At 70.2% G+C, this 229,680-nt stretch carries 193 protein-coding genes, 1 tRNA gene and 17 pseudogenes (1 of these 211 cut by a window edge); 76 read left to right on the forward strand and 135 right to left on the reverse strand.

Annotated elements, in window-relative coordinates; translation table 11 throughout:
• The 12 genes from OG698_RS07430 to OG698_RS07485 all read right to left on the reverse strand — a co-directional run.
• Positions 1 to 195: the start of a TetR/AcrR family transcriptional regulator gene (locus OG698_RS07430; protein ID WP_356281419.1), read on the reverse strand. The gene continues 426 nt to the left of window position 1, outside the view; the window shows 195 of its 621 coding nt (coding positions 1-195); its start codon is at positions 193 to 195; its stop codon lies off the left edge, out of view.
• Positions 196 to 273: 78 nt separating this feature from the next.
• On the reverse strand, positions 274 to 1,422 hold the full coding sequence (locus OG698_RS07435) for an acetyl-CoA C-acetyltransferase (protein ID WP_406102175.1): 1,149 nt from the start codon (positions 1,420 to 1,422) through the stop codon (positions 274 to 276).
• A gap of 31 nt (positions 1,423 to 1,453) precedes the next feature.
• Positions 1,454 to 2,278, reverse strand: a complete 825-nt coding sequence (locus tag OG698_RS07440) for an enoyl-CoA hydratase-related protein (RefSeq protein WP_406102176.1) — start codon at positions 2,276 to 2,278, stop codon at positions 1,454 to 1,456.
• Entirely contained in the window at positions 2,263 to 3,036 is a 774-nt protein-coding gene (locus OG698_RS07445) for an SDR family NAD(P)-dependent oxidoreductase (protein WP_406102177.1), read from the reverse strand. The genes OG698_RS07440 and OG698_RS07445 overlap by 16 nt, the downstream gene beginning before the upstream one ends.
• The gene (locus OG698_RS07450; RefSeq protein WP_329566882.1) at positions 3,033 to 3,809 is read right to left on the reverse strand and encodes an SDR family oxidoreductase; all 777 of its coding nucleotides are present in this window, start codon (positions 3,807 to 3,809) and stop codon (positions 3,033 to 3,035) included. The genes OG698_RS07445 and OG698_RS07450 overlap by 4 nt, the downstream gene beginning before the upstream one ends.
• Positions 3,806 to 5,047: an acyl-CoA dehydrogenase family protein gene (locus tag OG698_RS07455; RefSeq protein ID WP_406102178.1), complete on the reverse strand. Its 1,242-nt coding sequence runs from the start codon at positions 5,045 to 5,047 to the stop codon at positions 3,806 to 3,808. Before OG698_RS07455 ends, OG698_RS07450 begins: the two co-directional genes overlap by 4 nt.
• 136 nt (positions 5,048 to 5,183) lie before the next feature.
• Positions 5,184 to 6,143, reverse strand: coding sequence for a phosphotransferase family protein (locus OG698_RS07460; protein WP_406102179.1), 960 nt, complete (start codon positions 6,141 to 6,143; stop codon positions 5,184 to 5,186).
• The gene (locus OG698_RS07465) at positions 6,140 to 7,366 is read right to left on the reverse strand and encodes an acyl-CoA dehydrogenase family protein (protein WP_406102180.1); all 1,227 of its coding nucleotides are present in this window, start codon (positions 7,364 to 7,366) and stop codon (positions 6,140 to 6,142) included. Before OG698_RS07465 ends, OG698_RS07460 begins: the two co-directional genes overlap by 4 nt.
• An 18-nt stretch (positions 7,367 to 7,384) precedes the next feature.
• Complete coding sequence (locus OG698_RS07470) at positions 7,385 to 8,530, reverse strand: thiolase family protein (protein WP_406102182.1); 1,146 nt, start codon at positions 8,528 to 8,530, stop codon at positions 7,385 to 7,387.
• The gene (locus OG698_RS07475; RefSeq protein ID WP_406102183.1) at positions 8,527 to 8,907 is read right to left on the reverse strand and encodes a Zn-ribbon domain-containing OB-fold protein; all 381 of its coding nucleotides are present in this window, start codon (positions 8,905 to 8,907) and stop codon (positions 8,527 to 8,529) included. The genes OG698_RS07470 and OG698_RS07475 overlap by 4 nt, the downstream gene beginning before the upstream one ends.
• A gap of 5 nt (positions 8,908 to 8,912) precedes the next feature.
• A complete protein-coding gene (locus OG698_RS07480; RefSeq protein WP_329566893.1) occupies positions 8,913 to 9,701 on the reverse strand; it encodes an enoyl-CoA hydratase/isomerase family protein in 789 nt (262 codons plus the stop codon).
• Between the two features lie 98 nt (positions 9,702 to 9,799).
• On the reverse strand, positions 9,800 to 10,852 hold the full coding sequence (locus OG698_RS07485; protein ID WP_406102184.1) for an alcohol dehydrogenase catalytic domain-containing protein: 1,053 nt from the start codon (positions 10,850 to 10,852) through the stop codon (positions 9,800 to 9,802).
• A 178-nt stretch (positions 10,853 to 11,030) separates the two neighbouring features.
• Here OG698_RS07485 and icmF point away from each other — a divergent pair, with 178 nt between their 5' ends.
• Genes icmF through OG698_RS07500 form a run of 3 tightly spaced genes read left to right on the forward strand, consistent with a single transcriptional unit; the run spans position 11,031 to position 16,873 of the window.
• On the forward strand, positions 11,031 to 14,258 hold the full coding sequence (icmF, locus tag OG698_RS07490; RefSeq protein ID WP_406102185.1) for a fused isobutyryl-CoA mutase/GTPase IcmF: 3,228 nt from the start codon (positions 11,031 to 11,033) through the stop codon (positions 14,256 to 14,258).
• A gap of 56 nt (positions 14,259 to 14,314) precedes the next feature.
• A complete protein-coding gene (locus OG698_RS07495; protein ID WP_406102186.1) occupies positions 14,315 to 15,973 on the forward strand; it encodes an AMP-binding protein in 1,659 nt (552 codons plus the stop codon).
• Positions 15,974 to 16,009: 36 nt separating this feature from the next.
• A complete protein-coding gene (locus tag OG698_RS07500) occupies positions 16,010 to 16,873 on the forward strand; it encodes a 3-hydroxybutyryl-CoA dehydrogenase (RefSeq protein WP_406102187.1) in 864 nt (287 codons plus the stop codon).
• Between the two features lie 189 nt (positions 16,874 to 17,062).
• Here OG698_RS07500 and OG698_RS07505 read toward each other — a convergent pair whose 3' ends face one another.
• The 8 genes from OG698_RS07505 to OG698_RS07540 form a co-directional block, all read right to left on the reverse strand.
• Positions 17,063 to 18,610 carry a GMC family oxidoreductase gene (locus tag OG698_RS07505; protein ID WP_406102188.1) on the reverse strand — a complete coding sequence of 516 codons (1,548 nt, stop codon included), beginning with the start codon at positions 18,608 to 18,610 and terminating at the stop codon, positions 17,063 to 17,065.
• 66 nt (positions 18,611 to 18,676) lie between these two features.
• Positions 18,677 to 20,626, reverse strand: coding sequence for an FAD-dependent oxidoreductase (locus tag OG698_RS07510; protein ID WP_406102189.1), 1,950 nt, complete (start codon positions 20,624 to 20,626; stop codon positions 18,677 to 18,679).
• Between the two features lie 17 nt (positions 20,627 to 20,643).
• Positions 20,644 to 21,783 (reverse strand): acyl-CoA dehydrogenase family protein, encoded by a 1,140-nt coding sequence (locus tag OG698_RS07515; protein ID WP_406102190.1) that lies wholly within the window; start codon positions 21,781 to 21,783, stop codon positions 20,644 to 20,646.
• Between the two features lie 36 nt (positions 21,784 to 21,819).
• The gene (locus OG698_RS07520) at positions 21,820 to 23,400 is read right to left on the reverse strand and encodes an aldehyde dehydrogenase (protein ID WP_406102191.1); all 1,581 of its coding nucleotides are present in this window, start codon (positions 23,398 to 23,400) and stop codon (positions 21,820 to 21,822) included.
• A 22-nt stretch (positions 23,401 to 23,422) separates the two neighbouring features.
• Positions 23,423 to 24,766 (reverse strand): FAD-dependent oxidoreductase, encoded by a 1,344-nt coding sequence (locus tag OG698_RS07525; protein ID WP_406102192.1) that lies wholly within the window; start codon positions 24,764 to 24,766, stop codon positions 23,423 to 23,425.
• Positions 24,767 to 24,842: 76 nt separating this feature from the next.
• Positions 24,843 to 27,344 carry an ATP-binding cassette domain-containing protein gene (locus tag OG698_RS07530; RefSeq protein WP_406102193.1) on the reverse strand — a complete coding sequence of 834 codons (2,502 nt, stop codon included), beginning with the start codon at positions 27,342 to 27,344 and terminating at the stop codon, positions 24,843 to 24,845.
• Between the two features lie 11 nt (positions 27,345 to 27,355).
• On the reverse strand, positions 27,356 to 28,225 hold the full coding sequence (locus OG698_RS07535) for a branched-chain amino acid ABC transporter permease (RefSeq protein WP_406102194.1): 870 nt from the start codon (positions 28,223 to 28,225) through the stop codon (positions 27,356 to 27,358).
• Between the two features lie 216 nt (positions 28,226 to 28,441).
• Positions 28,442 to 29,284 (reverse strand): SDR family NAD(P)-dependent oxidoreductase, encoded by an 843-nt coding sequence (locus OG698_RS07540; protein WP_406102195.1) that lies wholly within the window; start codon positions 29,282 to 29,284, stop codon positions 28,442 to 28,444.
• A gap of 73 nt (positions 29,285 to 29,357) precedes the next feature.
• Between OG698_RS07540 and OG698_RS07545 the strand changes: the two genes are divergently transcribed.
• Positions 29,358 to 30,404 carry an NAD(P)-dependent alcohol dehydrogenase gene (locus OG698_RS07545; protein WP_406110902.1) on the forward strand — a complete coding sequence of 349 codons (1,047 nt, stop codon included), beginning with the start codon at positions 29,358 to 29,360 and terminating at the stop codon, positions 30,402 to 30,404.
• A gap of 199 nt (positions 30,405 to 30,603) precedes the next feature.
• Here OG698_RS07545 and OG698_RS07550 read toward each other — a convergent pair whose 3' ends face one another.
• A complete protein-coding gene (locus OG698_RS07550) occupies positions 30,604 to 30,933 on the reverse strand; it encodes a hypothetical protein (protein ID WP_406102197.1) in 330 nt (109 codons plus the stop codon).
• Between the two features lie 526 nt (positions 30,934 to 31,459).
• A tRNA-Pro gene (locus OG698_RS07555) sits at positions 31,460 to 31,533 on the reverse strand.
• A gap of 146 nt (positions 31,534 to 31,679) precedes the next feature.
• Here OG698_RS07555 and OG698_RS07560 point away from each other — a divergent pair.
• Together OG698_RS07560 and OG698_RS07565 are read left to right on the forward strand one after the other, a co-directional pair.
• Entirely contained in the window at positions 31,680 to 32,180 is a 501-nt protein-coding gene (locus OG698_RS07560) for a DUF309 domain-containing protein (RefSeq protein WP_406102199.1), read from the forward strand.
• A 50-nt stretch (positions 32,181 to 32,230) separates the two neighbouring features.
• Positions 32,231 to 32,572: pseudogene (locus tag OG698_RS07565) on the forward strand (MFS transporter); the annotation flags it as partial.
• A 7-nt stretch (positions 32,573 to 32,579) separates the two neighbouring features.
• Here the strand turns inward: OG698_RS07565 and OG698_RS07570 are convergent.
• From OG698_RS07570 to OG698_RS07585, 4 genes are all read right to left on the reverse strand, one after another.
• Positions 32,580 to 33,335 (reverse strand): sulfite exporter TauE/SafE family protein, encoded by a 756-nt coding sequence (locus OG698_RS07570; protein WP_399974518.1) that lies wholly within the window; start codon positions 33,333 to 33,335, stop codon positions 32,580 to 32,582.
• Between the two features lie 88 nt (positions 33,336 to 33,423).
• Positions 33,424 to 34,944, reverse strand: a complete 1,521-nt coding sequence (locus tag OG698_RS07575) for a long-chain-fatty-acid--CoA ligase (RefSeq protein WP_406102201.1) — start codon at positions 34,942 to 34,944, stop codon at positions 33,424 to 33,426.
• Between the two features lie 67 nt (positions 34,945 to 35,011).
• Positions 35,012 to 35,170 (reverse strand): hypothetical protein, encoded by a 159-nt coding sequence (locus OG698_RS07580; protein WP_406102202.1) that lies wholly within the window; start codon positions 35,168 to 35,170, stop codon positions 35,012 to 35,014.
• Positions 35,171 to 35,201: 31 nt separating this feature from the next.
• The gene (locus OG698_RS07585; protein ID WP_406102203.1) at positions 35,202 to 36,389 is read right to left on the reverse strand and encodes a thiolase family protein; all 1,188 of its coding nucleotides are present in this window, start codon (positions 36,387 to 36,389) and stop codon (positions 35,202 to 35,204) included.
• A gap of 99 nt (positions 36,390 to 36,488) precedes the next feature.
• Here OG698_RS07585 and OG698_RS07590 point away from each other — a divergent pair, with 99 nt between their 5' ends.
• Positions 36,489 to 37,130, forward strand: coding sequence for a precorrin-8X methylmutase (locus OG698_RS07590; RefSeq protein WP_406102204.1), 642 nt, complete (start codon positions 36,489 to 36,491; stop codon positions 37,128 to 37,130).
• Positions 37,131 to 37,249: 119 nt separating this feature from the next.
• On the opposite strand, the gene OG698_RS07595 is transcribed toward OG698_RS07590, so the two are convergent.
• The gene (locus tag OG698_RS07595) at positions 37,250 to 37,993 is read right to left on the reverse strand and encodes a cobalt-precorrin-6A reductase (protein ID WP_406102205.1); all 744 of its coding nucleotides are present in this window, start codon (positions 37,991 to 37,993) and stop codon (positions 37,250 to 37,252) included.
• Between the two features lie 17 nt (positions 37,994 to 38,010).
• Here OG698_RS07595 and OG698_RS07600 point away from each other — a divergent pair, with 17 nt between their 5' ends.
• Complete coding sequence (locus OG698_RS07600; protein WP_406102206.1) at positions 38,011 to 39,123, forward strand: cobalt-precorrin-5B (C(1))-methyltransferase; 1,113 nt, start codon at positions 38,011 to 38,013, stop codon at positions 39,121 to 39,123.
• Positions 39,124 to 39,338: 215 nt separating this feature from the next.
• On the opposite strand, the gene OG698_RS07605 is transcribed toward OG698_RS07600, so the two are convergent.
• From OG698_RS07605 to OG698_RS07615, 3 genes are all read right to left on the reverse strand, one after another.
• Entirely contained in the window at positions 39,339 to 39,983 is a 645-nt protein-coding gene (locus tag OG698_RS07605; protein WP_199841712.1) for a response regulator, read from the reverse strand.
• Positions 39,974 to 41,728 carry a sensor histidine kinase gene (locus OG698_RS07610; protein WP_406102207.1) on the reverse strand — a complete coding sequence of 585 codons (1,755 nt, stop codon included), beginning with the start codon at positions 41,726 to 41,728 and terminating at the stop codon, positions 39,974 to 39,976. Before OG698_RS07610 ends, OG698_RS07605 begins: the two co-directional genes overlap by 10 nt.
• 111 nt (positions 41,729 to 41,839) lie before the next feature.
• Entirely contained in the window at positions 41,840 to 43,054 is a 1,215-nt protein-coding gene (locus tag OG698_RS07615) for an RNA-guided endonuclease InsQ/TnpB family protein (RefSeq protein WP_406102208.1), read from the reverse strand.
• 51 nt (positions 43,055 to 43,105) lie between these two features.
• Here OG698_RS07615 and tnpA point away from each other — a divergent pair.
• Together tnpA and OG698_RS07625 are read left to right on the forward strand one after the other, a co-directional pair.
• Positions 43,106 to 43,533, forward strand: a pseudogene (gene tnpA / locus OG698_RS07620) (IS200/IS605 family transposase).
• A 193-nt stretch (positions 43,534 to 43,726) separates the two neighbouring features.
• Complete coding sequence (locus OG698_RS07625; RefSeq protein WP_406102209.1) at positions 43,727 to 46,684, forward strand: NACHT domain-containing protein; 2,958 nt, start codon at positions 43,727 to 43,729, stop codon at positions 46,682 to 46,684.
• A gap of 1 nt (position 46,685) precedes the next feature.
• On the opposite strand, the gene OG698_RS07630 is transcribed toward OG698_RS07625, so the two are convergent.
• The 8 genes from OG698_RS07630 to OG698_RS07665 all read right to left on the reverse strand — a co-directional run bounded on the left by OG698_RS07630 (position 46,686) and on the right by OG698_RS07665 (position 57,353).
• Positions 46,686 to 49,070, reverse strand: a complete 2,385-nt coding sequence (locus OG698_RS07630) for a beta-N-acetylglucosaminidase domain-containing protein (protein ID WP_406102210.1) — start codon at positions 49,068 to 49,070, stop codon at positions 46,686 to 46,688.
• A gap of 49 nt (positions 49,071 to 49,119) precedes the next feature.
• A complete protein-coding gene (locus OG698_RS07635; protein ID WP_406110904.1) occupies positions 49,120 to 50,379 on the reverse strand; it encodes an alpha-L-fucosidase in 1,260 nt (419 codons plus the stop codon).
• On the reverse strand, positions 50,379 to 51,398 hold the full coding sequence (locus OG698_RS07640) for an ABC transporter ATP-binding protein (RefSeq protein ID WP_406102211.1): 1,020 nt from the start codon (positions 51,396 to 51,398) through the stop codon (positions 50,379 to 50,381). Before OG698_RS07640 ends, OG698_RS07635 begins: the two co-directional genes overlap by 1 nt.
• The gene (locus OG698_RS07645) at positions 51,382 to 52,458 is read right to left on the reverse strand and encodes an ABC transporter ATP-binding protein (protein WP_406102212.1); all 1,077 of its coding nucleotides are present in this window, start codon (positions 52,456 to 52,458) and stop codon (positions 51,382 to 51,384) included. The genes OG698_RS07640 and OG698_RS07645 overlap by 17 nt, the downstream gene beginning before the upstream one ends.
• Positions 52,455 to 53,447 (reverse strand): ABC transporter permease, encoded by a 993-nt coding sequence (locus OG698_RS07650; protein ID WP_406102213.1) that lies wholly within the window; start codon positions 53,445 to 53,447, stop codon positions 52,455 to 52,457. The genes OG698_RS07645 and OG698_RS07650 overlap by 4 nt, the downstream gene beginning before the upstream one ends.
• Positions 53,444 to 54,520 (reverse strand): ABC transporter permease, encoded by a 1,077-nt coding sequence (locus tag OG698_RS07655; protein WP_406102214.1) that lies wholly within the window; start codon positions 54,518 to 54,520, stop codon positions 53,444 to 53,446. The genes OG698_RS07650 and OG698_RS07655 overlap by 4 nt, the downstream gene beginning before the upstream one ends.
• 7 nt (positions 54,521 to 54,527) lie before the next feature.
• Positions 54,528 to 56,207, reverse strand: coding sequence for an ABC transporter substrate-binding protein (locus OG698_RS07660; RefSeq protein WP_406102215.1), 1,680 nt, complete (start codon positions 56,205 to 56,207; stop codon positions 54,528 to 54,530).
• Positions 56,208 to 56,303: 96 nt separating this feature from the next.
• A complete protein-coding gene (locus tag OG698_RS07665; protein ID WP_406102216.1) occupies positions 56,304 to 57,353 on the reverse strand; it encodes a LacI family DNA-binding transcriptional regulator in 1,050 nt (349 codons plus the stop codon).
• A 198-nt stretch (positions 57,354 to 57,551) separates the two neighbouring features.
• Between OG698_RS07665 and OG698_RS07670 the strand changes: the two genes are divergently transcribed.
• The 6 genes from OG698_RS07670 to OG698_RS07695 all read left to right on the forward strand — a co-directional run bounded on the left by OG698_RS07670 (position 57,552) and on the right by OG698_RS07695 (position 64,260).
• Positions 57,552 to 58,793 carry a glycosyl hydrolase gene (locus tag OG698_RS07670; RefSeq protein WP_406102217.1) on the forward strand — a complete coding sequence of 414 codons (1,242 nt, stop codon included), beginning with the start codon at positions 57,552 to 57,554 and terminating at the stop codon, positions 58,791 to 58,793.
• Between the two features lie 47 nt (positions 58,794 to 58,840).
• Positions 58,841 to 60,859, forward strand: a complete 2,019-nt coding sequence (locus OG698_RS07675; protein WP_406102219.1) for an endo-beta-N-acetylglucosaminidase — start codon at positions 58,841 to 58,843, stop codon at positions 60,857 to 60,859.
• A gap of 116 nt (positions 60,860 to 60,975) precedes the next feature.
• Complete coding sequence (locus tag OG698_RS07680) at positions 60,976 to 61,833, forward strand: TetR family transcriptional regulator C-terminal domain-containing protein (protein ID WP_406102221.1); 858 nt, start codon at positions 60,976 to 60,978, stop codon at positions 61,831 to 61,833.
• 62 nt (positions 61,834 to 61,895) lie between these two features.
• Complete coding sequence (locus OG698_RS07685) at positions 61,896 to 62,816, forward strand: 3-keto-5-aminohexanoate cleavage protein (protein ID WP_399974484.1); 921 nt, start codon at positions 61,896 to 61,898, stop codon at positions 62,814 to 62,816.
• 2 nt (positions 62,817 to 62,818) lie between these two features.
• Positions 62,819 to 63,787: a 3-hydroxyacyl-CoA dehydrogenase NAD-binding domain-containing protein gene (locus OG698_RS07690; RefSeq protein WP_406102222.1), complete on the forward strand. Its 969-nt coding sequence runs from the start codon at positions 62,819 to 62,821 to the stop codon at positions 63,785 to 63,787.
• Positions 63,784 to 64,260 carry a thioesterase family protein gene (locus tag OG698_RS07695; protein ID WP_406102223.1) on the forward strand — a complete coding sequence of 159 codons (477 nt, stop codon included), beginning with the start codon at positions 63,784 to 63,786 and terminating at the stop codon, positions 64,258 to 64,260. Before OG698_RS07690 ends, OG698_RS07695 begins: the two co-directional genes overlap by 4 nt.
• Positions 64,261 to 64,269: 9 nt before the next feature.
• Here OG698_RS07695 and OG698_RS07700 read toward each other — a convergent pair whose 3' ends face one another.
• Positions 64,270 to 65,193 (reverse strand): EamA family transporter, encoded by a 924-nt coding sequence (locus OG698_RS07700; protein ID WP_406102224.1) that lies wholly within the window; start codon positions 65,191 to 65,193, stop codon positions 64,270 to 64,272.
• 39 nt (positions 65,194 to 65,232) lie between these two features.
• On the opposite strand from OG698_RS07700, the gene OG698_RS07705 reads away from it, so the two are divergent.
• From OG698_RS07705 to OG698_RS07730, 6 genes are all read left to right on the forward strand, one after another.
• Positions 65,233 to 65,775 (forward strand): MarR family winged helix-turn-helix transcriptional regulator, encoded by a 543-nt coding sequence (locus OG698_RS07705; protein WP_406102225.1) that lies wholly within the window; start codon positions 65,233 to 65,235, stop codon positions 65,773 to 65,775.
• A gap of 157 nt (positions 65,776 to 65,932) precedes the next feature.
• Positions 65,933 to 67,918, forward strand: a complete 1,986-nt coding sequence (locus OG698_RS07710; RefSeq protein WP_406102226.1) for a hypothetical protein — start codon at positions 65,933 to 65,935, stop codon at positions 67,916 to 67,918.
• Positions 67,915 to 69,414 (forward strand): branched-chain amino acid ABC transporter substrate-binding protein, encoded by a 1,500-nt coding sequence (locus OG698_RS07715; protein WP_406102227.1) that lies wholly within the window; start codon positions 67,915 to 67,917, stop codon positions 69,412 to 69,414. Before OG698_RS07710 ends, OG698_RS07715 begins: the two co-directional genes overlap by 4 nt.
• Positions 69,415 to 69,499: 85 nt before the next feature.
• Entirely contained in the window at positions 69,500 to 70,585 is a 1,086-nt protein-coding gene (locus OG698_RS07720) for a TIR domain-containing protein (RefSeq protein WP_406102228.1), read from the forward strand.
• Positions 70,582 to 72,810, forward strand: a complete 2,229-nt coding sequence (locus OG698_RS07725) for a TIR domain-containing protein (protein WP_406102229.1) — start codon at positions 70,582 to 70,584, stop codon at positions 72,808 to 72,810. Before OG698_RS07720 ends, OG698_RS07725 begins: the two co-directional genes overlap by 4 nt.
• Complete coding sequence (locus OG698_RS07730) at positions 72,792 to 73,322, forward strand: HIT family protein (RefSeq protein ID WP_406102230.1); 531 nt, start codon at positions 72,792 to 72,794, stop codon at positions 73,320 to 73,322. The genes OG698_RS07725 and OG698_RS07730 overlap by 19 nt, the downstream gene beginning before the upstream one ends.
• Here the strand turns inward: OG698_RS07730 and OG698_RS07735 are convergent.
• A complete protein-coding gene (locus tag OG698_RS07735) occupies positions 73,236 to 73,664 on the reverse strand; it encodes a hypothetical protein (RefSeq protein WP_399974466.1) in 429 nt (142 codons plus the stop codon). The two genes, OG698_RS07730 and OG698_RS07735, sit on opposite strands and share 87 nt — an antisense overlap.
• A 163-nt stretch (positions 73,665 to 73,827) precedes the next feature.
• Between OG698_RS07735 and OG698_RS07740 the strand changes: the two genes are divergently transcribed.
• The gene (locus tag OG698_RS07740) at positions 73,828 to 75,624 is read left to right on the forward strand and encodes an acyl-CoA dehydrogenase (protein WP_406102231.1); all 1,797 of its coding nucleotides are present in this window, start codon (positions 73,828 to 73,830) and stop codon (positions 75,622 to 75,624) included.
• On the opposite strand, the gene OG698_RS07745 is transcribed toward OG698_RS07740, so the two are convergent.
• The 7 genes from OG698_RS07745 to OG698_RS07775 form a co-directional block, all read right to left on the reverse strand.
• The gene (locus tag OG698_RS07745) at positions 75,566 to 76,249 is read right to left on the reverse strand and encodes a DUF6629 family protein (protein ID WP_406102232.1); all 684 of its coding nucleotides are present in this window, start codon (positions 76,247 to 76,249) and stop codon (positions 75,566 to 75,568) included. The genes OG698_RS07740 and OG698_RS07745 overlap by 59 nt on opposite strands.
• A gap of 141 nt (positions 76,250 to 76,390) precedes the next feature.
• The gene (locus tag OG698_RS07750; RefSeq protein WP_406102233.1) at positions 76,391 to 77,074 is read right to left on the reverse strand and encodes a GntR family transcriptional regulator; all 684 of its coding nucleotides are present in this window, start codon (positions 77,072 to 77,074) and stop codon (positions 76,391 to 76,393) included.
• Between the two features lie 119 nt (positions 77,075 to 77,193).
• Positions 77,194 to 78,195: a proline racemase family protein gene (locus OG698_RS07755; RefSeq protein ID WP_406102234.1), complete on the reverse strand. Its 1,002-nt coding sequence runs from the start codon at positions 78,193 to 78,195 to the stop codon at positions 77,194 to 77,196.
• Between the two features lie 58 nt (positions 78,196 to 78,253).
• The gene (locus OG698_RS07760) at positions 78,254 to 79,150 is read right to left on the reverse strand and encodes a dihydrodipicolinate synthase family protein (protein WP_406102235.1); all 897 of its coding nucleotides are present in this window, start codon (positions 79,148 to 79,150) and stop codon (positions 78,254 to 78,256) included.
• Positions 79,151 to 79,251: 101 nt separating this feature from the next.
• Positions 79,252 to 80,676 (reverse strand): NAD(P)/FAD-dependent oxidoreductase, encoded by a 1,425-nt coding sequence (locus tag OG698_RS07765; protein ID WP_406102236.1) that lies wholly within the window; start codon positions 80,674 to 80,676, stop codon positions 79,252 to 79,254.
• Entirely contained in the window at positions 80,673 to 81,005 is a 333-nt protein-coding gene (locus OG698_RS07770) for a (2Fe-2S)-binding protein (RefSeq protein WP_406102237.1), read from the reverse strand. Before OG698_RS07770 ends, OG698_RS07765 begins: the two co-directional genes overlap by 4 nt.
• A complete protein-coding gene (locus tag OG698_RS07775; protein ID WP_406102238.1) occupies positions 81,002 to 82,168 on the reverse strand; it encodes an NAD(P)/FAD-dependent oxidoreductase in 1,167 nt (388 codons plus the stop codon). The genes OG698_RS07770 and OG698_RS07775 overlap by 4 nt, the downstream gene beginning before the upstream one ends.
• A 236-nt stretch (positions 82,169 to 82,404) precedes the next feature.
• Here OG698_RS07775 and OG698_RS07780 point away from each other — a divergent pair, with 236 nt between their 5' ends.
• Positions 82,405 to 83,763, forward strand: coding sequence for an aminopeptidase P family protein (locus OG698_RS07780; protein WP_406110906.1), 1,359 nt, complete (start codon positions 82,405 to 82,407; stop codon positions 83,761 to 83,763).
• Positions 83,764 to 83,838: 75 nt separating this feature from the next.
• Here OG698_RS07780 and OG698_RS07785 read toward each other — a convergent pair whose 3' ends face one another.
• Positions 83,839 to 85,284, reverse strand: a complete 1,446-nt coding sequence (locus OG698_RS07785) for a glyceraldehyde-3-phosphate dehydrogenase (RefSeq protein WP_406102239.1) — start codon at positions 85,282 to 85,284, stop codon at positions 83,839 to 83,841.
• A 223-nt stretch (positions 85,285 to 85,507) separates the two neighbouring features.
• Between OG698_RS07785 and OG698_RS07790 the strand changes: the two genes are divergently transcribed.
• Positions 85,508 to 85,876: an FAD-dependent oxidoreductase gene (locus tag OG698_RS07790; RefSeq protein WP_406102241.1), complete on the forward strand. Its 369-nt coding sequence runs from the start codon at positions 85,508 to 85,510 to the stop codon at positions 85,874 to 85,876.
• A gap of 59 nt (positions 85,877 to 85,935) precedes the next feature.
• On the opposite strand, the gene OG698_RS07795 is transcribed toward OG698_RS07790, so the two are convergent.
• The 6 genes and pseudogenes from OG698_RS07795 to OG698_RS07820 all read right to left on the reverse strand — a co-directional run bounded on the left by OG698_RS07795 (position 85,936) and on the right by OG698_RS07820 (position 93,345).
• Positions 85,936 to 87,477, reverse strand: a complete 1,542-nt coding sequence (locus OG698_RS07795) for a carboxylesterase/lipase family protein (RefSeq protein ID WP_406102243.1) — start codon at positions 87,475 to 87,477, stop codon at positions 85,936 to 85,938.
• Positions 87,478 to 87,528: 51 nt separating this feature from the next.
• Positions 87,529 to 88,863, reverse strand: coding sequence for an MFS transporter (locus OG698_RS07800; RefSeq protein WP_406102244.1), 1,335 nt, complete (start codon positions 88,861 to 88,863; stop codon positions 87,529 to 87,531).
• A 164-nt stretch (positions 88,864 to 89,027) separates the two neighbouring features.
• Positions 89,028 to 90,053, reverse strand: coding sequence for a LacI family DNA-binding transcriptional regulator (locus tag OG698_RS07805; protein WP_406102246.1), 1,026 nt, complete (start codon positions 90,051 to 90,053; stop codon positions 89,028 to 89,030).
• 471 nt (positions 90,054 to 90,524) lie between these two features.
• Positions 90,525 to 91,466 (reverse strand): annotated as a pseudogene (locus tag OG698_RS07810) (MASE1 domain-containing protein); the annotation flags it as partial.
• 103 nt (positions 91,467 to 91,569) lie between these two features.
• Positions 91,570 to 92,904 carry a PP2C family protein-serine/threonine phosphatase gene (locus tag OG698_RS07815; RefSeq protein ID WP_406102248.1) on the reverse strand — a complete coding sequence of 445 codons (1,335 nt, stop codon included), beginning with the start codon at positions 92,902 to 92,904 and terminating at the stop codon, positions 91,570 to 91,572.
• Between the two features lie 243 nt (positions 92,905 to 93,147).
• The gene (locus OG698_RS07820; RefSeq protein WP_406111735.1) at positions 93,148 to 93,345 is read right to left on the reverse strand and encodes a hypothetical protein; all 198 of its coding nucleotides are present in this window, start codon (positions 93,343 to 93,345) and stop codon (positions 93,148 to 93,150) included.
• 25 nt (positions 93,346 to 93,370) lie between these two features.
• On the opposite strand from OG698_RS07820, the gene OG698_RS07825 reads away from it, so the two are divergent.
• Complete coding sequence (locus tag OG698_RS07825; RefSeq protein WP_406111737.1) at positions 93,371 to 93,568, forward strand: hypothetical protein; 198 nt, start codon at positions 93,371 to 93,373, stop codon at positions 93,566 to 93,568.
• 33 nt (positions 93,569 to 93,601) lie between these two features.
• Here OG698_RS07825 and OG698_RS07830 read toward each other — a convergent pair.
• Positions 93,602 to 94,033: pseudogene (locus OG698_RS07830) on the reverse strand (protein kinase domain-containing protein); the annotation flags it as partial.
• On the opposite strand from OG698_RS07830, the gene OG698_RS07835 reads away from it, so the two are divergent.
• Positions 93,991 to 94,419 carry a hypothetical protein gene (locus OG698_RS07835; protein WP_406102249.1) on the forward strand — a complete coding sequence of 143 codons (429 nt, stop codon included), beginning with the start codon at positions 93,991 to 93,993 and terminating at the stop codon, positions 94,417 to 94,419. The pseudogene OG698_RS07830 and the gene OG698_RS07835 sit on opposite strands and share 43 nt — an antisense overlap.
• Before the next feature lie 21 nt (positions 94,420 to 94,440).
• Positions 94,441 to 94,863, forward strand: a complete 423-nt coding sequence (locus tag OG698_RS07840) for an amphi-Trp domain-containing protein (protein WP_406102250.1) — start codon at positions 94,441 to 94,443, stop codon at positions 94,861 to 94,863.
• A gap of 164 nt (positions 94,864 to 95,027) precedes the next feature.
• On the opposite strand, the gene OG698_RS07845 is transcribed toward OG698_RS07840, so the two are convergent.
• On the reverse strand, positions 95,028 to 95,462 hold the full coding sequence (locus tag OG698_RS07845; RefSeq protein ID WP_406102252.1) for a MarR family winged helix-turn-helix transcriptional regulator: 435 nt from the start codon (positions 95,460 to 95,462) through the stop codon (positions 95,028 to 95,030).
• A 118-nt stretch (positions 95,463 to 95,580) separates the two neighbouring features.
• Here OG698_RS07845 and OG698_RS07850 point away from each other — a divergent pair, with 118 nt between their 5' ends.
• The 3 genes and pseudogenes from OG698_RS07850 to OG698_RS07860 all read left to right on the forward strand — a co-directional run.
• The gene (locus OG698_RS07850; protein WP_406102253.1) at positions 95,581 to 96,138 is read left to right on the forward strand and encodes a quercetin 2,3-dioxygenase; all 558 of its coding nucleotides are present in this window, start codon (positions 95,581 to 95,583) and stop codon (positions 96,136 to 96,138) included.
• Positions 96,135 to 97,052: an alpha/beta fold hydrolase gene (locus OG698_RS07855; protein WP_406102254.1), complete on the forward strand. Its 918-nt coding sequence runs from the start codon at positions 96,135 to 96,137 to the stop codon at positions 97,050 to 97,052. The genes OG698_RS07850 and OG698_RS07855 overlap by 4 nt, the downstream gene beginning before the upstream one ends.
• A 218-nt stretch (positions 97,053 to 97,270) precedes the next feature.
• Positions 97,271 to 97,548, forward strand: a pseudogene (locus OG698_RS07860) (lipase family protein); the annotation flags it as partial.
• Positions 97,549 to 97,656: 108 nt separating this feature from the next.
• On the opposite strand, the gene OG698_RS07865 reads toward OG698_RS07860, so the two are convergent.
• The 7 genes from OG698_RS07865 to OG698_RS07895 form a co-directional block, all read right to left on the reverse strand.
• Positions 97,657 to 98,931, reverse strand: coding sequence for an SGNH/GDSL hydrolase family protein (locus tag OG698_RS07865; RefSeq protein ID WP_406102255.1), 1,275 nt, complete (start codon positions 98,929 to 98,931; stop codon positions 97,657 to 97,659).
• A 189-nt stretch (positions 98,932 to 99,120) separates the two neighbouring features.
• Positions 99,121 to 101,481, reverse strand: coding sequence for a glycosyl hydrolase family 95 catalytic domain-containing protein (locus tag OG698_RS07870; protein WP_406102256.1), 2,361 nt, complete (start codon positions 101,479 to 101,481; stop codon positions 99,121 to 99,123).
• Positions 101,482 to 101,508: 27 nt separating this feature from the next.
• On the reverse strand, positions 101,509 to 102,849 hold the full coding sequence (locus tag OG698_RS07875) for a glycoside hydrolase family 27 protein (protein ID WP_406102257.1): 1,341 nt from the start codon (positions 102,847 to 102,849) through the stop codon (positions 101,509 to 101,511).
• Positions 102,850 to 102,882: 33 nt separating this feature from the next.
• Positions 102,883 to 103,722 (reverse strand): carbohydrate ABC transporter permease, encoded by an 840-nt coding sequence (locus OG698_RS07880; RefSeq protein WP_399974383.1) that lies wholly within the window; start codon positions 103,720 to 103,722, stop codon positions 102,883 to 102,885.
• Positions 103,723 to 103,741: 19 nt separating this feature from the next.
• The gene (locus tag OG698_RS07885; protein ID WP_329567071.1) at positions 103,742 to 104,719 is read right to left on the reverse strand and encodes a sugar ABC transporter permease; all 978 of its coding nucleotides are present in this window, start codon (positions 104,717 to 104,719) and stop codon (positions 103,742 to 103,744) included.
• 5 nt (positions 104,720 to 104,724) lie between these two features.
• Positions 104,725 to 105,993, reverse strand: coding sequence for an ABC transporter substrate-binding protein (locus OG698_RS07890; protein WP_406102259.1), 1,269 nt, complete (start codon positions 105,991 to 105,993; stop codon positions 104,725 to 104,727).
• Positions 105,994 to 106,048: 55 nt separating this feature from the next.
• On the reverse strand, positions 106,049 to 107,203 hold the full coding sequence (locus OG698_RS07895) for an ROK family protein (RefSeq protein ID WP_406102261.1): 1,155 nt from the start codon (positions 107,201 to 107,203) through the stop codon (positions 106,049 to 106,051).
• A gap of 73 nt (positions 107,204 to 107,276) precedes the next feature.
• On the opposite strand from OG698_RS07895, the gene OG698_RS07900 reads away from it, so the two are divergent.
• On the forward strand, positions 107,277 to 109,340 hold the full coding sequence (locus OG698_RS07900) for an alpha-galactosidase (RefSeq protein ID WP_406102262.1): 2,064 nt from the start codon (positions 107,277 to 107,279) through the stop codon (positions 109,338 to 109,340).
• A 137-nt stretch (positions 109,341 to 109,477) separates the two neighbouring features.
• Here the strand turns inward: OG698_RS07900 and OG698_RS07905 are convergent, their stop codons facing one another.
• Positions 109,478 to 111,271 (reverse strand): glycosyl hydrolase family 28-related protein, encoded by a 1,794-nt coding sequence (locus tag OG698_RS07905; protein ID WP_406102263.1) that lies wholly within the window; start codon positions 111,269 to 111,271, stop codon positions 109,478 to 109,480.
• Positions 111,272 to 111,493: 222 nt separating this feature from the next.
• Complete coding sequence (locus tag OG698_RS07910) at positions 111,494 to 112,396, reverse strand: LacI family DNA-binding transcriptional regulator (protein ID WP_406102264.1); 903 nt, start codon at positions 112,394 to 112,396, stop codon at positions 111,494 to 111,496.
• A gap of 25 nt (positions 112,397 to 112,421) precedes the next feature.
• Between OG698_RS07910 and OG698_RS07915 the strand changes: the two genes are divergently transcribed.
• On the forward strand, positions 112,422 to 113,507 hold the full coding sequence (locus tag OG698_RS07915) for a hypothetical protein (RefSeq protein WP_406102265.1): 1,086 nt from the start codon (positions 112,422 to 112,424) through the stop codon (positions 113,505 to 113,507).
• A 139-nt stretch (positions 113,508 to 113,646) separates the two neighbouring features.
• Complete coding sequence (locus OG698_RS07920) at positions 113,647 to 114,810, forward strand: winged helix DNA-binding domain-containing protein (RefSeq protein WP_406102266.1); 1,164 nt, start codon at positions 113,647 to 113,649, stop codon at positions 114,808 to 114,810.
• 321 nt (positions 114,811 to 115,131) lie between these two features.
• On the opposite strand, the gene OG698_RS07925 is transcribed toward OG698_RS07920, so the two are convergent.
• The 6 genes from OG698_RS07925 to OG698_RS07950 all read right to left on the reverse strand — a co-directional run bounded on the left by OG698_RS07925 (position 115,132) and on the right by OG698_RS07950 (position 120,555).
• Positions 115,132 to 116,202: an LLM class flavin-dependent oxidoreductase gene (locus OG698_RS07925; RefSeq protein ID WP_406102267.1), complete on the reverse strand. Its 1,071-nt coding sequence runs from the start codon at positions 116,200 to 116,202 to the stop codon at positions 115,132 to 115,134.
• A gap of 198 nt (positions 116,203 to 116,400) precedes the next feature.
• Entirely contained in the window at positions 116,401 to 117,225 is an 825-nt protein-coding gene (locus OG698_RS07930) for a TauD/TfdA dioxygenase family protein (protein WP_406102268.1), read from the reverse strand.
• A 73-nt stretch (positions 117,226 to 117,298) separates the two neighbouring features.
• A complete protein-coding gene (locus OG698_RS07935; protein WP_406102270.1) occupies positions 117,299 to 118,042 on the reverse strand; it encodes an ABC transporter ATP-binding protein in 744 nt (247 codons plus the stop codon).
• Complete coding sequence (locus OG698_RS07940) at positions 118,018 to 118,890, reverse strand: ABC transporter permease (protein WP_406102272.1); 873 nt, start codon at positions 118,888 to 118,890, stop codon at positions 118,018 to 118,020. The genes OG698_RS07935 and OG698_RS07940 overlap by 25 nt, the downstream gene beginning before the upstream one ends.
• On the reverse strand, positions 118,887 to 119,963 hold the full coding sequence (locus OG698_RS07945) for an ABC transporter substrate-binding protein (RefSeq protein ID WP_406102273.1): 1,077 nt from the start codon (positions 119,961 to 119,963) through the stop codon (positions 118,887 to 118,889). The genes OG698_RS07940 and OG698_RS07945 overlap by 4 nt, the downstream gene beginning before the upstream one ends.
• Positions 119,964 to 120,279: 316 nt before the next feature.
• Entirely contained in the window at positions 120,280 to 120,555 is a 276-nt protein-coding gene (locus tag OG698_RS07950) for a hypothetical protein (protein WP_406102274.1), read from the reverse strand.
• Between the two features lie 133 nt (positions 120,556 to 120,688).
• Here OG698_RS07950 and OG698_RS07955 point away from each other — a divergent pair, with 133 nt between their 5' ends.
• From OG698_RS07955 to OG698_RS07965, 3 genes are all read left to right on the forward strand, one after another.
• Positions 120,689 to 121,225 (forward strand): helix-turn-helix domain-containing protein, encoded by a 537-nt coding sequence (locus OG698_RS07955; RefSeq protein ID WP_406102276.1) that lies wholly within the window; start codon positions 120,689 to 120,691, stop codon positions 121,223 to 121,225.
• A 126-nt stretch (positions 121,226 to 121,351) separates the two neighbouring features.
• Positions 121,352 to 122,497, forward strand: coding sequence for an aminotransferase class V-fold PLP-dependent enzyme (locus OG698_RS07960; RefSeq protein WP_406102277.1), 1,146 nt, complete (start codon positions 121,352 to 121,354; stop codon positions 122,495 to 122,497).
• Between the two features lie 181 nt (positions 122,498 to 122,678).
• Positions 122,679 to 124,064, forward strand: a complete 1,386-nt coding sequence (locus tag OG698_RS07965; RefSeq protein ID WP_406102279.1) for an amino acid permease — start codon at positions 122,679 to 122,681, stop codon at positions 124,062 to 124,064.
• A 134-nt stretch (positions 124,065 to 124,198) separates the two neighbouring features.
• Here OG698_RS07965 and OG698_RS07970 read toward each other — a convergent pair whose 3' ends face one another.
• The 5 genes from OG698_RS07970 to OG698_RS07990 form a co-directional block, all read right to left on the reverse strand.
• A complete protein-coding gene (locus OG698_RS07970) occupies positions 124,199 to 124,804 on the reverse strand; it encodes a muconolactone Delta-isomerase family protein (RefSeq protein ID WP_406102280.1) in 606 nt (201 codons plus the stop codon).
• Positions 124,805 to 125,129: 325 nt separating this feature from the next.
• Positions 125,130 to 125,798, reverse strand: a complete 669-nt coding sequence (locus OG698_RS07975) for a methyltransferase domain-containing protein (RefSeq protein ID WP_406110908.1) — start codon at positions 125,796 to 125,798, stop codon at positions 125,130 to 125,132.
• An 86-nt stretch (positions 125,799 to 125,884) separates the two neighbouring features.
• Entirely contained in the window at positions 125,885 to 126,829 is a 945-nt protein-coding gene (locus OG698_RS07980; RefSeq protein ID WP_406102281.1) for a TauD/TfdA dioxygenase family protein, read from the reverse strand.
• Positions 126,830 to 127,476: 647 nt separating this feature from the next.
• Complete coding sequence (locus OG698_RS07985) at positions 127,477 to 128,640, reverse strand: acyl-CoA dehydrogenase family protein (protein ID WP_406102283.1); 1,164 nt, start codon at positions 128,638 to 128,640, stop codon at positions 127,477 to 127,479.
• Between the two features lie 106 nt (positions 128,641 to 128,746).
• Positions 128,747 to 130,477, reverse strand: a complete 1,731-nt coding sequence (locus tag OG698_RS07990; RefSeq protein ID WP_406102285.1) for a succinic semialdehyde dehydrogenase — start codon at positions 130,475 to 130,477, stop codon at positions 128,747 to 128,749.
• Between the two features lie 268 nt (positions 130,478 to 130,745).
• Here OG698_RS07990 and OG698_RS07995 point away from each other — a divergent pair, with 268 nt between their 5' ends.
• Positions 130,746 to 131,954, forward strand: a complete 1,209-nt coding sequence (locus tag OG698_RS07995) for an oxygenase MpaB family protein (protein WP_406102286.1) — start codon at positions 130,746 to 130,748, stop codon at positions 131,952 to 131,954.
• A gap of 137 nt (positions 131,955 to 132,091) precedes the next feature.
• Here the strand turns inward: OG698_RS07995 and OG698_RS08000 are convergent, their stop codons facing one another.
• A complete protein-coding gene (locus OG698_RS08000; RefSeq protein ID WP_406102288.1) occupies positions 132,092 to 133,255 on the reverse strand; it encodes a TetR/AcrR family transcriptional regulator in 1,164 nt (387 codons plus the stop codon).
• 232 nt (positions 133,256 to 133,487) lie between these two features.
• Here OG698_RS08000 and OG698_RS08005 point away from each other — a divergent pair, with 232 nt between their 5' ends.
• On the forward strand, positions 133,488 to 135,083 hold the full coding sequence (locus OG698_RS08005; protein ID WP_406102289.1) for a long-chain-fatty-acid--CoA ligase: 1,596 nt from the start codon (positions 133,488 to 133,490) through the stop codon (positions 135,081 to 135,083).
• A 314-nt stretch (positions 135,084 to 135,397) separates the two neighbouring features.
• Here the strand turns inward: OG698_RS08005 and OG698_RS08010 are convergent, their stop codons facing one another.
• From OG698_RS08010 to OG698_RS08020, 3 genes and pseudogenes are all read right to left on the reverse strand, one after another.
• Entirely contained in the window at positions 135,398 to 136,048 is a 651-nt protein-coding gene (locus tag OG698_RS08010; RefSeq protein WP_406102291.1) for a DUF6226 family protein, read from the reverse strand.
• Between the two features lie 83 nt (positions 136,049 to 136,131).
• A pseudogene (locus tag OG698_RS08015) lies at positions 136,132 to 136,519 on the reverse strand (ATP-binding protein); the annotation flags it as partial.
• A gap of 353 nt (positions 136,520 to 136,872) precedes the next feature.
• Positions 136,873 to 137,934 (reverse strand): PucR family transcriptional regulator, encoded by a 1,062-nt coding sequence (locus tag OG698_RS08020; protein ID WP_406102293.1) that lies wholly within the window; start codon positions 137,932 to 137,934, stop codon positions 136,873 to 136,875.
• Between the two features lie 552 nt (positions 137,935 to 138,486).
• Here OG698_RS08020 and OG698_RS08025 point away from each other — a divergent pair.
• Positions 138,487 to 138,721 (forward strand): annotated as a pseudogene (locus OG698_RS08025) (DUF6986 family protein); the annotation flags it as partial.
• A 109-nt stretch (positions 138,722 to 138,830) separates the two neighbouring features.
• Here the strand turns inward: OG698_RS08025 and OG698_RS08030 are convergent.
• From OG698_RS08030 to OG698_RS08045, 4 genes and pseudogenes are all read right to left on the reverse strand, one after another.
• Positions 138,831 to 140,645 (reverse strand): hypothetical protein, encoded by a 1,815-nt coding sequence (locus tag OG698_RS08030; RefSeq protein ID WP_406102295.1) that lies wholly within the window; start codon positions 140,643 to 140,645, stop codon positions 138,831 to 138,833.
• A gap of 150 nt (positions 140,646 to 140,795) precedes the next feature.
• Positions 140,796 to 140,912 (reverse strand): annotated as a pseudogene (locus OG698_RS08035) (LacI family transcriptional regulator); the annotation flags it as partial.
• Between the two features lie 333 nt (positions 140,913 to 141,245).
• Positions 141,246 to 141,626 carry a hypothetical protein gene (locus OG698_RS08040; RefSeq protein ID WP_406102296.1) on the reverse strand — a complete coding sequence of 127 codons (381 nt, stop codon included), beginning with the start codon at positions 141,624 to 141,626 and terminating at the stop codon, positions 141,246 to 141,248.
• A 204-nt stretch (positions 141,627 to 141,830) separates the two neighbouring features.
• Entirely contained in the window at positions 141,831 to 142,235 is a 405-nt protein-coding gene (locus tag OG698_RS08045) for an ATP-binding protein (RefSeq protein ID WP_406102298.1), read from the reverse strand.
• A 370-nt stretch (positions 142,236 to 142,605) separates the two neighbouring features.
• Between OG698_RS08045 and OG698_RS08050 the strand changes: the two genes are divergently transcribed.
• From OG698_RS08050 to OG698_RS08060, 3 genes are all read left to right on the forward strand, one after another.
• On the forward strand, positions 142,606 to 143,472 hold the full coding sequence (locus OG698_RS08050; protein WP_406102299.1) for a helix-turn-helix domain-containing protein: 867 nt from the start codon (positions 142,606 to 142,608) through the stop codon (positions 143,470 to 143,472).
• A complete protein-coding gene (locus OG698_RS08055) occupies positions 143,469 to 143,720 on the forward strand; it encodes a DUF397 domain-containing protein (RefSeq protein WP_383095727.1) in 252 nt (83 codons plus the stop codon). The genes OG698_RS08050 and OG698_RS08055 overlap by 4 nt, the downstream gene beginning before the upstream one ends.
• 86 nt (positions 143,721 to 143,806) lie before the next feature.
• A complete protein-coding gene (locus OG698_RS08060) occupies positions 143,807 to 144,622 on the forward strand; it encodes an SAM-dependent methyltransferase (RefSeq protein ID WP_406102301.1) in 816 nt (271 codons plus the stop codon).
• 35 nt (positions 144,623 to 144,657) lie between these two features.
• On the opposite strand, the pseudogene OG698_RS08065 reads toward OG698_RS08060, so the two are convergent.
• The 6 genes and pseudogenes from OG698_RS08065 to OG698_RS08090 form a co-directional block, all read right to left on the reverse strand.
• Positions 144,658 to 144,828, reverse strand: a pseudogene (locus OG698_RS08065) (transposase); the annotation flags it as partial.
• A 73-nt stretch (positions 144,829 to 144,901) separates the two neighbouring features.
• Positions 144,902 to 146,512, reverse strand: coding sequence for an alpha/beta hydrolase (locus tag OG698_RS08070; RefSeq protein WP_406102303.1), 1,611 nt, complete (start codon positions 146,510 to 146,512; stop codon positions 144,902 to 144,904).
• Positions 146,513 to 146,869: 357 nt separating this feature from the next.
• Positions 146,870 to 147,418: a flavodoxin gene (locus tag OG698_RS08075; RefSeq protein WP_406102305.1), complete on the reverse strand. Its 549-nt coding sequence runs from the start codon at positions 147,416 to 147,418 to the stop codon at positions 146,870 to 146,872.
• A 268-nt stretch (positions 147,419 to 147,686) separates the two neighbouring features.
• Positions 147,687 to 148,538 carry an aldo/keto reductase gene (locus tag OG698_RS08080; RefSeq protein ID WP_406102307.1) on the reverse strand — a complete coding sequence of 284 codons (852 nt, stop codon included), beginning with the start codon at positions 148,536 to 148,538 and terminating at the stop codon, positions 147,687 to 147,689.
• A gap of 35 nt (positions 148,539 to 148,573) precedes the next feature.
• Complete coding sequence (locus tag OG698_RS08085; protein ID WP_406102309.1) at positions 148,574 to 149,602, reverse strand: zinc-binding dehydrogenase; 1,029 nt, start codon at positions 149,600 to 149,602, stop codon at positions 148,574 to 148,576.
• 48 nt (positions 149,603 to 149,650) lie between these two features.
• A complete protein-coding gene (locus OG698_RS08090) occupies positions 149,651 to 150,628 on the reverse strand; it encodes an aldo/keto reductase (protein ID WP_406102310.1) in 978 nt (325 codons plus the stop codon).
• A 216-nt stretch (positions 150,629 to 150,844) separates the two neighbouring features.
• On the opposite strand from OG698_RS08090, the gene OG698_RS08095 reads away from it, so the two are divergent.
• The 9 genes from OG698_RS08095 (at position 150,845) to OG698_RS08135 (ending at position 163,400) form a co-directional block, all read left to right on the forward strand.
• The gene (locus OG698_RS08095; protein WP_406102312.1) at positions 150,845 to 151,738 is read left to right on the forward strand and encodes a helix-turn-helix transcriptional regulator; all 894 of its coding nucleotides are present in this window, start codon (positions 150,845 to 150,847) and stop codon (positions 151,736 to 151,738) included.
• A 1,245-nt stretch (positions 151,739 to 152,983) separates the two neighbouring features.
• Positions 152,984 to 153,958, forward strand: coding sequence for a DUF1259 domain-containing protein (locus tag OG698_RS08100; RefSeq protein ID WP_406102313.1), 975 nt, complete (start codon positions 152,984 to 152,986; stop codon positions 153,956 to 153,958).
• A gap of 545 nt (positions 153,959 to 154,503) precedes the next feature.
• On the forward strand, positions 154,504 to 155,346 hold the full coding sequence (locus OG698_RS08105) for a helix-turn-helix transcriptional regulator (RefSeq protein WP_406102314.1): 843 nt from the start codon (positions 154,504 to 154,506) through the stop codon (positions 155,344 to 155,346).
• A gap of 317 nt (positions 155,347 to 155,663) precedes the next feature.
• Entirely contained in the window at positions 155,664 to 156,863 is a 1,200-nt protein-coding gene (locus OG698_RS08110; RefSeq protein ID WP_406102315.1) for an aminotransferase class I/II-fold pyridoxal phosphate-dependent enzyme, read from the forward strand.
• A gap of 100 nt (positions 156,864 to 156,963) precedes the next feature.
• On the forward strand, positions 156,964 to 158,145 hold the full coding sequence (locus OG698_RS08115; protein WP_406102316.1) for an MFS transporter: 1,182 nt from the start codon (positions 156,964 to 156,966) through the stop codon (positions 158,143 to 158,145).
• A 1-nt stretch (position 158,146) separates the two neighbouring features.
• The gene (locus OG698_RS08120; protein WP_406102317.1) at positions 158,147 to 159,751 is read left to right on the forward strand and encodes a carboxyl transferase domain-containing protein; all 1,605 of its coding nucleotides are present in this window, start codon (positions 158,147 to 158,149) and stop codon (positions 159,749 to 159,751) included.
• A 9-nt stretch (positions 159,752 to 159,760) separates the two neighbouring features.
• The gene (locus OG698_RS08125) at positions 159,761 to 161,758 is read left to right on the forward strand and encodes an acetyl/propionyl/methylcrotonyl-CoA carboxylase subunit alpha (protein ID WP_406102318.1); all 1,998 of its coding nucleotides are present in this window, start codon (positions 159,761 to 159,763) and stop codon (positions 161,756 to 161,758) included.
• Positions 161,759 to 161,830: 72 nt separating this feature from the next.
• A complete protein-coding gene (locus OG698_RS08130) occupies positions 161,831 to 162,691 on the forward strand; it encodes a 3-hydroxybutyryl-CoA dehydrogenase (RefSeq protein WP_406102319.1) in 861 nt (286 codons plus the stop codon).
• A gap of 64 nt (positions 162,692 to 162,755) precedes the next feature.
• Positions 162,756 to 163,400, forward strand: a complete 645-nt coding sequence (locus tag OG698_RS08135; RefSeq protein ID WP_406102321.1) for a biotin transporter BioY — start codon at positions 162,756 to 162,758, stop codon at positions 163,398 to 163,400.
• Positions 163,401 to 163,523: 123 nt separating this feature from the next.
• On the opposite strand, the gene OG698_RS08140 is transcribed toward OG698_RS08135, so the two are convergent.
• Positions 163,524 to 163,661 carry a hypothetical protein gene (locus tag OG698_RS08140; protein WP_406111739.1) on the reverse strand — a complete coding sequence of 46 codons (138 nt, stop codon included), beginning with the start codon at positions 163,659 to 163,661 and terminating at the stop codon, positions 163,524 to 163,526.
• 130 nt (positions 163,662 to 163,791) lie between these two features.
• Positions 163,792 to 164,277, reverse strand: a complete 486-nt coding sequence (locus OG698_RS08145; RefSeq protein ID WP_406102322.1) for a DoxX family protein — start codon at positions 164,275 to 164,277, stop codon at positions 163,792 to 163,794.
• On the opposite strand from OG698_RS08145, the gene OG698_RS08150 reads away from it, so the two are divergent.
• Complete coding sequence (locus OG698_RS08150) at positions 164,243 to 164,554, forward strand: hypothetical protein (RefSeq protein ID WP_406102323.1); 312 nt, start codon at positions 164,243 to 164,245, stop codon at positions 164,552 to 164,554. The genes OG698_RS08145 and OG698_RS08150 overlap by 35 nt on opposite strands.
• On the opposite strand, the gene OG698_RS08155 is transcribed toward OG698_RS08150, so the two are convergent.
• The 7 genes and pseudogenes from OG698_RS08155 to OG698_RS08185 form a co-directional block, all read right to left on the reverse strand.
• Positions 164,548 to 165,300, reverse strand: a complete 753-nt coding sequence (locus OG698_RS08155; RefSeq protein WP_406102324.1) for a helix-turn-helix transcriptional regulator — start codon at positions 165,298 to 165,300, stop codon at positions 164,548 to 164,550. The two genes, OG698_RS08150 and OG698_RS08155, sit on opposite strands and share 7 nt — an antisense overlap.
• A 159-nt stretch (positions 165,301 to 165,459) precedes the next feature.
• Positions 165,460 to 165,867 (reverse strand): thiopeptide-type bacteriocin biosynthesis protein, encoded by a 408-nt coding sequence (locus tag OG698_RS08160; RefSeq protein WP_406110910.1) that lies wholly within the window; start codon positions 165,865 to 165,867, stop codon positions 165,460 to 165,462.
• Between the two features lie 21 nt (positions 165,868 to 165,888).
• Positions 165,889 to 166,260: a YkvA family protein gene (locus OG698_RS08165; RefSeq protein ID WP_406102325.1), complete on the reverse strand. Its 372-nt coding sequence runs from the start codon at positions 166,258 to 166,260 to the stop codon at positions 165,889 to 165,891.
• Between the two features lie 69 nt (positions 166,261 to 166,329).
• Positions 166,330 to 167,421, reverse strand: coding sequence for a PP2C family protein-serine/threonine phosphatase (locus OG698_RS08170; RefSeq protein ID WP_406102326.1), 1,092 nt, complete (start codon positions 167,419 to 167,421; stop codon positions 166,330 to 166,332).
• Positions 167,422 to 167,543: 122 nt separating this feature from the next.
• Complete coding sequence (locus OG698_RS08175; RefSeq protein WP_406102327.1) at positions 167,544 to 168,104, reverse strand: DUF6817 domain-containing protein; 561 nt, start codon at positions 168,102 to 168,104, stop codon at positions 167,544 to 167,546.
• Positions 168,105 to 168,337: 233 nt separating this feature from the next.
• A pseudogene (locus OG698_RS08180) lies at positions 168,338 to 168,601 on the reverse strand (zinc ribbon domain-containing protein); the annotation flags it as partial.
• A 23-nt stretch (positions 168,602 to 168,624) separates the two neighbouring features.
• Entirely contained in the window at positions 168,625 to 169,758 is a 1,134-nt protein-coding gene (locus tag OG698_RS08185) for a winged helix DNA-binding domain-containing protein (RefSeq protein WP_406102328.1), read from the reverse strand.
• 191 nt (positions 169,759 to 169,949) lie between these two features.
• Here OG698_RS08185 and OG698_RS08190 point away from each other — a divergent pair, with 191 nt between their 5' ends.
• Both OG698_RS08190 and OG698_RS08195 read left to right on the forward strand, forming a co-directional pair.
• A complete protein-coding gene (locus OG698_RS08190; protein WP_327579359.1) occupies positions 169,950 to 170,174 on the forward strand; it encodes a hypothetical protein in 225 nt (74 codons plus the stop codon).
• A complete protein-coding gene (locus OG698_RS08195) occupies positions 170,174 to 170,386 on the forward strand; it encodes a LexA family protein (protein ID WP_399974675.1) in 213 nt (70 codons plus the stop codon). Before OG698_RS08190 ends, OG698_RS08195 begins: the two co-directional genes overlap by 1 nt.
• 128 nt (positions 170,387 to 170,514) lie before the next feature.
• Here the strand turns inward: OG698_RS08195 and OG698_RS08200 are convergent, their stop codons facing one another.
• The 4 genes and pseudogenes from OG698_RS08200 to OG698_RS08215 all read right to left on the reverse strand — a co-directional run bounded on the left by OG698_RS08200 (position 170,515) and on the right by OG698_RS08215 (position 173,056).
• Positions 170,515 to 170,937 carry an STAS domain-containing protein gene (locus tag OG698_RS08200; protein WP_406102329.1) on the reverse strand — a complete coding sequence of 141 codons (423 nt, stop codon included), beginning with the start codon at positions 170,935 to 170,937 and terminating at the stop codon, positions 170,515 to 170,517.
• Positions 170,938 to 171,021: 84 nt separating this feature from the next.
• Complete coding sequence (locus OG698_RS08205) at positions 171,022 to 171,777, reverse strand: IclR family transcriptional regulator (protein WP_406102330.1); 756 nt, start codon at positions 171,775 to 171,777, stop codon at positions 171,022 to 171,024.
• A 148-nt stretch (positions 171,778 to 171,925) separates the two neighbouring features.
• Positions 171,926 to 172,395, reverse strand: a pseudogene (locus tag OG698_RS08210) (IS5 family transposase); the annotation flags it as partial.
• A gap of 37 nt (positions 172,396 to 172,432) precedes the next feature.
• Positions 172,433 to 173,056, reverse strand: a complete 624-nt coding sequence (locus tag OG698_RS08215) for a TetR/AcrR family transcriptional regulator (RefSeq protein WP_406102332.1) — start codon at positions 173,054 to 173,056, stop codon at positions 172,433 to 172,435.
• 72 nt (positions 173,057 to 173,128) lie between these two features.
• Between OG698_RS08215 and OG698_RS08220 the strand changes: the two genes are divergently transcribed.
• Positions 173,129 to 173,956, forward strand: a complete 828-nt coding sequence (locus OG698_RS08220; RefSeq protein WP_406102333.1) for a class I SAM-dependent methyltransferase — start codon at positions 173,129 to 173,131, stop codon at positions 173,954 to 173,956.
• Positions 173,957 to 174,209: 253 nt separating this feature from the next.
• On the opposite strand, the gene OG698_RS08225 is transcribed toward OG698_RS08220, so the two are convergent.
• Entirely contained in the window at positions 174,210 to 175,268 is a 1,059-nt protein-coding gene (locus OG698_RS08225) for a zinc-dependent alcohol dehydrogenase family protein (protein WP_406102335.1), read from the reverse strand.
• Positions 175,269 to 176,247: 979 nt separating this feature from the next.
• Here OG698_RS08225 and OG698_RS08230 point away from each other — a divergent pair.
• The 3 genes and pseudogenes from OG698_RS08230 to OG698_RS08240 all read left to right on the forward strand — a co-directional run.
• Entirely contained in the window at positions 176,248 to 177,312 is a 1,065-nt protein-coding gene (locus OG698_RS08230; protein WP_406102336.1) for an AI-2E family transporter, read from the forward strand.
• 133 nt (positions 177,313 to 177,445) lie between these two features.
• Positions 177,446 to 177,508, forward strand: a pseudogene (locus OG698_RS08235) (zinc ribbon domain-containing protein); the annotation flags it as partial.
• Positions 177,509 to 177,584: 76 nt separating this feature from the next.
• Positions 177,585 to 177,791 (forward strand): annotated as a pseudogene (locus OG698_RS08240) (RNA-guided endonuclease TnpB family protein); the annotation flags it as partial.
• A gap of 194 nt (positions 177,792 to 177,985) precedes the next feature.
• Here the strand turns inward: OG698_RS08240 and OG698_RS08245 are convergent.
• From OG698_RS08245 to OG698_RS08275, 7 genes are all read right to left on the reverse strand, one after another.
• Positions 177,986 to 178,693, reverse strand: coding sequence for a GntR family transcriptional regulator (locus OG698_RS08245; protein ID WP_406102337.1), 708 nt, complete (start codon positions 178,691 to 178,693; stop codon positions 177,986 to 177,988).
• 61 nt (positions 178,694 to 178,754) lie between these two features.
• On the reverse strand, positions 178,755 to 179,078 hold the full coding sequence (locus OG698_RS08250; RefSeq protein WP_406102339.1) for an L-rhamnose mutarotase: 324 nt from the start codon (positions 179,076 to 179,078) through the stop codon (positions 178,755 to 178,757).
• On the reverse strand, positions 179,075 to 180,616 hold the full coding sequence (locus OG698_RS08255; protein WP_406102341.1) for a sugar ABC transporter ATP-binding protein: 1,542 nt from the start codon (positions 180,614 to 180,616) through the stop codon (positions 179,075 to 179,077). The genes OG698_RS08250 and OG698_RS08255 overlap by 4 nt, the downstream gene beginning before the upstream one ends.
• On the reverse strand, positions 180,613 to 181,626 hold the full coding sequence (locus OG698_RS08260) for an ABC transporter permease (protein WP_406102343.1): 1,014 nt from the start codon (positions 181,624 to 181,626) through the stop codon (positions 180,613 to 180,615). The genes OG698_RS08255 and OG698_RS08260 overlap by 4 nt, the downstream gene beginning before the upstream one ends.
• On the reverse strand, positions 181,623 to 182,699 hold the full coding sequence (locus tag OG698_RS08265; RefSeq protein ID WP_406102344.1) for an ABC transporter permease: 1,077 nt from the start codon (positions 182,697 to 182,699) through the stop codon (positions 181,623 to 181,625). The genes OG698_RS08260 and OG698_RS08265 overlap by 4 nt, the downstream gene beginning before the upstream one ends.
• Positions 182,696 to 183,787 (reverse strand): mandelate racemase/muconate lactonizing enzyme family protein, encoded by a 1,092-nt coding sequence (locus OG698_RS08270; RefSeq protein ID WP_383095011.1) that lies wholly within the window; start codon positions 183,785 to 183,787, stop codon positions 182,696 to 182,698. Before OG698_RS08270 ends, OG698_RS08265 begins: the two co-directional genes overlap by 4 nt.
• A 44-nt stretch (positions 183,788 to 183,831) precedes the next feature.
• On the reverse strand, positions 183,832 to 184,932 hold the full coding sequence (locus OG698_RS08275) for a sugar ABC transporter substrate-binding protein (RefSeq protein ID WP_406102345.1): 1,101 nt from the start codon (positions 184,930 to 184,932) through the stop codon (positions 183,832 to 183,834).
• 228 nt (positions 184,933 to 185,160) lie between these two features.
• Between OG698_RS08275 and OG698_RS08280 the strand changes: the two genes are divergently transcribed.
• On the forward strand, positions 185,161 to 186,567 hold the full coding sequence (locus tag OG698_RS08280; protein ID WP_406102346.1) for an alpha-L-fucosidase: 1,407 nt from the start codon (positions 185,161 to 185,163) through the stop codon (positions 186,565 to 186,567).
• A gap of 281 nt (positions 186,568 to 186,848) precedes the next feature.
• On the opposite strand, the gene OG698_RS08285 is transcribed toward OG698_RS08280, so the two are convergent.
• Both OG698_RS08285 and OG698_RS08290 read right to left on the reverse strand, forming a co-directional pair.
• The gene (locus OG698_RS08285) at positions 186,849 to 187,823 is read right to left on the reverse strand and encodes a hydroxyacid dehydrogenase (RefSeq protein ID WP_406110912.1); all 975 of its coding nucleotides are present in this window, start codon (positions 187,821 to 187,823) and stop codon (positions 186,849 to 186,851) included.
• 147 nt (positions 187,824 to 187,970) lie between these two features.
• Complete coding sequence (locus OG698_RS08290) at positions 187,971 to 189,056, reverse strand: substrate-binding domain-containing protein (RefSeq protein WP_406102347.1); 1,086 nt, start codon at positions 189,054 to 189,056, stop codon at positions 187,971 to 187,973.
• 232 nt (positions 189,057 to 189,288) lie between these two features.
• On the opposite strand from OG698_RS08290, the gene OG698_RS08295 reads away from it, so the two are divergent.
• Both OG698_RS08295 and OG698_RS08300 read left to right on the forward strand, forming a co-directional pair.
• Entirely contained in the window at positions 189,289 to 191,310 is a 2,022-nt protein-coding gene (locus tag OG698_RS08295; protein ID WP_406102348.1) for a DUF2264 domain-containing protein, read from the forward strand.
• Positions 191,311 to 191,560: 250 nt separating this feature from the next.
• Positions 191,561 to 191,851, forward strand: coding sequence for a hypothetical protein (locus tag OG698_RS08300; protein WP_406102349.1), 291 nt, complete (start codon positions 191,561 to 191,563; stop codon positions 191,849 to 191,851).
• A gap of 364 nt (positions 191,852 to 192,215) precedes the next feature.
• Here OG698_RS08300 and OG698_RS08305 read toward each other — a convergent pair whose 3' ends face one another.
• The 4 genes from OG698_RS08305 to OG698_RS08320 form a co-directional block, all read right to left on the reverse strand.
• Positions 192,216 to 193,466 (reverse strand): calcium-binding protein, encoded by a 1,251-nt coding sequence (locus OG698_RS08305; RefSeq protein ID WP_406102350.1) that lies wholly within the window; start codon positions 193,464 to 193,466, stop codon positions 192,216 to 192,218.
• A 990-nt stretch (positions 193,467 to 194,456) separates the two neighbouring features.
• Positions 194,457 to 195,584: a catalase family protein gene (locus OG698_RS08310; protein WP_406102352.1), complete on the reverse strand. Its 1,128-nt coding sequence runs from the start codon at positions 195,582 to 195,584 to the stop codon at positions 194,457 to 194,459.
• A gap of 55 nt (positions 195,585 to 195,639) precedes the next feature.
• Complete coding sequence (locus OG698_RS08315; protein ID WP_406102354.1) at positions 195,640 to 196,959, reverse strand: Dyp-type peroxidase; 1,320 nt, start codon at positions 196,957 to 196,959, stop codon at positions 195,640 to 195,642.
• A 150-nt stretch (positions 196,960 to 197,109) separates the two neighbouring features.
• A complete protein-coding gene (locus OG698_RS08320; RefSeq protein ID WP_406102355.1) occupies positions 197,110 to 197,583 on the reverse strand; it encodes a hypothetical protein in 474 nt (157 codons plus the stop codon).
• A 900-nt stretch (positions 197,584 to 198,483) separates the two neighbouring features.
• On the opposite strand from OG698_RS08320, the gene OG698_RS08325 reads away from it, so the two are divergent.
• A complete protein-coding gene (locus OG698_RS08325) occupies positions 198,484 to 199,161 on the forward strand; it encodes a GAP family protein (protein WP_406102356.1) in 678 nt (225 codons plus the stop codon).
• Between the two features lie 164 nt (positions 199,162 to 199,325).
• On the opposite strand, the gene OG698_RS08330 is transcribed toward OG698_RS08325, so the two are convergent.
• From OG698_RS08330 to OG698_RS08340, 3 genes are all read right to left on the reverse strand, one after another.
• Positions 199,326 to 200,693, reverse strand: a complete 1,368-nt coding sequence (locus OG698_RS08330; RefSeq protein ID WP_406102357.1) for a glutamate decarboxylase — start codon at positions 200,691 to 200,693, stop codon at positions 199,326 to 199,328.
• Positions 200,694 to 200,950: 257 nt separating this feature from the next.
• A complete protein-coding gene (locus OG698_RS08335) occupies positions 200,951 to 201,445 on the reverse strand; it encodes a DUF3237 domain-containing protein (RefSeq protein ID WP_406102359.1) in 495 nt (164 codons plus the stop codon).
• Positions 201,446 to 201,451: 6 nt separating this feature from the next.
• Positions 201,452 to 201,925 (reverse strand): ester cyclase, encoded by a 474-nt coding sequence (locus tag OG698_RS08340; RefSeq protein WP_406102360.1) that lies wholly within the window; start codon positions 201,923 to 201,925, stop codon positions 201,452 to 201,454.
• 105 nt (positions 201,926 to 202,030) lie between these two features.
• Between OG698_RS08340 and OG698_RS08345 the strand changes: the two genes are divergently transcribed.
• The gene (locus OG698_RS08345) at positions 202,031 to 202,684 is read left to right on the forward strand and encodes a TetR/AcrR family transcriptional regulator (RefSeq protein WP_406102361.1); all 654 of its coding nucleotides are present in this window, start codon (positions 202,031 to 202,033) and stop codon (positions 202,682 to 202,684) included.
• Positions 202,685 to 203,493: 809 nt separating this feature from the next.
• Here the strand turns inward: OG698_RS08345 and OG698_RS08350 are convergent.
• The gene (locus OG698_RS08350; protein ID WP_406102363.1) at positions 203,494 to 204,066 is read right to left on the reverse strand and encodes a TetR/AcrR family transcriptional regulator; all 573 of its coding nucleotides are present in this window, start codon (positions 204,064 to 204,066) and stop codon (positions 203,494 to 203,496) included.
• 107 nt (positions 204,067 to 204,173) lie between these two features.
• Here OG698_RS08350 and OG698_RS08355 point away from each other — a divergent pair, with 107 nt between their 5' ends.
• Together OG698_RS08355 and OG698_RS08360 are read left to right on the forward strand one after the other, a co-directional pair.
• On the forward strand, positions 204,174 to 205,196 hold the full coding sequence (locus tag OG698_RS08355; protein WP_406102365.1) for an NAD-dependent epimerase/dehydratase family protein: 1,023 nt from the start codon (positions 204,174 to 204,176) through the stop codon (positions 205,194 to 205,196).
• A 397-nt stretch (positions 205,197 to 205,593) separates the two neighbouring features.
• Positions 205,594 to 205,779, forward strand: a complete 186-nt coding sequence (locus OG698_RS08360; RefSeq protein WP_406102366.1) for a hypothetical protein — start codon at positions 205,594 to 205,596, stop codon at positions 205,777 to 205,779.
• A 191-nt stretch (positions 205,780 to 205,970) separates the two neighbouring features.
• On the opposite strand, the gene OG698_RS08365 is transcribed toward OG698_RS08360, so the two are convergent.
• Positions 205,971 to 206,426, reverse strand: coding sequence for a nitroreductase family deazaflavin-dependent oxidoreductase (locus OG698_RS08365; protein ID WP_406102367.1), 456 nt, complete (start codon positions 206,424 to 206,426; stop codon positions 205,971 to 205,973).
• Positions 206,427 to 206,601: 175 nt separating this feature from the next.
• Here OG698_RS08365 and OG698_RS08370 point away from each other — a divergent pair.
• A pseudogene (locus OG698_RS08370) lies at positions 206,602 to 206,880 on the forward strand (Tn3 family transposase); the annotation flags it as partial.
• A 391-nt stretch (positions 206,881 to 207,271) separates the two neighbouring features.
• Here OG698_RS08370 and OG698_RS08375 read toward each other — a convergent pair.
• The 3 genes from OG698_RS08375 to OG698_RS08385 all read right to left on the reverse strand — a co-directional run bounded on the left by OG698_RS08375 (position 207,272) and on the right by OG698_RS08385 (position 208,746).
• Positions 207,272 to 207,541 (reverse strand): hypothetical protein, encoded by a 270-nt coding sequence (locus tag OG698_RS08375; RefSeq protein ID WP_399974172.1) that lies wholly within the window; start codon positions 207,539 to 207,541, stop codon positions 207,272 to 207,274.
• Between the two features lie 38 nt (positions 207,542 to 207,579).
• Positions 207,580 to 207,846, reverse strand: a complete 267-nt coding sequence (locus tag OG698_RS08380) for a hypothetical protein (RefSeq protein WP_406102369.1) — start codon at positions 207,844 to 207,846, stop codon at positions 207,580 to 207,582.
• 321 nt (positions 207,847 to 208,167) lie between these two features.
• A complete protein-coding gene (locus OG698_RS08385) occupies positions 208,168 to 208,746 on the reverse strand; it encodes a DUF5994 family protein (RefSeq protein ID WP_406102370.1) in 579 nt (192 codons plus the stop codon).
• Positions 208,747 to 209,026: 280 nt separating this feature from the next.
• Between OG698_RS08385 and OG698_RS08390 the strand changes: the two genes are divergently transcribed.
• A complete protein-coding gene (locus OG698_RS08390; RefSeq protein ID WP_406102372.1) occupies positions 209,027 to 209,521 on the forward strand; it encodes a DUF5994 family protein in 495 nt (164 codons plus the stop codon).
• A 713-nt stretch (positions 209,522 to 210,234) separates the two neighbouring features.
• A pseudogene (locus tag OG698_RS08395) lies at positions 210,235 to 210,565 on the forward strand (helix-turn-helix domain-containing protein); the annotation flags it as partial.
• 175 nt (positions 210,566 to 210,740) lie between these two features.
• On the opposite strand, the gene OG698_RS08400 reads toward OG698_RS08395, so the two are convergent.
• Positions 210,741 to 210,872 (reverse strand): hypothetical protein, encoded by a 132-nt coding sequence (locus OG698_RS08400; protein WP_406102374.1) that lies wholly within the window; start codon positions 210,870 to 210,872, stop codon positions 210,741 to 210,743.
• A 319-nt stretch (positions 210,873 to 211,191) separates the two neighbouring features.
• Between OG698_RS08400 and OG698_RS08405 the strand changes: the two genes are divergently transcribed.
• The 3 genes from OG698_RS08405 (at position 211,192) to OG698_RS08415 (ending at position 214,331) form a co-directional block, all read left to right on the forward strand.
• The gene (locus OG698_RS08405; RefSeq protein WP_406102375.1) at positions 211,192 to 211,326 is read left to right on the forward strand and encodes a hypothetical protein; all 135 of its coding nucleotides are present in this window, start codon (positions 211,192 to 211,194) and stop codon (positions 211,324 to 211,326) included.
• A gap of 204 nt (positions 211,327 to 211,530) precedes the next feature.
• Positions 211,531 to 213,015, forward strand: coding sequence for a UDP-N-acetylmuramoyl-L-alanyl-D-glutamate--2,6-diaminopimelate ligase (locus OG698_RS08410; RefSeq protein ID WP_406102376.1), 1,485 nt, complete (start codon positions 211,531 to 211,533; stop codon positions 213,013 to 213,015).
• 743 nt (positions 213,016 to 213,758) lie between these two features.
• The gene (locus OG698_RS08415; RefSeq protein WP_406102377.1) at positions 213,759 to 214,331 is read left to right on the forward strand and encodes a TetR family transcriptional regulator C-terminal domain-containing protein; all 573 of its coding nucleotides are present in this window, start codon (positions 213,759 to 213,761) and stop codon (positions 214,329 to 214,331) included.
• A gap of 135 nt (positions 214,332 to 214,466) precedes the next feature.
• Here OG698_RS08415 and OG698_RS08420 read toward each other — a convergent pair whose 3' ends face one another.
• Together OG698_RS08420 and OG698_RS08425 are read right to left on the reverse strand one after the other, a co-directional pair.
• Positions 214,467 to 215,483 (reverse strand): alcohol dehydrogenase catalytic domain-containing protein, encoded by a 1,017-nt coding sequence (locus tag OG698_RS08420; RefSeq protein WP_406102378.1) that lies wholly within the window; start codon positions 215,481 to 215,483, stop codon positions 214,467 to 214,469.
• Positions 215,484 to 215,797: 314 nt separating this feature from the next.
• On the reverse strand, positions 215,798 to 216,148 hold the full coding sequence (locus tag OG698_RS08425) for a hypothetical protein (protein ID WP_406102379.1): 351 nt from the start codon (positions 216,146 to 216,148) through the stop codon (positions 215,798 to 215,800).
• On the opposite strand from OG698_RS08425, the gene OG698_RS08430 reads away from it, so the two are divergent.
• Positions 216,147 to 216,404 (forward strand): hypothetical protein, encoded by a 258-nt coding sequence (locus OG698_RS08430; protein ID WP_406102380.1) that lies wholly within the window; start codon positions 216,147 to 216,149, stop codon positions 216,402 to 216,404. The genes OG698_RS08425 and OG698_RS08430 overlap by 2 nt on opposite strands.
• A gap of 88 nt (positions 216,405 to 216,492) precedes the next feature.
• Here OG698_RS08430 and OG698_RS08435 read toward each other — a convergent pair whose 3' ends face one another.
• The 4 genes and pseudogenes from OG698_RS08435 to OG698_RS08450 all read right to left on the reverse strand — a co-directional run bounded on the left by OG698_RS08435 (position 216,493) and on the right by OG698_RS08450 (position 220,969).
• Positions 216,493 to 217,965: a sialidase family protein gene (locus OG698_RS08435; protein ID WP_406102382.1), complete on the reverse strand. Its 1,473-nt coding sequence runs from the start codon at positions 217,963 to 217,965 to the stop codon at positions 216,493 to 216,495.
• A 584-nt stretch (positions 217,966 to 218,549) separates the two neighbouring features.
• Positions 218,550 to 219,135 (reverse strand): annotated as a pseudogene (locus OG698_RS08440) (integrase core domain-containing protein); the annotation flags it as partial.
• Between the two features lie 212 nt (positions 219,136 to 219,347).
• Positions 219,348 to 219,623: a hypothetical protein gene (locus OG698_RS08445; protein ID WP_406102383.1), complete on the reverse strand. Its 276-nt coding sequence runs from the start codon at positions 219,621 to 219,623 to the stop codon at positions 219,348 to 219,350.
• Between the two features lie 686 nt (positions 219,624 to 220,309).
• A complete protein-coding gene (locus tag OG698_RS08450) occupies positions 220,310 to 220,969 on the reverse strand; it encodes a TetR/AcrR family transcriptional regulator (protein ID WP_406102385.1) in 660 nt (219 codons plus the stop codon).
• Positions 220,970 to 221,037: 68 nt separating this feature from the next.
• On the opposite strand from OG698_RS08450, the gene OG698_RS08455 reads away from it, so the two are divergent.
• A complete protein-coding gene (locus OG698_RS08455) occupies positions 221,038 to 221,937 on the forward strand; it encodes an SDR family NAD(P)-dependent oxidoreductase (RefSeq protein ID WP_406102387.1) in 900 nt (299 codons plus the stop codon).
• Between the two features lie 583 nt (positions 221,938 to 222,520).
• On the opposite strand, the gene OG698_RS08460 is transcribed toward OG698_RS08455, so the two are convergent.
• Positions 222,521 to 223,291 carry a CAP domain-containing protein gene (locus OG698_RS08460; RefSeq protein WP_406102389.1) on the reverse strand — a complete coding sequence of 257 codons (771 nt, stop codon included), beginning with the start codon at positions 223,289 to 223,291 and terminating at the stop codon, positions 222,521 to 222,523.
• Positions 223,292 to 224,585: 1,294 nt separating this feature from the next.
• Between OG698_RS08460 and OG698_RS08465 the strand changes: the two genes are divergently transcribed.
• Complete coding sequence (locus tag OG698_RS08465) at positions 224,586 to 225,251, forward strand: calcium-binding protein (protein ID WP_406102391.1); 666 nt, start codon at positions 224,586 to 224,588, stop codon at positions 225,249 to 225,251.
• A 280-nt stretch (positions 225,252 to 225,531) separates the two neighbouring features.
• On the opposite strand, the gene OG698_RS08470 is transcribed toward OG698_RS08465, so the two are convergent.
• Positions 225,532 to 226,029 (reverse strand): cupin domain-containing protein, encoded by a 498-nt coding sequence (locus OG698_RS08470; protein WP_406102392.1) that lies wholly within the window; start codon positions 226,027 to 226,029, stop codon positions 225,532 to 225,534.
• A gap of 337 nt (positions 226,030 to 226,366) precedes the next feature.
• Positions 226,367 to 226,561, reverse strand: a pseudogene (locus OG698_RS08475) (FAD:protein FMN transferase); the annotation flags it as partial.
• Between the two features lie 186 nt (positions 226,562 to 226,747).
• Between OG698_RS08475 and OG698_RS08480 the strand changes: the two are divergent.
• Entirely contained in the window at positions 226,748 to 228,952 is a 2,205-nt protein-coding gene (locus OG698_RS08480; RefSeq protein ID WP_406102394.1) for an FUSC family protein, read from the forward strand.
• The last annotated feature ends 728 nt before the right edge of the window (positions 228,953 to 229,680 follow it).

Genomic DNA, 229,680 nt, shown 5'->3' on the forward strand with positions numbered 1-229,680 from the left:
CATGATGGTGAGCAGGCAGTGTGTCTTCGACTCGAAGTAGTGGTAGAGCGCAGTCTGGCCGATGCCGACCCGCTCCGCCACGGTCGACCACTTCGTGGCCTCGAAGCCCGTCTCGCCGAAACAGTCCACGGCCGCCGCGAGGATGGCCGCGCGCTTGGACCGCGGTCCCGCCTCCGGTTCAAGGATCCTGGTCATGACTCTCTCTCCTGGCCGTCACTCAGCGTGTCCGTACCGAGAGTAAACCCAAGTTGAACTCAGTTGCCAACCGAATGCCTAGACGCGTTCGAGGACGGTCGCGTTGGCCATGCCGCCGCCCTCGCACATCGTCTGCAGACCATAGCGGCCGCCGGTCCTGCGCAGCTGGTGGACGAGTGTGGTCATGAGCCGGGCGCCGGTGGCCCCGAGCGGATGGCCGAGGGCGATCGCCCCGCCGAAGGCGTTGATCCGCTCGTGGGCGGCGCCGAGTTCCTTCTGCCAGGCGAGGACCACGGAGGCGAAGGCCTCGTTGATCTCGACCAGGTCGATCCGGTCCATCGCAAGGCCCGCCTTGTCCAGGACCTTCTCGGTGGCGGGGATCGGGCCGGTCAGCATGTGGATCGGGTCGGAGCCGACCACCACCATGCTGTGTACCCGTGCAAGCGGCGTCAGGCCGTGGCGTCGTACGGCCTCCTCAGAGGCGATCAGCAGGGCGGCGGCGCCGTCGGAGATCTGGCTGGAGACGGCCGCGGTGAGCCGGCCGTCCTCGGTCAGGGTCTTCAGGCCCGCCATCTTTTCCAGCGTGGTGTCGGCGCGCGGGCCCTCGTCCGCGGTGAGCCCGAAGGCCGGGGTGATCTCGTCGTCGAAGTCCCCGGCCGCCTGCGAGGCCAGTGCCCGCTGATGGCTGTGGAGCGCGAACCGCTCCATGTCATCGCGGGAGATCCCCCACTTCTCGGCTATCAGCTCGGCCCCGCGGAACTGCGACACCTCCTGCTCGCCGAAGTGCTCGCGCCAGCCGTTGCCCGCGTACGGGCTGCCCATCCCGGCCTGCTCGCCGACGAACATCGGACTGGCGATGGGCACGAGGCTCATGACTTCCACCCCGCCCGCGACCACCAGGTCGGCGGCACCGGAGCCGACCGCCTGGGCGGCGAAGTGAACGGCCTGCTGCGAGGAACCGCACTGGCGGTCGATGGTGGTGCCGGGGACGTGCTGCGGCAGCCCCGCCGACAGCCAAGCGGTACGTGCGACGTTTCCGGTCTGGGCGCCGATCTGGCCGACGCAGCCGAAGTACACGTCGTCGACCGCGCCCGGGTCGACGCCGGTCCGCTCCAGGAGGGCGCGCAGCACATGTGCGCCGAGGTCGGCGGGGTGGACGCCGCTGAGCGCGCCGTTACGGCGGCCGACAGGGGTACGGACGGCTCCGACGATGAAGGCTTCCGACATGGTGAGCTCCATGGGGTTCGGGGGGACGGGATCAGGTTCCGGAGGTCAGGGACGGGGCGCGGGCGAAGTCCGGCGCCCGCTTGCCGAGGAAGGCGGCGACTCCCTCACGGCCCTCGTCCGAGGCGGCCGCGGCAGCGAGCGCACCGGCCTCGCGGTCCAGATGAGGGCCGAGGTCCGAGGTCAGCCCGGCGGCGACGAGCCGGCGGGTGGCGCCGAACGCGGCGGTGGGACCGCGGTGCAGGGCCTCGGCGGTGCGCGCCGCCTCCTCGGTCAGCAGATCGGCGGCGACGGTGCGGCTGACGAGCCCGATCTCCTCGGCTTCGGCTGCTGGTATCCGGCGGTTCGTCAGCAGCAGGTCGAGCGCCCGCTTGGGCCCGACGAGGCGCGGCAGGAACCAGCTGACCCCGGCGTCCGGCGAGTACCCGATGCCGGTGTACGCGGCGGTGAACGAGGCGTTGTCCGCGGCGAGCGTCACATCCGCGACGGCGGCAAGCCCGATGCCCGCGCCCGCGACGGCGCCCTGCACGGCGGCCACCATGGGCGCGTCGAGCCGGGCGAAGATCCGCAGCGCCTCGTGCAGCGCGTCCGTCACCGCGATGAGGTGCTCCTCCAGCGCCGCGCCGTCGAGCCGCGCGAACTCCCGGAGATCGCCGCCGACGCAGAAGGACCTGCCCTCCCCCGTGAGCAACACGGCCCGCACATCGGCCCGTTGACAGGCCAGCGCGGCGTCCAGCAGTCCCCGGGCCGTCGCCAGGCCGATGGCGTTGCCCGCGTCGCCGCGCCGCAGAGTGACGCGGGCCAGCCCGTCGTCCCGGATGTCGATGCCGACGCCGACGCCGCTCATCGTGCCGTCCATCCGCCGTCGACGGTGAGGACCTGCCCGGTGCAGTACGTGGATGCGTCCGAGGCGAGGAACAGGAGCGCGCCGTCAAGTTCATGGCCGTCGCCGCCGCGGCCCAGCAGGGTGTTGCGCACGACCCAGCGGCTTGAGCGCTCGTCCCCGAAGAGTTCCGCGGTCATCTCGGTGCGGAACCAGCCGGGGGCGAGCGCGTTGACACGGGTTCCGCCGCTGCCCCACTGACCGGCCAACTCGCGGGTCAGGCCGATGAGTCCGGCCTTGGACGCCGAGTAGCTCGCCCCGCCGAGGGGCGAGGCGGACACCAGGCCGAGGATCGAGGAGACGTTGATGATGCTCCGGCCACCGGGCGGGCCGGGTGCTTCGGCGGTGAGCCGGGACAGGTGGAACGGCGCGGTGAGGTTGACGCCCAGCACGTCGGCGAAGGCGTCCGGGGACTCGTCCTCGGCACGCGTCTCGCCGGAGATGGCCGCGTTGTTGACCAGGATGTCGATGCGGCCGGTGACGGCCAGCGCGGTCTCGGCCAGCCGCTCGCGGTCCGACTCCGCCGCGACATCGCAGGCGACGGGGTGGATACGGGCGTCGGTGTCGGCGAGTTCCTTGAGCCGGTCGATGCGGCGGGCGGCGGCGAACACGGTGGCGCCGGCCTGTGCGAGGACGGCGGCGAAGCGTGCGCCGAGCCCGGCGGAGGCGCCGGTGACGATCGCTGTCCGGCCTTCCAGGGAGAACAGTTCGGCGGCGGGCCGCAGCGTGCTCACTCGTCCACCCCGATGGGCAGGGCGGTGGCGCCGCCGTCGAGCACCAGCGTCTGGCCGGTCATCCACGAGGAGGCGTCGGACGCCAGGAACAGCGCCGCGTTCGCCACGTCCTCGACCGTGCCGAGGCGGCGCATGGGCAGCTTGGCGGTGAGGATCGGCTCGCGCACCTCCCATACGGCGCGCGCCAGTTCGGTCTTGATCAGCCCGGGGGCGATGGCGTTCACGCGGGCCCGCGGGCCGAGTTCGTAGGCGAGCTGCCGGGTCATGTGGAGCATGGCGGCCTTGGTGGCGTTGTAGTAGCCGATGTGGGGATCGACGATGAGCCCGCCGACGGAGGCGATGTTGATCACCGCTCCCCCGTGCTCGGCGATCCAGGCGCGCCACGCGGCCCGGGTCCAGGCGATCATGCCGTACTGGTTGACGCGTACGGTCTTCTCCGCGCGCGGCAGGTCCAGGTCGAGCAGGTCTCCGTTGTACGGGTTGGTCGCGGCGTTGTTGACGAGGATGTCGAGCCGGCCGAAGCGGGTCATGGTCTCGTCGACGCAGGCCTCGGCCTGGTCGGGCTCGCCCGCGTTGGCGACCACGGTGTGGACGTCGCCGTCGCCCTTGACGCGCAGCAGCTCCTCGCGCGCCTCGGCGAGTCCGGCGGCTTTGCGGGCGGCGATCACGACGTGCGCGCCCGCCGCTCGGTATGCGGTGGCGATGCCGAGGCCGATACCGCGCGATCCGCCGGTGATGACGGCGACCTTGCCGTCGAGGATGTCGGTGCTCACGCCGCTCCTGCCTTCGTGTCGGTGTTCTTCCCGGGCTTCCGGTACTTGGCGAGTTCCTGCCGTGCGACGGTCCGCAGATGCACTTCGTCGGGGCCGTCTGCGATGCGCAGTGCCCGGGTGATGGCGTACAGCCGGGCGAGCACGGTGTCGTCGCTGACGCCGGCGGCGCCGTGGGCCTGGACGGCGCGGTCGACGACCTTGTGGGCGACCTCAAGGGCCGCCACCTTGATCGCGGCGACTTCCATACGGGCTGCGGCGTTGCCGACGGTGTCCATCAGCCAGGCCGACTTGAGGACGAGGAGCCGCAGTTGCTCGATCTCGATGCGGCTGCGGGCGATCCACTCCCGCACGACACCCCGCTCGGCGAGCGGCCCGCCGAAGGCGACGCGTTCGCTGGTCCGCTCGCACATCAGCTGGAGCGCCCGCTCGGCGAACCCGACGGCCCGCATCGCGTAGTGCATACGCCCCGGCCCGAGCCGCCCCTGCGCGAGCGCGAACCCTTCGCCCTCTCCGCCGAGGATGTGGTCCACCGGCACACGGACGTCCTCGAAGAGCACCTCACCGTGTCCGCACCGGTCCGTGTACCCGAACATCGGCAGGTCGCGTACGACGGTGACGCCTGGGGTGTGACGCGGGATGAGCACCATGCTCTGCTGCCGGTAGGTGGGCGCGTCGGGGTCGGTCTTGCCCATCAGGATGATGAGCTCGCAGTCGGGGTCGAGGATCCCGGAGGTGTACCACTTGCGGCCGTTGACGACGTAGTGATCGCCGTCACGGGTGATGCGCGTTCGGATGTTGCGCGCGTCGGAACTGGCGACCTCGGGCTCGGTCATGGCGAAGCAGGAGCGGATCTCCGCCTCCAGCAACGGCTTGAGCCAGCGCTCCTGCTGCTCGGGCGTGCCGTAGAGGGCGAGGAGTTCCATGTTGCCGGTGTCGGGCGCCGAGCAGTTGAACACCTCGGGGCCCATGATGGAGCGGCCGGCCAGCTCCATGAGGGGCGCGTATTCGAGGTTGGTGAGTCCGGCGCCCCAGTCGCCGTGGGCCATGAAGAGGTTCCACAGACCTTCTGCGCGGGCCTTCTCCTTCAGCTCGGTCATCACCGGCGGCAGCGCGTGCGGGTCGGCGGCTTCGGCGAGCTGCCGGTCGTGGACGACTTCGGCCGGGAGGACGTGTTCGTTCATGAACGACCGCATGCGGTCCTGGAGTTCACTCGCGCGGGGCGAGAATCCGAAATCCACGAGGGGCTCCTGTCCACCGGTGCCCCGTCGGCGTGGGCACCGGTGTAGTGACGTGGGTGGGCGGCGTGCCGGGGCGGCTCGACCGAAGAGGTCGAGCACGATGCGGCTCAGCCGAGGGTGGCGCGCGCGGTGCGACTCAGCCGAGGATGGCGCGCGCGGTTCTGATCATCGCGGCGATGGTGGGCGGCAAACGCTCCTGGTCCGGGTCGTGGTGCTTGCCCTCGCGGTGCCGGCGCAGGTTGTGGCCCATGATCGCGGCCATCTTCATGCGGCCGAGCGCCCGGAACCAGTCCATGGCGGGCAGCGCGGGGGCGCCGTCGAGATAGGCGGCGAGCAGTTCGTCCTCGGTGGGCAGTCCGGGCACAGCCCGGCCGATCCCGGGGAAGTTGCGGTGGTCGGTGAAGAGCAGGAACCAGCCCAGATCGATCCGGGGATCGCCGACGCTCCAGATCTCCCAGTCGACGACGGCGACCGCCCGCTCGTCGACGCAGAGCACGTTGCCGAGCCGGAAGTCGCCGTGCAGCAGCACGGACGGCAGATCGGCCGGTACGTCCTCGGCGAGGCGGTTCAACAACTCCTCCGCACCCGGCCGGAGTTCTGCGGGCACGGCGTGCATGGTGCGGCTCCACCGGTCGAGCTCCCCGGCCGCCCCGAGCGGCTGCGGGGCGTCCAGGCCGGGGGCGTGGATGTCGGTGGCGTGCAGTCGCCGCAGTACGCGGGCGATCTCCAGCATGCGGGCACGCGCGGTGGCAGCGGGCACCTCGGGATCGTCGAGTACGGGTTCCAGCGCCTCCCCGGCGGCGAACTCCATGGCGAACCAGGCGGGTTGGGCCTCGTCCATGGCGGCGACACCCGGCACGGGCACCGGGGATCCGGCGAGCGCGGCGAGAACCCGGGCCTGGCGCAGCACGTCGTTGCGCCCGACGGGTTTCTGCCCCGGGGGCACCGCCTTGACGACGTACCTCTCCTCCCCCGCCGTGACGGAGTAGGTCAGCCCGGAGTGACCGCCGGGCAGGACCCGCAACTCCCCTGTGTCCGAGCCGAGATGGACGGACACCCGCTGGGCCAGTTCCTTCTCCTGGATGGCCGTACTCATCGGACGGGCTCCTTGGGCAGGCCGAGCACGCGCTCGGCGAGGATGTTGTGCTGGATCTCGTCGGTGCCGCCCGCGATGCTGTAGCCGGGCGCGCCGAGGAGGTGTTCGGTCCAGGCGTACGTGCCCCACTCGCCGGTGTCGGCGACGAGCGCCGGGCCGAGGAGTTCGGAGACGAGGTCGCCTGTGCGGCGCATGGTCTCGGTGGCGTACAGCTTGCCGACGGAGGCCTCCGCGCCGGGTTCGCGTCCGGCGACGAGAGCGCCGGTGACACGCAGTCCGATGAGGCGCTGGACGAGGGCCCGTACATAGAGGTCGGCAGCCCGGTCCTGTTCGGCGCCGGTGAGCGGGCGGGGCAGGTGCCCGGCCAGGTCCACGGCGCGGTCGGCGTTGTCGAGACCGAGGTTGCCGGAGTCGAGGCGTTCGGCGGCGAGCACGCTCAGGGTGACGCGCCAGCCCTCGCCGACCGGTCCGAGCCGGTCGGTGTCGGGAACGCTGACGCCGTCGAGGTAGACCTCGTTGAAGCTGGCGCCACCGGTCATCTGCCGGATGGGCCGAACGGTGACACCGGGCGCGTCCATGCGGACCAGGAAGACGGTAATGCCCGCGTGTTTGGGCACGTCGGGGTCGGTGCGGCAGACAGCGACGCCCCATGTGGCGACGGTGGCGCCCGAGGTCCACACCTTGTGCCCGGTCAGCAGCCAGTTGTCGCCGTCGCGCACCGCCTTCGTGCGCACTCCGGCGAGGTCGGAGCCCGCCTCGGTCTCGGAGAACAGCTGGCAGGCCAGTTCGTCGGTGCGCAGCATGGGCCGCAGCCAGCGCGCCTTCTGCTCCTCGGTGCCCCAGATGCCGATCGCGGGTGCGACGAGCTGCCGGGTGACCGGGAAGATCTCGGTGCGGTGCGGTACGTCGAAGGCGGCTTCCTCGGCGCGGTAGAGCTGTTCGTAGTACGCGGGCAGGTTCCGTCCGCCGTACTGGGCCGGCCAGTCGAGGGCGCCCCAGCCCTGGTCGTGGCGGGTACGTTCCCATTCCTGGGTGCGGCGGGTGTGGGCCCGCTCCTGCTCCTCGGTCCAGTTCTCGAACACGGCGACGGAGTCGGAGCCGCTGCCCCACCCCCCTGCGGCGGCGCACGGCTTGGCGACGCCGCCGAGCCAGCGCCGGGCCTCGGCGCGGAATTCTTCCGGATCCGGAATACGTTCGGGGATGTCTTCCGGTTTGGCGTTCATCGGGTCATGCACCTCCGTTCAGCGGGTCAGGACCGTGCAGGCGCTCACGCCCGGCGCTCCGTACACATGGGTGAAGCCGGTCCGGGGCGCGCCGGGAACCTGGCGGTCGCCGGCGCGGCCGCGCAGCTGCTGGACGATCTCGTAGACCTGGCGAAGCCCGGAGGCGCCGATGGGTTCGCCGTTGGCGATGCAGCCACCGTCGGTGTTGACCGGCAGCGCCCCGCCGATCTCGGTGGCCCCGGCGGCGATCAGCCGCTCCTGCTCGCCGTCCTCGCACAGACCGCACTCGGCCATGTGCATGACCTCTGCACCGCTCTCGGTGTCCTGCAGCTGGCAGACGTCGATGTCGCCGGGGCCGATCCCCGCCTCCTCGAACGCGGCGGCGGAGGCGGCGCGGCTGACGCTGGTCAGCTCGCCCCCGGCGACCCACGGGCTGAACACCTCGAACGAGCCGAACTGCCGCGTACGCAGAGCCGCCGACCGCAGCGCCACCGAGGGGCTCTCCAGGGTCCGCGCCACCTCGGGCGAGCACAGCACGAGCGCCGCGGCGCCGGCCCCGGGGGAGCAGAACATGAACCGGGTCAGCGGGTCGCTGACCATGCCGGAGTCCAGGATCTCGGCGGCGGACACGGGCTTGCGGCGCCACGCGTTCGGCGTCAACTCACCATTCCTGTACGCCTTTTCAGCCACCCGGGCCAGCGTCTGCGGGGTGATCCCGTGGTCATGCATATAGCGCCGGATCTTCATTCCGAAGAACTGCGTAGTCACCATCAGCCCGTCGCTGCCGTACTCCTCGCCAAGGCCCCAGTCCTCGGGCCTTGGGTCGAAAGCGCCGCGCGGGTGTTTGTCGAAGCCGACGGCGAGGACCACGTCCGCCATGCCCGAGCGGATCGCGTTCACGGCGGAGATCAGCGCGCTGCCCCCGGTGGCGCAGCCGTTCTTGACGTTCACGAACGGCACGCCGGTCAGGCCGACTTGGGACACGAGAGTGTCGGCGAGCCCGGCGCTGTCGCTGCCGCCGAACGCGGCGCCCACCCGCGACCAGTCGACTCCGGCGTCCTGCAGCGCGGCGTTCACCGCGTCGACGGCGAGCTCCCGGCCGCTCGCCTCCGAGCGGCCGAACGCGGTCCGTGCGGCGCCGCAGATCAGCACGTCCGCGGTCATGAGCTCTCCTCCGCTGTCGTGGTGGGCCTGGCCCGTGGCACGCCGTCGCCGGCACCGACCGTGAGCGGCATGCCGATCCTGATCATGTCGAGGTCGTCGACCTCGATCACGGCGGCGACGCGAATGCCGTCGTCCAGCTCGACATAACCGACCGCGAACGGCTCGAAGCCGCCGGGCGGAGGCTGGTAGGGCGGGGACTTGGGCGCGTACCGCTGCACGGTCCAGGTCCACAGCGTGCCCGCACTGTTGAGAACGGCCGGCTCGGCCGGTCCCCCGCAGCGCGGGCACGCCGCGTCCGCGGGGTAGACCGCGACCGAGCAGCCGCGGCAGCGTGCGCCTTGGAGCCCGGCGGCCGGACTCCGCGGATGCGTGGTCATCCGGCTCAGCGCCCCTGCCACTTGGGCTCGCGCTTCTCCAGGAACGCCGAGACACCTTCGTTGGCGTCCTCGGAGTTGAGGGCGACGCCGACGGCGAGGTGCTCCATCACCATCAGCGACTGGGTGTCGGCGTCGAGGCTGCGGTCGATGGTCATCTTGGTGAGCCACATGGTGAAGGGGCTCTTGTCGGTGAGGTGGGAGATGAACTCCTCGACCGTCTCGTCGAGCTTCTCGGTCGGCGCGTGGTCGTTGATCAGGCCGAACTCGGTGGCCTCGATACCGGAGAGGAGCTTTCCGGTGAGCATGAGCTCCTTGGTCTTGCGGATGCCGATCATGCGCGGCACGCGGTAGATCGGGCCCGCCCCGCCGAACAGCGCGCGGCGAATGTGGAAGTCGCCGATCTTGGCGTCGTCGGCGGCGATCGCGAAGTCGCAGGAGATCATGATCTCGAAGCCGCCGGCGGTGACGTGGCCCTCCAGGACGGCCACCGACGGGGTCTTCATCGAGTAGAGCCGGTCGCACACCTTCGCGGACTTGACCGCGACGTCGATGGCGTTCGACTTGCCGACGAAGTCGGCCTTGAGGCTGTCGAGGTCGAAGCCCGAGCAGAAGGTGCCGCCGCGCCCCCGGAAGACCAGGACGCGCAGCTCGGGGTCCTCGTCGACCTCGGTGATGATCTCGTCGAGCCGGTCGAGGATCGGCACCGTGACGCAGTTCTTCTTCCAGGGGCGGTTGAGCCAGACGCGGGCAACGTGGCCGTCACGCTCGAACTGGATCTCGTCTTCCACTGCCATCTCAGGTTCCTCCGCTTCAAACTGAACTGAATTCATTACGAGTTTGCGGAGCTGGTGATCCACTGTCAAGGCCAACTCCGAGATTGGTTCAGGACAGATCAGGCGTCGCGGGCCGGCAGGTCGACGAGAACCTTGAGCCGCCGCGCGTCGCGCACGTCGTGCAGCCCGGCCACGGTCTCGGCGAGCGGGATGTGGTCCAGCCAGCCGCCGGTCGGGTAATGCCCGGCCGCCATGTGCGCGATGACCCGCTCGAAGACCCCGTCGGGGTACGCCTCGCAGCCCAGCAGCGCGAGTTCGGCCAGGCGCACGACGGAGGCGTCGACGGTGACGGGCCCCGAGTACAGGGCGACGAGGACCACGGGTGCGCGGGCGGCGACGGAGCGGATCGCGGCGTCAAGCACCTCGGGCCGGCCCGCGCACTCGATGGCCGCGTCCACGCCCCGGCCCCCGGTGCGCCGCAGCACCTCGGCGACCACGTCGCCCGCAGCCGGATCGAGGACCTGGGCGCCGTGCCGCGCCGCGGCCGCGCGGCGGGCCGGCGAGGGCTCGACGACGATCACCTCGCGCGCACCCTGCGCCTTGAGCGCGAAGAGCACACCCATGCCGACCGCACCAGCCCCCATGACCAACACGGTGTCGCCCGCGCCCACTCCGGCCCGCTCGACCGCGTTCAGGCCGACCGCCATAGGTTCCACCAACGCGCCCTGCTCCAGGGGCACTTCATCGGGCAGCCGGTGCGCGGCCTCGGCCCGTACGACCACGTACTCGGCGAGCCCGCCGCCGGGCGAGGTGACTCCGATCGCGGCGAGGGACGCGCACAGATGGGAGAGGCCTGACGTGCAGCGGGCGCACACTCCACAGGTGCGGATCGGCCGGACGCAGACCCGGTCGCCGGCCGCGACGCGGTCCACGCCCGGACCGCACTCGACCACGGTCCCGGCGAACTCGTGCCCCAGTGTCTGGGGCAGAGTGGCGCCGGTCAGCGGGTTGGGTTCGTGCGTGGCGCGCGGCATCTCGAAGTACTCGTGCACATCGGTGCCGCAGATGCCCGCGTGCGCCACGCGGATCTTCACCTCGCCGGGTCCCGGCTCGGGTTCAGGCATCTCCTCGATCCGCAGATCCTTCGTTCCGTACAGCCTGGCGGCGAGCATCGTTCCTCCCGGGGATCACGCTGGAATCGCATCGTTGGACCACCCGAGACTGCCACCGAACTGAACTGACTTCAATGATTCTCTTGAGACCTGCACCTACTTCGGTTCAGTATGGAGAGGTCTCTGTGAGCATCCGCCCCCAAGCCGTCGCGGCCGGGGGCAGTCAGGAGTGCAGCACATGCCGCGCGCTCAGCATCCCGTCCGTTTTGTCACCGCTTCCAGCCTCTTCGACGGGCATGACGCCTCGATCAACATCATGCGGCGCATCCTTCAGACCCAGGGCGCGGAGGTGATCCATCTCGGGCACAACCGCTCCGTGAGCGAGGTCGTCGATGCCGCCTTGGAGGAAGACGTCCAGGGTGTCGCGGTCAGCTCCTACCAGGGCGGCCACATCGAGTACTTCGAATACCTGGTGGAGCTGTTGCGGGAGCGGGGCGCCCGTCATGTGCGGGTGTTCGGCGGCGGCGGGGGCGTGATCGTGCCGCAGGAGATCGAGCGGCTCTCGGCGGCCGGGGTGCGGATCTTCTCGCCGCAGGACGGGCAGCGCCTTGGCCTGGCCGGAATGATCGCCACGATGATCGAGGAGTGCGACCGCGCGCCGTGGGCGGACGAGCCCGCCGACATCGAGCAGGTCCTTGCGGGTGAGCGCCCGGCACTGGCCCGGCTGCTGTCGGCCGCCGCGGCCGGGACGGTACCGGCCGCGGAGCTGCGCCGTCTGGAGAAGGCGGCGGGGGCACGCCAGGTGCCGGTACTCGGCATCACCGGCACCGGCGGCTCGGGCAAGTCCTCGCTGACCGACGAGCTGGTACGCCGGATCCGGACCGACCAGGAGGACACGCTGCGGGTGGCGGTGCTGGCCGTGGACCCGACACGGCGGCGGGGCGGCGGCGCCCTGCTGGGCGACCGCATCCGCATGAACTCCCTCGACGGCGACCGGATCTTCTTCCGCTCGCTCGCCACCCGAGGCACCAGCGAGCTGCCCGAGGGGCTCGGCGAGTCCATCACCGCCTGCCAGGCGGCCGGCTACGACCTGGTCGTCGTCGAGACGCCCGGCATCGGGCAGGGTGACGCCGCGATCGTGCCGTTCGCGGATGTGTCGCTGTACGTCATGACGCCCGAGTTCGGGGCGGCGTCGCAGCTGGAGAAGATCGACATGCTCGACTTCGCGGACGTCGTCGCCGTCAACAAGTTCGAGCGGCGAGGCGCGGCGGACGCCCTGCGCGACGTGGGCCGCCAACTCGTGCGCAACCGACAGTCGTTCGGCACGCGGCACGAGGAGATGCCGGTGTTCGGCACCAGCGCCGCGACATTCCACGACGACGGCGTCACAGCGCTCTACCAGCATCTGCGCGGGCTGCTCGGCGAGCGCGGTCTCGCGCTGCGCCCGGGGGCGCTGCCCGAGGTGTCGGTACGTCACTCCAGCGGGGCCGCTCAGATCGTGCCGACGTCGCGGGCGCGCTATCTGGCCGACATCGCCGAGACCGTGCGTATGTACCATGCGCGCACCGACGCCCAGGCCCGGACCGCTCGCCGAGTGCAACAACTGGACGCGGTACGGCACGAGTTGAGGGGCGTGGCTGAACCCACCGCCGCGGTGGAGCGGCTGCTGGACGAGGCGCGCGAGACGCTCGACGACGACGCGCGGCAGGCGTTGGAGCAGTGGCCGAAGACCGTAGAGGCCTATTCCGGTGACGAGTTGGCGTTCACCGTGCGCGGGCGCGAGATCCGCACCCCGCTGGTCCGCGAGTCCCTGTCGGGCAGCCGCATTCCCCGCGTGGCGCTGCCTCGGACGACGGATCACGGGGACCTGATCCGATTTCTGCGAGCGGAGAATCTGCCGGGCTCCTTCCCTTTCACGGCCGGGGTGTTCCCCTTCAAGCGGGACGGCGAGGATCCGGCGCGGATGTTCGCGGGCGAGGGCGACCCGTTCCGTACCAACCGCCGCTTCAAACTGCTGTCCCAGGGCGGCGCGGCGACCCGGCTCTCCACGGCCTTCGACTCGGTCACGCTGTACGGCCGCGACCCCGACCTGCGCCCCGACATCTACGGCAAAGTCGGCACCTCCGGTGTCTCGGTGGCGACGCTGGAGGACATGAAGGCGCTGTACGACGGCTTCGATCTGACCGCGCCCACCACCTCCGTGTCGATGACGATCAACGGTCCCGCCCCGACGATCCTCGCGTTCTTCCTCAACACCGCGATCGACCAGCAGCTCGACGCGTACACCGCCGAGCACGGCCACGCGCCCGACGAGGGACAGGCGCGGGAGATCCGGGCCGAGGTGCTGCGCAGTGTGCGCGGCACCGTGCAGGCCGACATCCTCAAGGAGGACCAGGGGCAGAACACGTGCCTCTTCTCCACGGAGTTCAGCCTGCGGATGATGGGCGACATCCAGGAGTGGTTCATCGAGCAGGACGTACGGAACTTCTACTCGGTCTCCATCTCCGGCTACCACATCGCCGAGGCGGGGGCGAACCCAATCAGCCAGCTCGCGTTCACGCTGGCCAACGGGTTCACGTACGTGGAGTCGTACCTGGCGCGGGGCATGAAGGTCGACGACTTCGCGCCGAACCTGTCGTTCTTCTTCTCCAACGGTATGGACCCCGAGTACTCCGTGCTCGGCCGGGTGGCCCGCCGCGTCTGGGCGGTGGCGATGCGCGACCGGTACGGGGCGAACGAGCGCAGCCAGAAGCTGAAGTACCACGTGCAGACGTCGGGCCGGTCGCTGCACGCCCAGGAGATGGACTTCAACGACATCCGCACCACACTGCAGGCACTCATCGCGCTCTACGACAACTGCAACAGCCTGCACACCAACGCTTACGACGAGGCGGTGACCACGCCCACTGAGGAGTCGGTGCGCCGCGCCCTCGCCATACAGCTGATCATCAACCGTGAGTGGGGGCTCGCGATGAACGAGAACCCGCTGCAGGGCTCGTACATCATCGACGAGCTGACCGACCTCCTGGAGGAGGCGGTGCTGATCGAGTTCGAGCGGATCAGCGAGCGCGGCGGGGTGCTCGGCGCGATGGAGACGGGCTATCAACGCGGCCGTATCCAGGACGAGTCGATGCTGTACGAGGAGCGCAAGCACGACGGTTCACTGGCGCTCATCGGCGTCAACACCTTCCGTCCGCCGCACGCCGACGAGGAGGGGCAGCCGGCGCCGGTCGTCGAACTGGCCCGCGCCACCGAGCAGGAGAAACAGTCCCAGCTCGACCGGGTGCACGGCTTCCGGGCCCGCCACGAGGACGCCGCCGGCGAGGCACTGGCCTCGCTCCGGGACGCGGCCACGAACGGCGGGAACGTCTTCGCCGTGCTGATGGACGCGGCGCGCGTCTGCTCGCTCCAGCAGATCACCGAAGCGTTTTTCGAGGTCGGCGGCGCCTATCGGCGCAACGTCTGACGCACGTGTGCCAACGCCGAGCGAACTGAGACAGCTGAAGCCGAGGAGACATCTCGATGTGGCCCACCCATCCCCCCGCGCCCGAACGCGCCGACCACTACCGCGCCATCGGCGCCTGGCGGGACCGCCCGGTCGGCCGGTATCTGAGCCGGGCCGCCGCCCTGTGGCCGGACGCGCTCGCCGTGGTCGACGGGGCGCGCCGCCTGACGTTCGCCGAGGTCGACCGGCGGGCGACGGAGCTGGCCGCGGCCCTGCATGCGCGCGGCATCGGCCAGGACGACGTCGTCTCGTTCCAGCTGCCCAACCGGTCCGAGGCCTTGGTGGTCTTCCAGGCCGTCATGAAGGTGGGCGCCGTCGCCAATCCGATCGTGCCGATCTACCGGGGCAGCGAGCTCCGCTTCATCCTGGGCCAGGCCCGGACGAAGATCGTGTTCGTGCCGGGCCGCTACCGGGGCTTCGACTATCCAGCGCTCTACAGGGGGCTGCGCGACGACCTCCCCGAGCTGCGGGATGTGGTGGTCGTCGACGGGCACGGCAGCGAGGAGCCCGGCGCTGTCGCCTGGGACACGTTCCTGGACTCGGCCGGTCCCGATCCCGACGCGACCGTGCGCGCACTGCCCGAGCCGGATCCCGACCAGGTCTGCCTGCTGCTCTACACCTCCGGAACGACCGCCACTCCCAAGGGAGTTCTGCACAGCCACAACACCGTGGTGTACGAGAACGCGTCGCTGATCGACCGGTTCGCGCTGAACGAACGCGACGTGATCTTCAATCCGTCGCCGGTCACTCATGTCACCGGCGTCAACTGCGCCCTCGTACTGCCATTCCTGCTCGGCGCACCCGTAGTCCTCCAGGACCGCTGGGAGCCGACGCTCGCCCTGCGCCGGGTCATCGACGAGGGGGCGAGCTTCGCGATCTTCTCGACGCCGTTCCTCACCGATCTGCTCGCCGCCGCCGAGGCCGCTGACATGAAGTCGCCGACAATCCGTTACCTCGTGTGCGGCGGCGCGGACATCCCCGACGAGCTCGCCCGCCGGGCCGCGGACCGGCTCGGCGTGGTGACCCGTATGTACGGGGCGACCGAGGGGCCGTCGGTGACGGCGGCGAACCGCTGGGACCCGGCCGGGATCCGCACCCGCACGGACGGCCTGCCGCTCGCCCCGACCGAGGTCATGGTCTCGGGGCAGGACACGCTCGGGGAGGTGCTGTGGCGCGGCCCCGACACCTTCCTCGGCTACCTGGACGCTCGGCTCAACGAAGACGCCTTCACCCCGGACGGCTGGTTCCGCAGCGGCGACCTGGCGCGGACCGATGAGCACGGCGCCCTGCACATCGAGGGCCGCATCAAGGATGTTGTGAACCGCGCCGGCGAGAAGATCAGCGTCCGTGAGGTGGAGAACCTCCTCAGTGAACACCCGGCCGTCGCCGAGGTCGCCGTCGTCGCCGGGCCCGACAAGCGCACGGGCGAGCGGGCCTGCGCGTTCGTCGTGACCGGCCCGGGACTGAAGCTCACCCTCAAGCAGGTCGGCGAGCATCTGACCGGCCGTGAAGTGGCCGCGCAGAAGATCCCCGAGAGCCTCTTCCTCGTCGACGCCCTGCCGTACACGACCAGCGGCAAGGTCAAGAAATTCGCCCTGCGGGAGTGGCTGAGTGACCGCGCCGGAGCGTCGGGGGCGGTCGCGGGCATGACCGTCCGCGCCGTCCACGAGCGGTGACGCCCGCCTCTCCCCGCTCCCTTTGAAAGGACCCTCATGTCTGTCATCACCCGTCTCGGCGTCGTCGGCTGCGGCCTCATGGGCTCCGGCATCGCCGAGGTCGCCGCGCTGCGCGGCCTCGACGTCACCGTCGCCGAGTCGAGCCCCGAGCTCGCCGCCGCGGGCCGCGCCCGTGTCGTCGCGTCCCTGGACCGCGGGCTGCGACGCGGCAAGCTCACGCAGGCCGAGCGCGAACAGGCCCTGGCCCGACTGTCGTTTGCCCACGACCTGGGCGAACTGGCCGACCGGCAGTTCGTCATCGAGGCCGTCGCCGAGAACAGGGAGGTGAAGACCGAGGTGTTCCGGCAGCTCGACAAGGTGCTCATCGACCCGGACGCCATACTCGCCACCAACACCTCCTCGATCCCGGTCGTCGACCTCGCCGTGACCACCGGCCGCGCCTCCCACGTCGTCGGGCTGCACTTCTTCAACCCCGTACCCGTCCAGAAGCTCGTCGAGGTCGTGCCCGCGCTCACCACAACCGCCGAAGCCCTGGCGCGCGCCCGCGAGTTCGCCGTCGAGGGGCTCGGCAAGGAGACCATCCAGGCGCCCGACCGTTCCGGTTTCGTGGTCAACGCGCTGCTGGTGCCGTATCTGCTCGCCGCGATCCGCATGGTGGAGTCGGGCACGGCCCGCGCCGACGACATCGACCAGGGCATGGAACTGGGCTGCGCCCACCCGATGGGCCCACTGCGCCTGCTCGACCTGATCGGTCTCGACACAGCGCAGGCCGTCGCCGAGTCGTTGTACGAGGAGTTCAAGGAGCCGCTGTACGCCGCTCCCCCGCTACTGCAGCGGATGGTGGCGGCGGGACACCTGGGGCGCAAGAGCGGGCGCGGGTTCTACGTGTACGAGGGCTGAGGCCACGTGTGAGGTCCGGCCGCTGGAGTCCAGCGGCCGGCCCCGGGGTGTTCCCAATTGGCGGCCGTGTCCGGACGGCGACTTCTACCTGGCCCTGCGCATCTGCTCCCCCGGCGACGCCGTCACCCGCGGGGACTGGCTGCCGACGCCTGTGCAGAGTGTGCCGACCGCCACAACCGTGCGCGCCAGCTACGACAGCTGCGTCCCGCGCAGGTCGTCGGCGCAGCGCTCCGCCAGCATCATCGTCGTCGTGTTGGTCGGCAGAGCCGGGATGTCCGGCATGATCGAGGCGTCGATGACATACAGGCCGTCCACGCCATGCACCTTCCCGTACTGGTCGACGACGGCGGTGGGCGTGTCCTCCGCGCCCATCGCGCAGGTGCCGACGGCGTGGCAGCACGTGTTCTTGCCCTCGTCCATGGCGCGGAGCAGATCGGCGTCGGAGGTCAGCTCGGGGCCCGGCCAGGTCTCGGCCTTGATGTACTTGGCCAGCGGCGCCGAGTCCATGATCTCCCGCATGTGACGGATGCCGCACACCATGCGCCGCCGGTCATCGGGGTGGTCGAACAGGCCGAGCCGGATGCGCGGAGCGACGTCCGGGTCGCGGGAGACGATCTCCAGGCTGCCGAGCGAGTACGGGCGGTACAGCACGAACGGCACGAGCAGTTCGCCGGGCTCCATCGTGAGGAGCACCGCGTGAAGGTCGACCTCGCCGGCGCCGTCGGGTCCGCCCGCGCCTAGGGTGAGGACCGCCTGCAGCGGCGGGGTGAGCTCGCCGACCGCGGCCTCGTCGACGGCGTAGGTGAGGTAGACCATCGGGTGGTCGCGCAGGTTCCGGCCGACGCCTTCGAGTTCCTTGACGACCGGGATGGACAGTTCGTCGAGTATGCGGCGGGGGCCGATGCCGGAGCGCATCAGGATCGACGGACTGCCGATGGATCCGGCGGCGAGCACGATGAGGTCAGCCTCCATGCGGGTGCCGTCGGTCAGGATCACCGCGCGGGCCGTGGTGCCGTCCTCCGCGAACTCGACGCGATCCACGGTCCGTTCGCCGAGGACGATGAGGTTCGCGCGGTCGCGGGCCGGACCGACGTAGGCGATGGCCGTGCTCTGGCGGACGCCGTCCCGGCGGTTCAGCGGCAGCGGTCCCGCGCCCAGGCGGTCGGCGCCGTTCATGTCCTGGTGGATCGGGTGGCCGGCCTCGGCGCAGGCGTCGAGGAACGCGGACATGACCGGCCGCAGGCCGTTGCCTTCCGTGAACCGCTGGATGTGCACGGGCCCGCCGGTGCCGTGCAGCTCGCCGCCGACCGGGTCGTCCTCCAGCTTCTTCAGGTACGGCAGGACCTGGTCCCAGGACCAGCGGTCGTTGCCCAGGCCGGTCCAGCGGGCGAAGTCCTCGGGGTGGGGGCGCAGGGCGTTGGCACCGTTCACGGACGAGGAGCCGCCGATGACCTTGCCGCGCAGGACGGGTACGACGCCTTGGTCCACGACCCCGAACGTCGGGCTGGCCTCGGCCTCGGCCACCTCGTCGCTCGACGCGTAGCCCCAGTCGTGGGTGGGCACCCCGATCCGGTTGGCGTCGAGCAGCTCGGGGGCGTGCTTCGCGGTCTCCTCCGGCGTCGGATAGTCGGGGCCCGCCTCGATCAAAGTGACGGTGTTCGTCCGGTCCTCGCTCAGCCGGGCGGCCAGGACGCCACCGGCGGAGCCGCCACCACAGACGATGATGCGACGTGTCATTGCTGCCTCACTCCTTGGGAATGGGTTTGCAGTGCAGTGGGGGGAACAGAGGGGCGGGTACGCCGGTCACGGCGCGCGGTCCGTGACCGCCTCGGCAGCCACGCGCCCCTCGGCGACGGCGTGGGCCACCAGTCGGGGTACGACGCAGTCGCCGATCGCGCGGACGGTCTGGCCGTGCACGGGTGTGAAGTCCGGGCTGTGCGGGAGCCGTTCGCCGACAGTCACCAGGGCGTCGGCCGCGAGGTCGGTCTCGCGTCCGTCGAGGACGCCCCGCAGCCGCAATCCGCCGTCCGTCGTGGCGGTCACGGTGGTCAGCGCGATGACGCGGAGCGGCGCGCCGCCCAGTCGGTTCGTCAGCTGGGTGCGGTTCTCCGCGGAGATGCCGGTCGCGAAGCCGTTGCCCGGGGTGACGAGGGTGACCTCCCGGGCACCTGCCGCCAGGGCGCTCTCTACGGTGCTGATGCCCTGCCACCAACCGAACCCGTCGTCGAGGACGACCACCCGGGGCGCGCTCGGCACCAAGTCGGCACAGCGATCGAGGAAGTCCGTGCTCCGAAAGGTGGGCAGCGACCCCGGCACGGACACCGCCGCCTCCTGTGCGCCGGTGGCGAGCACGACCTGGGCGTACTCCGACAGTTCGGCAGACGCCGGTGCGGTGCCGAGGCGCAATTCAACGCCTAGATCGGCGAGTTGATCGCGCTGGTAGTCGATGAGCTTCAGCCACCCGGAGCGGTGCGCGGCGCGGCCGGCGAGCCGGGTCTGCCCGCCGACGTGCGGGGCGCCGTCGAAGACGACGACCTCGTGGCCGGTGCGGGCCAGTGCCGCCGCGCACTCCATCCCCGCGGGACCTGCACCGACGACGGCGACCGGACCGTCGCCGCCGGTCCCTGAGTGGCTGAGCAGCAGCGGCACGGCCGGACGGGCGGCCGCGCCGGGCGGCCCGAGCTCCGGATTGACCGAGCACGATCCGGTGGGTTCGAAGGTCCGGCAGCCCTCGTTGCAGCTCGTGCAGGGGCGGATGGAGCGTTCGTCCCCGGCGACGGCCTTCCGGGCGAAGTCGGGGTCGGCGATGAACGGCCGCGCCATGCCGACCAGATCGGCACCCGAGTCCAGCGCCCGCTCGATGTCGCCGGCGGACCGGAAGCCCTGGCTCACCAGCAGCGGCAGCCCGGTCGCGTCGCGCAGCCGGGCCACGGACGCGAGGAGCGGCGGGCGGGTGGTGGCCATGCCGGGGACGTAGGTGTTACGGACGCCGGTGGTGACATTGACGTACGTGAACGGGGCAGCGGCATGCAGGCGCGGCAGGAGTTCGACGAGGTCGTCGAGGCCGAGCCCGGAGTTCGCGCCGGGTTCCACCGACACCCGTACGCCTATGGGGTGTTGGCCGATCTCGGTGCGGATGGCGTCGATGACCTGGGCAAGCAGGGTGATCCGGTCGCCGAACTCGTCGTCGCGGGTGTTGGTGGCGCGGGAGAGGAACTGGGCGAGCAAGTAGCCGTGCCCGGCGTGCAGTTCGATGCCGTCGAAGCCGGCCTGCACGCTGTTGGCCGCCGAGACGCGGAAGGCGTCGACGACGCGGCGTACCTCCTCCGCGCTCAGCGGGTGGGGCGCGCTCGCCTCGCGGGGCGAGCGGACGGCGGCCGCGGAGACCGGCGGGTAGTACGTCCCCGCGCCGAGTGTCTCGCGGCCGAGATGGACGAGTTGGGCGATCGCCACGGCGCCGCCTTCGGTTATGGCCTCGGCGCGGCGGCGCACGGCGTCCTTGATCTCGGGGCGCCACGCCTCGGTGAGATAGCGCCGCGGCAGGGTCGACTCCGGGGAGACGGCGGTGCCGCCGGTGATGACCATGCCGGCGCCGCCCTGTGCCAGGCGGCGCCAGTAGGCGTGGTCGGCTTCGGTGGGGGCGCCGTCGGCCACGGCCGCGGTGGCGTGCGCGGTGGCGACGAGGCGGTTGCGCAGGGTGTGCCCGCCCAGCGTGAAGGGTGCGGCGAGGGCAGGGGTACTCGGTGCGTTCATGTATGTCCTCCCTCGGCTCAAGCGGCGGTGGCTGTCTTCGGGGTGAGACCGATGAATTCGGCGAGCCGGGCACGGTGGCTCGCAGGCGTGCCGAAGAGCACCGCTCCGCTGCGCGCGCGGCGTACGTACAGGTGCGCGGGGTGCTCCCAGGTGAAGCCGATCCCGCCGTGCAGCTGGACGTACTCGGCCGTGGCCAGGCGGAAGGTCTCGGAGCAGACCGTGGCGGCGGCAGCGGCGGCCACCGGCAGCTCGGGCGAGCCGAGGGCGACGCAGGCGTCCGCGTACGCGGACGCCGATCGGGCCGCCTCGAGCGCGACCAGCACGTCGGCAAGACGGTGCTTGACGGCTTGGAACGAGCCGATAGGACGCCCGAACTGCTGGCGCTGCGCGACGAATTCGACGGTGGCGTCCAGGGCGTGGCCGCTGCCGCCGACCTGCTCGGCAGCCAGCGCGGCCCGTGCCGTGTCGAGGACGGCCGTCGTCTCGTCGGACTCCCCCACAGGCGTGGCGGGCGCGCCCCGGAACTCCACCCGCGCCTGACGCCGGGTCTCGTCCAGGACGCGGTGCGGGGTCCGCAGGCAGGTGTCCGGGTCCGGTTCGACGGCGAACAGCCGTGGTCCGTCCGGGGTTTGGGCCCGTACGAGGATGAGGTCGGCGCCCGCTCCGTCGAGCACGAAGTCCGCCGCGCCGCGCAGTACCGTGCCCCCGTTTCCTCGCTCGGTACGGATGCTGGACTCGGGGTCATGAAGGTCCGCCACGGTCGCGGTCAGCGTGCCGTTCGCGATCCGCGGCAGATACCGCTCGCACGCCTGCCGGTCGCCGCTGCCAAGCAGCGCGGGGGCGGCGAGGCCCACAGTGGGCAGCAGCGGCGCGCTGCACAAGGCGCGGCCCGACTCCTCCAGGGCGACGGCGAGTTCGGCGAAAGTGTAGCCGGATCCGCCGTACTCCTCGGGGATCGCGAGGCCCTGGACGCCGATCTCGTCGGCCAGCCGCGCCCAGAGCCGCTCGTCGTGTCCGCGCGGGCCCGCCATGTGCGCGCGGACGGCGTCGGGTCCGCTGAATTCGGCGAAGAAGTCCCTCAGGACGGAGCGGAGTTCACGTTGTCCGTCGGTCTCGGAGAGCAGCCGGGGGTCGATGTCGGGGTGCCGGTCGTGCATGGGTTCTCCAACTCGCTGTCAAATTCGGGCGGGGGCTCAGTGGGCGGTTCCGGGGCCGGTGCCGTGCGGGACGCCCGCGGTCACCTCGGCGGGCAGCCCCGCGGCCGGGTCGGTCGAGATCGTCTTCGTGGCCAGGAACTCCTCGACGGCGCCGGGCCCGTGTTCCCTGCCGAGGCCCGACTTCTTGAAGCCGCCGAAGGGCGATCCCAGGTCGGCGGCGAAGGTGTTGACCGAGAACGTGCCGGTGCGCACGCGCCGGGCGATGTCGAAACCGTGGACCGGGTCGGCCGTGAACACGGAGCCGGCGAGGCCGAGTTCGCTGTCGTTGGCGATGCGCACGGCGTCGTCCTCGCCCCGGTGCGGGATGAGCGCGGCGACGGGCCCGAAGATCTCCTCCCGGGCCACCGTCATCTCGTTGTGCGCGTCGGTGACGAGGGTCGGCTCGAAGTACCAGCCGCGCGTCAGCCCTGCGGGCCTGCGGCCGCCGTACGCGATGGTCGCGCCTTCCTTACGGGCCGTGCCCACGTAGTGCTCGACGCGGTCGCGCTGGCGCGCGGTGATCAGCGGGCCGACCGCCGTGTCGGCGTCCCTGGGGTCGCCGACCTTGAGCGAGGCGAAACCGTCGGCCAGCGCCTCGGCGTAGGCGCGGTACTGGGACTCGGGGACGAGCAGCCGAGTCTGGGCGACGCAGCTCTGGCCGGAGTTGGTGCCGACGCTCGCGCCGATGAGGACGGGGAGTACGTCCTCCATGCGGGCGTCCTCCAGGACGATGGCCGCGGACTTCCCGCCGAGTTCGAGCACGCACGGCCGGATCAGCTCGCCGCAGGCCGCCCCGATCCGGGACCCCACCTCGACGGAGCCGGTGAAGCTGACCATGTCGACGCCGCGGTGACGGACCAGGTAGTCGGACTCGGGGGCGCGCGCCGCGACGATGTTGAGGACGCCGGGCGGCAGTCCGATCTCCTCGCAGATCTCCCCGATGACGAAGATGGCGAGGGGGTTGGGCTCGGTCACCTTGACGACGACCGTGCAGCCCGCGACCAGGGCGGGGCCGACCTTCTGGCCGATCGCGGGCAGCGCGAAGTTGTACGCCGGGAAGCTCGCGACGACGCCTACGGGTTCCTTGACGACGAGGCTGGCCCCGGCCATGGGGACGATGCCGCCGCCCGCCGAGCGGCCCGCGAGCGGGGACAGGTCGCTGACGCGTACTTCGGCGGTGCGCAGGCCGCGGCCGATCTCGGCGCTGTAGTTGAGGCTCATGACGGGCGACACCGTCTGGTAGACCTGCGACAGGACCAGGGTGCAGCCGAGCTCTTCGGTGATCAGGTCGGCGAGTTCGGTGCCGCGTCGCTCGATGCCGTCTGCGAGCCGGGTCAGACAGTCGGCGCGCTCGGCCGGGCTCAGCCGGGGCCACTCACCTTCGTCGAACGCCTGCCGGGCCGCGGCCACCGCCGCGTCGATGTCGCTCCTGGACGCTGCCGGGACCCGTCCGATGCGCTGCTCGGACCTCGGGGAGATCACGTCGAAGTGGCCGGTGCCGTCGGCGGCCCGCCACGATCCGTTGATGAAGAAGGCCTTGTGGTCGATGGTGCTGCTGTGGGTGCTGGTGTTGTTCATCGTGCCCTTCCGCATGCGGTTCTCAGTGGTGGGCCGCCGCGGCGGCGGTCCGCGCCGCCGTCAGGCCGAAGACGAGGGCCGAGGCGAGCCCGCCCGCGTACGCGCGACCCCACAGGCCGCCGGTGTCCGATCCGGCGGCGAGCAGCCCCGGCAGCGGCCGGCCGTTCTCCTCGCCCAGGACGCGGGCCTGGTCATCGATGCAGAGGCCGTGGAAAGGGAAGGTGATGGCGGGCACGGTCTCGATGACGTAGTACGGCGCCTCTTCGAGCGGGAGTCGGTCCAGTGCACGGCCGGGCGCGGGGCCGGGCTCCGCGGTGACCTGTTCGTTGAAGCGCCGTACGGCCTCCCGGACGACCGCGGCGTCGTAACCCCACCCCGCGGGCAGGTAGGCGAGTTCGTCGAGGTCCTCGGCGAGTCCGACGCGGCCGCCGCGCTTGCTCGCGAGGGCGAACTTGTCGACGGCGACCGCCCCTTCGACGTACGAGCCGACGATCCAGTCTCGGAACACCCGGGCATCAGCGATGAGCAGTCCGCGGCTCTCGGGCTGGTCGAGGAGGGCCATGGTGGTGAGGTGGTCACCGAGCGTCTCGTCGACGAACCGCTCGCCGCGCAGGTTGAGCAGGAGAGCGTGCTCGCTGTAGTAGAGCGACATGTCGACGAAGTCGGCCGGGTCGGCGAACGGGATGCCGCTGGGGATGAGGTGTCCGTAGAACCCCGCGTTCTCGCTGCCGGTGGCCGCGCCGATCGCGGTCGCGAGCCGGTATCCGCCGCCGGTGCTGTGGGGGTTGGAGCGCAGCTGCATTCGGTCCGCATGGGGGTGCACATGGGCGGTGCGCAGTTCGGTGTCGCCCTGGAAGCCGCCGGTGGCGAGGAGGGTGGTCGTGGCGCGGATCCGGCGGCGTGCGCCGTTGGCGCCGCGCACCTCGGCGCCGGTCACGACCCCGTCCTCGACGAGGAGTTGCTCCGTCTCGGTGTTCAGGAGCAGCTCGCCCGCGCCCTCGGCGATCAGCCGGCGGCAGGTGTCGACGTAGTGGTTCGTGTCGAACCGGTGGCCTCGGCCGAAGCTGAGGATGGGCTGGGCGTCCTTGGCCTCGACGCCGATGGACCGGATCCAGTCGATGCCGTCGGCGAACCGGTCCACGAGGGCCCGCTTGAGCGCCCGGTCGCCGCGCGGGTTGTGCGCGTCCATCGTCGCGTGGTCGGGGGCGGTCCAGGCGTAGCCCGCGAAGCGCGCGGAGCCGCCCACCTCCGGGGCGCTCTCCACGACGGCGACGGACAGACCGTTCCCGACGGCTCGGGCGGCGGCCGTCAGTCCGGCCATGCCCGCGCCGATGACGAGCAGGTCGACACCTTCCGCTGTGATCACGGGCAGGTCGGCACCTTGAGGTTGCACGGTGGTTCTCCTCACCAAATCACCAGAATCTGTTGATGCTCGTTCGGTCTCACCCCTGTACGGCGGCCACGGACGCGTCCTCCTCGCCGTCGAAGTAGGCCCGTTCGGCGTGGGCGAGGAACTCCGGGTCGGCCGGCTCGCCCTGAGCGGCGATGCGGCCGTCGTGCAGGACGACGACCTCGTGGCAGGCGGACGCGGCGCGGGTCAGCGACTGTTCGAGGAGGACGACCGTCATGCCGTCGCGCGCGAGCCGGCCGAGGCGGGCGTACACCTCGGTGACCATCGCAGGGGAGAGGCCGAGGGCCGGTTCGTCGACGATCAGCAGATCCGGCTGGGCCATCAGGGCGCGGGCGATGGCGAGGATCTGCTGTTCGCCGCCGGACAGGCCGGCCGCGGGCATCCCCATGCGTTCGCGCAGCCGCGGCGGCAGCCATTCGCCGGTCTGCGCGAGGCGGGCGCGCAGCTCCGCGCCTTTGATACCCGCGGCGTACGCGGCGACCTCCAGGTTCTCCCGCAGGGAGAGGGTCTTGAACAGGGCCCGGCCCTCGGGCACGAGCGCGCTGCGCAGGTCACGGTCGGCCGTGCGCCGGCCGTGGGTGGGGGCGAGGGTGCCGTGCAGGATCTGGCCCAGGGTGGACTTGCCCGCGCCGTTGGCACCGACGACGCCGAGCACGCTGCCCTGGGGGACGGTGAGGTCGATGCCGCGCAGCGCGGCGACGCCGCCGTAGGAGTGGTCGACTCCCTTGATGTGTACGGCTGTTGTCGTGAGGTCGTCGCGGGGCGGGAGTTCGACGCGGTCGCCGCCCTCGCCGAGATAGGACGTACGGACCCGGGGGTCGTCCAGGATCGTGCCGGGCAGGCCCTCGCCGACGGGTCGGCCGAAGTCGAAGGCGACGACCCGGTGGGCCACGGCGAACAGGTCGTCGAGGACGTGGTCGATGATGACGACGGCGGTGCCGCGCTGCTGCTGGCGCACGATCTCCCGCGCGAGCAGGGTGCGTTCACCGGCGTCGAGCCCGCCGAACGGCTCGTCCAGGACCAGTAGTTGGGGTTCCTCGGCGAGCGCCCGGGCCAGGTCGAGTCGCTTGTGCAGGCCGAAGGGCAGCTCGGCGGGGCGGCGGTCCGCGAAAGGTGCGAGGCCGACGCTCTCGAGGAGTTCGGCGGCCCTGGCCCGGTGGTGGGCGGTGACGCGGCGGTGGGTGCACAGGATGTTCTCGGCGACGGTCAGCTCCGGGAAAGTCTCGGCGTGCTGGAAAGTGCGGCCGATGCCGAGCCTGCGCCGTGCCGTGGCCCGGCTCTTGAGCAGGGGCTTGCCCGCGTACTGAGCGCTGCCCGTGACCCGGCCGCCGCCGACGAGCCCGGACAGGACGTTCAACAGCGTTGTCTTGCCTGCCCCGTTGGGGCCGATGATCGCGACGGTCTCTCCGGCCCGTACGGTCATCGACGCGCCTTCGAGTGCCTTCACGCCGCCGAAGGAGACGCCCACGTCGTCGACGCGCAGCAGCTCGCGGGCGGATGGCACGGGTGCGGGCACGGGCGGCGGCACCTGCTCGGCCGCCTCGACGAGGGTGGGCGGCTTCGCCGCGGTGCGCCCGAGGAGCCGGCGCAGGGCGCGCCCGAGGAACGGCACGACGCCGCCCGGCAGGAACACCAGGGCCGCGATGAGCACGACTCCCTGAAGGATCGGCTGCGCGACGCCGACGGTCTCGGCGGCGGTGGGCGCCCAGGTCAGATACGCGCCGCCGACCACCGCACCGACCAGCGTCCCCGCGCCCCCGAGCACGCACGCGGCTATCAGCGAGATCGCCAGGGCCAGCGAGAACGGGTCGGGGCTGACGAATCCGACGACCAGGGCAAGGAGCACGCCGGCAAGCGCGGCGAACACGGCGCTGACGGCGAAGGCGAGGGCCGACTGGGCCTCGGGTGCGATCCCGGCCGAACGCGCGGCCAGTGGATGGGACTTGGCGGCGACCAGCCGCATGCGCAGGGCGCTCGGCCGGGCCAACGCGCCCACGGCGAGGGCGACTCCGGCCACGCCCACGGCGATGTACTGGGCCTGCGTGCCGGCGCTGGAGAGCGTGCCGAGCCCCAGGGCGCTGTGCAGCTCCTCCATCGGAACGCCCTGGTCACCGCCGGTGACGTCGGTCCACTGGCCCATCACCTCCAGGGACACCATGGTGAACGCGAGGGTCAGCAGGGCCAGATACAGCATGGAGAACCGCGCGCCGGCTCCGCCGAGGAACGCCCCGAAGGCCGCGGCGCACCCGGCGGCCCCGAGCACGACGGCCTCCAGGGACCAGCCGTGAGTGCTGCCGTACGAGGCGAAGTAGGCACCCAGGGCGAAGAAGGCGGGATGCGCGATCGACCAGATGCCGGCCCACCCGGCGAGCAGGTTCACGGAGAGCACGAGCACGGTGTAGACGGCGGCGAGCCCGACGGAGTAGGCCTGGTAGGGCGGGATGGCGCCGCTGTGCAGGACGAGGATGAGGAGGACCGCGGCGAGCGGCCCGAACCCGGCCCTCAGAAGGTTGGAACGGCTGAAGACGGACATGGAGCGCTCCCTCAGACCCGCTGGAAGGCGCGTACGCCGAACAGCCCCTGCGGGCGGATCAGCAGCACGACGATGGTGAACGTGAACACGAACGTGTCCCGGTATCCGGCCGATACGTAGGTCGCGGCCAGGTTGTCGAGCACGCCGACCGTCAGCCCGCCGATGACGGCGCCGTACATGCTCGTCAGCCCACCGAGGAACATCCCGGCGAAGGCGCGGAAGAGCGGGGCGCTGAGCACTGTGGGCATCAGCCCCGCGCGGGGTGCGTACAGGATGGCGGCCAGTGCGCCCAGGCCGAGGCCGAGCGCCCAGGCGACCCGGGCGATGCGCTGCGTGCCGAGGCCGAGGATCTGCGCGGTGTCGGCGGACTCTGCGACGGCGCGCATCGCGGAGCCGATGGTGGTGCGCCCGAAGAGGTATGCCACCAGTGCCATGGCGACGGCCGCCACACCGATGGTCAGCAGGCTCTGCGTCGGGATCGCGGCGTCGCCGAACGAGACCGATCCGTCCACCAGGCTCGGGAAAAGCCGTGGCTGATCGTCCCAGATCGTGCTGATGACGCTCTCCGCGATGAGGGACACACCCATGGTCATCACAAGCGCCGAGAGCAACTCCCCATGTGCGAGGGGCCTGATGACCGTCTCGCGGGCGGCGAGACCGACCGCCGCCGTGACGGCGATCGCGGCCCCTGCGGCCAGGATGAGCGGCAGGCCCTCGTCGTGCAGGGTCAGCGCCGCGTACAGCCCGATCGTCGCCAGGCTGGCGAGGGCGAAGTTCACCACGTCCGTGGCCCGATAAATGATCACGAGCCCGAGCCCCATCAGGCCGTACACCGCGCCACTGGCGAGACCGCTCACCAGGACGAGCAAGAACTGATCCACGTCGACCGTCTCCTCGTGCCGTACGCCCGGGTCCGGCGTCTCAGCATCACCGATCAAATTACGAACTGAACTCAATTCATGGACCGTAAACACTCGGCTCCGGCCCGGGCAATACCCGTGCACGAGTTGATTTGCCGCGAAGCCGATCAGGCCGCGCACCGAGTAGTGATTCAGACCCCGGATCAGGCCGTGAATCAGGCCGCGGATCAGGACGAATCAGGCCGTGAAGCGGCCCCCGTTGGCGAGCAGCACCGCTCCGACCAGGTTCGCGGCGGCGTCGCTCGCCAGGAACAGGGCGATGTCGGCGATCTCCCCGGGCGTCGCGTAGGGGCGTACCCGCGGATCGGCGAAGCCGCTGCGCAGCGCGGCCGGTGTCCGCACAGCCATGCCGGTCTCCGTCGGGCCCGGCGCGACCACGTTGACCCGGATCCCGGAGGCTATGACCTCCTTGGCCACGGCCTGACCGAGGGCGTGCACCCCGGCCTTCGACGCGGAGTAGTGGGGGTATCCGACCGGGGTGTCGAAGGCCGACGAGGAGCCGATGACGACGATGGCACCGGCTCCGGCCGGGCGCATCACCCGCACCGCGGCGCGCAGCACGTAGAACGTGCCGTCGAGATTGACCCGCATGACGCGCCTCCAGGAGGCGTCGTCCAGCCGGTCGGTGACCTCGGGCGGACGCCCCTCGACCAGCGCGTCCGCGATGAGCTGCTTGGCCTGCGGGTCGTCGACGCCGGCGGCGTGCACGACCACGTCGAGCCGGCCGTGCTCGCGCACCACGTCGGCGACGGCGCCTTCGACCGCCGCCGCGTCGGCCACGTCGAGCGCGACCGCCCGCCCGGCGGGCAGTTCGGCAGAGACGGCCTTGGCCGCCTCGCCGTTCAGATCGGCGACCACTACACGCGCCGCCCCCTCGGCCGCCAACTCCCGTGCAATCGCGGCCCCCATGCCCGAACCGGCCCCCGTCACCAAGGCGACCTTGTCCGCGAACCGTCCCTGCTGCCCCTGCCGCGCACTCTCACTCATGCCCCAGCCCTTCGCCACGTCGATCACGATCATACTGAACTGACTTCATATCTGTTATCGTCACGGCCGCCCAACTGACAAGACCCCGGACGGTGAAACCGTGAAGATGAAGGCGCTGCGACTGAAGGACTGGGGACAGGAACCGGAGCTCACCGACCTCGACCGGCCGGTGCCAGGGCCGGGAGAAGTCCTGGTGCGCGTGGAGGCCGCCGGGCTGTGCCACTCCGACCTCCATGTCCTCGACGCAGCCCCGGGGGCACTCCCCTACCGCCCGCCGTTCACGCTCGGCCACGAGATCGCCGGGCGGGTCGCCATCCTCGGCCCCGGTGCGGACGGCGGACCGGCGCCGGGCGAGCGTGTCGTGGTCTACGGCCCGTGGGGATGCGGGCGTTGTGCGCGCTGCGCCGCAGGGCAGGACAACCACTGCGACCGGCGCGGCACCCTCGGCTGGCACGGGGCGGGGCTCGGCCGCGACGGCGGCATGGCCGAGTACGTGCTCGTCCCCGCCGCCCGCCATCTGGTGCCGATCGGCGACCTCCCGGCCGATCAGGCGGCGCCGCTCTCCGACGCCGGTCTGACCTCGTACCATGCCGTCGCCGACGTGCGGCAGGCACTCGGCGAGGGCAGCACGTCGGTGGTCGTCGGCGTCGGCGGCCTGGGGCATCTCGCCGTCCAGATCCTGCGTGCGACCACCCCGAGCCGCGTACTCGCCGTCGACCTGCGCCCCGAGGCCCTCGCCCTCGCGGACCGCTCCGGCGCACATCAGAGCGTCCCGATGAACCCCGACACCGCCACCGTCCTGCGGAAGGCGACCGGCGGGGTCGGCGTGGACGCCGTGCTCGACTTCGCGGGGGCACAGACCACGCTCGATCTCGCCACCGAAGTCCTGCGCCCCGGTGGCGAGTTGGCGATCGTGGGCAGCGGCGGCGGTCAACTCACGCTCCGCAAGCCAGGGTTCCTGCCTCCGGGCGTCCGCCTCTCGCTTCCTTTCTGGGGCACCCGCCAGGAACTGGCCGAGGTCATCGCCCTCGCCCGTTCCGGCGCCCTGCGCGTGGAGACGGAGCAGCTCCCGCTGTCCTCGGCACCGGACGCCGTCGACCGGCTTCGCCGGGGGCTGATTCGGGGACGGGCGGTGCTGGTGATGTCCACCTAGGAGAACGCAGATTGCGCGCGGGACATACGGGCGGGTCCTGGCGGAACCTCTGTGCGGTGCCAGTGCCGGAGCCGGCGTCGGCCCCCGGGAACGATCCAGGGCCGGTTTCGGAATTCTCCGAAACCGGCCCTGATCTGCGGCTCGCACAAGTCGGGACAACAGAATGTGAACCTGCGGTCCCTTGCCCCGCCGTCGGCCGTCACCCCAGCCCGTCCAGCCCCTGTTCCACCAGGTCCGCGTCGATGCCCTGACCGCCGTTGTCGAACTCCAGGATTCGGGCTCCCGTCCAACGGCATTCCGCGGTGGACGCCTTGTCCCAGAAGGCGTCCCAGTCGGCCAGCTTGGACGCGTCGCGGGCATGGCCGCGGGCCCGCACCCGTGCGTGTGCGGTCTCCTTGTCCACGCGGACCCGGACCACCAGATACTCGATGTCCCGGGGCCAGCCATATCGGTCGTCGGCGAGCGACGTCAGGTAGCCGGGATCGGAGAAGTAGCGGCCGAAGGGGGGCGTCGAGGACGACCGAGTCACCGAGGCGGAGGTTGTCCCCTGCCAGGTCCAGGAGGGTCGCGTACTCCAGGTCCATGACGACGGACCGGTAGTACGGGTTGTGGTCGCGCTCTGACGGGTCCGTGCCGGCCGCGGCCAGGAGCGCCTCGGTCAGCCTCGTGCAGACGGTGTCCTTTGTCGCGGCGTCGACCATGCCGCGGGTCTGCAGGGTCAGCGGGGCCGCGAGGATTGCGCAGTCCGCGTCGGCGAGTGCGGTGTGGAGGGCGGCAGGTCCGTGCACCGGCCCGAAGTCCGGGTTGGCAGTGGCCGGTTCGCGGCCCGCGCCCACCCCGTCCATGCCGACCGCGCGCAGCAGCGCCGGGCGATGGCGTGCCCGATGGGTCCCGTCCCCCAGACCAGCCATGGGAGTTGGCCGGGACTGCCGCGGGGTTGTCCACCAGGGCGGAGAAGAGCCGGGGCCGAGTGTGCCCTTAGCCGGCCAAAACAGTCAACGGCCGGTTCGAGAACCTCGAACCGGCCGTTGACCTGCAATTCAAACTACTAACCGTCGGGACGACAGGATTTGAACCTGCGACCCCTTGACCCCCAGTCAAGTGCGCTACCAAGCTGCGCCACGTCCCGGTCGCGCCGCCCGGCGGGTTTTCCGCTTGGCGGCGCAGAAAGAACAATACCCCAAGCTCAGGGGTGGTCCGTAGCCGGTGGGAGGGGCCGCGGGCGGCGGCGGGACCGCTCGGGACGGCCGGGCGCCGGCGCGGGACAATCGAGGCATGAGTGACGTGAGCAGGAGCCGGGACCGCGACGAGGAGGGGCGGGCGAGGAACGCGCGCCCCCGCGACGGCCTCGGCCGTCCGCTGCCGTACGGCGCGGAGGGGGTGGCGCGGCAGCCGGAGGGGGTGGTGCGCACTCCCGAGGAAACGGTCGCGGAGGCGCAGGCGCTGCTCGACGCGGGCCGGCCGTTCCACGCGCACGAGGTGTTCGAGGACGCGTGGAAGTCGGGTCCCGAGGAGGAGCGCGGCCTGTGGCGCGCCCTGGCGCAGCTGGCGGTAGGCCTGACGCACGCGGCCCGAGGCAACACGGCGGGCGGCGCCCGCCTCCTGCTCCGCGGCGCCACGGGCCTCACCACCTGGCGCGAGGCGACGGCCCGGCCCACCCCGCACGGAATCGACCTGACATCCCTGGAAACCTGGGCGACAACGCTGGCCGAGAAGGTGGAAAACCAACCCCCCACCCTGGACGCAGCAACAAACGCCCCCCGCCTACACCCATAACTGCTCGCCCAGGCCCCCACAAAGGGGCGCGAGGAACTGCGCGCTCGCCGTTCACGCGGATAGTGGGGCACGCGAGCCTCGGCATGATCGCCGCCCGCCGCCGCCTGCCGCCCGAGGTCCTTGTGCCGGTTTTCGACCGCATGGTCGAGGAGGGCTATCTGACGCGCACCGGCCACTACTTCTCGAACACGGCTGCCGGGCAGCGCGAGGCGGACGAGATCAGTCACGCCTGGGGCTCGTGGCTGAGCCGCCAGGTGGAGGCAGACCTCGGCAGGCCGCCGGGCAAGGACCTGCGGGCCGCCGTGGACACGATCGCGAAGCGGCTGCTCGCCGAGGATCTGGAGCAGGGCCTGCCGTCCCGCGGCCGGGACAAGGTGCTCGCCGCTTCGTGACGGTGGCTCAGCGCAGCAGGAGCTGCACTCCGCCGACGACGGTCGCCGCGATCACCAGGCGCTCGAACAGCCGCTGGTTGATGCGGTGCACGCAGGCCTTGCCGATGAACGCGCCGGGTACGACGAACAGGACGAGCGCCGCGTCGAGGAGCAGCGAACGCCCGTTGATCAGGCCGAGGCCCACGCTGAAGGGCACCTTGGCCGAGTTGACGATGAGGAAGAACCAGGCGGAGGTGCCCAGGAAGCCGAGCTTGCGGAAGCCCGCCGAGAGCAGGTACATCGACATGACGGGCCCGCCTGCGTTGGCGACCATGGTGGTGAAGCCGCCGAGCACGCCGTAGGAGCGGGCCTTCGCGCGGCCGGCGCGGCTCGCGGTCTCCTCGACGGCCGGCGCGTCCGCCCGGCGTCTGCGCCACACCGTGACGGCGGCCATCAGGAGCAGGATCGCCCCGATCGACGTACGCACCATGGCGTCGTCGGCCCACACCATGAAGAGCGTGCCGAGCACCACTCCCCCGGCCACGGCCGGGAAGAGGCGCCACAGGGTGGGCCAGTGGGCGTGTCTTCGGTAGGTCAGTACGGCGAGGATGTCGCCGGCGATGAGGACGGGCAGCAGGATGCCGGTGGACTCACGGGCCGGCAGGACCGCCGCGAAGATGGCGAGGCTGACCGTGTTGGCGCCGCTGACGGCCGTTTTCGAGAATCCGACGAGCACGGCCGCGGCGGCGAGCGCGGCGAATTCCCAGAGGGTTATGGAGTACATACCGGGGACAGATGCTAGACCCATCTATCCGCCCGGCGGCAGGGGGCGCCGCATGCTGGGACGCCGCCCCCTGTGCGTGCTCCGGGCGTCAGTCGGTGTACCGGGCGCGCAGTTCCCGCTTGAGGACCTTCATGCTCGGGCCGAGCGGCAGCTCGTCGGCGAACTCGATGCGGCGGGGGTACTTGTGGCGGCCCAGGTGCTCCTTGGACCACTCGGTGATCTCGCCGGCGCCGGCCGCGCTCCCGTCGGTCTCCTTGCGGATGATCACGGCGCAGACCTCCTCGCCGTGCACGGGGTCGGGCAGGCCGATGACGGCGACCTGGGCGACGCCGGGGTGGCGCATCAGGACCTCCTCGACCTCGCGCGGGTACACGTTGTAGCCGCCGCGGATGATGACGTCCTTCTTGCGGTCGACGATGCGCAGATAGCCGTCCTCGTCCTTGGTGCCGAGGTCACCCGTGCGGAACCAGCCGTCGACGAGTGCCTCCGCGGTGGCCTCGGGGCGCCCCAGGTATCCGGTGAAGACGCAGTGGCCGCGCACGACGACCTCGCCGAGCTCGCCCTCGGGGAGCAGCTCCACGCGGTCCTCGACCTCGGCGCGGGCGATCTCCACGTCGATGCCCCACATGGGGTGCCCGATCGTGCCCGGGCGCGCCCCGAAGACCGGCTGGTTGGTGGCGGCGGCCGGGGAGGTCTCGGAGAGCCCGTAGCCCTCGTAGACCGTGGCACCGAAGGCCTCCTGGAAGCGCTCCAGGACGGCGACGGGGAGCGATGCGCCGCCCGAGACGCAGACCTTGAGGGTGGGGAGCTTCTCGGCCGCTGCCGCCGCGGTCACCAGGTTCACGTACATGGTGGGTACGCCGTGGAAGGTGTTCACGCCCTCGGCGACCATCAGGTCGATGGCCTTGGCCGCGTCGAAGCGCGGGAGCAGGACGAGCGTGGCGCCGGCGCGCCACGTCGCGTTCATGGAGACGGTCTGCCCGAACGCGTGGAAGAGCGGCAGCGCGCCGAGCGCGATGTCGTCGGAGCGCACGTCGTGGCCGTCGAAGGCGCTGACCGTCGCGTTCATCACCAGGTTGAAGTGGCTGAGGACGGCGCCCTTGGGGACGCCGGTGGTGCCGCTGGTGTAGAAGACGACGGCCGGGTCGTCCGCGTCGCGGGTGAGGTACGTGGGCAGCGGCTCGGCGTCGTGCGTGAGCCGCTCCAGGTCGCCGCCCTCGCCGAGGGTCAGCATGCGCACGCCGGTCGCCTCGGCCGCCGCCCCGCCGGTCTTCGCCTGACCCGGGTGGCACAGGAGCAGCGCGGCGCCGCTGTCGCGCAGGACGTGCTCGACCTCTCCGGCGGACAGGAGCAGGTGTACGGGGACGACGACGGCGCCCGCGGCGAGCGCCGCGTAATACGCGCGCGGGAACTCGGCCACGTTGGGCGCCATCAGCGCCACCTTGTCCCCCGGCCGCACCCCGAGTCCGATGAGCGCGGCGGCCTGCTTGCGGGCCTGGAGCCACAACTCCTTGAAGCTGATGCGCAGTTCACCTTCGACGAGCCCTGCCTTGTCGGGGTGACGGCGGGCGGACTCGGCGAGGATCGCGGCGAGGGACAGGGTTGCCATGAGGGTGGTGCTCCGTTCCGTACTGACTTCTGGTGCGGCTCTGGACCAGGTACAGCTCAGCGATGGGTCAGCGCGCGAAGGTCGCCTCGACGGCGTCCTGGCCGGTGACGTCGCAGCCGTACGCGGACGCCTGTCCGCCCTTGGCGCGGATCGCCTCGACGGTGGCCCCGGCGCGCTCGGCCGTGAGGTCGACGACGGCCACGCGGCCGGTGAACCTGCTGCTCATCTGCTTCGAGTTCCTTACGTTGTGCGGGCGTTCAGGAGCGCTCGACGAGGACGGCCGAGCCCTGGCCGACGCCGATGCACATGGTGGCGAGGCCGCGTGAGCCTCCGGTGCGGCGCATGCGGTGGAGCAGGGTGGTGAGGATGCGTGCGCCGGAGCAGCCGAGCGGGTGGCCGAGCGCGATGGCGCCGCCGGTGGGGTTCACCAGCTCGGGTTCGATGCCGAGCGCGTCGACGCAGGCGAGGGCCTGGGCGGCGAACGCCTCGTTGAACTCCGCCTCCTGGACGTCGGCGACAGACCAGCCGACGCGGGCGAGCGCCTTCTGCGTGGCGGGCACGGGGCCGATGCCCATGACGTCGGGGTGCACTCCGGCCGAGGCTCCTGCCACGTAACGGCCGAGGGATTCGAGGCCCAGGTCGTGCAGGGCCTCCTCGCTGACCAGGAGCAGGCCCGCGGCGCCGTCGTTCATGGGCGAGGCGTTGCCCGCGGTGACGGTGCCACCCTTGCGGAAGACCGGCTTGAGCGTGCCCAGCTTCTCCAGGGACGTGTCGGGGCGGATGCACTCGTCCTGGTCGACGACGACGCCGTCCGGGCGCGTGACGGGGAGGATCTCGGCGTCGAAGAGGCCGTTCTTGCGGGCCTCGGCGGCGTTGTGGTGGCTGCGCAGCGCGAAGGCGTCCTGGCGCTCACGTGGGACGTCGTAGCGCTCGGCGACCTCCTCGGCGGTCTCCCCCATGGCGAGGACGCCGTGCAGCTCCTTCATCTTCGGGTTGACCAGCCGCCAGCCCAGGCGCGTGTCGTACGTCTCCATCTTGTGCGGGAGCGCCTCGTCGGGGCGCTGGAGCACGAAGGGGGCGCGGCTCATGGACTCGGAGCCGCCCGCGAGGACGACGTCGGCCTCGCCGGAGGCGATGGTCCGGGCGGCGGTGGTGACGGCTTCGAGTCCGGAGGCGCACAGCCGGTTCACGGTCGCGCCGGGTACGGACTCGGGCAGGCCCGCGAGCAGGGCGGCCATACGCGCGATGTTGCGGTTGTCCTCGCCGGCCTGGTTCGCGGCGCCCCAGTAGACGTCGTCGATCCGGGCCGGGTCGAGCTCCGGCACACCGGCGAGCAGGCCGCGGATGACACCGGCCGCGAGGTCGTCCGGGCGCACGGTGGACAGGGACCCGCGCAGCTTCCCGATCGGGGTGCGGCGGGCGGCGGCGAAGTGGACGGGACGCACGTGCGGCTCCTGGGGAAGTTAATTAGCACTGCTAGTTTTTGACTATAGACCCGGGCCCCGCACCCTGTGAAGTGGGCACCGCTGGATAGGCTCCCCGCCGTGAGCACTGCGTTCGAGTACGAGAAGTCCGGGGCGGAGATCTACCGCCGGTCCTTCGCCACCATCCGCGCCGAGGCCGATCTGGGCGGGCTGCCCGCGGAGGTGGCCCAGGTCGCTGTCCGGATGATCCACGCGTGCGGGATGGTCGACCTGGCGGGCGACCTCGCGTACTCGCCGGACGTCGCGGTCCGCGCCCGTGAGGCGCTGCGCGGGGGCGCACCCGTCCTGTGCGACGTGTCCATGGTCGCCAGCGGGATCACCCGGAAGCGGCTGCCCGCGGACAACGACGTGGTGTGCACGCTGTCCGACCCGTCGGTTCCGGCGCTCGCCGAGCGGCTCGGCACGACACGCTCCGCTGCGGCGCTGGAGCTGTGGCGGGAGCGGATGGGCGGGGCGGTGGTTGCTGTGGGCAATGCGCCCACAGCGCTTTTCCGGCTCCTGGAACTGGTGCGGGAGGGGGCGGAGCCGCCTGCGGCGGTGATCGGGGTTCCGGTCGGGTTCGTGGGGGCGGTCGAGTCGAAGGACGCGCTGGCCGAGCATGCGGGGGAGTTGGGGCTGGAGTATTTGGTGGTGCGGGGGCGACGGGGAGGTAGTGCGATGGCCGCGGCGGCGGTCAATGCCGTGGCTTGTGAGGTTGAGTAGTCCTCCCCCACCCCGCCCCTTCCCGAAGTCCTGGGGCTCCGCCCCAGACCCCGCTCCTCAAACGCCGGAGGGGCTGAACATTCAGGCGCGGTCACCAAAAATCCAGCCCGGGAAGGCAATCAGCGCCCGATCCCGCGCACCCACTCCGCCACCTCAGCCACCGACCCCACCCCCGCCACTCCCACCGGCACCGCCGGCCGCTCCACCATGATCACCGGGATCCCCGCCTCCCGCGCAGCCACCAGCTTCGCCGCCGTCGCCTCTCCCCCGGCGTCCTTCGTCACCAGCACATCGATGCCGTACTCCCGCAGTACCGCCCGCTCGCCCTCCACCGTGAACGGCCCACGGGCGAGCAGCACCTCCGACCGGAGCGGCAGAGGCGGCTCAGGGGCATCCACGGAGCGCACGACGCAGAACACGTCACGGACGCCCGCAAAGGCCGAGAGGCCCAGCCGGCCGACCGTCAGGAACGCGCGTCGGCCCAGCGTCGGCAGACGCCGCGCCGCCTCCTCCAGCGAAGCGACGCCGTGCCAGTCGTCGTCCGGTGCGGGGACCCACCCGGGGCGGCGCAGTGCCAGCAGGGGAACATGGGCCGTGGCGGCCGCCTGTGCCGCGTGGAAACTGATCGTCCCGGCGAAAGGATGGGTGGCGTCGATGAGCGCGTCCACCTGGAGCTCGCGCAGCGCGCGGGCCAGGCCATCGGCTCCCCCGAAACCGCCGGTCCGCACCTCGCCCGCGGGCAGCAGAGGCCGGGCGACCCGGCCGGCCAGCGAGCTCGTCACGCGCCACCCGGGGTGGCCGGTGGTCAGGGCCTCCGCGAGGCGGCGGGCCTCGGTCGTGCCGCCGAGGATCAGTACGTGCACGGGTGCGGAGTCCCTTCATGAGTGAGGCGGGCGGGCCCAAGGGCGGACGCGGCGCCCAACTCAAGCACACCGGACTGCGGCCCGGCTGGACGACCGGCGCCTGTGCGACGGGCGCGGCCACGGCCGCGTACACCGCGCTTCTGACCGGCGACTTCCCGGACCCGGTGACGATCACGCTGCCGAAGGGGCAGACGCCCGCGTTCGCGCTGGCGGCCGAGGAGCTGACCCGTGAGCACGCCGTGGCGGGCATAGTGAAGGACGCGGGGGACGACCCGGACGTCACGCACGGCGCGCTCGTGCGGGCGTCGGTGCGGCTGCTGCCCGCCGGGTCCGGTGTCGTGTTCCGGGCGGGCCCGGGCGTCGGCACCGTGACCCGCCCCGGGCTGCCCCTCGCCGTCGGGGAACCGGCGATCAACCCCGTGCCGCGGCAGATGATGCGGGACCACGTGGCGGCCGTCGCCGAACGCCACGGCGGGAGCGGTGACGTCGAGATCACCGTGTCCGTCGATCACGGCGAGGAGATCGCCCGGTCGACCTGGAACCCGCGGCTCGGGATCCTCGGCGGGCTGTCCATCCTGGGCACGACGGGCATCGTGGTGCCGTACTCCTGCTCCGCGTGGATCGACTCGATCCGGCGCGGTGTGGACGTGGCGCGGGCCGCCGGGCGCACGCATGTCGCGGGCTGCACCGGGTCGACGTCCGAGAAGACCGTGGTCGCCGAGTACGGACTGCCCGAGGACGCGCTCCTCGACATGGGTGACTTCGCGGGCGCCGTCCTCAAGTACGTGCGCCGGCATCCCGTCGACCGGCTCACGATCTGCGGCGGATTCGCCAAGCTGTCGAAGCTCGCGGCCGGGCATCTGGATCTGCATTCGGCGCGCTCTCAGGTCGACAAGTCGTTCCTGGCCGGGCTCGCGGCCGAGGCGGCCGCGGGCGCGGAGGTCGCGGCGGCGGTGGCGGACGCCAACACGGGCCTCGCCGCACTCCAGTTGTGGCCGCCGCTCGGCGACCTGGTGGCCGCGACCGCCAGAGACGAGGCTCTGCGCGTGTTGCGGGGCGCACCCGTCCAAGTCGATGTACTCTGCATCGACCGCGCGGGCTCGGTGGTCGGGCGCTGCGCACCCCGCTGAACACGGACTTCGGCCCCCGACGGCCCGTTCCGGTGGCAACCACTCCGGATCTCAGGGCTGGCCCTGATGTCCCGGGCCCGCGGGCTGCCTAGAGTTGAGTTCACCGGCACCGCTCCGCAGTCGACGTACGGGGGAGCCACGGGGGCAAATCGGGGGACGACGTCGCCTTCGGAGCGGTCAGCCGGGACCTCTTCACTCCGCGCGCACGCGCGGGGTCAGGCGCGCAGGTAGGTCAGCACCGCGCGCACGCGCCGGTGTTCGAGCAGATCCTGTTCCAGGCGCAGCTTGCCGAAGATGTTCCGTACGTGCGTCTCCACCGTTTTTCCGCCGATGACGAGACGCTGGGCTATCGCCTCGTTCGAGTGGCCCTCGGCCATCAGGGCCAGCACATCCCGCTCTCTGCCGGTGAGGTCGTCGAGAGGGCTCCTGGGGCGGGGGGTGTTCATGAGCTTGGCCACGACGAGCGGGTCGAGGACCGTCTCGCCGGACGCCACGCGCTTGAGCGCTCCGCCGAGTTCGTCGATGTCGGCGACGCGCTCCTTGAGGAGATAGCCGAAGCCCTCGGGCTGCTCCGCCAGGGCCCTGACGGTGTCGGTCGTCTCGACGTACTGGGACAGCAGCAGCACGCCCGTGCCGGGGTGCGCCGCGCGGATCGCGGCTGCCGCGATCAGACCCTCGTCGGTGTGCGTCGGCGGCATGCGGATGTCGAGGAGCACGGCATCCGGACGGTGCTCGGCGACGAGCGCGAGGAGCGGCCCCGTGTCGGAGCACTCCGCGGACACCTCGAACCCCTCGTCCGACAGCAGTCGTACGATCCCCTGCCGCAGCAGCGCCGAGTCCTCGGCAACGATCACCCGCACGGAAGCTCCGCCCTGATTCTGGTCCCGCCACCGGCGGGACTGTGTACATGCAACACTCCGTCGACGGCGGCGAGCCGGTCCGCGAGGCCGCGCAGGCCACTGCCGCGCGCGCTGTCCGCTCCCCCGACTCCGTCGTCGACGGTCTCGATGACGAGCCGGCCGTCGTGGTGCGTCGCGGAGACGCTGACGGCGCGGGCACCGGCGTGCTTGGCCGCGTTGGACAGGGCCTCGCACACCGTGAAGTAGGCGGTCGACTCGACGACCGCGTCGTAGCGCCGGGGTTCGGCCGCGACGACCACCGGCAGGGTCGCCTCCCTGGCCAGCGCCGTCAGCGCGGGGCCGAGGCCCTCGCGGGTGAGGACCGCCGGGTGCAGGCCGTGGGCGAGACCGCGCAGTTCCTCGATGGCGAGCCTGAGGCTGGACTCCGCCTCGGTCACGGATGCGCGCAGGGCGGCGTCGGGATGGTCGGCGAGGCCGCGCTCGACACGTCGCAACGCCATCAGCGCGAAGACCAGCCTGGCCTGCGCCCCGTCGTGCAGATCCCGCTCCAGACGCTTGCGTTCGGAGTCGGCCGCCTCCACTATCCGCGTGCTCACGTCCCTGGCGCGGGTGCGCAGCCACACGTTCTCCAGGGCGAGGCGCAGCGCGGCGGCCACCGACGCAAGGAGTTCCGGGTCGTCCATGAGCGCGGGGTCGTGGTGCAGGAGCGCGAGGGGCCGGCCGTCCGCCGCGCCGACGGGGGTGCGCCCGGGGCCGTCCACCGTCACTTCACGCCCGGAGCCGTCGACGTAGGCGCCCCGCTCCTCCCGCCACAGGCCGAGCCTCAGCGTCGGGTCGCCCAGGACGCGGGCCAGCGCCTCGCGCAGCCGGGCCGGATCGGGGTCGGTGCCGACCTCGATGACGAGGCCGCTGACCTCGGCGCGCTGGAGGTGCATGCGCAGCAGTCCGGCGAGGAACGCGAACGGCACGGCGACCTGCGCGAGGTCGGACAGCAGATAGACGGCCTGCTCGCTGGTGTCGCCGACCTCGCCGAACCACGGCACGACGTAGAAGAGCATGTCCCACATCAGGAACACGACGGCGACGGCGATGCCGATCCAGGCCGGGAGCAGCGCCTGCCTGCGGGCGGCCGAGGCGTGCCGCCAGCGCTGCACCACGGCCACCGCGGCGCCGGCGGAGATGACCCAGCCGAGCGCGTGGTAAACGGTGTCGACGGGGCCGAAGAGGTGGTGGGTGCCGGGAATGAAGAGGGCGTTCGGACCGCAGCCCACGCAGTCGAGATACGTCGCGCCGGTGGCCCGTGCCGGGTCGAACAGGAGCGTGCGCAGCAGGCCGCCGACCGCGACGAGCCCGTACGCGAACTGGACCAGACGCCGGGTCAGGACCGTCGTGAGGCGGCCCTCGGGGAAGCAGAGGATGAGGTGCAGGAGGATCGCCATGTTCAGCGCCTCCCACCAGGCGCCGAACGCGAACAGGGCGGGCACGGAGGTGCCTTGGAGGTTCCCGAGGAACCAGGTGACGCCCTCGGCGATCATCAGGGGGCCGGTCCGGTTGGCGGGCCTGCGCCGCCAGGCAATGATCCCCGCGGCCGCGTACGCCCAGCCCACGGAGAGGTCTCGCACCACGTCGCCCGCGGACCCACCGGCCCGCAGGTACGCCCACGAGCCCGCCGCTCCCGATACGGCGGCGAGTGCCGCGGCCCCGGTCAGGCGCAGCCGAACCGCACGCTTCCCCTGACTGTCCACGGCCCACACGGTAAGCCATTCGGGGGAACGGCGCGCACGCGGTGCCGCACAGCCACAGCTTACGCACCGTGCTCGGTGACTCCTCCCCGTCCTGAAGGACGGGGCTTCTCGCTACGCCCGGTTGGCGTCGCGACGGACCAGCCCGGCCCGTAGAACATTGAGAGCACCCACCGTGTCAGCGTGCGCGGTGTGGCCACACGAGACGCAGTGGAACTTTTCCTGTGTGGGCCGGTTCTCCTTCGCGGTGTGCCCGCATTCGGGGCAGGTGCGGGAGGTGTTGCGGGGGTCCACGGCGATCACTTCCCGTCCGGCGCTTTCAGCCTTGGCGTGCAGGATCGTCAGGAACACCCCCCATCCGGCATCGTTGATCGACTTGTTGAGCCCGGCTTTGGCGGCGGCCCCGTTGGGCAGGAAAATGCCCGGCTGGCCCGGGTCGGGCTTCGCTGAGGGGGCCTTGCTCATGTTGCGGATCTTGAGGTCTTCGTGCGCGATGAAGTCGTGGTGGCGGACCAGGTCGAGCGCGGTCTTATGCGCGTGGTCGAGCCGCTGACGGCGCACCCTGCCGTGCAGCGCCACGACCTTCTCCACCGCACGCTGATGATTGGCGGTTCGGTCCTTCGCCTTGCAGCGCGGGAACCGGGACAGGGCCTGCTGCGCTGCCTCGAGCTTCGCGGATGCACGGCGGCCGTGGCGCGGATTGGGCACGAACTCGCCATTCGAATCGGCAAGGAAGTTCGCGATGCCCAGATCGATGCCAGCCACGGATCCGGTCGCGGGCAGCGGTTCGGGCTGGTCCTGCTCGGCGGTGAGCACGACGAACCACTTGCGACCCTCGCGCTTCACGGACACGGTCTTGACCCTGCCGACCACGGTGCGGTGCTGGTTGACCTTGACGTGGCCGACGCCCTGGAAGCGGACGCGGGTGACGGCCTCGTGCGGGGTGGAGTTCCACCGGCAGCCGTCCCCGTCCTTCGGGAAGTCCACCGTGTCGAACCAATTCACCCCGCGAAAGCGCGGGTAGCCCGGGGCATCGCCGGACCTGACCCGGCGGAAGAACGCAGCGAACGCCTTGTCGAGACGGCGCAAGGTGGCCTGCTGCGAACTGAACGACCAGCGGCCCTGACACTCCGGGTCGATAGCCCGGATCTCCTTGAGCTGCGCGGACTGCATCCCGTACTTGACCGTGGTCTGCGAGACGTGCCGGTAGGCGTCGCGGCGTTCCTGCAACGCCGCGTTGTAGAGGCAGCAGTGGTCCCGCAGCATCTCACCGAGCGCCTGACCCTGCCGGACAGTGGGCCGGATGAGGAACTTGTACGCACGGATCATCTCAAGCCCACCCCTCCGGTCGAGTCCAGCCGGTCCTCATGCACTTGGTCTATGTCACCGCGCTGCGAATCAGATCCCGATATCAGACGTGGAAACCACGCTATATATCACCTACAGGCACACGTGGTGTTTTTCATGAAGTACCGGCGTGAAGTTCTACACGGCGAGATGTTGACGCGCTGCGAGGAGATCATGCGGGACGTGTGCGAGAGCTTCGACGCCCAGCTGCGGGAATTCAACGGCGAAGGCGACCACGTCCACCTTCTCGTGCACTACCCGCCAAAGGTCGCCTGTCCAAGCTCGTCAACAGTCCCAACGGCGTCAGCTCCCGATACATGCGCGCGGAGCACACCGGCCGGATCAACCGGATCGCGACGGGCTCGGCGTTCCGGTCCCCGCCCTACTTCGCCGGGTCCTGCGGCGGCGCACCGCTGAGCACCGTCAAGGACTACATCGAGAACCAGAAACGCCCAGCCTGACCCTCACCACACATACGCAGAAATCTCCCACGCTTCGCGCCTCCGGACCGAGGATCGCACTCCCGCCCGACCCAAGGGCCGCGAGTACCGGCGAAGAACAAGAGATGGACCCTCACCTCGTGTCCTGGCAGAGTGGCGGCCGTCCGCACATGATCCATGGGGGGTTCGGGTGGGTTCGCGCAGGCTGCTGTCGTTGTCGGACGCGTTGGTGCTGCTCGGCGCCGATCCGCCGCGCCTCGCGGCGCTCGACCGGTCGCTCGGCGGGGTGCTGGCCGTGGCGACGGGCGGCGTGAGCGACGGAATCCTCCGTATCGCGGACGCGCGGGGCCGGATCCTGGGGCTCGGCCGTGACGCGGTGCGCGGGGTCGGGGCGCGGCTCGGGGCGGCGGACGGGCGGGTCGAGCGGGGCGAGGTGCTGCGGGCCGCACACACGGTCGTCGTGGTCCTCGGCTGGTTCGAGGCGCTCGCGGAGCTGGACCTTCCGTTCTCCCTCGACGCGGTGCGCATGACCCGTGGCGAGCAGCTGTCGCTGGTCGGGGCCGGGGAGGCGGACGCCGGTTTCGCGCGGGCCCTCGCCGCGGTGGACGCGCCGTTCCCTGCGCCGCACCTCGCGCCGGAGGACGTCGCGCGGGAGCTCCGCGACTGGTACACGGCCCTGTCCGGGCGCTTTGTGCGGTTCGTGGCGGGCCTCGCGGTGTGGGACACGCTCACACCGGCGGGGCGGGATGCGGCGGAGCGGGCCCTGACGGGCGCGCTGCCCGGTGCGGCGTGCGTCCACTACGACAGCCTGTACGTCCAACTCGCCCAACAGGCACCCGAGTTCGGGTTCTGGGCGACGCAGACCGAACACCGGGCGACGCGGGCCGGTGTCCGGCGGGCCCTCGCGGGGATCGAGGCGCTGCTGGCCGGTACGGCGTCGCACGCGCGGCCGCCCGTGGATGTCGCGGCCGCTCTGGCCCGCTCCCACGAGGCAGCGCTCTCCCGTCCGGTGCTGGACGCGGCGTCGGCGCCCGACGGCATCCGCGTACCGGCCCTGGAGGAGATGTATCTGGACCCGGACTTCCGGGTGCGGCCGGTGGCCGGGCAGCACGGGCCGGCGGACGAGGCGTGGTGGGAGCGGGCCCCGGTGCGCGAGGACCTGACCCGGTATCTCGCCGGGGCGCTGACCTCGGCAGGGCAGGAGCGGACTCCCCTGCTGGTGCTCGGGCAGCCCGGCGCGGGCAAGTCCGTCCTGACGCGGGTACTCGCGGCGCGGCTCCCCGCGGCCGGATTCCTGCCGGTGCGGGTGCCGCTGCGCGACGTACGCGCCGAGGACGATCTCCAGGAGCAGATCGAGCAGGCGGTGCGGGCCGCGACCGGCGAGCGCGTCACATGGCCCGATCTGGTCCGCTCGGCCGGGGGCGCGGTCCCGGTGCTCCTGCTCGACGGGTTCGACGAGCTGCTGCAGACGACCGGGGTGCACCACAACGACTTCCTGGTCCGGGTGGCCCGCTTCCAGGAGCGCGAGTCGGAACAGGGCCGTCCCCTGCTGGCCCTGGTGACCAGCCGCACGTCCGTCGCCGACCGCGCGCGCTACCCGGACGGCATGGTGGCGCTGCGCCTCGAGCCGTTCCGCGCCGCGCAGATCCAGCAGTGGCTCGCGGTGTGGAACGACGCCAACGCGGCCGGGTTCGCGGCGAGGGGCGTGCGCCCGCTGTCGTGGCAGGTGGTGTCGCGGCACGCGGCGCTCGCGGCGCAGCCGCTGCTCCTGACGATGCTGGCCCTGTACGACGTGGCGGGCAACGGCCTGCAGCGCGACGGCGGCGAACCGCTGGACGAGGCCGATCTGTACGAGGAGCTCCTGTTCTCCTTCGCGCGCCGTGAGGTCGGCAAGACGAGCGGGGACGCCGTGCCCGACGACCTCCTGCGGGAGCGCGCCGAGCTGGAGATGCAGCGCCTGTCCCTGGTCGCGTTCGCCCTGCTCAACCGGCGCCGTCAGTGGGTCTCGGCGGCCGAGCTCGAAGAGGATCTGGCCGCGCTCCTGGGCCGCTCGTCCCCCGGGGCCTCCGGGTTCCGCACGCCGCTCGGCGCGGCCGAGGTCGCGCTCGGCCGGTTCTACTTCGTGCAGCGGGCCCAGTCGTTGCGCGACGGCCGGGTCCTCGCGACGTACGAGTTCCTGCACGCCACGTTCGGCGAGTATCTGGCGGTGCGGCTCGCGCTGCACGTGCTGAGCGCGCTCGTGCAGAACCGGCCCGCCCTCGCCCTCGGCGACCAGCGCGTGGACGACGACCTGGCGTACGCCCTGCTCTCGTACGCGCCCCTGTCCGGGCGCCAGATGCTGCGGTTCGCCGGCGCGATGGCGGCGCGGATGGATTCGGCCGAGCGGGACAGGCTCAGCCGCGTCCTGATCCGCGTACTCGACCAGCACGAGACCCGCACCGGTGACCAGCACCCCGCCTACCGGCCCGCGACGCTGAGGGTCGCGTCGCGGCACGGCCTCTACGGCGCCAATCTCGTCCTGGTCATCCTGCTGCTGACGGGCGGCACCACCGCCGCCGAGCTGTTCCCCGGCTCGGCGAACCCGGTCAGTGCCTGGCACCGGCACGCCCTGTTGTGGCGTTCGGCGCTCAACGAGGAGCAGTGGACGGACTTCGCCCTGTCGATGACCCTGCACCGGTCCTGGGACGCCGACGGCCGTCGCACGCTCGACGTCGCGCCGCGGCACGGCGCGCCCGCACCGCCGGACCCGGTCGACGCGAACTGGCTCTACCGCTACCCGCGGGGTCACGGCGGGCCCGGCTGGTCCCGGCCCTACTGGGACGAGATCTGGCACAAGATGGAGGTGTCCGGCGGGACGAACGACTCTCTCGTGCGGCACGTCATGGACCCGGTGTTCGCGTGGCTGGGCCCTTCCGTGACCACGTTCGTGGCCACGGAAGGGGAGCCGGCCACCTCGCTCGCGCACGACCTGCTGCACCTCCTGCTCAGCGGCGGTGCGGAACTGACCGACGCCGAGCTGGAGTTGACGTACCGCCGGGTGCTGCGCGGCGTGGAGACCCTGCCGGGCAGCCACGTCCATCGCGTCACGGCGCTGCTCGCCACCGCCGCGGGGCGGGACGACGCGCGGCTGCCGGCGGACCTGCGGAGCGAGATCTACTCGTTCACGCGGTAGATCAGCTCCGCGCCCTGCCGTACACCTCGACCTCCGCCATGTTCAGCTCGACGGGCTTCTCGCTCGCCAGCCACACCCGCACATAGCGGCCGTGTGCCGTCACCGGGATCGCCGTCGGGCCGCCGGCCTGCGCGGTCTCGTGGTGGGACCACACGCCGGGCTTGGTCAGCTGGTCGGCGAGGGTGCCGGTGAAGGGCTCGTCGGAGACCAGGACGTAGTAGTCCTTGGTGCGGTCCGCACAGCAGTCGCTGCGGTTGTAGACGTCGACGCGCTCCAGGTCGGCGACGGAGCCGAGGTCGACCTGCCACCAGGGCTGTGCCTCCTTGCCGCTGGTGGTCGAGAAGTTGAAGCGGTCGCCGTCGGCCGCCTTGGCCGCGCCGTACGGGAACCCGCCGTCCGAGGCGTAGTCCGAGCTCTGCTTCGTGTCCTTGTTCAGGGCGAGCTGCCGCAGCGGCTCGAGGCCCTTCGATGCGTCGTGCAGGTCCTGGACCTGGCTGACGAAGTCACCGAGGAACGGGTCGGCGATCTTCACGGGTCCGGGCTGGTGGTGCTCGGCCGGGTCGATGGTGATGTGCGAGGCGGCGTCGGCCGCCTTCTCCATCGCGGCGCGCTCGCCGGCCGCCTCGTCCGCGTCATGGGCGTCGATGGCCTTCAGCGCGGCGAGACCGTGGCCGAGGGCCTTGCCCCACAGCGCGGTGGAGTCGAGCCAGGGCCCGGCGTCGTGCAGGAACTGCTGGTCGGGCACGCCGGCGCGGAGGACCGCCGGGATGCGCCCGATGTTCGCCGCGGTCGGCGTGAAGGAGCGGATCGCGGCCGTCGGGTCGCTCTCGTACGCCTTCCAGAACTTCTCGAGCTGCGCGCTGAGGATCGGCGACTGCGGCTGCCACGGCTTGGCGCCGAACGTCGGTGCCATGTGGTTGAGGTCGACGAAGGTCTGTACGGCGTCGGCGACGCGCGGGTCCCCGCCGGCCAGGTGCAGCGCGGACTGACGGGCGGAACGGGTGCGGTCGTAACCGCGGTCGTTCCACGAGAAGTCGGACATGGTGAAGACGGCGAGCTTGCTGGCCGCCTCCTGGTTCATCGGGTTGGAGACGAGGCCGCTGAGGTGCTCGGAGAGGCCGGGCTCACGCTTGTCGTAGGGGGCGAGCAGGAGGCGTCCCGAGGTCCGGCCGAAGTCGTTGACCGGATAGTTGTCCCAGACGAACACCTTGCGCCCGAACAGCTCGGACGCCTTCTGCGCCTGGTCGTTGGTGATCTCCGGCGGGACGACGTCCGTGCCGGTCCACATGACCTCGATGTTCTTGTCGAGGTTCCCGCGGATCTCCTGCTTGTACGCGGTGTCGGTGAGGTCGCCGTACTCGGTGGGCACCATCTGGAGCGGGTTGGCGCCGTCGTGGGTCGCGATGAAGTCCTGCTGGACGGTGTTGAGCAGACCGACCTGGGCCTTCGCGGCAGGGCCGCGCCCCGGGGCGCCGAACTTCTGCTGGTCGGCGTCGCAGTTCCACTTGGTGTAGCTGATGTCGTCGAGCGGCACGGAGAACGAGCGCACGCCCAGGTCGTACAGCGCCTGGAGTTTCCCGGTGAGGGCCTTAACGTCGGCCGGGTCCGAGTAGCAGACCGAGCCGCCCGGCGACACGGCGAAAGTGAAGCGGACGTGGTTGGCGCGGGCCCGGTCGACGAGCGTGCCGAGCTGGGCGAGCTTGTCCGCCGGGTACGGCTCACGCCACTTGTCGCGATGGTACGGGTCGTCCTTGGGCGCGTACACATAGGTGTTGGACTTGACCTCGCCGAGGAAGTCCATCTGGTCCAGGCGCTCCGCCTCCGTCCAGGGCGGTCCGTAGAAGCCCTCGATGGAGCCGCGCAGCCGCATGGACGGGAAGTCTGAGACGGACGCCCCCGCGATCTTCCCCTTGGTGACGAGCTGCCTGAACGTCTGGGCCGCGTAGAACTGGCCGGTCGCGTCGGTGCCGCCGAGCGCTACGGTCCGTCCCGCGACGCGCACGGCGTAGCCCTCGTCCTGGGTGGGGACGTCGGTGCCGCGCAGGGCTTTCGCCACGTCGGGGCGGGTGGCCGGGCCGAGGAGCACGGTCAGGGGCGCGTGCCCCGACGCCTTGGCGCGGACGTCGACGTGGCGGACTCCGTGGGCGCGCAGGGTGGCGGTGAGGAGGTCGCGGGCGGGCTTGTCGGTGGTGTCGCCGACGACGAGTTCGGCGCGCGACGGCAGGGCGACGTCGGCTCCGGCGCGGGTCATGTGCTGCGGGGTCGGCGAGACGACGGGCAGGCGGTGGTCCGGCGCGTGCGCCGATACGGGCGGGACGGCCGCGGCGGACGCGGCGACGAGCAGGGTGGCGACGGAACAGGCGTGCAGGGCTCTTCGGGCTGTCATGGGGCTCTGCCTCCGTGATATCGGGTCAGGGGGGTGGAGTGCGGGGGTGTCAGTCGCGGGTGTGTTCGCGGTACAGGTCGAGTTCGCCGTCGAGTTCGAGGGCGACGATCGTGCACAGGGGGTCGAGCTGGTCGTCGGTGACGTACAGGTACTCCCAGCCGGGCACCTCGCCGAGCCCGCCGACGCGCTCGTGGCGGACGTCCGTGCCGGACCCGAGGACCCGCGCCGAGCGAACGGCGTTACGGACGCCGCGCAGCACGACGTACTCGTTGGGCCGGTCGAAGAGGAACAGGTAGAGGGTGCGGCGGTCCGCGGAGAGGGTGGAGGGGCCGTAGAAGTGGCCGTGGGGCAGGCCGCGCACGGTGTCGCGGACGGCGGGCCGGTGTCCGGCGATCCACTCGCCCAGCGCTTCGAGGCGCTCCGCCTGCTCGGGCGGGATCGTGCCGTCGGCCTTCGGGCCCACGGCCAGCAGGAGGTTGCCTCCACCGCCGACGGTCTCGGCGAAGACGCGGACCAGTTGACGGGGCGACTTGTGGTGGTCGTCCTGCGGCTGGTAGCCCCACGAGTCGTTGACGGTGAGGCAGAGCTCCCAGGGGCCCTTCGGCGGTTCGACGGGCACGCCCTGTTCGGGTGTCGCGTAGTCGCCGTGTCCGGTGAGGCGTCCGTTGACGACGGTGTGCGGGCTCAACTCCGCGATGAGTTCGGCGAGTTCCGCCATACGCCACTGTTCCGGGCTGCGCTCCCACTCGCCGTCGAACCAGAGCAGGTCCGGCTGGAAGAGCCCGAGGAGCTCGCGGACCTGGGCGCGGTGGAAGGCGAGGAAGGCGTCCCAGCGCTCGGGTGACTCGTCACCGACGGCGGGCATCGAGTACGGGTTGCCGCGGTCGTCGGGGTCCTGCCCGTCCGGCCGGACCGTGGCGTAGTCCGGGTGGGACCAGTCGAGGTGCGAGTAGTAGAGGCCGACCTTGAGACCGCGGCGGCGCAGCGCGTCCACGTAGGGGGTGATGAGGTCGCGGGCGGCCGGAGTGCGCTGCACGACGGAGAGGTCGCTCGCCTGCGTGTCCCAGAGGGCGACCCCGTCGTGGTGCTTGGCGGTGAGGACCGCGTATGCGGCGCCCGCCTCGACGAACAGGTCGGCCCAGGCGTCGGGGTCCCACTTCTGGGCGTCGAAGCCGTCGAGCTGCGCCATGTAGGTGTCGTACGGGACCTGCCCGTTGAAGAAGGACCAGGACTCGGCGACACCGTCGACGCTGTAGATCCCCCAGTGCAGGAAGATGCCGAGCTTTCCGTCCGTGAACCAGGGCTGCATCATCGGTAGTTCTCCTCGTCGTAGCTCCAGCAGTGCACCCACTGTCCGTCGTCGAAATGTGTGCGCGGCGGGAACGCCGTGGCGCACACGGGTTTCGCGAGCGGGCAGCGCGGGTGGAAGCGGCAGCCCGCCGGCGGGTCGACGAGGCTCGGCGGCTCGCCGAGGGTTTCCTCGTCGTCGACGACCTCGGGCTCGTCGAGAAGCCCTCCGTCGCGGTCGGGGTCGGGCGCGGACTCCAGGAGGAGCCGGGTGTACGGGTGCCTGGGCTGCTCCACGACCGTGTCGGCGGGTCCCGACTCCACGAGCTGGCCCGCGTAGAGGACCTTGATCTCGTCGGCGAAGTAGCGGGCACCCGCGATGTCGTGGGTGATGTAGAGGATCGCGAGGCCCTCGTCGTCACGGAGCGTGCCGAGGAGGTTCAGGATGTCGAGACGGATCGACACATCGAGCATCGAGACGGGCTCGTCGCCGAGGAGGACCTTCGGGCGCGCCGCCAGGGCACGTGCGATGGCGACGCGCTGGCGCTGGCCGCCGGACAGCTCGTGCGGGAACTTGTCGATGAACTGGTCGGCGGGGGTGAGGTTGACGCGGTTGAGGAGGTCGAGGATCTGCCGTTCGAGCTCCGCGCGCCCGGCGGCGTGGCCGTGCAGTTGGAGGGGGCGGCTGAGGATGTAGCGCAGGCGGTGCACGGGGCTGAGCGAGGAGAAGGGGTCCTGGAAGATCATCTGGACCTGGCGGTAGTACGCGCGTTTCCCGCGGGCCGTGCGGGCCTGCTTGACGGGGGCGCCGTCGAGGCGGATCTCGCCCTCGGTGGGCGAGTAGGCGAGGGCGAGCATGCGGGCGAGCGTGGACTTGCCGCTGCCGCTCTCGCCGACGAGTGCGGTGATACGGCCGGCGTGCAGGGCGAGGCTGGTCGGCTCGACGGCGTGCACCTCCTTGCCGTGCCCGCCGGGCCCGTGCAGCGGGAACCGCTTGACGACGTCGCGTGCTTCGAGGACGGGTTCAGCGGGTGCGGGCATGGTGGTCCTCCTCGCCGCGTACGGTCTGATGCAGATGGCAGGCGGCCTCGCCGGCGCCGAGGGCGAGGAGCGGCGGGGACGCCTTGTCGCAGGGTTCGAAGCGGCGGGCGCAGCGTGGGTGGAAAGCGCATCCCGCGGGCAGGGTGCGCAGTCCGGGCGGGGAGCCGGGGATGCCGGTGATCTCGCGGCGCGGCCCGTGCAGCGGCGGGAAGGCGCCGCGCAGGGCCTCGGTGTACGGGTGCTGCGGGTCGGTGTAGAGCTGCCGTGCGGGTCCGGTCTCGACGACCTTGCCCGCGTACATCACGGCGATCCGGTCGGCGATCTCGATGAGCAGGGACAGGTCGTGCGTGATGAACACGACGGAGAACCCCAACTCCCTTTTGAGACGGGCCACTTGGCGCAGGATCTGGCGTTGCATCACCACATCGACGGCGGTGGTCGGCTCGTCCATGACGACGAGGTCGGGCTCGCAGGCGAGGGCCAGGGCGATCGTGGCGCGCTGCCGCATGCCGCCTGACAGCTCATGGGCGTACGAGCGCAGCCGGTCGGCGGGGATGCCGACCATGGCGAGCAGTTCTCCTGCCCGCTCCCATGCCTCCCGCTTGGAGAGGCGACCGTGGCGGCGGAGGACGTCGGCGAACTGGTTGCCCAGGCGCAGGACGGGGTTGAGGGCGTTCATCGCACTCTGGAAGACGATCGCGATGTTCTCCCAGCGCAGATCCGACAGTTGACGTTCGGTCAGGCGCAGGACGTCGATGCTCTGGGTGCCGTCGTGGCCGTGGAAGACGACCGAGCCTGCGGTCGTGACGGCTGGGGGCCGCTCGAGCCGGGTGATGGCGGTGACGAGGGTCGACTTGCCGCAGCCGCTCTCCCCGACGATGCCGAGGGTTTCACCTCGGAGCAGGTCGAGGTCGACGCCGCTCACGGCGTGTACGGGGTCCGCCTTGTCGAAGTAGTCGACGTGGAGGCCACGGACGGTGAGCAGGGGGGTGCGGTCCTCCCTTCGACGAACCGTGTCCTGCTTCGAGATCGATGAGTGCGGCGTGCCGCTGCTGCTCATGACGCGGCCTCCTGAACGGGCGCGGGCTTCCCGGCCGTGGCCTTGGCCGCGGAGCCGCCGGCGGCCGCGTGCAGCCGGGCGGCGCGGGCCCGGGCGCGGACCTCCTTGGAGGGCTTGCGGAGCCGGGGATTGGATATTTCGTCGATTCCGAAGTTGATCAGGCCCGCGGCGACCCCGATCAGGGCGATGCACGCGCCCGGTGGCACGAACCACCACCAGGCGCCCCGGGTCAGGGCACCTGCGTTCTGCGCCCAGTACAGCATCGAGCCCCAGCTCGTGATGTTGATGTTGCCGAGCCCCATGAAGGAGAGGCCGGCGTCCGCGAACATCGAGCCGACGACCGCGCCCAGGAAGCTCACGGAGATGATCGGGGCGAGCGAGGGGATCAGCTCGCGGGTGATGACGCCCCACCTGCTCTCCCCCGTCATCTCGGCCGCGGACACGAAGTCCCGGTGGCGGAGCGACAGCGTCTGCGCCCGCTTCTGCCGCGCACCCCACGGCCAGGCCGTGAGTCCGATGACCAGGGCCACGGTGAGCCAGCCGCCGCGCCCCTGCACATAGCTCGCCACGATGATCAGCAGCGGCATGCCGGGGATGACGAGGCAGACGTTGGTGGCGGCGGTCAGGAACGAGTCGGCGCGCCCGCCGAGATAGCCCCCCGCGACCCCGACGAGGACGGAGAGCGTGGTGGTGATGACGCCCGCCACGAGCCCGACGAGCAGCGAGATCCTGCTGCCCACGACGAGCTGCGCGAAGACGTCCTCGCCAGTGGCGGTGGTACCCAACAGGTGCTCCGCGGAGGGGAGTTCCATGGCCTGCGCGGTGTCGACGTCGCTGGGCGAGAGACCCATCACGTTCTGCACGACGAACGGGCCGAGCAGGGCGAGGAGCGCGAAGAAGACGAAGATCGCGATCCCGATGCGGACCTTGGGGTTCGGGGGCAGCTTCAGGCGGCGCAGGCTGTGCTTTCTGCGGACCAACGCACTCATGAGCGGGTCTCCCTCGCACGCGGGTCGATGAGCCCGTACACGGAGTCCGCGATGAAGTTCGCGGCGAGGACGGAGAGCGAGACGATCAGGAACAGGGCCTGCATCAGCGGGTAGTCGACACTGGAGACCGCCTGGTAGAGGAGGTATCCGACGCCCGGATAGGCGAAGACGATCTCCACGAGGAGTTGCCCGCTGACGACGGTCCCGATGGTGAGCGCGAACCCGGCGACGCTCGGCAGGACGGCGTTGCGGGCGGCGTACTGGAACATCACGCGCGCCTTGGACAGTCCCTTGGCGCGCGCGAGCAGCACATAGTCCTCGGAGACGGTCGTGACCATCATGTTCCGCATGCCGACGAGCCAGCCCCCGACCGATGCCATCACCATCGTGAGCGCCGGAAGGATGCCGTGCTGCAGGACGCTGGCCAGGAACGGCCCGTTGAAGCCGGGCAGCATGTCGCCGTCGTACCCGCCGCTGGTCGGCAGCCAGCTGAGCTGCACCCCGAAGACGAGGACGAGGATCAGGGCGACCCAGAAGAACGGCAGCGACCCCATGAACATGGACGCGGGCGTCATGAACGAGTCGAAACGCGACCCCACGCGGGAGCCCGACACGACGCCGGCGGCGGTGCCGAGGACGAAGGACAGGACGGAGGTGAGGCCGACCAGGCCGACCGTCCAGGGCAGCCCGGTGCGGATCACTTCCCACACGGGGGTGGGGTAATAGGCCACGGATATACCGAAGTTGAAATGCAGGACCTGGTTCAGATACGTGACGTACTGGTCCCAGAGCGGCTCCCCCGGCGTCCCGAACAGCCGGTAGATGGCGTGCACCTGGTCGCCGGAGAGGGTCTGCTTCTGCTGCATCTGCGCGATGAGGGCGGAGGCGGGGTCGCCCGGCATCAGGCGGGGGATGAGGAAGTTGAGGGTGATGGCCAGGGCGGCGGCCACGGCGTAGAAGCCCAGTCGCCGCAGGAAGTAGCGGGCGGTACCGAGCCTGGTGCTCCTGAGCCGGCGGCCGGGCCTGGGCTCGACGGCGGTGGCGTCCACCGAGCCGAGGGCGGGAACGGTCATGGCGTCATCAGCCCTTCGCGGGGCGCAGGCTGAGCAGGATGCTCATGGAGTCGATCCCGCCGGCCCAGGGCGCGGGCTGCGCGTACGGGTTCTTCGCGGTCGGCCAGCCGGTCCAGTTCCTGCTGTTGTACTCGCTGGAGACACCGATGGTGATCAGCGGGGCGGCGGGCACGTCGTCGACCATCATTCCCTCGAGCTCGGCGGAGATCTTCTTGATCTCGGCCTGGTCGCCGGTCTCGCCCAGCTCCTTGATGAGCGCGTCGGCCTTCTTGCTCTTGTAGTGGCCGTAGTTGGTCCACACGCCCGCGTTTCCGCTCCAGAGCATGTCCTTGAAGTAGTTGTACGGGGTGGAGTAGTAGACGGCGCCGCCGATCAGGACGTCGAAGTCGCCCTTCTTGCGCTTGACGTCGAGCTGCGAGGCGTCGGTCGGCTTGACCGACACGTTCACCCCTGCCTTCTCCAGCTGGCTGGCCACGACCTTGTCGAACTGGACGGCGTCGCCCCAGGTGGAGACCTCGATGATGCTGAAGGCGAGCTGCTTGCCGCTGCCGTCGACCAGCTTGCCGTTCTGCCTCGTGTAGCCGGCCTTCTTGAACTCGGCCAGGGACTTGGCGAGTTCGGCCTTGGGCTGCTCGGCGTCCTTGTACTTGGCGTCGATCCACTTGCCCTGGGTCCTGGAGTCCAGGCCGGTCAGGTTGAGCGTGTTGAACATGCCCGGGTTGGTGATGCCGAGCAGCTGGGTGCGGTCGACAGCCAAGGAGAGGGCGCGGCGTACATGCACATCGGTGAACGGTTTCTTCGTGTGGTTGAAGAACATGTACTGCCCGCCGTAGGTGGGGTACCAGGCGTGGTGGTTCTTCGGGTCCTTGGAGATGTACTGCTTCCGCACGTCGGGCACGACCCCGCCACTCCACTCCAGCTCCCCGCTGAGCAGCTTGGGCACCTCGGCGGCCTGGGTGATGACGGGCGCCTTGACCGTCTTGACCGGGATGTTCTTCTGCTTCCAGTAGTTGTCGCGGGCCTGGAAGGTGAGCTGCTGGGCGCTGTACTGCTTGAGCTCGTACGGGCCCGAGCCGACCGGGTTCGGGTTGGTGTACGTCTTGCCGTTCCTGCCCTGCCACTCCTTCTTCGGTACGGGGGTGATCCCGCCGATGGAGTCGAGCTTCGAGTAGGCGGGCTTGTCGAAGGTGATCTCGAGCGTGTGGTCGTCGGCTGCCATCGCCTTCTTGTAGTCGAAGGCCCAGCTCGGGGGCAGCTTGTTGTCCCGTACGTAGTCCATGGTGAAGACCACGTCGGCGGCGGTGAGCTTGGAGCCGTCCGACCAGTTGGCGCGCTTGTCGAGGTCGATGGTGATCTTCTTGCCGCCGTCGGACCACGTGTACTTGGTGCCGAGCCACGGCTTGAACTCGCCGCCCTTGAGAATGTTGAAGTCGAAGAGCGCCTCGTACTGAAAGCCGAAGGTGCCCTGCGACGCCGTCAGGGAGAACGGGTTGAAGTTCCGGGTGATGGTGGTGCCCGAGAAGCCCAGGTTCGCGGTGAGGGACGAGGCGCCCGCCCCTCCGGACGCCGTGGGCGTGGCCGAGCAGCCGGTCGCGGCGAGCGCGAGGGCGAGTGCCGCGAGGGTGCCGGTTCTGATCCCGTGGGTGCGGGACCGGCTCGTGGGGGCGGTGGCGTTCGTGCGGTTCATGGGGTTCATGGGGACCTGAAACCTCCGGGACGAGGGGTCGACATCGTTGTCCGAGCGGCGTTGCGTGTGGGGGGCGGCACAGACGGTGGGTCCGGTTCAGGGCGACGCGGCGGCGGTGCTGCCGCGCTGTTCGAGATGGGGCAGTTCGTCTTCCACGCGCAGGGCCGGTCCTCCGTCGAGCAGGGCGAGCAGTTCCTCCGCGGCCCGCCGGCCGAACGCTGCCGTGTCGCGGACGAGCGCGGTCAGCGAGGGGTGCGCGGTACGGCACAGGACGGAGTCGTCCCAGGCCACGATGGAGAGCCGGTCCGGCACGGGGATGCCCGAGCCGGCAGCGACGGCGAGCCCGGCGACGGCCAGGACGTCGTTGTCGTAGACGATCGCCGTCGGCGGGGCGTCGGACGCAAGGACGCGGCGCGTGACCTCGGCGCCCTCGGTGTCCGAGTAGTCCGTGGTGATCGACCGGACGTCGGTGAGGCCGCGCCGCTCCGCCTCCGTGCGCAGCGACTGGATGCGGCGCCGAGTGTGGGCGAGTTCAGGCAGGCCCGCGATGTGCACGATCCTGCGGTGTCCGAGGCCGTGCAGATGGCTCACGATGGACGCCATGGCGCGGGCGTCGTCGGCCCACAGGTTGGAGATGCCGGGGTGTCCGGTGCCGTCGTCGCCGGGCGGCAGGGAGCCGATGACGACGGCCGGCAGGCCGAGTTCGTCGAGGAGCGGCGGCCGGGGGTCGTCGGCCCGCGGGTCGACGACGAGGACGCCGTCCACCCTGCGCTCGGCCCACCAGCGCCGGTAGGCGTCGCACTCCGCGGACAGGTCCTCGACGACCTGGAAGAGCAGGCCGAGGCGGCGCCTGGCGAGGACCTCCTGGATGCCGGAGACGAGCTGGAGGAAGAACGACTCGACGCCGAGCGTGCTGGCCGGGCGGGCCAGCACGAGGCCGACCGTGGCCGCGCCCTCGCCCGACAGGGCTCGCGCCGCGGCGCTGGGCCGCCAGCCCAGCTGGTCGGCGACGCGGCGGACCCGGTCCCGGGTGGCCTCCGAGACACCGGGCCTGCCGTTGAGCGCGAAGGAGACGGCGCTCTCGGACACGCCCGAGCGCAGCGCGATGTCCTTGATGGTGGGGCGTCTGGCGGGGGTACGCCGCATGGCTTGGCTCCTGGATCCGCTTCGCCGGACGGTTCGCACGACTGGCTAAAGCGCTTGAGTTCGGTGGAGACTAAAGCGCTAAAGCCGCCTCGGCAAGAGGGCTCGTAAAAATCTTCTGGAACTGCGCAAAGGGTGGATGCGAGCTAGGAGTTGAGGGCAGACTGCCCGGGATTCGATTCCGATAGCCGGGAGTCCTCGATGCGTTTCGGCGCCAACTACACGCCCAGCCAGGGGTGGTTCCACCACTGGCTCGACTTCGACCTCGACGCCGTGCGCGCGGACCTGGACGCGATCGCCGCGCTGGGTCTCGACCATGTGCGCGTGTTCCCGCTGTGGCCCGTCTTCCAGCCCAATCGCTCCCTGATCAGACCGCGGGCGGTCGAGCAGCTGGTGGCGCTCGCGGACGCGGCCGGCGAGCGCGGCCTCGATGTCAACGTGGACGGGCTCCAGGGGCACCTGTCGAGTTTCGACTTCCTGCCCGCGTGGACGCGGACCTGGCACCGCCGCAATATCTTCACGGATCCGGACGTCGTCTCGGCCCAGGAGGACTATCTCCGGACGCTCGCCTCCGCGCTCGCCGACCGGCCGAACTTCCTGGGAATGACGATCGGCAACGAGATCGCGCAGTTCGCGGCGGGCCCTCCGCATCCGGACCCGGACCGCATCACCCCTGGGCAGGCCGGGAGTTGGCTGGAGCGGGTGCTCGCCGCGTGCGAGGAGGGGGCGCCGGGGCTGCCGCATCTGCACGCCGAGTACGACGCCTCCTGGTACCAGGACGACCAGCCGTTCACCCCGGCGCACGCGGCGCGGCTCGGCGCGATGACGGCGGTGCACTCGTGGGTGTTCAACGGCACGGCGCAGCGCCACGGCCGCAGCGGCCCTGCGACGTCCGGGCATGCCGCGTATCTGGTCGAGCTGTCGAAGGCGTGGGCGCTCGACCCACGGCGGCCGGTGTGGCTCCAGGAGGTGGGCGCGCCGCAGCCGCTGATCCCGGCCGAGTACGCGGCCGAGTTCACGGAGGCCACCGTCGACGCCGCCCTGGACTGCCCGGATCTGTGGGGCGTCACCTGGTGGTGCTCGCACGACGTCAGCCGCGACCTCGCCGACTTCCCCGAACTCGAGTACTCGCTGGGCCTGTTGACGAACGACGGCGAGGTGAAACCGGCCGGCAAGTCCGTGTCCGAGATCGCCGCCCAGTGGCGGGGGCGCGAGCACGCGCCGGCTCCGCGCACGACGGCCCTGGTCGTGGACGCGGGCGACGAGGACCGGGCCCCGCACCGCTCGGCGTGCGCACCGGGCGGGCCCGTCTTCGAGGCGTTCACGCGTCTGACGGCGGACGGGGCGCGCCCGACGACGGTCCTGGCGGGCCTCGCGGACGACGCGGGCCATCTCGCGGCGCGCGGGATCACCGAGGTCGTGACGGTTGACAACGTTGCCTGATCCCCGCATCCGCCCTGAACTCGTCCCCGCCTCACCGGAGTTGACTCATGGCTGACGACCACTCCCCCGCGCTCCCGTACATGCACGGCTACGACGCCGCCGCACTCAAGAGCTGGAACCCCGGAACCGACCGCTGGGCGCGCCACTTCCGCTCGCGCGTGCCGCTCGCGCCGCGCATCGCCCCGTTCCCCGCCACACAGGCGCACCCGGACCTGGCGACGGGCCCGCAGCTGATGAACCTGACCTACGACTACGACGACGCCTTCTTCACGGCCCGCAAGTACGGCGACGCGTTCGCGCGCCGCCTGCTGCGCTTTTGGCAGTACTCCGACTTCTACGGCTCCTGGCACGGCCTCCCCGTCGACGGCTCGCCCGCGGAAGACCCCGCGCACGGCCTGGTCAACCTGCCCAACCCTGCCTACACCGACGCGGCCCACCGCAACGGCGTGCGCAGCCTGGGCTGCTGGTTCTGGCCGCGCTCCGGGGACTTCGAGGACTATCTGGAGCAGCGCCCCGACGGCTCGTTCCCCGTGGCCGACAAGCTGATCGAGATGGCCGCGTACTTCGGGTTCGACGGCTACTTCATCAACCACGAGGCCGAGACACCACCCGGACAGGCGGCGCGCCTTTACGACCTGCTGCGCTCACTGCGGGAGCGCGCCCCGGAGGGATTCCACCTCCAGTGGTACGACACGATCACACCGGACGGACACCTCGACTACCTCAACCACCTCAACGCGGACAACGCCCCCTGGCTCGAAGTCTCCGACAGCTTCTTCGCGAACTACTGGATGACGCCTGAGGGCGTCGAGACGTCCCGTGCGACGGCCCTGAAGCTGGGCCGCGACCCCTACGCGTCGGTCTTCCACGGCACGGAGAACGAGCAGTTCGGCTTCGACCCCGAGTACGATCCGCGGCTGCTGTTCCCGCCGGGGGAAGCGGCGCGCACGAGCTGGGCGCTGTTCGGCTCCCACTTCGTGAAAGAGCTGGCCCCTCACCACGACGACCCGGACGCCCAGGACGAGGTGTTCCGGCGCGAGCGCCGGTACTGGTCGGGGCCGCATGAGGATCCCACCCGCAGCGGCCGCCTCCTCCCCCACGACCGACAGACACCACGCGACCGGGACGACCACCGGGCATGGGATGGCGTGGCGCACCACATCACCGAGCGGTCGGTCATCGGTTCGTTCCCGTTCGTCACCCGCTTCAACACCGGTCACGGACGCGCCTTCTTCCTCGACGGACGGCGGGCCTCGGGCGACGACTGGCACAACGCCTCCGTCCAGGATGTGCTGCCGACCTGGCAGTTCTGGACGCGGACAGAGGGGACGGGCGCAGCGGGTACCGGCGCACAAGGCACGGGCGCCGAGGGCACCGGCCCAGAGAGTGCGGGCGCCCCACTGTCGGTCGACTTCGACCACGACCTCGCGTACGACGGCGGGTCCTCGCTGCTCGTCTCCGGTCCGCTCGGGCCGGACGGCGCGACGACGGTGCGCCTCTACAAGACGGCGCTGGCCGTCACCGGGCCCGAGCGCCTCGCCGTGACCGCCCACGGCACGGACGGCCCGGATCTGGAGGTGGGGCTGCTGTTCCAGGACGCGCCCGACGCCTTCACCTGGCTCGCGGCCGGATCGGCGGCGGGCTGGCACACGACGTCGCACAGCCTCGCCCCCTTCCGGGGACGGACGATCGCGGCCGTCGGCCTGCGTGTGTCGTCCCGTCGGCCGACCCGGTGCGCGATACGGATCGGCGAACTCGCCCTGCTCGGACCTGAGTTCGCGGCGCCCGCCCCGCCCGAGGACTTCAGGGTCGACGAGGCGCTCATGGACGCAGGGACGGCCCATATCCTCCTGTCCTGGCGCCTCGCCGGACACGGGGTCCACCACTACGACGTGCTGCGAGACGACGACGGGAGCTGGCTCGGCCGGATCTACGACGACGTGTACTGCGTGAGCCTTCCCTTGCCCTCCGCGTCGGAGCCCGCCACGCGGCTGCGGCTCGTGGCGGTCGCGCCGGACGGGTCCCGGAGCGCGCCCGCGACGGCGGAGGTCCACTGGTCCCGTTGAGTACGCATTGAGCTCTTGACTGATGCGCCAGTCAGCGGCTCAATACACCCACTGATCTGTATTGATGTGGGGCCACGTGTTGAGATCTGCTCAACACGCGGTTAGGGTCGTCGACCGTGGAGCACGGAGACGAGAACCGAGACGAGGTCGCCGCCCGGGTGCGGGAGGTGATCACCGCCGCCGGGGTGAGCCAGCGCGAGTTCGCCCGGCGGATCGTCATGGACCCCTCCAAACTGTCCCGGTCCCTGAGCGGCACGCGCCGCTTCACGGCGGCCGAGCTGGCCCGGATCGCCGACGAGGGGCAGGTGGACGCGGGCCGGCTGCTCGGCGCGCGGCACCGGCCCCCGGCCCGCCCGGCGGGCACCGCCGTCCCGGTCGAGGGAGGCCGCCCCTCGCAGATCGTGCGCGAGACGGTCCGCCTCATCGCCGAGCGCGGCTTCCACGCCGTACGGGTCTCCGACATCGCCGAGGCCTGCGCGACCAGCACGGCCGCCATCCACTACCACTTCCCCGGCCGCGCGGAACTCCTCGAGGCCGCCGTGCGGTGGTGCATGGACGAGGACACCGCCCACCGGGCGACGCGCACCGCCGACACGGCAGACCCGGCCGACGAGCTGCGCCAGCTCATCGTGCTCCAGACGCCGCGCACGACGCAGCAGCGCAGGCAGTGGGCGGTGTGGCTGGACCTGTGGGCCGAGGCGGCCCGCTCCACGGCGGTCGGCGACCTGCACGCCGAGTACTACCGGCAGTGGCGCGAGACCGTCGCCGACGTCGTGCGGCGCGGTGTCGCACTGGGTTCGTTCAGACCCGTCGACCCGGAGGCGGCGGCGCTCGCGCTCACCGCCCTGATCGACGGCCTGGCCACCCAGGTGCTCGCCACGGCTCCCGGCGCCCCCGGCACCGACGCCGAGGCGATGCACACGGCTCTGCTCGCGTACGTCGACAGCACCCTGACCGCGCCCGCCCCCCGATGAACTGACTTTCCCTCACATCCCCCTGCCCCCAACGGCCTTCGGGCCCAAGGAGCGATGTCCGCATGCCCATGAACCAGGACGTCATCATCACCTGCGCCCTCACCGGCGCCGGCGACACCGTCCGCAAGAGCCCCCACGTGCCGGTCACCCCCGAGCAGATAGCCCGCTCCGCGGTGGAGGCGGCGGACGCGGGCGCCGCCGAGGTCCACATCCACGTACGCGACCCCGAGACCGGAGCGCCCTCGCGCGACCCGCGGCTGTACCGCGAGGTCGTCGAGCGGATCAGGGAGACCGGCACCGACGTCGTCATCAACCTCACCGCCGGGATGGGCGGTGACCTGGTCATAGACCCGGACGAGCCGCTCAAGCAGCTGCCCGGGACCGATCTCGTCGGCGGCCTCGAAAGGCTCCCGCACGTCGAGGACCTGCTCCCCGACATCTGCACCCTGGACTGCGGCTCCCTCAACTTCGGCGACGGCAGCAACCTCTACGTCTCCACCCCGGACATGCTCCGCGCGGGCGCCCGGCGCATCCAGGAGCTGGGCGTGCGGCCCGAGTTGGAGATCTTCGACACGGGTCACCTCTGGTTCGCCAAGCAGCTGCTCGCCGAGGGCCTGCTCGACGACCCAACCGTCTTCCAGCTCTGCATGGGCATCCCATGGGGCGCGCCCGCCGACCCGGGCGTACTCCAGTCGATGGTCAACATGCTGCCGGAGGGCGCCCAGTGGGCGAGCTTCGCGCTGGGCCGGATGCAGATGCCGTGGGTCGCGCAGTCCGTCGTGCTCGGGGGGCACGTCCGCGTCGGCCTGGAGGACAACCTCTATCTCGGCAAGGGCGTCAAGGCCACCAACGCGCAGCTCGTCGAGCGCGCCGTGACGATCGTCGAAGCGATGGGCGCCCGCGTCGCCACCCCGGACGAGGCCCGCCAGAAGCTCGGCCTCAAGCCCCGCACCCCGTCCGCCGCCCAGGAAGGACCCGCCTGATCATGACGTCGACCGAACCCGAGAACGTACGCCGCGTCGCCTGTGTGGGCGCTGGGGTGATCGGCGGCGGCTGGGTCGCCCACTTCCTGGCCCGCGGTTACGACGTCACGGCCTGGGACCCGGCGCCCGACGCGGAGCTGCGGCTGCGCCGCCTCGTCGACGCCGCGTGGCCCGCGCTCACGCAGCTGGGCCTCGCCGACGGGGCGTCCACGGACCGTCTCACGGTGACCGCCACCCTCGAAGAGGCCGTGGCGGACGCCGAGTTCGTCCAGGAGAGCGCCCCGGAGAAGCTGGAACTCAAGCGCGATCTGCTGGCCCGACTGGACGCCGCGACGCCGCCCGGTGTCGTCATCGCGTCCTCCACGTCCGGCTATCCGATGACCGACATGCAGACGGACGCCGAGGGCGCGGGCCGCCTCGTCGTTGGGCACCCTTTCAACCCGCCGTACCTCATCCCGCTCGTCGAGGTCGTCGGCGGCGAGCGGACCACGGCGGAGGCGGTGGCGTGGGCCTCCCGCTTCTACGAGGTGGCGGGCAAGTCCGTCATCACCATGGACCGCGAGGTACCCGGCTTCATCGCCAACCGCCTCCAGGAAGCGCTGTGGCGCGAGGCCCTGCACATGGTCGCCAACGGCGAGGCCACGGTGAAGGAGATCGACGACTCCATCACCGAAGGACCCGGCCTGCGCTGGGCGTTCATGGGCCCGATGCTGACGTTCGCGCTCGCGGGCGGCGAGGGCGGCATGGCGCACATGCTGGACCACTTCGGCCCCTCGCTGAAGTCGCCGTGGACCCGCCTCGAAGCCCCCGAGCTCGACAAGTCGCTGTACGACTCCGTGGTCGCCGGCTGCGACGACGCGGCGGCCGGGCGGACCATCGCCGACCTCGTGGCCGAGCGCGACCAGGGCGTCATCGACGTACTGCGCGCGACGGGCCGCCTGCCCGGCGCCCGGAAGGAGGAAGGCAAGTGACGCCGCTGCCCCTGCTGCACCGCACCGTCCGCGCCGAGTGGATCGACTACAACGGCCATATGAGCGAGGCCTTCTACGTCCTAGTCTTCGGGCACGCCACCGACGCGCTGATGATCGAGACGGGCCTGCACTCCGGGTACCGCGAGTCCACCGGCTGCTCCCTCTACACCGTCGAGTCGCACCTGCGCTATCTGCGCGACGTCCCGGAGGGAGCGGCACTCGCCGTCCGCAGCCGGGTCCTGGGCGCCGCCGCCAAGAAGGCCCGCTTCACCCACGAGATGTACGTCGTCGCGGCCCCGGGCACGGAGCCCGCCGAGGACGCGCAGCCCGTCGCCACGACGGAGCTGCTCGCCGTGCACGTCGACCAGAAAGCGGGGCGCGCCGCGCCGTTCCCCGACGAGGTCCGCGCGCGCTTCACCGAGCTGACCGAGCCGCCGCCCGAGTGGGCGGGAAGGTCGATCGCGGTGGTGTAGGTCCGGGGTTCACTCATGACGGTGCCCGGCCTCCGGAGCGGGGCCGGGCACCGTCTCCGCTGCCGCGGTGCCGCGGATCCTCGGGGCGCGGCGGACCCGCCGGCCGATGAGGATGCCGGCGAGGACCAGGAGCAGGCCGCAGACCTGGCGCACGGTAAGCGACTCCCCCGCGACCAGCGTGCCCAGGAGTACCCCGGTCACCGGGTTGAGCAGCCCGACGAGTCCGACCGTCGCGGCGGGCAGGTGGCGCAGGCCCGCGAACCAGGCTGCGAACGCGAGCGCCGTCGCCACGACGGTGACGTAGCCGAAGCCCAGGACGGCCGGCGCGTCGAGCGACGGCGGCGCCCCCTCCACGATCACTGCGAACGGCAACAGCAGGAGCCCTCCGGCGATCAGCTGCCAGGACGTCGACGCGAGCACGTCGGACGCGTGGCTCCAGCGCTTGGCGAGGATGTAGCCGAGGGACGACATGCCCATCGCCGCGACGGAGGCGAGCACTCCGAGAGGGTCGGCCGACGCGGCCCCGGTCAGCAGCATCAGACAGACGCCGGCGATCCCGGCGGCGGCCCCCACGAGGTGCGCCGGGCTGGGCCGTTCGGCGATTAGCGCCCAGGCGATGGCCATCATGACCAGCGGGGACGTCGCCATGATCGTCGAGGCGGTGCTCGTCGGCAGGAGTTGCGCCGCGACGTAGACCAGGGCGAAGAAGGCGCCCATGTTGAGGGCGCCGAGGACGAGGGACTTCCACCACCACGATCCGCGGGGCAGCTGACGGCGGACAGCGAGGAGCAGCAGCCCGGCCGGGAGGGCTCTGAGTACCGCCCCGTAGAGCGGAGTGCCCGCGGGCAGGTAGGCGTGGGTGACGAAGTAGGTCGTTCCCCATGCCACGGGCGCGATCGCCGTGAGCATCGTCCATCGCAGAGTAGCTTCCATGGAAGGAATTATGTCTTCCATGGAAGCTATAGTGAAGTCATGCCCCCGGAACAGCCCCACGGGCCCCACCGCACCGGTCGGCCCCTCGACCACATCGCGCGCATCCAGGCCGAGTGGGCCCGCGAGCGGCCGGACGTCGACGTCACCCCGCAGGGAGTCATCGGCCGCCTGCACCGCCTGGGTGCGCTGCTCACCGAGCAGCTCTGTCTCGTCTACCGGCGATACGGCCTGAGCGAGGGCGAGTTCGACGTCCTGGCCGCGCTGCGCCGCGCCGGCGAGCCGTTCGAGCGGGCCCCCGGCGAGCTGGCCGCGCACACCATGGTCACGACCGGAGCGATGACCAAGCGGATCGACCGCCTCGAACGCGGCGGCCTCGTCACACGCCGCCGCGCCGCGGGGGACGGCCGGGGCCGGGTGGTGGCCCTTACGCCCGCGGGCCGGGACCTGATCGACGACGCGTTCAGCGAGCACATGGCCAACGAACACCGCCTCCTGGCCGCCCTCGGACCGGACGAGGCCGAGCACCTGGAGTCCCTGCTCACCTCGTGGCTGGCCCGCGTGGAACCGCCGCGCGGCGCCTGAGACCGGGGGCCGCACCGGCGCCTGCCGCAGACCGCTCCCGCCAAAGATCAGCCAACTCCGTGGGAAACCTGAATACTTGACGTCACGGAGTGCCCCATGTGGCATTCTCGCTGCACTGATGCCCTGCAGATCACCGAGAGACGAGGGAGCAGGGGCCGTGACGGAGCACTCGGCAGTCACCGGCGTGCGAGGGCGCGGAGGCATCGTCTCGCTCGCGGAGTCGACGCTCGCGCTCGACCGCGCCGCGGAGCGTCCGCTGACCATGCTGCTCGGGCCACGCGGCAGCGGCACCAGCGAGCTGCTGTGCGTCCTGATGGAGCAGTTCGGGACCCAGCACCCGTTCGGATACGTCAAGTTCACGTCGGGCCAGGAACTGCTGCCGCGCTACGCCCTCGGCCTGCTCGCCCGGCAGCTGGCCCGGAATCTGCCGAGCTACCGGCACACCTCGTTCCCGCGTCTCGCCCTGGGGCTGCTCGCCTCCGACCAGGGCCTTCCGCAGCAGGCCCTCACCGGAGGGCAGCGCGGCATCAAGGGCGCCCTCGCGGACCTCGAAAAGAAGGCCAAGCACCAGCACGGCGACTATCTGGCCGCCTATCTGACGGTCGCCCAGGCCTCGATCGACGCACCCGAAGGGGCGAGCCGGAGCGCGCGTACGCTGCTCTCCGCGGCGACCGACACGTCCGCGCGGTCCTGGGCCGGGCGCTGGGACCACTCGGCCGCCGCCTGGTTCGGACAGCACCGCCTCACCCACAGCTCCGACCCCTGGGAGTCCCTGCTCGAACTCAACCGCTGGCGTCACCAGGGCGACGAGCGCGACAAGCTCCGGCTCGACCAACTCCTGTGCGCAGCCTTCCTGGAAGACCTCCGCACCAGCGTCAAGGGGCCCTTCCGGCCGCGCTCGTACCTGCTGCTGCTCGACGAGGTGCACACCGACCACGGCCGCGAGTTCCTCGATCTGCTGCTCCAGGCCCGGCACGACGACACGGTGCTCGGGCGCCGCCCGTGCGACCCGCTGTCCGTCGTCGCGGGCTGCAACCGGTGGCTGCCCCGCTGGGGCCCCGCGACCGGCGAGGAGTGGCCGTGGCAGCCGCGCGAGCCCGACCGGGCCTCTCTCGCCGACTGGCGCGAGCACCGCCCGTCCGGGGACGGCCAGGACACCTGGTGGTATCCGCTGCGCATGCGCGACCTCGACCGGGAGGAGGTGCGCATCCATGTCGAGCAGCAGCTCAACACCCACCCCGAACTCACGCCGTTCACCACGCTCGCGCCGTTCGTCCACCGGCTCACCGGCGGTCTGCCCAAGGCCGTCCAGCAGGTCTTCGAAGTGCTCGGCGGGCCGAACGTGCCCCAGGTGCCCGGCCCGCAGCAGAACCTCTGGCTGCGCGACCTGCCGCAGCGCACCGTGTCGGCCGGGGGACGCAAGCCGTTGCTCGTGGACGCCGCGCTCGACGACCTGCTCGCCGACTTCGACGCGGCGGACCGCGACCGGCTCGCCCAATGTGCCGCCGCCGACGACCTGTTCGTGGGCGCGCAGCTGCTCGGCCGCGGCGCGGAGCTGTTCACCGACATCCGCAGCCGCTGGCTGCTGAGCGCTCCCGGCACCCTGTCCCTCCATCCCTGGCTCCGGCGGATGCTGCTGTGGCACCTGGCCGGACGGGCCGGCGCCTGGGACACCGCACACGAGGTCCTCGCAGAGCATTACGCGAACGGGGAGCAGCGCGTTCAGGAGCTCTACCACCTTCTCGCGCTGGAAAAGGTGGACGAGGTCGCCGAGTATCTCGTGACCCTGCGCAACACGGCGCGGACGGAGGAGTGGCTCAGTGCCTTCCACGCCATCACCTCGGCCCCCAACCGGCTCGCCCACCCCGGCGGCCCGCTGGAACTGCGGGCGCGGCTCGCGCCGTCCGACCCCGGCGACCAGGTGACCGTCCCCGCCGTGATCCGCGACCTGGTGGTGGCGCGCTGGCTGTGGAGCGACCCGCTCACGGATCCCGGCAGGCAGCTCAGCCCGGTCCTCGCCGACGGCTTCGTGCACCTGTCCCGACTGTGGAGGAACTACAACGTGGCTCTGGTCAACGAGGCGGAGCGCTACCGGCTCACGACACCCACCCGTACGTCGCCGATACTCGGGAGCGGGACATGAGCCCTCTGGCCTGGCCCCGGTGGCGCGAGTGGTCCTGGCGGACGGTGAAGCTGGTCGCGGCCGGGGTGGCGCTCGCGGTGGTGTTGTCCGTCGCCGGATTCGTGATCGTCGACAAGGTCTCGGACGCCCGCGCCCGCTGCGCCGACGGCGTGACGCATGTGGACCCGGACCGGGAGTGCGTCGGCGTCACCGACGGCTCGTACACGTTCGCCGGACATCTCAAGCGGGTCGAGAAGAAGATCGAGGAGGAGAACAAGCGGGTCTACGACCACCGCGGCACGGACCCGTACGTCACCGTCGCCTATCTCACCTCCTTCACGGTCACCGACGACGACAGCAACTCCGAGGACTCCGTACGGCACGAGCTCGAAGGCGCCTATCTCGCGCAGGTCCGGCACAACACGGGCGACCTCGCCGCCTCCCCGAAGATCCGGCTGCTCGTCGCCAACACCGGGAGCAGCGCGCGCCATTGGGAGCACACCGTCGACGAGCTGATCGCCCGCAAGAGCGCTCCCGACCGGCTCGTCGCCGTGGCGGGCCTCGGCCCGAGCACCGGCCCGGACGTGAAGGCACTGCGCAAGCTGTCGAAGAACGGCATCGCCACGGTCTCCAGCATCATGACGGCGACCGACATCAAGGGGATACAGGGTTTCGTGCGGGTCGCGCCGACCAACGCGGACGAGGCGCGGGCGGGCGCCGCGTACCTCAAGCGGCAGAAGAACAAGTACCGCACCGCCGTCGTCATCCAGGACGCCGACAAGGACGACCTCTACGCGTCCACCCTCGGCGACGCGTTCAGCGCGGAGTACCCGGACAAGAAGCACCGCCTCGTCGCGGACCGGATCACCTACGACTCCTCGGTGCCCTCGGCCTGGCCCAACGAACTCCACTACACCGCCGAACAGTTGTGCGGCGAGCGGCCCGAAGTGGTCTATTTCGCGGGGCGTGGACGCCATCTGTCGCACTTCCTGAACGCGCTCGCCAACCGCACCTGCCAGTCGCGGAACTTCACCGTGCTCACCGGCGACGACACGACGAACCTGACACCCGGGGAACTCGCGGCCGCCGCGCGCACCGGCGTGACCATGCTCTACACGGGCCTGGCCCACGCGGACATGTGGCGCAACGACCCGGGCGCGGTCTCGGGACCGTCGGCCGGCAGCTTCCAGCCGGGCGGCGCTCTCGACAAGTGGTTTCCCGGCGACGCCCGTTACGACGGCCAGGACATCATGGGTCACGACGCGGTGCTCACGGCGGCGCAGGCGATCCGGATGGCGTCCAACTGGCAGGGCGAGGTGACCGGGCGCTCGGTCGGCCGGATGTTCCTCCAGCTCGACGGGGACCGCAAGGTGCCCGGCGCGAGCGGCTTCCTGTCGTTCAAGGACAACGGCGACCCGCGCGACAAGGCGGTCCCGATCCTGCGGCTCACGCCGAAGGGCGAGTCGGAGCTGGTGGACGTGTCGGCGCCGGGGGGCGAACCGGCCACGGGCGGGTAGTGCGTCCCGCTACCCACGGCGTTCAACCCGGCCTATTCTCAGGGATGTTGAACCGGCCGGCCCCGGCGGCAGTCTGTGAGGGCGCGTGGATCCATCCGCTTTCTTCTACACGAGCTGCACCCGCGGCGACGGCTGGCCGGCGCTCACCCGTTTCCACGCCGATCTGGAGTACCGGCTGCGGGCGCAGGAGGGTTACGGCATCAGCGGCGCGCTCGGCGCGGCGATGAACCCCGACGCGGTGCCGAGCAGCGCCATCACCAAGGCCGGCGTGATGATCGCGCTCTACTCCCCGAGGTATTTCCTGGACCGCGGCTGCGGCCTGGAGTGGGCCGTCATCCAGTCCCGGATGCGCCGCCGCGCGAACATCGAGGGGATCCAGGTCCCCGGCTGTCTCATTCCGGTCTGCTGGAAACCGGTGGCCGAGCGTCTGATCCCGCAGGAGGTGCGCCGCTCCGAGTCGTTCCCCGGGCCCGGCGCCTTCGACTGGCTCAGGGAGCAGGGCCTTCAGGCCCTGGTGCCGTCGTCGGACCCGGGCGCGGACGAGCGGTACTACGTGTTCGTCGAGCAGCTGACGAAGAGCATCCTGGAGGCGGGGCGCGCCGGGCTGGCACCGCTCGGGGCCGACGAAGCGCGCGACACGCTCCCCGCGTTCGGCTCCGCGCAGGGCGCGACCAGCGCAAGCGACCCCCTCCTCAGGGTGCCCGAGCAGCCTGATCCCCGGCACGAGAGTGCCGTCGGTGAGCCCCGTTCGGTCGCGATCAGCTACGTCGGCGCCGACCAGGCGTGGGCCGACTGGATGGACGGCGTGCTCCGCGAGGAGGGCCACACCGTGCGGCAGCGGCGCCGGCGGGTCGGCCACGAGACCCTGTCGCAGGCCGTGGAGCGCGCCCGGGACGGCGCCGACCGGGTCGTGGTCGTCTTCTCCCGCAGCTACTTCGACGCCGGAGACACCGCCCCCACCGACTGGGAGGCCGCCTTCACCCCACCCGCCTCCGACCCGTCCTGGCTCGTCGCCGTGCAGATCGACGCGGCGCCCCGGCCCGTTCTCGTACGCGGAGTCAAGGTCCTCGCTCTGGAGGGCTCCGGTCCCGACCAGGCCGAACGGCTCCGCGAAGGCGTCATGGACACGGCGGGTACGGCGCCCCGTGACCCGGCGGGGGGAGCGCGTTGACCGGGTCGAGACGTTCCGCCACCGATCCGCCGCCGATATCGAACCTGCCGGTCCAGGCGACCCCGTTCGTCGGCCGTGACGAAGAGATCGCCGCCATCCACGACCTGTTCGAGGAGCATCGCGCGGTCCTCCTCCACGACCCGGCCGACCGGCAGCACGGGTACGGCAAGTCGGAGGCGGCGATCACCTACTGCCACCGCTACCGCATGCGCTACCGCGTGGCCTGGTGGTTCAACTGCTCCCACGAGAGCGATCCCCACCGGCTGCGTCAGCTGATCGACCGCGGGACGGACGAGCTGCACACACGGTATCGCGAGGTCCTGCGCGTCACGGACATCCCCGAACGGCCCGACGACAAGTGGCTGCTCCTGTACGACAACGTGGCCGATCCTGACCGTGTCCACGACCTCTTCCCGGCCGGCGACGCCCGGATCCTGGTCACGTCCCGCTCGCCGGGCCCGGGGTGGGACGAGGCCGCCCGGCTGCCCGTCGGCGACCTCGACCCCGCTGAAGTGGCCAGTCTCTTCCGTCAGTTGGCCGAGATCAGACAGCCGGTGGCCGAAGATCTCGCCCGCGCGTTCGCGGGGCATCCTCAGCAGATCATCGCGGTGGCCGAGCAGATCCGCCGCGGCACCCCGCCCGCCACGTGCGTCGCGCTCGCCGACGCCGTGCGGCTCGCGCCCGCGCCGGCGCGGCCCGCGCCGCCGCAACCGTCGGGCCATGTGCGGATGAGCGCCCAGGACCGGGAGACGCTCATCGACACCCTGCTGTCCTCGCCGGTCTGCCGGGACCTCCCCAGCTACCGTGCCTGGATCAAGGCCATCGACCGGCGGGCGGCTGTATCGTCCGGCCTGCCGTCGGAGAGGGAGACCATCCGTACGCGCGTCGTCGGCCTGGTGTCCATCGCCCTCAGCCGGGACGCTCCCGATGTCCTGCTGGCCCTCGCCGAAGCCTTCGAGGACAGGGCCGGCCGACACGAGGCGCAGCTCGTCCGGGCGCTGATCGGCCCGGCGGCGGCGAACTGGAACGAGAACAAGGAGCCGATACGCGCCGTGCTGCCCCCACGCCCCGCCGATGCCCCGTTCTTCTTCACCAGCTACGCGAACCGGGAGGACGACCAGGACCATGTCGCCGAGTTCCACGAGCAGCTCGAACAGGAGCTGCGCATCAAGCGCGGCCGCAACGTGACGAGTACGGGCTTCCTGGACCGCCGCAGTCTCCAACTCGGCCTCACCTGGCGGGAACCGATGGTCGAGGCGATCCGCTCGACGCGGCTCCTGGTCGCGCTGATCACCGCGGACTACTTCGAGAGCGAGTGGTGCCGGCGGGAGTGGGCCGTGATGACGGAGCGCGCCCGCCGGGCCGGGCGTTCGCCCGGGGACGAGCCGGTCGCCATCCTGCCGCTGTTCTGGGTCAAGCCCCGCGGCCCGCTTCCCAAGGATCTGGCCGCCATCCAGTACAGCTCGCCCGCGCTGTTCGGCGGGAGCAAAGCCCCGGACAACCTGATCGACCTGCTGCGCGAGGACAAGAAGAAGGCCGCGGCCTTCATCCGCAGGCTCGCCGACACCATGATCGACGCGGCGGACCGCGATCTTCCGGCGCTCGACGCGGACGCCGTACGGGACATTCCGCTCGCGTTCGGCGAGTGGGACACGGGCGACACGTCGCTGTCGGGCTCCAAAGCGGGTTCGGGCCCTGGTACGGGCGATGCCCAGCCACATCCCGAGCCGCAGCCGCAGCCGACGCTTGGGGCTGAACCGGATCCGGCGCCCCCCGAGCAGGCCGAGCACACCCCCGCGCTCCCCCTCGTGCCGGACCCTCGCGTCTCCCCCGACCGGCCCGAGCCCCCGGTACGAGCCACAGAACCCCCGCCCCTGACCGCCCCCACTCCCCCGGCGGCCTCCGACAAGACCCGGCTGATCGAGGCACTGACGACCGGCCCGCTGCGCGAGCCCACGCGGTACACGCCCTGGGTCGAGGCCGTGCTCCGGGACGTCGACCAGGCGCACCATCCCGCGGTCACGCAGTTCGTCGACCCGCTCAGAAGACGGGTGCACCTGCTCGTGAACTTCGCCTACGACCAGACCACCCCTGACCTGTTCCGCGCCATGGCCCGGGCGCTCACGCTGGTCGACCCCGGCGGCTCCACCGCTCCCGACGAGACCGTGACCGCGGTGCAGAAACTGGTGGACCGTATCGTCGCGGCATGGCCCCATCACACATGACACCGAACCGAAGACCGGCGCGCGACTGCCCGTTCTGCCACATCGCCGCGGGTACAGGACCGGCCCGCCTGGTCGCCGCCGGCCCGGACGTCATCGCCTTCCTGCCGCTGCGCCCGGTCCATCCCGGCCATGTCCTCGTCGTGCCGCGGCATCACCTGGAGGACATCTGGGAGCTGGACGTGGAGACGGCAACGGCCGTGACCGGTACGGTACTTCGGGTCGCGCACGCCGTGCGTGCGGTGTTCCGTCCCGACGGGCTCAACGTCATCCAGTCGTCGGGGGCCGCCGCGACCCAGACGGTGCCACACCTGCACGTCCATGTGGTCCCGCGATTCACGAACGACCGGATGGGCGCCATCTGGCCCGCCCCTGACGGCGGTTCACCCGTCGCCCTGGACGACGCGGCGAGCCGGCTGTCCAAGGCCCTAGAACAGGACGACCAGGGCGATGAGTTGAGCCAGGGCGAGGCCGCCGTAGAAGAGCGCGACGGTCAGGGAACCCGCGGCCCGTAGGGCGCCGGCCCGCTCCGCTCCGGCGCTCGCGTCGAGGCTGAACGGCTCTATGCCGCTGCCCGGCCGCCGCACCTTGTCGTAGAGACGTCTGAACAGCCGCTCCTTGTACAGGAAGTACCCGTCGAGCAGCCAGAACGCCACGATGGGGACGAAGCCGGTGGCCGCCACCGTCCGGCTCTCGTTCCCGGCGGCGAAGGCGAGCAGCGCACCCATCAGGGTCAGCGCCCAGCCCTTGATCAGGAACGAGTTGTTGCCCATCCGCGCGACGACGGCCTGGATCAGTTCGAGGTGCCTGATCTGACCGTCGTCCAGAACGGTCCGGCTCGCAGGTTCCCCTGTCACGGCATTCCCCCTTCGGGCGGAACCCTACCGAGGGGCGCCCGGCGCCGTTACCCCCGTCACTCACTGGTCGAATAAGCGACTGCTTAGTACGCTGGTGGGGCGGGGCCCGCCGGCCCCGTGGTTCGGTACCGCCCGTCACCACCAGTGCGCCTGGAGTAAACGCATGGCATCCCTGCTGCTGTCCCGCCGCGATCTCGAGTTCCTGCTGTACGAGTGGCTCGACGTCTGCGCGCTCACGTCCCGGGAGCGGTACGCGGACCACTCCCGCGAGACCTTCGACGCGGCGCTCGAGCTGAGCGAGCAGATCGCGACGCGGCACTTCGCCCCGCACAACAAGAAGAACGACGCGCAGGAGCCCACCTTCGACGGGGAGCGGGTGCACATCATCCCCGAGGTGAAGGAGGCGCTCCGGGTCTTCGGGGAGTCGGGGCTCATCGCGAGCACCATGGACCACGAGGTGGGCGGCGGGCAGCTGCCGTCGGTGGTCGCCGACGCGTGCTTCGCCTGGTTCCAGGCCGCGAACGTCGGCACGGCCGCGTACCCGTTCCTCACGATCGGCAACGCCAACCTCGTCCTCGCGCACGGCTCGAAGGAGCAGATCGACACCTTCGTCCGCCCCATGGTGGAGGGACGGTTCCTGGGGACGATGTGCCTCTCGGAGCCCCAGGCGGGATCGTCGCTCGCCGATGTGCGTACGCGGGCCGAGCGGCAGGAGGACGGGACGTACCGCCTCTTCGGGAACAAGATGTGGATCTCCGGCGGCGAGCACGAGCTGTCGGAGAACATCGTGCACCTCGTGCTCGCCAGGAACCCCGACGGGCCGGCCGGCGTGAAGGGCCTGTCGCTGTTCATCGTCCCCAAGGTCCTTGTACACGAGGACGGTTCGCCGGGTGAACGCAACGACGTGGTCCTTGCGGGCCTCAACCACAAGATGGGTTACCGGGGCACGACGAACACTCTCCTCAACTTCGGTGAGGGCGCCCACCGGCCGGGCGGCGCGCCGGGCGCCGTCGGGTATCTCGTCGGCGAGGAGAACCGCGGGCTCTCCTACATGTTCCACATGATGAACGAGGCCCGGATCGGCGTCGGCCTGGGCGCCACCGCCCTCGGCTACACCGGCTATCTGCATGCTCTCGACTACGCCCGCACGCGCCCGCAGGGCCGTCCTCTCGCGGGCAAGGACCCGGCCGCGCCGCAGGTCCCGATCCTCGCGCACGCCGACGTCCGCAGGATGCTCCTGGCCCAGAAGGCCTACGTGGAGGGGGCGTTGGCGCTCACCCTGTACTGCGGCCGGCTCCTCGACGAGCAGCACACCGGCGCCACTCCCGAGGCCCGCGCGGAGGCCCGGCTGCTGCTCGACGTGCTCACCCCGATCGCGAAGAGCTGGCCCTCGCAGTGGTGCCTGGAGGCCAACAGCCTCGCGATCCAGGTCCACGGGGGCTACGGCTACACACGCGAGTACAACGTCGAGCAGTTCTACCGCGACAACCGTCTCAACCCCATCCACGAGGGCACGCACGGCATTCACGGTCTCGACCTGCTCGGCCGCAAGGTCGTCATGGACGGCGGGGCCGGGCTCCGCCTCCTCGTGGAGCGCGTCACCGCGACGTCCGCCCGCGCGGCCGAAGCGGGCGGAGAAACTGCCGAGTACGGCGCCCGGCTCGACGCCGCCGTACTCCGTGCGGTCGCCGTGACCCAGCGCCTGTGGTCGACCGGCGACCCGGAGACCGCCCTGGCCAACGCGAGCGTCTACCTCGAAGCCGTCGGGCACGTCGTCGTCGCCTGGATGTGGCTGGAGCAGCTGCTGGCCGCGGCGTCCGGCACGGAGGCCGTCCACGAGGGCAAGCGCGGCGCGTGCCGCTACTTCTTCCGGCATGAACTGCCCAAGACCGAGGCGCAGTTCAGTCTTCTGGAGTCCCTGGACCGGACGGCTGTCGATCTCGCGGAGGATGCATTCTGACCGGCTGACCGGCGCTGCGGCCCGTCCACCGGAGCAGGGCGACGGAGCAGACGGCCGCGAACGCGCACCACGTCGAGATGAACTCCCACCGCCACAGCGCGAAACACACCGCCGCGCCGGCCGCGACCAGCACACCGAGCAGCACGAGGCCGCGGTCGGCGGACAGGAGCAGGGAGCCCACCGTGGCCAGGAGGTACCCGGCGACCAGGAGCCCGGCGTGCGACAGGCCGATGGCGTACCCGACGGTGTGCCCGCGGATCTCGGCGGTCACGGTGCGGGTCGCCAGTGCGTACGCGAGTCCCGCCGCGGTCACGGCCCCGGCCGCGAGCGGGATCAGCAGCCGCCCGCGGGCGCGCCGGGGCGCCGCGCACACCACCCCGGCGGGCACCCACAGGGCCAGGACCGGGAGGGCGATCACGGCCCAGGCGAGGGTGGCGGAACCCGTCCCGCCACCGGACCGCCACAGGACGGACTCGATGATCTGATGGGCGCCGAGCAGCAGCGGCAGCGCCGCGAGCGGCAGGTCGCGGGGCCGTCGCGCGCGGACCGTCCGTGCGACGCATACGGCTCCCACGGCCGCGATCGCGGTGCCCGCCACGAGATCGGCCGTCGCGCTCCAGCACATGCCACATCACCACGGTTCCGGGTCGTGCGCGCCGACGCCCGTCGCCGTCCGCAGTGCGGCCACGCTACGACGCCGCGGGCCGCCGCCCGCCGCGCCGACACGGGAGCGGCGGGTTACGCGGCCGATCAGCCCGGCGGTGGGCTACTGCGCCCAGAGCCCTCGCACGTGCCCGAGGTGGCGGGTCATCACGGCGCGCACCGCCTCCTCGTCACGGGCGACCAGGGCGTCGAGGATCTCCAGGTGCTCCTCGGCCGACGCCTCCAGACGGCCCGCCTCGACCAGCGCGTTCAGCCCGTAGAGCCGGGAACGCTTGCGCAGGTCGCCGACCACCTCGACCAGGTGCTCGTTGCCGGAGAGGGCGAGCAGCCCCAGGTGGAAGCGGATGTCCGCCTCGACGTACGCGATGAGGTCGCCGGCGACCGCCGCGTCGACGATCTCCCGCGCGACCGGCCGCAGCGCCTCCAGTGCCGTGAGGTCGGCGGTGGTGGCGAGTTCCGCCGTGGTCGGGATCTCGATCAGCGAGCGGATGTGCTTGTACTCGTCGAGCTGCTTCTCGGAGACGGCCGTGACCCGGAAGCCCTTGTTCGGCACCGCGTCGACGAGACCCTCTTTCGCGAGGTCGAGCATGGCCTCGCGCACCGGCGTCGCGGACACCCCGAAGCGGACGGCGAGGGTCGGCGCCGAGTACACCTCGCCCGCCCGCAGCTCACCGGCGATCAGCGCGGCGCGCAGCGCGTCGGCGACCCGCTCGCGGTAGCTGCTGCGCGTCCCGCCGAGACTGGGCAGGGCGGGAGCGGCGGACGGGGCGCTGCGCCGGTCGGCCATGGGGTGGTCCTCCTAGGTGACATGTCACGTTCCACAAGTATCCCGTGGCGGGTGGAGTGCTGCGGGACGGGTGCTACGGGAGAGGTGCTGCGGGACAGGTGGCTGGTACGGGACTGGCGCTACAGGACGAATCCCGCAGGAAAGGGGTCGTCCGGATCGAGCAGGTACTGGGCCGTCCCGGTCACCCACGCGCGGCCGGTGAAGCTGGGCAGCACCGCCGGGGTCCCGGCCACGTCGGTGGTATCGAGCAGCCGACCGGTGAACTGGGTGCCGATGAACGACTCGTTCACGAACTCCGTGTGCAACGGCAGTTCGCCACGCGCGTGCAGCTGGGCCATACGCGCGCTCGTTCCCGTGCCGCAGGGCGAGCGGTCGAACCAGCCGGGGTGGATCGCCATCGCGTGCCGGGAGTACCGGGCGGTCGCCCCCGGCGCGTACAGATGGACGTGATGGCAGCCGCGGATGGACGGGTCCTCGGGGTGTACGGGCTCGTCCTTCGCGTTGATCGCGTCCATCAGCGCGAGGCCCGCCGCGAGGATCTCGTCCTTGCGTTCGCGCTCGAAGGGCAGGCCGAACCGGTCGAGCGGCAGGATCGCGTAGAAGTTGCCGCCGTAGGCCAGGTCGTACGTGATCGTGCGTCCGTCGGCGAGCGTGATCTCGCGGTCGAGGCCGACGGAGAACGACGGCACGTTCCGCAGGGTGACGGACTTCGCCGCACCGTTCTCCACGGCGACCTCGGCGACGACGAGCCCGGCGGGCGTGTCCAGGCGGATGGTGGTGACCGGTTCGACGACCTCGACCATGCCCGTCTCCACGAGGACGGTGGCGACGCCGATCGTCCCGTGCCCGCACATCGGGAGGTAGCCGGAGACCTCGATGTAGATGACGCCGTAGTCGCAATCGGGCCTGGTCGGCGGCTGGAGGATCGCTCCGCTCATCGCGGCGTGCCCGCGCGGCTCGTTCATCAGTAGCTGCTTGATGTCGTCGCGGTGCTCACGGAAGTACAGGCGGCGCTCGTTCATCGTGGCGCCGGGGACGGTACCGATGCCGCCGGTGATCACCCGTGTCGGCATGCCCTCGGTGTGTGAGTCGACCGCGTGCAGGACGAGTTTGCTGCGCATGTCGGAAGCTGCTCCCTGGAAGTGGATACGGTGGACGTATGCGAGTGCGGTCGCGTGGTCAGACGAGACCGGCGGCGACCGCCTGTTCGGTGGCGGCGCGCACCGCCTTCTCCTGGTCCGGCAGAAGCGGCATGCGCGGCGGGCGGCACGGGCCTCCGTGGCGGCCGATCATGTCCATGGACAGCTTGATGGCCTGGACGAACTCCGGCCGCGAGTCCCACCGCAGGAGCGGGTGGAGCTGCCGGTAGAGGGAGGTCGCGGTGGCGAGGTCGCCGGACACGGCGGCGCGGTACAGCTCGACAGACGCGGCGGGCAGCATGTTCGGGTACCCGGCGATCCAGCCCTTGGCGCCGGCCAGGGCCAGTTCGAGCAGGACGTCGTCCGCGCCGATCAACAGGTCGAGTTCCGGGGCGAGTTCGGCGATGCGGTACGCCCGCCGCACGTCTCCCGAGAACTCCTTGACCCCGCGGACGAACCCCTCGCGGTGCAGCTTCGCGAGCAGTTCCGGCACCAGGTCGACCTTGGTGTCGATGGGGTTGTTGTACGCGACGACGGGGAGGCCCACCGCGGCGACCGTCTCGTAGTGGGCGAGGACGGAACGCTCGTCGGCGCGGTAGGCGTTGGGCGGGAGCAGCATCACGGAGGCGCAGCCGGCGTCCTTGGCCTGCTCGGCCCAGCGACTGGCTTCGGCGGAGCCGTAGGCGGCGACGCCGGGCATCACGCGCTGCCCGCCGATCGCGGCGACGGCCGTCTCGACGACCTTGGCACGCTCCTCCGGCGTGAGCACCTGGTACTCGCCGAGCGAGCCGTTGGGCACGACTCCGTCGCAGCCGTTCTCGACGAGCCAGGCACAATGCTCGCCGAACTTGGCGTAGTTGACGGAGAGGTCGTCGTTCAGCGGGAGCGGCGTGGCTACGAGGACGCCGTGCCAAGGGCTGCGCTCGGACGTGGTCATGGGCTGTGTCTCCTCTGTGCCTGTGGCGTGTGACATTGCACTTTTGGCTACGGTCTGATGTAGACGATCTGATGGATACGGCCGTTGGAGTGGCGTCCGGGTCACTCGTGGGGCAGGTCCTCCCCCGCCCGAGCGAGCACTCCGAGCGGCACGGGACGGGCGAACGGCCTTCTGGACGGCCGCAGTTCACATCCCGCAAGACCGGCGACAGCCGGTCCGCACATGCGGCCCTGGCACCAGCCCATGCCGGCCCGGGTCAGCAGTTTCACGGTCCGCACGTCGGTGGCCCCGAGCTCGCCGACCGCCTCACGGATCGCGGAGGCCGGCACCTCCTCGCAGCGGCACACGACGGTGTCGTCGGTGACCTGCTCGCCCCAGTGCGCACGCGGCGCGAAGACGGCATCAAGAGCGGCGATGAACTCCCTGCTCTTGGCACGGGACTTGGCGGCGGCCTCCCACGTCCGCGGGTCGGGTTCGTGCCCCGCGAGCCGTGCCGCGGCGGAGCACCCCGCGATGTGGCCCTCGGCGAGCGAGAGGGCGGCGCCGCCCACGCCGGTGGCCTCACCCGCGGCCCACACTCCGTGGACGTCGGTGCGCTGCTCGTCGTCCACGGCCACGGCCGGCCCTTCGAGACGGCAGCCGAGGGTCTCGGCGAGGTCGGTGTGCGGCAGCAGGCCATGGCCGACGGCGAGGGTGTCGCAGCGGATGACCTGCCCGGAGCCCGGCGCTACGCGCCCCTCGCGGTCGAGCGCGGCGATGGTGACGGCTTCGAGCGTGCCGTCACCATGCGCTTCCACGACGGCGTGCCTGGCCTTCAACCGCACCCGGCGGCGCATCAGTTCAGCGACGTACCCGGCCCCTTCGACGAGCTTGTCCGGGTGGGCGGACAGCGTACGCGCGTGCCGGGCTACGTCCTTCGCCCCGGCGGACTCGACCAGTGCGGCGACCTCCGCACCCGCCGCGGCCAGTCCGGCGGCGACCGGCAGCAGCAGGGGCCCCGTGCCCGCCACGACGGCCGTACGCCCCTGGAGGACGAGTCCGCCCTTGAGCATGGCCTGCGCGCCGCCCGCGGTGATCACACCCGGCAGGGTCCAGCCCGGGAACGGCAGCACCTTCTCGTAGGCGCCGGTCGCCAGGATGGCGGCGTCCGCACGCACCACGGACGGCTCCTCCTGGGCCGGGCCGTGCAGCGCGTGGACGAGGAAGCCGGATGCCCCGTCGAGCCGTTCCACGCACCACACGTGATGATCTGTCAGGTGGGTGATGCGGCCCGTCGCGATCTGTGCGGCCAGGCCGTCCCGCAGCCGCTCCCAGGTCCGCCACTGGTGGTGGAGCGCCTGCGGGCGGCGGGCGCCCAGTTCCTCTGCGGGCTGGCGGTAGAACTGGCCGCCGGCCTGCGCGCCCGCGTCGATCAGCGTCACGCGGCTCCCGCGGACGGCCGCGGCGAGTGCGGCGGCCAGCCCGGCGGGCCCGGCCCCGATCACGGCGAGCGTGCGCGCCGAGCCCTCATGTGCGCCACGCTTCATGACCCCTCCCCCTCCGCCGCGTCGTCGTGTCCGGTGCCGTGCTGCGTGCGGATGTCGTCGCCCGCTTCTGCCCGTACGAGGCAAGCCCGTTGGTTGGGGCGGCCGTTGACGGTCACGAGGCAGTCGAAGCAGACGCCGATGCCGCAGAAGACTCCCCGCGGCTCGCCCGTCCCGCGCGTGGTGCGCCAGGAGGTGACGCCCGCCGACCACAGCGCCGCGGCGACGGTCTGCCCGGGCAGCACCCCGATCTGCGCGCCGTCGAAGGTGGCGGTGTGCGCGGGTCCGGGCTCGGCCCTGACGAGATCCAGTGGTGTGCGCTTGTTGTTCACGAGGCCTCCTCGGGGAACCGGTCCGGGCGGAAGGGCGCGAGCGCGGGATCCGGCCCTCCGCCACCGAGCGCTCCGGCGATCAAATGTCCTGTGCCCGTGGCGAGTCCGATGCCGGCGCCCTCGTGTCCACAGGCATGGAAGAGGCCGGGCACGCGCGCGTCCGGTCCGATCGCCGGCAGATGATCCGGCATGTACGGGCGGAACCCCAGGTAGGACCGCATCACGCGGACGGTCTCCAGGAAGGGGAACAGCCGTGCCGCCCCCGCCGCGAGCGACCGCGCGACCGGCAGCGAGAACGTGCGGTCGAATCCGACGCGTTCGCGGCTCGCGCCGATCAGCACGGGACCGGCCGCGGTGCCCTCGACGACCGGCGAGGTCTGCAGGGCAGCCGAGTCGCTCGCGACGTCGGCCACATAGTCGGCGGCGTACACCTTGTGCCGGACCAGGCGCGGCAGCGGCTCGGTGACGAGGACGAAACCGCGTCGCGGCAGCACCGGCAGCCGGACCCCGGCGAGGGCGGCCAGCTCGCCGCCCCAGGTGCCTGCCGCGTTCACGACGGCGGGGGTGTGGATCTCACCCCGGCCGGTACGGACGCCTCGCACGGAACCGTCCGCCGACCGGAGCACCGCGGTGACGGGCGCGCCGGTCAGCAGTCGCGCTCCCGCCGCGCGTGCAAGGCGTACCAGGTGCGCGGCGGCCAGTGTGGGCATCACCTGGGCGTCCTGCGGGTAGTGGACGCCGCCCGGCATGCCAGGGGCGAGTTCCGGTTCGAGAACGTAGAGCTCGTCGGCCGTGACGGCGCGCGCGTCGACACCGGCGTCGCGCTGCTGCACGGCGAACTTGTCCAGTGCCGCCAGGCCTTCGGCGGACGACGCCACGACGACGCCGCCCTTGGCCTCGAACTCGACGGCCTCGGCCACCCCCGGCTCGGCCGCGAGCTCGGACCACAACCGGGCGGAGAGCAGGGCGAGTTCGAGCTCCGGTCCGGGTTCCTTGTCGGAGACGAGCAGGTTCCCCTCGCCCGCGCCGGTGGTGCCTCCGGCCACGGGGCCCCGGTCCACCAGGACGACGGAATGCCCCGCCCGCGCCGCATAGAGGGCACAGGCGGCGCCCACCATTCCGGCGCCGACCACCACAACATCGCAGGTCAGCCGCGTAGTCACGGCAGTACTATGTCACATGTTCCCAAGCGCGCCAAGGGACACTAGGCTGACGGGCAGCTCAGCCGAAACCACTACGGAACACAGCAGAAGGGTGCATCGTGTCCTCCTCCGAGCCCAGGCCACAGCCCACGACTCAGGCGACGTCACAGCCCACGACGCAGCCCGAGGCCCAACCCCGGCCCTCGGGACGCAAGAACGGCCTCTACGCGGGCCTCTCCGAAGAGCTCTCCGCCCTGATGCGGACGGGCTGGGCCGACACCGAGCAGCGCGACCTGAGCCCGGACGAGCAGGCGCCGTACGCCGCCCGTCGCCGCGCCGCCCTGTCCGCGCGGTTCCCGGGCGAGCGGCTGGTGATCCCGTCCGGCAAACTCAAGATCCGCTCGAACGACAGCTACTACCCCTTCCGCCCGTACTCGGCCTATGTGCATCTGACGGGAGATCAGGCGCGGGACAGCGCCGTCGTGTTCGAGCCGCGCGTCGGCGGCGGGCACGACATCCATCTCTGTCTCCTCCCCCGCGACAGCCGGGACACCGACGAGTTCTGGACCGGCATGACGTCCGAGCTGTGGATGGGCCGGCGCCGCAGCCTCGCCGAGTCCGAACTGGTCCTCGGCCTGCCCTGTCGCGACATCCGCGACGCCGCCACGGAGCTGTCGGCCGCGCCCGAGGCGCCGACCCGCATCGTCCGCGGCCACGACCCGGCACTCGAGGCCGCCGTGACGACGGACGCGGAGCGCGACGCCGATCTCGAGGAGGCGCTGTCCGAGCTGCGCCTGGTCAAGGACGAGTGGGAGATCGGCGAGCTGCGCAAGGCCGTCGACTCCACGGTGCGCGGATTCACCGATGTCGTACGGGAGCTGGCCACGGCGATCGCGACCTCGGAGCGCTGGATCGAGGGCACCTTCTTCCGCCGCGCCCGCCTGGAGGGCAACGCCGTCGGCTACGGCTCGATCTGCGCGGCCGGCGAGCACGCCACGATCATGCACTGGGAGCAGAACGACGGCCCGGTGCGCCCCGGCGAACTCCTGCTCCTCGACGCGGGCGTGGAGACCCACACGCTGTACACCGCGGACGTGACGCGCACGCTCCCGATCAGCGGCACGTTCACGCCGCTCCAGCGCAAGATCTACGACGCGGTGTACGAGGCCCAGGAGGCGGGCATCGCCGCCGTGAAGCCGGGTGCGGCCTACCGCGACTTCCACGACGCGGCACAGCGCTACATGGCGGGCAAGCTCGTCGAGTGGGGCCTGCTTGAGGGCGACCCGGAGCGCGTCTTCGAGCTCGGTCTCCAGCGGCGCTTCACCATGGCGGGCACGGGCCACATGCTCGGCCTGGACGTCCACGACTGCGCTGCCGCGCGCACGGAGTCGTATGTGGGCGGCCCGCTGGAGCCCGGCATGGTACTGACGGTCGAGCCCGGCCTGTACTTCCAGCCGGACGACCTGTCGGTGCCGCAGGAGTACCGCGGCATCGGCGTGCGGATCGAGGACGACATCCTGGTCACGGCCGACGGCACGGAGAACCTGTCGGCGGGCCTGCCGCGGTCGGCGGACGAGGTCGAGGCGTGGATGCGCACGCTCGCGGGCGACCGGTAGGGGTCCCGCCGCTCTGACAACGGCCCGAGGGGGCCCGGCCGTCGGAACGGCCGGGCCCCCTCGGGCTGTCAAGGCTTACGCCGTCGGGACCGGGTAGGTCGGGTACTCCACCCCGGAGACGTGCTGGACGACGCGGATGACCTGGCACGAGTAGCCGAACTCGTTGTCGTACCAGAGGTAGAGGATCGCGTTGTCGCCGTCGACCTTGGTGGCACCGGCATCGACGATCGACGCGTGGCGCGAGCCGACGAAGTCCATGGAGACCGCGTCGGGGGCGGTGGTGAAGTCGATCTGGCGCTTGAGCGGCGAGTTCAGCGAGACGTCGCGGAGGTAGTCGAGGACTTCCTCGCGGGTGGTCTCGCGGCCGAGGCGCAGGCTGAGGATCGCGATCGACACGTCCGGCACGGGGACGCGGATCGAGCTGCCGGTGATCGGCGCCTTCAGGTCGGGCAGCGCCTTGGCGACGGCGGAGGCGGCGCCGGTCTCGGTGATGACCATGTTGAGCGGCGCGGAGCGGCCGCGGCGGTCGGCCTTGTGGTAATTGTCCAGCAGGTTCTGGTCGTTGGTGAACGAGTGGACGGTCTCCACGTGGCCGCGCAGCACCCCGTACTCGTCGTCCATCGCCTTCAGCGGCGGGACGATCGCGTTGGTGGTGCAGGACGCGCAGGACAGGATCTGCTCGTCCGGCTTGATCATGTCGTGGTTGACGCCGTGCACGATGTTCGGGACGTCGCCCTTGCCCGGAGCGGTCAGGACGACCTTCTCGACGCCGGGGCGGAGGTGCTTCGAAAGCCCCTCGCGGTCACGCCACTTCCCGGTGTTGTCGATCAGGATGGCGTCGTTGATGCCGTACGCCGTGTAGTCGACCTCGGACGGGTCGTTGGCGTAGATCACCTTGATCTCGTTGCCGTTGGCGACGATCGTGCTGTTCGCCTCGTCGACCGTGATCGTGCCGTTGAACTGGCCGTGGATGGAGTCGCGGCGCAGCAGCGAGGCGCGCTTGACGAGGTCCTGGTCGCCACCGCCGCGGACGACGATGGCGCGCAGCCGCAGTCCGTTGCCGGAGCCGGCCTTCTCGATGAGCAGGCGGGCGACGAGGCGGCCGATGCGGCCGAAGCCGTAGAGGACCACGTCACGCGCCTGGCGGCGCTCGATCTTGTTCTCACCCGTGGCGCCGGAAACGGCCTCCGCGGTGAACTCCTCGACCGAGAGACCCCGGTCGTCGGCCCGGTGCGTCTCGGCGAGCAGGCCGATGTCGATCTGCGACGGGCCGAGGTCGAGCGCGGCCAGCGCCTGCAGGAACGGCATCGTCTCGGTGACCGACAGTTCCTCGCCGGCGATCTGGCGGGCGAACCGGTGGGTCTTGAGGATGCTCACCACCGACTTGTTCACCAAGGAGCGGCTGTGGAGCAGGACGGTGACGTCCCGCTCCCGGTGCATCTTCCCGATGATCGGGATCATCGACTCCGCGATCTCCTCGCGGTTCTTCCAGTTGGTGAACGAGTCGTCTTTGACAGTCACAGGTTTATCTTTCGAGCTAGGCGGCGCTCATATGCTAACCCGCCCCCATTTTGATCGTTCAAACGGTCCCCCACTTGATCGTTCAGACCCTCCCGCGCGGCGAAAGCCTCCCCCGCGCCCGGCACGCCCCTCGGCTTCGCTCAGCCGTCGAGGAGGGTGCGCAACCTGGTGGCGTTGCCCCTTATGCCGCTGCCGATGCTGACGGTGAAGGCGCCGGCGGCGGGTGGCCGGCACGATGGAGTTCGAGGCCGACGCCGACCGGTACCGCGAGGCCCGGATCCGGGCCGTCGTCGCGGCCGCCCGCCCCTGCCTCGAGGGCGCCGGCTGGGCGGACCGCGAGGAGGAGTGGGTGGGCGCCCGGCCGCTGACGCGTGACGGACTGCCCTTGATCGGTGCGGTCCCCGGCACCTCGCGGATCATCGCGGCGGGCGGTCACAACATGCTCGGTCTGATGCTCGCGCCCGCCACCGGGCGCGCCGTCGCCGGCCTGGTGACCGGTGACCGCGCGGCGGCCGAGGCAAACCGCCCGTTCGCCCTGGAGCGGCTGGCCCGGCGGCCCCGTACGAAGCGCCCGGCGACGCAGCGGGCCTGACAGGGCACCGGCCGGTCAGCGCACCCCTCGATCACTTACTTCAGTACTTACTGAAGCACTTACTTCAGCCGGGCGTCGTCGGACTCTGGTCCGGGGGCGGCGAGCAGGGCGCTTACGTCGGCGTAGCCGTCGCCCGTGTCGGAGGAGCGGGTGTCGAAGACTCGCGTGGCCGGGGCGCTGGAGATCCAGGGCGTCCATCCCGGCCTGCCGTTGCGGATGAACGCGACCGCCGCGCCGTGGACATCCGTGGCAAGGGCCTTGGGCGGCTCGGCACCGGCTACCGCGGTGACCCCTTCGGCGTCGAGGCAGTCGAAGTGGAACGGCACGTCGAGGCAGTGCGTGGCCAGGCCGAGGACGGGCGAGCGCCAGGCGAAGCGGTACAGCCAGGTCGGGGCGGTGCCGCGGGCCCGGGCGACCCGGGCCACGGCTGTGCGGAAGAGGTGGTCCGTGACGTACTGGCCGACGAGGTCCGCCGTGTCAAGGCCGGGGTGATCTGCGACGTACGCGGCGGCGACGGTCCCGTCCACCCCGCACGCGGTGAGGATCCCGGCCGGCGCCGCCGTGGCAAGCCGGTCCCGCATGGGGTGCAGCGCCATGGTGAACTCGTGGTCGGTGGCGCCGAGTACGAGTTCCTTGCCGGCTCCCACGCCCGCGGCGAGGGCGTCCAGGGTGGGCTCGGGGATCAGGTCGCCGTCGACCATGGGGGCAATGGGCAGGTTCTCGGCGATCAGGCCGGCGACCCCCGCCAGAGCATCCTCCGCGCCCCTGCCCGTGCCCGTATCCGAATCGGCATCCGTGTCCGCTGCCGGCGAGGACACCTGCTTCTGCAGATCAAGGATCTGCTCCTCGCTCAGCTGGGACAAGCCGGTTCGGGTCGGTGGCACGCCGCCCAGCTCGGCCAGCTTGCGGCCCAGACGTTCCGCCTCCGTCGTCGACACCTGCGAAACCGGGCCGGACAGACAGTGCACGCGGTGGAACAGGTGCTGCGCACGGGGCATGCCCAGCAGGGTCAGTACAGCGGCACCGCCCGCCGACTGACCGGCGATGGTGACCCGGCCGGGGTCCCCGCCGAAGCGCCGAATGTTGTCCCGCACCCATTCGAGGGCCAGCAGCCAGTCCTGGACGGCACGGTTGTGCGGTGCGTCGGAGATCCATCCGAAGCCGTCGAAGCCGAGCCGGTAGCCGATCGAGACGACGACCACCCCGTCGCGGTTGAAGGCGGCGCCGTCGTACCAAGGGCTCGCCTGGGATCCGGCGAGGAAGCCACCCCCGTGGATCCACACCATCACCGGCAGGCCGGCGTCCGGAGAGGGGTCCGGGGTGAACACGTTGAGATTGAGCGTCCCGTCGCCCGGAATGCTCGGCTCAGGGATGAAGGTGACCTCGGCCAGGGGGCGACGCTGCGCGGTAGGTCCGTAGGCGGTGGCGTCCAGGACGCCGGACCACGGCTCGGGAGGGACGGGCGCGGCGAACCGGAGTGCGCCGACGGGGGGTTGGGCGTACGGGATGCCGAGGAATCGGACGCCGGTGTCGCGGTGCTCACCGCGCACGGGGCCGTGGGCGGTGCGGACGACGGGCGGCTCTGCGGGGCGGACAGTCACTGGTTGCTCCTCGATCACTCATGTTGCGGGCAGTGGTGGCAGTTGGACGGCTCAGCGAACGCTCCGGACGCGCAGTACGCCCAGCGCACCCACGAGCGAGACCGCCGCGGCGACCGGGAACAGGGCCTCGTAGCCACCGGCAGCGACGATCCAGCCTGCGAGGGTGGGCGCGAGGATCTGCGGTCCGGCGTTGGCGATGTTGATGACGCCCATGTCCTTGCCCACATCGGCAGCGCGCGGCAGGACCTTGGTGATCAGGGCCATGTCGACGGCCATGTAGGCGCCGAACGCCATGCCGCCGACGATGTTGTACGCAAGCATGCCGCCCTCGGTGGGCCACAGCATCGGGAGCGCCAGGGCCAGCGCCGCCACGGTCCCGGAGGTGAACACGAAGGGCTTGACCCTGCCGACCCTGTCGGCAAGGGGTCCGAGAAGCACGGTGGCGACGACCGTGCACAGCGCGTTGACGACCATCAGGAAGCCGACGGTCGGCAGCAGATCCCGGGGCGGGACCTTGATGTAGTCGGCGAGCAGGTACAGGTTGTAGGTGAGGACGATGAAGTAGCCCAGCATGACCCCGAGTCGGGAGACGAAGGCCCAGCCGAAGTCCGGGTGCCGGCGAGGGCTGACCCAGAAGCCGCCGAGGAACTCCCTGAGTGAGAACGGCTCGCGCGGCAGTTCACGGGCGTCGCGGTCCGGGGACAGGACGACGAACACGAGCGCCGCGACGACGATGACGCCGGCTATCAGGTAGTAGCCGTTCTCACCGGCGAACCGGCCGCCGAATCCGCCGATGACACCGTCCAGGCCGAACTTCGTGCCCGGCACACCGCCGATGATCAGTGCCGCGGCGATCGTGCCGAGGGGCACACCCAGACCGACCAGCGCGGAGAAGGTTCCGTACCGGGCGACCGGGACGCGATCGGGCATCGCGGCGGTGAGGGCGGCCTGGTAGCCGTTCATGATGAACTGCACGACGCCCCAGCTCAGGCCCAGCATCGCGATGCTCGTGGCGTGCGCCTGGGCGACCAGGGCCAGTGCGCCGAGCAGCGCGCACAGAAGGATCCACGGCGCCCGGCGGCCGAACCGGGACCGCGTGCGATCGGACAGCTGCCCGAACACCGGGTTGCCGATCGTCGCCAGGACCGCCCCCGTGGTGCTGGCGGTGGACAAGGCGGAGGTGTCGTTCGTGCCGGTGATCTGGGCGACTTGGATCGGCAGCAGGAAGCCGCCCACGCCGAGCCACAACAAGTAGAGGGCGATGTTGGCGGCCGGCAGCGTGCCGTAGAGGCGAGCGAGGCGCCGAGGAGCCGCGGGTGCGGCGGCCTCGGTGCCGACGCCGGCCACGCCGACTGCAGCCGCGTTTTCAGGAAGTGAATGACTCATTGAGGCCCCTTGGAGAGCGATGCCGAAGAATGCGGACGCGGTGGGGGCGCGCGTCGAGGAGGAGAGTAGGTGACACGTGTAAGCAGTGGAAGGGGTCCGACAGCACAGGTTGTGTTCGTTATCTCCTACGTGCCGTGCCGGTGTTGAAAAGTTGAAGCCGGCGATTAGGCGGTTTCCCGGATCACCAGACTCGTGCGGAGGTAGGAGCGGGTCTCCGCAGGCGTGTCGGGGGCGCCGATGAGGCGGTCCAGCATCGCCGCGATCTCGCGTGCGGGCGTGAAGTCCATGCGGACGGTCGTGAGCTTCGGGCGGAGCAGCCGGCCGATGAGCAGGTCGTCCGCACCCACCACGGCGACGTCCGCCGGCACGCGCAGCCCGGCGTCCTGGAGGGCACGAACAGCGACGGACGCGTACTCGTCGTTGTAGGCGAACAACCCGTCGGCCCTCGTCCGGACCACCAGCTCGGCCCACTGGGCCGCCGCCCCCTCGTCGAGAGAGAGTTCCTGCCGTACGACGGTGACGGAAGGGTGTGCTCGCGCGGCGGTCTCAGCACCGGAGAACCTGGGCTCGGCGAACCGGCGCAGCGATGCGTCGGCGGGCACGATCACACCGATGTTCCTGCGTCCGACCGCCGCCAGATGCTCCACGGCCAGCGCGCCGACCTGCACCTGGTCCGCCACCAGCGCGTGCGCGCCGGGCACAGGCGCCGGCCCGGCGCTGACCACGACCCCGATCCCGGCCCGGTGCAGCAGGGCGACGGCTTGCTCCTCCAGGCTGTCGTCCATCAGCGACAGCACCGCGTCGGGCCTCAACTCGGCCCAGCGGCGAGCGGCCTCCGCGCCCCGGTGTCCCGTCGGGCCGTAGAGCACGGCCGTGTAGCCGAGTTCCGAAAGGGCCAACTGCAGCTCGGCGAAGTACTGGGCGAACAACGGCCCTGCGGTCACTGCCGGGGTGGTGAGCAGAACGATCCCGCTTCGCCCCGCGCGCAGTGCCCGCGCCACGGCGTGCGGCACATAACCCAGCTGCCGGGCCGCGTCCCTCACCCGCTCCCGGGTCGCCTCACTGACACGCCCGCCCCGGGTGTTGTTCAGGACGTACGAAACGGTGGCCCGCGACACCCCCGCGGCGCGCGCTACGTCCTCACTGGTGGGCGGCGTTCCGGCTGAACCGTGCGAGGACATGGAGGCCATGATCACTCATCATCCCAGAGGAGACCGGTGCCGGTGAGGGAGTGCCGGCACCGGGTCAGGCGGAGGCACGCGACCCCTTCACCGCTCCCCGCGGAGGGGTCAGCTCGGCTCGGCGGTGAGCCACTCGGCCCGCCCCTTCCCCGTCCGAGGTGCCCCGCCGGCGCGACGGCATCGCGCACGCTGCGAAGTTCCGACAGACCCCTGACCGGCGGAGAGCCAGGCTGATCACGCCGTTGTTCCGGTTCGTCCGCCACGCCCTTCCCGTTTGTCCTCTTCTCCGACCTGGGTCTCTTCATCGACCGTGTGCACTTCGCCGACCTTGTTCACTTCGTCGACCCTGTTCCCTTCGTCGGCCCTGTCCACTTCGCCGAGCCTGTTCCCTTCGTCGGCCCTGTCCACTTCGCCGAGCCTGTTCCCTTCGTCGGCCCTGTCCACTTCGTCGAAGCGGAGGGGGAGCGTCGGCTGGTAGCCGCCCGCGGAGATCTTGGCCACCATCTCGGCGAGATACCCGCAGGCCTGCGAGATCTCCAGCTGGAACTGTTTGCGTTCGCTGACGGCGGCCGAGACCAGCAGGGCGGTCAGCGCGGAGGAACCGTTGAAAGCCTGCAGGGTGATCATGCTGGTGAGCAGATCGTGATCGGCGAACGGCCCGGACCCCCTGGCGGCGGCGACGATCGCGAAGGTGGACACGGCCAGGGCGCAGGGTGCGGCCCCGGCCAGCTGGAAGCGGAAGGCCGCCCAGATCAGCAGCGGGAAGCCCAGGAACATGAGGGGCACGCTGCCGCTCCCGGCGAGTCCGACGCCGGCGGTGGCCACGAGGAGCAGGAAACCCTCCGCCCAACGGGACGGCGGAGCGTCCTTCGGCCAGCGTGCCGAGCGCAGAACGAGCAGGACCGGCGTCACCACCAGGACGCCCATCGCGTCGCCGGTCCACCAGACCGACCACGTCGGCCAGAACTCGCCGGCGCTCACCACTCCGGCGAGGGCCAGGGTCCCGCTGCCGATCGTCGCGCTGACCAGCATCCCGGTGAACGCACCGAGAAAGATAAGTGCGAGCACATCCCGCAAACGGGACAGTTCGATACGGAATCCCGCACGACGGAGCAGTGCGTAGGAGCAGAGGGGCGCGAGGGTGTTTCCGGCCACGATGGCGAGCACGGCCGGAACCGACGGCCCGAGGGGGGCGTTGACCAGGAGCGCACCGACCGCGATCCCGGGCCAGACCCGCGGACCGCGCAGGAGCAGGCTCGCCAGGGCGATCCCGGTCGGCGGCCAGAGGGGGGTGACCTGGCCGCGCACCAGCTGCTGGAGCAGTCCCAGTTTGGCCGAGCCGTAGTAGAGCGCGACCACGACACAGATCTCCAGGGCGGCTGCGGCGCCGCGCCGGAGCCGTTCTCGCCGGGCGGCTGTCATGGGTGCGGCCTCCGCTTCGACATCGCTCCGTGATCCATCATCCGCCGCTTCCCCCGGATCCTCCACGGCACCGTTGAGGCGCGCGTTCGTCGCGCACCGGAGGTCAGGCGGGCGGGGTGCGCAGGGCGACGACGGCCATGTCGTCGTGACCGTCGCTGGGGTGGTGATCGGCCAGTGCCTGAACGAATTCCGGCAGGGGCAGGACGGCGTACAGGGTGGCGAGATCGGTGAGCTCGTCGAGGCTCTCCTCGATGGACCGGGCGGGGTGTTCGATCAGCCCGTCCGTGAAGAAGACGACCGTGGAGTCAGGGGGCACGTATCGCGAGTGATCGGGGCGGGGTTGTTCGGTGTCGACCCCGAGGGGCACACCCGGCTCGGCGAACAGGGTTTCCGCCCGGCGTCCAGGGACGATCAGCAGGGGCGGGACGTGGCCCGCGGTACTCCAGTGGAGGCGCCAGCCCGGTCCTGCCGGTTCGATACGCGCCAGCGTCGTGGTGGTGACGGGATTGGTCGTGATGGCTTGCAGTGTGCGGTCGAGCTGGGTGAGGACGGCACCGGGCGCATCGGCCCGTTCGAACAACAGAGCGCGCAGCATGTTGCGGGTGGAGGCCATGGAGGCCGCGGCCCGCAGATCGTGCCCGCCCACATCACCGATGACGACCGCCACGACATTGCCGGGCAGCGGGATGGCGTCGTACCAGTCACCGCCGAGCTGACTGGGCTCGGCTGCGGGCCGGTAGATCGCGGCCGCGGTGAAAGGCCGCAGGTCGGGAAGTGTCGGCAGCAGCAGCCGCTGGAACTGCTCGGCTCCGACCCGTACCCGCTCGAACAGGCGGACGTTCTCGATCGCGATCCCGGCGGCGCCGGCCAGGGCGACGACGACGTTCTCGTCGTGAGCGTCGAAGGGCTGTCCGTCACGGCGCTCGGAGAGGTAGAGGTCGCCGTAGATCTCGCCGCGGACACTGATCGCGACGCCGAGCAGGGTACGCATACGCGGATGACCGGGCGGGAACCCGGTGGACGACGGATGAGACAGAATGCTCTCCACCCGCAGGGGTGCCGGATGACGAATCAGGTGCCCGAGGACCCCCATACCGCGAGGGAATCCGGCCTCGGTCAGATCAGCGCGTTCCTGTTCGGACAGGCCGGCCGCGATGAACTGCTCCAAATGGTCTCCGGACTTGTCGAGCACGCCCAGTGCCCCGTAGCGGGCGCCCACCAGATCCATGGCGGTGCTGACGATGCGGTTCAGTACCGCGGGCAGCTCCACCTCCCGGCTGATGGACACCACGGCATCCAGCAGGCCCTGAACTCGGTCCATGGCGTCCAGCAGAGACCGCAGTTGCTCGTCGATGCGGCCCAGCTCGGCACGCAGACGTTCGTGCAGGTCGGGGGTATGTGGCTGCCTCGGGTGGATGCCGTGCTCGATTCCCGCCATCACAAGCGCCCAGGGACCGCACGGCCGCTCTCGGTCGCCTTCCGTCCGCGGCGATCGCTCCGCACCGTTCCCGGGTCCGCCCACACGATTGAGGAGTGCATTTCGGCCTCCTGGCAGGACCCTCGGTGATCGAGGTCATGGCGTCGCCCGACATGAAGGGCAACGAGGTCATTATTTCAAATATGTGAGGACGGCGTCGCCGGCGCCCGAGGGGCCCGTCGGCCGAGCAGGTCTACACCCGTGTCAACGGTCCGCCGGAAGCGTGACCACAGTGGTTGCGCAGGACAGGTGCAGGCGGTTGGAGGCCAGAGCGAGGGCGGTGCGGCCGACCGTGAAGTCCACGGGGGCCTTGCCGTCGTTCGGGATGCCGCTGCGGAAGGTCCACGGCGGGCGGTGCGTCTTCAGGTCGACGGCCAGGAACGGCTGCGGGACGTCCGTCATGTCGCGGTAGAGAATCCCGCCGTGGATGGCCGCCCGCTCCGGACAGGCCGTCGGCACCCCCCGCGGGACCCCGTCCGTCGTCGATGGCGTGGTCTACGTGACGGGACTCGCCACCGGCGACGCGCGTACGAAACCGGGTTCGGCCAACGACTTCCTGGCACTGCGAGCCTCCGACGGACATCTGCTGTGGTCGTATCCGCTGCACACCATGACGAAGACCTGACCCCCACAAGAGACGGCGGGCGCCGAGGCCGCGGGCGATGCCGAAGTCGATGACGCGTGGGCCGGTGGCCGTGATCAGGATGTCGGACGGCTTGAGGTCGTGGTGGACGAGTCCCGCGCCGTGGAGGCCGCCGAGCGCCCGGGCGACGTGGACACCCAGAGCCCGGACGCCGGGTTCGGGGAGCGGGCCGTGGTGTTCGACGGCCTCGGACAGGGCCGGGCCGAGCACGTACTCCGTGGCCGGCCACGGGACCGTCGTCCGGGTGTCGGCGGCCACCACCGCTGTTCCGTGCAGGGCGCCGATGGTGCGCGCGGCTTCGGCTCCGAGGTGCAAAGTGATCGCGGTGGGCCGAGATTGGAAGTAGCCCGGCCAGCCGTGCGTGCGCGCGGTTGTGAGGGGCCCACGACACGAAGGAGCCGGAGATGGCCAGTCATGCGAGTGGAAGCCGCTCGGATACGGCGGCACGATCGACAGGCACCGGGCTCGGGAGCGGCCGGCTGGTCTTCGCCGCCGTCCTGATGATCTTCGGCGGCCTGATGATGGTCTTCCAGGGCATCGCAGCCATAGCCAAGGACGACATTTTCATCACCACCCGCAACTATGTGTACAAGTTCGATCTCACCGGATGGGGCTGGATCCATCTGATCCTGGGCGTGATCGTCGTACTCGCAGGGGCTGCCCTGTTCCAGGGCGCAACCTGGGCCAGGGTCGTCGGCGTCGGGCTGACGGGCCTGGCCATGCTCGCGAACTTCCTGTGGATCCCCTACGCGCCGTTCTGGGCCATCGTCCTGATCGCGATCAACGCCGTCGTGATCTGGGCACTGTGCACCGCACCCAGCCCGTCGGAGTGACGAAGCACGGATCACCTCGCCATGCAGTCCGGCCTCCGGGCTGGGTCGGGATCGGAGACACCCGTGAGAGATCTCAAATTTGAGCAGAAGCGCACGTTGTCACGCCTCGAGGCGGCCGACCAGCTCACCGCATTCGCAGACGCCCTGAGGGAGGGTGGGGATGCCGAACTGGCACTCGGCGCCGGAACGCTGAGCCTGCGGCTCCCCGACGACCTGCGCAGTGAGATCGAGGTCGAGGTCGGCGATGGGGAGATCGAGCTGGAGATCGAGTTCAAGTGGCCGACCGCATCGGCCCGGACGGCGTCATCGCGGACGGTCGCGAACACACGGGAGGCCACAGCACGAAAGAAGAGCGCGCCCGCCAAACCCAGGCGCAGCTCTTCGGGCGCCAACAGAAGCGAGAGCGCGAAGCGGTCTGCCAGGAGAACTACGAAAACGTCCTGAGCCGTACCCACCGACCTTTGTCCCGCGTCGGCGGTCACCGTCATGTCGCTACCCGCGAAGACCGACTCAGACGGGCTGAGCATGGCCTGCACGCGTCGTGGGTCGCGAAGCCGACTCCGGCGGCCGTGCGTTCGGCATGCCGGGAGCGCGGCCGGCCCGTGTGATCAGCCGGTGGGCGGCTCGCCCCAAGGCTGTTCCAGCGCGGACCGCAGCGCCGCGACGACGTCCTTGCCGATGCGGTCGGCGAGTTGATCCTCGAGGTAGTCGAGGGCGCGCCGGGCTCGGTCGTGGGTCCGGCGCCCCTCCGCGGTGCGGCGGATCAGCCGGCGGCGGGCCGACGCGGGGTCCGGCACCTGCTCCAGGAGCCCGGTGGCGACGAGGGAGTGCACGGCCTGATGAACGGTCTGACGGGTGACACCCATCCGGCGGGCCAGTTCGGAGACGGTGGTGCCGTCCTGGTCGAGCGCGGCGAAGAGCTGCACCTGAGGCGGAGTGACCGCCGGCACCCCCTCCGCCGCCAGGGCGGCGAGCAGCCCCTCCTCGAACCAGCGCCGGGCCTCGCCCAGGAGTTGCGGCAGGTCACGTCCGGTGCCGGTCATCGCTTCCTCTCCGTCGTGGGTCGTGGGCGTCCTGTACGGCACTTGCCTCCGGCCCCGTCACGTGTCAGGGTACCTGACGTAAGTTGTCAGGCAACCTGACATAGAGAGGTGAGCGGTCATGACCATGGAGTACGCCACGCGCTACCGGAGCGCGTCACGCATCCCCGCGGAGCCGGGCAAGCCGTACGTCATCGAGAAGGGCGAGGGTGACCGGGCCCATCTGTTCGCGGACCTGATCACCGTCTACGCGGGCGGTGAACAGACGGAGAACACGTTCAACGTCTTCACCTGCGAGGGGCCGAAGGGCGACATCATCCCGGCCCATCTGCACGAGGACACGTACGAGGTCTTCTACGTGACCCACGGCGCGGTCCGCCTGTTCGTCGAGGACACCGAGGGCGAACAGCAGGAGCGGCTGCTCGGCCCGGGCGACTTCGGCTTCGTGCCGAAGAACTGCCCGCACGCCTACCGCATGGAGCGCCATCACTCCCAGATCGTCGGGGTGGCGGCCGGGCGGCACGGCACCTTCGAGCGCTTCTTCGAGACGCTGGGCACCCCGGCCGAGCAACTAGGCCTGCCGCGCGAGCCGTTCGTGCCCGAACCGTCGAAGTTCGCCACGGTCCCTCGCGAGTACGACGTCCGTTTCCTGCCCGACCATCAGTGGCGGACCAAGTGACCCGGACGCTACGGGAGTTGATCGCCGCGCCGCACCCGGACGTCGGTCCGCTGCCGCCGGCGGCAGAGCGCCCGGCCGGGGTGCGTGTGCTGCGCGGCGTCCCGTACGGGGTCTTGGAGGGCAGCCGGCCGCTGGAGCTCGACCTCTGGCTGCCGCCCACGCCGGACGCCCCGCGCCCCTCCCCCGTCGTGCTGTTCGTGCACGGTGGGGCGTGGCGGCGTGGGCAGCGCGACGACATGGGTCTGCACACGCGCGCGTGGGACCCGACTCCCTTCGAGCGGATCGCGGCGGCCGGGTTCACGGTGGCCTGCGTGGATTACCGGCTCAGCGGCGAGGCGACGTTCCCCGCACCCCTGGCCGATCTGCGCACGGCACTGCGCTGGCTGAACGTGCGCGCTACGGAGCTCGGCACCGACCCGCGCCGTACGGTGGTGTGGGGCGAGTCCGCGGGCGGACATCTGGCCTCACTACTCGCCCTCACCCACGACGAGCCGCCGCTCGCGGGGGCCGTCGTCTGGTACGGGCCCGCGGATCTGACCTCGGCCCGCGATCCCTTCGACCCCGCCGACGCGGCCACCCCTGAGGCGCTGCTGCTCGGCGCCGCGCCCGCGGACGCACCCGAACTCGCCGGTGCGGCCAGCCCGTTGAAGAACGCGCATGCGGGTGCCCCGCCCTTCCTCGTCGTCCATGGGGAGGACGACTCGATGGTGGCGTGCTCACACGGCCGGGACCTCGCCGCGGCACTGAGCGGCGCGGGAGCGTCCGTCGAGTTGTGGACGATTCCCGGCGCCGATCACGGCTGGCACGGCCTGGACCAGGGCGCCGTGACCCAAATCTTCACCCGATCCCTGGAGTTCGCACTGAGGGTGGCTACGAGGCCCGACTTGGTTGCCGGGAACAATGCCACCGCGTAGACGGCACGGATGACGCCGACGCCGACGCCGAAAGAGCAGGGAGAGGGAGAGGGAAAAGCAGCGACCGGCAGTCCGTCCAGCAGGCCGGTTACCGCGTCGTTCGCGCCGTTGAGCAACGGCTGCACAAACCGCACCTGGCCGCCGTCACACGATCCACTCGGCGCGGGCGACGGACTCGGGGACGGCGATTCCAGGGGGCGTTCGAGAAGGTCCCGCACATCGGCATGCACAAGCCCGCGGGGCCCGTGCGTCTGACCACCGGTGACCAGGACGACATCGTTCCCCACACGCAGGCCCGACAACTGGCCGTGGACCGGTGCCACAAAGGCGGCACAACGTCACCTACAAGGCCAGCAAGCTGCCGAACCCCGGCGACGAGATACTCACCGACCACGTCGTGCCTCTCATCACGGACCTGGGCGACGCGCTCTCCTTGCATACCGAACACCTCTCCGGCAAGCCGGTCACCTCCAACTGCGGGACGATGCCGGGCCAACTCTGCCCCCAACCAAGTAGGTCCACCGGGGGGCGCAACAGCCCCCCGGTGGAGTGGGCACTTCGCCCACCGGCGTCATATACGCCCCCAAGGGCGGCCGGTCCCGCGTCAGTACCGCAGCAGACCGAGGTCGACCGCATCGGCCATGGCCTTCATGCCCGCGTCGTCGGGGTGTATGTGATCGCCCGAGTCGTAGGCGGGGTTGAGGGCCGAGGGGTCCGCGGGGTCGCGCATGACCCGGTCGAAGTCGATGACGCCGTCGAAGGCGCCGCCGGTGCGGATCCAGTCGTTGACGCTGCGGCGGAGCTCCTCGGCGGCGGGCGTGTAGTAGCCGTTGCCCTTGACCGGCATCAGGGTCGCGCCGATGACACGGACACCGGCGGCATGCGCCTCGTCGATGAGGGTGCGCCAGCCGTCGATCAGGTCCTGCGCGGTCAGCGGTCCACCGTCGGGTCCGGCGTTGTTGCCGATGTCGTTGATGCCTTCGAAGAGAATCACGTCTTTGACGCCGGGCTGACCGAGCGCGTCGTGGCGGAACCGCTTCAGGGCGCTGACGCCCTGCCAGAGGTTGGGGACATCGGTGAGCACGCGGTTGCCGCCGATACCGGCGTCGACGACGCTCAGCCGCTGCGGGCCCGGCTCGGCCTCGAGGCGGCGGCCCAGCACGTCGGGCCACCGGGTGTAGGTACCGGTCGAGGAGTGGTAGCCGTCGGTGATGGAGTCGCCGAACGCGACGACGGTGCCCTTCGCCGTCGGAGACAGGACGTCGAGACCCGCCAGGTAGTACCAGGAGGTCGTGGTGGTGACGAACCCGGCCGCGCTGTCGTCCCCTGTGTGGTCGCCCGAGGCCGTGTACGTCGTGTCGAAGGCGTCCGAGTGCCAGGTCGACATGCCGGTCGCGCCGGGCACGTAGAGGCTGACGAGCAGGTTCTCCCCCGCCTCCACCGAGATCGGGACGACGTCACTGACGGCCTCGTCCCCGGCCGGGAGCGTGACGCGGTCAGAGCCGGCGAAGGTGATGCGCCGGGCTGTACCCGGCCTTGCCTCGCCGCCGTGCGCCTGGACGGCGACGTTCGCGGCCGCCACCTCCAGCGGCCCGGGGCTGTAGCGGTTCGAGAGAGTGATGCGGGCGCGCGATCCCGCCACGCTGCTGTGCACCACCATGCGAATGGTCTGGTTCTCGAAGGACGGGCCGCCGGTCGTCATGCTCGGCGACCAGGCGCTCACCCGGGTGCCCGGGGCGTGCGCCGACGGCGTGGCGGCTCCCGCGGTGCCCACCGGCACGGCCGCCAGGGCGAGCGCGAGCAGCGCTCCGAACAGGGGCCACAAAGGTCTGCGGCGGGCGCGGCTGCGCACCGCTCGGTGCGGCTGATCGAGGGTCATCGGCGTTTTCTCCGCTCTTCTCGACGTTCTTCCAGACGTTCAGGTCGACGTTCTTCTCGACGTTCAGGTAGACGTTCTTCTCGACGTTCAGGTCGTCGTTCAGGGACGTGCGTCCTCGGGAAGGCGCGGTGCAGGGCAGGGCGTCCGCGAGGCCGGGCGCCCTGCCGTGCACCGGTCGTACCGTCCGGTTCAGCCCTGGAGGTCCGTGAGCCTCATCGACTGACCGGGCCGCAGGGTGACAGTCGTGCTGCGGCCACCCGCGGTGACGGTGGTGCTGCGCCCCCCGACGCTGCGCAGCGTCGCCCGGCTTACGCGGCCGCGCTCCCAGGTCATGTCCACGGTGAAGCCGCCGCGGGCTCCCACGCCCTCGATCGAGCCGGATTCGGCCCAGGCGTCCGGGAGCGCCGGCAGCAGTTCGATGTGGCCGGGGCGGGAGTGGACGAGCATTTCCAGCATCGCGGTGGGTGTGCCGAGGTTGGCGTCGATCTGGAAGATCGCCCGGGTGTCGGAGACCCGGTACATGTCGAAGAAGTTCATGGCCGTGCCGGTGTCACCGCCCGCCCAGGGCTTCAGGTTCGTCAACAGCAGCCGATAGGCCTTGTCGGCGTCCTTGAGCCGCGCCCAGCACGCTGCCCGCCACGCGCAGGCCCAGCCGTAGCTCTCCATGCCGCGGGAGGTCAGCAACTCCGTTGCTCCCTTGAGGAGTTCAGGATTGCCGGCGTCCGGGCGGATGCGGTCGCCGGGGAACAGGTTGATGAGCGGCGACAGATGGCGATGGGTGGTCTCGCCGAGGTCGTCCTCGCTCATCCACTCCTCGAGCCGGCCGGACTTCGGGCTGACCTTCGGGAGATAGAGGCGGTCACGCAACTTCCCTACGGCGGCGGCGTGTTCGGCGTCACGGCCGAGAGTGCGGCACGCCTGCTCGTAGTGGCCGAAGAGGGACCAAAGGAGTTCTTGGGTGTACGTGATGCCGCGGGCGTCCTGCGGGCCCTGTTCGGGCGACCAGTCGTGGTCGTCGACGAGCACCTCACGTCCGTCGACGGTCGTGGTGATCAGGCGTGCTTCCCAGAACTCGCAGGCGCCCTTGAGGAGCGGCATGATCCGCGCCAGATACCGCACGTCCTGCGTGTACTCGTAGTGCTCGTAGAGGGATTCGCACAGCCAGGCGTTGCCCGCCGGGTGCCACCACCAGCCCAGGCCGCCGTAGGGGTTCGTGGAGAAAGCGACCGTCCAGCCCGCAACCTTGCCGGAGGTGTTGCGGTAGCGGTTGCGGGAGTCGTTGAACTGCTTCTGCGTCACCTCGCTCCACGCGGGGAGCTGGGCCAGGCAGTAGTCGGCGAAGGCGGGGAAAGTGTCGCCGAGGCCGGCCCGGTCGGCCAGCCAGTAGTTCATCTGGAGGTTGATGTCGGTGTGGTAATCGCCCATCCAGTCCGGGGTGTTGCCCTCCAGCCACAGCCCCTGGAGTCCCATGGGCAGACCGTCGCGCGAGCCGCAGATGGTCAGGTAGCGGCCGAACTGGAGGTAACTCGCCTCCAGTTCCGGGTCGGGCGCCGATCCATCGGCCGCGCGGGCTTTCAGGCGCGTCCAGGTGTCCATCCGGCGCTGCCCGCCGCTGGAGCGGCCGAGGTCGAGGGTGAGGCGGTCGTAGCGGGCGCGGTAGTCGGCGACGTGCGTGTCGCGCAGCCGTACGGCCGAAGTCCGGGCCGCCGCGAGGGCCTTGTCCCGAGCGAGGGCGAGCGGGTCCGCGTCCGGGTCCCGGTAGCCGGTGGCGTGGTTCGGCGCGTAGTCCGTGCCGCCACTGATCACGAGGGTGACCTCGGAGCAGTCGGTGAACGTGACGCGGGTTCCGGTGGCGGCGATCGCCCCGTCCCCGGCGGCGGTGACGGCGGCCGCGTAGCGCAGCTTGTTGCCCAACGCGGCGGAGAAGGAGGCAAGGTTCCGGTCCTTGTCGACCCCGGTCGTCTCGCCGTGGGTGCCGGAGAGGATGACGGCGCCGGTGAGGGAGCCGCCGCCGCTCTGGCTCAGCCGGACGACGATGGTGTCGTCGGGCGCGCTGGCGAACATCTCCCGGGTGTAGCGGACCTCGTCCTTGGTGTACGTCGTGGTGACGAGGCCGTTGCTGAGGTCGAGGGTGCGGCGGTAGTCGGTGACGGCGGAGCGCTCGTGCCCCGGCAGATACAGCATGACGCGGGCGAGCAGTGTGAAGCTGCCGAAGTCATCGCGCCCGTAGGGGAATTGACCGTCGGAGTCGAGGGTGGTGTTGGCGCCGCCGGTCCACAGGGTGGCGTCGGTGACGTGCAGGAGTTCCCGGGCCGGGTCGGCGCCGACGAGGGCACCGAGGCGGCCGTTGCCCAGCGGCAGGCCCTGCTCGATGAGGAGGTCCTCGTCGGCGGGCTCGGGGTACCACAGGGTCGTCGCCTCACCGGCCGGTACCAGCGGGGACGTGGTGGGGCGGCGGGGCGCGGCGTGCGCGGTGAAGGCGGGCAGGGCGCTCAGCGCGAGGGCTCCGCCGAGGCCGAGGACCAGGCGTCTGGAGGGTCCGTTGCTCATGTGCGGCTCCTTGGACGTGACGGGCGGTCAGGAGAGCTTGATCAGGCGGGAGCCGTGGGCCGGGACGGCGGTGGCGGTCCAGGAGCCCTTGGCGGTACCGAGGTCCTTGCGGGCGACGACGTCGCGCAGGTGCTGGGGGCGCTTGACGCCCAGGTCCTTGAGGTCGACCGTGATGTCGGTGGCCTCGGAGCCGAGGTTGTAGACCGCGAGGTAGGTGGCGCCGCCCACCTTCTTCGTCCACACCTGCGTGTCCCCGGAGCGGATCTGCTTCGGCAGGACGGCAGCCTGGTCGACTGCGATGACCTCGGGGTTGGTGAGGATGGCCTTGGCCTTGTCGTCGAGGAAGTAGATGTCGCCGCCGACGTACAGCGGGGACGAGGCCATCGACCAGAACGTCATGACGGTCTGCCGCTCGGTGTCGTTGACCCCGTCCTGCAGGCCGCTGCCGGAGTTGTTGTTGATCGGCATCGAGTCGAGGTCGCCGAGATAGCCGGGGGCGGACAGCTTGGGCAGCCACTTGGGCAGGTCGGCGAAGCGGTCGTCGACGGAGCTGGTCCACGTGCTGGTGGTCTCGCAGTAGCACTCGATGTCGGTGTCGACACGGACGCCGTTGGCGTAGGGCCGCAGGCCGTCGCCGGCCTCGAGGTCGACGGGCCAGGCGCTGGCGGACAGCCACATGCTGCGGCCGCTGTGGTCGATGGCGGTGGACCATGCCTTGATGTCGGCGACGTTGTCCTTCGTCACGCCGTCGATCTTGATGAAGTCGATGCCCCAGGAGGCGTACCGCGCGACGATCGAGTCGATGTACTCCTGGGCACAGGGGTTGCTGTAGTCGATCTTCCAGCTGCCGCCCCACTTGTTGGTCGGGGTCAGCGGCTTCACCGTGATGTCCTGTGCATGACAGTCAGCGCCGAGGATCGGCGCGTTCTTGTCGTAGACCTCCTTCTCCAGTCCGGCGGCGCCGTACAGGCCGAGCTTGAGATCCTTGCCGTGGACGTAGTCGGAGAGCGACTGCATACCGCTGGGGAAGCGGTCCTTGTCGGCGTTCGGGATGCCGTTGGCGTCGGTGTGGAAGTTCCAGTCGTAGTCGAAGTTCCAGCCGGCGTCGATGTTCAGATTCTTGTAGCCGGCCGAGGACAGCTTGCTGCTGAGCGCGTCGGCGGCGTTCTTGATGTTGCCCTCGTTCAGCCAGTGCGTGCCGTAGCCGGCACGCGAGGAGGACTCGACGCTCCAGCTGCTCCAGCCCATGAACGGCTTGACGTACGGGGTCTTGGCCTCGGCGGTGCCGGTGGACAGGGCGAGGGTGAGGGGCAGTGCGCAGGCGGCGGTGAGCGCCGCCCGCCGGGTCGTTCTGGTCGTACGGGTCACTGGAAGTACCTCCGGTACGGGGGAGAGGGAGTTTCAGGACTTGAGACCGGACATCGCTATGCCCTGGACGATGTGGCGCTGGGCGACCAGGAACATGATCACGAGCGGGAGGATCGCCACGACCGTCCCGGCGAACAGCTCGGGCAGGTTGACGGTCTGGGAGGTGAGGAAGCTGGAGAGGGCGATCTGCACGGTCCAGCTCTCGGGATCCTGGCCGATCATCAGGGGCCACAGGAAGGAGTTCCACGCCTCGATGAAGGACAGTGCGCCGAGGGAGGCGATCATCGTGACCGAGTTGGGCAGGATGATGCGCCCGTAGACACCGAGGTAGCTGAGGCCGTCGAGGCGGCCCGCCTCCTCGATCTCGGCGGGGAAGGACAGGTAGAAGCTGCGGAAGAGCACGACGGCGAACGCGTTGAACAGGCCGGGTGCGATCAGACCCCACATCGTGTTCACGCCGCCCATCGAACCGACCACGACGAACGTCGGCAGGAAGGTCACGGCCTGGGGGATCATCAGCGTGCCGACGATGAGCGAGAGGACCACCCCGCGACCGGGCACGTTGATCCGGGCAAGGGCGTACCCGGCCATCGAGGCGAGCAGCGTGGACACCGGGGCCGAGATCACCGCGATCAGCAGTGAGTTGGCCAGGGACCGGCCGAAGGGACGCTCCGGGTTGTTGAACAGGGCGCTGAAGTTGTCCCAGCTCAGCGCGGACGGCAGCCAGTGCCAGTCGGTGGCGGTGACCTCCGGCGTCGTCATGAAGGCGTTGCGCAGAAGCACGTAGAACGGGATCAGGAAGACCACGGCCAGCAGGCACAGCACCAGGTACGTGGCGGCGGAGCCGAGCACGCTCCCTCGGTAACGGTTCATGGGTTCAGTCCTTGTCCGATCAGTCCTTGTCGCGGGAGAACCCGAGGATCCGGCCCTGGAGGAGCGTGACCAGCACGATCAGGAGGGTGAGCAGGAAGGCTCCGGCGGAGCCGACGCCGTAGTCCTGGTCCTGGAGGGCGACGCCGTAGAGGTGCATGAGGGGGGTGCGCACAGGTTCGCTGCCGAGCGAGGCGCCGGTGGAGAAGATCGCGTAGAACTCGTCGAAGGCCTGGAGCGCGGCGATGAGCATCAGCAGCAGGATCGCGACCGACGTGTTGCGCAGCATGGGGAAGGTGATGCTGCGGAAGGTGCGCCAGGCACCGGCGCCGTCGAGGGCCGCGGCTTCGTACAGGTGCTGCGGAATGGACTGGAGCCCCGCGATGAACAGGATCATGTAGAGGCCGACTTGGAGCCACAGGCGCAGCGTGACGAGCACGATCCAGTACAGGGGCGGGCTCTGCGTCTGGATCCATGGCGTGGGGTCGGCGCCGAACAGCGCGCCGAGCGTGTTCGCGAGGCCGGACGGCACGCCGCTGAACAGGGCCATCTTCCAGATCATCGCGGCGGCCACGTAGCTGACCGCCGCGGGCAGCAGGAACGCCGTACGGAAGAAGGCCCGGCCGCGCCGTACCCGGTTGACGAGGACGGCGAGGCCCAGGGACGCGGCGAAGGTGATCGGCACGATCATCGCCGTGAACAGCACGATCATCGTGAGCGAGTCGCGGAACCGCTCGTCGCTCAGGAGCTGTTGGTAGTTGTCGAGACCGACCCAGGTACCGAGAGAGATGGTGCGGCGGGCCTCACTGAAGCTGAGCAGGAAGCTCCAGCCGATGGCCACGTAGCGGAAGACGCCGAGGCCGATCAGCATCGGGGCGGTGAGGACGACGAAGGCCAGGGCCTTCGAGCGCCGCTCTGTCAGCCGCCGGCGGCGCGGCGCCGTGGCGGGCGCCGGGCGGGCGGCACTCCCCTGCAAGGGCGTGGTGCCGGTGGCGGTCATGACGGTCAGCCCATCTGCTTGTCGAGGTCGGACTGCGCCTTGGACTGGGCCTTCTTCAGGGTCTTCTCCGGCGCCGATCCCTGGGCGATGTCGGCGGCCGCGGCGATGAACTCGGCCTGCATCGCCTGCGTCCACTCGGCCGGGAAGGAGATGCCGTACTTGGTCCCGATGGTGACGGTGTCCTTCGCGGCGCCCTTGCTCAGCTCCGGCGTCCTGGCGGCGACCGCGGTCTGCGGCGGCACGTGGAAGCCGTACTTGACGGCCCAGTCGATCTGGATGTCGGACTGCTTGATCCACAGCCACTGGAGGTACTTCTTGGCCTCCGCGACGTGCTTGCTCTTGGCGTTGACCGCCTGCGTCCAGCCGCCGAGCCGGGCGACGGGCTTCCCGGAGGAGTCGTACGCGGGCCAGGGCGCGACCCCGAAGTCGTCGCCGAGCGCCTTCTGGATGGTGGGCAGCGCCCACAGGCCGCACCACTGCATGGCGGTGGCGCCCTGGGTGAACGCGCCCGCGTCGTACCAGTCGGTGGTGAAGCCGAGCAGCACCGACTTGTCGGAGTGCAGATCGTGCAGGCCGCCGATGGACTTGGCGGCGTCGGCGTAGACGACCTTGTCGCCGTCGATGAGGTCCTTGCCCTGGGACCAGGCGAGGAGGTAGGGACTGTCGCCGATGCCGTCGTTGCCTATGAACAGGCCCTTGACGTTGCCGGATGTCAACTTCTTGGCGGCGTCCGCGAGTTCGGCGAAGGTGGTGGGCACGGCGACGCCCGCCTTCTTCAGCATCGACTTGCGGTAGAAGAGCATCATGATGTCGTCGATGGTCTTCATGCCGTAGAGCTTGCCGTCGACGGTGAGGTAGTCGAGGTCGGCCTTGTTGAAGCCGTCCTTGGCAGAGCCGTACACGTCGTCGAGGGGTTCGAGTTGTCCCTTGCGGGCCATCTCGGCGCGGAAGTCTCCGAGTTCGAAGACGTCCGGGGCGTCGGCACCGAGCAGGGCGGCGTTCAGCTTGGTCTCGTACTGGGAGGTGTCGGCGCCCCACACGACGTTGATCGCGATGTCCGGGTTGGCCTTGGTGAACTCCTCGGCGTACCGCTTCACCGCGGCCTGGGTGCCCTCCTCTCCGTACTGGTGATACCACTGCGTGAGGGTGACCTTGGCGCCCTTGGCGGACGCGGTCTCCTGCGGGTTGCTGGAGCAGCCGACCGCGGCACCCGCGACGAACAGCAGGGACGTGCCGAGGAATCCCCGGCGGGACAGGGCGGAACTGGCAGTCATGACAGGGTCCTTCCGGGGAACGGATACGTGCGAGAGATCAGACGCCCGCGTGGGTTCACGCGGCGAACAGAGACTGGATGCTGACGGCGGCGGCCCCGCGCGCCCATTCCTCCCAGGGCAGCGGGCGCACGACGAGCGGGCAGCGGGCCGCGGTCCCGAAGGCCTGGGTGGTGAAGGCGGCGCGGATCTGCTCTTCGAAGAGGTCGTACGCGGCCAGGCCCTCACCGGAGACGACGACCCGCTCGGGTCCGACGAGGTTGACCATGGCGGCGAGGCCCAGCCCGATGGCCTCGCCCGCCTCGTCGAAGACGGCGCGCACGGCGGCGTCCCCGCCATGGGCGCGCTCGATGGCCCCGGCCATGTCGAGGTCCGGCTCGCCTGTCGCGCGACGTGCCCGGGCGACGATGGCCTCCTCGGAGGCGATGGCCTCGACACAGCCACGGGCGCCGCAGTGGCAGTCGGGCCCGTCGCCGGCGGCCACCGGGATGTGACCGATCTCGCCGGCCACGCCATAGCCCCCTGCCACCAAGCGGCCGTTGATCACGAGCGCGCAGCCGATGCCGACTCCGACGGTGGCGAGGGCGAAGGAGTCCGCGCCCACCCCCTCGCCGAACCACTGCTCTGCGACGGTGAGGGCCTTCACGTCGTTCTCGACGGTGACCGCCAACCCCGTTGCCGTGCGGACCAGGTCGGCCAGCGGCACGTCGTGCCAGCCGAGAAACGGCGAGTAGCGCACGAGGCCGCCCGTCCGGTCCACGTCACCCGAGACGGACACCCCGATGTGGTGGGTCCGCTCGGCGTGCGCGGGAGTCAGCTCCGCGACGAGCGCGGCGATGCCACGGACGACCTGCTCGACCGACCGGTCCGTCACCGGGATCCGGTGCGCGGCACGCACCTGCGCCCTCAAGTCGGTCACCACACCGATGAGCTCGTCGGCCGTGACCTTGACGCCCACGAAGAACTCCCGGTCGGCGCGGACGGCGAGGGGGTGCGCGGGACGCCCCGCACCTTCGACGGTCCTCGGCCCCTGCGGCAGCTCCTCCAGGTATCCGGCTTCGATCATCGGCTTGACCGCCTTGGTGACGGCGGCGGAGGACAGACCGGTCATTCGGGCGATCTCGGGGCGGACGACCGGACCACGGGTGAGCACTGTCGTGAACACCGTGTTGGCCGCCGGAGACGCGAGCAGCTTCGCTCGGTTCAGCAACATGGGGGAAACGTAGAGGCAATAATTTCCTTCGTCAATATTTAAATTCAGGGAGTTCGGATCTAGGCTCCCGCTCATGTCACAGGTGTACTTCGACGAACCCAGTCGCACGTTCCTGCTCACGACCCCCGCCTCCTCGTACGCGCTGCGCATCGGCGCGGACGACAGCCCACGGCATGTGCACTGGGGCGCGCCCCTCACACTCGACCAGGTCGCCGCGCTGCCCACGCACGACGGACTGACCAGCAGCTTCGCCTCAACAGGCGGTGAAGAGCTCGCCGTTGAGGGCGGTGCCCGGTTCGGGGTGCCGTCACTGCTGGTGCGGTACTCGGACGGCACACGCGGCGTCGAGTGGGCCTACGAGGGTCACGAGACCGACGGCGGCCGGCTCCACGTGCGGCTGCGTGACCGCCACTACCCACTCGGCTGCACGCTGCACTACGCGGTGCACCCCGACAGCGACATCGTCGAACGCTCGCTGACCTTGCGCCACTTGGGCACGGACGAGGCGGCCGACGAGCCCGTCGAGATCCTGCGCTGCGACGCCGCGAGCTGGTCCGTGCCGGCGGCGTCGGGCGTGCGGCTGAGCCACACGGTCGGCGAGTGGTCGGGCGAGACACAGCTGCGACGCACCGAAGCCCCATATGCCGAGACCGTGTTCACGAGCCGGCGCGGCGTCTCGGGGCACTACGGGAATCCCTGGCTGATGGTCGACGCGGGTGACGCGGACGAGGGCCACGGCGAGGTGTGGAGCATGGTCCTCGCCTGGTCGGGGAGTTGGCGGATCACCGCGCAGCGCGACCACTCGGGCGGCCCGTTCACGGTGACCGGTGGTGCCGGGCACGACGGCCTGGCCTGGCGGCTGCAGCCCGGCGAGAGCCATGAAACCCCGGTGTTCGCCGGGCAGTTCAACCGCGGCGGCTTCGGCGCGACGAGCCGCGGCTGGCACCGGTATGTCGCCGGGCACGTACTGCCGCGCCCCGACGAGCCGCGGCCCGTGGTCTACAACAGCTGGGAGGCGACCGGCTGGGACGTCACGCTGGAGGGGCAGCGGGCCCTGGCGGCGCGGGCCGCCGAGCTGGGCGTCGAGCTGTTCGTGGTGGACGACGGCTGGTTCGGGCAGCGCACCAGCGACCGGTCCGGGCTCGGCGACTGGCACCCGAATCCGGAACGGTTCCCGCACGGGCTCGGCCCGCTGGTCGAGGAGATCCGAGGGCTCGGCATGCGCTTCGGACTGTGGGTGGAGCCGGAGATGACCAACCCGGACAGCGACCTGTACCGCGAGCACCCCGAGTGGGTGCTGCACATGCCGCACCGCCGCAGCACCGAGCTGCGCCACCAGCTCGTCCTCAACTTCGCGCGCACCGATGTCACGGAGTGGGCCTTCAAATGGCTCGACCGACTGGTCTCCACGTACACGATCGACTTCCTGAAGTGGGACATGAACCGGGCGCTCACGGAGGCGGGTTGGCCGGGCCACCCCGACGCCGAACGGCTGTGGACCGACCACACGCGGGGCGTCTACTCGGTGCTCGACCGGCTGCGCAGCGCCCACCCCGGCCTGCGGATCGAGGGCTGCGCGGGCGGCGGCGGCCGCGCGGACCTCGGAATGCTGGCCCGCACGGACCAGACGTGGATCTCCGACAACACGGACGCCGACGACCGCATAGCCATCCAGCACGGCTACAGCCAGGTCTACCCGGCCCGCACCATGTCCGCCTGGGTCACCGACAGCCCCAACCCGCACACTCGCCGCACCACGCCGCTCCCCTACCGCTTCCACGTCGCGATGGCCGGCGCGCTCGGCATCGGCGGCGACCTCTCGCGCTGGACCGGGGCCGAACTCGCCGAGGCACGCGACCTGGTGGCGCTGTACAAGGAGATCCGCCCGGTGGTGCAGTTCGGCGAGCAGCACCGGCTCGACGAGGCCGTCCAGTACCGGGCCGGCGATCGGGTCGTGGTCATCGCCTGGGGCCGGGACCGCGATCTGCGGCTGACCGGCCTCTCCCCTGCCTCGGTCTACGTGGACGAGTCCACCGGCGCCGAGCACGCCGGGACGACCCTGCTCTCGCAGGGCCTGACTCTGCGGTTGCCCCGGACGGACCGGCCGAGCACCGTGATACGGCTGACCCGGCGATGATCTGACGCGGGTCGGTGCCGGGACCTTGGTCGGCGCGTCACCCGGGTCCGCGTAGACCGAGGCGGGGCCCCCGGAGCGAGGCTGGTGCTCGCGACCGCCTCGCCCCGACCGACCATCGACCAACTCGACAACCAGGATCAGCCGTGGGCCTGCCACTCGCTGTTGAGGCCTTCGTCGTAGTGGTTGTGTGCGATCCGGATGCCCGAACTGCCATGGAAGACGAACAGCGGGGAGGTGTAAGGCGGTTGGTCTGCCGCGTCCAGCCGCCGGACGGTGTTTCCGGTGAAGGCGAAACCACCGACGCTCTTGGCATCGACGACGGTGACGTCCCCGATGTCGAACGAGTTGTGCTCGACCGAGATGTTGTGGTGCACCGGGTTCGCAGGGTCGACGACCTGGTTGGTCGGCTCCACGAAGATGACCGGACCACTGGGCCGCGTGAACGAGTTCCCTCGGATCGTCAGGTCGGCGACCGGCCCGGACTCGTACCACTGGTAGGCGTCGGCGGAGACGTAGATGCTGGCCATGGACATCGCGTCGAACCGGTTGCCGGTGATCAGTACGGGCTTGCGGGTGGTGACCAGAATGCCGCGGGTCGGCACGTTGCGGAACACGTTGCCGGAGATGACGACCGACGGGGTGGCCGTGATGTTCTCGACGACCGTGCCGCCGGTCTCGGCCCCGGCGGGCACAGGCCGGTCGAAGGTGACCGTCATCGTGGTCAGCGGCTTGTCGTGGTCCATCCCGCTCGGCCCGTCGACAACGGTGACCTTCGCGTGCGCGTCCGCCAGCGGGGCCATCGTGCGCTTGGTGGTGAACTCGACCTCGTCACCCGGGGCGAACTGCGGGAATCCGGCGGTCTGGGGGTGCTTGTAGGCGAGGGTGAGGGTGTTCGGCCCGGGCTTCCCCACGACTTCGAGGTAGGTGCCGTGGATGTTGATCGGGTCGTCGTGCGGGCCGTCGAACAGACTCCGAGTGATCGAGACCTTCCCCTTGACGCCGGACATCTGGACGAAGTCCGCGAAGGAGGCCGTCGACCGGCCGGACTTCGGATCGGGCGCGAAGTTCACCCTGTCGATGGAGATGTTCTCGCTGAACTGCCCCACCACGCCGAAGGATTGCAGGTAGTAGGCGTTCATCGAGCGCATCGTGACGTTCTTCGACTGCCAGATGAAAGCGCCCGGCTCCGTCCGCTCGATGAGGCGCATCTGGTAGACGAGCCCGGCGTCCGCCGGCCGTGCCTCAGTGGTGTAGTCGATCCGGATCCGGCGGCCTCCGAGGTCGGTGACCGCGGCGACGTCGTTGAACAGCGGGTTGTCCCCGCGCCAGGTCCGTTGCGCCTCGGGGTCGTGGATCTGGGTGTACTGGAGTCCGTCGACGCCCGACCAGTACGGCCGCCCGGTGGCCGGGCTCTTCTCGCCGAGCCAGGTGATGTGCGTGCCGTTCACCTGGTACGGGCTGCCGGCGGGGATCTTCAGTACGCGGTAGGCGTGCCCGTCCGCGACACCGGTGTCGGCGACGGTCGCGTCGATGACCTCGGGGGCCGCGTAGTCGAAGGAGAAGTTCGTGAACGTCACGTCGGTCGAGCGGATCGACGCGAACGCCGTCTGCAGGCCGTGGTAGACGAGCTTGGACCCGCCGCCGTCGATGGTGACGTCGTGCATGTCCTCGACGAGCAGCCCGATCTTCTTGTCCCGGTAACGCTGGTCGGCGCCAACGGTGTTGGACACGTACAGCTCACGCTTCTCGGCCCGCTCGGGGTACAGCTGGTAGGTGCCCTTCGAGAACACGATCCTGACCGGCCGGTCGATGCTCCTGGCGTGCCGCAGCGCCGCTGTGACAGCGGGCGTCGAGTCCGTCCGCCCCGTGGGGTCGGCTCCGTAGTCGTCCACGTCGACCACCACCGGTCTCGCGCTGGGCGCTGCGGCCACAGGACCGGCGGCACCTCCGAACAACGCGAGCGCCAAGCCGAGAAACAGGAACCGAGACTTTGGCATAGCTCCTCCGGAGCATCCACGAGCATGAAACACCCGATGGATTAGGGGAGTTGCGGCCGGTTGTCCGGTCGAATCTCCGAGCAGAGTGTCTATAGAACCGATGTCTAGGTCAATGGTCTGGACGCACGGTCGCAATTCATACCGACGGCCGGCGCCTCACTCCGCCTTCGGCGCCGCCGTGCTCGCGCGGATCACCAGTTCGGGGTCGAAGAGGAGCTCGCCGACGGGGACGTCGCGGTTGCCGACCAGGGCGAGGACGCTGCGGGCCACCTCCGAGGCCAGGCGGTCGGCCGGCTGGCGGACCGTGGTGAGCGGGGGGTCCACGAAGTCCGTGATCATGGCACCGTCGTAGCCGACCACCGACACGTCGCCCGGGACGTCGTACCCCTGACGGCGCGCGCCGCGGATCGCTCCCAGGGCCATGTAGTCGCTGGCGGCCACGACCGCCGTGGCGCCGCGGCCGAGGAGTGAGATCGCGGCGGACTGGCCGCCCTCGACGGTGTAGGACTGCCGGACAACCCACTGCTCCGGGTCCTCGACACCGCGTCTGGCGAGCGAGGCGACGAAGCCGCTGACGCGGCGGTCGGCCGGGCGGTTGCCGACCGGTCCCGATGCCATGCCGATACGGCGGTGACCGAGCCGGAAGAGGTGGTCGACGGCGAGTTCGGCGGCCAGCAGGTCGTCGGTGGAGAAGACCGGCGCCTCACCCACGCCCTCGAACTGACCGTTGACGCCGACGAACGGGATCCTGCGGGAGCGCAGGAGTTCATACACCTCCGGGTCCGCGCCCTCGATCGTGTTGCTCGCCGAGAGGAACACGACGGCGGCGACGCCCCGGTCGGCGAGGGAGGTCATGAAGTCCAACTCCTGTACCCCGCCGGGGAAGCACGGGCACAGGACCGTCTTCAGTCCGTGCGGGGCGAGAGTGGACTCGATCCGTTCGCACACGTCGGCGAAGAACGGGTTCGAGACGAACTCCGCGATGACCGCGATGAGTTGACCCCGCGTCTGCCGCTCGTACCCCAGGTCGGCCTTCGACGCCGAGACGTACCTGAGCATCGACTGCAAGAGCCCGGACAACTTCGTGCGCGAGGTACCGGCCACCTTCGAACTCGTGGAGAAGGCAGCCCAGGCATACCTCTGGACCGGCGACCGGCGATACGTGGACGACCCGGCGCTGTGGGACTTCTACCGGCACGCCACCGAGGAGTTCATCGACCTGCACAACTCGGCCAGGCCCAACGGCGAAGTCAAGGTCGCCGAGGGCACGGGCAACGGCATACTCGCCGGCGCCGCCAGCTACAACGAGCAGGACGGCGACGGCCTCGCCGAGGCCGGGGACGGCATCGCCGCGGAGTACCAGGCGTATCTGGCAATGGCCACGCTCGCCCGCGGCAAGGGCGACACCGCCCTTGCCAGGACGTTCGACCGGCGTGCCGCCGACCTGAAGACCTACTTCAACGACGACTGGAGCGGCACCGGAAGCGGCGCCGACATGGTCCGCGCGTACACCCTGTCCGGCACGCCGGTCACCGGCTGGGGCAAGGAGAACAGCGTGTTCATGCCGATGAAGCAGATCCTCGATCCCGGCCCGCGCAACGACGCCTATCTCGACTACATCCAGGCGCAGGAGCTGGGCCCGGACGGATCGACCAACATCGAGTCGACGACGTACCTGCCCGACATGTTCTTCAAGAACAACCGCAACGACACGGCGTGGACGTGGATGAAGAAGATCTACGGCGAGCGGGAGCTCCAGCACGTCAACTCCAGCCAGGGGCCCAACGGCGACTACCCCGAGGTGTCGTTCACCCTGGTCAGCCAGACCGTTCAGGGCTTGATGGGCGTCACACCGGACGCACCGAACCACACAGTGACCACCCAGTCGCGGCTGCCGTCCGGCATGAAGTGGCTCCGGGCGGCGGACGTGCCCATCGGTGCGGGCAGCATCACCGTGCGGCATGACGGCGCGACGAAGACCACGCTGACGAACAACGCACGCAAGAGCGCCTACCGTTGGGAGGCCCGCTTCCCCGGAGTCCACAAGAACATCACGGTCAACGGCGTCCCGCAGCGGGTGCGCAGCAAGACGGTCGACGGCGTGACGTACACGTACGCGACGCCGACGGTGCGGGCGGGCACCACGGCGGTCGTGCAGGTGACCGACTGAGGCGAACGCTCCGCGGATCCAGCCTGGCGACCCGCTCGACCGGGTCGCTGGTCGGTGGGCCGGCCACCACGTACGGAACTGCCGTAGCGACCGCCCAAAGCGGACAGCTTCTGACCTAGATGAAGGTTAGCGTCAGGTCATGCCGACACCCACCGTGAGCTGGTCCGGGGCGAACGCCCGCCGTATCGAGCGCCAGGGCCTGGCCGCACCGGTCCCCGCCTCCCCCGCCGCCACCCCTTTGCTCGCCGGCGTCATGCTGGGCGCGCACGCCCAGGTGCTGTCGGCCGCCGAGCTCTCCCTCGGGCTGCGCATCGAAGGGGCGACGCGTGCCGATGTGCGTCGTGCGCTGTGGGAGGAGCCGTCACTGGTCAAGACGTACGGCCCGCGCGGCACCGTGCATCTGCTGGCCGCTGCGGACGTGCCGATGTGGTCCGGGGCGCTCTCCGCGATCCCCGGCCGGGTCGGTCAGCAATCCAAGGACATCCGGCTCACAGCGGCACAGACCGACGCGGTCGTAGCGGCCGTCGGTGAGGCTCTGTCCGGCACAGAGTTGACCGCCGACGAGCTGACGGAGGCCGTCGTGGCGCGGACCGGGGCCTGGGCCGGTGACCCCGTCGTTCCCGCCTTCCAGGGCATGTGGCCGCGCTGGCGGCAGGCGATGCACACGGCGGCGCACCGCGGGGTGCTCGCCTTCGGACCGAACCGGGGGCGGAAGGTGACGTACACGAACCCCGGAGCGGTCCCGATGGAGCAGGACGCGGCGCTCGCCGAGCTCGTACGCCGCTACCTGTACGCGTACGGCCCGGCCACCCCGCAGCATTTCGCCAAGTGGCTTGCCGCACCGAGAGGTTGGGCGAGCACACTCTTCGGGGAGCTGGCTCGGGGCGCGGAGATCGAGGAGGTCGACTTCGAGGGAGTCGGGGAGGCGTGGGTGACTGCCGGGGACACCGAGTTCCCGGGGGCGGGAGAAGGGGCTGAAGGAGTACGGCTCCTCCCCTACTTCGACGCCTTCGGCATCGCCTCGCAACCGCGCGAACTGCTCTTCCCGGGAAGGGCCTTCGAGCGCGCTCTGGCGGGCGGCCAGGCCGGAAACCATCCGCTGCTGCTGGTGGACGGGGCAGTGACCGGGGTGTGGCACCAACGCCGTTCGGGGAAGCGCATCGCGGTCACCGTCGAGCCGCTGGAGAAGCTGACGGCCGGGCAGCTGGAGGAACTGGAACGACAGACGACGCGCATCGGCGAAGTGGCTGAAGGGGTTGCGGAGTTGACGGTGGGAAAGGTGACGGTGGGGCCGCACGCTTGAAAACCGTCACCTCCGACACGCGACAGGCTGTGGACGGGGGCGGCATCTCCTCTCCGCCTGGTGCCGCCGCTGTACGAGCACGGGGTGCCGGCCCACGAGATCGTCAACACGACTCCGAACTTCCCGGGCGGGCTGCAGGAGCGGCGGCAAAGACTGAGGAAGGGCGCGTGCCTTTACCGATTGACGGGCGCGTTCGTCGAGCTCCGTGAAGCCCGGAGCCCGGCACACCTTGCTCTTCGTTGACGGTCCACGCTGTTGCCGCCTGGGCGGGGCCGGTCGCCTGGGAGGGCCGTGACCCAGGTGATGACGCATTGCCTGCCTTCATGCTTCCCGCAGCCTGCGCAGCAGTTGGTCACCGATCCGGCGGATCTCCTCCTTGTAGGGGGTGTCGGACAGCACGAAGTGCGTGATGCCGAGCGCGCGGTAGGCGTTGAGCGCCGCAGCCACGTCGTCGGGTGAGCCGACGAGCCACGTGGTCGCCGCTCCCCCACCGCCGAACCTGCCCGGCGCGGTGTACAGGCAGGTGTCGAGGACCTCGCCGCGTTCGGTGAGGTCGAGCAGCCGCCGTTGGCCGACCGCTGTTCTGCGGTTACCCGTCCAGGTGTCGGTCTCGCCCGCGTCGGCCGCCATCTTCGCGACCTTCTCCTCCGCCGCGCGCCACGCCTCCTCCGTGGTGTCGCGCACCACGGTGGTGATCCGCAGGCCGTACTCCAGCGGCACATGGCGGCGCCCCACCCGGCCGCTCAACTCCTTCAGGCGGGCGATGCGTTCGGCGATTCCGTCGAGCGGTTCGCCCCAGAAGAGCTGCACATCGGCTTCGGCCGCCGAGACGCGTTCGGCGGCTTCGGACGCGCCGCCGAAGTACAGGGTCGGATGGGCCCGCCCGGCGGTGGCGTAGGGGTGCGGGCCGACCGTGGAGCCGGTGACCTGGAAGTGCTCGCCGTGGAAGGTGACGTTCTCCTCGGTCCACAGGCGGCGTACGAGGTGCAGGAACTCCTGGGTGCGGGCGTAGCGCGCGGCGGGGTCGACGGTGGTGTCGCCGTAGGCGGCCGGGGTGTCCAGGCCGCTGACGATGTTGACCAGGACGCGGCCGCGGCTGAGCTGGTCGAGAGTGGCGGCCGCACTGGCGAAGTTCGCGGGCTGCCAGTAGCCGGGGCGGACGGCGATCAGGGGCTTGAACGTCGTGGTGCGCGCCGCCAGGGCGGTGGCGACGGTGAAGGTGTCCGGGCGCCCCCATCCGGTGCCGAGCAGGGCGCCGCCCCAGCCGTGGGCTTCCGCCGCGCGGGCGAGTTCGGTCGAGTACTCGATGGACCCCCAGCCGGATGTGGTGTCGTCACCGCGGTGTCCCGTCTGGACGGTGTTGGGGATGTACCAGAGGAATTGCGGGGTCATTCATGCTTCCGATCGTTGTTCGGGCGGTGGCGGGTCGGCAGGGGACCGGCCGGTAGCGGCGTGCGGGAGCAAGTAGCCCTGGGGTGTGGCGAGTTCACGTCCTTCTCGGGCGCTGTGCAGGGCTTGTTTCAGTGCGGCCCCGCGCAGTCGTGACAGCACGAGAGCCACCGCGAGCAGCCCGGCGCAGACCGAGAACATTCAGGAACGCGCCCCCGGCACGAGGCCCGCCTCCGGCTCCACGCCGATGACCTTGCGGTAGACGCGCGCTCCGTCGCCGTAGTCGTCGACGGCGTAGTGCCAGGTGGCGCGGTTGTCCCAGAGGACGAAGTCGCCCGGCTGCCAGCCGAAGCGGATGGTGTAGTTCGGCGAGGAGGCGTGCCGCAGCAGGTGGTCGAGCAGCGCCTTGCTCTCCGCGGGGGTCACGCCGGTGAGGCCGATCGCCGAGGTGCTGATGAACAGGCCCTTGCGGCCGGTGGCCGGATGCGCCAGGACGACCGGGTGCTCGACGGTCGGTCCGCTCGCGGTCCTCTTGCTGCCCTGCGCGTAGTTCTCCGCGTTGCCGTCGTACACCGCGCTCACGGACTCCAGGAGCTCCTTGAACGGCTCCGACAGATCGTCGTACGCCGCCTGCAGGTCCGCCCACAGCGTGTGGCCGCCCAGCTCGGGCACCACCTCGTACGTCAGCGACTCGATGGCGAAGACCGGGTCACGCCACAGGCCGCCGATGTGCCAGGTGCTGGCCTTGCCGGTCTGCCGCACGTTGTACGGGTAGACCAGCGGATTGGCATCGTCCTTCGCGGCGGTCGGGTGGTCGAAGGGTTCGGCGAAGATCCGGACGGCGGCGACGTGCTGATCGGGTGTCAGGTGCTGGCCGCGGAACACCAGCACCTTGTGGTCCCGGAAGGCCTGCCGCAGTGCGTCGGCGGTGGTCTCGTCGACGGGGGTGGTCAGGTCGACGCCGGTGATCTCCGCGCCGAAGCGCGGTCCTGCCCTGAGGATGTCGAGAGTGGCGACGGTGGTCATGGCTTCTTCTCCTCTTTGTACGGTGCGGGTCGTGCCGGGGTGAGACGTGCTGGGCTCCCCTGGTCGGGGGCGGTCAGCCTGCTGCTTCCACGCCGAGGCGGGCGAGCAGGCGATCCCGCAGTGCCGCGTACTCCGGGCCGCCGTGGCTGCGCGGCACGGGGAGGTCGACCGGGATGTCGACCGCGATGCGGCCCTCGTCGAGGACGGCCACCCGGTCGGCCAGGGCGATGGCCTCGTCGACGTCGTGGGTGACCAGCAGCACGGCGGGTCGGTGTCGCTCGCACAGCTGCCGCAGCAGAGTGTGCATCCGGATGCGGGTGAGGGCGTCGAGCGCCCCGAACGGCTCGTCCGCGAGCAGGAGTTGGGGCTCTCGGACGAGGGAGCGGGCGAGCGACACCCGCTGCTGCTCGCCGCCGGACAGCTCGACGGGCCAGGCCCGCTCGCGGCCTTCGAGGCCGACTTCGGCGAGGGCGCTGCGGCCCCGCTGTTCGGCGTCCGGGCCGGGCAGGCCCAGAACCACGTTCTCGAGCAGCCGCTTCCACGGCAGCAGCCGCGCGTCCTGGAAGACCACTGACACGTCATCGGGGGCGGCCAGTTCACCGCTTCCCGCCACGTCGTGGTCGAGGCCGGCCAGCGCCCTCAGCAGGGTGCTCTTGCCGGAGCCACTGCGTCCCAGCAGGGCCACGAACTCGCCTGGGGCGATGCCCAGTTCGAGGTCGTCGAGCACGCGGCGCCCGCCGAGCGTGCGTACCAGATCCTTGATGCGGACCGTCGTGCGGTCCTCGGTCGCGGTCAGCCCGCCAGCGTCCGGCGCCATGACAGGGTCCTCCTCTCCACGAGCCGTACGAGGGCGTCGGAGACGAGGCCGAGGAGTCCGTACACGACGAGGCCGACGATGATCACGTCCGTCTGTCCGTAGGTCCGCGCGAGCTCCATCATGTAGCCGATGCCGCTGGTGGCGTTGACCTGCTCGACGACGACCAGTGCCAGCCAGGCGGCGGTCACCGCGAACCGCAGTCCCAGCAGGAACCCGGGCAGCGCACCCGGCAGGACGACATGCCGGACGAACTGGATCCTGCTCAGCCGCACCGTCTCGGCGAGTTCGGAATAGCGGTTGTCGATGGAGCGCAGCCCGTTGTGGGTGTGGATGTAAACCGGGACGAAGACGCCGAGCGCGATCGTGATGACCTTCATCGTCTCGCCGATGCCGAACCAGAGGACGAGCAGAGGGATCAGCGCCAGCGAGGGGATCGCCCGCTTGATCTGCACCGGCCCGTCGACGATCCCTTCGCCGAGGCGGCTCAGTCCGGAGACGAGCGCGAGCAGCAGACCCGCGGCCGTGCCGAAGACCAGGCCGAGCAGGGCGCGCCCGGCGGAGGTCGCGAAGTTGGACTGCAGCCTGCCTTCGGCGATGAGGTCGCCCGCGGTGCCGGCGATGGTCCAGGGTGCGGGCAGACTGCGGGCGTCGATGAGTCCGGCGCCGGAGCCGGCCGCCCACACCGCGAGGAGCAGCAGCGGGCCGAGCGCCCAGCCGTAGGGGATGCGGCGGCCCGGCCCCAACCTCTTGCGTGCCCGTGGGCGAAGGCGAGGAGAGGAGACCGCGACGTCGTCCGTCGTCGGCCCGGTCGCGGTCGCCGCCCTCTGGTCGAAAGCCGTGGTGCTCATGGTGTCTTCCTTTCACCGGCAACGGCGTCGGCGGCTACGCGCTCGTATCGGCGGTCGAAGAGGATCCCCGCGTCGAAGGCCTTGTGCTTCTGCTCCTTCGCCAGCAGGTTCACGGTCTGCTGCTGGCGCTCGATGGCGCCGGTCCAGTCCGCGGGGAAGTCCGGGTGGCCGGACCTTTCGACGAGGTATTCACCGTCCCCACGGCTCAGTCCCTGGTCCTTGACGTAATAGCCTTCGATCCATTGATTCGGATGTTCGTCGACCCAGATCTGTGCTCGCGCCCAGAACTTGATGAGCTCTCTGACGGCGGCGGACTTCTGCCCATTGCTCACGGATTCGGTGAGCGCCCACAAGTGCCCGGGGTCGTCGCGGAGACCGTGCTTGATGGTCGTGCCGCCGTCCCTGCCGTATTTCGTCAGATAGCGCTTGATGTTGACGTCGGCGATAGGCGCGGCGTCCACCTGCCGGTTTCCCAGAGCGGTGGGATAGACGTCACCGGTGCTGGCCAGTTCGACGAGGTCGACGTCCTGCTGGGTGAGACCGGCCTTCTTCAGGATCCGCAGCACGAGAGCCCCCTGCGCCTGCCCCGGGCTGTAGGCGATCTTCTTCCCGCGGAGGTCGGCGAGGGTCTTGATGTGAGCGCCCGGAGCGATCCCGAGCTCGTAGATCGGGTACGCGGTCGGATCCTTGCGGAACTTCGCCGCCACGAGCTTGGTGTCCAGGCCCGTCCAGTGGGCGTTGATCGACGGAATCTCCGCCGCCGAGCAGATGTCGAGCGCGTCGGCCCGGAACGCTTCGGAGCACTGCGGGCCGCCGCTGATATTGGCCCACTTCACCTTGAAGGGCAGCTTGTGGATCTGACCCGACAGTTCCAGGGCGACTTTGAGATCGGGCGCGCCGACGGTCAGAGAGGTGTCGGCGGAGACCTTGGCCGGGATCTTCTTGGCCGCGACATTCTCGCTGGTCGCCGTGGATTGCGTGTTGTTCACACACGCGGTCAGCAGAAGGGATACGGCGACTGCGCTCATCGCGCCGACGCGCAGGGATGCGGGCATGGCGGTACGTGGGGACATTCGTGCCTTCACGGGACGAGGGGCACGCCTCAGCGCAGGGCGAAAGGAGGAGGCGTGAAAAGGGAATTCAGCGGGTGCGGTGCGCCGGGGCACCGAGCGGTCCGGCTCAGCGCAGAGAGGAAGTCAGCTACACACCGCGGTGCAGTGCGGCGGGGCACCGAACGGTCCGGCTCAGCGCAGTGAGGAGGTCAGCTACACACCGCGGTGGCGACGCGCATCAGATCGATGGCCCGTCGCTTCCGGAACCGCCTGCAGATCCACATGCCACCGAAACTATCCACCGGCGAAGCTCCCTTCAAGAGAGGAGGATCGACTGTCACCGCGCCGCAATGCCCCCTTCATGGCCATGCCATGTGCGCGCCGGCGGGTTCCCCGTCCTTGTCGCCGTCCGACAGGAATCGGGCCGGACGTCGTCGACCGTCTGCGGGTGCCGGATGCGGCCGCTGCTCTCCACGCAGTACGGGCTGTCGTTTCCGCCCGAGTACACCGAGGCCTCCGGGTCGGCGCCGACGACCGTCACCCGGCCGCCGCTCGCTTCTTCGAGGTACTCGCCGGTTCCGGTGCTGGTGCCGCCGATTCCGATACCGGACACACTCCGGCCCGTCACCGCCGGGTACGGCCTCCGCCCCAACTCCCAGGTCGGGGTCGGTGCTGCGCTTCCGGGGGGGACGTGAGGGCGAGGCACCGTTCCGCCCGCGTGAACGCGGCTGAGTTACCCTCACCGCGTGATCGGCAACCGGATACGCGAGCTGCGCCAGTCCCGCAAGATGACCGTTCGGGACCTGGCCTCGCGCGCCGGAGTGTCGACCGGTCTGGTGAGTCAGGTCGAACGCGGCCTGACCGATCCCAGCCTGGAGACGCTGCGCAGGCTCTCGACCGCCCTCGGGCTCCCCCTTTTCGACCTGTTCCGCCAGGACGAGCCGGACGCCGTCGCTCTGGTGCGGTGCGACCGCCGGATGGTGGTGCGTTCGCCGCAGGGCGGGATCGAGTACACACGTGTCTCGGCCGGCTCCGCACGCCTCGAGGTACTTGAGGGCGCGCTGGAACCGGGAGGCGCGTCCTCGGAGGAGCCCTACAGCCACCCCTCGGAGGAGTGCGTGGTGGTGCTGAGCGGCAGTCTGGTCGTCGAGGCGGGCGACGGCCGCCACGAGCTGAGGCCCGGGGACAGCTGCACCTTCGACTCCCGAGTCCCGCACCGCTACGTCAACGAGGGCAGCGAGCCCGCACGGTTCCTGGTGAGCGTGACACCGCCGAGCCGGTGACCCTCGCAAGTTGACGGCCGGCCCCGAAGCGACGACCGGCCTCCGACCCATTGACGGGCACATGACTCGCCTGCTTCGATCACCCGCACTGAACAATTTCACTGTGATTGAAATGCGAGCCGCCACGTGTCCATCGCGCCCCTCGACGCAACCGAACGTTTCCGTGCCCGGTTCCCCTCCCTCAAGGACACCGTCCACCTGGCCAGTTGCAGCCAAGGCGCGGCATCCGAGCACGTACTGACGGCGCTGCAGGAGTTCCAGTGGTCCATGCGCAGCCAGGGCGCGCCCTGGGGCGAGTGGATGTCCCAGGTGGACGCCGCTCGCGCCGCCTTCGCCGCTCGTATCGGCGCGCAGCCGGACGAGATCGCGGTCGTCGGCTGCGCCTCCGAGGGCGCTTACCAGGTGGCGTCCACGCTGGACTGGTCGCGCCGCCCCGGCCTGGTCACCACGGACATGGAGTTCCCGTCCGTCGCCCACGTCTGGCTGGCGCAGGAGCGACGCGGCGCTCGGGTGCGCCATGTTCCGGAGCGGGAAGGGGCCGTCCCCGCCGAGGACTACGCCGCCGCGATCGACGACTCGACCAATCTGGTCTCCGTGCCGCTGGTCTCCTACCGCAACGGCGCCCGCCTGCCGGTGACCGAGACGGTTCGAGCGGCACACGCGGTCGGCGCACGGGTGTTCGTCGACGCGTACCAGGGATTGGGCGTACTCCCGGTGGACGTACGGGAGTTGGACTGCGACTACCTGGTGTGCGGTGCGCTGAAGTATCTGCTCGGCGTCCCCGGCATCGCGTTCCTCTACGTACGCGGCGGCCTGCGCGATGACATGGATCCTCAACTCACCGGCTGGTTCGGCCGAGTTGACCCCTTCGCCTTCGACCCGCGCTCCCTCGACTTCCCGGACACCGCGCGCCGCTTCGAGACCGGCACCCCGTCGATCCCCTCCGCGTACGCCGCCGCGGCCGGGCTTCGCACCCTGGCCGACGTCGACCCGAAGGACATCGAGGCGCACGTCGGCGCGCTCACCACGTACGCCCACACGCGCCTGACCGAGATCGGCGAGACACCGGCCTCGCCCGCCGACCCGGAACTGCGCGGCCCGCAGGTGGCGATCGCCGACCCCGCCCCGGACGCGCTCGCGGCCGCGCTCGCCGAGCGCCGCATCGTCACCAGCCCGCGCGGCACCCTGCTCCGCGTCTCCTTCCACTACTACAACAACACGTCCGACGTCGACGCGCTGATCGACGCGCTCGGTGAGATACGGGCCCACTAGCACGTCCAGAAGCACGTCCAGGAACACCGCACCCCACGGAGCGAGTGACATGCCCGACGACGCCGGAAGCAGCCCAACGGCCGCCCCCTCCCCCACCACCGGCCCGCATCAGAGCCACGGCGAGAACGGCCAAGACCGGCAAGGCGGTCAAGGCAGGCAAGGCCAAGGCCTGAAACGGTCCTTGACGGGACGTCAGCTCAGCATGATGGGTCTGGGCGGCGCCATCGGTACGGGCCTGTTCCTAGGCTCGGGTCTCGCCATCTCCGCTGCGGGGCCCGGCGCCGTCATCGCGTACGTGCTCTGCGCGTTGATCGCCCTGGTGATCGGCTGGGCGCTGGCCGAGATGACCGCCGTACACCCGGCAACCGGCTCGTTCGGCACCATCGGCCGCCACTATCTGGGCCCGCTGGCCGGCTTCGTGATCCGCTGGACCTACTGGACGATCCAGGTGATCGCGATCGGCGGCGAGGTCATCGCCGGCGGCATCTACGTCCGGTTCTGGTGGCCCGAACTGCCGCTGTGGGCACCGGTGGTGGCCTTCTCGCTGCTGCTCCTGGCCGCGAACGCGCTGACCGTCGGGGTGTTCGGCCGCCTGGAGTACTGGTTCTCCACCATCAAGATCACGGCGATCGGTGTCTTCGTCCTGCTCGGCTGCGCCTACGTCTTCCTCGGCCTGCCCGGCCACGAGGCGGTCGGCACCTCGAACCTCTCGGGGCCCGGCGGTCTCCTTCCGCACGGCCTGAGCGGTCTGGGCACCGCCTTCGTCTTCGTGATCTTCAGCTACATCGGCACCGAGATCATCGCGGTGACCGCCGCCGAGTCCGAGAACCCGGTGCGAGACATCCCGCGTGCCGCCCGGCGGATGGTCGTGCGCCTCGCGCTCTTCTACGTTCTGGCCATGGCGGTGGTGGTCACCGTGGTGCCGTGGTCGCGCACGGCGGCGGGCGGAGACGTCACGGCGAGCCCCTTCGTCCAGCTCTTCGACGTCGCCGGGATCCCGGCCGCCGCGGGCATCATGAACTTCGTGGTACTGACCGCGGCGCTCTCCAGCGCCAACGCCAACACCTACCTGGCCACCCGCATGATCCACTCCCTGGCGGTGGACCGGCACGCGCCACGGATGTTCGCACGGGTGGGCCGCGGCGGAGTCCCTCACCGAGCGCTCGCCGTCTCCGGACTCGGCCTGGGTGCCGCCGCGATCCTCTCGGTCCACTCCGAGGACACGGCGTACGTCCTGCTCTTCGGCATCTCGGTGTTCGGGGCGCTGGTCGTGTGGATCCTCATCCTCGCCACGCACCTGATGTTCCGCCGCCACCGCGTCCGCCACGACCTCCCCTCCTCGCCGGCCCGGCTGCGCGGCGCTCCGTTCACCACCGTCGCGGCGGCCCTCGCGCTGGCCGCGATCCTGGTCTCCACGGCGTTCATCGAGGGCCTGGAGGACTCCTGGAAGGCCGGCCTGCCGTTCTTCGCACTGCTCATCGTCGCGTACCGCTTCGGCGCTCGGCGCCACGAGACGGCGGAGCCGTTGCCGGACAGCACGCTGCCGCCGGAGGGTCGGACCCCCTGAAAAGGGGGCTGTGGACAGTGTCAATGGGTATACGCCCGCGACAGGTCTTCGATGCCCAGGTGGAGATGGCCGAGAAGGTCATCGCCGAAGCCCGGGGGCGCTGCCTTCCTCACACCGTCCGGACGAGGCAGCCGTCAACTCCTGACCGCCCCCGGGTCACTGGGATGCTCACTCAGCGGCGTCGTCTCCATGGAAAGCCACGGTGCCTGGGGAAGTGAGTCCAGCACTGTCTGCATCTCGGCGGCGTCCCGGGCGCGCCACAGGCCGAGCGCGCGGCGCTCGCCAGGCGTCTTCCACAGCCGCACCAGGTGTCCCTGTCCGGCCAGCTCCTTCGCACGGACCGCTTCCGCTGCGGTGGCGTCCTTCAGTGCCTCGGAGGTGGCGTCCTCGGTCGCGGCCGGGGCGAAGGTCACCAGGAACTCCTTGACGGCGCCCGATGCAGCGGTGGAGGCCGGCCCTGGGTCGTTCGGGTGCGGCGTCAGGGGTGTGACCTCGTCGCTCCGCCACACACGCAACGGCATCGAGGACAGGGCATCCTCCAGGTGCGCGGCGTCCTGCGCGGCGAACAGTCCGAGCGTGCGCCACTCCCCGGGCTGCAGAGGCGGGCGCCAAAGCCTCAGCAGCTGTCCCTGTTCGGCAAGCCTGCGGGAGTGCGCGGCCTCGCGGCTACGGACCTCGTCGACTTCCGCCTGCGACGTTCCCTCCGGGACATGGGTGGTCATGGTGACGAGATATTCCATGGCCGATGCTCCTCTCAGCCGGGGCTGCGGTGCGGGTCGGACGAGGCCTGGTGGGCACAGTGCTTGGACCGGCAGTGCTTGGACCGGTCACCGGCGTCCCGGGCATCGCGGAGACACGGAACCGCCACCTGGATCCACCGTCTCGCGCGTGGCGGTCGATCGCATCCGTTGGAAGCCCCGGGGCCTCCTGGACGCCCCGGAACCCTTGGGCTCACGGGAACGCACCGAAGGAGCCCCTGGGGAGTATCCGAACGGGAAAACAGCGGTGGGCGCCCGGTGACCGGGCCCGGCACGAGCCCTGTACCACCGCCGGCGCGTCTGATCCTCAGGCGGGGCGCTTGGCCATGATGACCAGGCCAGGCCCGCTCTGCTCATCTGCGGGGAGCCGAAGGTCGGCGACCGGGCGCAGGCCGGCTTGCTCGATCAGGTCCACGAGCTGTTCCGGCCGCCATTTGTGCGTGGTCCAACGAACGGGGACCCCTCCGTAGGCCTCGGTGCGCACCGCGTCTTCGTCGCCGACGTGTGTTGCGGTGATGAAGTGGCCGCCTGGCTTCAGGGCGCGCGCGAACAGGGCGAGGACCTGAGGAAGGACATCGCGAGGGAGGTTGAACAGTGACCACCACCCGAGTACGCCGCCGAGGGACGCTTCTTCAAGGTCGAGGTCGGTGGCAGAGGCGACGCTGAAGCGGCATTGCGGATGAAGACGGCGGGCGTTTTCGATCATGCGGGGTGAGAGATCGACTCCGGACACGTCGAGTCCGCGTTCGGCGAGGTAGGCGGTCACCGTTCCTGGTCCGCAGCCGACATCGAGGACGGGCCCGAGCTCGCTCACCGTGTCGGCGAAAGCGTCGATTGACGCCTTGAGCCATGGATGGCTACGGATGTCACCGACTCCCGTCGTCACCACCATGTGGGCGTAGTTGTCAGCCACCCGGTCATAGGACTCACGGACCACGTCGAGATCGGCTGGGCGGTCAGTATGGTGTGCGCGCATCAGCCAACAATAGGGCGGCCCGCGGCGCCGGAGACCGGTCAACGGTCATCCGGCACACGCGCCCGGTCACGCTGCCGCGCGCCTGCTCAGCCGAACGGACGGTCGCCGGCGATCGCCACGCGTTCCGCGACCCGGGGGTACGGCGCGTAGTCGTTGACGGCGTAGTGCTGGGTCGCGCGGTTGTCCCAGAAGGCGATGTCGCCAGCCTGCCAGCGGAACCGCACCTGGAACTCCGGGACGTGGGCCTGCTGGAAGAGCAGCCGGAGCAGGCGGTCGCTCTCCGGGCGCTCGAGGCCGACGATCCGGGTGGTGAAGGAGGTGTTGACGAACAGCATCCGCCGTCCGGTCTCCGGGTGGCGACGCACCACGGGGTGCAGGACGGGCGGGAACTGCTCCTGGAACGGGGCCAGTTGCTCCGGCGAGTAGAAACGCGCGAAGCCCGGCAGGAAGTCGTGGACGGCACTCGCGCCGTCGATCCGCTCGCGCACCTCGACCGGCAGGTTGTCGTACGCGGCCGCCATGTCCGCCCACATCGTGTCGCCGCCCACCGGCGGCACCTCCCGCAGTTGCAACACGGCACCCAGGGCCGGGCGTTCACGGAAGGTGACGTCCGTGTGCCAGACGTTCTCGTAGGTGGGAACGGCACCGGCCGACTTGTCGAAGCGGACCACGTCGTCGGCGTCACCCGGGGCGAGTAGCGGATTGGTCTCCAACTCACCCCAGTTACGGGCGAATTGGCGCTGCGCGTCGGAGGTCAGGTGCTGGCCGCGGAAGAAGAGCACCTTCCATGCGAGGAGCGCGCGGTTCAGCTCTTCCCGCACCGCGGAGGAGACGGGCCGCGAGAGGTCGAGGCCGCGGATCTCAGCACCGATCACGCGGCCCTGCGGAACGAGTTCGAACCGCTCGTACGGACGCTCCCGCTCACCGTCCGGCAGGCGGTTCAGGATGCGACTGCCCTCGTACAAGCCGTCGGCGGGGATGCGGTGGTCGCGCAGTGCTGATGCGGGGGCAACGTCATGAGTGAGCGACATGGCGAACTCCTTCGAAGCTCAAAAAGGGGCCGGCTGCGGACGGCGCGAGGCGACGTCTCCGGGAACCGGTACGGGAAAGCTCAGGCCCGAATGCGGAGGCCTACGGCGGATTCAGCGACAGGAAGACGCCGGGGGCGAACCCACCCGGCCGCGGCGGCGCAGAAAGCCGTACCCGCGGGGCGCGCACTCACCGCGGGGGCCGCCGTGCTGCGGCTCATCCTCACGGAAGTTCGAGTGCGTCTGCATGTCGGCCACCCTAACGCAGAGACCTGCGGGCCGACACCACGCCTCCATACTGCGGAGATCCGCTCAACGGAAGCGGAGGGGTGCGACGTGCTGGTGGCTGCCGCTCGGGACGGCCCTGACCCCCAAGGCGCGCGAACGAGCGACCGCGCCGGCCGGCGCGTTCCGCACCGACGGGGCGACGGTGGCCGCAGAACTGCTGCTCGATGCCGTCGGCCCGTTGCTTGCCCATCGCGTGGACATACTTCCGCGGCACCCGCTACGAGGACGTACGCGAGTACGTGCACTACGCGGTGGGAAGCCCGGCACGACGCAGCCGTATCGCTGCACGAGGCCGATCCGCACCCGAGCCCCCTACTCAGAGCCGGACTTGAAGATCGATCGCTGAGTCAGTGGGCCGGGTGCTACAGACCCAGGTCGCGGGCGACGATCTCCTTCATGATCTCCGTGGTGCCGCCGTAGATGGTGGTGATACGCGAGTCGAGGTAGTCGTGTGCGATGCGGTATTCGAGCATGTAGCCGTAAGCGCCGTGCAGTTGGAGGCAGCGCCCGACGATGTCGACGTAATGCTCCGTGGCCCAGAACTTCGCCGACGCGGCGTCCACGGCGCTCAGTTCGCCGCGGGAGTGCCTGGAGAGCAGTTCGTCGATGTACGTGCGGCCCACGCGGGCGGTGGTGACCATGTCGGCCAGCTGGAAACGGGTGTTCTGGAAGGAACCGACGGTCCGGCCGAACGCCTTGCGCTCCCGGACGTACTCCACGGTCCGCTCCAGCACGCCCTCGATGGAAGCCACGGCGTTGGCCGCGATCGAGATCCGCTCCTGGGGAAGGTTGCGCATCAGCGCTTTGAAGCCGGAACCCTCCTCCCCGAGCAGGTTGGCGGCCGGCACGCGGACGTCCTGGAAGAACAACTCGCTGGTGTCCTGCGCGTGCAGGCCGATCTTCTCCAGGTTGCGACCACGCGAGAAGCCGGGCCGATCGGCCTCGATGACCAGCAGGCTGATCCCGCTGTGGCGGTCCGCTCCGGTCCGTACGGCGGTGACGACCAGGTCGGCGTTCTGGCCGTTGGAGATGAAGACCTTGCTGCCGTTGACCACGTAGTCGTCGCCGTCGCGGACAGCGGTGGTGGCGATGCCGGCCAGGTCGCTCCCGGTTCCGGGCTCGGTCATCGCGACCGCGACGACGAGCGTCCCGGCAGCAATGCCCGGCAGCCAGCGGGCTTTCTGCTCGTCATCGGTCAGGCCGGTGAAGTAGGGCACGACGATGTCGTTGGACAGCCCTACTCCGGCGAGGCCGTCCGACGCGGGATGGCGGGAGAACTCCTCGCCGATCAGCGCGTTGAAGCGGAAGTCGGTGACCCCACCGCCGCCGTACTCCTCCGGGATGTTGAAGCCGAGGATTCCGGCTCGGGCGGCCTCCTGGAAGAGTTCGCGGTCGACCTTGCCCTCGGCCCGCCACCGCTCGGCGTGCGGCGTGGCGTGCTTGTCGACGAACGCCCGAACCGTCTCGCGCAGGAGTTCGTGGTCATCTTCGTAGAGCGACCGTTCAGCGAAGATCGCACTTGTCATCGGGACTCCGATCTGGACCGATCTCGTACATACGGCAAGAGATGAGCAAGAGGGACGCAGAGGGGCAATGCCCGGCATGGTTCGCGCACGGCCGACGTGTCGCCGCTCAGCGCACACGCAGCCGACGCAGGAGGGCCAGCTGTCCGTTGGTGCGGCGGACGAAACTCTCCACGGGGCTCTTCACGGAGGTCTCCGCAGAGCTCTCCACGGCCTTGGCCGGTCCGAGCGGCAGGAGCCGCTGCGTGGCGATCGTCCGGCTCTCGGTGTACTTGCGGATTCCCTCGGCCCCGTGGCGCCTGCCGAGTCCGCTGTCGCCCATGCCGCCCATCCCGGCCTCGACGCTGCCGGCCGCCGCGGCTGCACCGTCGTTGATGTTGACCGACCCTGCGCGGATCCGCACCGCCATCCGGCCGGCTTCGCGGGAGTCCTTCGACCAGATCGACGCCGACAGTCCGTAGGTCCCCTGGTTGGCCAGGCCCACCGCTTCGCTGTCCGCGCCGTAGGCGTAGAGCGAAAGCACCGGACCGAACGTCTCCTCGTCGCACACGGCCATCCGGGGCGTGACGCCTTCGAGGACGGTCGGTTCGTAGAAGAGCGGGCCGATGTCGGGACGGGCCCGGCCACCCGCGAGTACGGTCGCCCCCTCGGCCACCGCGCCGTCGACATGTGCCTCGACGGCCGCGAGCTGCGCCGCCGACGTCAGTGACCCGATGTCCACCGAGTAGTCGTAGGACCGCCCCAGCCGAAGCGCCCGCGTCGCCCGGACGAGCTCCGTGCGGAAGGCGTCGTAGACCTTCTGGTGCACATAGACGCGTTCGATGTGGATGCACATCTGCCCGGTGTTGGCGAAGGCCGCCACGACCGTGCCGGCCGCCGCGGCGGCCACGTCTGCGTCCTCACGCACGATCAGCGGGTTCTTGCCACCGAGCTCGAGAGAGGCCCCGACCAGTCGCCGCGCGGCACGCTCCGCGACGGTGCGTCCTGTGGCGGTCGACCCGGTGAAGCAGACGAAGTCGACGGCGTCGACCAGGGCGGTCCCCACCACAGCCCCGGGACCGGCCACGATCTGCCACAGCCCGGTCGGCAGCCCGGCCTCCGCCATCAGGGCACGAGTCCACAACATGGTCAGCGCGGTCTGGGAATCCGCCTTGGAGGTCACGGCGTTGCCGGCCATCAGGGCCGGCAGCACATCGCCGACACCGAGGTAAAGGGGATAGTTCCACGGTGAGATGACGCCGACGACACCCTTCGGCACCCGCACCTCCTTGACCTTCGTCAGGCCGGGCACCATCCCGCGCACGTGGTGGGGGGCCAGGTAGCGCCGGGCACGCCGCGCGTAGTGTCTGGCGATCGCCGCGACCTGGGCCACCTCCTGCCAGGCGTGATACCGCGCCTTGCCCGTCTCCCACTGGATCAGATCGATCACCTGGTCCTGCCGTTCCAACAGCAGGTCGTGAAAGGCGAGTACCACATCGCCGCGGCGCCTCAGCGGCGTCCCCGCCCACTCCGGCTGGTGCGCCCGGGCACCGGCCACCGCCACCGCGACGTCCTCCGGGGCACACTCGGGAACGGCCGCGATCGGCGCCAGGTCGAACGGTGCGACCGCGGTCACGGGCTCGACGCTGTCGGGCCCGCGGCGCGACGCGTCCCGGTGCACCCACGCGCACCACTGCGCAATCAACTCGTCCGTCACCCACGCGGGCCGAGAGCTCTCCGGCACAGGGCTGGGAGGCACGGGACTGTCGGGCGCTGGACTGTCGGGCGCTGGACTGTCAGGCGCTGGACTGTCAGGCGCTGGGCTGTCAGGCGCGGGGATCTGGTCCTGCTCCGTAGTCATGCAGGCTCCTCGGTCGTACGGGACTGGGTTCGAGCCGGAACACCGTGGCTCAACGTCCAGGCTCGCCCGGTACGGATCCGGCGGGCCGGGGGCCCGTGCCGGCGGCGGTTCGTCGGTCGCGTCGATGCCCTTGTCGACGGCGGGGCACCTCGCTATGTTAATCAGAAATCACATCCTGGAACAAGCTTTGAACCGTGCCGGCAACGCCAACTCACCGCTGTTAAAGGCGAGATGCGCCGCACTCCCTACCAGGAAAGCGAGCAAGTCAATGCCAAATCTCAGCCGCAGAAGAGTCCTGTCCCTCGGTGCCGCGCTGGGCCTCGTGGGTGCGACGAGCACCACCGACGCGTGGGCGTGGTCGCCGACGGGCTCGGTCGCCGGAACCGGCACGGGCACCGACCCGGAATACGTGTGGGACGACGAGGTGGACCAGGTGGTGGCCTCACTCTTCGACAACGGCCAGGTTCCGGCGGTCAACACCGCGATGGCATCGTGGGTGAACAACAACGACCCGCTGCCCAGCGGCCTGCCGGCCGACCTCACCGCATACCTGCAGAGGGTCAACAAGCTGCCCTCCTGGGCGGATTCCGGCAAGCTGGCTCGCGCCGCCGACTTCAACCGGCGCAAGGACACCTACCTCTTCATGCTCTACGGGCTCGGCAGCGGGATCATGAGCACCGTGATCCCGCGGGAGGCCAGGAGCGTCTACTGGTCCGCAGGCGGCGCGAACATGAAGGACCGCGCGGCCAAGACGTTCACGTTCGGCTACGACCTGGCCCAGCTGAAGGGCTTCGAGCCGACGGGCCAGTTCGTGGTGACCGCCAACAAGACGCGTGTGGTGCACGCCGCGGTGCGTCACCTGCTGCCGCAGTCGCCCCATTGGCGGGCGGTCACGGACGAGGACATTCCGATCAGCAACGCCGACATCCTGGTCACCTTCCACAGCCTGGGCACCTTCGTGCGCAGGAAGCTGCTCGACTGGAAGGTCCCGTTCTCGGCCGAGGACCAGGACGCCTTCCTGCACAGCTGGCAGGTCGCCCTGCACCTGCTCGGCGTGCGGGACGAGTACATCCCCAAGTCGTGGGCCGACGCGGAAGCACAGTCGGGGCAGGTGCTCACACCGATCCTCGCCCCGACGACCGAGGGCATCGAACTGGCCGAGGACCTGCTCGGGTTGACCGCGCAGGTCGACCTGGGCGTCACGCGCGGATTCCTCAACGAGTTCGTACGCTACGTCCTCAGCAACGAGATCGGCGACTGGCTGGGACTGAAGCGCGACTACGCCTCGGCGGCACTGATCCGCACCGCGTGGCCGGCCTTCATCCTGTTCCGCGAGGGGCTGTCGCCTGTCGCGCCCGGCGCCTTCTACGTGTTCGACCAGTTCGTGCGCGCCTTGGCCATGGCGTTCCTGAACAACGGCTCTTCGGGGACGACCACCCCCATCGTGATCCCGACGGGGAACAGGCCGACCTCCTGAGCACCCGGACCGACCACGCGCAGGCCCGTCCCACGGCACACCTGCCGCAGGGCGGGCATCTGCTCGCTCTCCGCTCAGAAACCCAGGGCTGCTCCGCTCAGAAACCCAGGGCTCCGCTCAGAAACCCAGGGCTCTGCTCAGAGACCCAGGGCGCCCGCGACCAGGCTGGTCACGGCGGCTCGGTGGTCAGGGCGGTCCTGCCATCGCAGTCTCCGCCCGGCCTCGACCACCACGCCGAACCCGGCGTGCACCAGCACCCGGGCCTGACGCGGGTCCAGCTCCGGACGCACCAGTCGCAACTGCTGCTCCCAGACGGCGATGTGCTCACGCTGCGCAAGGACCAAGGGGCGCTGCAGGTCGGCCGGCAGGCCTACGCACTCGGCCTCGGCAACGCTCGTGAGTGCGGTGTGCTCGAAGCTGTAGGCCACGTACGTCGCCGCCAGCGCCACGACGGCGTCATGCGGATCGGCCACCTCCTGCAGGCTCCGGTCCACCGCCTGAGCCAGCAGCCCCGCCGCCTGCAGGCATGCCGCGGCCAGGATGTCGACCTTGCCCGGGTAGTGACGGTAGAGCGCGGACGGGGCCAGCCCCACCGCCTCGGCGATCTGGCCGTTCGTGACGTTGGCGAACCCGTCCCGGGCGAACAGCGGGACGGCTGCCGCGAGGATCTCCGCACGCCGCGAGCGCGCCACCGGCAGGGCCGGCAGCTCGACGGAGCACTTGCTCCTCATGGCCGGTACGGGGTCGGTCGCGATCACGCGCAGGGCGCACGCCAACAGCAGTTCCTCGAGCCGACGTTGAGCAATGGAGGTGCGATGCATCGTGATGGACCCGATCGCGCCGAGAGCCGCCACAACCCGCAGCTGCTCGTCGGACAGCGGACCCTCGCGCCGCACCGCCTCGGTGACCCGCCCGACGACGCGCCCGAACTTCGCCCTGAGAAGCCTGCGATCGTCACGGTCGAGGTACCTGGCCTCCCATCGGTACACGCCGCCCGACGCGCGATGCGCGACGGTGACCCGGATGAGGGCGGTGAGCACGTCTGCCGGGGCCGCCTCGGGCGGCATCTCGTCGAGCGCGCCGACGAGTCGGTCCACCATGACATGCGCGCACTCGGCGAACAGTGCGTACTTGTTCGGGAAGTGCCGGTACACGGCCGTGGCGGTGATGCCCACACCGGCGGCGATCTCCTCCATGGACGCCGCGTGGTAGCCGCGCTCACTGAAGAGCCGGCCGGCCGCCTCGACGATGAGCTGCCTGCGGTTGCGGGGGCGAGTGGCCGCGGTCGGCTCGGCGGTCATGAACGCACACACGAATGCGGAGACGGGGCCATACGGCCCAGTCAATCACACGTCGAGCAGGCCCCGGGGCCACCCGCGTGCGGACCGCGCGACCAGCGGGTCGCAGACGCCACCCACGTGATTCTCCGTTAACAAAATGCGTCACGACGCTTCTCGAACAGTGACATTGAACGGCACAATGCCGCAGCGACCACCGATCGATACGCCCCTTTACGCCCCTGAGGAGTCGCCCATGTCGACCGACACGGCGCCCGCCTGGTCCTTCCGGCACCACTGGATGTCCCAGGCCGCCACCCACGCGATGACGCGACCCGACAAGCCCGCGCTGCGCCATCTCGGGGTGACCACGACCTGGGCACAGTTGTCGCGACGGTCGCTGCAACTGGCCGCCGCGCTCGCCGTCCGAGGCGTCGCCGCGGGTGACCGCGTGGCCCTGCTCACGCTGAACCATCCATGGTTCGTGGAAAGCGTGTTCGCGGCGAACAGCCTGGGGGCCCTGGCCGTGCCGCTCAACTTCCGGCTCGCGCCTCTGGAACTCGACTACATCCTGACCGACTGCACTCCTTCGGCGATCGTCGTCGACGCACGGCTCCTGCCGCTGCTCCGGTCCGTACCGAGCACCGCGTCGATCGGCACGGTCGTGGTCATCGGCGAATCGAGCGAGGCCGAGGCCGAAGACGGCATCGCGTACATCGCGTACGAGGACTTCCTGTCGGCGCACGAGCCGATGGAACTGCCCGACATCAGTGAGGAGTCGACCGCGCTGATCATGTACACCTCGGGCACCACCGGCCGGCCGAAGGGGGTGCTGCTGTCCCACCGCAACATGCAGGTACAGGCGATCACGTGCATCCGCGCGATGGAGATGTTCGACGACTCCGATGTGGGCTTCCTGACGGCGCCCTTCTTCCACATCGCGGGCCTTGGTTCGATGGTGGCGAACTTCGTGGTCGGCAGCGCGGTCGTGATCCATCCGCTGGGGGCCTTCGACCCGCAGGCGGTGCTCGACGCCTATGAACGCGAGGGCGCCACCGTCGTGTTCAACGTTCCGCAGCAGTGGGACCTGCTCTGCGCCCAGCCCGACATCGACAAGCGGGACCTGAAGCTGCGGATCATCAGCTGGGGGGCCGCCCCCGCGAGCGACGCGACCCTGCGCGCCATGGGCGAGCGGTTCCCCGACGCACTCAACGTGGCCGTGTTCGGCCAGACCGAGACCTCGCCGATCACCTGCGTGCTCCGTGGGGAGGACTCCCTGCGCAAGCTCGGCTCGGTCGGCCGGCCGATCCCGAGCATCCAGTACCGCGTCGTCGACGCGGACATGAACGACGTCGCCGTGGGCGAGGTCGGTGAGATCGTCTACCGCGGGCCCACGCTGACGAAGGGGTACTGGAAGAAGCCGCAGGAGACCGCGGAGGCCTTCGAAGGCGGCTGGTTCCACTCCGGTGACCTGGTCAAGCAGGACGACGAAGGCTTCGTCTGGGTCGTCGACCGCAAGAAGGACATGATCATCAGCGGCGGCGAGAACATCTACTGCGCCGAACTGGAGAACACCGTCGCCACGCACCCTTGCGTACGGGAGGTCGCAGTGATCGGCAGGGCCGACGAGCGCTGGGGCCAGGTGCCGGTCGTCTACGTCACCGTCACCCCGGGAGCCGACCTTTCGCTGCGTGAACTGACGGGGTTCCTCGATGGAAAGCTCGCCTCTTTCAAGAGGCCCAAGGACCTCGTGCTGGTCACCGAGCTTCCCCGTAACGGGGGAGGCAAGGTGGTCAAGTCCTTGCTCCGCGCCCAGGACGCAGCACGCGTGCAAAAACAGGACGAGGGGTGACTCCGGCGATGGCGTGCGGATCGTCGATCTCACCCGTCCGGTAATTCTCCCCGACGACCAGCGACTCGTACTCCGTCGGTCGCCCTGCTCAGCGGCATCACCACAGAAGAGGACGGCGTCAGTGGCGGTGATCGATTTCGTGTGACGTGACCTCACTGGCAGGCGACGGCCACCACCTGCGGCGCATGCCTCTGCTCCCAGAAAACGTACTTCCCGCGCCCGTTGGGCGAATCGGGGTGCTGCGGAGCGAACTGCCCCCGTTTCCGCTCGGGACGGTCAGCCTCCGCAACGGCGTCCTCTCCGTCCACGGGTTATCACTCCCAGGCCGTCCCACGCACAACGCGGAACGGCGACCGCCCGGCCCTCGCCGCGGCAAGCGCCTCCTCGACCGGCGGTCCGGATGCATCCCAGTTGCTCGCCGACCAGCTGTCCCCTGTACACACGATCTCTCGCCCCCGCCCGGCGTCGACGTGCACGAACGTGCCGGTGACCACGGCGGCCACTACTTCGTCCACCACCTCGAGCAGGTCGGCGGAACCGCTGTCACAGGCATCGCAACCACAGTCCGGAAGTTGCTCGAGACTCACCGCGGGCTCCCCCGCCCCTACCACGAGAACCGTCCTGGGAACCTTGTCAATGGCCGAGAACCCGAAGACGAGAGGTACGGCCTCTGCGCGCACGGGGTGCAGCCGGACAGCGTCGCTCACCCCCACGCCCGGCGCCCGCCGCCAGATCGCCACCGGGTCCGCAACCGTCTCCACCTCGGCCAGCCCGAGCCGGGACAACGCCCGTGTCCAGGCCTCGGCCCGGGCAGCGAGAACGAGGTACTTCGCCGGCTCCAGACACCGTGAATACTCCTCGTCCCGCACTTCGCCACCCGGATGCGGATCGGGCCAGGGAGGGGTGTCCACCCCAGTAACGGCGAACTCCTCGTCGACAGCCCGGCACAGCCCATCCAGATCCATACCGGCAACCCTACGGCGCGGAGCCGGGACGGCCTTCGCCACCGGACTGAGGTACATCGACAGCGGCGGCGCTGCACTGCGAGTGACAACAGTTGCCTACGCACGGGGGCGGTGACGCGAGTGACCGCGGACTCGACAGCGGCGATGCGGTCGGCCGGCAGGCCCAGCGCGGCGACCGCGCGGACGACGGGTCGCCGTCCGGGCCCCGAGCGTGCGGGCGCGGACGTGGGCGGCCTTCAACTCCGCCCGGCGTTCGGCCTGCTGGGGCGTGCGGGTGCCACGCGGTTCGCCGAACTTGAGCAGACTTGCCTCGGCGCTCGCGGTGAGCGTCTGGGCCCGGGCCGCGTAGTGGTCGTCGAGGACGGCGGAGAGTTCGGCGGCGTTCATCGCCGGGTCGATCCGTGCCACGATCCTGTTCAGGTCGCGGTAGGAGCTCTGGAGTTGGAAGCGCGGTTCGGTGCGGGCGTCGTCGAGGAGGCGGCATACGAGGACAGCCAGACCTCGGCGAGGGAGCGGCGGGGTCGGTCACACCGGCGAGGTCGGCCTCGTAAGCCGAACTCTTCGCAGCACGGCGGAACTTGACGAGGAGAGTACGGGCGGCGGCCGAGGTGACGAAGCCGTCGGGCGCGCAGGTCAGCTCCTCGAAGAGGTGGCCGGCGGCCGGGGCGTCGCCCATGCGGGCAGCGAGTTCGGCGCACCGGTCGGCGACGGCCGGGGCCGGGCCGAAGGTGTCGCGGGCGTCGCGAGCGAGCGAGACGGCGCGGCGGGTCTTCTGCTCGCGCTCGTCCCCGTGCGCCCCGTGCGCATGATGACGCCGAAGCACGTCACAGCGGCTGAGCAGGCCAGTCGAGGAGCCGGGCGCCAATGACCGCGGTCTGCAGCGTGTAGCGGTGCACGGGGTCGGCGGGGTCAGCCCCGGTGAGTTTGTGGATGCGTTCGAGGCGGTACGTCATGGCGCGCACGCTGAGCGACAAGCGGCGGGCTGCCTCGGCGGCGACACAGCCCGAGTCGAAGTAGACGGCAAGAGTCTCGATGAACGGTACGGCGCCCCCACGCGCCTTGCGGAGCGGACCGAGCGTCGTCGTGACCAGGTCTGCCATGGCCTGCCGGTCGCGGGTGAGGACCGGGTAGACGAGGAGGTCGGCCGAGCGCAGGACGGGGACGTCGAACTCCAGCCGCTCGGCCAGCTCGAGGGCGCCCAGTGCCTCCTCGTACGACTGGACGACGCCGCCGGGCCCCGGCTGGGCGCGGCCGATGGCGACACGACCGCCGTCCGTGGCCGCGTACGCCTGCTTCGCGAAGAACGCCAGCACATCGTCATGGTCGCCCGGCGCGATGCAGATCAACCGGCCGTCCTTGGTGGTCAGAAGGATGCTCCGGTCACCGAACCGGGAGATCAGCGCCCGCTCCACATCCCGCGGCACGGCATCACCCGCGTCGTACGCGACCTCGCCCTGCGCCACCGCCACGGCGTGCGCGTACGAGAGCCGCAGCCCGAAGCGTTCCGCGCGCTGGGCGAGCAACCCCAGATCACTGCGCCCGTACAGCAGGTCGTCGATGAACTCCCGGCGAGCCGCCTCCTCTTGGCGCACGGCCAGGCGCTGGGCGCGCTCGTAACCCTCGGCGAAGGCGTCGACGGCCTGTTCCAGCGCGCCGAGCACGCTGTCCAACGTGACACCCCCGCCCACGTGCGTACGGGCGAACGCCAGATGCGCGCCGACCAGGGCACGCAGCCCCAGGCCGGCCTCCGCTGCCCGCTCCCCCAGATCACGCCGCGAGGCGAGCTCGTCGCGGTTGAGTCGGCGCCCGGTCGTACCGGCGTCGGCAAGCATGGCGGCGAAACCGTCGAGGTACTCCTCCGGTACGGCCCGCCCGCGCTCGGTCATACCTTGTCCCCGTGTTCCTGCCGACATCCTGACGCCTTTGTAGCGCACAGTTGATGCCTTCTTGATGGTGGGGGTAGGGCCGGTTGCCGGACTCCGGAAATCCCGACCGGACAGAGGTGGGGTTCCCACCTACCTTGAACACCGGTCTCACCAGCCCGACGCTCCTCGCGTGCTACCGGAGCGAGGCGGACAGCGGGAGGAGAGGGTACGCCCGTCGGCACGGGCGAACGCCCCGGAACCTAGAATGATCAAGAAGGCGTCGGGCTCGTCGCCGAACCGTTCACGCTCTGCCGGAGGCTTCACACCGGACGACGAACAGCACAGCGAGGACGAGCGTCCCGGCGGGGCCGAGCCCACGCCCCCACCGCACCACGCAGCCCTCGTACCCGCGTGAGGCAGAAGGCCGTTGCCGGAACTCGTCCACGGCAGCAGGGCGTCCACCGTGGGCATCGCCGTCCACCCGGCGGCCACGTCCTGAAGAGCCAAGAACCACCCACCCGGCGCCAGCTGCGCCGTCGCAGATCAACCGCCGTGCCGCCCCCGACCACACGCCGCGAGGGCTTCGACCAGGCCGCGGCCCGCCTCGCCCGCTACGCCGCCCCCCACCGACGGCGACGTCATGGACGCGCCTGCCGCCGTCAAGGCCCTCAGCGGCTACCTGCTGCGCGGCCCGGACTGCGGCGCCCTGGACATCGAGGGGGTGGCACGGGTGACGGGTCTGATGCCGGCAGACCAGGCGGGTTTCGCGTCGCCGCGACGGGACGACCTGACGATCTCGGCCACGTAGCCGGGGCACCACATGGCGGCTCTGCCAATGCCGCCACCACCGGCTCGCGTCGTCACTCCTGCCCCGCAGTCCGTACGGCACGGTTTGCTGAGCCCCGTCCCGCGCCGACTCACCTCCGCCTGGACCCGATCCGCTTGGCCCGCTGATTGAGCCGACTGCGCAGGCGTACGTTCACCACGAACCCGACGAGGAGGACGAGCACGGCGAGGCTGGCCGCCTGCCAGACCACGCTCTTGAGCACCGTCACCACGCCGATGAACGCGATGCCCAGGAGGAACACCATCTCCCGGAGTTCCTTCTTGAGCTGGTAGGAGCGACTGCACCGGATGCGCACGGTGGCCAGCCACTGGCCGTCCAGCCCGAGCCCCGACCACAGCCGCCGGTCCAGGAACACCCAGGGCAGGTCCGGAAAGGTCCCCAGGGCGTCCAGCGAACTCGGATAGCGGCTCGTCATGTCGCCGCCGTGCAACTCCTTGCGGCGCTCCTGGACTTCCTCGCTGGTGCGGATCGCCTTGAGCTGGAGCACGGGCACCGAGCCGTTGTCGTAGGGGAAGCCCTCCAGCACCACCTCGTCCCCGCTGGAGACGCCGAGAAGTTCGAGCGTCAGCGTGTCCAGCAGGCACACCTCCTGCTCCGCGCTGGCCCGGTCGCCGTCTTGGACTCGGCAGGTCACATAGTTGGCGTGGCCGAATAACGTGTCCTTCCATCTGCTCCGCGTGTGGGGCAGATGCGCGGCACGCACTGTGACGGCCTCTCCCGGTTCGAGGCCGACTCCGACGCGCAGCGAATGATCGACCTCGACCCTGCGCGTCTCCTGGGCTGGTATGTCCTCGGCCACGATCACCGTGGCCAGCGCACCGAGCCGCTCGTGGCGCGCCGAGGGGATCTGGGCGTTCTGGACGATGGCGAACTGGGGGTCACCCAGGGCGGCTGAGACCGCGCTCGATAAGCGGACGACGCCGGCGCCGCGCTGGTCGAAGGCGTCCGGGGTACGCCCGGTGTGATAGGCCCCGGTCGGGACGGAGTTGGCGGGGTGGATGTCGTCGTAGACCGTGGTGGCCGGCTCGGCGGTGACGTACTGGCGCAGTCCCGAGTCCGTCAGCCGTCCCTCGTCGGCGAACAGGCGGGTGCCCTTCTCACAGAGCTGCTCGTTCCCGCGGGAACGTGAGCTGAACTCCTCGGGTGTGTCCCCGAACCACTCTCTGAGCTGACGGGACTCAGAGAGGAGCTCGCTGAGGAGCTGGTACTCGCCGGGATGCGGACGGGGGTCCCCGGAGCCGTCATGGAGGACTCCGTAGCGATGCACGTAGAGGTAGGCGCCGCCGAGTAGTTCACCCGATTCCAGTTCCATCGGGAAGTCCTCGGGCGGCAGGAGCACCCGGTCGTACTCGCCGTCGGGACGGGAGACTCCCTCGCTGGCGTCGACGATCTCCAACTGGGCGGCGTCGAGCCAGGTGATGAACAGGTCCCGGCTCAGCCCGGGCGTGTGGAACGGCGACGACGAGACATAGCCCAACGGGCTGACGTACGCCGAGACCCCGATACCGATCCCTGTCACCCGCGCCTTCACCATGGGGATCGTGGATGAGATTCCAAGTCCCTCCATCTTGTGCCGCAGTTGGGCGGGGCAGGCATTGGAGCCGACCGAGATGACGGGGAAGCGGTCCCCGACCAGGGGCTGGTTGGCGCTCATCAGGGCATAGTTGAGGGGAACCGCGCCGTCGCCCGTCTTGCCCGCGCGAAAACCGCCGGGAGGTTGCTCCACCATCCACTTGGCGAGCCGCCGGTTCTCCATGGCCTTCAGGCGCAGGAACCGGTTCTGATGCAGGAGACCGGATTCCGTCGGCCAGGCGCCGGGGTAGATGAGGGGGTGCTCACGGGGGGCTTCGGAAAGTCCAAGTGCCTCGAGCGTACGATCGTCCACTGTGCCGTCAGGCCTTTCGCCGTCGGATGGCTGCCCTGGGATGACGAGTGCGCGGTCATCGTGAGTTGTACGCGGTCATCGTAAGGAACCACAGGCCGTCCTCATAGAGGGCCCGATCCCGGCGTGTTCAGCCCACCGGCGGCAGTTCCCCCGACGGAAGAGGCGTTCGGCGGCCGTGCGGCCGAGGCCGGAGGCACCCTGGGCGACGACGATGACGCCGGGCTGAAGGAGTTCAGCGAATCCGATGTCGTCGAATCCTGTGCGTGCCGACAACCCTGTTGCCCGATGCCACCTGCGTGTATTCATGGATGAGGCCGCCGAGGCAGTCGCGCCGGATGACACGTGACGGGTCGTCGACGGCGGGCGCCCGGGCGCGCCGACACCATCGGAACGTCGCGGTCCGAGCGAGCGCGAGGCCGATGGGAGAAGCCCATAAGGAGGTTCCGGGCGCCAGTGAGCCGGTACGGAGATGCGCGTGCCGGCCGGGGGTCGCGAAACGCGCCAACGCCCTCTGACCTGCGCACCATCCCTCTACTGCGTCAACATCTCAATACCGTCACTGGCCAGGTGAATCAAAGATCTGGACATCGCCGAGCGGGATCACAGAGTCTCGTCGCCCCTCGAAGACAAGGGCGCCCAGGTGTACTGGACGCGCACGCCGTGGTCGTGGAGCCAGGCGGTCTCGCGGTGCCGGAGTTCGTGCGCGGACTCCGGGGCAATGGCGCTGGGCCAGCGGACGAGTACCGCGGTGACGTGGCCTGTCTGTGCCAGCTGGCGCACACGCCGCCACCCTCTGCGCTGGGCCGGGTCGGGCTCACCGTACGTGTCGGTGACGACCTCGGCGATCGCCAGTCCGCGCTCCTGGGCGAACGCGTGGCCTTCCGTCTGCGCGCACTGCGTGGCTGCCCCGGGTGCGCCCCGGGCTCGGTCGGCGCATACGTACAGCACGACAGGAGGAGCGGTTTCGCTGTGGGGGGTCATGGGCGCCTTCTGTAGGTGGATCGAGGAGGAGGGGTTCCTCGCCGCGTGAGGGGACGTAGCGGGGCCGTGCGGTGCCGACTGCGGTCTCTGCCGTTGAACGGGGGAACTGGTCTGGTGCGCAGCAGGCCGGGCCTGGCCACGCTGCATCCGGGCTTTCCCTGCCGAGGCGGGCGCCACATTCGGCGCCGGCCCGTGCCCATGGCGTCAGGGGTGAGCCGTCAACTCCGCCCAGACGACCTTGCCTTCGGCCCGCGTCGAGCGTGCGGAGCCCCAGCGGTCCGAGAGTTGCTGGACGAGGAGCAGGCCTCGCCCGCTCTCCTCGCCGGGGCCGGCGCGGTGCTCGGGCGGGCGGACCGGGGTACGGCCGTCGTCGTGGAGTTCGATACGCAGGCGCCGCTCGTCGCCGGTCAGCGTGAGGCCACACAGGACATGACCGCTGTCGGTGTGGAGTACAGCGTTCGTGGTCAGCTCGGAGACCAGCAGCACCGCGTCGCAGCATGTGTCGCCGGGCACCTTCCAGGCACGGAGCCGGTCGCGCACGGTGTCGCGGGCGGATCTCGCGCTGGTGCGCAGGGCGGGCAGGCCGAACCAGTACTCCCGACGAGGCACGGTCGTGGCTAAGGCTGGGGCCGAGGCCGGAGGTGAGGGGGTGGGCAGAGTCACGGATATCGCCTTCCAGTGCCTTCCGGGGGGCAGGCGCGGTGTGGGGATGCGGGCTGCAGCTCGAGGCGTGAGAGGCGTGTGCCGAGGCAGGTGCCCGGCGGTGGGGTGCCCACGACGGCATCAGCATCACGTGTCCCGTCCGGGCCGGATGCTGCGTCAGAGCTGTGACTTGACCGCTCACATGCCAACTATGCGCGTGATCGCTATCACGCTGCAACCGACTCCCTGATAATTTCAGCAGCGCGGGTATCACCCTGGCGTCGTCTTCAAGTCACTGCCAGAATGGTGATGTTGATGAACCATCAGGAGGTTGGGCGTGAGTGAAGCCCGTTCCAGCACCAGCGCACCGACAGTCCTGCGCATGATCCTCGGCCGTCGGCTGCAGGACATGCGGCTCGGCGCCGGTGCCTCGCTGGAGGACGCGGCAAAGGCACTGCGCGTGAAGACCCTGACGATCCGCCGGCTGGAAAAGGCCGAGGTCGCGCTGAAGCCTCTCTACGTGGAGAAGCTCCTGGAGACCTTCGGCGCGGACCGCCAGGAGATCGACGAGTTCGTCGACCTGGCCGAGCAGGCCAACGAGCCCGGCTGGTGGCACTCCTACCGTGACGCCGTCCCCAGCTGGTTCACCGCCTATGTCAGCCTGGAGACCGACGCCAAGACCCTGCGCACCTATGAACCCCAGTACGTCACCGGCCTTCTGCAGACTCCCGACTACGCCCGCGCCGTGCTGCGCGGCGGGTTGCCGAACGGCAGCGAGGAGGAGCTCTCGCGCCGCGTGGAGCTGCGGCTGCGCCGCCAGAGCCTGCTGGAGGGAGAGGACGCCCCCACGTTGTGGGTGGTCATGGAGGAAGCGGTCCTGCACCGGGCGGTGGGCAGCCCTGACGTGATGCGGGAGCAGATCGAGCGGCTCCTGGACGTGTCCGAGCTCGCGCACATCAGCATCGACATCGTCCCGTTCGCCGCCGGCGCCCATGTCGGGGCGTGCGCCCCCTTCACTTATTTCCGGTTCGAGGAACCCGAGCTGCCGGACATCGTCTACAGCGAACTCCTGTCCGCCTCCGTCTATCTGGACCAACGTGCGGACGTCGTCGCGCATCTCGAGGCGCATTCCCGAATGGCGCTGCTGACGTCGTCGGAGGACAGCAGGGCTCTCTTGAACCGCATGCGCAAGGAGTACTCATGACGATCACCGACGAGGGCGTGTACAACGGGATGCCGGCCCGCGATCTCGGGGAGCACGGCTGGGAGCGCCCGTGGAGCGGGCCGAACGGCGGTCAGTGCGTGGAGGCGAAGCAGCTCGCCGACGGCCGCGTGGCCGTACGGCAGTCGACCGACCCGGCCGGGCCGGCGCTGATCTACACGCCGGAGGAGATCGCCGCGTTCGTCCGCGGGGTCAAAGAGGGCCTGGCCGATCACTTGGCCGCCGGGTGAACCGGCGGCGGGCAGTAGGAGGGACGACGACACCGGGTCCCGTCCTTGGCCTGCGGGCCGACAGACACACACCTGAAGGGGAGAACATGACCACCAGGCAGGCCGGCCGGGATCTCGACACGAGCAAGGCGCACTCGGCCCGGATGTACGACTACTTCCTCGGCGGCAAGGACCACTTCGAGGTCGACAAGGAGGCAGCCCTGGTGGCCGCCCAGGCCCACCCCGGCATCTACGTGACCGCCCGCGAGAACCGGGCGTTCATGCACCGGGCCACCCATGTGCTGGCGCAGGAGCACGGCATCCGCCAGTGGCTGGACATCGGCACGGGCGTCCCGACCGAGCCCAACCTGCACCAGGTCGCCCAGTCCGTCGCGCTCGATGCCCGCGTCGTGTACGCCGACAACGATCCCCTCGTCCTCAAGTACGCCGAACGCCTCATGCGCAGCACGACGCAGGGACGCACGGCCTACATCGAGGCCGACGTCACCGACCCCGATGCGTTGATGAGCGCCGTGGAAGCCTCGGAGGTCCTGGACTTCGACCAGCCCATCGCCCTCTCCCTCAACGCGCTCATGCACTTCATCACCGACCCGCACGACCCGTACGCCATCATCCGCCGGCTGCTCGACCCGCTCCCGGCGGGCAGCGCCCTCGCCATGAACCACTGCACGCCCGACTTCGACCCCGACACCTGGAACAAGGTCGCGGAGGTCTACACCAAGTCCGGGTCTCCGGTGCAGTTCCGCTCGCACGACGACGTCCGCCGTTTCTTCGACGGGCTCGACCTGATCGAACCCGGAATCGTCTGCTGCCACCGCTGGCGGCCCGCCAGTCCCGCCGACGGGACGGAGCCCGCGGACGCCCAGATCAGCCTGTTGGCGGGCGTGGGCATCAAACGCTGACCGCAGATACACATCCATTGACCATGCCTCGCTGACCGGCGGGCACGTTCGCGGACTTGGCAGGGCAGGAGCTCATGGATGGCCTGGCCGGTTCGGTCGTCCCGCCAGGCGGCGAAGCAGAAGCAGGTCGCGCTCCTGGGTGGCGGATCGTGCGGGAGGTAGGCCCACTGACAGCCGGTCCGGTCCTGGTAGAAGCTCGCGTTCACGCTTCGTGGATCCGTGAGCGTTCTGGAGCTCGATCGAGTCGGCCCGTGCCCAGGCCGGGTGGCTGCGGCCGACTCAGTGGACGGTGCCGGTCATCCCGCCGCCGACCGGCTTGGGCGCGGGGAAGGGGGGCTCGTCCTGCCGGCAGGACGTTCCGGCCGGCGGGAGCGTGCCGTCGACGAGGTACCGGCTCTCGTACGACTTCACGCAACTGCTGGGGTTGATCAGCGCGGTGTGACCGTACCCCTCGTGGGTGAGCAGCCGGGCGTCGGCCAATTCCCCGGCCAGCGCCTGCGCGTCCGCGTAGGGAGTGGCGGGGTCGTACCTGGTGCCGACCAGCAGGACCGGGTGTGCCGTCGGCCTGTTCCACGGGCCCTGGTAGCGGTCGGCCGCGACGGCCGGCCAGGAGACACACGCCACGGTGGCCCAGGTCCAGAAGCGTCCGGCGTCGCCCGCGCGGCCGGCGGCGGCCTCTTCCAGGGCGGGGTAGACGGCGGGGTCACGCGGATTGGGGCTGTCGCCGCAGAGCACCGCCCCCGCTTGTTCCTCGCCGACGTACGGATTCGGATGCGGGACCGGTGGCGGGGGCGGGAGCGGGGACGTCTTGGGGACGCGGCCCTGCCAGAGGTTCCGCAGTCTGCCGGCGAGGTCCGTCCAGCCCGGGTGGACTATGTAGAGGCTGCTCACCACGTCGGCGACCGTGCGGCCGTAGGTCCACTCACCCACGGGATGCGCCCGCAGCCGCCGCATCAGCTGGTCGAACCTGCCCCGGGTAGCTTTCGGGCTGCCGGCGGAGAAGGCGCAGCCCGCGGTGTCCGTGGATCCGCACAGGGTGAGGAACCGGTCCAGGACCGCTGCCGCGGCGCGGTCCGAACCCATACGCAGGAACGTGGTCAGCCGGGGGTCCGCGTCGGAGGAGTGGTTCGTCCAGGCCTGCGGATCGATGTCGCTGTCGAGGACCATGGCGCGGACCTTGCCGGGGAACAAGTTGGCGTAGGTGGCACCCAGGATCGTGCCGTAGGAGAGTCCGAGGTAGGTGAGTTGCGCATCGCCCACCGCCCGGCGCAGCCCGTCGAGATCGCGAGCGGTGTCGGCGGTCGACACATGACGCAGCAGTTCAGGGTCACGCCGCTGGCAGCGCCGGGCCAGGTCCCGGTACGCGGCGATCACGGTCGCTCGCTGCTGTGCGCCCACCGGGACGCCGGCCGGTTTGCCCGCGTTCCACTCGGCGGCCTCCCCGGGAGTCGCGAAGCAGTTCACCGCGGTGCTGCTGCCGATCCCGCGGGGGTCCCAGCTGACGATGTCGAACCGCTCCCGCACCTCGCGCGGGAAAGACTCGTAGTTCTGTGGCATCTGGACCGTTCCCGGCCCGCCGGGTCCGCCGGGGTTGAAGAGCAGGGTGCCGATGCGTCGACCGGGGTCGGTCGCCTTGCGTTTGATGACTGCCAGTTCGATGGTGCGACGACCTGGGTCGTTGTAGTCCAGCGGCACCTTCGCGGTCGCGCAGTCGAACGGGCTGCCTTGAACGCAGGGTCTCCAGTCCAGCTTCGGGGCCGGCACCGAAGCTGTGGGTAGGCCTCCGGCCGCGGCGAGGATCTGCCCGGTCAGAACGGTCGAGCAGGTCACCAGCGCGGCGATGACCGCGGCACAGACCCGACGGCCCGCTGTCGGTCCAGATATGTGCATGCCTTGTCCTTCCACGGCTGAGGGCCGGACGCCCTTCCGCGCTGGACGTGGTCACGCATCCGTGTCAACGGCACCGCGGCCCGGCAACGCGCGCGAGCCGACCGCGGCCACATGGCCGAACCACCGTCACCGTGCCGCCGGCGGCGAGGCCCGTCGCACCCGGCCGGCTCCTGGCCTTCCGCCGCAGGGACGACTCGAGTGGCCGACCACGGCGCACCGTCTGGCCATCTATCGCGCGCAGTGGCCAACTGAAGCGCTCAGCCACAGCTGTGACTGTGCACTTGAGTTGGCACCGCTCGCCGACTCAAGCGCACAGTGGGGGCCTCTGCCGCAGCAGGACGGGGTGGTCGTCCGCTTCTAACCGCTCATCGACGAGGAGCGGACGTGTTGGCTGATAGCGCGACCGACGCGGTCCAGCCAGGTCCTGATGGCGTTGCCTGCTTCCCCGACTTCTTCACCTTGGATGGCTAGACCTTGGGCGAAGGTGGCGCCGCGGCAGGAGGCTGCGTAGTCGCGTGCGGTGGTGCCCAGGCCGCTCATGGCGTGGGTGGTGAAGGGGACGACGGTCTTGCCGGAGAAGTCGAGCTGTTCCGTGAACGTCGTCATGATCATGGGTGCGCGGATGTTCCAGATGGGGCTGCCCAGCAGCACGGTGTCGTAGCCGTCGAGGTCGGGGAGCGCGCCCTTGATGGCGGGCCGGGCGTCGGCGTCTTGTTCACGGACGTTGCGCTTCACCGTCGCGTCGTAGCTTTCCGGGTAGGGGTCGGCGGGTTCGATCCGGTAGAGGTCGCAGTCGATGAGGTCGCGGATCTTTCGGGCCATGACCTCGGTGTTGCCGTCCTTCAGGACTGTGCGGTCGCCGTAGTAGTAGTTCTCGCCGGGCCGCGAGAAGTATGCGAGCAGCACCTTGCCCCGTGCCGAGCCGCTGGCGGTCGGGCTCGATGAGGTGCGCCGTCGGCCGGATGCTGGCTGGTCGCCGGCGGGTGAGCAGCTGGTGAGGTGGGGGCGGTCAGGGCGGTGACTCCGGTCAGCAGTGCGCCGCGCAGGATCGTGCGGCGCCGGGCCGTCGTGCGGTTCTGCTGGTGCACAGAAGGTCCTTCGCGCAGGCAGTGGGCGCAGGAGGGGCGAGCGACGTCGGCAAAGCGTCGGGCTGCTCGCCCCGTGCATGTGCGGCTCAGGCGTCCAGGCGGCGCCCCGCGAGCCAGGTGACGATCTCGGGGTCGTGGTGGTCGAAGAACAGGGAGCTGCCGGTGTCCAGGGTGGCGATGTGGGCCATCTGCCCGTCGGTGAGCTGGAAGTCGAAGACGTCGACGTTCTCCGCCATGCGCCCAGCTCGTACGGACTTGGGGATGGCGATGACGCCGCGCTGGGTCAGCCAGCGCAGCACGACCTGGGCCACCGACTTGCCGTACTCCTTGCCGATCTCGGCCAGTAGCGGGTTGGTGAACAGGTCGTTCTTGCCCTCGGCGAAGCCGCCCCAGGACTGGAGCTGCACGCCGTGCTCGCGCATCAGGTCCTGGTAGTCGGCGCGCTGGAAGAACGGGTGGGTCTCGATCTGGTTGACCGCCGGGGTGACCTCGTTGTTGACGATCAGGTCGATCAGCCGGTCCGGGTAGAAGTTCGCGACGCCGATCGCCTTGGCCACACCCTCACGGTTCAAGGCTTCCATCGCACGCCACTGGCCGTAGACATCGCCGAAGGGCTGGTGCATCAGGTACAGGTCGAGGTAGTCCAGGCCCAGCTTGTTCAGGGACGTCTCGAAGGCGTGCTTGGTGTTGTCCTGGGCGGGGGCGTCCTGGACCCACAGCTTGGTGGTGACGAACAGGTCCTCGCGCGGAATACCGCTGGACTTGACGGCGCAACCGACGGCTTCTTCGTTTCCGTAGGCGGCGGCGGTGTCGAGCAGGCGGTAACCGGCGGCCAGCGCGTCGGAGACGGCGCGTTCGGTGTCCTCGGCGGGGATCTGGTAGACGCCGAAGCCGAGGAGCGGCATCTGGACACCGTTGTTCAAGGTCACGTGCTGCATGAGGGAAGTCCTTTGTGGTGCGGGTGAGTTGGGGGTCAGGGACGGATGAGGGCCTTGAGGACCTGGCGGTCGGCCATGGCCCGGTAGGCGTCCGGCGTCTGGTCGAGGGGGAAGGTCCGGTCGAAGACGCGGCCGGGGGCGATGGTGCCGTCCAGGACGTCGGGCAGCAGATGCTCGACGTAGGCGCGGGCGGGGCTGGCGCCGCCGGTCAGGGTGATGTTCCGCATGAAGACGGCCGGGCCGATCGAGCCCTGCTCATACTGGGGCACACCGAGGCGGCTGATGGTGCCGCCGTCCAGGACCACACCGAGCGCGGTGTCCAGGGCCTGGCCGGTGCCGACGGCCTCGATCACCTTGTCCACTCCGCCGGTCAGCTCGCGGATACGGGCGATGCCCTCCTCACCGCGTTCGGCGACCACGTCTGTGGCGCCGAAGTGCCGGCCCAGTGTGGTGCGGGCTGCGTGACGGCCGGCGAGTACGATCCGTTCGGCGCCGAGCCGCTTGGCGGCGATCACCGCGCACAGGCCGACGGCCCCGTCCCCGACGACGAGCACCGCGTCGCCGCGGGCGACTCCGACGGTGACGGCGCCGTGGTGGCCGGTGGTCATCACGTCGCTCAGCGCCAGCAGGGACGGCAGAAGCGCGGAGTCGGCCGCCACCGGCAGTTTCACCAGCGTGCCGTCCGCATGCGGGACGCGGACGGCTTCGCCCTGCCCGCCGTCCACGCCGTCGAAGCCGTACCGGCCGCCGTTGCGGCAGGAGATGTGCAGGCCCTTGGCGCAGTAGTCGCAGGTGTTGTCGCTGTAGGTGAACGGGGCTACGACCAGGTCACCGGTCTTCAGGCCGGTCACGTCCGCGCCGGTCTCCTCGACGACGCCGAGGAACTCGTGCCCCATGGGGCGGCCGGTGTCGGTGGCGGGCATCGACTGGTACGGCCACAGGTCGCTGCCGCAGACACAGGCGGCGAGCGTGCGCACCACGGCGTCGGTCGGCTGGACGATCTTGGGGTCGGGCCGGTCCTCGACGCGGACGTCTCCGGCTCCGTACATCACTGCTGCACGCATGAAGGTGCTACTCCAAACGGGGGTCGTGCTGGGGGGTCGTGACGGGTGTCAGCGTTCGAGCATTCGGGCCTGGGCCTCGGTGTGGGTGGCGCCGGCAGCGGGCGGCAGGCCGGAGAGCCTGTCGAGCTGCTCGGCGGTCAGCGTGACGGCGTCGGCGGCGGTGTTCTCCTCGACGCGGGACACCCGCTTGGTACCGGGGATCGGGGCGATGTCGTCGCCCTGGGCGAGCAGCCAGGCCAGCGCCACCTGACCGGGCGTGGCACCGGCCTCATCGGCCAGGGCCTTGACCTCGTCGGCCAGCGCCAGGTTGCGCTGGAAGTTCTCACCGGTGAAGCGCGGGTTGTCGCGCCGGAAGTCGTTCTCGTCGAACTGGTCGGTGGAGCGCACGGTGCCGGTCAGGAAACCGCGGCCCAGCGGAGAGAAAGGCACGAGCCCGATGTTCAGCTCCCGCAGGACGGGCAGCACGCGCTCCTCGATCCCGCGAGTGAACAGGGAGTATTCAGACTGGACGGCGGTGACGGGCTGGACGGCGTGGGCGCGGCGGATCGTGTCCGGGCCCGCCTCCGAGAGGCCAAAGGCACGCACCTTTCCCTCGGCGATCAGCTCGCCCACGGCACCGGCGGTCTCCTCGATCGGCGTGTTCGGGTCCACCCGGTGCTGGTAGTACAGGTCGATGTGGTCGGTGCCCAGACGCTTGAGGGAGCCCTCGACGGCGGTGCGGATGTTGGCCGGGCTGGAATCCAGGTTCCAGGCGCCGTCACCGCCGTGCGAGACCAGGCCGAACTTCGTGGCCAGCACCACCTGGTCCCGGCGCCCCTTCAGCGCCCGCCCGAGCAGCTCCTCGTTGGTGTACGGGCCGTAGATCTCGGCCGTGTCGATGAGCGTGACGCCCAGCTCCTGCGCCCGGTGCACGGTCCGGATCGACTCCGCGTCATCGGTGCCTGAGCCGGTGTAGCCGTGGGACATACCCATCGCGCCCAGACCGATCCGGGAAACCTCCAGATCACGCAGCTTGATGTACCGCATCTCGCCTTCTTTCGATCCGTGGCGTACCCGGCCCCTCGCTCTCGCCCGGCCCGGCAGATCGCGCCTGAGCTCACGGGGAAGAGACCGGGATACCGGCGTCTTGCTCCTTCACCTTCGCCCGGATTGCGCCCATGTGGCAGGGCGGGCTGTTCAGGGGTAATGACAGGGCCCCCCTCGGCCCTGCGTGGCGGGTGCTCATCGGGTGAGACTGGAGTCATGGAATCCGAGAGCGCGCACAGTGAGGGCGCCGAGCTGGGCCGCTATCTGCGCGCCCGCCGCACCCAGACAAGCCCCGAACACGTCGGCCTCACCGTCGGCGCCGGCATCCGCCGCACCCCAGGGCTGCGCCGCGAGGAGCTGGCCACCCTCGCCGGGATCAGCATCGACTACTACGTACGTCTGGAACGCGGCAAGGAGACCCGGCCGAGCCCCGCCGTCCTCGACTCCCTCGCCCGCGCCCTGCGCATGGACGACCAGGAGCACCAGCACCTGCGCGAGCTCGCCGCCCGCGCCGCCCGCTACGTGTCCGAGCCGCCGCCCGCGCCCGGCCGCACCGTGCGACCGCACCTCAGGCTGCTGCTCGAATCGCTCCGTCCGAACCCCGCCTACGTCATCAGCCGCAGCATGGACATGCTCGCCTGGAACCCCGGCGGCCTCGCCCTGTACGCGGGTCTGGACGACTGGCCGGCCAAGCACCGCAACCTCGCCCGCTACCTCTTTCTGCATCCCGCGGCCCGCGACCTCTTCCCCGACTGGGACCGGCAGATCACCGCCTGCGTCGCCCGCCTGCGCGCCGTCGCCGGCACCGCCCCCGACGCACCCGACCTCACCAACCTCGTCGGCGAGCTGCTTCTGAAGAGCCCCGACTTCGCCGGCCTGTGGGAACGCTACGAAGTGACGGGACGCAAGCCCGCCCACAAGACCTTCCACCACCCCCAGGTCGGCACGCTCACCCTCACGTCCCAGTCCCTGCACGTCGAAGGCACCCCCGGCCAGCGCATCGGCGTCTACACCGCCGAACCCGGCAGCCCCGACCACGACGCGCTGCTCCTGCTCGACATGACCGCTCCATCCGTCGCGACGCCCAGCACCACATCCCACAGGAATTGACTGCCGCCCTAGTACCGCCATCGGATCTGCGCTTCTACCGGTCGCTCGCGGTTCAGGACGTGGAGACATCACGTGGCGTTGCACCGTGTCGCATCGCGATGCCAGCGACTCGTCGTGGTGCGGCCTGGTACGCCTGTGCGTTGCCGGGCGCCTGCTGCCATCGGCGAATGCAGAGGCTGGCGGACGGAAAGGAGCCCGGGGCGATTCCCAGGGCGCGGGCCGCCGCGGCGCGCGATGTCCCGCTGGCCATTTGGACCAGACGGATCGCGGCATCGCGGCGCAACTGCCGTGTAGGAGCGTTGAGTTCGCCCAGCGGGGCTGCCCGGGAGCAGGGGCGGGATGCTGTCCGGGTCCAGCCGCCCCCGATGGGTGGACGGCTGGGGAAAGTGGGCGGGTGGGCCGGCCATCCCGCGTCGGTAGCGCACGCTCTCGCGGATCGTTGTACGCATGGCGGGCGAGCAGTGCTCCGCGAGCTGCGTGAGACGGCGTTGTGCTCCGGTGTTCGTGGGGATCTGGGACATCAGCGACGCGATGACGTTGCCTCGGCGGGGGCGTCCAGGATGCGCACGCTCAGAGTGAGGAGGGCTGCGGCGCGGACGGGGTCGGCTGAGGGGTGGTCGATCGAGCGGGCCAACCAACCGTCGGGATTGGGGCCCGCGCGATCGGCCCGGTGCAGGTCCTGACGGAAAAGCCTCTGCTCAGAGGCTCTCGCCAGTACCCTGCGCTGCCGTCTCAAGCACTCACGGTGCCAACTGAAGTGCTCAAGTGCCAACTGAAGCGCTCAGTCACAGCGGCGAGTCACAGCGACATGCGGAGTACAAGGCTCGTACTGTTATCGATTTTCGTTCGATGGATTGGTGTCAGAACAAGTCCCGTGGCTTGAATCGGTGCTCGCGTGATCGGAGGTGCCAAGTGACGACCTCTGGCCCATCCCACTTGCACGTGACCTCCGGCTACTCGGCCCGATACGGCGCCTCACTCCCTCATCATGCGGTCGCCGGGCCGCCGAGCGGGGCGTCGCTCTCGCGCTGACCGACCGGGACACCGTCCGGAGAACAGTGCTGCCCCGCGGTCGATCAGAGCAGGGACCAACTCCCGCACGTCGCGGGGGTGCTGACGATTCGCAAGGCACCACTCAGGGCACCGTTCGATGGCAGCCGAAAAGACACATCTGGCTGATATCGGCCCAATCAATGCCAATAACACGCATTCCTTATGGTTTCATCTCGCCATGGAGGAGATCAAATGACGACTGGAGACAAACAGGCCGCCACGTCTCGGCGACGCGTGCTGACCGCTGCCACACTGGCACCGGTGCTGGCCGGGGCGGGGCCGGCCAGCGCTCGCACGATGCCCGACGGGGCGCTGGTCAAGCCGGTGACCACCACCGAGTCGGACTGGGCGGCCGTAGCGAAAGCACTGGGCCGCAGCGGCAACCTGCTGCGAGGGACGACGTATCACACCCCCTTCCCCCGCGACGATCTTCGCGTCGTCGTCGAGGGCAACATCGTCATCACACCGCAGCTCGCACTCGGTGCGCACGTGGCCTTCGTCCGCTACGCCGACGGCAGCACGATGTGCATGGGCGATGTGGCGGTCACCGAGAGGGAACTGCAGCGGGTGATCGACGCCTGGCAGGCGAACGGAATCGCGCAGACCGCGCTCCACAAGCATCTGCCCACCCATCGCCCCGACATTTGGTGGGTCCATGTCCACGGACACGGCCATGACGAACTGGCCCTGGCGCACGGCCTGCGCGCGGGATTCGAACGCACCGGCATCCCGCCGGCGACACCGGCCGGCCCGCCGAGCCCCGTCGACCTGGACACTGCCGGAATCGACGCTGCGCTGGGCGCCAAGGGTTCCAGCGACGGCGTGGTCTACAAGGCCGTCTTCGCTCGCCGCGAGACGATCTGCGACGGCCATCTGGTACTGCCCTCCGGTCTGGGCGCGACCAGCGCGTTCATTTTCCAGCCGCTGGGAAACGGCAGGGCAGCGCTCAGCGGCGACTGCGTCATGGTCGCCGAGGAGGTCCAGAACGTAATGGGAGCCTTGCGGCGGGGCAGGATCAAGCTCGTCGAGCTGCACAACCACCACGTGACGGAGAGCCCCCGCCTGTTCTTCACCCATTTCTGGGCCGTGGGCGACGCCGTCCAGCTCGCCAAAGCGCTGCGCCCCGCAGTGGATGCCACCAACGTGGTGCCGACCAGCGGAGTATGACGAGCAGACGGCAAATTGCTGGGCCCCCGCGGCATCCCCGCAGGCCGACTCTCGCGATCCACGACCGGCAACCGGGTCATGCACCAGGAGCACCGGGCGCGCCCCTCACCGACCGTCAACACGACGTCAGCCAGGAGGCGGCAGCACGTCGTGAGGGTTCAGACGTGCCAGGTCGCGTCCTGGAGAGTCGGCTGAAAGGTGCGTTCCCGGCGAGTACCCACACGAACTCCGCCTCGTGCCGCTGCAGCGTCTCTGCGCCGCGCACCCGGGCCACCGGCTCGCGGAACCGGGCCACGTAGTAGTCGTTGGCGGCCGCCTTGTGGAACACCGCCCGCCCATTGGATGCGCTACGAAGACCGATGCCCTCAACCTGGCCGGTTGTTGGCGCGGAACCAGTACGGGCACGTCAGTTACCCTTGTGCGGGGTACCTGACCTGCATTGATCCTTTCGTGACAGTGTGGGCGCCGCCCGTATGCGGTACTCCACGCCGGCCGCTCCCGCCTGAGCCACGGCACCAGGAAGCAGCCAGAGTGGGGCCCGATTCATGCAGCGCGAAAACTTCACAGACCGACCCGGCCTCGGGCAACTGCCAGACGAAGAGGTGGGGCTCGCGGTGCTCCTACGGGCGTGGCGGGCGCGAGCGGGCCGCAAGCTGGGTCTCGGCAAACCGCTTCCGCAGGTGGAGGTCGCCGCCGCGGTCGGCATGAGCGAACGCTGGTACCGGGACCTCGAACGCGGGGCGACGCCCCGCCTGGACGCCCGGACCCTGACCGCGCTGGCGGGCGCGCTGCGGCTGTGCGCGGACGAGCGGGCGACCCTGTTCCTCTTCGCTGCCGGCGGGGAGCCCTTCCCTGCCGTTTCGCCCGCCGACGGCGTCGATCTGGCTCCGCTGCGGCGCCTGCTCGACCTGCAGCCCACGCAGCCCGCCTATCTCACCGACAACGCGTGGAACGTGCTCGCCCACAACGAGGCCATGGCCGAGTGGTTCCCGTGGGTGCAGGTCCCCGGCGCGAACCTGATCCGCTGGGGGCTGACCGACCCCGAAGCCCGGCAGCAGCTGGCCGACTGGCCGCGGCACGGGCGGGCCTATCTCGCGATGCTGCGCTACGCCATGGCGCAGTACCCGGGGCACCCCGAACTCGCGGAGATCCTGCTGACCGCACTCGCCGACCCCGAGTGCCGGCGGATCTGGGACGACGGTCCGGTCATCATCGCCAACCGGGACGGGCACACGTTCCGTCTGAGCATCCCCCGCTTCGCTCCGCACGCCGTCGACGTCGTCACCCAGGTACTGCATCCCGTCGGCCATCCCGGACTTCGGCTCACCTTCCTCAGCCTGCTGCCGGGGTCCGACGCGGAAACCGGCGCCGACCGCCTGGACGGCTGAGCTCTCACTCTGGCCGATACCGGCGGCGCGTTCAACAGGTGCCGACCGGCAAAGATTTTCCGGTCCGGATACCGGCAATTTTCTGCCGGTCCGTTTCCTGCCGCCCGAGTGCAACCGGCAGAACATTGCCGGTCGAATCCGTTGACTTTCGCTACGCCGAGTTGCGAATCTCAGTGACGACCGGGCCCATAGGGACCCCTCCCGCTTGCGGAGTACACGGCGGTGGACGGTGGCGGAACCCCGTCCGCCCCGCTCTGGTTTGATTCCAGGCTCGGACTCGACTGAGGAATACTTCGGGAGCTATTTTGCATGCCTTCATGAACATCAAGAAGACGATAGGGATAAGCAACGACTTCTGGAACGTCACCGCCGATTCCGGGATGGCCGGGATTGTCGCCGAAAACGTCGGCGCCGGGCGCTATGCCGCCCGGGCCGACGGCCACGAGTTCCTGAACATGTCGTCGTACTCGTATCTCGGTCTGGACTCCCATCCGGCGCTGATCCGCGCGGCGGCCGACGCGGTCACCCAGAACGCCTCGCTGAACACCTCGGTCTCCCGGATGCGTGTGCACTTCGGGATTCTCAAGGACGCCGAGGACGCGCTCTCCGACCTGTTCCGGGTCGAGGCTGTCACCCTCGCCTCCTGCGCCGCGGCCGCCTGGTCCGCGCTGCCCCTGGTGGCGTCCGGTGCCTTCACCGACGGCGTACCGCCGCTCATGGTGTTCGACAAGCACGCGCACTTCTGTCTGAACGCGATGAAGCCGAGCGTCGCCGACGAGGCCGAGGTCAGGACCATCGCGCACAACGACCTCGACGCCCTGGAAGAGCTCTGCCGCACCCACCCGAACGTCGCCTACGTGGCCGACGGGGTGTACAGCACGGGCGGGCAGGCGCCGGTTCGCGAACTCTTGGCGCTGCAGGAGAAGTACGGGCTCTTCCTGTTCTTCGACGAGGCGCACGGGGTGTCGACCTGCGGCGACCAGGGGCGTGGTGTCGTCCTCGACGCCATGGGTGAGATCAACGACCGTACGCTGATCATCACTTCCCTGAACAAGGGCTTCGGCGCGTCCGGCGGCGCGATCTTCCTGGGGCCGCAGGGCTCCCGGCATCGCCGTGATCTCGCCCTGCGCTACGGCGGTCCGCTGACCTGGTCGCAGCGGATCAACACGGCCGGACTCGGGGCGATCGTCGCCTCCGCGACGCTGCACCGTTCGCCCGAGCTAAAGGAACTCCAGCACCGGCTGCAGGAGAACATCGACTGCTTCGACGCGCTGGTGCCGACCGCCGACCGCGGCGACGGACTGCCCATTCGGTTCATCGACATCGGCTCGGAGGAGAAGACCGTCCGTATCGGTCGGGCCCTCCTTTCCGCGGGCTATTACACCTCTGCCCTCTTCTTCCCCGTCATCGCCCGCGGAAAGGCGGGGCTGCGCATCATGCTCCGCGCGGACATGACGCGTACCGACATTGAGAACTTCGGCCGTCTGGTCAATGAACTGCGGAGCCAGAATGACTGAGCAGAAAACTTCTCCGGCCGACGAAATACAACAGGCCGGCAGAACATTGACGGTAGATGAAGAGGAGACGGCCAATGGAAAGCAGGCCACCCTTCATCACGTGAACCGGCGCATCATGGCGCTCTCCTGCCTGCTGGTCTTCATGGCCCAGATGGCGACCACCATCTACCTGCCCTCGCTGCCCATCGTGGCGCACGACTTCGGAATGTCCCGCAGTTACGCGGCGCTTTCCATCTCGGCGTTCGTGATCGGCGCCGCGGCTCCGGTGGTCCTGTGGGGCGTGGCGGCCGACCGCTACGGCCGCCGGGGCCCGCTGCTGACGTCGCTCGCGCTGTTCGTGCTCACCAGCGCGGCGATCGCGCTGATCCGGTCCCCCGAGGGGCTGTTGGTGCTGCGTGCGCTGCAGGGCATCGGCGCCGGAGGCAGCGCGATCATCGCCCGCATCCTGGTGCGTGACCGCTGGAGCGGCGACGAGCTGGCCCGACGCCTCTCGGTGCTGTCGATCGCGTTCATCACGGCGATGGGCGGCGGCCAGTTCCTCGGCGGCCTGATCGGCAGGTACGCGCACTGGGAGGCCGGCTTCGTCGTTCTCGCCGCGGTCGGCGCGATCGCGGCGGCCCTGACCTTCACCGTGCCGTTCGAGTCGGGCCGTACCGTGCAGCGGCCGTCGGAGGTGCTGCGGATCTGCCTCACCATCAGCAGGCAGCCCGGTTTCCTGCTGCCGGCTCTGGCCGGCGGCGCGGGGTTCGCCACGATCGTGCTGCTGCAGGAGGTCAGCCCGTTCGTCTTCCAGGAGCACTTCGGGCTCGCCACCGACCAGTACGGGAGCCTCGGACTGCTGCTCGGCGCGGCCTACTTCGCCGGCGCGATGACCGTCAACCGGCTGGTGGCCAGGGCCGGTTCGGGCCGCCTGATGACTGCGGGATCGATCGTGATGACCGCGACCGGCGTGCTGATGATCGCGCTGTGGTCGGTGCCCGGTCTGCCGGACACCGGCGTTCTGGTGGCCTTCGTCGCGCTGTACTGCGTGACCACGTTCGGGCAGTCCGTGCTGTTCCCGAACAGCATGGCCACCGCTGTCACCAGCCAGCAGGGCCACGGCGCCTACGCCGTCTCGCTGTGCGGCTTCCTCCAGCAGTCCATGGCGGGCGTGGCCGCGGCGGGCGCCGCGCTGCTGCACGCCGATCTCGCCTGGGCCACGGTCGCCGCCGCGCTGGGGGCCGCGGCCTGGCTCCTGACCCGGATCGCCGTCCCCACGGCAATCCCCAAGGAAGGGAAGTGACATGGCGGTTCTGCGTTCCCACATCAGCCCTTCCAGCGAGGTGTTCCGCCGCAACAGTGCGGCCTACGGAGCGCTGCGCGAGCAGATCGCGGCGGCCCGCGCCGCCGCGACGGCCGGCGGCGGCGCCGCGGCGCAGGCCCGGCACGCCGCGCGCGGCAAGCTCACCGCCCGGGAGCGGGTGACCCGGCTGCTCGACCCGGGAACCCCGTTCCTGGAGATCGGCCAGCTCGCCGCGCACGAGGTGTACGAGCAGGCCGTGCCGTCGGCGGGCATCATCACCGGCGTCGGCATGGTGGAGGGCCGGCCCACGGTCGTGTTCGCCAACGACGCGACCGTGAAGGGCGGTACGTACTACCCGCTGACGGTCCGCAAGCACCTGCGGGCGCAGCAGGTCGCCCGCGAGAACGGGCTGGCCTGCATCTACCTGGTCGACTCCGGAGGCGTCTTCCTGCCGATGCAGGAGGACATTTTCCCGGACGAGAACCACTTCGGGAAGATCTTCCGCAACATCGCGGAGATGTCCGCGATGGGCCTGCCGCAGATCGCGGCCGTGATGGGCTCGTGCACCGCCGGCGGCGCGTACATCCCGGCGATGTGCGACGAGACCGTGATCGTACGGGGCAACGGGTCGATCTTCCTGGGGGGCCCGCAACTGGTGCGGGCGGCGACCGGCGTGATCGTCGATGCCGAGACCCTCGGCGGGGCCGACCTGCACACCGAGACCAGCGGTGTCGCCGACCACCTCGCCCTCGACGACGAGCACGCCCTCGCCCTGGTCCGGGAGATCGCCGCCCGAAGCGGCACGGGCACGCCGGCCGCACCGCCCGAGATACCGGCGGAGCCGCTGTACGACCCCGCCGAACTGCCGGGCATCGTCAGCGCCAACCCGCGCGAGCCGATCCCGGCCCGGGAGATCCTCGCCCGGCTTCTGGACGGCAGCGAATTCACCGAGTACCGCGCCCGGTTCGGGACGACGATCGTGTGCGGCACCGGCCGGGTCGGCGGCTACCCGGTGGGCGTCCTGATCAACGACGGCGTGCTCTTCTCCGAGAGCGCCCAGAAGGCCGCGAACTTCATCGAACTGTGCTCGCAGCGCGGCATCCCGCTGCTCTTCCTGCACAACATCAACGGGTTCATGGTCGGCGCCGAGTACGAGGCGGGCGGCATCGCCAAGCACGGCGCCAAGATGGTGAACGCCGCGTCCTGCGCCGCCGTCCCGAAGTTCAGCATGCTGATCGGCGGCAGCTATGGGGCGGGCAACCTCGCCATGTGCGGCCGCTCGATCGGCCCGCAGCTGATGGCCATGTGGCCCAACGCCAAGACGTCCGTGGTCGGCGGAGAGCAGGCCGCGACCGTTCTGGCGCTGATCAAGAACGAGCAACTGGCCAAGGAGGGCCGCTCGTTGACCCCGGAAGAGGAAGAGGCTTTCAAGAAGCCGATCCGGGACAACTACGACCGCGAGGGCCAGCCCCTCTATGTCGCCGCGCGCCTGTGGGTGGACGCCGTGGTCGACCCCGCCGACACCCGTGAATGGCTGACGCTGAGCCTCGCTCTGGCCGCGGCAGCACCGCAACGAGAGACGCGCTTCGGCGTGTTCAGGATGTGATGGTCCGTCATGGTGAAACGACTCCTGATCGCCAACCGGGGCGAGATCGCCCGCCGTATCGCCCGCACCTGCCGGCGCCTCGGTATCGAGTACGTGGCCGTCCACTCCGAGGCTGACGGCGCCGCGGCCCACCTGGACGGCGCCTTCGAACAGGTCCTGATCGGCCCCTCCCCCGCGGCCGACAGCTATCTGCGCGCCGACGCCCTGATCGACGCGGCCCTGCGCACCGGCTGCGACGCCGTCCACCCGGGCTACGGATTCCTCTCGGAGAACGCGGAGTTCGCCTCCGCCACCGCGGCGGCGGGCCTGGTCTTCGTCGGGCCCGACGCGAGCACCATCGCGGCCATGGGCGACAAGGCCACCGCGAAGCGCCTGATGGCCGAGGCGGGCGTGCCGGTCCTGCCGGGCTCGGCGGACGCCACCGAGTCGGCGGACGACATCCGGGCGCACGCGGACCGGATCGGCTACCCGGTGATCCTCAAGCCCGTCGCCGGAGGCGGCGGCAAGGGCATGCAGGTCATCGAGCACGAGCGTGACCTCGCCCCCGCCGTCGAGGCCGCGGTCCGCCTGGCCCGCGCGAGCTTCGGCGACGGACGCCTGCTGGTCGAGCGGTATCTGCGCAGGCCCCGGCACATCGAGGTCCAGGTCTTCGGTGACAGCCACGGCAACGTGGTGCACCTCTTCGAGCGGGAGTGCTCGCTGCAGCGCCGCCACCAGAAGATCGTCGAGGAGGCGCCTGCCGTCAACCTCCCGCCGGAGGTCCGGGAGGCGCTGCTGTCGGCCGCCGTACGCGGCGCGCAGGCCATCGGCTACACCAACGCGGGCACCTTCGAGTTCATCCTCGACAGTGCCGGTGACGGCGACGGCGGGTTCTACTTTCTGGAGGTCAACACCCGCCTCCAGGTCGAACATCCGGTCACCGAGGCCATCACCGGCCTCGACCTGGTCGAATGGCAGCTGCGGACCGCCTCGGGCGAACGACTCCCGCTGGCACAGGGCGAGATCACCGCGTCCGGTCACGCCATCGAGGTCCGCGTGTACGCCGAGGACCCGGACGCGGACTTCCGCCCCGCCCCCGGCCGGGCGCTGGCCGTCCTGTGGCCCACCGATCTGCGGGTCGACGCGGCCTTCGACGGTGCGGGCGACGTCCCGGTCTTCTACGACCCGATGATCGCCAAGCTCATCGCGCACGACCCGGCCCGCCCCGCTGCCCTCGCCCGACTGCTGCACGCCGTACGCTCCACCGCCGTCCTCGGCCTCACCACCAACCTCGGGTTCCTCGCCGATCTGCTGCGCGACACCCGGGTCAGCGCCGGGCTGATCGACACCCACCTCGTGGACGAGTTCGCCGCCCGCGCCGCCGAGAACCGTCGGGACCTCGAGCCGGTGGCGGCCGCCTGCGCGGCCGCCATGAGCCTGCCCGCCCGCCCCGCCGCGTACGGAGCCGAGTCACCGTGGAGCGGTTCACTCGGCGCTCTCGACCGGCAACTGCTCGACCGGGACGCCCCACTGGGCCGCGTCGCCTGCCGGGTCGGCGGCCGTCCCCTCGAAGCGGCGCTGCTCTCCCGGCGGGAGAACGCGCTCACGGTGGCCGTGGCGGGCGAACCCTTCACCGTCACGTGCACGCCGGACGGGGCGCTGCTGCGCGGCACGGTCGGCCAGGCGCTGTGGACGGGCCTGCGCCGGGCGGACGGCTGCGAACTCGTTGTCGACGGCCGCCGGCTGACCCTCACTCTCGATGTCGCCGGCGAGGACGACAGTGCGGCCGGCGGTGACGCGGTCACCTCACCCATGCCCGGCACCGTGGTTCAACTACCCATAGCGGTAGGTGACTTCGTGCAGCAGGGCGACACGGTGGCGATCGTCGAGGCGATGAAGATGGAGAACCGGGTGCTCGCCCCCGCCTCCGGCGTGGTCGAGGAGGTCCGCTGCGCTCTGACCGACATCGTCTCGGCCGACCAGGTCCTCGTCGTCATCGCGCCGGAACAGCGCGAAGAGGCCGCCTGAGCCGCGCACCCACACCCGCACCCAGGCACCACGCATTCCAGGCAAACCAAGACGGAAGAAGTGATACACCAGATGATCCCCATCAGTCGTGTCGGAGTGGTCGGCTCGGGCGCCATGGGCGCCGGAATCGCCGAAGTGAGCGCCCTGGCGGGCATGGACGTGCTGGTCGCGGTCTCCCGCGAGGCGTCGCTGACCACCGGGCGGCACCGCATCCTCGCCTCCCTCGACCGCGCCGTCGCCAAGGGCAGGCTCGCCGCCGCCGAGCGGGACGCGGCCGCGGCACGCATCGGATTCACCATGGATCTGGGCGAGTTGGCCGACCGGCAGCTGGTGGTCGAGGCCGTCCGCGAGGAGGAGACACTCAAGCTCGATCTCTTCGCCACCCTCGACAAGGTGGTCGAGGACCCGGAGGCGATCCTGGCCTCCAACACCTCCTCGATCCCCATCATGAAACTGGCCGGGGCCACCGGCCGCCCGGCCCAGGTCATCGGCACCCACTTCTTCAACCCCGTACCGGCGATGCCCCTGGTGGAACTGGTCGGCTCCCTGCACACGTCCGACGCGACCATGGACCGGGCCGAGTCATGGGTCGCGCAGACCCTGGGCAAGCAGCCGATCCGCTCCAAGGACCGGGCCGGCTTCGTCGTCAACGCGCTGCTGGTGCCGTATCTGCTGTCCGCCGTGCGCATGGCGGAGACGGGCTTCGCCACCGTCGAGGACATCGACCAGGGCATGGTGCTCGGCTGCTCGCACCCGATGGGGCCGCTGCGGCTGACCGACATGGTGGGCCTCGACGTCGTGGCGGCCGTGGCCAATGCCCTGTACGAGGAGTTCAAGGAGCCCCTCTACGCGGCTCCGCCGCTGCTCTCCCGCATGGTCGAGGGGGGCTTCCTCGGCCGTAAGTCGGGGCGCGGCTTCTACCCGTACCCGTAGCCGCTACGCGGACCGGTTCCCGCACGACAGCCTCTCAGAACACGCAGAAACGGACTCCCCTGACGTGAGCACAATCTCCAGCATCACTGCGCCGACGCCCCGTCCCGCGGTACGGGTCCTCGCCGACCTGCTGCCGGCCGAGGGCGCCGCCCGGACCCGGGCGCGCGACGCCGCGCTGGTCCTCGGCGGCGCCGCGCTGACCGGGATCGCCGCGCAGTTCGCGGTGCCGGTGCCCGGGTCGCCGGTCCCGGTGACAGGGCAGACCTTCGCCGCTCTGCTGGTCGGCATCGCCCTCGGTGCGCGCCGCGGGGCGCTGGCGCTCGCCGTCTACGCCGGTGCGGGCGTCTGCGGCATGCCGTGGTTCGCCGAGGGCGCCTCCGGCGCGGCCATGCCCACCTTCGGCTACGTCCTCGGCCTGGTTCTCGCCGCCGCCGTGGTCGGCGGCCTGGCCCGCCGCGGCGGCGACCGGAGCCCGCTGCGTACGGCCGGTGTCATGGCCCTGGGCACCTTCTGCGTGTACGCCGTCGGAGTGCCGTATCTCGCGCTGTCCCTGCATCTTTCCCTGCACCGGGCGGTCGCCCTGGGCGCCGCTCCCTATCTGGCGGGCGATGCGCTGAAAGCGGCCCTGGCGATGGGTGCGCTTCCTGCGGTGTGGCGTGTGCTGGGGAACTCCAGGACTGACGATGGTCAGGCTGATCTCTCTCGCTGAGGGAGGGGGGGAGAAGGGGCTCTCTCGCTGAGGGAGGGGGGAGAAAAGAGGCTCCCCCCTCGCGACGCGGGCCTGTGCAGGCCCGCCTGCGATGCGCGGTCAGGGGCTGTCTCCCGGGCTTCGTCAGCGCATCGTGTCGATGTCGATGTCGATGTCGATGTCGATGTCGAAGCGGTAGCGGATGTCGGAGGCCAGAACGCATCCGTACGCTTCGTTGATCTTGTCGGCGGGGACGACCTCCACAACGCTGGGCTCCAGCATGCCGACCGCGGGTGTTGCAGGGCCACTCCCCTTCGCGAGCGCCGGGCATACACCCCGCCGCCCAGCGGTCATCAAGGCCCTGCCGGCCCGCCGTTGTGCGGGCGAGGCTCCGCAGGAGTCCGCCTTGGTTCTACAGACTGAGTGTGATCGCGGCGGCGATGCCGCCCAGGCCGAGGGCGAAAGCGGCCTCTTTCCAGCCGCCCTTGCCCCAGCGGAAGGGGCGGTCGGCGGCCAGCCTGCCCGGCCCGATGGCGGCGACGGCCAGCGCGACGACGGCGATGCAGACGCTGTATTCCACGCCGCCGTCCGTGTCCCACAGGCCGTGGGCGCCGGTGACCATGACCATGGCGTTGATCATGACGCCGATCAGGGCGGCGGCCGCCAGCGGCGTCAGCAGGCCGAGGGCCAGACCAAGGCCGCCGAGCAGCTCGGACATGCCCCCGATCACGGCAAAGAGCTTTCCCGGGTGGTAGCCCAGGGCCGCGAATCCCTTGCCCGTCTCCGTCAGACCCTGGCCTCCGAAGAGTCCGAAGACTTTCTGAGCCCCGTGTGCGGCCATCAGCAGGCCGATGGTCAGCCTGATGAGCAGCAGACCGAAGTCGGCGGCGGTCGTCATGGGCGCGGCGGTGGAAGTGGGCTGCGCCGCCGGTGCCGTGGAAGAGGCAGAAGATTTCAGAACGCGTTTGGGCAACATGGCGATGCTCCGATTGGAACGCCGGAACGGGCGTTTCCCCCAGCTCGACGACACGTCGAGCACCGATGCCGGGTGTGCCCCGCATTGGATCGCGGGCGATTCCCTGACCCGTTCGATCCGTTCGATCCGTTCGCTGCGGGCAGAGTCGTGCATCTGGTCGGTGGCCCGCGGGGGCGGGCGGCCGGTGCCGTGTCAGTGATCCTGGGGCATCTGCTCATCACGATCGGTGTCGTTCGGGCACAGCCGTACGCAGCATTCGCCGGGCTCGGGGGTCAGGACGGCCTTGACTCCGTTGACCTCAAGGCCGGTGAGGTAGCCGCTGAGGAAGGCTTGGTTCATCCCGCACACCAGGTCGGGGGCCTTCGCGGCAAGCGGATGGAACGGGCAGTTGCGCAGCCGGAGCCTGGAGGGTGCGTCCCGGACGGGTTCGTAGCCGTACTCCTCCAGCAGCCCCTCGCAGACGGTCAGCCCACGCTCGGGTCCCAGGCGCCCTGGGCGGGTCTCCTCCCGTGCGGCTGCGCCCAGCTGCCGGCCGCGCTGCTCCGCGGTCCGCATGGCCGCCTGCGCGGCGTTCTCGTCGGCCTCCTCGGTCAGCACGGCGTCCAGGAGAAGGTCCGCCAGGAGTTCGTGGCGCCGGTCGGGGATGGTCACGGTGATCTGCGCGTCGGTGGGCTCGTACACCTTTGGCCGTCTGCCGACCTTGCGGATCCCGCCGGGCGTTTCGTAGCGGGCGCGCAGCAGGCCGGCGTCGACGAGCTTGTCGAGGTGGAAGGCGGCGAGCTTGCGGGAGATGCCGACGCTCGCGGCGGCCTCGTCGCGGGTGACGGCGTGGCCGGCACTGCGGATGAAGGTGAACATGCGCCGTCGTGAGTCCTCGCTCAGGACGCTGACGGAGTCGATGGCGCTGCCGGCCGCGTCGGCCGACGCTGTCTGCACGGAAGCCACAAGACCATGCTAATCCCCATCCACGTAGGCCCAAGTGTTCCTTCAGTCCTGATGTCCTGCGTATCTGGACGACCTCCCTCAATAAGACCAAGACATATTGGTGAAACTAGGAGGTCTCGATGGGTCCCGATGGGTCCCGATGATTGCTGAATCACAGCTTCAGGCGAAGCGTCCGGTCAGCGCCTCGCTTTCGGGGCCGAGCTCGCTCGCGCCGCCGCCGCGGGGCTCGGCGATCCGGGCCCAGACATCGCCCTGTTGGTAAAGGTCCTGTCCGGCGGCGAGCATCATCCGGGTGTCTTGCCGGCCACCGAGCTCGCGGCGGTGATCGTCGCTCTCGTAGGCGAGGCGGGCCAGGATGTGGCGGCTGTCGGCGTGGAACAGGTCGTGGGCGGCCCGCATGACTTCCGGTCCGCCGAAGCGGCGGGTCCCGGACTCGTAGATGACGCTTTCGGCGTGCCGGATCACGGCCCGTTGGGTGAGCGTGCTGGTCAGCCGTCCGAGGACAGCAGTCGCGTCACGGCTGTCGGCGGGGAGGACGCGCAGCCGCCAGGATTCGCCCTTCCGGATGAACCGCCAGGCGGCGAGACGTCACCGCTCTCCTCGGCCGCGAGCAGCAGCCGCCCCAGGTGGTTGATGGCCGTCTGCTCGGTCACCTGCCAGGCGTCGCACCACAGGTTGACCTGCCACCAGCGGGTATCCGGCTCGCGCCGCGACGTGCACGGAGCGCAGGGCCAGCAGCAGGAATCCGATGTCGTCGAGGTAGACGGGGTCCGGCAGCAGGTCGACCGGTGACACCGTGTAGATCACGGCGGCCCAGACCAGCGCCTTGTTGCGGAGCGGGATTCCCGCGTCGAGGAGCAGCCTCTTCGCCCGGATCACTCGCACCAGGAGAACTGCGGCGATGCCCATGGTGAGCAGCACGACGGCGGCGGCGAGGATGAGCCAGGCTTTGGTGTCCATGCCTCATCGTGTACCCGCTGGGCGGGGGGAGCCAGGGCCGAAGGCCCTCTCCCGGATGCGGGGATGCGGTCAGAGCGCTGAGCGGCGCAGCGCGAGAAGCGCCTGGTCGTCCTGGGGCCGGCCGCCCGTGTAGCGCCGTACGTCACGGATCAGCATGTCGAGGACCTGCGCCGGTGTGGGGTGCTCGCCGTTCCGGACGCGGTGCCGGAGCAGAACGGGCAGGCGCGCCGCAGCGTCGTAGAAGGTGCCTGCGGCATCCCGGGACTCGGTGATGCCGTCCGTGTAGCACAGGAGTGTCGCGCCGGGCGGGAACGGAAACGTGTCGACCGGTGCGGACCAGCTGCCCAGCATCCCCATCCCCAGCGGAGGCACTTCCTCAGACGGTTCGAGGACGGTGGCCGAGCCCTGTGCGTCGAGGAGCAGGGGCGGCGGATGGCCGCGGTTGACGATGCGTACGGCACTGAGGTCCGCGGGGAACTCCGCGATCAGGGCGGTGGTGAATCCCTCCTGCTGTTCGAGGCCGCCTCGCCGTCCGCCCTCACGCAGCAGTGCCTGCTCCAGCGAGCGCACAAGCTGTGCGAGGTCCTCGGCCTCGTCCGCGGCGTACCTGAACGCGCCGAGATCGGCGCAGACCGCGCTCACGGCGCCCAGGCCCTTGCCCCGTACGTCACCGACGAGGACGCGTGTGCCGTACGGGGTGTCCTGTACGACGTACAGATCGCCGCCGATCATGGCCTCGTTCTCGGCGGGCACGTACCGGGCGGCAATGTGCAGGTCGCCCAGGCGCGCCGGCGGTCTGGGCAGCACGGCGCGCTGGGCGACGGCCGCGACGTACTGAGCACGCCTGGTCCGGGCGTCCTGCCTCTTCAGCGTGCGGTTGATGAAGATGGCCAGCAGGGTCACGGCCAAGAGGGTGAACTGGTTGGCCAGACCGCGGTGCCAGCCGAAGGTGCCGTCCACCCAGGCCAGCCCCGCATGGACGGCCATGGATGCGAGGCCCACCCAGATGATGCCGGGCAGGGACAGGAGCGGGGCGGCGGCGACGGGCGCCGCCATGATGAGCGGGGCCGACGTCACCTCGGTCGGGGTCACCAGGTCGATCACTACGGCCAGCACGATCACGCCGGCGGGAATCCACTTGGCTTTGTTCTGCTGCACCACTCCCCCACGCTGGCGGCAGCGGGCGTGCACCGCATCCCGGCGGGCGCGGCGGAGAGCCCATTCGACGAGAACGCCGGGGTGCGGGGCGGACGCGCGGGCGGCGACCGACGTAAGGGGCCGGCTCAGTCCCGCGGAGCCGCAGCAAGCACCGTGCGGCAGTCCGACCAAGCAGGGTGGCTCAGCAGGGGCTGGAATCGTGTGAACAGAGTGAGGAGTTCGGCTCCCCACTTCTCGCGGAAGACGGAGTCGATCCGGGCAAGGTCGAGTTCGTTGGCGGCGGACAGCTCAGCGAAGTCCCGTCGAAGGTGCGGCTCCGGAGCGTGGAGACGTCCGGTGAACCGATCCCGGAAGGCCCCCTCGGCATCCACGAGCGTCGGATACGTGGCCCTGCGGTCACACGACGCGTAGAGATACACGATGGCTTCAGCCTCGGCACCGATCACCTCTGCAAGTTCGGCGCGGCTGTCCAGAGACAGCAAGGCGGTGGGGAAGCCGTCGGTGCCGTAGAAAGCGTGACACAGACCCGCGACCTGGAGGGCGGGACGGGCGCCCCATACAGCGAGTTGGCCCTGGACGCGCTGGAGGTGGGCGACGAGAGTGCCACCCGGATGAGCGATGTCCGCGGCACCGAGCTTGCGCAGTAACACGACGGCCTGGTCGGCAGGGGCAGGAGAAGCAGGCACAGGGCAGTGTCCTTCTGGCTCACGAGGTCGGCACCCGCCCGCGCCTTCGCCTGTGGTCCGGACCCGTGAAAGCACCGGACGGGTTGTCACCTGGGTCCTGCGCTTATCGTCGTGGACCCCATAACCCCAGTCAATCCTAGGGATTTCTGAGCAATACCCAAGCTTTGACTTGCCCCTCGGGCTGAAGGCCGAGGGTTCCGGCCTTCTCGATCGTTGCTGTGCCGCTACGCGGCCTACGCGGCACGGGGTTCGGTCGAGAATCCGTGGCTTCCTGCCTCTTCGCGCTGGGCCAGAACGGGTTCTGGTCCTACCGGCGCTCCGCAGGCCGATACCCCCAGTCCGGCGGCCGTCTTCACGTTGATCGCGGCGTTCACGTCCCGGTCGAGGACCGCGCCGCAAGCGGCGCAGGTCCACTCCCGGACATCGAGGGCTCTGGGTCCGTCCTCGACACCGCAGGTGGAGGAGGTCTGGGAGGTCGGCTCGAACCGGCCGGCACGACCAGGAGCGGTCTTGATGCTGTTCACAGCAGCCGTGCCTCGGCCTCGGGGAGTTTCGACCACCAGTGGCCGTAGCGGCTGTAGACCGCCGCCTCGCGTTCGCCGAGGAGCGTCGTCAAGGACTGAGCCTCCGCGGCGAGCCCGTCCCAGGCGGCGGGGGGCAGGGGGTGGAAGGCCGTGGCCTCGATGCCGCCGTCGACCGGGCGCCAGACACCGGCGACATGCCCGTCCACCAGCAGGGTGGGCAGTACGTCGCCGTTCCTGCGGATCACCAAGGGGCGGTAGGCCGGGGGTATCACCCGGCTACGGTCGGCATAGGCCAGCAGAACGCTGTCCCACATCGCCATCAGCCGCGGCGGGGCGGGGGTCTCCGCGGGCGGCCGGGAGGCGCCGGGAAGGTCGAACAGCGTGCCGCCGTCCGGCCCTTGGAGCTGCTCGACGGTGCTGTCGAGAGCGCGGAGCGCCTCGCGGATGGCCGCCCGCTGCACCATGGCGAACTGCGCCACGTCTGCCACCGAGGCAGGCCCGAACCCCGCCAGGTAGCGCAGGATCAGGGTCCGTAGCGCTTGTGGCTCCACCGCCCGTCCCGTGGGGGCGGGTCCCGTCCCCGCAGCGACGAAGGACGGCCTCAGGCCGAACGACCACGGGGCGTCCGTCGGGGCATGGTGCAACGGCGCGTACGCCTTCAGGCCCCACCACGCCCCCTCCTTCTTCTCGACGCCCAGCCGCTCCTCGACCCACGCCTGCATCTCTGCCGAGGTGCGCTGCCGCCGGGCGAAGGCCAGCAGCTCCGGGACCAACTCGTCGGCGTCCACCGGGGTCAGCCCCGCGCCGGCGAAGCGGAAGCCGAGCCGGGAGGCGTACAGCGTGGGCTGCATCGCCGCACGGAAGGCCGGGTAGTCCTCGGCGTGCACGGCGTGCAGGGTGATCCGCATCAGGGTCGCCTTGGCCACCGAACGCCCGGTGAAGGCGGCATCGAGGTCGGCGGGAGCGAACCTGGTGAGCCGGTTCCACAGTGCGAGGTAGGGCGAGGCCGGGTGCTGTGCCTGGAGAGCGACCACACGCCGCACACCGTCGGGGACGGCCAGCGGCTCACGCTCCAGCAGCAGCTGGCGGCTGAGGGTCGCTCGGTTGAGTTCGCGCGCGCTGATCACCACGACGCAGGATTCTGCCTGACACCACGCGCCCCGGCTCCTGCGCTCCGGGTTCGGTAACGCGAATCCGCGTTCGTCAAGGTCCGATGGCACGCGCGCAAGGTTCGCCGACACAGGACAACCGGAACGCCCCCCAACACGTCGAGGGGCGTTACCTTTGCCCCAGAATTCGAACATACGCTCTACTAGGGAGCATGGACCGCCATTTTCCGAGCGACCTTCTGAAGGCGCAGACGTCCTGGTACGTCACCTACGAACAGCTCGCCACTGGCCCGTCGGACGACGCGGCTGCCCAGCGCCGACGGCTCCTCCGCCTGTCCCGGCTCATCGCCGGGCACCCGTACTGGACGACTTCGGCGGGTACACCCGCGGCCCGGATGGCACTCAAGGAGATCGCCCGTACGAAAGCGCGGCCGTGATGCTCACCGACCGGCAGATGCGGATCATCCGCAGCGCACGGGAGTGGCTCGCCGAGTACGGGGAGGCCCCGTCGGTACGCGAGCTCGCCGCGGCGGTCGGGGTCTCCTCCACGTCGTCGATCGTTTACCAGTTGCGACGACTGCGGGAGGTCGGCATTCAGATAGAAACCCGTGGCCGCCCCAGTGGACGGTGCCCGCACTGCGGGCGCTGACCCCCTCGCCGCCCGGCCCCCGCTCCGATCAGGTTGTCGGGGGTCCCGGCCTTCGCGTGCATGGCCTTGTTCACGGGTGGGTTGCGACAGCGGATGTTCACGACTTTGAGCAGTGCCTCAGTACGGGGTCATCGCAAGAGCGGTCCGTCAGTTGCGCCTGCCCGGCCAACCGGCACGCCCCTCTGCACTGGGGGCTGCGCGACGGCCTGCTCGACCGAGTCGTGGAACGAGTAGACGTGACGCAGACCGCCGAGAAAGAAGACGCGCAGGAGCCATTCGTCGGAGCAGGCAATCCGCAGCGACCCGTGACGGGTCTTGATGCACTTGGCGACAGCGACGATCATGCCGAGCCCCATGGAGTCCAGGAAGGGGGTGTTGCACAGATCGAGAACAAAGTGACGGTGCCCCTCGGCGAGCCTGCGGATCACTGCGGCTCGCACGACAGGAGCGAAGGAAATGTCGATGTCTTCGTTGGCTTCGACGACCGTCCAGCCGTTCGTCACGTGGCAGTCGACTGACTCGTACGGCCCTGCGACGCCCTGATCACACACGTCCCTGCTCCTCTGCACCCTTGACCGATTTGTCCGTCTAATCCATGAAACGGGTCATGCTACGGAGTCACAAGGTCCCGGTTTTCAGATGGTGAGCGAGAGCCTGCGGGACACCCGCTCCGCGGCGGCGACCAGCGTCGCCACCGCACCTTCGAGACGGTCGGTGCGATTGGCACGCAGGGAGACACCAAGCGCGCCAAGGGTGTCGCCCTGACGGATGGGCACAGCGACGCACGCGGTACCCAAGGAGTACTCCTCGATATCGGTGACGCCAGGCCCATGGGGCGCGTCGAGACGCCGTAGCAGTTCGGCACGGTGAGTGATGGTGCGAGGGGTGAGATCATTCAGCGTGTGACGGGAGAGGTAGTCGGCGCGGGCATCGCCGTCCAGCTCACGCAGAACGCACTTGCCGAGCGCCGTGGCATGCCCCGCGTCTTCGAAGCCGACCCATAGATCGACACGGGGCGCCTTCGGCCCGTCCACGATCTCCGCGACCCGGATCTCGCCGTCCTCATAGAAGGTCAGATAGGCAGCGGCCGACAGACCGTCCCGCAGCTCCGTGAGTGTCGGACGGACCCTGCTGAGCGCCGCCTGATCGCGGCTTCCCCCATGCAGCGCGCCCAACCTCTCCCCCAGGACGAACGTACTGTCGTCAAGTTTGCGCACGTAGCCGTCGTGCACCATCGTGCGCAGCAAATGGTAGGTCGTGGCCAAGGCCAGCCCGGTCTCGCGCGCCAGCTGCTTGGCCGGCACGCCACCTTCGTGCGCACCCACAGCCTCCATCAACCTGAAGGCTCGCTGCACCGACGTGATGAGCGTGGGGCCCTCCTTGCCACCCATGTCTCCACAGTGCTCCATGCGGACAAATCAGGGCAAGTCAAATGGGCAGGTTCAATGAGATCGCCGACCGGGCGACGAAGGAGCAGATGACACCGACCGTCCGCCTCAACCGCCTCATCGCGCGCTCGTACCCTCCCGGCACAAACTCGTCGTCGCGGTTTCCGCCCGTCAGCGACACCGCGAGCGGAATGCCCTGGCCGTCGGTGAGGATCTGAGGCTTGCTGCCTGGTCGTGCGCGGTCGACCGGGCCGGGCCCTCTTTTGGGCCGCGTCGAGCTGCCCGCCGTGGGAGGAGTCGATCACCGCCCGCGACCAGTCCAGCTCGTTCGCGGCCCGCAGTTTCCTCAGCGGCACGAAAGGCAGTTGGTCCCACACGCCGGCCTCGTTCCACGCGGCCAGGCGCCGTCGGCAGGTCATGCCCGAGCCGAAGGGCAACTCCTGGGGCAGGTGCTCCCATTGGATGCCGGTGTGCAGGACGAACAAGATCCCGCACAACGCCTGCCGGTCCGGCACGCCCGGTCGCCCAGACACCAGTTTCGGGCCTGGTTCGGGGCAGTAACGGCTCGACCAGCAACCACAGTTCATCCGATACGACCCACGGTCGCGGTTGACTTCCCACACCTGGACCAACAACCGAACAAGCGACGGTCACATGATCAACGACTTCCGTCAGGGCCTTCAGCCGGTCGTCGTTGCACGGCGTCGGCGATGACCGCTGTCACGAGCTTGTTGACGGCTGCCGTGGTCGGCGGGCCGGAGTCGCGGTCTGTGAAGAGGAGATGCCCGCCACCGACCAGGGAGAGGGTGAGTGAGTCGATGTCGGTGTCGGCCGCGATGCGGCACAGTCGACGCTCGTCGGCCAGATAAGCGGAAATCGCCGTCGTGGCCTGGGCGAGGATCGCGATGCCGCCTCCGGGCCTGGCTTGCCGCAGCCGTGCGCGCAGCTCGTCCCGGAAGGTGATGAGCGGGATGATTGCCACTGGAATCGGTCCGAACAGGGTGGTCAGCGCGCTGGTGAGGTTGTCGGCCACTGTGCCGGTGCCTGCGGACTCGCGCAGCGCACTCGCCTGCATCTCGAGCTGCGCGGCACGGTCGAGTACGAGGTCGGCGAGGAAGGCGTCGAAGTCGGTGAAGTGCCGGTGCAGGACGCCTTTGGCGCATCCCGCCTCGTCGGTGACGGCCCGGCTGGTCAGCCCGTTCGGCCCGTCCCGCAGAAGCACGCGTTCGGCAGCGTCGAACAGTTGCTGCCGCGCGTCGCGAAGGTGCACCCCAGTCGGCACTCACAGATCCTCTCGTGCATCAGCCCGCTAGCACCCGTTGTCGAGTGGGCAACCGCCCACTAAGGTGGGCGCATGCCCACTCTACCGCGAGAGCAACCGGGACCGCCCCCAGCGGAGTCGCACAAGGCCCGGCGGATGGCCGAGTCGTTCGGCGTGGACGCGCAACGCTACGACCAAGCCCGGCCCGGCTACCCCGATGCATTGGTGACGCGGATCGTCGCCGGGAGCCCCGGGCCTGACGTACTCGACGTCGGCTGCGGCACCGGCATCGCAGCCCGCCAGTTCCAGGCGGCCGGCTCCGCCGTGCTCGGTGTCGAGCCCGATGCGCGGATGGCTGACTTCGCGCGAGGCCGTGGCCTGCAGGTCGAGGTGGTGGCCTTCGAAGCCTGGCAGCCGGCCGGCCGGACGTTCGACGCGGTCATCGCCGCCCAGTCGTGGCACTGGGTGGATCCGGTCGCCGGCGCTGTGAAGGCGGCACGTGTGCTGCGTCCAGGGGGACGGCTGGCGATCTTCGGGCACGTGTACGAGCCGCCGGCCGAGGTGGCCGAACCGTTCGCCGCTGCCTTCCGGCGGGCGGCGCCCGACTCCCCGCTCAACGACCAACCGGCCCGACGCCCGCTCGACCTGTACCAGGCGGCATACGCGAAGTTCGCCGACAAGATCCGGGAGACCGAACAGTTCAAGGAGCCCGAACAGTGGCGATTCGACTGGGAGCAGTCCTACACGCGCGACCAATGGCTGGATCTGCTCCCCACCACCGGCGGTCTCACCCAGCTTCGTCCCGATCAGCTGGCCGAGGTACTGGATGCCGTCGGGGGCGCCATCGACTCCCTGGGGGGACGCTTCACGATGAACTACACCACCCTGGCCGCGACCGCCGTACGCGTCGGCGCCTGCTGAGTCCATCCGTCACGTCGCCGCCGACCGCCGCCGCGATAGACAAGCAGGAGAGAGCGGCATCCCGATGAAGGACGGCCCCGTCACTTGTACGGCGGTGCCGTACCGCAACCCCAGCAACCGCCCCGTCCGGTAACGCCCTTGAGGGCCTCGCAGCGGGCCGGCACGGCCGTCGTTGAACGTTCCTGCCAAAGCTACGGATCAGATGCTCCTCCGCACCTCCGCCGCAGGCAAACCGGTATCCAAATACCGCGTCCTACTCGTCGCCTTCGTCTCGGCCGTCTTCGAAGACGAGGAGCGGTTTGGCGCCATGAGCGGGTGTTTCGGCGAACGAGACGGCTTCAGCGAAGCGTTCGAGCGGGAACGGCCGGCCTTGGGGAATGCTCAGCACTTCATTGGCGACGAGGCTGCGAACCTCGCCCAGCGCGTACAGCACATCCGTAGGTGAGGCAGTGCCGAACCAGCGGTTCAGCCAGAAGCCACGGACCACTTTGGTCTCGTAGATGACCGAGCGCGCCAGCAGCGGAATCGTGAGCGCCGCCGGGTCGGTCTGCCGATGGGTGGAGAGCGCGCCATAGACCACGGTCTCTCCTCCCGGTGCCAGTGCCTGGGACACCTGGGCACCTACCTGTCCCGCGACACAGTCGATGGCCTTGCGCACACCGGCCGGTCCTGCAATCTCGGTCACACGCTGCACCAGGTCCTCGTCCTCAGTGCAAATGACCTCGTCGCCACCGAACGCCTTGATCTCGTCAACAGCATCGCGCCGCCGCACCACATTGATCGTGCGAATACCCAGATGCCTGGCCAGCTGAATGACGAGTCGGCCGACGGTGGAGCCCGCCGCCGTCTGCAACAACCACTCTCCCGGCTGTACGTCGAGTTCGCGAGTCACCAGGAGCAGCGCGGTCAACGGGTTGACCGCGAGTTGACAGGCGCTGGAGTCGCTCAGACGACCGGGGACCGGCAGAAGCCTATGTGTATCGGCAACAAGGTATTCCTGCCAGGTGCCGGCCACACGCGGCCCGGGCACCGCCGGGACAGCAACGGCCACCACACGCTCGCCGATCTGCAGTCCCTCGGTACCCGGACCCAGGGCCTCAATACGGCCCACGCATTCCATGTGACCCCCGACCGTGGGAAACACGGGGGAGAAACCGTAGCGACCACGCAACACGTGCAGATCGCTGGCGTGAATCGGAGTCGCCCTCACACGGATCAACGCCTGACCGGCTTCTGGCGTGGGAACAGGCCGGGATTCCAGCCGAAGGACATCGTTCGGCTCGCCAACCTCTCCGGCTACGAGCGCGCGCATGGATTGCGGCATGAGTGACCTTTTCTCCCAGCACCCCACGAACTCGGCGGAATCGGTGGACTCGGCGGACGTTCTGGGCACGAACGACGCAACCTCCGGCGGGTCTCGACGCCATATGTACAGCTCGCCTCGCCTGATCGATCGCCAGATGTCACCCTCCGCTCCCCCAGCTTGCGCTCCTTCGCCAGCGCTGTCATGTCGTAAGCAGGCTTGCCCTCGACACGGGGCTCGCGACGTCATAAGAGAGCTGCACCAACGCGCCGGGCGTTGTCGAGAAGCCTCGGCGGCGCGTGCGCGTGGTCCGCTCCTCGGCGCTCGAGCAACCCGACGGTTCTCCGTTCAGCGCGGATATGAGGGCCGTGGGGGATCGAGCAGCAGAACCGACCGGTGTGAGCGGTTTCCGGCTCCGCCGGGACCGGCCGTCGCGGTGCTCCGCGCCTCGGGTGCTGGGCACGTGGTGTCCGGCTCCGGGGCAGGAATCGGCGACGCCGCTTCGCCACCGGGCTGAAGCCCGATGCACTGCGAATGAATCCGGCCCCGCTGTGGGAGGAGAAGGCTGCCCTGTGCCCGACTGAACGTCAGCGGGGGGTGTCAGGCCGCCCTGGCAGGGGCTCGGCCGCCCTGTCCCGGCTTGCGACGACTCTTTTACAGCCACACCCTGTCCATGACGCCTCTTGTGTTCGCTCCGCTTTGGCCAGTCACGTGATTCCGACGGCGTTGTCGAAGCTGCCCGTTGGGGAACACGTGGCTGCGCGACTCGACGACGGGAGGCGGTGACACACAGGTGGACGACGGTTCGCGTCGTTCGCAGCGGCAGCAGCCGGGCGGGCCCGGCTCGCGCCCCCGCTCCGGTCGCGGTGGGCGACGGCGGCGGTATGTCGCGCTGGGGAGCCGGCCCGCCCGCGGGGTGGGGGCGCAGGCACGGGCACGTACGGCTGGGACGGCGGTGTGGCGCGCCGGGGACCACGACGGCGCGGCTGTGAACCGCGGGCTGCGCGTGGCGGCGGCGTACGCATGGCGGCTGCTGCTGCTCGGGGCGGCCGTGTACGCGGTTTTCACGATCCTGGGGCGATTGCAGCTGGTCGGTGTGGCACTGTTCCTCGCGCTGGTCGTGACCTCGGTGCTGCGTCCGCTTGCTGATCTGCTGGCGCGGCGTCTGCCGAGGGCCGTGGCAGTTGCGATGAGCGTGGTGGGGAGCCTGATGGTCGTGCTGGGGCTGCTGGCGCTGGTCGGCGGACTGATCGCGGGGGAATCGGCACGGCTGGGGCAGGAATTCTCCGGGGGCATCGGGCGGATCCAACGGTGGCTGGAGGGCTCCCCCTTCCACGTGAGCCACGCGGTGCTATCGGATCTGCAGGGCAAGGTGTCCACGTTCGTCTCGCAGCACCGTTCGGAACTCATCAGCAGCGTGCTCAGCGGCGCCGGGCGGCTGGTGGAAGTCCTCACCGCAGCGGCGCTAGCCCTGTTCTGTTCCTTCTTCTTCATGCATTCCGGGGACAAGTACTGGTACTGGTTCCAGGATCTGTTGCCGGAGGGCACTCGGGACACCTGGGGCCGTGCGGGACGAGCGGCGTGGCACACCTTCGCCGGGTACACGCGGGGCATCATCATCGTGGCGGCAGCCAACGCCGTACTGGTCGGGGTCGCCCTGTTCGCGCTGCGCGTGCCGCTGGCCCTGCCGCTGATGCTGCTGGAGTTCTTCGCCGCCTTCATCCCTCTGCTGGGCTCACCCATCGCGCTGGCGGTGGCCACGGTCGTCGCGCTGGCCGCGCGGGGCCCGGTCATCGCGATCGTGGTGCTCGCCCTGATCGTGGTCGTCGGCCAGATCGAAGGCCACGTATTACATCCACTGGTACTGGGCTGGGCAGTGCGGCTGCACCCCGTGGTGGTGGCTCTCTCCGTCATCACCGGCAGCATCCTGGCCGGAGTGGTCGGCGCGGTCGTGTCCGTTCCCATGGTGTCGGTCGCCTGGTCCGTGCTCTGCGAGCTCCGCATCCCGCGTACCCGGCCCGAGCCGGACCACCCCGGACGCTCGCCGGACTGACACGCTGAGGGCCGAAGGGCCCAGGGTTTGCCGGGCGCCAACTGCACGCCGGCCCGGTCCCGCCCAGCCGCGCCCCGTCCCGCCCGCCCGCCGACGCGATCAAGCCGGCAGGGCCCCCTGGCACGGGGCGCGAGTGAGCGCGGTCAACCCCGCCCACACCTCCCAGACCTGCAACCGGTGCGGCCACGTGGACGCCAAGAGCCGCCGCACCCGGGACCCGTTCACCTGTACCCGAGACGGGCACCACACACACGCTCGGCATCGATCACGGCATCGCCTCGTTCCTCACCGACTCCAACGGCGTACACGTCCTCAACCCGCGCCACGCCGGCAAGGTGGCCGCGAGGCTGAAAGCTGCGCAGCAGGACCTGAGCCGCTTCCCGCGCCGCAAGTCCAAGAGCCGCACCCGCAACCACCAACGGACGGTGGACAAGGTCGCGGCGCTGAACGGGAAGGTGCGCCGGCAGCGGCTCGACCACGCGCACAAGATCGCGCTCGGCCTGGTCCGTGAACACGACTTCATCGCGCACGAAGACCTTCCGCCCGATCGTCATGAGTTCGCTCTCTCACCTGCCGGAAAGGCCGACGCCCTCCTGCACCTTGATGGAGACCCGCCACACGGCGTAGCCGTGCCGGAGTGCAGGGAGAGTTCAGCCCCGGTCGAGCGGCCGGCTCACGGGGCGTCCCCGCGGTTGCGCTGCCGCTCCAGGCTGAGCCGCAAATGCTCGGCCATCGCTTCCGATGCGCGCTCGGAGCTGCGGCGCAGCACCGCCCGGACGATGCGCTCGTGCTCGGCGAGGGTCGGCTCGCCCGCACCGGGGATGGAGCGGAGCCGGAAGATGTGCAGATGGGAGTGGAGGCGCTCGATGGCGTCCGCGAGGAGCGGGCGCCCGGCACCGGCCGCGAGGGCGTCGTGGAAGCGCTGGTCCAGTGCGACGAAATCGCGGTAGGCGGCGTACCGGCCGTTCACTTCGGGGCGGGTCTGCATGTCCTCCAGCAGCTGCTCGAGAGTGTCCAGCTGCGCCTCGTCGGCGTACGTCGCTGCGAGGGCCGCGGCCCTCGGTTCCAGCAGGAGCCGCATCTCGAAGAGCTGCTCCAGCCCTTCCGGCGTGAGCAGTTCGGTCGCGCGGTAGCCCGCCAGGGACCGCTTGACCAGCAGCCCGTCGGACTCCAGGCGGGCCAGGGCCTCGCGCACCGGGGTGGGCGAGACCTGGAGGGACCGCGAGAGGGACTCGATGCCGACGCGGGCGCCGGGGACGATCTCGTGGTCCATCACCATGGCCTTGATGGCCTCGTACACACTGTCCGTCAGAACCTGGCGCTGCGGCTTCTCGGCCGGGCCCTCCAGGCGGTCGGAGGCGGTGGGGTCGTGGGACGGCATCCGGCCTCCAGGTGCGCAGCGAAGGATCGATCGGTGGGGGCGAGTCTATCGAGGCCGTTCCCTACTCCATGAGGAACACCTGTTCAAGGTTGGTCCACCACTCCCCCGGTGCCGCCTCCTCGACCGGCTCCTGGCACGGGTCGGTGAGCGCCCACCACGCCTGCGTCGCCTCGTCGTCCGCCATGGCCCGCAGGTCCGCCTCCAGGTCGTCGCCGTGGTACTCGAAGTAGCTGAACAGCCGGTCGCCCAGCAGGTGGATCGAGTAGTTGGCGATGTGGGAGCGGCGCAGCCGGTCGAGGACCGGCTGCGGGACGTCGCGGTGCAGCTCCCGGTACACGGCGAGCTTCTCGGGCCGCACCCTGATGACCTGGGCCATGCGCTTCATGCCGTGTTCCTCTCCTGTACGGCCTCCTCGGGCCGGCCGTGGATGAGGCGGATGATCCGGCCGCTCATCTCCTCGTAGTCGTGATCGTTCTGCACTTCGCCGCGCGTACGGTAGCCGCCCATGACGACGATGCGGTCCGCCAGGGTCACCATCTCGCCGAGGTCGCTGCTGATCAGCAGGATCGCCAGTCCCTTGCCCGCGAGCTCCCAGAGCAGTTCGTGAAAGGCCCTCTTCGTACGGATGTCGACGCCCACGGTGGGCTCGTCGACGACCAGCAGACGGGTGTCGGCGGCGAGCCACTTCGCGAGGCTCACCTTCTGCTGGTTGCCCCCGGAGAGTTCCCCGGCGGGCTGGTCGAGTCCCGAGATACGGATGCCGAGTCGCTCGACCAGCTCCGCCGCCGTGGCGCGTTCGCGGTCGGCCGGTACGTAGCCCAGGGTGCGGGCCAGCTTCCGCCAGACGGTGACCGTGATGTTCCGTACGATCGGCTGCTCCAGGAAGACGCCTTCCTCCTTGCGGTTCTCCGTCACATAGCCGATGCCGTGCTCGTGCAGCGCCTGCCGGGGCGAGTTGATGCGCACCGGGGCACCGTGCACCCGGATCTCGCCGGACTCGATGCGGTCAAGTCCCAGGACCGCCTTGGCCAGTTCGCTGCGGCCCGCGCCGACGAGTCCGTACAGGCCCACGATCTCGCCCACCCGGACATCGAGCGTGATGTCCCGGTGCCCGGCGCCGGTGGAGATTCCGGAGAGCGAGAGGGCGGGCGGTGAGGTGGTGTCGAGCGTCCGCGGTGTGAAGCCGGACGTCATGTGGGTACGGCCCACCATCAGGTTCACCACGTCGTCGTGGGTGTGGTCGGCGAGGGGTGCGGAGTCCAGTACGGACTGCCCGTCGCGCAGCACCGTGACCGTGTCGCACACCGCGAACACCTCCTCCAGCTTGTGGCTGACGAAGACGACGCAGGTACCCCGGTCCGCGAGCCTGCGGATCACCGCGAAGAGCCGCTCGGTCTCCTGGGGCGAGAGGGAGGCGGTCGGCTCGTCGAGCAGCAGGACCCTGCTCTCGGTGAACAGCGCTTTCGCGATCTCCACCAACTGCTTCTGGGCGACGGAGAGTCGGGAGACCGGTGTCTGCGGATCCAGCTCCACACCGATCTCGGCCAGGCACCTCGTGGCGGGGGCGGACATCGCCTCGCGGTCGATCATCCCGCGTCGGGACGGCGGGGCCTGCAGGCAGATGTTCTCCGCAACGGAGAAGGCGGGCACCAGGTTCCGCTCCTGGTGCACGACCCCGATCCCGGCGTGCGCGGCCTCGAGCGGCGACCGGAACCGTACGTCCTCACCGTGCAGCAGCAGCTGCCCGCCGTCCGGCGGATGGACCCCGGTGAGGACCTTGATCAGGGTGGATTTCCCCGCACCGTTCTCGCCGAGCAGGGCGTGTACGGCGCCGGCCTCCAGGCGCAGCCCCACGCCGTCCAGCGCACGGACGCCGGGGAAGACCTTGACGATGCCGCGGGCTTCGAGAAGTACCTCGCTCATGACACAACTCCGGTGGTGGGAAGCGGAGTTGTGCCCTTCGACTGACGGATACGGCCGCCTATCACGGTGCCCAGGACAACGATGCCGATGAGGAAGTTCACCCAGCTCGGGTCGAGCGAGAACTGCGCCCGCGCGGTGTCGATGAGGCGCATGAGGAAGGCAGCGAGGACGGTGCCGAGTACGGCCACCGAGCCGCCGGTGAGCGCCACTCCCCCGATGATGGGGGCGGCGAAACTGGGCAGCAGCCAGTCGCCGCCGACGCTGGCGTTGACCCCGGGAAGGGATGCGGTGGCGGTGACGGCGGCAACGCCGATCAGCAGTCCGGACAGGGTGTGGGCGAGGACGATCTGCCGGTCCGTGGAGATGCCGGAGAGGCGTGCGGCGAGGGGATTGCCGCCCGCCGCGAGCAGTCGGCGCCCGGCGATGCCGCGGTGCATGAACAGCGCGAGCAGCGCGGCCGTGGCGACGGCCGTCAGGAACACCAGGGGGATGTTCAGCGGTGCGGCCGACCCCAGGTCCTTGAGGAAGGAGGAGTAGCCGTCCACGGTGCGGGTGCCCACCACGCGGTACTGGGCGCCCAGCAGCATGGTCATGGTGGCCAGCGTGACGATGAAGCCGTTGATCCGGGTGGCCACGATGAACACCCCGGTCAGCAGCCCGATCAGGGTGGCGATCAGTACGCCCGCCACCACCACGACCGCCATCGGCCAGTGCGCGTCGGCCATCAGGACGGCCATCACGGCGGCGGTGAATCCGCCCAGGGCGCCGACGGCCAGATTGAGCTGGCCCACACACAGGGCCACCATCTGTGCCAGGCCGATGAGCACCGGAGTGGCGAGGTACTGCAGGAAAGTCCGGACGGAGTTCCCGCCGAGGAAGTCGCCCGAGGAGGCGATCGCGAGGCCGGCGCAGCCCACCACGACGACGGCCAGCAGGGTCGTCTCGGTGGAGCGTGAGTGCCGCCGGATCGCGGGGGTGAGTGTGGTCAGGACGTCACGGGTCAGGCTCATGTGGACCGCACCACCTTGCGGTAGGAGACGACGTTACGGATCCGGTCGGCCGAGAGGGCCAGCAGCAGGACACCGCCCAGATAGATGTTCAGGCTCTCAAGACCGACCCCGAGCAGATCGAGCCCCTTGCGGATCACGTCCACCAGCGAGGTGCCGAGCAGCGCGCCGAGTACGGAGACGACTCCGCCGGTCAGCAGCGTGCCGCCGAGCACCGCCCCGAGGAACGAGGGGAGCATGAACTCCCCGCCGATGGATGCCCGGAACGACCCGGTGCTGACGGCCGCCATGAACCCGGCGAGGGAGGCGAGCAGCCCGGACAGGGCGTGGGCCGTGACGATGCGCCGGCGGGTCGGGATGCCGGAGAGTTCCGCGGCGGCGGGGTTCCCCCCGGTGAGGAGCAGTTCGCGGCCGGTGCGGGTGTAGCGGTAGAGGAAGCCGAGGCCGAGCAGCGCCAGGACCGTGAACTGGGCGAGCTGCGGCACCGCGTTGGAGCCGCAGACAGGGCCCGCGCAGATGTCGGCGAGCGAGTAACTGCGCAGCTCCGCCATGCCCGCCGGAGTCGAGGTGAAGGCCGCGTTGTCGGTCAGCGCCCCGTACAGCAGCGATACGAGTCCCAGGAGCGCGAAGTCCATGGCCAGGGTGACGACGAAGGAACTTACTCCGGTACGGGCGATCACCCATCCGGCGAGCGCCCCGATCGCGGTGCCGGCGATCAGGCAGAGCAACAGGCCCAGGGCGAGCGGGAGATGGAGCCGGTCGTAGCCGAGTCCGGCGAACATGGCGCCGAAGGAGGCCATGCGTCCGACGGCGAGGTTCATGTGCCCGACCGACAGCACGACCATCTGCGCCAAGGCCACCACGGTCAGCGTGGAAATGTCGCTGAGCAGGGGGAAGAGGGAGAACTGAGCGTTGAAGAACGCGGGACGCAGCGCCCCGAACAGCGCGGCCAGTGCGACGACCAGGACGAGGAGCCCGAGTTGCTGGTTGACCCAGAACGGCAGCCGGCCGGCGGACCGGGGCTTGTCGGTGACGGGTCCCGCTGCGGGCGCGGGTGGTGCGGTCGTGGTGTTCATGCCACCGTCCGGTCGTCCAGGGCGTCCCGGTCCCAGTCGATGCCGATACCCGGCACGTCCGGAGCGAGAGCGCGTCCGCCGTCCACGGCGAGCTCCGAGCGGGTGACGGCCCTCAACTGCGGTATGTACTCGACGAACCGGCCGTTGGGCACGGCGGCGACGAGGCTGATGTGCAGTTCCATCAGGAAGTGCGGGCAGACCATGACGTTGAAGGTCTCGGCGAGATGGGCGACCTTCAGCCAGGGTGTGATGCCGCCGACGCGGGCCACGTCGACCTGGACGACGGAGGCGGCACCTGACTCCAGGTACTGCCTGAACTGCAGGGGCGAGTACAGGGATTCACCCACGGCCACAGGAATCGAGGTGGCCCGCGCCAGCCGTGCGTGGCCGCTCACGTCGTCGGCCGGCAGGGGCTCCTCCAACCAGAACGGAGCGTAGGGCTCCAGTGCCGCGGCGAGCCGCAGCGCGGAGGACGCGGTCTGGGACTGGTTGGCGTCCGTCATGATGTGCAGGGCGGGCCCGACGGCCTCCCGTACGGCGCGCAGCCGCTCGACGTCCTCGGACACCTGCTCCTTGCCCACTTTGATCTTCACTCCGGACCACCCCTTGTCCCGGGCCGCCAGCGCACCCTTGACGAGGTCCTCGGTGCTGAGGTGCAGCCAGCCGCCCTCGGTGTCGTACAGCGGGACGTCCTGCCGGAACCCGCCGGCCAGCCGCCACAGCGGTTCGCCGGCCCGCTTGCACCGCAGATCCCACAGGGCGGTGTCGACCGCGGCGAGGGCGAGCGAGGTGATCGCCCCGACGGCCGTGGCCCGCGTCAGGGAGAACAGCTCCTGCCACAGTCCTTCGACGCGGCGGGCGTCCTGCCCGATCAGGCGGGGCAGCAGGTGGTCGCGCAGCATGGCGAGGACGGACGAGCCGCCGGTGCCGATGGTGTACGCGTATCCGGTGCCGGTGAGGCCTTCGGACGTGGTGAGGTCGACGAAGATCGTCTCTTGCTTGACGAACGACTGGACGGCGTCGGTCCGTACCGTCTCGACCTCGATGTCGGCGAGATGGGCCGTGGCGGCGGTGATGACGATGCTCATGGGACTCCGGGTGTACGCGAGGTGCAGGGGTACGGGGCCGCCGGTCAGCGGCAGTTGAGCAGCTCGTCGGCGAACTTCTTCTTCAGCTCGGCGGTCTTGGCCTTGCGAGCGGTGTCGTAGTCGGCGACGTTCTCCTTGGTCACCACGAACGACCCCGAGTCGACCGCGACGCCGGGGGTCCGCATCGTGCACTGCTTGGTCTGCAGCAGGGCGAGCACCCAGGACCCGATGTCGGCCTGGCCGACCGGGTTCTGTACGACGGTCGCGCTCACGGAGCCGTTCCTGATCGAGCTGAGGATCTTGGCGTCGTCGTCGATCGCGATGACCTTGGCCTTCGACCCGGAACTCTGTACCGCGCCCGCGGCGGCGACCGCCGGGTTGTAGGCGGTGGCGACGATGCCCTGGATCGACTTGCCCTTGGCGGCCATCAGGTCGGAGACCGCCTTCTGCGCCGTCTGAAGGTCCTTGTCGATGTCGGTGACGGTCTGCAGCAGCTTCACCTTCCCGCCGCTCTCGCGCACCGCCTTCGCCACGCCCTTGATCCGCAACTGGGTGTTGGCGTCCACGTTGTTGCCCGTCAGATGGACCAGGGTGCCCTTGCCGCCCATCTGGTCGATGGCGGCCTCGGCGGCTTTGTACGCGGCGAGTTCGACGTCGGTCGACAGACAGAAGTCCGCCTTGTCGACCGTGCCCGCGGGACAGGAGCCGAGCGAAGCGACGGGGAGCCCTTGGGACTTGAGGCGGGCGAACGTGCTGTTGATGTCGGTCGGCGAGACACCGAAGACACCGAAGGCGTTGTAGCCGCGGGCGGCGAGGGAGGACAGCAGATCGTTCTGCTTCTGCTGGTCCCACTCGGCGGTCTCGTCGAAGGTGACGTCTCCCAGCTTGTACGTGCTCTTGGCGGTCTGCCCGGCCTGCTTCCAGGGCTGGAAGTAGGGGTGCGCCCCGCCGGGGACCAATGCGATCTTCACGCCCGAGCCGTTCGCCGGCTCGGCCGTTCCGTCGCCCGTGCTCGCCGACGCTCCGGCGCCCGCGTTCGCCGGATCCCCGGAGTTCTTGATGGTGCAGCCCACCGCACCGGCTGCCAGGAGCGTCCCGGCGACGGCGGCCCGCGCGACGGTTCTCAGCAGGAGCTGGTTCTTCACGACCATCTACCCCAATCCAATAGGATCTTTGCAGGGTGATGGTGCGCCGACAGTGCGGCCGCGTCAATACGCTCGACAGGACAGCGTCTGGAAGTTACCGCCCAAACACGGGGCCAACAGCGGCAATTGACCCGAAACCCGTAGGTGTCCGCGAGGGCTTCCGCACCCCTTGACATCCCACTGACGCGCCGAAATCGTATAGGAAAATTCTCCGACGAGGAGGTAGGCGTGAGACGCTCCGTAAGGACGTATCTCATCGGCGTACTGGCCGTACTGACCCTGCTGACAGCGGGAGTTCAGAGCGGTTCCGCCGCGACATCGAACGCGACGCCGCCGGCCGGCAGCGAGCTGCGGGACCTGGCCATCGGCACCGGGGCGGCACAGAGCAGCACCGCCTACGACGGCGCGGCGGGCCGCGCCGTCGACGGTGAGCACAACGGCAACTACTACGCCGACTCGGTCTCGCACACCGCGCTGGAGACACAGCCGTGGTGGCAGACGGACCTCGGCAGCAGCCAGGGCGTCACCAAGGTCGTCGTGTGGAACCGCACAGACTGCTGCACCGACCGGCTGTCGAACTTCTGGGTCCTGACCTCCGACAAGCCCTTCGGCTCGGCGAGCCTGGACGAGGCAAAGGCGCAGAGCGGGGTGAGCGCCACCCGGTTCGGGACCCTCGACGGCGCCTCGGCCGAGGTCGCCCTGAAGCGCTCGGCCCGTTACGTACGGGTCCAGCTCGAAGGGAGCGGCTACCTGGCCCTCGCCGAGGTCCAGGTGTTCGGAACGTCCGTCCTCAAGCCCAGCCGGGCCGCTCAGAAGTGGGTGGACAACAACCCGTTCGGCATGTTCATGCACTTCAACATGTCGACGTACCAGGACGAGCAGTGGGCCGACCCCAACGGCAACCCCGCGGACTTCAACCCGACGAACCTCGACGCCGACCAGTGGGCGAAGTCCATGAAGGCGGCCGGGATGCAGTTCGGCGTGCTCACCGCCAAGCACCACGACGGCTTCGCCCTGTGGCCGACGAAGTACTCCGACTACTCCATCGCCGCCAGCCCGTACAAGAACGGCAAGGGCGACATCGTCCGCGAGTACGTCGACGCCATGCACGCCAACGGCCTCAAGGTCGGCCTCTACTTCTCCATCTGGGACCGGCACAACGGCGACAGCACCGAGCTCATAGAGAACCAGCTGCGTGAACTGCTCACCCGGTACGGGCAGATCGACTACCTCTGGTTCGACGGCTGGGGCTGGAACATCCCGTACTCCAAGATCCCCTACCAGCCGGTCCGCGACATGATCCACGAGACCTCGCCGCACACGGTCGTCGCGAACAACGACCACGAGGGCTCGCTCCGGACCACCGACGTCATCGTGTACGAGGTCCCCGTCCAGGGCATGCCGCCCGCCACCAACCCCCGCCCCACCGACGCCAGCGACACACTCGACACCAACCGCACCTGGTTCCACACCACCGGGACGGGCGCTCCACGGCCGGCCGACGAGATCGTGACCAACCTCAAGAAGGCCAACGAGGGCAACGCCCTGTTCCTACTGAACGTCGCACCTGACCTCAGTGGGCGGATCCCCGATGTGTACGTCGACCGCTTGAAGGAGATCGGCCAACTGCACTGACCCGCAGCCGGGTTGAAGGGCGGGCGGGCTCACTTTCTCCGGGTCGGGAGCAACCGCAGTGCGGCGAAGGCACTCGTCACCGTCAGGCAGGCGAGGCGAGGCGAGGCGAGGCGCAGTCGCAGTCGCAGTCGCAGTCGCAGTCGCAGTCGCATGAGTGATCATCACGCCGTGGGGACTCGAAGAGGCCACGACGGGTGTCGACCTGGGCGGACGCCATCTGGATTGCGGGCGCATCACACTGGTGCCTGCGGTCGGTCCGAGGCCGTCGGCACGTAGGGCGGTTACGCGGTGCGCGCCAGTGTTTCCCGGCGCACCGCGTGCCGCGGCGGCGCTCCCGTGGCGAGGCGTTCGACCTCGCTGACGGCGAGCTCGCCCATGCGGAGCAGTTCCGTGCCGCGCGAGCCCGCCACGTGCGGGGTCAGCAGGACATGGGGGTGGCCGCGCAACGGGCTGTCGGACGGCAGCGGTTCGGGCGAGGTCACGTCGAGGATGGCGTGGAGCCGCCCGCCGAGGACCGCCCCCGTCAGCGCGTCGGTGTCGACGAGGTCGCCGCGCGCGGTGTTGATCAGCGTCGCACCGGGGAGCATCGTCGCGAGCCGCCGAGCGTCGATCATGTGCCGGGTCTCGGGCAGGGACGGGGCGTGCAGTGACACGACGTCGCTGGTCGCCACGAGTTCGTCGAGGCTGAGCAGACGTCCGCCCAGTTCCCGGGCCCCCGCCTCGTCGAGGTAGGGGTCGCTGACGACCAGGTCCAGGGCGTACGGGCGCAGCATCCTCAGCACCAGGCGGCCGATCGCGGACGCGCCGACGATGCCGACGCGCCTGCCGTAGTTGCCTTCGGGGCCGAGGGGCTCCGGTGACGTGTCGGGGTCCGAGCCGTACGTGGCCGCGGCCCGGAACACCCGCTTGTTCGCCAGCACGATCATGGCGACGGTGTACTCGGCCACGGGAACCGCGTTCGCGGACGCGGCCGATGTCACGGCGAGGCCCCGTTCCCAGCAGGCCGGTGTGATGTGGTGCTTGACCGAGCCGGCTGCGTGCACGACGGCCCGCACTCGCGGCGCGTGCGCGAGGACCTCCGCCGTGAGGGGCGGGCAGCCCCAGCCGGTGAGCAGGATCTCGGCACGGCCGAGCGCCGTCCTGGCCCGCTCGGAGGCGAACTCCCAGAGCTCCTTCCCCGGTTCGACGTCCGCGACGAGGCGCAGCCGGCGCATCAGCCCGTCGTCGAGCAGGCGCTCGCGCAGGCCGCCCGACATGGCGAACGCCACGCGTGGTCGACTGGTGCTGCTGGTCACTCTTCTCCTCGGCCGCGGCGGACAGTGCGTCCATCCAACGGTCGCGGGGCGAACGTGGTCAACGCGTCCCCGGCCGATCGAAAGGAACCGAAAGCTCGGCGCCGCCCCTCATGCGGCGCCGCACGACGACCGCACGACCAGGCCGGGCAGCAGCGACATCCGGCGCGTGGCCACCGGGTCGCCCGGCGAACTCACCCGCAGCATCAGCGTTTCCACCGCCATGCGGCCCACGTCGAACTTGGGCGGCGCGACCGCGGTCAGCGGCACCTCGGTCAGCGCCGCAGCCTCGTCGTCGTAGGCGACGATCGCGAGGTCGCCCGGCACGTCGAGGCCCCGCTCGGTGGCGGTCTGCACAAGCGCCGCGGCGTTCCGGTCGGCGTGCACGACCAGGGCCCGTACATCGGCCGCCAGGCAACGGTCGACCAGGTCTGCGACCGCTTGCGCGTTGCCCAGCGGGTCGAGGTCGGTGCGCGGCAGTTCGGTGTGGCCGACGCCGCCGTCGGTGATGCCGAGGCGGGCCAGGGCGGCGGCATGCCCCTCGAACAGCCAGCGGGCGGTCGGGCTGCGCAGCCCCGCGGCGGCGGCCACCCGGGTGTGACCGGTCCCGACCAGGTGCTCCACGGCAAGTTCGGCACCGGCGGCGTGGTCGCTGCGGACGTATTCGATGCGGGAGGCGGCGGGGCCCACGAGGGAGCGCTCGAGGAGGATGACGGGGACGTCGATGGCGGACAGCCACTCGATCATCTCGGGGTCCCGGTCGGGCGGTTCGGCCGTCGCGAGCAGCAGCCCGTCCACTCCGGCCCGCAGCAGCCGGGCCACCTGCCGGCGTTCGAGTTCCCGGTTGTAGTGGGAGTCCGCCAGGACGATCCGTACGCCCAGTGCGCCGGCTGCGGACTCGACGCCCCGGATGACGCCCGGGTAGTAGTACGAGGACGACGGCACCACCAGGCCCAGCGTGGCCTGCCGACCGGGCCGCCCGGCCTCGGCGCCGGACTTTCTGGGCGCCTTGGTCCGGCTCGGGATGCTCGCCCCGCCGTAACAGCGCTCCAGGAGGCCCTGGTCGGCGAGGGTGCCGATGTCGCGGCGCATGGTGACCGTCGAGACGTCGAGGCGCTCGGCCATGTCGGTCACCCGGACCCAGCCCTGGCTCCGGGCCGCCTGCATGATCGCTTCGTAGCGCTCCACTGCCAGCATCTGCTGTTTCCTCCCCGGTGTGGACCGGTTGCTCAGATTAATCGGGCCGTCCCTTCGATCGAAAGCTCGTAGTTTCGGTTCCTTTCGACTCCCGTTCGCCCACTCCGGTCTCGGGGATGCTGCGATCGCCACCCCTGTTCATCGCCCCCCTGTTCACCGCCACCCCTGTTCACCGCCACGCGCGTCATCGGAGCGCGGACCGGAGCACGTACCAGAGAGCGAGTAACCATCCATGGCTTCGTCCGGACCCGTCCTGCCGGCGGAGGACCGTCGTCTTTCCCCTTTCACCGGCTACGGCAGGACCCACTGGCTGGCCATCGCCGACCAGCTCCTCCTGGACGCCCACCGGTTCGCATCCCCGTCCGGTGCCCGCATCGCCCTGCCGGGCAAGGCCTCGTCCTCGGGTGCCGGATCGGACCAGCTGGAGGGCTTCGCGCGGACGTTCCTGCTGTTCGCCTACCGCCTTGCCGGTTCGGCCGGCGACGCGCCCGCCGGGCTCCTGGAGGCGTACACGGACGGCATCACGGCGGGGACGGATCCCGCGCATCCGGAGGCGTGGCCCACGATCGACCAGGAGTGCCGCCAGACCCTGGTGGAGGCGTGCTCGGTCGCCCTCGGCCTGCATCTCACCCGGCCGTGGCTCTGGGACCACCTCGATCCCGCCGTCCAGGAGCGGGTGGCGCGCTGGTTCCAGGGCGTATGGGGCCTGGTGATCCCGGACAACAACTGGCACATGTTCCGCGTGGTCGTCGGCGAGTTCCTCGCGAGCGTCGGCGCCCCGCACGACCGTGCCGGGATGGACGCCGATCTGGCCCGGATCGAGGACTTCTACGTCGGTGACGGCTGGTACCGCGACGGCGGTGACGCGCGCCGGGCGGACAACTTCGACCACTACTGCGGCTGGGCCATGCACCACTACCCGGTGCTCTGGGCCGCGTTCATGGCGGGCGAGCGCGGCACCGCGCGGCTGCCCGTCTACCGGGAGCGGCTGCGGCGCTTCCTCGACGACTTCCCGCTGTTCTTCGGCGCGGACGGCGCCCCGATGCACCAGGGCCGTTCCCTGATCTACCGGTTCGCCGCGTCGACCGCTCCCTGGATCGGCGCGCTGGCCGACGCGACGCCACTCGCCCCCGGTCTGACCCGCCGCCTGGCGAGCGGCACGCTGAGGCACTTCGTGGAACGCGGCTTCCGGGACGCGGACGGTATCCCGACGCTCGGCTGGTACGGGGCCTTCCCGCCGATGGTGCAGGGATACTCGGGGCCCGGCTCGCCGTACTGGCTGTCGAAGGCGTTCGTGGGACTGCTGCTGCCGGACGACCACCCGTGCTGGACAGCGGTGGAGGAGCCGCTGCCGGTGGAGGGCCCCGACCTGGTACGCCCGCTGACCGCGCCGGGATTCGTCCTGTCGGCGACACGCGCCGACGGCGTCGTCCGGCTCGTCAACCACGGCAGCGACAACCACCTCCTGCCTGGCAGCACCACTTCCGACCCGCACTACGCGCGCTTCGCCTACTCGACCGCCACGGGGCCTGTACTCGGCGACCCGGGCGGCGCGTCGGCCGACAACCACGCGGGCCTGTGGGCTCCCGGGCTCGGTCTGTCGAGCCGCACGCGCATCCATCGTCTCGGGGTCGCCGACCGGTACGCCGCGTCCTGGCACCGTCCCCTCTGGCCCGGCACCGAGGAGCCGCCCTCGGCCAGGATCGAAACGGCGAGCGTGCTGTGGGGGCCTTGGGAGCTGCGGGCCCATCTGGTCGACGCACCCGCCGAACTGGCCCTGCGCGACAGTGGCTGGCAGGTGGCCGACGAGCGGGCGCCGTGTCCCGACAGCGGCCCGAGCCGCGCCGCCGCCACCACGGCGACGGGCCTCACCAGTACCTTCGTCTCCCTCTACGGTCACGACGAGGTGGCCGTGGAGGCACGAGAGGGCTCCAGTGCGTTCGGACCGCGGTCGGCGGTCCCGTACGCGACGGCCGCACGCACCGCGGACCGGACGGTGCACGTAGCCCTGATCGGCCTCACCGGGGACGCCTCACCGCACCCGTCCGTACGCTGCGAGATCGACGGGACGCGCGTCACAGCGCGCTTCCCCGACGGCACTTGGGTCGTCGTGGCTCTCGGTGACGATCAGGCGCCGGGCGCCGTGGAACTCGGCGGGACCCGCCTCGACGGCCCCATGCGCTACGCCCGCCTCTCCCCCGGCGAACCTCCCGTCGTGGTCGCTTTCCGACCCACGGCCGAGGTGACCGGATGAGTACGCCGAGCCGCCCGAACGCATCCATTTCCTCAGGGCCGACAAGCACCGTGCCGACGTCGCGGGCTTCGCGGGCGACCCCGTGGTCCGTACGCCCGTCCTCGACGAACTGGCCCGCACCCCAGGCGTGTTCACACATGTCTACGCCCTGTAGCCGATCTGCGTACCGGCCGCGCAGAGTCTCGCGGCCGGAGCGTTCCCGCGGACGACGGGCTGTGAGCGGTACGGCGAGGACCTCCGGCCCGGCCCTATGACGTTCGCCCGCCGCTTCGCCCTATGCGGCTACCAGACGGTCGCCTGCGGCAAGTTGCACCACACCGGCATCGACCAGATGCAGGGCTGGCTGCGCCGCTGCGGCGGAAACGTCGCCGTGGACCCGGACCTGGTGACCGGCCGCGTCAACCCGATGCCCGTACCGATGGAGCTCAAGTGGCCGCAGGACAAGGAGTCAGGCGCGCGGGACCCGGCCGCGCTTCACTGGAGACGGAGGACGAGTACGCCGTGCGGGGCGCGCTCGACCGACTGCGACCTGGCTGGATGATTTATCGACACCAGCAGCACCGCCGCCCGGCCCACTGACCCGCTTGTCACCACCCCGCGTACGCTGCGCGCTGCACACAACACCGGCCGACGTCTCCCCCGCGCAGAGAGGATGGCGTGGGCAGACACCGGCCGGTATGTGTGCAGGGCGGTCACATGGGGTCGAGGCCCCCGCGGCCCGGCTCGCCCTCCTTCTTGCAGGCGAGTCGGACCGCGGGCACCGTCCATCGGTTCTGGACGATGCCCGCCGGCCACAGACTTTGCGGTCCGAGCGGGCCTCGTGCGTTGGTCGCCGCTGCGACGAGGGATGTGCCGGGGCCCATTTCTGATGTCCGTCGATCAGGTCGGAGGCGTGTGGGGCGGGGTCAGAAGCAGCCAGGTCCGGTGGAGGGGCTGAAGCAGGCGTTGGTGCCGGGGCCGCCGTCGTTGGTGTTGGTGCCCGGGCCGCCGAAGAGCGCGTCGTTGCCGGGACCGCCGAAGAGGGCGTCGTTGCCGTTGTTGCCGTTCAGGTTGTCGGTACCGTTGCCGCCTTCGATGCGGTCGTTGCCGTCGCCGCCGGACAGTACGTCGTTGCCGTCTCCGCCGCAGATGATGTCGTTGCCGCCGCGGCCGTCGACCACGTCGTTCCCGGCGAGGGCGAAGATCACGTCATTGCCGGGAGTGCCGATCAGGAGGTTGTTGCCGTTGGTGCCGGTGATGGTGGGCGTGGCGGTCGCGCAGGTGGGGGGCACCGGCTCGTAGGTGATGGTCACCTGGGCCGCTCCCGCTGCAGGTCCGGAGGTACCACCCGTGGGGACGCGGTTCGACGCACCACCGCCGCCACCGGGACCGTAAGCGGGAGGAAAAGAAAGACGGTTGCAGCCTCCGCCGCCGCCTCCACCGAACCAGCCGCCCCCGCCTCCGCCGGCCCCGAAGCCGCCTCCGCCGTTGCCGCCCGCACCGCCCGTGCCCGGAGTGCCGGATGTACCGGCGTAGGGGCATGCGGCTCCGCCTGCGCCGCCGGCGGTCTGGGTTCCGCCGCCTCCGCCCTGGCCGCTGTTCGTTCTGCTGCCGCCGGCACCCCCGGTGGTTCCGGCGTTTCCGCCGGTGGCCTCCGGGTTGAGGAGGGAGGAGTAGCCGCTTCCTCCGCCGCCTCCGCCGCCCGCGACGATGAGGCGGGGGTCGGTGCCGGGGACGCCGGTCAGGGTGCAGCCGAGGCCGGCTGAGTTGCAGGTGCGGACGTCGCTGGATCCGCCGCCGGCACCGCCCACAAGCCCGGTCTGTCCGCCGCCGGCGCCCCCGCCCGTGCCGACGTTGACATAGAGGATGGTGGTGCTCGGCGGCACCGTGACGGTGCCGGTGACGGTGGCGCCGTCGCCTCCTGTGCCGCCACTGGGACCGTTCTGGCCTGCGGCGCCCGCGGCGGTGACGGTCAGTTGGGTGACGCCGGCCGGGACGGTGAAGGGCTGGTCGGCGCCCGCGTTGAAGGTGACGGTCACGGGCACCGCCGCAGCAGCGGGCGTGGCCGTGGGCACCACCAGGGCCGCCGGCAGCGCCACCGTGGAGAGCAGGACAGCAGCACGCCTGGCCGGGCGCCTCCGCTCACCCGCGGCTCCGGTGCCACGTCGATGGAACATGGCATGTTGCAGGGTCGGTCTCACGATGGGGACTCCTCGATTGAGGGCGCGGCACTCAGCACGTGCCACGCACGTCGGTTGAGCTCGGGCCCCTGCCGGGACCGCCTGACGATCAACCCACACCCGCCCAGCGCGGCCCTCCAGACACACCGTCATACCGCGCGCGTTCCACCGACCAGCCGCCGCCCGTCCCGAACTGCATCGTGGGGTAGGCCGTGGGGCGCGGCCTCAGTGGCCACCTGCCCATAACCGCTTCCGGCGGCTCGCAGAAGCCCGCCAGAGACTGACTCCCAAACCGCTCACCACTCACCCCAACTCCCATTCCGTGTGCCGTCGACCCACACACCATGGACCGCGCCCCCTCGGCTCTACCTGGGTCGACGGAGCCAGACGGTGTGAGGTGTCTGCGAGCAGTCGGGGCAGGGGTTCGGCCATCACTGCCGGTCACCGCAGTGGAGAACGGGCCGTCGACGGCCCGTTGCGCCTGCAGCTCCAAAGGTTTCTCGGGCACAGCCGGCCCAGATCGGCATCAAGGTGGACGTCTACACGCACGTTGCACGTTGCGCACAACACCCAGCGGGAGGCGATCAGACCTACGGACCGGTTGCCCCTGCGTCGTCTTCCGGAGGCCGGGGAGGCGACTGCCGTCAAAGGCCCCGGACCATGATCGGTCCGGGGCTTTTCGCTTGTGCCCCCGGCAGGATTCGAACCTGCGACACCCGCTCCAGCAGTTCGATCGAGCTGCTCTCATGCGGCCCTCGCCCCTACCGGTACGGCGTGTGCGACCGCTGAAGGTCCCCTGCGTCCACCGTCGTTGATGTCAGCCGTTGATGTCGGCCTGGGAAGCTCAGGTGTTCTCGGACGGGTTGCCCGGTTGACCCGTGACGGAACGAAGCAAGCACGCAGTTGCCCGCCGAGGCGCCAACCCGGTCCCGGGTGTTCCCCGTGACTCCCCGCACTGAACGCTTGCCGTCCCGTCGGTCGGCTTGATCAGGCCGGGCCGAGTACCTCATCGGCGCTGCGGGGCTCCGTGCGCGGCTGCTTGTTGAGCTTGTGGCGCGCGATGGAGGATTGCCGGTAGACCTCCTTGCGGGCCCGCATGATGTTGCCCAGAGGCGCGTGCTCGGCGGTGACCCGCCAGGGCGTGAAGGACAGCGCGTCCATCTTCTCCAGGTTTTCCGGGTCGGAGATGTCCTGCTGCGGCAGTCGCAGCTTGGCCACGGTGACCGGCGGAGAGAGCTGCTCGGGCCACTCCACGGTGGTGTCCTCCACCGGCATGCGCTCCAGGTCGGTGCAGAGCTGAACCTGGATGTCGAAGGCGTAGGGCCGCTCCTGCAGCTCGGCCACCAGGGCCGGTCGGAAGACCTCCCCCGCGGAGGTCGGGTCGATGTCGCGCCGGACCACCGCGGCGGCGAAGGACGGATCGGGGGTGATGCGCACCTTGGCGATGTAGTCCCCGTGCCGTACCGCGCCCATCGTCCAGTAGCTCGACAGCAGCAGGTTTGCCGGAGGGGTCTTCGACAGGCGCAGGAAGGCCAGGAACTCGTCCCACGCCCAGTTGTCCTTGTCCAGCGTGCCCTTTCCGGTCACGAAATCGGTGAAAAAACGATGTGCGCCGGGTGGGCCCTGGGAGAAGTAGGCCGGCGCGTTCAGGAACAATTCCTGGATGAACAGGTAGTGCTCGACTGTGTTGCAGAAGAAGATCGGTCCGTTGATGTTGGCGTAGTCGAAGGTACCCGTGTCCGGTTCGTCTTCCAGCAGGGTCGGGCCGGGGATGCCGAAGATCTTCAGTGCCAGGCCCGTGGCGGCGCCCAGCCGCGCGTCGGCTCCGGCGTGAGGCGAGCCGTTGGAGAAGCGGATGAGCGCATCGTGGGTTCCCGGAGTCGCGTAGATGCCTTGGGCGTACTCGGGGGGAAGCCCGTCCAGGATCTCCACTTCCCCGCGGACCAGCCCGTAGCCCTTGGCATGGGCGTCGCGGAGGGCCCGGCCGGTGCCACCGGCCGTGACCGACTCGGCGATGTAGCTCTCGGTCTTTTCGATCACCGTCTGCACGTTGCGGTCGAAGTGCGGGTCGTCGTCTTCGACGTCCGGCGTGTAGGGGACGAACTGTGGTGCCATGACGTCGACCTCTCCTCGGAGACCGTGGTGGGACCTCAGAGGGCTGGAATTGCCCTCAGTCCTCCAGTTCGGCAAGCCAGCGCAAGGCGCGCAGACCCGGCACGAAGCAGTACTCACCGCCCCGGGTGACCACGAAGCTGGGCAGGTTCTTCAGGCGGCGCCGGACCGGCTTCTCCGGGATGGTGACGCTGCCGGTTCCGCCGTGATGTCCAGCTACCGGGTCCTTCTCGCCGGGATAGCCGATGAAGTTGCCGTCGTTGACCCACTCGGCCTTGATGAACTCGAACTGCCGCTCTAGATGGGCTCCTAGAAAGACCCCGACCAGGCCCCGGTCGGCGCCGTCGTCCTCCAGCACGCCCTCGGGAAGCGGCGGGCCGTAGGTGGTGCCGCGGCGGATGAGGCGGTGCATCCGTGCGTCGCCGATGATGCTGGAATCGCGAGGGTTGGTACGCCGGATGTGCGCACCCGCGGGGCACCGGAGGCCGCGATCGTCGTTCTCCCGGTACAGGAAGTTGTTGACGCGATGCGGATCGGCCGCCAGCTCCGGGTCATCGTGCTCCGGCGTCAGCGTCAGCGGCGCCCCGCTGGGCCAGCGCCCGACCATCTTCGCCGCCAGGAGCGCTTCCTCCTCGGCGCTGGAGGTGTTCGCGCGCAGGTACTGCCGCCAGGCCGCCACGTTGGTGTGGACCTTGCGCACGGCCGCATAGGTTCCGTTGCGCCCCAGCACATCGGGGCTCGGCATGGGCGGCAGATTGCCCGTTTCGTCGGGGTAACCGAGGATGAACTCGCCTGCCTTGATGGGGACTTCCTGCGGGTTGGAGCCGGGCAGTCCGACGCCCTCGATGTTCGGATGGCTGATGCCGTCGCGGAATCCGAAGGTGGTGCGCCCGGTCGGGAGCTGGTGGACCTCCTGCTGCCAGATCACCTGGACACCGGGCGTGTCCTCGTAGGCGACACGGGCCCGCTCCAGTTCCTTGTCCAGCTGCGCCGCATCGGAGGAGAGGGCGCTCAACGCGATGTGGATGTCGCCCGTTCCGAACGGCACCTCCCAGTGGGCCGGGGCGCTCTCGCCCACGTCACCGATCAGCTCCGCCCGAGCGGCCATCCCCTCACGAAACGCCCGCGGAAAGCTGTCCAGCGACTCCTGAGGCACCCCCAGGGCCCTCAGGCCCTGGTAGGTGAACGCCACAGCCACCCAGGCATCCTGGCTCCGGTCCGCGCTGGGCAGGCCACCCGCGGTCACCGGGAGCAGCCGCTGCAGCAGGGCACGCCCGGCGTGGCGGTCATCGACGCGCAGGAAGACGAACTTCCCCTCGTACGGCACCGGCCGTGGACGCAGTGCCCCGCTCTGGACGTCGTCGATCTCGACGCGCACGCTGGCTACGCTGCTACTTGCCGCCGTGTTCATGCTCGCTCGTGCCTCCATATCGGCCTCTGCCTGGGCAGCCCCGCAGCAGCCGACCCGCACCCGCTGACGCGGTCCACAGATGTGGGGTCGGCTCCGAGGGTTGGTTGTGTTCGGGTTCTAGGCCGAGGCTTCCTCCAGCAGCTTCTGGAAGGCCGGCGTGCCCACCAGCTCCGCGTTGGCCGGGTTGTCCAGCATCGCCCGGAATTCGGCGGTGTCCAGCACCGCCTGGAACGCGTCGTCCACGCGCTGGTCCTTGTAGATCTGCTGAACGGTCAGATCGGGATAGGCGCTGACGAAGACCCCCGCGGGTTCCTGCTGGGAGACGAACCAGTCCTTAGCCCCTGGGTCAGTGACGCCGGGGAACCCTTCGCAGTGCGAGAAGACCTTGTCGAAGCGGGCCCCGACCACCGTCTGGGCGAAGTCGTCGATGTACGTGTCCCAGGAGCCGTCGAAGACACTGGCGAACATGAACCGGGTGTCGTTGTCGAAGATCACGTGCCGTGCGTCATGCAAGGTGCCGATCTGGCGTACCGCCGCATGGACGTTCTCGTCAGCCGCCGCGTCGGCCATCGCGGCGAGATCCTCACGCAACGCATCAGCATGGCCCGGCTTGATCTTGGTGAAGACGGTGAACTCGCTACAGACCCCATCCGACCTGCCCGGGCGCTCGGGCTGAGCCGATTGGGCTGCACCTGTCGTCGCAGTCATCGTGAGATTCTCCTGCCACGGATCGGTACGAGGGTCGCCAAGCGTCCGAACATGAGACGCCATCGCCCCCACCTCTCAAGCGTGACTGAACCTGCGCAGCCGTGCATCTCCGGCCCGGGGTGACGTGTCACCTGGGGGCGGATTCTCGAGAGATCCCTGCGCTGCGAAGTCCAGCTTGATCACTTCACGATTCCTCCCCGCAATGGCCGGCTACGGTCCGTGCCCGATGGACCGTAGGGAGGTGCCTCGCCGGTCAGGGTGCCGAGAAAGAAAGCCGCCTCGGGTGACGACTCGCCGTCCAGTTCCGGGAAGGCAGAAATACGGGTGGCCAGCAGGCCAAGGACAGGGTCCCCGCGCTCTGCGGGCTCCCGAGGACAGATTCGGAAAGGCGCAGGAAGATGGAACTGGGACGTGCCGAGTACGCCGTCGTCACGTTCTCGGGCAGCGCTCCCGCGTGGCCGTGAAAGACAGCGGCGCAGGCGACCGCGCAACAAGACGCCGCTGCGCCCAGGCGCCGTCCCCCGCTGCACCGTGAGCGGGTTTGAGCGACGAGGCGCTCAGCATCTGAAACGTCTGGGAAAGGTACCGGACAGGTGCTGACCGCCGAGGAGTTCGTCGTTCAGAACGGCCGCTCGAGGAGAGGCCGCGTCCCACGGCCCAGGGCCCGTCTGCAAAACCTGGGCACGTCCACGACAGTCCCACGGCTGCCCGCGCAGGCCATCGGGGCACCCACCAAGCGTTGCTCAACCGGATCGCCGTTCCGATCCCCTTCTGGAGGCAACCATGGGCGCAGTTCTCGGTGACGTGCTGGGTTTTGCGGCCGCCGTCGCGATCAGCCCGCTCCCGATCATCGCCATCATCCTCATACTCGCCACACCTCGGGGACGTCTCAACGGACCCCTCTTCACCGTCGGCTGGATCCTGGGACTCTCGGCACTGGGCGCGGTGATGCTGGCAATCGCTTCCCCCGCAGGTGCCTCCGCCCACAATCACCCGGCCACCTGGGTGGGAGCCCTCAAGCTCGCTCTGGGCGTACTCCTCGTCGTCTTCGGCGCCCGGCAATGGCACCGGCGCCCAAGGGATCCCTCACAAGCCCAGCTGCCGAAGTGGATGGGTGCGATCGACCGCCTCACGCCGGTCAAGGTCTTCGGACTCGGACTGGCCCTGGCCGCGCTCAACGCCAAGAACGCCCCACTGACCATCGCCGCGGCCGCCTCCATCGGCTCAGCCGGACTGGCGGTCGGGGAGCAGATCGCATCGCTGGCAATCTTCGTCCTGATCGCCACCCTCGGCCTGCTGGCCCCACTGGGAGTCTTCCTGCTCGGGGGCGAGCGAGCGAAGACCACCCTCGGCAACTGGAAAGACTGGGCAGCTCAGCACAACGTCGCCGTGATGGCGGTCCTGTTCCTCGTCCTCGGGCTGAAACTGCTCGGTGACGGCATCGGCATCCTCACCCGCTGACGGGTTCACCCACGCGTTGTGCGCTGCGACGGTGGTCACGAACGCGTGGACGCCGCCGTGCTCCTCAACTGACCGTGGCTGACCGTTCGATCTGGCACGTATCCGGCGCGCGCGGCAGATCTACCCGAGGCAGGGTTCGCGGTGGAGACGCCCTCAGAGGCGCCTCAGTAGCCGGTGCCGCGCTTGACCTGGGCCCGCTCGAACTCATGGGTCGCACCCTTGTCGTCCAACGTGCGACACGCGTCGTCGATGTCCTGGCTCAGGCGATCGATCTGCTCGCGGCTCAGGGTCTCCTTGACCAGGGCACGCATGATCTTCACCCGCTCCGCGTTGGGCGGGAGCGTGTACGCCGGCACCATCCAGCCGCGCTCGGCCGAGAGTTGCCAGGCGACGTCGGACTCGTCGTAGGCGTGCTTGCCGGCGAGACGGAAGGCCACCAGCGGCAGCTGCTCGAGGTCGCTCCCGATCACTTCGAAGCGGCCGCTGCTCCGCAGGTTGTCCGCCAGCGCGTGGGCGTTCTCCTGCAACATCTTCATGACGTAGGTGTAGCCCTGGCGACCGAGCCGGACGAAGTTGTAGTACTGCGCGAGCACCATCGACGCGCCGGTGGAGAAGTTCAGGGTGAACGTCGCGTCGGTCTTGCCCAAGTAGTTCTCGTGGAACACGAGATCCTCGGGCAGGTCGGACTCCTCGCGGAAGATCAGCCAGCCGATGCCGGGGTAGACCAGGCCGTACTTGTGTCCCGAGACGTTGATCGAACGGACCTGCTCGAGCCGGAAGTCCCACTTCGAGTCCGGGTAGAGGAAGGGCCACACGAATGCGCCACTGGCTCCGTCGACGTGGATCGGGATGTCGAGGTCCCGCTCCTTGCGGACGTCCCGCAGGAGCTTGTCGATCCCGACGACGTCGTCCTTGTGGCCGGTGAACGTGGTGCCGAGGACGGCCACGACGCCGATCGTGTTCTCGTCGAGGAGAGGCTCCACGTCCTCCGGGCCGATCGTGTACTTGCCCTCGGCAAGCGGCACGATCCGCGGCTCGACGTCGAAGTAGCGGCAGAACTTCTCCCACACGACGTGGACGTCCCCGCCGAAGATCAAGTTGGGTCGGTCGGCCGACAGATTGGCCGCCTGGCGGCGCTTCCGCCACTTCCACTTCAGCGACAGCGCCCCGAGCATGATCGCCTCGGACGAGCCCTGGGTCCGACAACCGGTTGTCCTGCCCGGCGCGTTGAAGAGGTCGGCGAGCATGCGCACGCAACGCTGCTCGATCTCGGCGGAAATCGGGTACTCCGCATGGTCGATGAAATTGCGGTGGAGATTCTCGGCGATGATCCGCTGCGCCTCCGGCTCCATCCACGTGGTGACAAACGTGGCGAGATTACGCTGCGGGTCACCCTCCATGGCGAGGTCCACATCCAGCAACCTCATGGCGTCCGTCGCGGCCATGCCTTCCTCGGGGAAGGTCTCCGAGGGAGCGGGCACGGTCAGGAATCGGTTGCCGAACAGGACCCCATTGTCGTCACCCTTAGTCATATGACGATTCAAACAGCGCAGGTGACTGCCTCGGCGAGGGACACGCCGAGACAAATAGCGAGGCTCCGAACCGGCTGTGGCCCCGCGCGCACGGAACGGCCCTTCTTTGGGGAAAGGCGCCGACCAGCCTCCCAAAGGCCGTCGGCTCGTCCGACCCCCGCACCGACCGCCCAACTCCCGTCCCGTCTACCGGAAGAGCCCGTCCTGGCGTGGGTCGGTGATTCAGTTGTCGCTTCTTCTGCTGTCACAGAGGTCGTTCACACAACTTGTGAGACCTTGTACGCGATTCCACCTTCGATCAGATATCCCGAGCCCACGCAGACGACGTCGTTCAGCCATGCGTATCGCTTCGCCCCCGTTTCGAAGAGGGGGTTTGTCCGGAAGTAATAGCGGGCGGGGTCGACTCGGTGCCTCGTGGCGGGATCGGCCATGTCGGCCCGCAGTTCGGGCGGGGTGACCCAGCGGCCGCCGTAGGTCATGTACAGCAGGTCGCCGTCGTACGTCCGCAATGTCAGCCGGACGTCAAGCGCCATCACACCGTCGGGGCGGAACAACGTCCAGTCCCCACCCCCGGGGAGTACCTCTCCGCGCAGCCGCGGTCCCTCGAACGTCCCTCCGGCGGAGCCGAAGAGGACCCGTCGACCCAACGGGCCGAGACCGATGTCCAGCCGCGGGTTCAAGTCCACGGCCATGTCGAAGAGATGCGTCGTCTTGATCTCGTCGATTTCTTTCAGCCGAGCGTCTGCCGCCATGTCCCCTCACCTTTGAATTGGTTCGATCACAGGAGTGGAGGGCGCGAACGCAGCTGCCCCGAACAGCTTTCGCCTGACCGCGTCCGTCGAGACGCCCGACTGTGCACAGAGCTCCGACAGATCGAAGAAGAATCGCTCGCCTGCGATCAGGCCGTCCTTGAAGGCGAACTGAATGAACACCGGCAACTCGGCTCGCCTGTCGTTGGGCTGCACGCCGAACCGGTCACCCGTCATCGTCATCTTCACCGTCCCCCAGCAGACCAGTGCGTCGCCGTCGGCAGCGTGGCCTTCGAGAGCGACCTGGTAGTCAGGGAAGGAGGCGAAGAACCCGGTCAGCGCCCTTTCGTTCGCGGCCCGGCCTTGGGCCCTCGTCCCGAAAGCCGGAGCGTCCAGGACCATGTCCCGGTGGAAGAGCTCCATGGCTGCGGGCACGTCCTGCCGGCTCTTTGCGGTGGCCAACGCCTGCACCAGCTCAAACATTCGACGGCTGTCCAAGTCGCACACACCTCCCGATTGCCCGTCCCAAGAAGTAAACGTACGATCGGTCGTACGTTAATAGCAAGAGGAATCCGGCAGGATGGGGCGATGAGCGAAGTGGAGCAGCGGGACGTTGTCCGTTCCGCCGACGGCGCTGACGTGGTGACGTCGGATCAGCGCGTGCTGCGTGGTGCGCGGTCCAGGCGGACGATCGTCCGCCATGCCGTGGACGTGGCATCGCTGGAAGGATTGGACGGGCTCAGCATCGGCCGGCTGGCCACCGACCTCGGGATCAGCAAGAGCGGCGTGCAGACTCTCTTCGGGACGAAGGAGAACCTGCAGGTAGCGGCGGTCAAGTGCGCACGTGACGTGTTCGAGGACGCGGTCGTCCGCCCCGCACAGACCGCGCCTTGTGGCGCGGCGCGGGTACACGCGCTGATCGAACGGTGGATCGAGTACGCGTCGGTGCCACTGTTCCCCGGCGGTTGCTTCTGGGCGGCGAACCTGGCTGGCTTCGACAGCCGCCCCGGGCCCGTACGTGACGTGCTGTTCCGCTGCCAACGCGGCTGGCGTGATCTCATCGCCGTCGAGCTGCGCCATGCCGTCGGCACCGGAGAGATCGCTCAGCTCGACGCCGACCTCGCCGCCTTCCAGCTCGATGCGGTACTCGTCGCCGCCAACACCGCGTTGCGGCTCGGCGACGAAGAGGTCGTGGACAAGGTGCGGCTCGTGACCGAGGGGTTCCTCGTCCCTCCGAACTGATCTGCTGTCGCGGGCACCGTCGAGGCCGGCTCCCATGTCCCCTCTGTCGCACGTGGCGGGGGCGGATCCTGGGTGCCCGGCACCTGGGGACATCGCGGCCTGGTTCCGATGTCACCGCGCGACGAATCTGGTGGTCAGGCAGCTGCCGTAGCTGCCGAACATCCGCCTCCGTGCCGCACCGGCGCTCATTTCGCGCAGCGGGGACACCGATGAGGCGGCCCCACTGAGGAGCATGCAATGAGCGTCGCCGGCACCGTGAGCTGGAACCCCGAGGCCCTCGACGAGATCCTCTCGAACGACGAGGGGCGTCCCGTCCCCGTGCTGGTCACAGTCCTCAACGAGACGCTGTGACCAGCACTTTCACAACACGCCCTAGCGGCGCATGACCACGTAAGACCTGCTGGCGGGCAGGCCGAAGAGCCCAGCCGCGCTCACACCGGCCAGAACTGCGCCAGGTAGCGTTCCACGCCCTTGGGCGTCTCCCTCTGCTGCGCCGGCTCATGAACGCACTGCTGTGCCCGGTCACGGAGATCCGCACGTGCCAGTTCCGCGCCCAGGACCGGGACGGCCTGCGGCAGCACCAGCCTTCCGGCGCGGCCAGCAGCCTCGTAAGGCCCAGGTGAGTACTCACCGTGGACAGCCGGGCCGCAGCGGTCCGCGCCCCAGCCGCGCAACCCACCCATGACGTGCCCTCTCGCCCCAACGCCCGGGCGCAATCGTGGAGTTCAGATCCACGGGACAAGCCGGCAGGGCGCCCGTGATGCGGCCGATCATGGCCCCTTGCACGTGCGGCCTTGCGACCGGCCGGGTCAGGATTCGGCGGGCCGGGTTCTCAGTCCGTCGAGGATGAGGTCCAGGATGCGGGCGGCGCGGGCCTCCCAGTCCTCGCCGGGCGGGATCCGCCACAGGACGCTGAGCTGGAGGAGTACGTCCTGCGGGTCGGTGCCGGGTTTGAGGTCGCCGGAGGCGCTGCCGGCGTCGAGCAGGACGGCGATGGCTCCGAGGAAAGGTTCATAGTTCTTGTCGTCGAGGCCCCCGTTGGTCGCCGCGTGGATGACCTCGGAGACGCCGTACTTGAGTCTCCCGTAGCGGGAGACCTCCTCGAACCAGCGGCGCAGGGCATCTAGAGGGGGCAGGCCGGCCGCGAGGGTGTGGGCGAGGTCGATGACCTTCTGGATCTCGTGGTGGTAGAGCTCCACGATCAACGCCTCGCGGGTGGGGAAGTGCCGGTACAACGTCCCCACCCCGACCCCGGCCCGCTTGGCGATGCCGGTCATGGAGGCCCCCGAGGACGCGGCGAAGGCTTCACCGGCGACCTCGAGGATGCGGGCCCGGTTGGTCAGCGCGTCGGTGCGGGGGGCGCGGGCAGAAGGTGGGGTCATGGCTGGTCCGATCGGTCCGGTTGCAAAGCGGAAGGGCTTCCGTTACGTTCGGAAAGCAATACGGAAGGGCTTCCGTTTAATCCTGTCACACTCCATGGAGGACAGCCGTGCCGGAAACGGTTCTGGTCACCGGAGGCAGCGGCTACGTCGCCGGCTGGTGCATCGTCGAGCTGCTGCGACGCGGCTACCGCGTGCGCACCACCGTGCGCAGCCATGGCAAGGAGCAGGCGGTGAGCGAAGCTGTCGCCACCCAGGCGGACACGGACGGCCGGCTGGAGTTCGCGATCGCCGACCTCACCGAGGACGAGGGCTGGGACGCCGCGGTCAAGGGCGTCGACCACGTCCTGCACGTCGCTTCCCCCCTGGGCGGCGCCGTCACCGACAACTCGGACGCCATGATCGCCCCCGCACGCGACGGGGCCCTGCGCGTACTGCGCGCCGCCACCGACGCCGGGGTGCGGCGCGTGGTGATGACGTCCGCGGCGAACACCGCCAGCCCCTCCTCCTACAGCGAAGAGGGCGTCACCGACGAGACCCTGTGGACCGACCCCGACGACCCGACACTGATCCCCTATCGCCGCTCCAAGACGCTCGCCGAACGCGCCGCCTGGGACTTCATGGCCACCTACGACGGCCCCACCGAACTCACCACGATCCTGCCCGGTGCCGTCTTCGGGCCGATCCTGGCCACCAGCACCATCGGCTCGGTCGGTATCGTCCAGCGCATGCTCTCCGGCGCCATGCGTGGTGTGCCGCGCATCGGCCTGGAGATCGTTGACGTCCGCGACCTCGCCGACATCCACATCCGCGCCATGACCTCGCCTCAGGCCGCGGGCGAACGCTTCCTCGCCACCGGCGAGTTCACCTGGATGCTGGACATGGCCCACGCCCTGCGGGAGGAACTGGGCGAGGACGGCCACCGGGTCTCCACCCGCCGGATCCCCGACCTCGTCGTCCGCCTCGCGGCCCGTTTCCGCGACCCGTCACTGCGTGACATCACCCCGGCCCTGGGACGCCGCAACCGCCACAGCACCGCCAAGGCGCACCGCCTCCTGGAATGGCAGCCGCGCCCGGCCCGCGAGACCGTCATCGACTGCGGCCGCAGCCTGCTGGCCCACGGCGCCGTGTAACGGGTACGGATACGGCGGCTCGCCGCACCACGCTCACCGGCGGCAGCAGTGTCCGCCCCGGGATCTCACAAACGACCAGTAGCGAGAGTTCCGTTCCGTCCGTGCCGTCGGCGGTGGCCGGTTCACCGACATGTTGCCCCCGCCCCAGAGCCGGCGGCACGGCACGGCCCAGTGTCCCCGCCACCTTCCTGAAGCTAGATTCCGCTCCCGTGGCGCCACCCCGCACCCGCACTGCCGGCGACAAGAATCCCGTGCTGCCCGACGACGAAGAGGACATCAAAGTCGGCTACGAGGTCAGGCCGGGAGCGGCTCGGGCGGTGCCGCAACCGCGACCAGCCGCAAACAGCCGGGCCTCCCGACCCGCACACGCGGCCGCCCCGCCGGGCCGACCCGCGTCATGATGAACGTGCGCGTCCAGCTGGAGACCGAGGCACTCGTAACGGAGATCGGCGAAGCCACCGGTCTGGAACCGCAGCACGTCACCGACCCGGCGATCGCCCACTACTCGGCACATCTACGGCGCACCGGCAAGTCGCCGAAGGCATCCGCGGAATCCCCCCAGAAGCGGCCCGAGGCATCCTGAACGCCCCACCCCGAGCGGCCCCGTGGCGATACCCACGGGGCCGCTGACGCGCCGACCCGAGACTCACTTCGGCTGGAACCCCGACATGGGCTCGGCGGCCATCCGCGATCACAATGCGGGCGACCGCCGACTCGCCAGAACAGTCGTCGCGGCTGCAAGACGAACAGCGGGCCCGAAGCGGGCGTCCGAGCTCAGTCCTCGGGGGCGGCGGTCGGTTCGATGACGACGATCGGGATCTCGCGGTCCGTCTTCGTCTGGTACTCGTCGTACGCGGGCCAGTGCTTGACCATCAGCGGCCAGTAAGCGGCCCGCTCCTCGGCGGTCGCGGTACGGGCCCTGCCCTGCAGGATGGTGGACCCGACCTGGATCCGCACCTCGGGGTGCTCCTGGAGATTGCGGTACCAGAGCGGGTGCGCGGGGTCACCGCCCTTGGACGCGACGATCAGGTAAGCGCCGTCCGCCTCACCGTAGATGAGCGGCGTACGCACCGGATCGCCCGACTTGCGACCGATGGTGGTCAGCAGCAAGGTCTGAGTGCCGTTCCAGTGCTGGCCCTCGGCCCCGTTGGCCACGTACTGCTTGACGTGGTCCAGCTGCCAGGTGCCCGGTTTGGGGTCGGTCGGGTGGTCCCAGTCGATAGTGGTCACGAGGAAACTCCCTGCCTTCAATGGTGAACGGTCGTCGAACATCGACAACGACAAGGAACACCCCGGGGCACGGTTTGTATGTCCGAACGGTAGGCGCGCAGGGGGATGTGACCTCGGCCTGGGGCGCCGCGAGCAGGGGGTAGGCGGCTTTGGGCCCACCGCGGCCGGCTGGACGGGGCAGGAGGACCAGCTCGGCGCGCTCGGGCTCGTACCGAATGCCGCCGTGCTGTGGACGACCCCTGACCTGGACGCCGCCGTCGAGGAGTTGCGGGCGCTGCCGGCCGAGGAGCGCGAGCGCGACGTCCTGAACGAGGACGTCACCCGCATCTCCCCGCTCAAGCACGCGAACCTCAACGTGCTCGGCCGCTACACCTTCACCGCCTCGACCCGGTTCGGCGGCGGTCTGCGCCGGCTGCGCGACCCGGACCCGCCGGAGCTGGACCAGGACGGTGACGGCATCTTCGCCCAGGTGAGACAGCGCGACGCTGCGCCAGTGCTGGTTGATGCCGGCGGTGAGTTCACTGGAGCTTTGTTCGTAGCGTCCGAGGTGAACTGGCGCTGCAGTTCGGCTCGGGCGACGTGCTTGCGAAACTCCCCCTCGTAGCCGGTGTAGCCGGCGTTGTGCATACAACGGCCCCGGCGCATTCACTCCGCCAGGGCCGCCCTTCCGGATCGTCGCACGTGAGAGTGCTCGATCCACTTTCAATTGTACGACTGCGGGCCGGATAGACGGGGAGCGGCGAGCGGGCCGGCCTCGCCCCCCTCGTTCTTGAGTGCAAGCGGGGCCGTGCAGGCCGTAAGTGCCGGGCTGAGCGGTGGACGGGTCGGCCCTCGGACAGTCCGGCTCAGCCACGTTCTTCTTCGGCCTCCATGCGGCGGATGCCCTGGTGGGTGAGGGAGACCATCGCGGGTGTGTTGCCCGGTTCCCAGTCGACGGTGATCAGGTCCTCGCCGGCCAGGTAGGTGCAGGCGGCGGCCAGGTCTTCCTCCGGGATGCGCAGGTCGTTCCGCAGCGTCCGCCCCGGGACTCCGAGGAGACGGTTGCCTTCGGTGGCTTCGTAGAGGGCGGTCAGGACCCGATCGCGGTAGACCTGCCGCTCGCGGAGGGTCGCCATGACCGAGTCCTTTCGTTCAGGTGGAGGTCCGATGCTTCTCAGACTTCGTCGCCGTAGGCGCCGGTGCGCGTGGACGGCCTGCTGGTGGTGAGCCAGGCGAGGGCCGGCGCTGCGGCGGCTTCGGTGTCGACGGTGAGGTGGAGCCGGGTACCGCCCTCCGGAACGGGGTAGCTGCGCTGTTCTGTACCGGCGAAGGCATGGCGGAGCAATTCGGCGACCGTACGGGCGGCTTCGGGGGTGGCGGCAACGATGCGGATCTCGGCGTGTCCGGCCGAGGGCAGGGTCGCGGTGTCGGTGGGATACAAGGTACCTGCTCCCTTCAGGAGCGAGCGCGGGGCCGGGCGGGGGTGGGTTGTCCAGGGTGTCTGGTGCCCCACCCCACGGCCTTCGGTCGGAGGAATGTGCTGAGGTCAGGGCCAAGTGCCCGTGAGCCTGCGGCTGGAGACCTGCCCTGTCGACCTGTGGTGGCTGCGGCCGGGTGGCCGGCTGATGGCCGGGAAGGGGTCGCTGAAGTGGTGGGCCGCGATGCGTGCGTCGTGCTGGGCGTTGAGTCGGTGGATCAGGCTCAGGCCCAGCGCGACCAGGAAGGCGCCTGCCGCGAGCGCGCGACCAGGGTCTCCATGTCGTCATCTCCGTGTGTCCCCCGGCAGGGGGATCATCCGCGCGCCCACGACAGGGTGCCGGAGGGGTGGCAGGGGGGACCCGCCGTCATTCTCCCAGGTGTCCTCGCTGCTTCGGGCGTCCCTCATACGGCGGCCGGTCGCGGCTTCGTCGGACATGAGCACTCCGGCAGTGCGGACACTGCCGGGGACGGCCGCGGCGGTCAGGAGCCTGGCGGCTGCGGCGGGTTCGGTCCCGGGCGGGATCACCAGCAGGTCGAAGCGGCCGACGGTGTAGGAGAGAAGGATCATCTTGTCGGGATCCAGTTCGGTGAACCAACCCACGTGCACCGTGTGCCCGGTGACGGGAACCTTGTGCGGGACGACGCGCCAGCGGGTGGGGTTCACCATGGCACGCGTAATGCGCCCCAAACGCCCTTCCAGCGCTTCGAGCAGGGGCGGAAGTTCGGTGGGCAGGTCGCGCGAGTAGGGCCACCAGGCACCGTCCAACTGGCCGGCGAGGGTGGTCTTCGGCGTCAGGGAGAAGCGTGTCGGGTGCGGGGGAACAAGCGCCCGTGCCACTCCGCGTTCGACGATCGTGGTCATGATGCGGACCCGTCTCCGGGCCGCCCTGCAGGGCGGCCCAGTGTCTTGATCGCCGGAAACGACGTCCGCGTGGGAGCGGGTGTTCGGGTTACTCCCGGTACTTTCAGCGTACTCCGCGCCGCGGTCCGACGAGCCGTTCTGACCAGGTGATTTCCCACCGGGGACATCGCCCGGCTGGTGCTCGCGGGCAGGATCGCCGGCACGCGGCGTACCGTGAGATCACGGCGGTATCTCGTCGGCCATGAGGTGTCGGCGGCCCCGCACAGGCAGGCGGATCACCATGGCTGAATCTGACACCCCCACCTCCCGGAAGCTCCTTCCGGACGAGATCCATCGGGCGGTGAAACCCGGCACGGCACTGCTCCGGCTGCAGACGACTCACTCCCGCGAAGGCGTCCTCGACGGCGCCTGGTGGCCCCGTTCCCGTGATGTCACGGCAGAGCTGCCCGCCCTGATCCAGGCACTCACCACGCACCTCGGACCCATCACACGGGTCGGCCTGGACACCGCAGCCTGGGAGGAAGTCCCGACCCGATTGGTCGTCGACGACCGGGTCGTGCACTTCGACACCTTCCCTGTCGGCGACGACACCGTCCTCATCACCCGTGGCGACAACGATCACTTCGTTCTGCTCGTGGTCCCGCCAGACACGACAGCCGATGCGGCCCGCGTGGCGATGGCCCGTGCGGTCGACGCCGACAACGTCACCCAGGCTGCCGACATCCTTGTCGCCACGCCTCCCGAGCCGGCGACCGAGCGCGTGGAGTCGGGATGATCGCGATGGCGGAAGGTCGTGAGTGGCGGACTCACGACCTGGTGGCCACAGGGGCCACAGGATGGGCGAGCTGAAGGCCTTCGGCATTGAGGATTTCCCGGACGGTGGAGGGAGCGACCTTGGCCCCGAGCACGACCAGCTCCCCGTGGATGCGGCGGTAGCCCCAGCCGCTGTTCTCGTGGGACAGGCACAGGACCAGAGCCCGGATCGAGCGGTTGGCGTGCGGTCGTCAAGGCCGCTTGGGACGGCAGGTGCGTGCCTGCCGCTGTTTCATCAGGCTGCGTTGCCACCGCAGGAACCGTGTCCGGCCCTACGAGTAGGCGCAGACGGTGCAGCACCTCGCGGGGCAGCGGTGCGAGGACTGCAAGCAAGGTCCGGACCTCGGGAGAGAACTTCACTTCCTCCGGGCCGAGTTGCCGTTCCAGGATGGTGATCCGGTCGCACAAGGACAGGAACTCGGCGCCCTTGGCACGCTCACTTGGCGGGAGCAGACGCAGTGTGGCGAAGGGCATTCGTCACGGTCGGGCTGGCGAGGCGCAGGAGCGTGAGTGATCATCATGCCGTGCGGAGTCGAAGAGGCCACGCCGAGTGTTGATCTGGGCGGACGCAATTCTCGGCACGCGCACCGCTCCGCCGCAGGCGAGGTGCATCCGGCGAGAGCCGCCGACACAACCAAGTGCCCCTCCTCACATGGGTGTCAGGGCGACGCGCTCCTGTCCGGCGCTGCCGACCACGGGCTGCCGTTGGACGTCCCGGCGGAGAGTGCGACTGCTGGTGCGCCCCGACACCGTGCTGCGCCGGCATCGCGACCTGGTAGCACGCCGCCATGCTGCCACCTCCCCGCCGAAGCGCCCGGGACGGCCTCGGACCGTACGCTCCGTCCGCGCCCTTGTGCTGCGTCTGGCGAAGGAGAATCCCAACTCGGGATATCGCCGCCTGCACGGCGAACTGCTTGTCCCGGGAGTGAAGGTGGCCCCATCCAGCGTCTGGGAGATCCCCAAAGAGGCCGTCATCGATCCGGCACCCGAACGGAATTCCAGGACAGTGTGACCGTTTCCGGGAAGTCGCACGCGAGCAGCGCGTCCGCCTGGGAGCGTCGGGCACTGACCTGGGCGGACCGTTGGGGGCGACCCCTCATCGGCTTCTGCGGCTTTCACCGTGATTCCCCACTGTTCCCCGCTCGATCTGGTGCGCTTCGGTGCGCATAAGCTCCGCTGCGTCAGACCGAGTTCATCAGGTCGGTCAGTTCGGCATCGGTGGCCTCCAGCCGGAGGTGAACATCGATGGCGTAGCCCTCAGCACAGAACACCAGGTCAAGGTCTGCCGCGGCGAATCCCGTCCTGGCCGTCATCCACTACGACGACGAAGACGAGGCGGTGCGCATCGCCAACGACTCCGACTCCGACTCCGACTCCGGCGTGAACGAACGGCGAGGGCGTGGCTTCTTCTTCCCCGTGCTCTCCATCGTGGACATCTTCCGGGGCAGAACCCCTGATCTCAGATGTCCGTCAAAGCAGACCAAGCCCACCTCACCCTTGGAAGGCTTGCAGGTCACACGCGCGACCGACCACCGATCACGACTCCCGTTCCGCCGAGGCGACACACCCGCCGTCCAAGATCAGGGAGGAACTTCGGGAGATCGCTCCCGCGGCCGGACGTACACTCCACACATGGGTCGCACATGTGCCGTGAGGGAGTGCCTGTTCCAGGCCACTCATGCCCTGCGTCCGTCCGCCGCACGTGCGCGCGTCAACCTGGTGAACATGCCGGCGGCCTGCTGCCGCGCGCTGCACGGCCACGGTTAGCGATTCCGGGCAGTCCTCGGCCCTGATCATCCCGCCTCTCTGTCGGCGGAAGCCTTTCCGCACCGCCGTCTTCTTCTCCTCTGCAACCGCACTGTGGCTGTCCTCGCCACAATCTCCTGCTCTGTCACCCCTTGGCGCCCTGGGCGCCACCTGCGCGCCGACCGCCGGACGACCGGCAGCCGGTGCATCTCCGAGAGGACCCCTGTGAAGTTGAGCGAGCTGCTCGCCGGGCACGACCATGAAGTCCTTGCGGGCGATCCGGAGACGAGGATCACCGCGGGCGCGTGCTTCGACGCTCACCGCGCCGCTCCGGGATCCCTCTTCATCGCGGTGCCCGGTCACCGCGAGGGTGGCCTCGAGTCCGTCGGACCGGCCGTCGCACGCGGCGCGGTGGCGATTCTCGTCGACTCCGCGGCGCCGAAGCTTCCGGCCGCGACCTGGGCGTCGGACGCGGGAGTGTGCGTCGTGGCGGTGCCGGACACGCGCAAGACGGCTGCGGTCGTCACCTCCCGGTACCACGGCGAGCCCGGACGGCAGATGGACATGGTGGCCGTCACCGGCACCAACGGGAAGACGTCGGTTTCGTACATGGTCGAGTCGGTGCTGAGGATCGCCGAGCGCGCGAGGGTGGGGGTCATCGGGACCGCGGGCAGCCGGATCGGAGACGAGCTGATTCCGATGCCGAGGTCGGTACTGACCACCCCGGAGTCGCCGGACTTCCAGTATCTGCTCGGGTGCATGCGCGACCGCGGTGTCGCCACCGTCGTGCTGGAAGCCACGTCGATGGGTCTGCTGACGCACCGCCTGGACCACTCGTTCATCGACGTAGGGGTGTTCACCAACCTGACGCAGGATCACCTGGACGACCACGGCACCATGGAGAACTACCGGGACGCCAAACTGCGCCTGTTCCAGGGGCTGTGCCGGCGTGCGGTGGTCAACGCCGACGATCCGCTCGGAGCGGACATCGGGGCGATGATGCCCGGGGCGGTCGTCACGTACGCCATCGACGCGGAGGCGGACTACCGCGCGACCGACCTCGCCATGGACGCCGTCGGCACCCGCTTCACCCTGCACCACGCCGGCCACAAGTATCCGGCCGCGATCCCCCTTCCCGGACGGTTCTCCGTCTCCAACGCACTGGCCGCCGTCGCCGCCTGCCACCTCATCGGGCACAATCTGGCCGGACTGGTCGGCGCACTCGAGCAGATGCCCCCGATCCCGGGAAGGTTCGAACGCTACGAGACCCCGGACGGCACGTCCGTCATCGTGGACTACGCACACTCCCCGGACTCTCTGGAGAAGGTGCTGACCACCATCCGCGGCTTCGCCTCGGGCCGGGTCATCACCGTCTTCGGCTGTGGCGGGGACCGGGACATCACCAAGCGCGCCCCGATGGGGGAGATCGCGGGCACCTACTCCGATCTGTGCGTCCTGACCTCGGACAACCCCAGGAACGAAGACCCCCGGGAGATCATGGACCAGGTCGTCCCGGGCCTGATGGCAAGCGGGGTCACCTTCGAGCGGTTCGCCGACCGCCGCCGCGCGATCTCCTTCGCCCTGTCCGCCGCCGGGCACGGCGACATCGTCCTGATCGCGGGCAAGGGCAGCGAGCCCTACCAGATCGTCAACGAAGAACTGCTCCCGTTCAGCGACATGGCGACGGTACGCGAACTCGCCACGCGGTAGGGGCACGGGCCGGCTCGACGCCCGGCAGGCTGCAGCGCGCTGCAATCGGCGTCGACGAGGGGCCGACTTCCGCGCAGACGAAGAAGGCCCCCGCCGTTGCAGCGACCGCCGCTGTGGGGCTCGGTGTCCTGTACACACAACGCCGGCCGCGACGAGGGGCCCACACGCGGCTGGCGTGCGGGCCCCCACCCCGTTTCGCTGCTCCACAGACTCGGGGCGCGTTGTCCGGGTCGCAACCCAGCGGCGCCCCGGAGAACGGCGGGGTGCCTCCATCTCGCGGGCAAAGGGCTACGGCCTGGTTCACCGCGAGGAGTGAAGCGCATCTGGGCCCGCGCGGCCTGTTCCCAACCTGCCTTGTCCGGCATCTCCCGCGCACACTTCGGCGAGTTACTCAAAGAGCTTGGCCCGAAGTGGCAAGCGAGCCGGGAGTCCGCGCTGCACGAACGCCGTGGCGGAGACCGGCGCCGGACGGCAGGTGCCGGACCGACGCGGCTGCTGGTGCCCTAAAGCAGCCCCCGCCAAGCCGACGAGAGCGAGGCCCCTCGCTGCGGCGGCGCGAGGCCGACGACGGTGACGGCAGCCGGATTCCCCTCACCTGCGCGGCTCTCGGCGAAGTACCGAGGCGTCCGGCGGTTGACCGCACGATGCGTTCGGCACCCCCGCCACACTCGGCCCAATGATGACAAAACGTGCATGGTAATCTTCTAAGATGGTTGGTCATATTGCCATGAAGGAGTCTCCTGGTGGGCAGAAGGAGTGTGCGCGAGGAGATCGTCAACGCGGCGGTCGAGCAGTTCCACGCGCGCGGGTTCAACGCGGCGGGCGTCAAGGACATCACCGACAGCGCGGGCGTCCCAAAGGGGTCGTTCTACAACCACTTCGTGAGCAAGGAGGCGCTGGCCGTGGTGGCCCTGGAGCGGTACGGCGAGAGCCGCCGACTCTCGGAGCTCACCGACGCGTCGGTCGATCCGCTGCTCCGGCTGCGCCAGCACTTCGAATTCCTCCGTGACGAGAACACCGGCCGGGATTTCTCGCGCGGCTGCCTCATCGGCGGCTTCGGCACGGAGATGGCCGACCACAGCGATGTGATCCGCGAGGCGGTACGGGTCAGCCTGGAGCGCTGGGCGCAGGCTCTCACGGCTGCGATCGCCCAGGCGCAGGAGTCGGGCCAGGTCGCGGCGACCGCAGACGCGAAGACGCTCGCCCGGTTCATCCTCAACGCCTGGGAGGGGACGCTCATCTCCGCCCGGTCCGAGCATTCGGAAGCCTCCTACGAGGTCTTCTTCGACACGGTGTTCGGCACCCTGCTCGCCTGAGCGCGCGGGGTGCTTCTTCGGTTCCACGACCCGAGAGCGCGACCACCGAGCCCCCTGCCGCGGACCTTGAGTTCTAGCGGTCGAGGCCGCCATGCGCAGCGATGGTCAGATCCTTGAGGCCGTTCCCACTCAATGTCAGACAGCCACATTCAGGACGATACGGAAACGGGCTTCGCCGGACATCATGCGCTCGTACGCCTTGGGCGCCTGGGCGAGCGGCATGACTTCGGTCATCGGGCGGACATCTCGGGCCTCGGCGAACCGGAGGCTGTCCTCGTTGTCGATGGAACTGCCGGTCAGGCTTCCGGTGAGCGTGCGGGTGCCGAAGATCAGGTCCGTGGTCTGCACCTGGACCGGATCGACGGCGGCACCGACGACCACCATGCGGCCGCGCGGCGCCAGTCCTGAGACCAGCGGCGACATCGAGGCACCGCTCGCGGCAGTCGCGACGACCCCGGCCGCGCCGCCCAGCTTCTGCAACTGCGCGCCGACGTCCTCGGTGGAGCTGTCGATGTAGTGGTCGGCGCCGAGCCGCTTGGCCAACTCCGCCTTCCCCATGCCCCGGGCGATCGCGGCGACGCGGAACCCGAGCTTGTTCGCGTACTGCACGCCCAGGTGCCCAAGGCCGCCGATACCCTGCACCGCCACCAGCGCGCCCGGGACGGATTCGATCTGCCGGAGCGCACTGAACACCGTCAGCCCCGCGCACAGCAGTGGCGCCGCGTCGATCGAGCCGATCCCCTCAGGAATCCGGACCAGGCCGCTGGCCCTGGCGACCATCGACTCCGCATAGCCGCCGTCGACGTCAGTGCCCGTCTGCGGCTGGTCCGCGCAGTTGACGAAGTCGCCACGCCGGCAGAAGTCGCACACTCCGCACTGGCCGCCCAGGAATCCCACGCCCACCCGCTCACCGACCCGCCATGTCGTCACCCCGGGACCGACCGCGTCGATCACGCCGACGACCTCGTGCCCGGGAACCACCGGAGCGGACGGGTCGGGCCGCATCCCCTCGACGGCCACCACATCGGTGTGGCAGACGCCGCATGCCTCGACCCGCAGGCGCACATGCCCCAGCGGCGGCTCCTGCACCTCACGCTCCACCAGCTCGAACTTCCGCGCCCCCGTGACCTCGAACGCTCGGTACGTGGACATGGCACTCCTTGCTCGTCGGTGGCTCGCACGCCGGATCCGTCCGCGAATATCGTCCGCGGGCAGACATCACATTCGGTCAATATGACCGGTCGTCTTACTCAACAATGGCTGGTTTCCCTGGGATCGTCAAGCCAACCGGGCACACCGCGAGCTCCACCAACTCGTCATCGATGGGCGCCTTCTCGGCGTTCGTCCAACCCTGCGCTCGCCGAATACCCCGTCCATGCAGGTGGGAGGATTTCGACGCCGGCTGAGACCGCTCGAACCGTCGGCATCGCACGAGTCCGGCTGACGCGGCAGGATGATTGCTCACGCTACTGCGACTGGCGTACTTGGGTTCGACGAACGCGTCCGCAATGCTGCGACCGATGCGGCTGAGTGACCATCAGAAGGTTGTCGAGATCCTGTCCTTGCGCCACCAGATCGGCGTTCTGGAACGGCAGTTGAACGGACAGCAGGCTCATTCCCATGCAAGCGACCGGGCTCTCCTGGCGTCGCTCCTCCACGGCCTGCCACGGAAGGTGCTCCGCCGGATGCGACTGCTGGTGAGACCGGCCACGGTACTGCGCCGGCACCGCAACGTGATCGCCCGCAGGAGCGCCGACGCGCCTGTACGTGTTAGCCGCGATCGAGCACGCGAACCGCCGGCGTATGAACTCGATCATGGAATGCTGGGTGCAGTCCTGCCGCCACGAACTCCTTGACCACACCCTCACCTGGAACGAAACCCACCCGCGCCACGCCCTGCACGAATACGAGCAGTCCTACAACTCGCACCGCGCTCACCAGGCCATGAAGCAGGCAGCACCTCTACGCGCCCTCCCCGAACCGATTGCCGATCAAGGCCGGATCGCCCGCCTCGACACACGTTGGCACTACCGCCTCGGTGGAGTGATCCACGAGTGCCGACATGCCGCCTGAGATGCACGGATGAGGTTTTCGGCAGGCGCAGGGTCCGAGGCCTGCAGCAGGAGTCGGCGGTCGGGCCGACCGATGGCGTCCGCGTCGGTCAGCGGGTGCGGAGGCTGCTCGTGTACACGTCCGTACGGTTCTGTGGTGCGCCGGAGTGGGTCTCGGTGAGCACCGCCCGGACTCCCTTGCCGTCTGCCACCAGGCCTTGGTAGTCGCCCAGGAAGTAGCCCCCGGCGAACGGCGCCTGCAGCCAGTCGAAGACCCGCGAGATCCGTCGTTCGCTCTGGAGCTTCGGGTCTCCGTGCGGCAGTGTGGCCAGCTGATAGGCGGTAGGCAGGGTGGTGGTGTCGCCCGGCTTGAGAAAGCGCAGGTCGTAGTAGGTGAGCGCGACCGTGCCCCGCTCGGCGACCGCGATCGACGGTGAGAAGGCCGGCACGCCTTCCGGGCTGATCAGCTCGGGGGTCCCCCAGGTGCGTCCGCCGTCGGTGGAGCGCACGAGCTGGACGGAGTCGAACCTGCCGCCGGAGAAGTCCGAGCCCTCGTAGGCCATGTACAGCCTGCCGGTCTTGGGGTCGACGGCCGGGCTGGGCAGGGTGGCCGCGGCGCGCAGCAGTTTGGTGGGGTCGTTCGGGTCGACCTCCGGTACGGAGGTGTCCCGGGCCACGGCGACCGGGGCGCTCCAGGTCTCTCCGGCGTCGGTCGAGGTGACCACCTCGTACCGGGCTTCGACGACGGTGCTCAGGTCGTCGGAGTAGGTGATCCGGTCGAAGAAGTCGTACAGGGTGCCGGTGCGCCGGTCGGCGACGATCAGATGGCCGATGGTCTGGGTGTTGGGCACGGTGCTGGTGTCGACGAACGGCCGGGCCTTGCTCCAGGTGCGGCCGCCGTCGCGAGTGAGGGAGATGTAGCCGGGACCGTCGAGGGAACTGGGGCCGGGTGGGTCGTTGTCGAGGCGGTTCCAGACCTGATAGGCGGTGCCCTTGCGGATCGGGTCGGCGGTGAGTGAGGGCTTGTCGTTGAAAAACGGCTGCTCGTCGACGTGCGTGGTGGTGAGGTTCTGCCAAGTGCGGCCGCCGTCGCGAGACGTGACTGCCAGGAGGGCGCTGCGCGTGCTCTTCGTGAAGTCGACGCCCTCCCCGCCGGCGTAGACCGTGCCGTCCGGTCCGGTGCTCACCCAGGGGTCGGAGGCCCGTTCGTAGTCCGCGCCGCCGGGGGCACACAGGCTGAACGGCAGCGTGCTCCGGTGGAAGGTGTGGCCGTCCGTGGTCCAGCCGGCCGCCAGGCCGCGGGCGCCGCCGTCGTTCCAGCGGTCCTGCTGGAACACGGTGACCACGCGCTTGGGGTCGCGCGGATCGACGGACAGGTACGCCTCGACCTCGGTGGCCGGGTAGACGATGCTGTCGGGGGACCTCGCGCCGATGGTGCAGTCCGCGTACGGGTCGCCGTGGGACACCTTGACCAGCGGTGTGCCGTCGGGGTTCCGGTCTGCTGCGGCGGGAGTCGCGCCGGTGACCGTGACGAGCAGGAGCGCGGCGGTGGTGACGGCGGTCAGGGGCAGGAAGACGCGCATGCGGGATCTCCTCCGGGCCTGTCGGCCGGGGTACGGGACCGCCGTCATCGCGGCGGCCTGGGGCGCGGAGGCGTACCGGAACGCGGGGGTGGGGCGACTCCGCTTGATCCTTTTCGGCGTTGTTGCCGGTGGCCTTGATGGGCCGAAGGGCGGAGTCCTCCCCGGGGTCGTCGGTCGTCGGTCGTCGAGGAGCACGGCGGAGCCGACCGGCGGTGTACCGTGCCGGTCGGCTCCTGGGTCGTGCTGTTACGGCGCCGTCTCGTAGAGCGCCGGAAGGGGCGTGGGCCGCCTGGTAGTTGGCGATGTCGGCGGGGTCGGCCTTGGCTCAGACGGGATGGTAGAGCGGGATGACCTGCTGGACCTCTTCCACGGTGGGGATGAGTCAGGGCATCGGCAAGGGCCACCTCAATGCGGACAGCGGCGCGATCATCGCCCGTGCCCGAAGGAAGACTCCATCACCGTCGACACATCCAGGCTCGAGGCCGGCGGGACTGCTCGTTCTTGTGCGCCTTCTCCCGGACGCATCTCCCGGGAGACGGGTCACGTCGTCGTACAGTGACGCCCCACAGCGCACACCGCGACTGCTAGGTGCATTGACCCGCAGCGTTGTTGACCCGGCTGATGGGTGACTGTCCGTCGAGTCCGGTGTGGGAGCGGCGGTGGTTGTAGGTGTGGAGGAAGTCTGCCAGGGCTGCCGTCCGCTCGTCGTTCGACTGGTAGGGCCGTTGGCAGGCCCATTCGTCCAGGAGGGTGCGGTTGAAGCGTTCGACCTTCCCGTTGGTCTGCGGCCGGTAGGGCCGGATCTTCTTGTGGGTGATACCAGCCGCGGTCAGAGCCTGGGTGAACAGCTTCGACGTGTAGCAGGCGCCGTTGTCGGTCAGGACGCGTTCAACGGTGATGCCGTGTGCCTGGAAGAAGACGTCGGCCCGCTCCCAGAAGCCGATGGCGGGTACTGTCCCTCGTCGGACAGGATCTCGCTGTAGGCCAGGCGGGAGTGGCCATCGCGACGGCGGAGTGGATGTAGCTGTGGCCGATCACCGGTGTGCTGATTCTGCGCAGGGTGGTGGTTGCCTGACGGTTGCGGTCGCCTGCTGTGCCGCCCACGGCCCGCCGGCCCCCGCCGTCGGGGATGTTGCCGAGCTTCTTGATGTCGATGTGGACGAGTTCGCCACGGCCCCGGAGAGGCATTACGTCACCGCCCTCGACCGGCCGCGTCGGTACGCCGCGTGCGCATCGGTAAGGAGCTGGGCGACGTCGATGTCCTTGGCGTCGAGGCTGCCCACCGGGGCCGCGCTGTGTCCGGGCAGGTCGGAGGTTGGGGAGGAGACGGGCCGTACCCCGCCTCCGATCGGTACCGGCGGCCGGCTGCCGCGCCCGGTCCTCTAACGCGGTTCGTGGGCCGCCGCCCGGCAGGCACCGGTGGCGGCGCCGCCCGCCACTCCGGCCCCGGTCAGCCCGGTCACACAACTCTGCAGGTCTCCGACCACGCCACGGCTGCAGGCCGCTGTGACGGCGTCGGTGTCGGTGGCACCGGCCTGTCCGGCCATCTGTGTGCAGGCGGGGATGTCCGCCCGGACTGCGGGGGCGGCGAAGACCGCACCGCCGAGGGTGAGGGTCAGGCCGGTGAGGACACCGGCGATACGGGTCGACGTGCGCATGGGACGCACCTGCCTTCCGGGTTGGTCGCGCGGGCCTGGTCCCGGCGGGCCGGATCCGCGCGGTAACGCCGCCTGGCGACGCTCGGTGAGTGGTGCGCCTGGCCGGCGGGCTCACAGACTGACCGCACGGTTCTGCGTTGCAGCCATTGAGCCGCACCGGGACATGGTCACCAGGCCGAAGGAGATGGCCCCGGACCGAACGAGACGCACTAGGACCTCCACTCGCGGGCCCCTCACTCCAGCGTCGCATCCTCTCCCCCGCCCGTCCTGGGCACCACGGGGGCGATCGCGCCGGGTAACTGCGACTGTGCGAAGCGCGGTAGCCGGCCTGTCCGGCCGACCCGGTGCTCGGATCGGACGGCCCAGCGTCCCGCCCGGCCGGCCCCCTGCACTGCGGGTGCCGATCAAGGCCTGCGTGACCTTCGAGTCACGGTCACGGATCAGGAACCTGGCCCCGCTCCTCGCACCCTCCAGGTCCCCTGCCGCGTACAGGTGGAGACAGCGGGGCGGGCGGCGAATGCGGCCCAAGATCGGCGATCAATGCCTTCGACGATGACGACCGGCGCGGGTGGAGAGCTGGTGCCGCCTCGCCCAGGACGTCCCGGGCTGGTGGGCGCAGCTCAGGCTGCGGCTCCAGGCCCTCAAGGACGCGAAAGCGGCGTTCACCCCGAGGGGTCTCAAGAGCCTCAACAGGCCGGAACCCGGACTCCCGTCAGGAACGCGGCGAGGATACGGCGCAGTCGGGGCTCCACCTCGACGATCGCGTGCCCGAGCCGGGGGTCGTCGGCGTAGAGCTCCCGCAGGCGCGGGCCCGGGCTGGCCATCTGCCACAGCGCGCCGGCCATGCCGGTGGCGGTGGAGATCATGTCGAGGACCTGCTCTTCGGTGAGGCCCAGCAGGCGGCTCAACTCGCCGCCGATCAGGTCGACTTCATCCAGCGTGACGAGCTTGAACGTGCGTACCGCCTCCAGCGACACGTTGCGTTCCAGGTTGAGCGGAGCCTGCGCGAGCAAATCGCAGAACATGGGGCGCGCCGCCAACGTTGCGGCGAAGACCTCGGCGACGCCCGTGGGGGTCGCCTCGCTCCGCGCCGCCAAGTCGGCACGGAGCGAGGCGGACCATTCCCGCCAGCCCTCCGCGGTGAGCTCGAGAAAGATCTGCTCTCTCGTCTCGAAGTAGCGCAGCAGCGCCGACTTGTGCATGCCCACTTCGGTGGCGATGTCGGTGAGGGTGACGTCGCGGATGCCGCGTCCCCGGCCGAGCGTCCGGGCCGCGTCCAGGATCGCCCCTTCACGCGCTTGCTTGGCCTCGGCGCTGCGCGCCCGCTGGAAGGCTGGCTGACTCATGGGGCCATCATAGGAACAGTTAACAGAACGGCGTTGCGTTATTTAGAGAACGGTGTTGTACTAAATGCATGAGTGAAGACGTACGCACTACACAGCAGGTCTGGTTCATCACCGGTTCGTCCCGCGGATTCGGCCGCGCTCTGGTCACCGCCGTCCTCGACGCGGGTGATCTCGTCGTGGCCACCGCCCGTCACCCCGAGGCCCTCGCGAAGGAACTGGCGGAGTACGGCGACCGCGCCCTCGCCCTGCCGCTGGACGTCACCAGCCCCGACGCGGCACGCGCGGCGGTCGACGCCGCGCTCGCCCGCTTCGGCCGCATCGATGTGCTCGTGAACAACGCGGGGTACGCGAACGTGTCACCGGTCGAGACATCGGACGACGACGACTTCCGCGCCCAGTTCGAGACCAACTTCTGGGGCGTCTACAACGTGACCAAGGCGGCCCTGCCCACCCTGCGCCGGCAGGGGTCGGGCACCGTGGTGCAGTTCTCCTCGGTCGGCGGGCGCGTCGGCGGGTCCCCGGGCATCGCCTCGTATCAGGCGGCCAAGTTCGCAGTCGACGGCTTCAGCCGGGTGCTGGCCGCGGAGGCCGCGCCGTTCGGGGTGCAGGTCATGGTCGTCGAGCCGAGCGGCTTCGCCACCGACTGGGCCGGCTCGTCCATGACCGTCCACCCTGTTCCGGACGCCTACGACGAGACCGTGGGCGCGATGAACCGGCGGGTGCGCCAGGGCACGTCCGGCGGCGCCGGCGACCCGGAGCGGGCCGCCGCGATCATCGTGCGTACGGTGCGGCGCGGTCGGGTCCCGGGCCATCTGCTGCTCGGGGTGAACGCGGTGACCATGGCACTCGACTACTCCCGCCGCCAACTGGCCGAGGCGGGCGCCTGGGAACAGGCGAGCCGCTCGGCCGACTTCGTCGAGCCGTACCCCGTGGACCTGCCGCCGCAGGCCGAGCGTGCCATCCCATGACCTGGGGCCGCCCCCAAAGCTGTCCGCTACCGCCTCGCGCTCATGTCACAGGCGGGTCGCCGGCTGCGGACACCGCCCGCACCCTGTCAACAACCTCACGACCCGCAACAACCAGGGTCTATGCCGATCGTTCCCCACCGTGAGAGGCAGCCCGATGTTCGCGTCCTCCCCGGATCCGTCCGCCGCCCCCTTCGGTCCGGACGGAATGCGTCGCTTCAGCGCGCCCGGCGCCAACAGCAGCCGCCTGCCGGAGGAAGCACTTCGCGCGCCGGAGAGCACGGGCGCGCCGCTGGAGGCCGCGAGGAAACGCAGGTGAGGCGAGCGCCCCCACCGCCCCGTAGCAGCGCGCACGACCGCCGCACCAAACCCCTTGCACTCTGCGTCTTCGTTCCGGCCAGGGAGCTCAGACCTGCAACCGCCAGATCATCAACGCGGTCTTGGTGAGGTATGGGAGCACCTTCGATACGGAGTCGGACTGAGCGCGGGGTGCACGCCCCACCTGCGCCATGACACTCGGCGACGGTCACCCACCCACATGGAAATGCACCAATGGTGAAGGATGCGCACCGCCCCCGCAGTGTCCCTATCGGGCCGTGCCGAAGTCCTGAGTCCAGTAGCTGTTGGGCTGCGCGAGGCCGATACCGATCTCCTTGAAGGAGCAGTCGAGGATGTTGCGCTTGTGGCCCGGGCTGGACATCCAGCCCGCCATGACCTCGTCGGGCGTGGAGTAGCCGTAGGCGACGTTCTCGCCGTAGGAGCTCCAGCTGTAACCGGCACGCGTGATCCGGTCGCCGGGCGACGACCCGTCGGAGCCCGTGTGGGACATGTTCCGGTGGGATGCCATGTCCTCGCTGTGGTCCTGAGCGGCCTTGGTCAGCTTCGCGTTCATGGTCAGCGGGGAGCATCCGGCCTTGCTGCGCTCGTTGTTGACGAGCGTCAGTACGCGGGCCGTGGCCCCGGATGCCGGTGCGGTCGTAGCAGATGCGCTGGGAGCCGCGGTGGTCTTCGGTGCGCTGGGAGCCGCGGTGGTTTTCGGTGCGCGGGGACTCGCAGTGGTCTTTGATGCGCTGGGCGTCGCAGAGGTCTTCGGTGCCCTGGGCGTCGCAGAGGTCTTCGGTGCGTTGGGAGTCGCGGTGGAGCTCTTCGACGCTCGCGCAGTCGGCTCATGACCCCAGGACGAGCCCGTCCACCGCTGGTGGGAGCTCGCGTCCCCCCAGTGGCCGGAGGGGCGACCGCCCGCATCACCCTGAGTATTCAGGCACGCCATGGCGGCGGAGGGCACACCCACGGCTCCTACCGCGATGACAGCGATGGCTATCGGCCGGCGGTACGACTTCCTGCGGTGCTTCCTCATGCGTGACCTCGCTCGGTGATCGCGGAGCGCCCCCAGGGGGTTCGGCTCTGCCCAGTTCCTGCACCAGGGCCGCGGAGACGCCTTGCGGCCGACATTCTTGGAACTGGTGTCGGGGTGCGGCAACAGGCGGCAGTACTACCTCGGCTCGTAGCGATGGACGGCTCTTGAAACAGGCGCGCAGGCGTGCTGGTCCGGCTCTCGAGGTGGCGAAGAAGTCTGTTGGTCCGTCAGGAGCCGTTGTTCGCCGCACGAACGGGCGAGAGCGTTGAGCGGGTCGAACAAGGCTCGATCCGGCTCGGAGCGTGTCTGCATCAAGACGGATAAAACGCGCTATGCCGTCAAGCCTCGATCTACTATTCGACGACCTGAGAGCCAAAAGTCTGTGTGTCTGATGTCACGGGACGACGAGTGCGCCGGGGGTGGGTGACTCCCCTGCCGGCGACCCGCCCCGACCGTGTTCGGTGTTGACGGTTGTCAGGCGGTGCAGCCGGGTCCCGGTGCTTACACCGTGGCTACTCCACCTGGCGCGCTCGCGGTGCGGCGGAGCCCAGTTCTGGAGGTCCGTCGCCGACTCGACGAGGTCGGTTCGGAATGAAGTGTTCGCTCCGAGGGCGCCCCTTCGACGCGGCGGCGTGCCGCCCGGTGTTCTCCGTCTGCTTCTCGGCGAGTGCGGATGGATGCAGTCACCCAACCAGGAAGGGGCATGCCAGACACGCTCGGAAGGCGCGCAAATAGGACTTATTCCCTGTTGCGGTTCTTTCCGCCACACTCCCGTGTCTACCGGCTCGGGCGGGGGCGGGGCGTCGAGCGTGGCGACGGGCGGAAGCCTGCTCGTGGTAGCGGGTGGTGGAGGCGGCAGCGGGGGACGCAATCTCCCAACCCAGGGAGGTAATGGCGGAACCCCCGACGGCACCGCCGGAGGCACAGGCGGGACTCTCGGCGGTTCGCCCGGGGGCGGCGGTGGCGGAGGCACCGCCGGCGCGGGAGGTACGGGAGGCGCCGGAGCTGTCGCCGGGGCTTGTACGGGCCAGGCCGGCGGCACCAGGGGCGGATTCTCCGGTGCGACGGTCGGCACGGGAGGTGCCGGCGGTAACTACTCCGGCTGTGGCACCAGTTTCGTTGTCAGTGGCGGCGGAGGCGGCTACTTCGGTGGTGGCGGTGGTGGCGCTTCCGCCACCACCGCTGGTGCAGCCGGCGGGGGAGCGGTGGTGGGGGCAGCAGTTTCGCCACCCCCACGGGAACGGGCACCACGTACAGCGCCTCGCCGATCGGAACGCCCAGCGCCAACGGCCAGGTGACGATCAGCTACACGATCCAGGACCTGGCCTTCGTCACTACCAGCCCGCTGCCCGACGCCACCCAGAACGTCGCCTACTCCACCACCCTGCAGACCACCGGCGGCACCGGAGCCCCCACCTTCGCGGTCACCAGCGGCTCCCTGCCTCCCGGGTTGAGCCTCAACCCGACGAGCGGAGTGGTCTCCGGTACTGCGACGACGATCGGCACGTACACGTTCACCGTGACGGCCACCGACCCCGACTCCGACGTGCCCGCGGCCTCAAGGCAGTTCACGATCACCGTCCGTCCGGCCGCCGCCCTCACCTGCGCCACCGCGACGCCCACCATCGTCGGCACCAACCGCGCCGACCTCCTCATCGGTACGCCCGGCAACGACGTCATCTTCGGCCTCGGCGGCAATGACGTCATCGACGGCCGCGGCGGCAACGACATCCTGTGCGGCGGCAACGGCAACGACGTCATCACCGGCGGCGACGGCAACGACCGCATCGAGGGCCAGGACGGCACCGACACCCTCAGGGGCGGCAACGGCAACGACGCCCTCTTCGGCGGCGACGGCCCTGACGTCCTCGACGGCGGCCCCGGCACCAACACCAACAACGGCGGCGCCTCGCTCAACGTCTGCGCCCGCCCCCTCAGCGGCCCCGGCAGCACTATCTGAGATCAAAGCACTGGAACCATCCCGCCTCCCACGAGGCGAGCCCACCGGAGACCATCGCGACACGCTCCAGCTCGGGGCAGATGGCTTACGGCACCCGGTTCACACAGAAGGCACCGTATGAACCGGGGAGAACGGTCGCCCGGCCGACGGTGCAGATGACCGCGTGGTCATCTGCACCGGAACACGTGCAGTTAGTTGCTCGCAGGTTCGTGATCGGGCAGCGGCCGCCTCGGGAGGGGATCACGTCGTCGGGCCTGAAGGGCTGAGCAACGGCGCAGAGTTACTTGGCGTCCTGAAGGGCGGCCTGCCAGACAGGGCTGTCGACGTAGTGGTTGTCGTACAGCTCCGAAGAGTTCTTGATCTCCTCGAAACCGGCCTCGCCGCGCATCACACGGCCCAGCAGGCGCAGGTAGTCGAAGCGCGGCATGCCCGGGCTGAAGACGAACAGCACATCCGCCTCGCGGCCCGGGGCCGCAGCGAAGGCGTGCGGAGTGTGCGGCGGCACCAGCAGGAAGTCGCCCTTCTCCAAAACCTTGACCTCGTCATCGATCAGCACGCGCAAGGCGCCGTCCAAGACGAAGAACAGCTCGGACGCCTTGGTGTGAAAGTGCGCGGGAGCACCGACCGCGCCCTTCGCGAACGTGGAGCGATAGCTGGTGAGGGCGCTGCCGTCCGTGCCGTGGTCCGCGAGCAGTGTCATCACGCTGCTGGGGTCCACAGTGGTCTCGGCGGTGGCGGCACGGGTGAGGACGGCCTTGGGTGCGGTCTGCGCGTTCATGATGGTTGTTCCTGCCTATGAGCTGCGGCTTCGGGCTCTCCCGGCGCCTTGTGAAAGCAACTCTATTGAGCAGATAGACCTCTCAGGAGGTGCACTTCGCGGCCCAATTCATGGGTCAATTGGCCGGCGTTCACGGGCTGGACAGTGCCCACCGGACGTTTCTCCCACGCCGGTCGACACCGGCGTGTCCGTGGCCGCACACCCCTGCCGGACCACCGCGTCGATGGCCCGGTTCGACAGGTACCTGCGGATCGGGACGATGGTGAGCAGGGGCAGCACGGTGGACGTGGCGAAGAGGACCCGCGCGTACACGGCGAGCGCCACGGTGCCGCCCAGGGCCGCGCCGACCGGCGGCCCATTCGATGCCCTCGGCGCCCATCGCGAAGGCCGCGGCGGCGACCGAGTGCGCCTCGGTCAGGGCGGCGGCCATGACGATCATGCTGAGCAGTCGGGTCGCCGGGCGCCCGGTACGGCCGTCGATGATGTGGTCGCCGCGTTCGTAGCGGGCGGAGGTGGTGACCGCGACGTCGGTAGCTCTTCGAGCGGGACATCGAACAGCTCTTCCCGGTCCTGGACGACCTCGGCATCGGCTTCGTCCCGTACCCGCCACTCGGCCGCGGCTTCATCACCGCCACCGCCAAGCCCGCCGACTCCTACGACGCCACGGACATGCGCTCCCGGGCGGGCGGCCAGCACGGCTCGGGGCGATCCTGGTGGCATGCGTGGTACCGGTGGCGTTCCCCGGGTCCGGCTGCCCGCCGCCTACCGGGCGGCGGCCCGCCGCTCCGTGCGGGTCACGGTGGCCGCCGGCGCCGGGTTCTACCTGTTCCTGTACGGCTTCGGCTCGGCCGACGCAGCGACCTACGCGCTGTTCGCCGCGGTGTCGCTCGCGGGACTGTCGCACATCCCCGGGACAGGCCGGCAGCGTGCCGCGGTGGTGGCGCGACTGCTGCCGGTCTGCCTGGTGCTGATCACCGTCGGCACCTACCTGTCGGTGCGGACCTGGACCGCGACGGCGGGGATGCTGGTGGTCGGCTTCGCGCTGGCCTTCTCCGCGGTGGGCGGCCCGCGCCCGGCGGGTGCCGCGCCCGGGCTCCAGCTGATGTACATCCTGCCGTCGTTTCCGCCCTACGACCCCGGCTCGCTCGGCGGTCGGCTGGCCGGAGCCTCGGTGGGCATCGTGTTCCTCGTGCTCGCGGAGACGTTCCTGCTGCCGGATCCTCCCACCGTCCCCTACCGGGACCTGGCCGCGCGGGCCGCCGACAGCGCCCGGCGGTGTGCCGAGGAGCTGACCGGGCCGCCGTACGCGGTCACCGCCCGCACGGCGCAGGAGGCCCAGGCCGCCAGTACCGCGCTGCGGTCCTCGCAGGTGCCGGAGGCCGAACGGCCGGCCGGGCCGAGCGTGCGGGACCGGGGCATGGCCCACACCGGCCTGGCCACCCGCACCCTGCTGGCGCGGCTGACCGCTCCCCCGCAGTGGAATCCCGGGCCGGCCGAGTCCGAGGTCTGGCTGGTCGTACTGCGCGCGGTGCGGGACACGGCCCGCGAGACGGCCGACCGTCTGCGGGGCCGGGCTCCCGCCGCCGGGGACGCGCACGCCGAGCTGCTGCGGGCCCGTTCCGCCCTTGCGGCCGGCCCGGACGCGGATGCCGCGCCGGCCGCGCTGCGCCGGCATGCGGCGGTGCTGGAGCTCGCGGACGCCGCGCTGGCGATGTCCACGGCGGCGGCCATCGCCGTACGGGGCCGGGCGGGCGCGGGACAGGCGGCCCCGGGCCGGTTCTGGTACGCCCGGAAGCGCGCGCCGCAGCTGTGGTGGTGGCGGATGGTGGGGCACGCGGGCACCCGGTCGGTGTTCTTCCAGAACGCGGTACGGATCAGCCTGGCCCTCGCCGCGGCCCGGTTGATCGCGGGGGTGGACACGCTGCCGCACGGCTTCTGGGTGCTGCTGGCGACCTTGACTCTGACCCGGACCACCGTACGGGAGACCCGGTCGACGGTACGGGTGGCGCTGACCGGGACCCTGGTCGGCGCGCTGATCGTGGCCGGGCTGCTCACGCTGGTCGGGACCGATATCGCCGTGTACGCGGCGGTGCTGCCGCCGCTGATGCTGATCACGTTCACGCTGGGGCCGGTCAAGGGCATCGGCTGGGCCCAGGCGATGTTCACGCTGGTGGTCGCCCTGGCGTTCGCACAGCTGGCGCCCACGACGTGGCAGCTTGCCGAGTTCCGGCTGCTGGACGTGCTGACCGGCAGCGCGATCGGCGCTGTCTTCGGGCTGCTCGCCTGGCCGCGGGGGGCCCACGACGAACTGCGGCGGTCGATGGCGGTACTGCTGCGCGGTGCGGCGGAGAACGTGGTGGCGACCACCGCCCAGCTGGCCGCGGGCGGGGTGCGGGCGCCGGTGACAGCCGCGATGGGCCACCGCTCGCTGCAGCACTCACTGGTCATGGCGGAGTCGGCGTACGCGCAGTTCCAGAGCGAGCCGAAGGGTCTGGCCGCCGCCCGCCCCGGCCAGGATCCGCAGTGCTCGACAGGCCTCCGTGAACCCGCCCACCAGGACGGCCACCAGGACTGGCAGGCGACCCTGATGGCCGCCCACCACACCCTGTGGGGAGCCGACCGGCTGCTGGTGCCGCCGGAGCGGATCGTCGTACCGCCCCTGGAACTGGAGCCGTCGGCGGCCGTGTCCCGCCTCGGGGACCGGGTGGCCGGGCGGATGCTGCTGGTGTCGGCGCGGCTCGATCCGGGCAGCGACACCCCGCAGGCCCCGGTGCCGCTGCGGGACCCCGACTTCGACGGTTTCGCGGTGGAGCCGCCGGGCGCTCCGCGGGTGTACTACGCGGCCGTCTCGTGGCTGGACGCGCTGATGACAGACCTGGAGCGGATCACCGGGGAGGCCGCAGCCGCGTCCCCCGGCCCCTGACGAGCTCGTGCACGGTTGGCGGTGGCACGTCGAAACCCTGCTCGTCGCTCATGATCTGTGTGGTGGGGAACCGGGCGTTCTTGGCGGCTTTGCTGCACCGGCTGCCGACGGAGGTGCTGCCCAGGGTGAGGTTGCTCGTGCATCCAGATACGGTGCTGGCGCTGCGCTGACAACGCGATCTGGTCGCACGCCGCCACGCTGCCACTTCCCGGCCGAAGCCCTCAGGAAGGCCGCGGACCGTGCGCTCCGTCCGGCTCTAGGTGTTGCGGCTTGCGCGGGAGAATCCCGGTCGCGATGACGCAGATTTCGGGCACGCGACTGGTCTCTCTCCCCCACACAGGCAGCCGTAGACACCCGTTCAGCCTCTCGGGTCCCCCTCCCCGTGAGACATGTTGCTCATCGAACAGCCACCGCACCCCGACCACCCCGGCGAGCTGTGCAGACGCCGTAGCTCACCCATGACTACGCGCCGGACTCGTTCGATTCCGGGAGCACCTATCAGCAAAAGTTGTTTTCAGTCGCTCAAACGAAGACCTCAACTCACCTCTCCGGCAATGCAATGGCCTGCACCGCCCAGCCCCCGACACACATTCACGCACCTTCTGCCAGACGCACGGCACCGGGGCCCCGTCACCGTCGTCGGTCGACGTACATGGACTTCCAGTTGCCGTCGAGCGAAAGCGGTGCGTGTGCTGCGGCATGACGGTGCCCATATACGCGCCGGAGAG

Origin of the sequence: Streptomyces sp. NBC_01003 (assembly GCF_045162695.1) — a bacterium.
Classification (GTDB): Bacteria; Actinomycetota; Actinomycetes; order Streptomycetales; family Streptomycetaceae; genus Streptomyces.

Bases quoted from the DNA above. Each gene is read 5' to 3' on its own strand.
- OG698_RS07985 (WP_406102283.1), bottom strand. From the start codon at position 128,640: ATGACAAGTGCGATCTTCGCTGAACGGTCGCTCTACGAAGATGACCAC.
- OG698_RS07480 (WP_329566893.1), bottom strand. From the start codon at position 9,701: ATGGCAGTGGAAGACGAGATCCAGTTCGAGCGTGACGGCCACGTTGCC.
- OG698_RS08000 (WP_406102288.1), bottom strand. From the start codon at position 133,255: ATGACCGCCGAGCCGACCGCGGCCACTCGCCCCCGCAACCGCAGGCAG.
- OG698_RS07665 (WP_406102216.1), bottom strand. From the start codon at position 57,353: ATGCGGCGTACCCCCGCCAGACGCCCCACCATCAAGGACATCGCGCTG.
- OG698_RS07690 (WP_406102222.1), top strand. From the start codon at position 62,819: ATGACGTCGACCGAACCCGAGAACGTACGCCGCGTCGCCTGTGTGGGC.
- OG698_RS08300 (WP_406102349.1), top strand. From the start codon at position 191,561: ATGACGTTCGCCCGCCGCTTCGCCCTATGCGGCTACCAGACGGTCGCC.
- OG698_RS08340 (WP_406102360.1), bottom strand. From the start codon at position 201,925: ATGTTTGAGCTGGTGCAGGCGTTGGCCACCGCAAAGAGCCGGCAGGAC.
- OG698_RS08430 (WP_406102380.1), top strand. From the start codon at position 216,147: ATGGAATGCTGGGTGCAGTCCTGCCGCCACGAACTCCTTGACCACACC.
- OG698_RS08250 (WP_406102339.1), bottom strand. From the start codon at position 179,078: ATGAAGCGCATGGCCCAGGTCATCAGGGTGCGGCCCGAGAAGCTCGCC.
- OG698_RS08145 (WP_406102322.1), bottom strand. From the start codon at position 164,277: ATGACGACCGCCGCCGACTTCGGTCTGCTGCTCATCAGGCTGACCATC.
- OG698_RS08205 (WP_406102330.1), bottom strand. From the start codon at position 171,777: ATGGGTGGCAAGGAGGGCCCCACGCTCATCACGTCGGTGCAGCGAGCC.
- OG698_RS07815 (WP_406102248.1), bottom strand. From the start codon at position 92,904: ATGGCGGGAATCGAGCACGGCATCCACCCGAGGCAGCCACATACCCCC.
- OG698_RS07780 (WP_406110906.1), top strand. From the start codon at position 82,405: ATGCGGACGGGCTGGGCCGACACCGAGCAGCGCGACCTGAGCCCGGAC.
- OG698_RS07545 (WP_406110902.1), top strand. From the start codon at position 29,358: ATGAAGGCGCTGCGACTGAAGGACTGGGGACAGGAACCGGAGCTCACC.
- OG698_RS08345 (WP_406102361.1), top strand. From the start codon at position 202,031: ATGAGCGAAGTGGAGCAGCGGGACGTTGTCCGTTCCGCCGACGGCGCT.
- OG698_RS07685 (WP_399974484.1), top strand. From the start codon at position 61,896: ATGCCCATGAACCAGGACGTCATCATCACCTGCGCCCTCACCGGCGCC.
- OG698_RS08255 (WP_406102341.1), bottom strand. From the start codon at position 180,616: ATGAGCGAGGTACTTCTCGAAGCCCGCGGCATCGTCAAGGTCTTCCCC.
- OG698_RS08450 (WP_406102385.1), bottom strand. From the start codon at position 220,969: ATGAGTCAGCCAGCCTTCCAGCGGGCGCGCAGCGCCGAGGCCAAGCAA.
- OG698_RS08470 (WP_406102392.1), bottom strand. From the start codon at position 226,029: ATGAACGCGCAGACCGCACCCAAGGCCGTCCTCACCCGTGCCGCCACC.
- OG698_RS07575 (WP_406102201.1), bottom strand. From the start codon at position 34,944: ATGGCAACCCTGTCCCTCGCCGCGATCCTCGCCGAGTCCGCCCGCCGT.
- OG698_RS08405 (WP_406102375.1), top strand. From the start codon at position 211,192: ATGGGTCGCACATGTGCCGTGAGGGAGTGCCTGTTCCAGGCCACTCAT.
- OG698_RS08375 (WP_399974172.1), bottom strand. From the start codon at position 207,541: ATGGCGACCCTCCGCGAGCGGCAGGTCTACCGCGATCGGGTCCTGACC.
- OG698_RS08070 (WP_406102303.1), bottom strand. From the start codon at position 146,512: ATGCACATATCTGGACCGACAGCGGGCCGTCGGGTCTGTGCCGCGGTC.
- OG698_RS08390 (WP_406102372.1), top strand. From the start codon at position 209,027: ATGGCTGAATCTGACACCCCCACCTCCCGGAAGCTCCTTCCGGACGAG.
- OG698_RS08085 (WP_406102309.1), bottom strand. From the start codon at position 149,602: ATGCGTGCAGCAGTGATGTACGGAGCCGGAGACGTCCGCGTCGAGGAC.
- OG698_RS07840 (WP_406102250.1), top strand. From the start codon at position 94,441: ATGCAGTCCGGCCTCCGGGCTGGGTCGGGATCGGAGACACCCGTGAGA.
- OG698_RS08290 (WP_406102347.1), bottom strand. From the start codon at position 189,056: ATGCTGGCAGTGGAGCGCTACGAAGCGATCATGCAGGCGGCCCGGAGC.
- OG698_RS07670 (WP_406102217.1), top strand. From the start codon at position 57,552: ATGCGTTTCGGCGCCAACTACACGCCCAGCCAGGGGTGGTTCCACCAC.
- OG698_RS08095 (WP_406102312.1), top strand. From the start codon at position 150,845: ATGGAATCCGAGAGCGCGCACAGTGAGGGCGCCGAGCTGGGCCGCTAT.
- OG698_RS08120 (WP_406102317.1), top strand. From the start codon at position 158,147: ATGGCGGTTCTGCGTTCCCACATCAGCCCTTCCAGCGAGGTGTTCCGC.
- OG698_RS08110 (WP_406102315.1), top strand. From the start codon at position 155,664: ATGAACATCAAGAAGACGATAGGGATAAGCAACGACTTCTGGAACGTC.
- OG698_RS08260 (WP_406102343.1), bottom strand. From the start codon at position 181,626: ATGAGCCTGACCCGTGACGTCCTGACCACACTCACCCCCGCGATCCGG.
- OG698_RS07465 (WP_406102180.1), bottom strand. From the start codon at position 7,366: ATGAACGCCAAACCGGAAGACATCCCCGAACGTATTCCGGATCCGGAA.
- OG698_RS07520 (WP_406102191.1), bottom strand. From the start codon at position 23,400: ATGAACAACACCAGCACCCACAGCAGCACCATCGACCACAAGGCCTTC.
- OG698_RS07975 (WP_406110908.1), bottom strand. From the start codon at position 125,798: ATGCGCGCACACCATACTGACCGCCCAGCCGATCTCGACGTGGTCCGT.
- OG698_RS08360 (WP_406102366.1), top strand. From the start codon at position 205,594: ATGATGAACGTGCGCGTCCAGCTGGAGACCGAGGCACTCGTAACGGAG.
- OG698_RS07515 (WP_406102190.1), bottom strand. From the start codon at position 21,783: ATGCACGACCGGCACCCCGACATCGACCCCCGGCTGCTCTCCGAGACC.
- OG698_RS07740 (WP_406102231.1), top strand. From the start codon at position 73,828: ATGGCATCCCTGCTGCTGTCCCGCCGCGATCTCGAGTTCCTGCTGTAC.
- OG698_RS08310 (WP_406102352.1), bottom strand. From the start codon at position 195,584: ATGGCACCACAGTTCGTCCCCTACACGCCGGACGTCGAAGACGACGAC.
- OG698_RS07540 (WP_406102195.1), bottom strand. From the start codon at position 29,284: ATGATCGTGATCGACGTGGCGAAGGGCTGGGGCATGAGTGAGAGTGCG.
- OG698_RS08055 (WP_383095727.1), top strand. From the start codon at position 143,469: ATGACGATCACCGACGAGGGCGTGTACAACGGGATGCCGGCCCGCGAT.
- OG698_RS08125 (WP_406102318.1), top strand. From the start codon at position 159,761: ATGGTGAAACGACTCCTGATCGCCAACCGGGGCGAGATCGCCCGCCGT.
- OG698_RS07460 (WP_406102179.1), bottom strand. From the start codon at position 6,143: ATGAGTACGGCCATCCAGGAGAAGGAACTGGCCCAGCGGGTGTCCGTC.
- OG698_RS07440 (WP_406102176.1), bottom strand. From the start codon at position 2,278: ATGGACGGCACGATGAGCGGCGTCGGCGTCGGCATCGACATCCGGGAC.
- OG698_RS07940 (WP_406102272.1), bottom strand. From the start codon at position 118,890: ATGAGCACCACGGCTTTCGACCAGAGGGCGGCGACCGCGACCGGGCCG.
- OG698_RS07470 (WP_406102182.1), bottom strand. From the start codon at position 8,530: ATGACCGCGGACGTGCTGATCTGCGGCGCCGCACGGACCGCGTTCGGC.
- OG698_RS07900 (WP_406102262.1), top strand. From the start codon at position 107,277: ATGTCACAGGTGTACTTCGACGAACCCAGTCGCACGTTCCTGCTCACG.
- OG698_RS08305 (WP_406102350.1), bottom strand. From the start codon at position 193,466: ATGTTCCATCGACGTGGCACCGGAGCCGCGGGTGAGCGGAGGCGCCCG.
- OG698_RS07615 (WP_406102208.1), bottom strand. From the start codon at position 43,054: ATGATCCGTGCGTACAAGTTCCTCATCCGGCCCACTGTCCGGCAGGGT.
- OG698_RS07640 (WP_406102211.1), bottom strand. From the start codon at position 51,398: ATGCCCGCACCCGCTGAACCCGTCCTCGAAGCACGCGACGTCGTCAAG.
- OG698_RS07505 (WP_406102188.1), bottom strand. From the start codon at position 18,610: ATGACACGTCGCATCATCGTCTGTGGTGGCGGCTCCGCCGGTGGCGTC.
- OG698_RS07800 (WP_406102244.1), bottom strand. From the start codon at position 88,863: ATGAGTCATTCACTTCCTGAAAACGCGGCTGCAGTCGGCGTGGCCGGC.
- OG698_RS07660 (WP_406102215.1), bottom strand. From the start codon at position 56,207: ATGAACCGCACGAACGCCACCGCCCCCACGAGCCGGTCCCGCACCCAC.
- OG698_RS07895 (WP_406102261.1), bottom strand. From the start codon at position 107,203: ATGTTGCTGAACCGAGCGAAGCTGCTCGCGTCTCCGGCGGCCAACACG.
- OG698_RS08460 (WP_406102389.1), bottom strand. From the start codon at position 223,291: ATGAGGAAGCACCGCAGGAAGTCGTACCGCCGGCCGATAGCCATCGCT.
- OG698_RS07495 (WP_406102186.1), top strand. From the start codon at position 14,315: ATGTGGCCCACCCATCCCCCCGCGCCCGAACGCGCCGACCACTACCGC.
- OG698_RS08270 (WP_383095011.1), bottom strand. From the start codon at position 183,787: ATGAGCATCGTCATCACCGCCGCCACGGCCCATCTCGCCGACATCGAG.
- OG698_RS08100 (WP_406102313.1), top strand. From the start codon at position 152,984: ATGACGACTGGAGACAAACAGGCCGCCACGTCTCGGCGACGCGTGCTG.
- OG698_RS07995 (WP_406102286.1), top strand. From the start codon at position 130,746: ATGCCAAATCTCAGCCGCAGAAGAGTCCTGTCCCTCGGTGCCGCGCTG.
- OG698_RS07475 (WP_406102183.1), bottom strand. From the start codon at position 8,907: ATGACCACGCATCCGCGGAGTCCGGCCGCCGGGCTCCAAGGCGCACGC.
- OG698_RS08385 (WP_406102370.1), bottom strand. From the start codon at position 208,746: ATGACCACGATCGTCGAACGCGGAGTGGCACGGGCGCTTGTTCCCCCG.
- OG698_RS07930 (WP_406102268.1), bottom strand. From the start codon at position 117,225: ATGACCACCGTCGCCACTCTCGACATCCTCAGGGCAGGACCGCGCTTC.
- OG698_RS08060 (WP_406102301.1), top strand. From the start codon at position 143,807: ATGACCACCAGGCAGGCCGGCCGGGATCTCGACACGAGCAAGGCGCAC.
- OG698_RS08195 (WP_399974675.1), top strand. From the start codon at position 170,174: ATGCTCACCGACCGGCAGATGCGGATCATCCGCAGCGCACGGGAGTGG.
- OG698_RS07820 (WP_406111735.1), bottom strand. From the start codon at position 93,345: ATGACGGACGTCCCGCAGCCGTTCCTGGCCGTCGACCTGAAGACGCAC.
- OG698_RS07980 (WP_406102281.1), bottom strand. From the start codon at position 126,829: ATGTCGCTCACTCATGACGTTGCCCCCGCATCAGCACTGCGCGACCAC.
- OG698_RS07910 (WP_406102264.1), bottom strand. From the start codon at position 112,396: ATGCTCAGGTACGTCTCGGCGTCGAAGGCCGACCTGGGGTACGAGCGG.
- OG698_RS08285 (WP_406110912.1), bottom strand. From the start codon at position 187,823: ATGTCGGGCGGCCTGCGCGAGCGCCTGCTCGACGACGGGCTGATGCGC.
- OG698_RS07970 (WP_406102280.1), bottom strand. From the start codon at position 124,804: ATGGAATATCTCGTCACCATGACCACCCATGTCCCGGAGGGAACGTCG.
- OG698_RS08080 (WP_406102307.1), bottom strand. From the start codon at position 148,538: ATGCAGCACGTGACCTTGAACAACGGTGTCCAGATGCCGCTCCTCGGC.
- OG698_RS07630 (WP_406102210.1), bottom strand. From the start codon at position 49,070: ATGACAGCCCGAAGAGCCCTGCACGCCTGTTCCGTCGCCACCCTGCTC.
- OG698_RS07760 (WP_406102235.1), bottom strand. From the start codon at position 79,150: ATGACCACGTCCGAGCGCAGCCCTTGGCACGGCGTCCTCGTAGCCACG.
- OG698_RS07675 (WP_406102219.1), top strand. From the start codon at position 58,841: ATGGCTGACGACCACTCCCCCGCGCTCCCGTACATGCACGGCTACGAC.
- OG698_RS07435 (WP_406102175.1), bottom strand. From the start codon at position 1,422: ATGTCGGAAGCCTTCATCGTCGGAGCCGTCCGTACCCCTGTCGGCCGC.
- OG698_RS07835 (WP_406102249.1), top strand. From the start codon at position 93,991: ATGGCCAGTCATGCGAGTGGAAGCCGCTCGGATACGGCGGCACGATCG.
- OG698_RS07890 (WP_406102259.1), bottom strand. From the start codon at position 105,993: ATGACTGCCAGTTCCGCCCTGTCCCGCCGGGGATTCCTCGGCACGTCC.
- icmF (WP_406102185.1), top strand. From the start codon at position 11,031: ATGCCGCGCGCTCAGCATCCCGTCCGTTTTGTCACCGCTTCCAGCCTC.
- OG698_RS07570 (WP_399974518.1), bottom strand. From the start codon at position 33,335: ATGTACTCCATAACCCTCTGGGAATTCGCCGCGCTCGCCGCCGCGGCC.
- OG698_RS07705 (WP_406102225.1), top strand. From the start codon at position 65,233: ATGCCCCCGGAACAGCCCCACGGGCCCCACCGCACCGGTCGGCCCCTC.
- OG698_RS07865 (WP_406102255.1), bottom strand. From the start codon at position 98,931: ATGACCCTCGATCAGCCGCACCGAGCGGTGCGCAGCCGCGCCCGCCGC.
- OG698_RS07700 (WP_406102224.1), bottom strand. From the start codon at position 65,193: ATGGAAGCTACTCTGCGATGGACGATGCTCACGGCGATCGCGCCCGTG.
- OG698_RS07945 (WP_406102273.1), bottom strand. From the start codon at position 119,963: ATGTCCCCACGTACCGCCATGCCCGCATCCCTGCGCGTCGGCGCGATG.
- OG698_RS08425 (WP_406102379.1), bottom strand. From the start codon at position 216,148: ATGATCGAGTTCATACGCCGGCGGTTCGCGTGCTCGATCGCGGCTAAC.
- OG698_RS08335 (WP_406102359.1), bottom strand. From the start codon at position 201,445: ATGGCGGCAGACGCTCGGCTGAAAGAAATCGACGAGATCAAGACGACG.
- OG698_RS08150 (WP_406102323.1), top strand. From the start codon at position 164,243: ATGAGCAGCAGACCGAAGTCGGCGGCGGTCGTCATGGGCGCGGCGGTG.
- OG698_RS08105 (WP_406102314.1), top strand. From the start codon at position 154,504: ATGCAGCGCGAAAACTTCACAGACCGACCCGGCCTCGGGCAACTGCCA.
- OG698_RS08220 (WP_406102333.1), top strand. From the start codon at position 173,129: ATGCCCACTCTACCGCGAGAGCAACCGGGACCGCCCCCAGCGGAGTCG.
- OG698_RS08455 (WP_406102387.1), top strand. From the start codon at position 221,038: ATGAGTGAAGACGTACGCACTACACAGCAGGTCTGGTTCATCACCGGT.
- OG698_RS07650 (WP_406102213.1), bottom strand. From the start codon at position 53,447: ATGAGTGCGTTGGTCCGCAGAAAGCACAGCCTGCGCCGCCTGAAGCTG.
- OG698_RS07920 (WP_406102266.1), top strand. From the start codon at position 113,647: ATGCCGACACCCACCGTGAGCTGGTCCGGGGCGAACGCCCGCCGTATC.
- OG698_RS08010 (WP_406102291.1), bottom strand. From the start codon at position 136,048: ATGGATCTGGATGGGCTGTGCCGGGCTGTCGACGAGGAGTTCGCCGTT.
- OG698_RS08325 (WP_406102356.1), top strand. From the start codon at position 198,484: ATGGGCGCAGTTCTCGGTGACGTGCTGGGTTTTGCGGCCGCCGTCGCG.
- OG698_RS07510 (WP_406102189.1), bottom strand. From the start codon at position 20,626: ATGAACGCACCGAGTACCCCTGCCCTCGCCGCACCCTTCACGCTGGGC.
- OG698_RS08130 (WP_406102319.1), top strand. From the start codon at position 161,831: ATGATCCCCATCAGTCGTGTCGGAGTGGTCGGCTCGGGCGCCATGGGC.
- OG698_RS07925 (WP_406102267.1), bottom strand. From the start codon at position 116,202: ATGACCCCGCAATTCCTCTGGTACATCCCCAACACCGTCCAGACGGGA.
- OG698_RS08225 (WP_406102335.1), bottom strand. From the start codon at position 175,268: ATGCGCGCGCTCGTAGCCGGAGAGGTTGGCGAGCCGAACGATGTCCTT.
- OG698_RS07560 (WP_406102199.1), top strand. From the start codon at position 31,680: ATGAGTGACGTGAGCAGGAGCCGGGACCGCGACGAGGAGGGGCGGGCG.
- OG698_RS07745 (WP_406102232.1), bottom strand. From the start codon at position 76,249: ATGTGCTGGAGCGCGACGGCCGATCTCGTGGCGGGCACCGCGATCGCG.
- OG698_RS08165 (WP_406102325.1), bottom strand. From the start codon at position 166,260: ATGGACACCAAAGCCTGGCTCATCCTCGCCGCCGCCGTCGTGCTGCTC.
- OG698_RS07500 (WP_406102187.1), top strand. From the start codon at position 16,010: ATGTCTGTCATCACCCGTCTCGGCGTCGTCGGCTGCGGCCTCATGGGC.
- OG698_RS07600 (WP_406102206.1), top strand. From the start codon at position 38,011: ATGAGTGAGGCGGGCGGGCCCAAGGGCGGACGCGGCGCCCAACTCAAG.
- OG698_RS08005 (WP_406102289.1), top strand. From the start codon at position 133,488: ATGTCGACCGACACGGCGCCCGCCTGGTCCTTCCGGCACCACTGGATG.
- OG698_RS08190 (WP_327579359.1), top strand. From the start codon at position 169,950: ATGGACCGCCATTTTCCGAGCGACCTTCTGAAGGCGCAGACGTCCTGG.
- OG698_RS07645 (WP_406102212.1), bottom strand. From the start codon at position 52,458: ATGAGCAGCAGCGGCACGCCGCACTCATCGATCTCGAAGCAGGACACG.
- OG698_RS08140 (WP_406111739.1), bottom strand. From the start codon at position 163,661: ATGCTGGAGCCCAGCGTTGTGGAGGTCGTCCCCGCCGACAAGATCAAC.
- OG698_RS07880 (WP_399974383.1), bottom strand. From the start codon at position 103,722: ATGAACCGTTACCGAGGGAGCGTGCTCGGCTCCGCCGCCACGTACCTG.
- OG698_RS07530 (WP_406102193.1), bottom strand. From the start codon at position 27,344: ATGTCCGTCTTCAGCCGTTCCAACCTTCTGAGGGCCGGGTTCGGGCCG.
- OG698_RS07485 (WP_406102184.1), bottom strand. From the start codon at position 10,852: ATGCTCGCCGCCAGGCTGTACGGAACGAAGGATCTGCGGATCGAGGAG.
- OG698_RS07750 (WP_406102233.1), bottom strand. From the start codon at position 77,074: ATGGCCGACCGGCGCAGCGCCCCGTCCGCCGCTCCCGCCCTGCCCAGT.
- OG698_RS07755 (WP_406102234.1), bottom strand. From the start codon at position 78,195: ATGCGCAGCAAACTCGTCCTGCACGCGGTCGACTCACACACCGAGGGC.
- OG698_RS08040 (WP_406102296.1), bottom strand. From the start codon at position 141,626: ATGACCCCCCACAGCGAAACCGCTCCTCCTGTCGTGCTGTACGTATGC.
- OG698_RS08445 (WP_406102383.1), bottom strand. From the start codon at position 219,623: ATGCGCACGTCGACCCGTATCGCCGGTGTCCTCACCGGCCTGACCCTC.
- OG698_RS08400 (WP_406102374.1), bottom strand. From the start codon at position 210,872: ATGACGGCCAGGACGGGATTCGCCGCGGCAGACCTTGACCTGGTGTTC.
- OG698_RS08020 (WP_406102293.1), bottom strand. From the start codon at position 137,934: ATGACCGAGCGCGGGCGGGCCGTACCGGAGGAGTACCTCGACGGTTTC.
- OG698_RS08245 (WP_406102337.1), bottom strand. From the start codon at position 178,693: ATGCCGTCCCACGACCCCACCGCCTCCGACCGCCTGGAGGGCCCGGCC.
- OG698_RS07990 (WP_406102285.1), bottom strand. From the start codon at position 130,477: ATGACTACGGAGCAGGACCAGATCCCCGCGCCTGACAGCCCAGCGCCT.
- OG698_RS07825 (WP_406111737.1), top strand. From the start codon at position 93,371: ATGGCCGCCCGCTCCGGACAGGCCGTCGGCACCCCCCGCGGGACCCCG.
- OG698_RS07765 (WP_406102236.1), bottom strand. From the start codon at position 80,676: ATGAAGCGTGGCGCACATGAGGGCTCGGCGCGCACGCTCGCCGTGATC.
- OG698_RS07635 (WP_406110904.1), bottom strand. From the start codon at position 50,379: ATGCAGCCCTGGTTCACGGACGGAAAGCTCGGCATCTTCCTGCACTGG.
- OG698_RS08330 (WP_406102357.1), bottom strand. From the start codon at position 200,693: ATGACTAAGGGTGACGACAATGGGGTCCTGTTCGGCAACCGATTCCTG.
- OG698_RS07870 (WP_406102256.1), bottom strand. From the start codon at position 101,481: ATGAGCAACGGACCCTCCAGACGCCTGGTCCTCGGCCTCGGCGGAGCC.
- OG698_RS07885 (WP_329567071.1), bottom strand. From the start codon at position 104,719: ATGACCGCCACCGGCACCACGCCCTTGCAGGGGAGTGCCGCCCGCCCG.
- OG698_RS08090 (WP_406102310.1), bottom strand. From the start codon at position 150,628: ATGCGGTACATCAAGCTGCGTGATCTGGAGGTTTCCCGGATCGGTCTG.
- OG698_RS07935 (WP_406102270.1), bottom strand. From the start codon at position 118,042: ATGGCGCCGGACGCTGGCGGGCTGACCGCGACCGAGGACCGCACGACG.
- OG698_RS07730 (WP_406102230.1), top strand. From the start codon at position 72,792: ATGGCCCCATCACACATGACACCGAACCGAAGACCGGCGCGCGACTGC.
- OG698_RS08480 (WP_406102394.1), top strand. From the start codon at position 226,748: ATGCGTGGTACCGGTGGCGTTCCCCGGGTCCGGCTGCCCGCCGCCTAC.
- OG698_RS07850 (WP_406102253.1), top strand. From the start codon at position 95,581: ATGACCATGGAGTACGCCACGCGCTACCGGAGCGCGTCACGCATCCCC.
- OG698_RS08420 (WP_406102378.1), bottom strand. From the start codon at position 215,483: ATGTCCACGTACCGAGCGTTCGAGGTCACGGGGGCGCGGAAGTTCGAG.
- OG698_RS07715 (WP_406102227.1), top strand. From the start codon at position 67,915: ATGAGCCCTCTGGCCTGGCCCCGGTGGCGCGAGTGGTCCTGGCGGACG.
- OG698_RS08350 (WP_406102363.1), bottom strand. From the start codon at position 204,066: ATGACCCCACCTTCTGCCCGCGCCCCCCGCACCGACGCGCTGACCAAC.
- OG698_RS07655 (WP_406102214.1), bottom strand. From the start codon at position 54,520: ATGACCGTTCCCGCCCTCGGCTCGGTGGACGCCACCGCCGTCGAGCCC.
- OG698_RS08435 (WP_406102382.1), bottom strand. From the start codon at position 217,965: ATGCGCGTCTTCCTGCCCCTGACCGCCGTCACCACCGCCGCGCTCCTG.
- OG698_RS07845 (WP_406102252.1), bottom strand. From the start codon at position 95,462: ATGACCGGCACCGGACGTGACCTGCCGCAACTCCTGGGCGAGGCCCGG.
- OG698_RS08265 (WP_406102344.1), bottom strand. From the start codon at position 182,699: ATGAACACCACGACCGCACCACCCGCGCCCGCAGCGGGACCCGTCACC.
- OG698_RS07805 (WP_406102246.1), bottom strand. From the start codon at position 90,053: ATGGCCTCCATGTCCTCGCACGGTTCAGCCGGAACGCCGCCCACCAGT.
- OG698_RS07580 (WP_406102202.1), bottom strand. From the start codon at position 35,170: ATGAGCAGCAGGTTCACCGGCCGCGTGGCCGTCGTCGACCTCACGGCC.
- OG698_RS08295 (WP_406102348.1), top strand. From the start codon at position 189,289: ATGGCTTCGTCCGGACCCGTCCTGCCGGCGGAGGACCGTCGTCTTTCC.